The 230686-nt window shown below is 39.9% G+C and carries 191 protein-coding genes (1 of these 191 only partly in view); 76 read left to right on the top strand and 115 right to left on the bottom strand.

The genetic code is table 11. From position 1 onward, the window contains the following. The 9 genes from G6053_RS01490 to G6053_RS01450 all read left to right on the top strand — a co-directional run. A protein-coding gene (locus G6053_RS01490) for a hypothetical protein (protein ID WP_165305345.1) crosses the window boundary here: on the top strand, positions 1-898 show its 3' portion. The gene continues 77 nt to the left of window position 1, outside the view; 898 of the gene's 975 nt are visible here — the last part of the coding sequence; its start codon lies beyond the left edge, outside the window; the stop codon is at positions 896-898. A 492-nt stretch (positions 899-1390) separates the two neighbouring features. Then, on the top strand, positions 1391-2548 hold the full coding sequence (locus tag G6053_RS01485) for a hypothetical protein (protein WP_108635205.1): 1158 nt from the start codon (positions 1391-1393) through the stop codon (positions 2546-2548). 175 nt (positions 2549-2723) lie between these two features. Continuing rightward, complete coding sequence (locus G6053_RS01480) at positions 2724-3722, top strand: OmpA family protein (protein ID WP_108635206.1); 999 nt, start codon at positions 2724-2726, stop codon at positions 3720-3722. Positions 3723-4753: 1031 nt separating this feature from the next. Continuing rightward, positions 4754-5932 (top strand): glycoside hydrolase family 88 protein, encoded by a 1179-nt coding sequence (locus G6053_RS01475; protein WP_165305344.1) that lies wholly within the window; start codon positions 4754-4756, stop codon positions 5930-5932. A gap of 58 nt (positions 5933-5990) precedes the next feature. Then, positions 5991-7382, top strand: coding sequence for an IPT/TIG domain-containing protein (locus G6053_RS01470; protein ID WP_108635208.1), 1392 nt, complete (start codon positions 5991-5993; stop codon positions 7380-7382). Between the two features lie 88 nt (positions 7383-7470). Then, positions 7471-10539 (top strand): TonB-dependent receptor, encoded by a 3069-nt coding sequence (locus G6053_RS01465; protein ID WP_108635209.1) that lies wholly within the window; start codon positions 7471-7473, stop codon positions 10537-10539. Positions 10540-10550: 11 nt separating this feature from the next. Next, the gene (locus G6053_RS01460) at positions 10551-12569 is read left to right on the top strand and encodes a RagB/SusD family nutrient uptake outer membrane protein (protein WP_165305343.1); all 2019 of its coding nucleotides are present in this window, start codon (positions 10551-10553) and stop codon (positions 12567-12569) included. 80 nt (positions 12570-12649) lie between these two features. Further along, positions 12650-13651: a DUF4973 domain-containing protein gene (locus tag G6053_RS01455; protein WP_165305342.1), complete on the top strand. Its 1002-nt coding sequence runs from the start codon at positions 12650-12652 to the stop codon at positions 13649-13651. A 52-nt stretch (positions 13652-13703) separates the two neighbouring features. Further along, on the top strand, positions 13704-15242 hold the full coding sequence (locus tag G6053_RS01450) for a family 43 glycosylhydrolase (protein WP_206531852.1): 1539 nt from the start codon (positions 13704-13706) through the stop codon (positions 15240-15242). Between the two features lie 122 nt (positions 15243-15364). Here the strand turns inward: G6053_RS01450 and G6053_RS01445 are convergent, their stop codons facing one another. Next, positions 15365-16129, bottom strand: coding sequence for a response regulator (locus G6053_RS01445; protein ID WP_165305341.1), 765 nt, complete (start codon positions 16127-16129; stop codon positions 15365-15367). A 2-nt stretch (positions 16130-16131) separates the two neighbouring features. Next, entirely contained in the window at positions 16132-19308 is a 3177-nt protein-coding gene (locus G6053_RS01440; protein WP_165305340.1) for a sensor histidine kinase, read from the bottom strand. A 236-nt stretch (positions 19309-19544) separates the two neighbouring features. Here G6053_RS01440 and G6053_RS01435 point away from each other — a divergent pair, with 236 nt between their 5' ends. Both G6053_RS01435 and G6053_RS01430 read left to right on the top strand, forming a co-directional pair. Next, on the top strand, positions 19545-20615 hold the full coding sequence (locus G6053_RS01435) for a glycoside hydrolase family 43 protein (RefSeq protein WP_165305339.1): 1071 nt from the start codon (positions 19545-19547) through the stop codon (positions 20613-20615). Between the two features lie 255 nt (positions 20616-20870). Then, positions 20871-21536: a TetR/AcrR family transcriptional regulator gene (locus G6053_RS01430; RefSeq protein ID WP_165305338.1), complete on the top strand. Its 666-nt coding sequence runs from the start codon at positions 20871-20873 to the stop codon at positions 21534-21536. Between the two features lie 71 nt (positions 21537-21607). Here the strand turns inward: G6053_RS01430 and G6053_RS01425 are convergent, their stop codons facing one another. The 9 genes from G6053_RS01425 to G6053_RS01385 form a co-directional block, all read right to left on the bottom strand. Further along, positions 21608-22921: an aminotransferase class I/II-fold pyridoxal phosphate-dependent enzyme gene (locus G6053_RS01425; protein ID WP_165305337.1), complete on the bottom strand. Its 1314-nt coding sequence runs from the start codon at positions 22919-22921 to the stop codon at positions 21608-21610. Between the two features lie 257 nt (positions 22922-23178). Beyond that, positions 23179-23364, bottom strand: coding sequence for a CsbD family protein (locus G6053_RS01420; protein ID WP_108635218.1), 186 nt, complete (start codon positions 23362-23364; stop codon positions 23179-23181). Between the two features lie 108 nt (positions 23365-23472). After that, entirely contained in the window at positions 23473-23643 is a 171-nt protein-coding gene (locus tag G6053_RS01415) for a hypothetical protein (protein WP_165305336.1), read from the bottom strand. Continuing rightward, complete coding sequence (locus G6053_RS01410) at positions 23633-23902, bottom strand: hypothetical protein (protein WP_165305335.1); 270 nt, start codon at positions 23900-23902, stop codon at positions 23633-23635. The genes G6053_RS01415 and G6053_RS01410 overlap by 11 nt, the downstream gene beginning before the upstream one ends. A gap of 16 nt (positions 23903-23918) precedes the next feature. Beyond that, complete coding sequence (locus G6053_RS01405) at positions 23919-24407, bottom strand: DUF5675 family protein (RefSeq protein ID WP_165305334.1); 489 nt, start codon at positions 24405-24407, stop codon at positions 23919-23921. After that, on the bottom strand, positions 24407-25063 hold the full coding sequence (locus tag G6053_RS01400) for a fibronectin type III domain-containing protein (protein WP_165305333.1): 657 nt from the start codon (positions 25061-25063) through the stop codon (positions 24407-24409). Before G6053_RS01400 ends, G6053_RS01405 begins: the two co-directional genes overlap by 1 nt. Before the next feature lie 531 nt (positions 25064-25594). Continuing rightward, on the bottom strand, positions 25595-25912 hold the full coding sequence (locus tag G6053_RS01395; protein WP_108635222.1) for a hypothetical protein: 318 nt from the start codon (positions 25910-25912) through the stop codon (positions 25595-25597). A 147-nt stretch (positions 25913-26059) separates the two neighbouring features. After that, positions 26060-27136 carry a histidine kinase gene (locus G6053_RS01390; protein WP_165305332.1) on the bottom strand — a complete coding sequence of 359 codons (1077 nt, stop codon included), beginning with the start codon at positions 27134-27136 and terminating at the stop codon, positions 26060-26062. A 4-nt stretch (positions 27137-27140) separates the two neighbouring features. Then, complete coding sequence (locus tag G6053_RS01385; RefSeq protein WP_165305331.1) at positions 27141-27968, bottom strand: response regulator; 828 nt, start codon at positions 27966-27968, stop codon at positions 27141-27143. A gap of 139 nt (positions 27969-28107) precedes the next feature. Between G6053_RS01385 and G6053_RS01380 the strand changes: the two genes are divergently transcribed. The 5 genes from G6053_RS01380 to G6053_RS01360 all read left to right on the top strand — a co-directional run bounded on the left by G6053_RS01380 (position 28108) and on the right by G6053_RS01360 (position 31440). Then, positions 28108-28320: a hypothetical protein gene (locus G6053_RS01380; RefSeq protein WP_108635225.1), complete on the top strand. Its 213-nt coding sequence runs from the start codon at positions 28108-28110 to the stop codon at positions 28318-28320. 29 nt (positions 28321-28349) lie between these two features. After that, entirely contained in the window at positions 28350-28853 is a 504-nt protein-coding gene (locus tag G6053_RS01375; RefSeq protein ID WP_165305330.1) for a hypothetical protein, read from the top strand. A gap of 4 nt (positions 28854-28857) precedes the next feature. Continuing rightward, positions 28858-29805 carry a hypothetical protein gene (locus G6053_RS01370; protein WP_165305329.1) on the top strand — a complete coding sequence of 316 codons (948 nt, stop codon included), beginning with the start codon at positions 28858-28860 and terminating at the stop codon, positions 29803-29805. A gap of 17 nt (positions 29806-29822) precedes the next feature. After that, positions 29823-30818 (top strand): helix-turn-helix transcriptional regulator, encoded by a 996-nt coding sequence (locus tag G6053_RS01365; RefSeq protein WP_165305328.1) that lies wholly within the window; start codon positions 29823-29825, stop codon positions 30816-30818. A 193-nt stretch (positions 30819-31011) separates the two neighbouring features. Next, positions 31012-31440, top strand: coding sequence for a hypothetical protein (locus tag G6053_RS01360; protein WP_165305327.1), 429 nt, complete (start codon positions 31012-31014; stop codon positions 31438-31440). Between the two features lie 101 nt (positions 31441-31541). On the opposite strand, the gene G6053_RS01355 is transcribed toward G6053_RS01360, so the two are convergent. Genes G6053_RS01355 through G6053_RS01345 form a run of 3 tightly spaced genes read right to left on the bottom strand, consistent with a single transcriptional unit; the run spans position 31542 to position 36725 of the window. Then, positions 31542-32918: a RagB/SusD family nutrient uptake outer membrane protein gene (locus G6053_RS01355; RefSeq protein ID WP_165305326.1), complete on the bottom strand. Its 1377-nt coding sequence runs from the start codon at positions 32916-32918 to the stop codon at positions 31542-31544. 1 nt (position 32919) lies between these two features. Then, positions 32920-36099, bottom strand: coding sequence for a SusC/RagA family TonB-linked outer membrane protein (locus G6053_RS01350; protein WP_165305325.1), 3180 nt, complete (start codon positions 36097-36099; stop codon positions 32920-32922). Further along, positions 36096-36725, bottom strand: coding sequence for a redoxin domain-containing protein (locus G6053_RS01345; protein ID WP_165305324.1), 630 nt, complete (start codon positions 36723-36725; stop codon positions 36096-36098). Before G6053_RS01345 ends, G6053_RS01350 begins: the two co-directional genes overlap by 4 nt. 884 nt (positions 36726-37609) lie before the next feature. Between G6053_RS01345 and G6053_RS01340 the strand changes: the two genes are divergently transcribed. Further along, the gene (locus G6053_RS01340) at positions 37610-38107 is read left to right on the top strand and encodes a helix-turn-helix transcriptional regulator (protein WP_165305323.1); all 498 of its coding nucleotides are present in this window, start codon (positions 37610-37612) and stop codon (positions 38105-38107) included. A gap of 118 nt (positions 38108-38225) precedes the next feature. Here the strand turns inward: G6053_RS01340 and G6053_RS01335 are convergent, their stop codons facing one another. Then, on the bottom strand, positions 38226-39164 hold the full coding sequence (locus G6053_RS01335; protein WP_165305322.1) for an Abi family protein: 939 nt from the start codon (positions 39162-39164) through the stop codon (positions 38226-38228). A gap of 692 nt (positions 39165-39856) precedes the next feature. On the opposite strand from G6053_RS01335, the gene G6053_RS01330 reads away from it, so the two are divergent. Continuing rightward, positions 39857-40150, top strand: coding sequence for a hypothetical protein (locus G6053_RS01330; protein WP_165305321.1), 294 nt, complete (start codon positions 39857-39859; stop codon positions 40148-40150). A 347-nt stretch (positions 40151-40497) separates the two neighbouring features. On the opposite strand, the gene G6053_RS01325 is transcribed toward G6053_RS01330, so the two are convergent. After that, positions 40498-40719 (bottom strand): hypothetical protein, encoded by a 222-nt coding sequence (locus G6053_RS01325; protein ID WP_165305320.1) that lies wholly within the window; start codon positions 40717-40719, stop codon positions 40498-40500. 92 nt (positions 40720-40811) lie between these two features. Beyond that, positions 40812-41459, bottom strand: coding sequence for a hypothetical protein (locus tag G6053_RS01320; RefSeq protein WP_165305319.1), 648 nt, complete (start codon positions 41457-41459; stop codon positions 40812-40814). 179 nt (positions 41460-41638) lie between these two features. Between G6053_RS01320 and G6053_RS01315 the strand changes: the two genes are divergently transcribed. Further along, on the top strand, positions 41639-42142 hold the full coding sequence (locus G6053_RS01315; RefSeq protein ID WP_165305318.1) for a hypothetical protein: 504 nt from the start codon (positions 41639-41641) through the stop codon (positions 42140-42142). A 582-nt stretch (positions 42143-42724) separates the two neighbouring features. Here the strand turns inward: G6053_RS01315 and G6053_RS01310 are convergent. From G6053_RS01310 to G6053_RS01295, 4 genes are all read right to left on the bottom strand, one after another. Continuing rightward, positions 42725-43279 carry a hypothetical protein gene (locus G6053_RS01310; protein WP_165305317.1) on the bottom strand — a complete coding sequence of 185 codons (555 nt, stop codon included), beginning with the start codon at positions 43277-43279 and terminating at the stop codon, positions 42725-42727. 1 nt (position 43280) lies between these two features. Beyond that, complete coding sequence (locus G6053_RS01305) at positions 43281-43967, bottom strand: hypothetical protein (protein WP_165305316.1); 687 nt, start codon at positions 43965-43967, stop codon at positions 43281-43283. A gap of 12 nt (positions 43968-43979) precedes the next feature. Further along, a complete protein-coding gene (locus G6053_RS01300) occupies positions 43980-45254 on the bottom strand; it encodes a TPM domain-containing protein (RefSeq protein WP_165305315.1) in 1275 nt (424 codons plus the stop codon). 174 nt (positions 45255-45428) lie between these two features. Next, complete coding sequence (locus tag G6053_RS01295) at positions 45429-45755, bottom strand: DUF4870 domain-containing protein (protein ID WP_165305314.1); 327 nt, start codon at positions 45753-45755, stop codon at positions 45429-45431. A 236-nt stretch (positions 45756-45991) separates the two neighbouring features. Between G6053_RS01295 and G6053_RS01290 the strand changes: the two genes are divergently transcribed. The 3 genes from G6053_RS01290 (at position 45992) to G6053_RS01280 (ending at position 49091) form a co-directional block, all read left to right on the top strand. After that, positions 45992-47794, top strand: a complete 1803-nt coding sequence (locus tag G6053_RS01290) for a hypothetical protein (protein WP_165305313.1) — start codon at positions 45992-45994, stop codon at positions 47792-47794. 332 nt (positions 47795-48126) lie between these two features. Then, on the top strand, positions 48127-48603 hold the full coding sequence (locus G6053_RS01285) for a hypothetical protein (RefSeq protein ID WP_165305312.1): 477 nt from the start codon (positions 48127-48129) through the stop codon (positions 48601-48603). A gap of 8 nt (positions 48604-48611) precedes the next feature. Further along, on the top strand, positions 48612-49091 hold the full coding sequence (locus G6053_RS01280) for a hypothetical protein (protein ID WP_108635250.1): 480 nt from the start codon (positions 48612-48614) through the stop codon (positions 49089-49091). A gap of 682 nt (positions 49092-49773) precedes the next feature. On the opposite strand, the gene G6053_RS01275 is transcribed toward G6053_RS01280, so the two are convergent. The 12 genes from G6053_RS01275 to G6053_RS01225 all read right to left on the bottom strand — a co-directional run bounded on the left by G6053_RS01275 (position 49774) and on the right by G6053_RS01225 (position 63535). Further along, positions 49774-50244 (bottom strand): hypothetical protein, encoded by a 471-nt coding sequence (locus G6053_RS01275; protein WP_165305311.1) that lies wholly within the window; start codon positions 50242-50244, stop codon positions 49774-49776. 206 nt (positions 50245-50450) lie between these two features. Continuing rightward, the gene (locus tag G6053_RS01270; protein ID WP_165305310.1) at positions 50451-51038 is read right to left on the bottom strand and encodes a sigma-70 family RNA polymerase sigma factor; all 588 of its coding nucleotides are present in this window, start codon (positions 51036-51038) and stop codon (positions 50451-50453) included. A 19-nt stretch (positions 51039-51057) separates the two neighbouring features. After that, entirely contained in the window at positions 51058-53079 is a 2022-nt protein-coding gene (locus tag G6053_RS01265) for an endonuclease/exonuclease/phosphatase family protein (RefSeq protein WP_165305309.1), read from the bottom strand. A gap of 8 nt (positions 53080-53087) precedes the next feature. Continuing rightward, positions 53088-54641 carry a SusD/RagB family nutrient-binding outer membrane lipoprotein gene (locus tag G6053_RS01260; RefSeq protein ID WP_206531851.1) on the bottom strand — a complete coding sequence of 518 codons (1554 nt, stop codon included), beginning with the start codon at positions 54639-54641 and terminating at the stop codon, positions 53088-53090. Positions 54642-54657: 16 nt separating this feature from the next. Continuing rightward, positions 54658-58086: a SusC/RagA family TonB-linked outer membrane protein gene (locus G6053_RS01255; RefSeq protein ID WP_206531850.1), complete on the bottom strand. Its 3429-nt coding sequence runs from the start codon at positions 58084-58086 to the stop codon at positions 54658-54660. Between the two features lie 105 nt (positions 58087-58191). Then, entirely contained in the window at positions 58192-59184 is a 993-nt protein-coding gene (locus G6053_RS01250; protein WP_165305308.1) for a FecR family protein, read from the bottom strand. Positions 59185-59547: 363 nt separating this feature from the next. Next, complete coding sequence (locus G6053_RS01245) at positions 59548-60303, bottom strand: type 1 glutamine amidotransferase domain-containing protein (RefSeq protein WP_165305307.1); 756 nt, start codon at positions 60301-60303, stop codon at positions 59548-59550. A gap of 59 nt (positions 60304-60362) precedes the next feature. Beyond that, positions 60363-60842, bottom strand: coding sequence for an SDR family oxidoreductase (locus G6053_RS30725; protein ID WP_241255030.1), 480 nt, complete (start codon positions 60840-60842; stop codon positions 60363-60365). A 57-nt stretch (positions 60843-60899) separates the two neighbouring features. Then, a complete protein-coding gene (locus G6053_RS30720) occupies positions 60900-61049 on the bottom strand; it encodes a hypothetical protein (RefSeq protein ID WP_241254895.1) in 150 nt (49 codons plus the stop codon). Positions 61050-61835: 786 nt separating this feature from the next. Continuing rightward, positions 61836-62303, bottom strand: a complete 468-nt coding sequence (locus G6053_RS01235) for a DUF1579 family protein (protein ID WP_165305306.1) — start codon at positions 62301-62303, stop codon at positions 61836-61838. A gap of 40 nt (positions 62304-62343) precedes the next feature. Beyond that, a complete protein-coding gene (locus G6053_RS01230; protein ID WP_165305305.1) occupies positions 62344-62844 on the bottom strand; it encodes a DinB family protein in 501 nt (166 codons plus the stop codon). A 460-nt stretch (positions 62845-63304) separates the two neighbouring features. Further along, the gene (locus G6053_RS01225; RefSeq protein WP_165305304.1) at positions 63305-63535 is read right to left on the bottom strand and encodes a hypothetical protein; all 231 of its coding nucleotides are present in this window, start codon (positions 63533-63535) and stop codon (positions 63305-63307) included. Positions 63536-64198: 663 nt separating this feature from the next. Here G6053_RS01225 and G6053_RS01220 point away from each other — a divergent pair. From G6053_RS01220 to G6053_RS01200, 5 genes are all read left to right on the top strand, one after another. Beyond that, positions 64199-67282: a SusC/RagA family TonB-linked outer membrane protein gene (locus G6053_RS01220; RefSeq protein ID WP_165305303.1), complete on the top strand. Its 3084-nt coding sequence runs from the start codon at positions 64199-64201 to the stop codon at positions 67280-67282. Positions 67283-67294: 12 nt separating this feature from the next. Continuing rightward, positions 67295-68860 carry a SusD/RagB family nutrient-binding outer membrane lipoprotein gene (locus tag G6053_RS01215; RefSeq protein WP_165305302.1) on the top strand — a complete coding sequence of 522 codons (1566 nt, stop codon included), beginning with the start codon at positions 67295-67297 and terminating at the stop codon, positions 68858-68860. 19 nt (positions 68861-68879) lie between these two features. Further along, complete coding sequence (locus G6053_RS01210; protein ID WP_165305301.1) at positions 68880-69692, top strand: DUF4397 domain-containing protein; 813 nt, start codon at positions 68880-68882, stop codon at positions 69690-69692. 2 nt (positions 69693-69694) lie between these two features. Then, positions 69695-70687 (top strand): phosphodiester glycosidase family protein, encoded by a 993-nt coding sequence (locus tag G6053_RS01205; protein ID WP_165305300.1) that lies wholly within the window; start codon positions 69695-69697, stop codon positions 70685-70687. 354 nt (positions 70688-71041) lie between these two features. Then, complete coding sequence (locus tag G6053_RS01200) at positions 71042-71212, top strand: hypothetical protein (RefSeq protein WP_165305299.1); 171 nt, start codon at positions 71042-71044, stop codon at positions 71210-71212. Here the strand turns inward: G6053_RS01200 and G6053_RS01195 are convergent. The 9 genes from G6053_RS01195 to G6053_RS01155 form a co-directional block, all read right to left on the bottom strand. Continuing rightward, a complete protein-coding gene (locus tag G6053_RS01195) occupies positions 71170-73191 on the bottom strand; it encodes a glycoside hydrolase domain-containing protein (protein WP_165305298.1) in 2022 nt (673 codons plus the stop codon). The genes G6053_RS01200 and G6053_RS01195 overlap by 43 nt on opposite strands. A 124-nt stretch (positions 73192-73315) precedes the next feature. After that, entirely contained in the window at positions 73316-74878 is a 1563-nt protein-coding gene (locus G6053_RS01190) for a SusD/RagB family nutrient-binding outer membrane lipoprotein (RefSeq protein WP_165305297.1), read from the bottom strand. A 65-nt stretch (positions 74879-74943) separates the two neighbouring features. Next, complete coding sequence (locus G6053_RS01185) at positions 74944-78105, bottom strand: SusC/RagA family TonB-linked outer membrane protein (RefSeq protein WP_165305296.1); 3162 nt, start codon at positions 78103-78105, stop codon at positions 74944-74946. A 642-nt stretch (positions 78106-78747) separates the two neighbouring features. Then, positions 78748-79548, bottom strand: a complete 801-nt coding sequence (locus G6053_RS01180; protein WP_165305295.1) for an endonuclease/exonuclease/phosphatase family protein — start codon at positions 79546-79548, stop codon at positions 78748-78750. 8 nt (positions 79549-79556) lie between these two features. Next, positions 79557-80429, bottom strand: a complete 873-nt coding sequence (locus tag G6053_RS01175) for an endonuclease/exonuclease/phosphatase family protein (protein ID WP_165305294.1) — start codon at positions 80427-80429, stop codon at positions 79557-79559. Between the two features lie 13 nt (positions 80430-80442). Then, a complete protein-coding gene (locus G6053_RS01170) occupies positions 80443-82038 on the bottom strand; it encodes a RagB/SusD family nutrient uptake outer membrane protein (RefSeq protein ID WP_241254894.1) in 1596 nt (531 codons plus the stop codon). A gap of 5 nt (positions 82039-82043) precedes the next feature. Beyond that, positions 82044-85319 carry a TonB-dependent receptor gene (locus G6053_RS01165; protein WP_165305293.1) on the bottom strand — a complete coding sequence of 1092 codons (3276 nt, stop codon included), beginning with the start codon at positions 85317-85319 and terminating at the stop codon, positions 82044-82046. Positions 85320-85410: 91 nt separating this feature from the next. Next, positions 85411-86451 (bottom strand): FecR family protein, encoded by a 1041-nt coding sequence (locus tag G6053_RS01160; RefSeq protein WP_165305292.1) that lies wholly within the window; start codon positions 86449-86451, stop codon positions 85411-85413. Between the two features lie 46 nt (positions 86452-86497). Then, positions 86498-87349 (bottom strand): RNA polymerase sigma factor, encoded by an 852-nt coding sequence (locus G6053_RS01155; RefSeq protein WP_277603197.1) that lies wholly within the window; start codon positions 87347-87349, stop codon positions 86498-86500. A 120-nt stretch (positions 87350-87469) separates the two neighbouring features. Between G6053_RS01155 and G6053_RS01145 the strand changes: the two genes are divergently transcribed. Beyond that, on the top strand, positions 87470-87784 hold the full coding sequence (locus tag G6053_RS01145) for a hypothetical protein (RefSeq protein WP_206531849.1): 315 nt from the start codon (positions 87470-87472) through the stop codon (positions 87782-87784). A gap of 267 nt (positions 87785-88051) precedes the next feature. On the opposite strand, the gene G6053_RS01140 is transcribed toward G6053_RS01145, so the two are convergent. The 4 genes from G6053_RS01140 to G6053_RS01125 form a co-directional block, all read right to left on the bottom strand. Then, on the bottom strand, positions 88052-89650 hold the full coding sequence (locus G6053_RS01140; protein WP_165305290.1) for a hypothetical protein: 1599 nt from the start codon (positions 89648-89650) through the stop codon (positions 88052-88054). Positions 89651-89692: 42 nt separating this feature from the next. Further along, positions 89693-89869 carry a hypothetical protein gene (locus G6053_RS01135; RefSeq protein WP_165305289.1) on the bottom strand — a complete coding sequence of 59 codons (177 nt, stop codon included), beginning with the start codon at positions 89867-89869 and terminating at the stop codon, positions 89693-89695. A gap of 474 nt (positions 89870-90343) precedes the next feature. Beyond that, positions 90344-90964 (bottom strand): hypothetical protein, encoded by a 621-nt coding sequence (locus G6053_RS01130; protein ID WP_165305288.1) that lies wholly within the window; start codon positions 90962-90964, stop codon positions 90344-90346. A gap of 121 nt (positions 90965-91085) precedes the next feature. Beyond that, positions 91086-91394, bottom strand: a complete 309-nt coding sequence (locus tag G6053_RS01125) for a hypothetical protein (RefSeq protein WP_165305287.1) — start codon at positions 91392-91394, stop codon at positions 91086-91088. A 306-nt stretch (positions 91395-91700) separates the two neighbouring features. On the opposite strand from G6053_RS01125, the gene G6053_RS01120 reads away from it, so the two are divergent. Further along, positions 91701-92144: a hypothetical protein gene (locus tag G6053_RS01120; RefSeq protein ID WP_108635262.1), complete on the top strand. Its 444-nt coding sequence runs from the start codon at positions 91701-91703 to the stop codon at positions 92142-92144. A 45-nt stretch (positions 92145-92189) separates the two neighbouring features. On the opposite strand, the gene G6053_RS01115 is transcribed toward G6053_RS01120, so the two are convergent. Genes G6053_RS01115 through G6053_RS01105 form a run of 3 tightly spaced genes read right to left on the bottom strand, consistent with a single transcriptional unit; the run spans position 92190 to position 97428 of the window. Continuing rightward, on the bottom strand, positions 92190-93566 hold the full coding sequence (locus tag G6053_RS01115) for a RagB/SusD family nutrient uptake outer membrane protein (protein WP_165305286.1): 1377 nt from the start codon (positions 93564-93566) through the stop codon (positions 92190-92192). A gap of 42 nt (positions 93567-93608) precedes the next feature. Beyond that, complete coding sequence (locus G6053_RS01110) at positions 93609-96797, bottom strand: SusC/RagA family TonB-linked outer membrane protein (protein ID WP_165305285.1); 3189 nt, start codon at positions 96795-96797, stop codon at positions 93609-93611. A 1-nt stretch (position 96798) separates the two neighbouring features. Then, on the bottom strand, positions 96799-97428 hold the full coding sequence (locus G6053_RS01105) for a thioredoxin-like domain-containing protein (protein ID WP_165305284.1): 630 nt from the start codon (positions 97426-97428) through the stop codon (positions 96799-96801). An 859-nt stretch (positions 97429-98287) separates the two neighbouring features. Here G6053_RS01105 and G6053_RS01100 point away from each other — a divergent pair. The 5 genes from G6053_RS01100 to G6053_RS01080 all read left to right on the top strand — a co-directional run bounded on the left by G6053_RS01100 (position 98288) and on the right by G6053_RS01080 (position 101009). Further along, positions 98288-98782 carry a hypothetical protein gene (locus G6053_RS01100; protein ID WP_165305283.1) on the top strand — a complete coding sequence of 165 codons (495 nt, stop codon included), beginning with the start codon at positions 98288-98290 and terminating at the stop codon, positions 98780-98782. A gap of 312 nt (positions 98783-99094) precedes the next feature. Beyond that, a complete protein-coding gene (locus tag G6053_RS01095) occupies positions 99095-99250 on the top strand; it encodes a hypothetical protein (protein ID WP_165305282.1) in 156 nt (51 codons plus the stop codon). An 11-nt stretch (positions 99251-99261) separates the two neighbouring features. Then, on the top strand, positions 99262-99870 hold the full coding sequence (locus G6053_RS01090; protein WP_165305281.1) for a GNAT family N-acetyltransferase: 609 nt from the start codon (positions 99262-99264) through the stop codon (positions 99868-99870). A 344-nt stretch (positions 99871-100214) separates the two neighbouring features. After that, positions 100215-100697 carry a hypothetical protein gene (locus G6053_RS01085; protein ID WP_165305280.1) on the top strand — a complete coding sequence of 161 codons (483 nt, stop codon included), beginning with the start codon at positions 100215-100217 and terminating at the stop codon, positions 100695-100697. A gap of 18 nt (positions 100698-100715) precedes the next feature. Further along, positions 100716-101009: a hypothetical protein gene (locus G6053_RS01080; protein WP_165305279.1), complete on the top strand. Its 294-nt coding sequence runs from the start codon at positions 100716-100718 to the stop codon at positions 101007-101009. 425 nt (positions 101010-101434) lie between these two features. Here the strand turns inward: G6053_RS01080 and G6053_RS01075 are convergent, their stop codons facing one another. Beyond that, a complete protein-coding gene (locus G6053_RS01075) occupies positions 101435-102403 on the bottom strand; it encodes a hypothetical protein (protein ID WP_241254893.1) in 969 nt (322 codons plus the stop codon). 696 nt (positions 102404-103099) lie between these two features. Between G6053_RS01075 and G6053_RS01070 the strand changes: the two genes are divergently transcribed. Both G6053_RS01070 and G6053_RS01065 read left to right on the top strand, forming a co-directional pair. After that, the gene (locus G6053_RS01070; RefSeq protein ID WP_165305278.1) at positions 103100-103576 is read left to right on the top strand and encodes a hypothetical protein; all 477 of its coding nucleotides are present in this window, start codon (positions 103100-103102) and stop codon (positions 103574-103576) included. Positions 103577-103584: 8 nt separating this feature from the next. Further along, positions 103585-104064 carry a hypothetical protein gene (locus tag G6053_RS01065; RefSeq protein ID WP_165305277.1) on the top strand — a complete coding sequence of 160 codons (480 nt, stop codon included), beginning with the start codon at positions 103585-103587 and terminating at the stop codon, positions 104062-104064. Between the two features lie 32 nt (positions 104065-104096). Here the strand turns inward: G6053_RS01065 and G6053_RS01060 are convergent, their stop codons facing one another. After that, a complete protein-coding gene (locus tag G6053_RS01060; protein ID WP_165305276.1) occupies positions 104097-106013 on the bottom strand; it encodes a nucleoside-diphosphate sugar epimerase/dehydratase in 1917 nt (638 codons plus the stop codon). 375 nt (positions 106014-106388) lie between these two features. Here G6053_RS01060 and G6053_RS01055 point away from each other — a divergent pair, with 375 nt between their 5' ends. Beyond that, positions 106389-107489, top strand: a complete 1101-nt coding sequence (locus G6053_RS01055; protein WP_165305275.1) for a nucleotidyltransferase family protein — start codon at positions 106389-106391, stop codon at positions 107487-107489. 70 nt (positions 107490-107559) lie between these two features. Here the strand turns inward: G6053_RS01055 and gldN are convergent, their stop codons facing one another. From gldN to G6053_RS00915, 28 genes are all read right to left on the bottom strand, one after another. After that, entirely contained in the window at positions 107560-108621 is a 1062-nt protein-coding gene (gene gldN / locus G6053_RS01050) for a gliding motility protein GldN (protein ID WP_165305274.1), read from the bottom strand. 27 nt (positions 108622-108648) lie between these two features. Then, positions 108649-109947 carry an SUMF1/EgtB/PvdO family nonheme iron enzyme gene (locus G6053_RS01045; protein ID WP_165305273.1) on the bottom strand — a complete coding sequence of 433 codons (1299 nt, stop codon included), beginning with the start codon at positions 109945-109947 and terminating at the stop codon, positions 108649-108651. Between the two features lie 31 nt (positions 109948-109978). Beyond that, positions 109979-110671, bottom strand: a complete 693-nt coding sequence (locus G6053_RS01040; protein WP_165305272.1) for an outer membrane beta-barrel protein — start codon at positions 110669-110671, stop codon at positions 109979-109981. A gap of 133 nt (positions 110672-110804) precedes the next feature. Further along, positions 110805-113204 carry a polysaccharide biosynthesis tyrosine autokinase gene (locus G6053_RS01035; RefSeq protein ID WP_165305271.1) on the bottom strand — a complete coding sequence of 800 codons (2400 nt, stop codon included), beginning with the start codon at positions 113202-113204 and terminating at the stop codon, positions 110805-110807. Between the two features lie 8 nt (positions 113205-113212). Beyond that, positions 113213-113995 (bottom strand): polysaccharide biosynthesis/export family protein, encoded by a 783-nt coding sequence (locus G6053_RS01030; protein ID WP_165305270.1) that lies wholly within the window; start codon positions 113993-113995, stop codon positions 113213-113215. Positions 113996-114148: 153 nt separating this feature from the next. Then, entirely contained in the window at positions 114149-115114 is a 966-nt protein-coding gene (locus G6053_RS01025) for a glycosyltransferase family 4 protein (RefSeq protein WP_165305269.1), read from the bottom strand. Positions 115115-115134: 20 nt separating this feature from the next. Beyond that, positions 115135-115557 (bottom strand): WxcM-like domain-containing protein, encoded by a 423-nt coding sequence (locus G6053_RS01020; protein WP_165305268.1) that lies wholly within the window; start codon positions 115555-115557, stop codon positions 115135-115137. Positions 115558-115678: 121 nt separating this feature from the next. Further along, on the bottom strand, positions 115679-116605 hold the full coding sequence (locus tag G6053_RS01015; protein ID WP_165305267.1) for an NAD-dependent epimerase/dehydratase family protein: 927 nt from the start codon (positions 116603-116605) through the stop codon (positions 115679-115681). A gap of 4 nt (positions 116606-116609) precedes the next feature. After that, positions 116610-117758 carry an acyltransferase gene (locus G6053_RS01010; protein ID WP_165305266.1) on the bottom strand — a complete coding sequence of 383 codons (1149 nt, stop codon included), beginning with the start codon at positions 117756-117758 and terminating at the stop codon, positions 116610-116612. Positions 117759-117806: 48 nt separating this feature from the next. Beyond that, positions 117807-118583, bottom strand: coding sequence for a glycosyltransferase family 2 protein (locus tag G6053_RS01005; protein WP_165305265.1), 777 nt, complete (start codon positions 118581-118583; stop codon positions 117807-117809). A gap of 7 nt (positions 118584-118590) precedes the next feature. Continuing rightward, on the bottom strand, positions 118591-120552 hold the full coding sequence (locus G6053_RS01000) for a glycoside hydrolase family 97 catalytic domain-containing protein (protein WP_165305264.1): 1962 nt from the start codon (positions 120550-120552) through the stop codon (positions 118591-118593). A gap of 18 nt (positions 120553-120570) precedes the next feature. After that, positions 120571-121647, bottom strand: a complete 1077-nt coding sequence (locus tag G6053_RS00995) for a glycosyltransferase family 4 protein (protein WP_165305263.1) — start codon at positions 121645-121647, stop codon at positions 120571-120573. An 11-nt stretch (positions 121648-121658) separates the two neighbouring features. Continuing rightward, on the bottom strand, positions 121659-122621 hold the full coding sequence (locus G6053_RS00990) for a hypothetical protein (RefSeq protein WP_165305262.1): 963 nt from the start codon (positions 122619-122621) through the stop codon (positions 121659-121661). A 177-nt stretch (positions 122622-122798) separates the two neighbouring features. After that, on the bottom strand, positions 122799-123773 hold the full coding sequence (locus G6053_RS00985; RefSeq protein WP_165305261.1) for a glycosyltransferase family 52: 975 nt from the start codon (positions 123771-123773) through the stop codon (positions 122799-122801). Positions 123774-123780: 7 nt separating this feature from the next. Next, positions 123781-125247 carry an oligosaccharide flippase family protein gene (locus tag G6053_RS00980; RefSeq protein WP_165305260.1) on the bottom strand — a complete coding sequence of 489 codons (1467 nt, stop codon included), beginning with the start codon at positions 125245-125247 and terminating at the stop codon, positions 123781-123783. Beyond that, positions 125247-126284: a pseudaminic acid synthase gene (pseI, locus tag G6053_RS00975; protein ID WP_165305259.1), complete on the bottom strand. Its 1038-nt coding sequence runs from the start codon at positions 126282-126284 to the stop codon at positions 125247-125249. The genes G6053_RS00980 and pseI overlap by 1 nt, the downstream gene beginning before the upstream one ends. Then, positions 126281-127294 (bottom strand): GNAT family N-acetyltransferase, encoded by a 1014-nt coding sequence (locus tag G6053_RS00970; RefSeq protein WP_165305258.1) that lies wholly within the window; start codon positions 127292-127294, stop codon positions 126281-126283. The genes pseI and G6053_RS00970 overlap by 4 nt, the downstream gene beginning before the upstream one ends. Beyond that, positions 127281-128120: a hypothetical protein gene (locus G6053_RS00965; protein ID WP_165305257.1), complete on the bottom strand. Its 840-nt coding sequence runs from the start codon at positions 128118-128120 to the stop codon at positions 127281-127283. Before G6053_RS00965 ends, G6053_RS00970 begins: the two co-directional genes overlap by 14 nt. Then, complete coding sequence (locus tag G6053_RS00960) at positions 128098-128877, bottom strand: SDR family oxidoreductase (RefSeq protein WP_206531847.1); 780 nt, start codon at positions 128875-128877, stop codon at positions 128098-128100. Before G6053_RS00960 ends, G6053_RS00965 begins: the two co-directional genes overlap by 23 nt. A 4-nt stretch (positions 128878-128881) precedes the next feature. Beyond that, positions 128882-129727 (bottom strand): aldo/keto reductase, encoded by an 846-nt coding sequence (locus G6053_RS00955; protein WP_165305256.1) that lies wholly within the window; start codon positions 129725-129727, stop codon positions 128882-128884. Beyond that, on the bottom strand, positions 129711-130895 hold the full coding sequence (gene pseC, locus G6053_RS00950) for a UDP-4-amino-4,6-dideoxy-N-acetyl-beta-L-altrosamine transaminase (RefSeq protein ID WP_165305255.1): 1185 nt from the start codon (positions 130893-130895) through the stop codon (positions 129711-129713). The genes G6053_RS00955 and pseC overlap by 17 nt, the downstream gene beginning before the upstream one ends. Before the next feature lie 2 nt (positions 130896-130897). Next, entirely contained in the window at positions 130898-131908 is a 1011-nt protein-coding gene (gene pseB / locus G6053_RS00945) for a UDP-N-acetylglucosamine 4,6-dehydratase (inverting) (protein WP_165305254.1), read from the bottom strand. A gap of 74 nt (positions 131909-131982) precedes the next feature. Next, on the bottom strand, positions 131983-132501 hold the full coding sequence (locus G6053_RS00940) for an ArsR family transcriptional regulator (protein ID WP_165305253.1): 519 nt from the start codon (positions 132499-132501) through the stop codon (positions 131983-131985). 231 nt (positions 132502-132732) lie between these two features. Continuing rightward, positions 132733-133113: a hypothetical protein gene (locus G6053_RS00935; RefSeq protein WP_165305252.1), complete on the bottom strand. Its 381-nt coding sequence runs from the start codon at positions 133111-133113 to the stop codon at positions 132733-132735. Positions 133114-133483: 370 nt separating this feature from the next. Continuing rightward, positions 133484-134482, bottom strand: coding sequence for a sugar phosphate nucleotidyltransferase (locus tag G6053_RS00930; protein ID WP_165305251.1), 999 nt, complete (start codon positions 134480-134482; stop codon positions 133484-133486). A gap of 4 nt (positions 134483-134486) precedes the next feature. Further along, entirely contained in the window at positions 134487-134909 is a 423-nt protein-coding gene (locus G6053_RS00925; RefSeq protein WP_121127107.1) for an adenylyltransferase/cytidyltransferase family protein, read from the bottom strand. A 13-nt stretch (positions 134910-134922) separates the two neighbouring features. Beyond that, the gene (locus G6053_RS00920; protein WP_241254892.1) at positions 134923-135402 is read right to left on the bottom strand and encodes an adenylyltransferase/cytidyltransferase family protein; all 480 of its coding nucleotides are present in this window, start codon (positions 135400-135402) and stop codon (positions 134923-134925) included. Positions 135403-135509: 107 nt separating this feature from the next. Beyond that, positions 135510-136031: a 3'-5' exonuclease gene (locus G6053_RS00915; RefSeq protein WP_165305250.1), complete on the bottom strand. Its 522-nt coding sequence runs from the start codon at positions 136029-136031 to the stop codon at positions 135510-135512. 170 nt (positions 136032-136201) lie between these two features. Between G6053_RS00915 and G6053_RS00910 the strand changes: the two genes are divergently transcribed. The 5 genes from G6053_RS00910 (at position 136202) to G6053_RS00890 (ending at position 140680) form a co-directional block, all read left to right on the top strand. Continuing rightward, positions 136202-137116: a DUF5106 domain-containing protein gene (locus tag G6053_RS00910; RefSeq protein ID WP_165305249.1), complete on the top strand. Its 915-nt coding sequence runs from the start codon at positions 136202-136204 to the stop codon at positions 137114-137116. Between the two features lie 3 nt (positions 137117-137119). Next, complete coding sequence (locus G6053_RS00905) at positions 137120-137584, top strand: S24 family peptidase (RefSeq protein WP_165305248.1); 465 nt, start codon at positions 137120-137122, stop codon at positions 137582-137584. Positions 137585-137721: 137 nt separating this feature from the next. After that, a complete protein-coding gene (locus G6053_RS00900) occupies positions 137722-137991 on the top strand; it encodes a PqqD family protein (RefSeq protein WP_121127089.1) in 270 nt (89 codons plus the stop codon). A 21-nt stretch (positions 137992-138012) separates the two neighbouring features. After that, complete coding sequence (locus G6053_RS00895) at positions 138013-139641, top strand: ABC transporter ATP-binding protein (RefSeq protein ID WP_165305247.1); 1629 nt, start codon at positions 138013-138015, stop codon at positions 139639-139641. Positions 139642-139768: 127 nt separating this feature from the next. Next, on the top strand, positions 139769-140680 hold the full coding sequence (locus G6053_RS00890) for a hypothetical protein (RefSeq protein WP_165305246.1): 912 nt from the start codon (positions 139769-139771) through the stop codon (positions 140678-140680). Positions 140681-140804: 124 nt separating this feature from the next. Here G6053_RS00890 and G6053_RS00885 read toward each other — a convergent pair whose 3' ends face one another. Further along, the gene (locus G6053_RS00885; protein ID WP_165305245.1) at positions 140805-142370 is read right to left on the bottom strand and encodes a S41 family peptidase; all 1566 of its coding nucleotides are present in this window, start codon (positions 142368-142370) and stop codon (positions 140805-140807) included. 226 nt (positions 142371-142596) lie between these two features. Here G6053_RS00885 and G6053_RS00880 point away from each other — a divergent pair, with 226 nt between their 5' ends. The 5 genes from G6053_RS00880 (at position 142597) to G6053_RS00860 (ending at position 148744) form a co-directional block, all read left to right on the top strand. Then, a complete protein-coding gene (locus tag G6053_RS00880) occupies positions 142597-144939 on the top strand; it encodes a TonB-dependent receptor (protein ID WP_165305244.1) in 2343 nt (780 codons plus the stop codon). A gap of 20 nt (positions 144940-144959) precedes the next feature. Further along, positions 144960-146198 (top strand): DUF4374 domain-containing protein, encoded by a 1239-nt coding sequence (locus G6053_RS00875; protein ID WP_165305243.1) that lies wholly within the window; start codon positions 144960-144962, stop codon positions 146196-146198. A gap of 81 nt (positions 146199-146279) precedes the next feature. Next, positions 146280-146612, top strand: coding sequence for a hypothetical protein (locus G6053_RS00870; protein ID WP_165305242.1), 333 nt, complete (start codon positions 146280-146282; stop codon positions 146610-146612). A gap of 3 nt (positions 146613-146615) precedes the next feature. Further along, complete coding sequence (locus tag G6053_RS00865; protein WP_165305241.1) at positions 146616-146891, top strand: hypothetical protein; 276 nt, start codon at positions 146616-146618, stop codon at positions 146889-146891. 11 nt (positions 146892-146902) lie between these two features. Beyond that, complete coding sequence (locus G6053_RS00860; RefSeq protein ID WP_165305240.1) at positions 146903-148744, top strand: PepSY-associated TM helix domain-containing protein; 1842 nt, start codon at positions 146903-146905, stop codon at positions 148742-148744. A gap of 70 nt (positions 148745-148814) precedes the next feature. On the opposite strand, the gene G6053_RS00855 is transcribed toward G6053_RS00860, so the two are convergent. Beyond that, positions 148815-150095, bottom strand: a complete 1281-nt coding sequence (locus tag G6053_RS00855) for a replication-associated recombination protein A (RefSeq protein ID WP_165305239.1) — start codon at positions 150093-150095, stop codon at positions 148815-148817. 332 nt (positions 150096-150427) lie between these two features. On the opposite strand from G6053_RS00855, the gene G6053_RS00850 reads away from it, so the two are divergent. From G6053_RS00850 to G6053_RS00840, 3 genes are all read left to right on the top strand, one after another. Then, the gene (locus G6053_RS00850) at positions 150428-151525 is read left to right on the top strand and encodes a tetratricopeptide repeat protein (protein WP_165305238.1); all 1098 of its coding nucleotides are present in this window, start codon (positions 150428-150430) and stop codon (positions 151523-151525) included. A gap of 203 nt (positions 151526-151728) precedes the next feature. Continuing rightward, positions 151729-153849: a carboxy terminal-processing peptidase gene (locus G6053_RS00845; protein WP_165305237.1), complete on the top strand. Its 2121-nt coding sequence runs from the start codon at positions 151729-151731 to the stop codon at positions 153847-153849. Between the two features lie 230 nt (positions 153850-154079). Next, complete coding sequence (locus G6053_RS00840) at positions 154080-154910, top strand: universal stress protein (protein ID WP_165305236.1); 831 nt, start codon at positions 154080-154082, stop codon at positions 154908-154910. Between the two features lie 114 nt (positions 154911-155024). Here the strand turns inward: G6053_RS00840 and G6053_RS00835 are convergent, their stop codons facing one another. Beyond that, positions 155025-155432, bottom strand: coding sequence for a DoxX family protein (locus tag G6053_RS00835; RefSeq protein WP_165305235.1), 408 nt, complete (start codon positions 155430-155432; stop codon positions 155025-155027). Positions 155433-155670: 238 nt separating this feature from the next. Between G6053_RS00835 and G6053_RS00830 the strand changes: the two genes are divergently transcribed. After that, the gene (locus G6053_RS00830) at positions 155671-156501 is read left to right on the top strand and encodes a universal stress protein (RefSeq protein ID WP_165305234.1); all 831 of its coding nucleotides are present in this window, start codon (positions 155671-155673) and stop codon (positions 156499-156501) included. A gap of 68 nt (positions 156502-156569) precedes the next feature. Here G6053_RS00830 and G6053_RS00825 read toward each other — a convergent pair whose 3' ends face one another. Then, positions 156570-157472, bottom strand: a complete 903-nt coding sequence (locus G6053_RS00825; RefSeq protein WP_165305233.1) for an LD-carboxypeptidase — start codon at positions 157470-157472, stop codon at positions 156570-156572. Between the two features lie 270 nt (positions 157473-157742). Here G6053_RS00825 and metG point away from each other — a divergent pair, with 270 nt between their 5' ends. Continuing rightward, on the top strand, positions 157743-159812 hold the full coding sequence (gene metG / locus G6053_RS00820; protein ID WP_165305232.1) for a methionine--tRNA ligase: 2070 nt from the start codon (positions 157743-157745) through the stop codon (positions 159810-159812). A gap of 126 nt (positions 159813-159938) precedes the next feature. Here the strand turns inward: metG and G6053_RS00815 are convergent, their stop codons facing one another. From G6053_RS00815 to G6053_RS00785, 7 genes are all read right to left on the bottom strand, one after another. After that, positions 159939-160733 (bottom strand): GLPGLI family protein, encoded by a 795-nt coding sequence (locus tag G6053_RS00815; RefSeq protein ID WP_165305231.1) that lies wholly within the window; start codon positions 160731-160733, stop codon positions 159939-159941. Then, positions 160730-162325: an outer membrane beta-barrel protein gene (locus tag G6053_RS00810; RefSeq protein WP_165305230.1), complete on the bottom strand. Its 1596-nt coding sequence runs from the start codon at positions 162323-162325 to the stop codon at positions 160730-160732. The genes G6053_RS00815 and G6053_RS00810 overlap by 4 nt, the downstream gene beginning before the upstream one ends. A 72-nt stretch (positions 162326-162397) precedes the next feature. Continuing rightward, positions 162398-163522, bottom strand: coding sequence for a carboxypeptidase regulatory-like domain-containing protein (locus tag G6053_RS00805; RefSeq protein WP_165305229.1), 1125 nt, complete (start codon positions 163520-163522; stop codon positions 162398-162400). A 231-nt stretch (positions 163523-163753) separates the two neighbouring features. Further along, positions 163754-164194, bottom strand: a complete 441-nt coding sequence (locus G6053_RS00800) for an Rrf2 family transcriptional regulator (protein WP_104384633.1) — start codon at positions 164192-164194, stop codon at positions 163754-163756. Positions 164195-164343: 149 nt separating this feature from the next. Further along, positions 164344-165987, bottom strand: a complete 1644-nt coding sequence (gene pafA / locus G6053_RS00795) for an alkaline phosphatase PafA (protein ID WP_165305228.1) — start codon at positions 165985-165987, stop codon at positions 164344-164346. Positions 165988-166268: 281 nt separating this feature from the next. After that, positions 166269-169070 carry an excinuclease ABC subunit UvrA gene (gene uvrA, locus G6053_RS00790; protein ID WP_165305227.1) on the bottom strand — a complete coding sequence of 934 codons (2802 nt, stop codon included), beginning with the start codon at positions 169068-169070 and terminating at the stop codon, positions 166269-166271. Positions 169071-169180: 110 nt separating this feature from the next. Beyond that, a complete protein-coding gene (locus G6053_RS00785; RefSeq protein WP_165305226.1) occupies positions 169181-170875 on the bottom strand; it encodes a GMC family oxidoreductase in 1695 nt (564 codons plus the stop codon). Between the two features lie 310 nt (positions 170876-171185). On the opposite strand from G6053_RS00785, the gene G6053_RS00780 reads away from it, so the two are divergent. From G6053_RS00780 to G6053_RS00765, 4 genes are all read left to right on the top strand, one after another. Beyond that, entirely contained in the window at positions 171186-171695 is a 510-nt protein-coding gene (locus G6053_RS00780) for an ecotin family protein (RefSeq protein ID WP_108635330.1), read from the top strand. Positions 171696-172001: 306 nt separating this feature from the next. Continuing rightward, complete coding sequence (locus G6053_RS00775; protein WP_165305225.1) at positions 172002-175169, top strand: SusC/RagA family TonB-linked outer membrane protein; 3168 nt, start codon at positions 172002-172004, stop codon at positions 175167-175169. Between the two features lie 30 nt (positions 175170-175199). Then, a complete protein-coding gene (locus G6053_RS00770; protein ID WP_165305224.1) occupies positions 175200-176687 on the top strand; it encodes a SusD/RagB family nutrient-binding outer membrane lipoprotein in 1488 nt (495 codons plus the stop codon). A gap of 242 nt (positions 176688-176929) precedes the next feature. After that, positions 176930-178465, top strand: a complete 1536-nt coding sequence (locus G6053_RS00765; RefSeq protein WP_108634802.1) for an IS1182 family transposase — start codon at positions 176930-176932, stop codon at positions 178463-178465. Between the two features lie 154 nt (positions 178466-178619). On the opposite strand, the gene typA is transcribed toward G6053_RS00765, so the two are convergent. The 4 genes from typA to G6053_RS00745 all read right to left on the bottom strand — a co-directional run bounded on the left by typA (position 178620) and on the right by G6053_RS00745 (position 183823). Then, on the bottom strand, positions 178620-180425 hold the full coding sequence (gene typA, locus G6053_RS00760) for a translational GTPase TypA (protein ID WP_108635332.1): 1806 nt from the start codon (positions 180423-180425) through the stop codon (positions 178620-178622). 78 nt (positions 180426-180503) lie between these two features. Further along, positions 180504-181694 carry a glycine C-acetyltransferase gene (gene kbl / locus G6053_RS00755; protein ID WP_165305223.1) on the bottom strand — a complete coding sequence of 397 codons (1191 nt, stop codon included), beginning with the start codon at positions 181692-181694 and terminating at the stop codon, positions 180504-180506. A gap of 291 nt (positions 181695-181985) precedes the next feature. Further along, entirely contained in the window at positions 181986-183233 is a 1248-nt protein-coding gene (locus tag G6053_RS00750) for an ABC transporter permease (RefSeq protein WP_165305222.1), read from the bottom strand. A gap of 164 nt (positions 183234-183397) precedes the next feature. Continuing rightward, positions 183398-183823, bottom strand: coding sequence for a DUF2147 domain-containing protein (locus tag G6053_RS00745; protein WP_108635335.1), 426 nt, complete (start codon positions 183821-183823; stop codon positions 183398-183400). Positions 183824-184235: 412 nt separating this feature from the next. Here G6053_RS00745 and G6053_RS00740 point away from each other — a divergent pair, with 412 nt between their 5' ends. Together G6053_RS00740 and G6053_RS00735 are read left to right on the top strand one after the other, a co-directional pair. Then, a complete protein-coding gene (locus tag G6053_RS00740) occupies positions 184236-184577 on the top strand; it encodes a phage holin family protein (RefSeq protein ID WP_104384643.1) in 342 nt (113 codons plus the stop codon). Positions 184578-184770: 193 nt separating this feature from the next. After that, a complete protein-coding gene (locus tag G6053_RS00735; protein WP_165305221.1) occupies positions 184771-186666 on the top strand; it encodes a heavy metal translocating P-type ATPase in 1896 nt (631 codons plus the stop codon). A 95-nt stretch (positions 186667-186761) separates the two neighbouring features. Here G6053_RS00735 and pgi read toward each other — a convergent pair whose 3' ends face one another. Continuing rightward, positions 186762-188411 carry a glucose-6-phosphate isomerase gene (gene pgi, locus G6053_RS00730; protein ID WP_165305220.1) on the bottom strand — a complete coding sequence of 550 codons (1650 nt, stop codon included), beginning with the start codon at positions 188409-188411 and terminating at the stop codon, positions 186762-186764. 206 nt (positions 188412-188617) lie between these two features. Between pgi and prfB the strand changes: the two genes are divergently transcribed. From prfB to G6053_RS00710, 4 genes are all read left to right on the top strand, one after another. Beyond that, a protein-coding gene (prfB, locus tag G6053_RS00725; protein WP_108635337.1) for a peptide chain release factor 2 occupies positions 188618-189701 on the top strand; the annotation gives its coding sequence in 2 pieces (ribosomal slippage) (positions 188618-188677 and positions 188679-189701; 1083 coding nt in all). Positions 189702-190112: 411 nt separating this feature from the next. Then, entirely contained in the window at positions 190113-191558 is a 1446-nt protein-coding gene (locus G6053_RS00720) for a glycosyltransferase (protein ID WP_206531846.1), read from the top strand. 39 nt (positions 191559-191597) lie between these two features. After that, positions 191598-192899 (top strand): nucleotide sugar dehydrogenase, encoded by a 1302-nt coding sequence (locus tag G6053_RS00715; protein WP_165305219.1) that lies wholly within the window; start codon positions 191598-191600, stop codon positions 192897-192899. 629 nt (positions 192900-193528) lie between these two features. Further along, positions 193529-194473 carry a methyltransferase domain-containing protein gene (locus G6053_RS00710; RefSeq protein WP_165305218.1) on the top strand — a complete coding sequence of 315 codons (945 nt, stop codon included), beginning with the start codon at positions 193529-193531 and terminating at the stop codon, positions 194471-194473. A gap of 514 nt (positions 194474-194987) precedes the next feature. On the opposite strand, the gene G6053_RS00705 is transcribed toward G6053_RS00710, so the two are convergent. The 13 genes from G6053_RS00705 to G6053_RS00650 form a co-directional block, all read right to left on the bottom strand. Continuing rightward, positions 194988-196415 (bottom strand): NAD(P)/FAD-dependent oxidoreductase, encoded by a 1428-nt coding sequence (locus tag G6053_RS00705; RefSeq protein WP_346774516.1) that lies wholly within the window; start codon positions 196413-196415, stop codon positions 194988-194990. Between the two features lie 97 nt (positions 196416-196512). Further along, entirely contained in the window at positions 196513-197979 is a 1467-nt protein-coding gene (locus tag G6053_RS00700) for a transglutaminase domain-containing protein (protein WP_165305217.1), read from the bottom strand. A gap of 366 nt (positions 197980-198345) precedes the next feature. Next, the gene (locus tag G6053_RS00695; protein ID WP_165305216.1) at positions 198346-200718 is read right to left on the bottom strand and encodes an outer membrane beta-barrel family protein; all 2373 of its coding nucleotides are present in this window, start codon (positions 200716-200718) and stop codon (positions 198346-198348) included. Then, positions 200715-202421: an O-antigen ligase family protein gene (locus tag G6053_RS00690; protein WP_070562436.1), complete on the bottom strand. Its 1707-nt coding sequence runs from the start codon at positions 202419-202421 to the stop codon at positions 200715-200717. Before G6053_RS00690 ends, G6053_RS00695 begins: the two co-directional genes overlap by 4 nt. Then, a complete protein-coding gene (locus G6053_RS00685; RefSeq protein WP_165305215.1) occupies positions 202418-203332 on the bottom strand; it encodes an HTTM domain-containing protein in 915 nt (304 codons plus the stop codon). The genes G6053_RS00690 and G6053_RS00685 overlap by 4 nt, the downstream gene beginning before the upstream one ends. Positions 203333-203349: 17 nt before the next feature. Beyond that, complete coding sequence (locus G6053_RS00680) at positions 203350-203973, bottom strand: hypothetical protein (RefSeq protein ID WP_070562441.1); 624 nt, start codon at positions 203971-203973, stop codon at positions 203350-203352. Between the two features lie 47 nt (positions 203974-204020). Further along, the gene (locus G6053_RS00675) at positions 204021-204314 is read right to left on the bottom strand and encodes a hypothetical protein (protein WP_165305214.1); all 294 of its coding nucleotides are present in this window, start codon (positions 204312-204314) and stop codon (positions 204021-204023) included. Positions 204315-204896: 582 nt separating this feature from the next. Then, a complete protein-coding gene (locus G6053_RS00670; protein ID WP_165305213.1) occupies positions 204897-205397 on the bottom strand; it encodes a redoxin domain-containing protein in 501 nt (166 codons plus the stop codon). A 119-nt stretch (positions 205398-205516) separates the two neighbouring features. Next, entirely contained in the window at positions 205517-205732 is a 216-nt protein-coding gene (locus G6053_RS00665; RefSeq protein ID WP_165305212.1) for a hypothetical protein, read from the bottom strand. Positions 205733-205751: 19 nt separating this feature from the next. After that, a complete protein-coding gene (locus G6053_RS30545; RefSeq protein WP_206531845.1) occupies positions 205752-206279 on the bottom strand; it encodes a transposase in 528 nt (175 codons plus the stop codon). 67 nt (positions 206280-206346) lie between these two features. Next, positions 206347-206829, bottom strand: coding sequence for a transposase (locus tag G6053_RS30540; RefSeq protein WP_206531844.1), 483 nt, complete (start codon positions 206827-206829; stop codon positions 206347-206349). 225 nt (positions 206830-207054) lie between these two features. Then, a complete protein-coding gene (locus G6053_RS00655) occupies positions 207055-207435 on the bottom strand; it encodes an ISAs1 family transposase (RefSeq protein WP_346774530.1) in 381 nt (126 codons plus the stop codon). A 5-nt stretch (positions 207436-207440) separates the two neighbouring features. Continuing rightward, positions 207441-207638 (bottom strand): transposase family protein, encoded by a 198-nt coding sequence (locus tag G6053_RS00650; RefSeq protein ID WP_165305211.1) that lies wholly within the window; start codon positions 207636-207638, stop codon positions 207441-207443. Between the two features lie 220 nt (positions 207639-207858). On the opposite strand from G6053_RS00650, the gene G6053_RS00645 reads away from it, so the two are divergent. The 10 genes from G6053_RS00645 (at position 207859) to G6053_RS00600 (ending at position 216949) form a co-directional block, all read left to right on the top strand. After that, positions 207859-209535 carry a tetratricopeptide repeat protein gene (locus tag G6053_RS00645; RefSeq protein ID WP_165305210.1) on the top strand — a complete coding sequence of 559 codons (1677 nt, stop codon included), beginning with the start codon at positions 207859-207861 and terminating at the stop codon, positions 209533-209535. Positions 209536-209780: 245 nt separating this feature from the next. Then, positions 209781-210176, top strand: coding sequence for a hypothetical protein (locus tag G6053_RS00640; protein ID WP_165305209.1), 396 nt, complete (start codon positions 209781-209783; stop codon positions 210174-210176). 30 nt (positions 210177-210206) lie between these two features. Continuing rightward, positions 210207-211556 (top strand): hypothetical protein, encoded by a 1350-nt coding sequence (locus G6053_RS00635; RefSeq protein ID WP_165305208.1) that lies wholly within the window; start codon positions 210207-210209, stop codon positions 211554-211556. 37 nt (positions 211557-211593) lie between these two features. Continuing rightward, entirely contained in the window at positions 211594-213246 is a 1653-nt protein-coding gene (locus G6053_RS00630; RefSeq protein WP_165305207.1) for an MAC/perforin domain-containing protein, read from the top strand. A 70-nt stretch (positions 213247-213316) separates the two neighbouring features. Next, entirely contained in the window at positions 213317-213721 is a 405-nt protein-coding gene (locus G6053_RS00625; RefSeq protein WP_165305206.1) for a hypothetical protein, read from the top strand. Between the two features lie 219 nt (positions 213722-213940). Next, positions 213941-214693, top strand: a complete 753-nt coding sequence (locus tag G6053_RS00620) for a TMF family protein (protein ID WP_165305205.1) — start codon at positions 213941-213943, stop codon at positions 214691-214693. Positions 214694-214830: 137 nt separating this feature from the next. Then, positions 214831-215109: a helix-turn-helix domain-containing protein gene (locus G6053_RS00615; RefSeq protein WP_165305204.1), complete on the top strand. Its 279-nt coding sequence runs from the start codon at positions 214831-214833 to the stop codon at positions 215107-215109. After that, on the top strand, positions 215102-215419 hold the full coding sequence (locus G6053_RS00610) for a hypothetical protein (RefSeq protein WP_165305203.1): 318 nt from the start codon (positions 215102-215104) through the stop codon (positions 215417-215419). Before G6053_RS00615 ends, G6053_RS00610 begins: the two co-directional genes overlap by 8 nt. After that, complete coding sequence (locus G6053_RS00605) at positions 215412-215966, top strand: BfmA/BtgA family mobilization protein (protein ID WP_165305202.1); 555 nt, start codon at positions 215412-215414, stop codon at positions 215964-215966. Before G6053_RS00610 ends, G6053_RS00605 begins: the two co-directional genes overlap by 8 nt. A gap of 5 nt (positions 215967-215971) precedes the next feature. Beyond that, positions 215972-216949 (top strand): DUF5712 family protein, encoded by a 978-nt coding sequence (locus G6053_RS00600; protein WP_165305201.1) that lies wholly within the window; start codon positions 215972-215974, stop codon positions 216947-216949. Positions 216950-217369: 420 nt separating this feature from the next. On the opposite strand, the gene G6053_RS00595 is transcribed toward G6053_RS00600, so the two are convergent. Then, positions 217370-218578 (bottom strand): hypothetical protein, encoded by a 1209-nt coding sequence (locus G6053_RS00595; RefSeq protein WP_165305200.1) that lies wholly within the window; start codon positions 218576-218578, stop codon positions 217370-217372. Between the two features lie 409 nt (positions 218579-218987). After that, on the bottom strand, positions 218988-219356 hold the full coding sequence (locus tag G6053_RS00590) for a helix-turn-helix domain-containing protein (RefSeq protein ID WP_165305199.1): 369 nt from the start codon (positions 219354-219356) through the stop codon (positions 218988-218990). A gap of 646 nt (positions 219357-220002) precedes the next feature. Here G6053_RS00590 and G6053_RS00585 point away from each other — a divergent pair. The 3 genes from G6053_RS00585 to G6053_RS00575 are packed head-to-tail and all read left to right on the top strand — an operon-like array spanning position 220003 to position 225230. Next, positions 220003-220695: a hypothetical protein gene (locus G6053_RS00585; protein WP_165305198.1), complete on the top strand. Its 693-nt coding sequence runs from the start codon at positions 220003-220005 to the stop codon at positions 220693-220695. Beyond that, positions 220667-223882, top strand: a complete 3216-nt coding sequence (locus tag G6053_RS00580; RefSeq protein WP_165305197.1) for a SusC/RagA family TonB-linked outer membrane protein — start codon at positions 220667-220669, stop codon at positions 223880-223882. Before G6053_RS00585 ends, G6053_RS00580 begins: the two co-directional genes overlap by 29 nt. Positions 223883-223886: 4 nt before the next feature. Continuing rightward, entirely contained in the window at positions 223887-225230 is a 1344-nt protein-coding gene (locus G6053_RS00575) for a RagB/SusD family nutrient uptake outer membrane protein (protein ID WP_165305196.1), read from the top strand. A gap of 76 nt (positions 225231-225306) precedes the next feature. Here the strand turns inward: G6053_RS00575 and G6053_RS00570 are convergent, their stop codons facing one another. The 4 genes from G6053_RS00570 to G6053_RS00555 all read right to left on the bottom strand — a co-directional run bounded on the left by G6053_RS00570 (position 225307) and on the right by G6053_RS00555 (position 228166). Beyond that, a complete protein-coding gene (locus G6053_RS00570; protein ID WP_165305195.1) occupies positions 225307-225645 on the bottom strand; it encodes a hypothetical protein in 339 nt (112 codons plus the stop codon). 141 nt (positions 225646-225786) lie between these two features. Next, complete coding sequence (locus G6053_RS00565; RefSeq protein ID WP_165305194.1) at positions 225787-226257, bottom strand: MauE/DoxX family redox-associated membrane protein; 471 nt, start codon at positions 226255-226257, stop codon at positions 225787-225789. Between the two features lie 199 nt (positions 226258-226456). Beyond that, positions 226457-227404 (bottom strand): AraC family transcriptional regulator, encoded by a 948-nt coding sequence (locus tag G6053_RS00560; protein ID WP_165305193.1) that lies wholly within the window; start codon positions 227402-227404, stop codon positions 226457-226459. 429 nt (positions 227405-227833) lie between these two features. Further along, complete coding sequence (locus G6053_RS00555) at positions 227834-228166, bottom strand: DNA-directed RNA polymerase subunit alpha C-terminal domain-containing protein (protein ID WP_165305192.1); 333 nt, start codon at positions 228164-228166, stop codon at positions 227834-227836. Between the two features lie 317 nt (positions 228167-228483). On the opposite strand from G6053_RS00555, the gene G6053_RS00550 reads away from it, so the two are divergent. Further along, positions 228484-229101 carry a hypothetical protein gene (locus tag G6053_RS00550; protein WP_165305191.1) on the top strand — a complete coding sequence of 206 codons (618 nt, stop codon included), beginning with the start codon at positions 228484-228486 and terminating at the stop codon, positions 229099-229101. An 89-nt stretch (positions 229102-229190) separates the two neighbouring features. Here the strand turns inward: G6053_RS00550 and G6053_RS00545 are convergent, their stop codons facing one another. After that, the gene (locus G6053_RS00545; RefSeq protein WP_165305190.1) at positions 229191-230501 is read right to left on the bottom strand and encodes a site-specific integrase; all 1311 of its coding nucleotides are present in this window, start codon (positions 230499-230501) and stop codon (positions 229191-229193) included. Positions 230502-230686: the final 185 nt, after the last annotated feature.

Below are 230686 nucleotides of genomic sequence, written 5' to 3'. Positions count from 1 at the left end.
ATTGGGTACATTACTTTCCTGTAAACGTGAAGGCGACAATAATATTTTCAATCTATTTGAAGATGTATCCGTCACGCTTCATATGGAAAACGAACACAATATCGGCACCTATAAGGATGTTGCCGTAGGTGACTCCATCTTCGTTGATTTTACCATCAGCTCCAAATCCAAAGATATGCACCAGGTCTGGATCTTTTATAATGGAGCCGGTGCCGCTGTCCTAAAAATACCATTAGGGGAACCAGAAAAAAGAAGTTTTCGCTATGTATACAAGATCCGAGCCGATAAAGTCGGCGAAAGCACCTTCCGGATTATGGCCGTTGACAGAGAAGGAGTGTTTATGGGGGATGGCTCTACCTCCGTTACCTACAATGTACTGTCCGATTACGTTCATCTCAACAACCGCGTGCTCTATATGCCTGATAGCGTAAACCGGAGCAGCGCCTGCTTTATCGACCTAATGGAAGGTAAAACCTATACCTATGCCGAGGCCAAACTACATCCGGAGAAAATAGATCTAGGTATGTACCGGACGTACACCGTGGAACCCAATGGAAGTCTCACCTTTAAATACAACATCTATTCGCTTCAGGCTAGTCCCATTCCATTTGGTGCCTTTGATTTTACCGATCTTGCAGGTAAAGGCCGCGCAACCTATTTTTCGGGCATCCAAAACAATCAGACCAGTGCATTTTTAAATACATTGACCTCAGGTGAAGCCATAAAAACGAATGCGATCTCACGTAAGACAGCTAACCTCAAATTAGAAGACCTGAAGGTGGGAAGCCTATTTTATTTTAAGACTCCGGACGAAAAATATGGTGTCGTTATCGTCAATGCCCTGAGTGGTTTTGACAACAACCGTTACCTGAACATCAGTATCAAACGTCAAAATTAATCTTGTCCCTTTTTTCCCTTAATACCGGGGGTACCACAGCCTTGTGCGTACCCCTTTCTTACTTTCAAAGTAAGCAATAGCAAGCGAGGCACTATACGGCGCGTAAAATTAAAGAAAAATTATTACCTTTATATTAACAGTCATTTTATCTTGTTTTATAGTAAACCTAAGTCAAGCATATTAGCATGGTAAAAACAGCTAAAAAAAACGAACTTTCTAAGTCGGTATCAGGTCGTATCGATGAGATTTTGCGCTTCACAAAACTTCCTATACAGGAGTTAGCCCATATGACGGGCATTAATATTCGATCATTACAGGGTTACCAGATAGGCAGTATTCCTATTACACTGGAATCGGTTCTCAAAATATGCACAGCATTATCAATCGATTTCCATGACTTCTGTGATTTTAACAAAAGGTTAAGTCAAAAGAAATTTATGGTTACAATTGGCTCGGCAATAGTATCATCGTATAGGAAGGAGGAGAAATAATTTGAAACAAACACAGGAAGATATTATTGCCCATGCATTTTCTAAAGTGCGTGAATTTCACGCCAAACATGGCCGAACTCCGGTCCGGCGGGAGATGGAAGACATCAATACGATCGCACGCCGATATTTTGGCGCCTGGAACAAATTTATTCTTGCGGCGGGATTAAAGCCTAATACCAGAACAAAAGAAGAGATAACAGCCAAACTATTGGCCCTGGTAAGCGATTTTTATGAAATGAACGGCCGGATTCCCATGCGCAGGGAATTTTCTGCACAATCATCTACTATAAATAACTATTTTGGATCCTGGAACAAGTTTATTTCAGCAGCCGGATTTGCGCCCAATGACCGTAGAATTCCTTCCATTGGAAAGCTAAAAAATTCACTGGTCAAATTTTACCTTAAACATGGGCGATCGCCGAATATATCAGATTGCACAAGGAAAAACGGACTCTACAATCCATTATCCTATTACCGGCATCTAAATGTCAACAGCTGGGCCGATGTACTGGAGTACGTCAAGTTAAAGTCTCACTTTCGGGTCACCACGATGACGGTAGATGAAGCCAAAGAGAAAGTGATCAAGCTGATCAAAAAGCACCGTATCAAATATTATAAAGACTACAAACGGCTAAAACCTGACAATTATCCCTCGGTTTGGTACCTGAAGGAAAAATTTGGCTGGAACAACTTATGTTATCTCGCCGGTACTAAAATACCCGTAACCAAGTTTAGCATCAAAGACTATTACCTCAGTCTCGCCAAAGAACTCGGCAGGGCACCGACGACAAAAGAACTGGAAGCCAAAATGGGTGTCACATCGGGTGCTATGGTCTGGAAAACCGGGCAACGCTTAAATCGTTTTATTGAATCTTTTGGTCAAAAGCCGGCTCATAGTACGCGTGAGCGCTGCAGGCTCAGCAAAAAGCAGCTTGCTGAACTCTATAAATCCAAAAGCATCGAGCATGGTTATCCTCAGGGAATGCCACGCAGCAAACTGATGGAGCTTACCGGTTACTCCAGGGATGTATATGAACTTCGTTTTTTTTCGATGAATGGACTGCGGCTTGTCTGTGGATTCAAATTGCTCCATAGTGGCGATAAGCGCTACACGGAGGAGGAGTTACGTAATATCTTGAAGATGCCGCGTTATAGGTAAGAACATACAAATATTCAGGTCAAGATCAAAAGAAAGAGCCATTTCCCAATGGAAATGTTTTTTTAATAAAGGTGAGCGGTCACAACTACAGCATGCTTTGTTTTATAATAAATCAGCCTGTTATTTGCCCTTTAGGCACAAAATTTGTCATTGCAAAAAAAGAAAAGAACAGATCATGAAAAGAACAGCACTATTATTTGCACTTGCAGCAGTTATGGTTTCCTGTAATCAAAAACCAAAAGAAACCGCAGCGCCACCCGTTCCGCAAGACACAACAGCGACGGAGGAGCCTGCTAAAATTGACACATCGGCAACGCTCGAGCTTGCGAGCATCCCCTATTCGGATGCAGATATCGGTGTATTCCCCTTTTTTACCCCACCAAAAGGCTATAAGGAGATGAACCAACCCATCAATAAGGACTTTGATGTTTGCTATTTCGCGATTAATGGCATCATGAAACCCTACGAGGGAAGGCTGTATAAAGCAAATATTACCAATGAGCAGGGTACGCAGTTTTCACAACGCTATTTTGAAAAGAGTATGGAAGATTACTTAGCATCAATAGGTGCTGTTAAAGTTTTCGATGGCACCATCACGCGCGAAGAATACGAACGGTACCATAAACAAGACCCCTATAAAGGTGACGAGGGTGATATTGGCTATGCGGATGAACAGATCCGTGTATACGTCATCCGTAGTAAAAATCAGGGCAATATCTTTATTCAATATACAGCAAATAATGCTGGTGCCAAGCTGAATATACTGCAGGAAAACAACTTTAAACAAACCATCCAAAAAATCACGGCAGACGACATCAGCAAGGATCTATCGGAGACCGGAAAATCAATTGTTTACATCACGTTCGACACCGATAAGTCCAGCATAACCACAGCGGGCACTGATCTGGTTATTCAGATTGCCGAAGCGCTAAAAAATGACCCCTCCCTTAAAATCGCCATTGAAGGGCATACGGACAATACAGGTGATGCGGCACATAATAAAAAACTATCTGATGATAGAGCGCACGCGGTGATGACTGCTTTAGTAGGGCAAAAAATAGACAAGTCACGCCTATCAGCCAAAGGTTACGGCGCCGAGCGACCGCTTGTAGCCAACGACTCCGAAGAAAACAAAGCAAAAAATCGCCGTGTCGAGCTGGTTAAGATCAAATAAACCTTACTTTTTGTAGCCCTATGCCGCTTTCGATACGAGAAGGCGCCATAGGGGCAAATAAGTGTTAGATACCTTTGTTATAAGCAGCGGGAGCCGGGCAACCTTCTCGTCTCAGTGCTGCTATTGGTACAGCAATTTCCTGCTTCCCAACGACCTTCCGGGTCACCTGACTGACAACAGACAGTATAAATAGGCCTTAATACAGTTTTTGACACAATTAGATCGCATCATATTTTCATATATCTTATCAACAAGTTCGCATCTTATCAACAAGTTCGCAATAGAAAAAGTTTAATAACATATTTTAAAAAAGTAGCAATTAGAGGAATAAGAAAACAAGATTTAATCAAAAAACAGCAGTTACCCATACTAGAAACACTATTATTCATTAAAAACAAAAGAAATACAGAACAAAAGCAATAAAAACAAGAAAAAAAATTCAATTAAAACCTATTAGGCATCAATAAAATAGCAAAAAAATAATAAATGGTATTTTTTTAACAAAAAAATTGAAAAATAAAACAAAAATGACGATATTTACAGCACCTTATTAGGTTTATAATTGGTTATTGAAAGGTTTTCATTCTCCCAGCTTGAAAACCTTTTTTATTTTACCAAAAAATCAGCCATATTTTCTTCCGATCAACATCCAATAGCAAGAAATACAGATTATTTCTCTCCAATTAGAGACCTATCCCCTACCTCAGCCTTCGGCATTCCATTATCTTCTAAATAATTACTATACTTTTACTTGTCTTTTCACTATAGATCGCAAGATAATTCTGCTCGCTCTGTTTGGCATATCTTACCGCGTTGGAAAACAGATTAAAAAAATCTGAGACAAATCAACAAAAGAATGAATGAATTGATATTGTACATAACCCGAAATTAGCAGTATTAGATAAAACCAAGTTATAAACCCAAATTCACGATTACTTGTTATTCCGGCTTAATGGACACGCGAATTTCAAGAAAATCAAACCTATACTTCGCGTAGTTTGAAGATCGTCAGAATTTAACCGAATTAAATTATGAACATCATCGCTCAACTTTTCAGCTTCTTTTTACCAAAAGAAAGCAATTTTTCCCGCCTTACGAACATCCTCCTATATTGCCTGATCGTATGGACAAGTGTTCCGTCGGCTTATGCGCAAAAGCAATCTGATCAATTTAAATTCGAAGGAAACTATAGCCCTCATCTGATCGGTAAAAGAATCGCTGCCCGATTTGTCCATGCAAAGCATGCGCTCCATGCCGGAAAATGGATAAGTTACCCCGAAACATTTTATTGGGCTGGCGCCCTTAAGTTTGCCGCTATCAGCAAAGATGAACAGTTACTTGAGCAAGTGAAACAAAAATTTGAAAAGTTGCTTTCCACAGAGAAACAATTCCTTCCTCCGATGAATCACGTCGATTTAAACATGTTTGGAAGCTTGCCTCTTGCGTTTTACCAACATCATCCTAGATCCGATTACAAAGATCTGGGAATGCGCTATGCGGACAGCCAATGGCAAGTACCGGCAGATGCCACACAGCAGGAAAAAGATTGGGCCACGAAAGGATACTCTTGGCAAACAAGGTTATGGATCGACGACATGTACATGATTACGATCGTGCAGACCCAAGCCTACAAAGTGAGTCGAGATATCAAATATTTGGATCGCGCAGCCAAAGAAATGGTACGCTACCTGGATGAATTGCAACGCCCGAACGGCCTTTTCTATCATGCCCCGGATGTACCCTTCTACTGGAGCCGGGGCAATGGATGGATGGCCGCCGGAATGACCGAGCTGCTATTAAATCTCCCCAAATCCCATCAGGATTATCCACGGATCATGACCGGATACCTCAAGATGATGAAAAGCCTCAAGCAGTATCAACAGTCCAATGGATTGTGGAACCAGCTGATCGACGAAAAAGATTTTTGGGCCGAGACTTCCGGTTCAGCGATGTTTACCTACGCCTTCATCAACGGAGTAAAGCAAGGCTGGCTTGGAAAAGATTACAAAAAAGCCATAGAAAAGGCATGGCCTGCACTCGTTGACAAAGTAAGCGCCGAGGGAGCGGTATCCGATGTCTGTGTTGGTACCAATAAAAAGAATGACAAGCAATATTATTATGATCGTCCGCGCCATACCGGTGACTTTCATGGGCAGGCGCCCTACCTCTGGTGTGTCAACGTCCTCCTGGCAAGCGGCCGGGATAATTAGCCCTTGCCAGAAACCATACAACACAGATCTTATTTCACCTATTTAACCAAAATTTATAATGAAAAAGTGTAGAAAGAACTTCATACACCTCAGCATAGCTGTGATTTTCGGTATCCTTTTTTATTCTTGTAAGGAAAAAGACGGTGCCAGCGAAACCACGGCCGATGCCCCTGCCGGCCCGGTCCTTTTTAACGATTTTGCCCCAAAAAAAGGGGCGGTACGCACTAGGCTGTATATCGAAGGAAGTAATTTTGGCAACGATGTCAACAAAATTAAAGTCTTTATCGGCGAGCAGGAACTCAAAGTTGTCGGATCAAACGGCAAACAGATCTACTGCATGATCCCGCGGTACACCAGTTCGGGAAAAGTAAAAGTTGTGATCAGCCGCAGCTCCGGAGAATCGGTGGAACACATTTTCCCCGATGAATTCCAGTATGCCAAAAGTACCGCCGTAGGCACTCTCGCCGGGAATGTGGATGAAAACGGCAATTCATCCATTATAGATGGTAATTTTGATGAGGCAAGATTTGCCTATCCAGCCTATATCACCTACGAACCTGAAAGCAATGCGCTCTTCGTCACCGAATTGGACAGGGCGGTGCGCCGGGTAGACCTGGAAACGAAAACAGTCTCGACACTCATTACCAACGGACAGGCCGGATTTACAAAAATGCAGACCACGACATTAAGTGCAAATACAGATACCTTATTCCTCACTGACGACAACCAGAATCTGACTGCCAGAACCAAGGTCGCGATCGCCTACTCCCTTCGCTCCGAAAACTATCGCCGGGTACACCCTTATCTGTATGATCCTGCGGCCTACTCTTGCGCCCCACACCCCATTCACAACAATATGTTCTACAATGGCTATGCAGGTATCGCCATCAAAAAGGCTGTGTTTGATCCATTCCTTAATGAGCTCGGACCCAAGGAACTGTTTAAGATCGGCGGCAACACCAATAACAGTTCGCTGATCTTTTTTCATCCAACAGGCAATTACGCCTACATCGTTTCCTACGGATGTATTTACAAGAGCCTATATGACTGGACGACCCGGGAACTGCAACCTCCCATTATCTTTGCCGGCAGCCCGACGGCCAAAGGTGACGTCGATGCCATCGGGACCTCCGCCAGAATTGAGCGCGCTTATCAAGGTGTATTTGTCAAGAACCCCAACTATGCAGGCCAGGCCGACGAATATGATTTTTACTTTTGCGACCAGTACAACCAGAGTATCCGTACGTTAGCCCCCACAGGTGTGGTGAGCACGTTTGCAGGCAAGGGCAGCCCCACGCCCGATGGCAGTAAAAGCGGCTACATTGACGGCGACCCGCGCAAGGAAGCCCGGTTTGCTGATCCGACCGGAATTGCCTATGATGAACAACGCAAGATATTTTATATCGCCGAGCGCAACAATAAACGCATACGGACCATATCTATTGAATAAAGCAATTCAGAAGCATACATAAAGATCCCTTAAAACGCTGTGATCAAAAGATAGCGTCCGAAGGGCCATATTGACCAATAATAAACCGATGAAAAAAAGAATTCTAATTCTCCTACTGGCTTTGATGACCGTTACGCTCAACTATGCACAGAACGGTTCGCGTGTACCGGTAACCATTACAGGAAGTGTGATCAACAAGGCAAAGGAACCGCTGAGCGGGGTCACGGTAACCATAAAAGACCAACCGGGACTGGGAACAGCCTCTGACAACAAAGGAAACTATACGATTAAAGCATCAAAATACCAATGGCTGGTGTTTGCTATGCTCGGTTACGAAAAACAGGAAGTACTGATAAAAGACGATCTAAAAATAGACGTTATCCTAAAGGAGGCAGACCATAGAGCCATGGACGAGGTCATTATCACAGCGCTTGGACCACAAAAGAAAGCCACGGTAACGGGTGCTGTCACCACGGTTGATCTCTCCCAGCTAAAGACACCGACCTCAAGTATCACCAACGCCCTGGCGGGCAATGTTGCGGGTGTAATGGCTATGCAGTCCAGCGGTCAGCCCGGAAGCAACATGTCCGAATTTTGGATACGTGGTATTTCCACATTTGGTGCAGGCACTTCCGCACTCATCCTCGTCGACGGATTCGAACGTAGCCTGAATGAGATCAGTATTGAAGATATCGAATCATTTTCCATCCTTAAAGATGCCTCCACGACCGCTATCTATGGTTCACGGGGCGCCAACGGTGTTGTGTTGATCACGACAAAGAAAGGAAAAACAGATCGTGTGAGCATCAATGGCAAACATGAGACCTCCTACAATACACGAACATTTACGCCCCGGTATGTTGATGGACACACCTATGCAAGCCTCATGAACGAATCACGCATCACCCGCAACGAAGAACCCTTTTACACCCCCGAGGAGCTCTTTCTCATAAAAAACCGACTCGATCCCGATCTTTATCCCGACATCAACTGGATGGATATGTTTTTAAAGGACGGTGCCTTTACACAACGTAGCTCGCTCAACTTCGACGGCGGAGGCTCTCTGGCTCGCTACTTTGTATCCGGAAGTTACATCAATGAAGGCGGGATGTACGAAACCGACGAGAACCTCAAGAATTATAATACCAATGCCAATTATAAAAGATGGAATTACCGCGCCAATATTGATATGAACCTCACCAAATCCACATTGTTGAGAGTGGGTATCAGCGGGTCGCTGGGCAAGCAAAATCTCCCGGGCGGCACCTATGATGAAATCTGGGCTTCGCTTATGGGCCAGAATCCGATATCTATCCCCATTAAATATAGCGATGGCCGTGTCGCCTCCAGAGGAGGGGCCGAGAAGCAGAATCCATGGGTACTGATCACACAGCAGGGATATATCGAAAACTGGGAAAACAAACTGCAGACCAATGTCACATTGGAGCAAAACCTCGATGTGCTGACCAAAGGATTACGTTTTGTAGGACGTTTTGGATATGACATTAACAACAACAATAATATCCGCAGAATGAAATGGCCAGAAGGCTGGATGGCCGAACGGCTACGCAACTCAGATGGCGATCTTGTACTCAAGCGAACAATTACCGAGCAGCTGCTGACCCAGCGTTCCAATGCCACTGGTGACCGCTTTGAAACGATGCAAGGTGAACTGCATTACAACAAACGCATCAAAGACCATAGCCTAGGTGGAGTAATACAGTATACCCAGGAAAAGCGCGTCAATACCTCCAATTATGGTGAAGATATCATGCAAGGCATAGAACGCCGAAATCAGCGACTTGCAGGCCGGTTTACCTACGGTTATCAATCACGTTACTTCTTCGACTTCAATTTCGGATACAATGGGTCAGAGAATTTTGCCAAAGGCCATCAGTTTGATCTCTTTCCGGCAGTTTCCGCCGCGTGGAACATAGCGGAAGAAAAATTCATCAAAGAACAGCTTACCTGGATGAACATGTTCAAGATCAGATATTCCTTTGGTAAGGTAGGCAATGACGCCATGCCCGTACGCTTCCCGTATCTAGCTTCTTTCAGCACCGATGAAAATCTCGGCTACAATTGGGGCGATATCGAAAGCAAAAATCTCTACCCTGGACTCACTTATTCGCGTATAGCCTCCAACTCCATTACTTGGGAAATTGCCACCAAACACGACCTCGGGCTCGACTTTTCTTTTTTCAATGACAAATTTGGCGGACAGCTTGACTACTTTCATGAACAGCGCGACGGAATATACATGGAACGTAAATATATTCCTTTTGTGGTAGGCCTACAGGGGCAGGATCCCCGGGCCAACGTGGGATCTACCCTCTCCAAAGGCTTTGATGGACAGATGCGGTTTACCCAAAAAATCAATCAGCTCAGTTTAACTGCACGTGGCACAATGACGTACAGTAAAAACAAGATCCTGGAAGCCGATGATCAGTTTAGCAACTATCCCTACACCACCCTTTCGGGGTTTCGGGTTAATCAGAATAAAGGGCTTATTGCCTTGGGACTATTTAAAGACTATGAAGATATCCGTAGCAGCGCCACCCAAAGTTTTGGACGCACAGCACCCGGGGATATCAAATACAAGGATATTAATGGTGACGGTAAGATTGACGATACCGATATCGTACCGATCGGCGCTACACGTTACCCCAACCTGATCTATGGCTTTGGCATATCAGCAAATTACAAGTCTTTTGATGCGAGCGTGCATTTTCAAGGTGCCGGAAAATCTTCCTTCTTTATCAATGGTTACACGGTATACCCATTCAGTCAGGGGGACTGGGGAAATATTCTGACCGATGTGGTCGAATCCAACCGCTGGATACTCGGAGTCAACGAAGATGTAAATGCCCAATATCCAAGGCTCAGTTATGGGGGCAGCGCAAATAACTACCGCGCTTCAACCTATTGGCTTAGGGAGAGTTCGTACCTGCGGCTCAAAACCCTGGATATAGGCTATGCCATACCCAATGGATTCACAAAAAGAGTTGGCGTCAAATCGGCACGCCTATATGCCATGGGCACGAACTTGCTGACCTTCTCCAAATTTAAATTATGGGATCCCGAGATGAATAGCTCCAATGGCCAGGCCTACCCACTGGCCAAAACAATCACCCTCGGACTTACCATCAACCTCTAACGATAGCAATCATGAAGAAAATACACCTATTCACACCCTTACTGATCAGTGCCAGTGTATGCCTATCCATTAGCTCCTGCTCCAAATACCTGGATGTCGAACATTTTTTTGATGACCGACAAAGTGAAGAACGCATTTTTAAAAGCAAGGATTATACCGAGCAATGGCTAGGAAACTGTTACAACAAACTATTGGATTACAACCTCGAAATGGGCCACCGAAATTATACCATCTCCAATTACTCGGACGATATGTTCTATAATGAATCCGGAGGAGGCAACGGCGATGAGTACCGGCGATTTAAATTTGGGGAGTACGATTATACCTGGCAGCGCCAATCGTGGGCACAGTCCTATGGCGGAATCCGCCAGGCCTCAGTCATGATCCATAGCATGGCCGAAGGCGGAGCTTTCACACCCAAACAGGTAGCAGATTACAAGGCGCAGGCACGCTTTATCCGCGCCTACCTTTATTGGCTGCTCCTACGCAAATATGGTCCAGTACCGATTATGCCGGACAAAGGTGTAGACTACGACGAAAGCTACGACAAACTTGCCTACCCGCGCAACACCTACGATGAAGTAGCCAACTTTATTGCCGAAGAAATGGCCCTGGCAGCGCAAGATCTACCTTTGAAACGTGACAACCGCAATATCGCCCGTCCGACCCGTGGAGCGGCATTGGCCACACGCGCCAAAGCATTATTATATGCTGCAAGCCCCCTTGCCAACGGTAACGCCGAGATGAGCGACTTTACTGACGATAAAGGCCGAATGCTGATTTCGGCACAATACAACGAAGAAAAATGGGCACGTGCAGCTGCTGCGACCAAAGATGTGATCGATTTAAATACCTACAAGCTATACACCGCCGATTTTAAAGTCAAAGGCACAGCAGACTATCCCGCCACCATCGCCCCTCCTCATCATCCTGAATACTCCGAAAAGAACTTTCCGGAGGGATGGGCGAATATCGACCCTTTCGAATCCTATCGTGCCGTATTTAACGGTGATCTATATGCTGCCGAAAATCCAGAAATGATCTTTACCAGAGGAGAAAATCAAACCGATGAGAACCATGGCATTATCGCACTGACCAGACACCAGATGCCGCAGGTGGGCGGTGGATATAACTGCCATGGCATTACCTTAAAACAGTGTGATGCCTATGCCATGAATGACGGAACAGTATTTAACAGGCAAGAAATCCGTCAGAAATATGGGGCAAATATGTTTGTTCAAAAGGCCGAACTTGATCAGTTCAAACCACTCATGGAAAACGCCTGGAAGGATTTTGCCCATCGTGAACCGCGATTTTACGCCTCAGTGGCTTTTAGTGGTGCACTGTGGACTATGTCTAGCGCTACCTCCAACCTGTCCAATGTCACCAACAAACAGATCTTTTACTATCGGGGCGAAAATGAGGGCATGATCAATGGTGACCGCTGGCTACCCACTGGAATTGGTATGATGAAATTTGTCAACCCAAAAGATAATGCTACGGGCAATGGCGGCAAGATATACCCCAAGGTGGAGATTGCCATACGCTATGCCGATCTGCTGCTCATGTATGCTGAAGCACTCAATGAGATCAACGGTTCTTATATGATCGCAAGCTGGGACGGCAAGACCACCCACCAGATCAGTAGAAATATAGATCAGATGAAAAACAGTATCGGTATGGTCCGTATACGGGCGGGCGTCCCCAATTATGAAACAACCATATATACCGACCGGACAGCATTACGCCGTAAAATAAAAAGTGAACGACAAATCGAATTGCTGGGCGAAAATCAGCGGTACTACGATTTGCGCAGATGGAAAGATGCTCCTGTAGACGAGGCGGAGCAGATCTACGGCTACAACGTGTATATGACCAAAGACAATGCAGATCTATTTTATACACCTGTGCGCGTACCGCAACTCCAGACAATATTTTCTAAAAAAATGTATTTCTGGCCCGTAGACTGGGATGAGCTCCGCAAAAATAGACGCATGACACAAGCGCCGGGATGGCCTTCTTTCGATTGATGCTACAATTTTGAGAAAATTAACAGAAAACACCGCAATACGTATTGCATTATCTTTTAAGCATTAGAAATAAACAACAGATGAAAAAGCTTCATATCTATATTTTAACAATGGCGTTGGCCCTGTTTCAAACTGGATGTAATGATGAGTGGGAAGAAGAACTCTATACACAAATGGTATCTTTTAAAGCACCGATCGGAAGTGAGGGTGTGTCCGAGGTCTATCTGCGCTATAACAAGACCGGCGAAGTCACCTATAAATTGCCAATTATTCTCAGCGGCTCCAGGGAAAACGACAAAGACATCTACGTCAAGGTGGATGTGGATAGTGATACCCTGGCAACTTTTAATCAGGAAAAATATCAATACCGTAAAGATTTGTATTTTAAACAGCTTCCCAGGCAGTTTTTTGCGCTGCCCAATGAAAGCTGTCTGATTCCGAAAGGAGCACATACTGAAAATTATCCGATCAGATTTAAGTTTGACAACCTTGACCTGGTCGAGCGCTATGTGCTTCCGTTGTCGATTCAGGAAGACCCTACCTATGTGACCAATAATCGCAAAGGATGGCGCAAGGCCTTACTTTACGTCAAACCGTTTAATAATTATTCGGGCAATTATTCAGCCACATCGATGAATGTATATGCCGACGGGCAGACTAAAAACCCACTTGTATCCAGCGTGCGGACATCCTGGGTGGTAGACGAAAAAGCGGTGTTTTTTTATGCCGGCGTTTTGGAAGAGAAGTCAGAAGACCGGGGGCGTTACAAGATCATCATGGAATTTATGGAACCTTCGGAGGATGTTAACGGAATAAAATCAGGCACATTACATGTATACGCTGCTGACAAGTCCATCAACTTTGAGATGCTTGGGCAGCCGACCTATCAGCTACGGGAGATCGCAGACGCCACCAAAAAATATTTGGTCAAACAATATTGCACGGTCTATCTAAAATACAAATATGACGATATCACCACCATGCCCGGTGTACCCATGCGCTACCGTGCCGAAGGAAGCATGACCATGGAGCGCTCCCGCAATACCCTAATTCCCGATGAAGACCAGGCAATACAATGGTAACATGAGATTTGAGGCTCAGCAATAACAAAAAATTAATCAAACAACTACATCCATGAAAAGAATGACAGTGACCTTTTACTTTATGATGAGCAGCATGTTATGGGTATCTGCTTGTCAAAAGACCAAACACGTAAGCGATTTCGATCCCATCCCGCAAAGTAGTGAGGAGCCGATAGACCACTCTACGGACGATACCGTAGTTGTGGACAGCACCTTCTCCAATCCGCTGCTGTCTGGTGGTCCTGATCCCTGGGTAATACAAAAAGACGATACTTATTATTATACCTATACCCAGGGCAGCAAGCTTGTGATCCTCGAAACCAAGAGCATGTCCGAACTCGCTTCCGCTCGTAGATATGAAGTCTACATACCTCCGGCAGATCAGCCCTTTTCAAAGAATTTATGGGCGCCGGAACTGCATGAAATAAATGGCAAATGGTACTTCTATTTTGCTGCAGATAATGGCAGTAATGCTAACCACAGGATGTATGTACTTGAAAATTCTTCTGCTACCCCCGTAGAGGGCAACTGGGAGATGAAAGGCAAAATTTCTGACAGTACAAATGAATGGGCCATTGACGGTACCATTTTGCGGCACGGCGCAAAAATGTATATGATCTGGTCAGGAGGCGATGCCGGCGCTCCACCCCAAAATATCTATATTGCTCCCATGAGCAATCCATGGACCATCTCCGGACCAAAGGTCATGATTACCTCCCCGACCTATTCCTGGGAGAAAAACGGAAATCCGATCAACGAAGGCCCTCAGGTTTTGATCAATCCCCAGGGTAAAGTCTACATCGTTTATTCTGGCAGCGGCTACTGGTCTGACGGTTATTGCCTCGGCCTGCTCTCTTTAAAAGAAGGCGGAGATCCACTACAGGCAACAGATTGGACCAAACGCAACCATCCCGTATTTTCCATGAGACCCGAAAGTAGCATTTATGGTCCCGGTCACAACGGATTTTTTAAATCTCCTGACGGAAAGGAAGACTGGATGATTTATCACGCACGCAGTGTGGCCAACGATGGCAATGCCATACGTCGTCCCTATATTCAGCAATTTTCGTGGCATGTAGATGGATCACCCAATTTTGGACTACCATCCAATGCTGCACTCAAACAAAGGCGTCCATCGGGAGAAAAATGGCGAAAAATCTATAACAAGAGCGGTTGGACTGTCGCTGGTTTTAGTTCCGAGGAGCCGAATAATAACCGATTGGCTGCCGCAGTGATCGATGACAATGTCAATTCCATCTGGATAACACGCTATTCAGTCAATCCCACGCAGTATCCCGACCATTACATAACCATCGACATCGGATCCGTTCAATCGGTAGACGGTTTTGTGATCCATCAGAAAGACGGCGACAGAAAGATCAGGGAACTGGAGATCCATGTCGGCAACGACAATCAAAACTGGGAAAATCTGGGCACCTTTTCGTTGAGTGATGTCAATCTCCTAAGACAGTTTATCGACCTGAGGCAAACCAAGCAATTCCGGTATTTTAAACTCGTACCCAAATCAGGTTACGACAACCAACAACAGCCCGGGCTGGCTGAAGTGGGTATATTCCGCAATAGTGGCTAGCTTGCATGTAGCGATCACCATTTTAAAAATAGCCTGATCATATATATCGGTTAATTTCGTAAAGGCATAAGCAGGGTTGCCGGCTTATGCCTATTTTTTTACGCTCAAATCAGCCCGTCAATTTAGGCCTTGGGCATTGATTTAAGATAAGTCGACGGAGATACCTTATAATATTTGTGGAAGTTTTTATTAAAAATACTTTGTGAACTATAGCCTACCATCGTAGCGATCTGCTGTAGGCTAAATTCATTTTGAGCCATTAACTCGGTCGCTTTCTTTAAGCGTATTTTATCGACAAGCTCCTTGGGCGAAAGCGCGGAGAGCTGCTTTATTTTGCGATAAAATGTTGGTCGACTCATTAACATATGTTCAGCAAGCTGATCTATGCCAAGTTCGGGATATTTAAAGTTTTTTTTGATATAAGCATCCAGTTTTTGTAAAAACTCGGCATCCAGTTTTGAGGGTGCCAGCATACGTACATCTTCAAAAGGTGCATGCGCAAAGTGTGTTTTTATATTCACCCTGTTTTTTAGCAGATTGTCCACCTGCAACAGTAAAAGTTCCAAAGGAAAAGGTTTTTGTACGTAAGCATCGGCGCCGACTTCAAGTCCTTCAATATGTGCGGCATAGCTGTTTTTGGAGGTAAGCAATAGTACCGGTATATGGCAATAGTTCAGATTAGATTTGATGAATTTACAGAGTTCAAAACCATCGATTCCGGGCATCATAATATCCGAGATCACCAGATCTATAATTTCGTTATCCAGGATCTGTTTTGCACTTTCACCATTTTCGGCGGTGTGTGTATGGTAATTTTCGTCCAATTCTTCGGACAGGAACTCTAGAATTTCAAGATTGTCGTCTATAATAAGTATGTGTTGTCTCATAATCAATTTATTTTTTTCCAACTGCTGAGTTCAAACTCCCTATCCTGCCGTAGTGGCAGAACCAATTCAAATACTACGATCTTACCCCCGTTTTCGACAAGCAGTAGTGTACCGTTATGCAGCTCGCTGAGTGACTTTGCGAGCGAAAGGCCGATCCCGGTTCCAAAACCAGAGCTGTTGTCGATCCTAAAAAAAGGCTCAAAAATCTTTTTTGCAAATTTTTCAGGAATGGGCCGGCTATCATTTTCAACCCGGACGCTAAATCTATTGTTTTCCGTATCAGGATCTGCCAGCTTCACATCCACGTATGTGAGGCCATATTTTATAGCGTTTGAGAGCAGATTGCTCAATATTTTGATCGTAGCTTCCCGGTCGACAAAGGCGATGACATCATCCTTGGGGTATGTACAGCTCAATAGGATATTTTTTTGGTCCGCCATCTGTTCAAAGGAGGAGACCAATTCCTTTAATAAGTCAACAATATTCGTTTTTACAAAGTTGAGCCCAAACTGATGTAATTCTGTTTTTCGAAAATCCAAAAGTTCTGCTGTCAGTTCGGTCAGTCTTATTGCATTTTTCTCCACCTGGAATAAGTTTTTTCTGACTGTATCACTATCAGTGAACTTTCGTAGCATGCGCTGTACGCGTCCCAGGATCAGCGTCAACGGGGTTTGTATTTCATGGGTAATATGCGTAAAAAATTCTATTTTAGCAGCGTAGATTTCTCGTTCCTTTTCACGCTCAAAGCGCATGAGCTTTACTGCGTTTTTTCGAAGTGTCCATCGATGGTAATAAAAACAGATCAGCGCCAGAAACAAAAGAACCAATAACGTATATAGGCAATAGGCGGAAAATGTTCTCCAGAATGGCGGGTTTATGATAATGACAAGCCTGCGTTCAATACTTGACCAGCTCCCTGTATTGCTTTTGGCCCTAACAGTGAAAATATATTCTCCGGGCTGGATATCAGTAAAGTAAGCCTTTCTATTGCTAGCAAGAATTGTTCGTTTCTGGGCCAATCCTTCCAGTATATATTCATATCTGGTGACCTCTGGAGATGCATAATTGAGCGCGGCAAATTCGATACTAAAATTATTTTGGTTATAATCTAAACAGATACTGTCGAGGTAAACTACAGCGCGTTTAATCGGGCTGTTATCTACTCGGGGATGGACCGCTTTATTGTCTATCTCAAGGCCTGTAATAAATAAAGGCGGGGGCGGTCCTGTTTTTAAAAAATCTTTGGGGTCAAAGGCGATCATCCCTTTTACTGATCCAAAGTACAAGATGCCCGTGCGGTCTTTGTAGGCCGAACTAAAATTAAACTGATCGGTGATCAATCCATTGGCTTGCTGATAATTTTTAAAAGTTCCGGTTTTGATATCCAGGCACAAAAGCCCCTTCAAGGAACTTATCCAAAGGTGCTGAAAATCATCTTCGAGCAAACTAAAATACACATTGGTTGGAAATCCCGTAGATGTATCATATCTTTTTGTTGTTGTTCGATCTTGGGCTAAACGGATCAGGCCGCCCCCTTCTGTGGCAAACCAGATTGCCCCCTGGCTATCTTCATGGATACCGTATACCGGAAATTCGGTGATGCGACCTGTTTTAACCGAGCTCCCGAATCGAATATTTCCCTGTACGCCTGACTTTGGGTGATAGTAATAGACACCATTCGACATAGTGCCCACCCAGATATACCCTTTTCTATCCTCGCGGATGGTCAGCACATAAGGCCGATCAGGAATATAGTTGATACGATCAAAAGTTTTTCTCTTGAGGTCATAGCTGAACAGTCCGGCATTTTCGTCATAAGCCGTACCGACTAATATCGTGCTATCACTTGTCTGAAAGACACTCAGAACAAAGTCGTTACCAGATTCGGCGGGTTGGCCGACAGACCTGTGCTGCTGAGCAATTAGCCCATTTCGGATATCCATAATTTCCAAGCCCCGATGAAAAGGACCTACAAGAAGGTGATCTCCGGCAGCGAGCAGACCATGGATATTGGGATAGGACAGCGCTTGTTTACCGGTCATTGGATAGCGCATAAAAAGTTGCCTCTGGGTATCATACTTATTGAGACCTGCATCTTCAGTTCCGATCCATAGATTACCCCGGTGGTCAGGAACAATCTCACGAACAGCATATCCGGATATCGAGTTTTGTCCTGCAATGGGGTAGAATTTCCTGAAACGCGCATTTTCAAGGGAGCAATAGTTGAGTCCACCAAAGAATGTGGCCAGCCAGAGCCCGCCACTTTTATCTTTGCAAATTTTATAAACTGCATTATCCGTCAGGGCATAAGGGTCATCGGCACGCTTGGCAAGATGCCGACAGCTTTTGGTATCGGGATTATAGATATACACGCCCGATTCGGTTGCGATCCAATATTCTCCATTATTTCCCTTACAGATATCCCTAACAAATAGATCGCTGTCGTCCTTTCCGTTAAGTGAAATTTTCGTTGTCGTCCGTTTATCCAGATCATAGTGTTTGAGTCCAGCCCCAAAGCAACCAATGAGCACGCCGGAATCATCAAGCGGAAAAATAGCGCTTATGGTGTTGATATTCGACTGCTTGATCGCGCTCACCGTTTTCATGGTTTTTAGAGGTGTCCCTTGAGAATCGAAAATATGCATTTCTCCCTGTTTATTTCCCGTCCACAGATTTTTAGCACTATCCAGAAATAAGGCGGTCGTCTGCATCTGATAGTTTGTGACCTTTCTTTTTTTTATGCTATATCGCCATAGCGAGGAATTGGCAATAAACCAGAGTTCATCACCATTGGCAATCACCTGTTCGATATACACCCGGGGGATCAGCTCAACTGGCGAGATCAGGTCACGAACGGTATCGTAATGGTACATCCCTTTTCCTGTACCGACCCATAGTATCCCGGACTTCCCTTCTGTCAAGGTATTGATTACGTTATTGCCGATGTTATTAAAAGGATCATTTTTATTCTCACAAAGCTTAAAATTATAGCCATCAAATCTGCATAGGCCAGCACGTGTGCCTACCCACATAAAGCCTTTGCTATCCTGTAAGATCGAGCGAACAGCATGGTGAGGAAGTCCATCCTGTGTCTGATAGTGCTTGAAATAATATTGACCATGGCAAACCACTACGCTAAACTGCAGGATCAGCCAAACTAAAAAAATAGGATAAGACATAATCTGTGTTGGCAATCGGTTCTTTCAAATATAATCAAATGTACCAAAAAATGCCAAGAGGACATGTGAGGGCATTTCCGACAGCCATAGTCTATTGAGACAAAAAAAAGGCACAGCGCGATCTAAATCAGGAATATATTGTCTAAAGTGGTGTATTTTGAGACAAAAAGACAAAAGATTGAGCTAAAAAGGAATAAAATTTTCACTTTTTTTGGAGTATTTAACATCCATTATACATGATAAAGAGAATACCCTCCGCCTTATTGTTATTCACCTTACTAATATCCTTTGTCTTAAAGGGACAAGTTTTGATAAAGAATCCTTTACCCATAGCTTTCGGTGATCCTTTTGTATTGACAGATTCCGATGGAACATATTATATGTACGGTACCGGCGGGGATGTGGTCAAAGGCTTCGGAGCCTATTCATCCACCAACCTGCACGACTGGACTTTTGAAGGTCAGGTTTATCATCACGACAATAAAAATGGCTGGGGATCAGATGCCTTTTGGGCTCCTGAGGTTTACCAAAGGGACGGACGCTACTATATGCTGTATAGCGCTCAATGGAAAGATAATCCGAACCAAGAACTGGAGAATTTCAGGATCGGTGTTGCGGTATCGGATAAGCCCACCGGGCCATTTATTGACCTCTATGACCGGCCCATTTTTGACCCCGGCTATCCAATTATTGATGCCAATCTATGGTTTGAGGACGGCCGTGTCTACCTCTATTATTCAAGATGCTGCTACAAACACCCGGTACAAAGTGAGGTGGCCACCTGGGCAAAAAATAAAGGCTGGTATGATGAGGTTGAAGAAAGCTGGGTATATGGAGTAGAAGTTAAATCCGATTTTTCGGGTATCATTGGCGAGCCTAAATTACTTTTGCGTCCGCCACTGACAATGGGTGTTTCGGACGATTGGGAGAGCAGGTCTGTCACCAGCAGGGAAGTAAATCGGAGATGGACAGAAGGTTCTTATCTCTTTAAAGAAGGCCATACCTATTATATGATGTATTCGGCGAATAATTTTGATGGTAAGAATTATGCGATCGGTTATGCGACCTCGGACAGTCCTTTAGGTCCTTTTGAAAAATTCGAAAATAATCCCATTTTACAAAAAAATGGCTCCGTGACGGGGACAGGTCACAATAGTATTGCCTATTCGCGGGATGGCAAGTATCGTTATTGCGTTTACCATGGCCGAACGGAAGCAACCGGGCATCAACGGTTGGTATTTATAGACCTTATGGAGATCGATGCCGATGGTAAACTTATTGTACATGGCCCGACATTAAAAAATTGAGATAGCATATTATCATTACCATCCGTTCAGCCAGCTATTCACCTTGTCCCGAGTTTAACCAATGCATGTAGCCGTATTGAGGGCAGGTCGCAAGAAATTCCATCAATAATTTCTGCAGCTTTTTAAAAAGCATATCAATTTTTTATAACCAAAAATTTAAATAATTTACAACTCTTTAGCTAATTAACTGGACGCTAAGTTGATTTTTTATATATTTGATATTGATCTTTAAATCTTTCGGTTTTAAGCAATATTATGACCAATAAACAACAGTCAAGAAAAAAATATCAGGGCGAGAAAAATAATAAAGAACGGACCATGGGGAAGTTAATTACTTCCGTTGGCAAAGTACTTGAAGAAAAAGGTTATTCCGGACTTACGATAGCTAATATTTCAAAGGTGGCCGGTGTCGACCGTAAGCTCATCAGTCTATACTTCGGGACGCTCGACAACTTGGTAGAAACTTACATCAAGGGCAAAGACTATTGGCTTTCCGCGACGATGAACGCTGTTGGATATTTTGGAAATGCGCCCGAGGTGGGATCGAGGGGTTTTTTAGAATCTTTATTATTAAATCAACTGGATGATTTTCTTACCAATACAGAAATGCAAAAGATTTTGGCCTGGCAGATCTGCGAGGAATCTGCGCTAATGTCTGAGATTTCGCAGGAACGGGAAAAGATGAGCGCTCTTTTCTTTGCCTTTGCAGATAAAGAGCTTCAAGGTAAGGATCTCGACCTCAGGGCTGTTGTTACTATTCTGGTTGCAGGCATCTATTATATTGTTCTCCACTCGGCACATACAAAAAGTACCGTCTGTGAGATCGATATCTCCACCCCCGAAGGGCTGAACAGGATCAAAGCTTCGATCAAGAACATTTTAGGGTGGGCCTATAACTCGGTCGAAGAGCCTGCCGGATAAGCAAACCGTATATGCTCAGCATAATTCCAGAAATTCATAAGAGGACATAGCAGAAAATGGTGTTATATATGCTATTCTTTTTCAGCGCTATATTCGCTAATGAATTCGCCGGCTGCACGATCCTCCAGACGGGCGACGACCTTGAATGCGCTATATATCTGATCGACTGAATATTGATGCTCCTCTAAAGTTTCAAAAAATACTTCATTCAACGTTTTTATCATTCTTTCAATCTGATCGTAGGATTGCAGTGTTGTCATTGTAAATCTTATGCCTGAATGGTTTTTGGATACAGCGGGAAATACGCCGATGTTCAACAAAAATCCGCGCTTGATCATTTTTTCCATGATACTATATGCCAGCTCGGCCCTCGATGTACCAACGAAGAATATCCCCGAATCAAAATTCGAAATTAATGGCAAAGAGGTTGCTTTAAATAATGAGTTTGCGTATTTTATCCTATTTGCCAGTTCAGTTTGCAGCACATATATTTCGTCCGTTAAATGGATCTTTGCAGCGGCAACTGCAGCACCTAAGGTCGCTGGCTGCAAAGGACCGGAGGAATTGAACGGAGCCCCGCAGGCGCGCACCCTTCTGGCGATCTCCTTATTCGGGAAAACCAAAATACCTCCGCCTGTAGCAAAGGCCTTGGCCATCGATGAGGCGACAATCATCCGCTCGTGTATCGTATGGTTACTAAGTATATATCCTTTTCCGTTTTTGCCCAATATACTCATACTGTGTGCATCGTCGATATACGTATGAAATGCGGGAAAGGAGTCCAACAAATTAAAGATCTCATCTGCAGGACAGCGATCACCGAACATGGAATACACTCCATCGGCAAAATACCAAACCCTTTTATACGTTTTTTGGAGTATTTCGATACGTTCCTTCAGCACATCTAAGCGGTTATGCCGGAGGACTTCAAAGTGAATCGGCCAATTTGCCCTAAATACATTTATACCACTTAACACGGAATTATGCAGTTGCTGATCAGCGATAACAGCATCCTCCGGATCCAGAATCACAGGTATGGCAGCCAAGTGTGCGAGTGTTGTCGTAGGGGCAACAATTGTAGGAGCTTCAAAAATCCTGCTCATCAACTCTTCCAATTCCCGGTATAAATCGATGGACACGTATGCCCTCGATTCGGAAAACTGTACACCATATTTTTCTACCGCTGCTATCGCAGCAATTTTTAGACGCTCATCATGCTCCAGTCCAAGATAACTACAAGAGGTAAAGTTCACTAATTCGGAGTCATTGACACGGATGAGGTTGTCGGTTGTCAGATTACCTTCCTGGGTCAAATGAAGTATACCTCTTCTCACACCTTCAGAAATGCTCTGGTCAATAGCGCTCATAAAATTATGGTGGTTCATGCCTTTGGATTTTATATTTAAGTTATTTATTAAAGTTATCAAATTTCTCCTAAATAGTAAAGCAATTTCTCGTTATCTGACAAAGATATTATGTGAACATCAACATTCTATAGCCGGCGATATGGAATTGCTGCGCTGAATTAAGTTTTTGTAGATAACAGCAATATCGAAACGTTTTCCCCCTTTGGGCTTATTTCAAAAAAAACGGATAACATTGCTGTTATCCGTTTTTCCTTATCACAAAAAAACACTTGTTTTTACAAACCGTTCAACCAATTATTCACCTCATCCTGTGTCTTTCCGGTCTTCTTCTGAAGTTTACCGACCAACTCATCTTCTTTGCCTTCTGCATACAGTAAATCATCATCCGTAAGATCTGCATATTGCTGTTTTACTTTGCCTTTGATTTCATTCCAACGGCCTTTCCAAGTTAATTCGCTCATAATTATTTTCCTTTCGTTGTTTATGAATAGAACAGTCTGAAACCAGAATCGTTTAAAAGAAATTGTTATAAAATGTTAAATTAGATAAGCAGCGCATTTGCAGTCATTTTATTGTTTGCGCCTAAATATCCGGTTTAAAATACGGCTTAACGAGAAACTCACAAGCGTTCCGACCAATGCCGTCAGTGCGCCGTTAATCAGGTCGCCTACTGAAAAAGAAACCCAGATACCACAGAGTGTACCACCGATTGCCGATAGTCTTATATCACTAAGTTTCATTGATCGCTCCTTTCTCTGTCGGGTTCGCCCTTTGTCTATCATGCGCCTGTTCCCCTTTCTGTCCATTCTTATCTTCCGAGCCTGTTTCATCCGTCTCCCCTTCACTGATCACCTGATCATCTTCGTTTATGACCGATTCAATGATCCCCAGCCCTAGCGCAAGATACCGTACTATATTCAATGCCTTTCCGGGCAGCTTTATCGGTGCTGCGAGTACTAGTCCCAGCACCTTTCCTATTTTATTGACTATTTTTTTCATCTGTATAAATTATTTATTAGTTTCTTTTCCAGGCATTAGTCATGTTCCCTCCAGTCAGCCTATTTTCGATGGACAGGATGACCTTGCCGCTTTTTACATGGTCGATCAACACTTGATATAAATTCAGGTAAGCCTCCTGTGATTGATATACTTCATAGTCCTCGCGGTTCTTGTCTCTATGGAAGTAAGTTCCCACCAGCAGGCAGCCGGCCGTATCCGCATGCGTATTGCCGATATGAATATAGATATTGCTAAAAGCCGGGACATCCCGTATCTCGATCATCCCCTGATGCATATCCGGGAAACGCCTCTTATAAGCGGTATTCATCCCGCCCCAATAGTTAATCCCGAGACGGTACCTCCCGGCCGGAATACAAGTCTGTCCTTTGATTTTATGATCACGTATCCTGTCTTCGAGGACATAACATTGAAACAGGCCATCTATATACAATTCAGACAGGGTACTATTTTTCCCCTGTCTGACTCTTTTGAGCAGCATATTCATTAGCGCACCAAGATATTAGCCGAATCACTCCAGTCGCCTACCCCTTGGGTATTAATTGCACGCACCTGCACTTCGTAGAATTTGCCCACTTCCAGTGGAGCGATAATATTGCTCCGGGACGAAGTCGTCGTAAACCGATCTCCCCATTCGACCGGAATATCCGTTCGTATGCGATAGCGATATTCGTAGATGGTCGCTATCTTTTGAGGTGCAAAATCCAGCTTCACCTGTCCGGACTGTCGTCCGTCCGAGAGCCGCACATTATCCACTTTGAGCGGCACCTGATTGGCAAAGGAGGTGCTATTGGTCGGGAATCCCGAACTCAGTAAGGTAGAGAGATGACCTTGGGCCACCGAATTGACGTAGTATCCCAGCTGCTGCATCACCACAATAAGCGGGCTGCGGCTCTCATCTTTGCGGGCGGTATCTTCGGGTGAACCACGCTTGCGTGCAATGGCCAGCTTGGCCGTGAAATCATCCAGCAAAATCTGTATATCCGCCAGTGCGGGTGTCGGTGCCGTGTACTTGGCGTTGTCGGTCATTGCGCCGATAATTGTATTGCAGCTGATGACCAGTTCATCGTCTTTCATTTTTCCAAATCCGATCAAGGCTTTCATTTTTGTTGCCATATTTGTTCTATTTATTAACCTGCACATGCTATTTGGCAGAGTCAGTTAAAAATCTGTTTATTAACGATTAAATATTCCTCGCGAGATCATTTAATGAGACAAACATAGTATGGGAACGGACCGAAAATGAAGTTTTGACCTGGATTGAGCTTAATTGAGCCCATTTGAGCCAACCTGATCGGAAAGGCGTCAGAAAGTGATGATTTTGCGCTGTGACTGCTCAGTTTGGCGCAGTAAAATAGGGATTCCGTCACCCGGAATATTCGCACAGTCCCGGGACTGACACGAGCAGTCCGGTAAAAAGTCCATTTGCCCGAGCGGGGAAATGAAACAGACCAGTGTTTGTTCAAACTTTCCGGGTGACTGAACAGCAAATTCCCCCGACTGTACCAACCAGTCAGGGGGAATTTCTATTCAGTCCACTGACTGTTCGTTTTCCCCAAGCGGAAAAAACGAACGGTCAATCATTTGTTTCACACTTTTGGCCGGTAAGATCACAAAGTCACAGCGCGAAGTCACCGATCCTTAGCGCGAAATCCAACCGGTGCCGTACTGAAGTTATATTTTCCCCTTGAGCCGGCTTCTTTCGAGCGCCTCGGTTAGATCTTCTTCAAAGTAGCGATCGTCCCCGGTCAGAGTCATCGGATTGAGCAATCCCTCCTGCACACGGCGCTTGTAGGTCGAGACGCTGATACCAAGGTATGCAGTCACCTCGGCATGCGTCCAGAGTTTACGCTCGCGCAGTGGCTTTTGTTCTACTTTCTTTACTTTAAGGATAATAATCAGGGTCGCCAGCAGGCGGTATATCGCCCCTAAAATTTCAATCAATTTTTCTATACGATCTATTAATGTATGTAAGAATATACTTAGGTTCATGGTCTATGGGTTTAAGGCCATCGACGCACAGGTAGGGTTATTTATTTCCATGGACAAAAAAATCTATTAATTTCATTTCAAGGTCTGCCAAGCCCTGCGAAAAAAGGGAAATACCCACGGATGGTGAAGGTTTATAATTACCTAAAGTTACACATTTTTCTGATCTATCTGCGTATTGTCCATGCTATGCTGATTAAAAGAGACCGAAACCGTAAATACGGATTCATCATTAGACACCGTAAGGACGGCATGCTGCGGATTCAGTAACCGCAGCTGGCGCTCAATTCGCTGTAGCGTTGTATTGTGGCTGACCTTACCAGCAACCGCTATTGCTGCGATCCGGTTGGAAACCAGAACGGTCACCATATTATCTTGTGATTTGGTGATCACTATTCGTATGGGATACTTCTTTATGGATGTCTCACCGTATTGCAATGCATTTTCGACCAGGTTGAACAACAGCATTTTGGGAATCCTATAAGCTCCGTCCGATAGATCCTCCACTTGTAGCGAAATTGAATGTCCCTTTATAAATTCATACATACTTACCAATTTATCGACCATTTCCATTTCCCTCCTTAAGTCTAACCATGTATCATGATTATTCATATATACGTTGGCTATTTTACCTAGTATACCTACAGCGAGCAATGCATTTGCTGGTGATTTGCGGATCAAAGCCCGGATCGTAGCCATACTATTTGTTATAAAATGAGGATTGAGATCTTTTGTCAGGGCAATTAATTCCCAATTTATGGCTAGATGTTCGATTTCATTCAGCCGCTGCTGCGCTTCTCGATAGGCTAACCACTTATCAACACCAAACTGCCAGCTATACATAAAGAAAGCTACCAGTACGGGCGGAATGATTAAAAATATCACGGGCCAGAAATTTTCAATCTCCCATTTTCCCGGTGTCCATTTCAATGCACCCGTAGACAGGCTAATCAAGATTGGAATAGAACAAAAAAACAGAAAAAGCAGCATGACGAAAGTAATCAGCAGCCAGGCATTATACCGGGACCATATAAATAGTCTGGGGAGTATCAGGTGCCTAACCACCACATATATTATACCGGTCAGGGCCAAGGCAGTCAATTGATCCCGCCAATCCTGAAATGCTGCAGGTATGATCAGGAAGATATAAGCCAGCGAAAAGACAATTGCAGTACTGAGTACGATATTTTTGAGCCAAGTAAGCATAAATTGTTTTCTTGCTGGCATGACCTTACAATTTGTGGCTAATATCCATCATCATCAATCTTCTTTTGAGTTCATCAGCACGTGATTTTGAAACAGATAGAAATTTTGACCCGACAGAGACTCCTTCCAGGCCCACTTTTTTAACATAGTTTAAATTAATGAATACAGACTGATCCATCCGGACAAATCTCGGATCTTGCTGGAGTAGATCATCCATGTCCATCATCCTTTTGTTGAGCACCCCCAGCAAGACAAACTGATCATTTGGTCTAAGCGCGTAAAAATGAATGTAATTTCCTGTTTTTTTCAAATAAGCAATTTCCGCAAGTGCGACCGGAACTTTTTCATATACCCTTTTATTTTCTGGATGCTTCCGCATTGGAGGACCATTCTTTCGTGCAAGATGCAATTCGCTTTTGGGGTCAACAAAATCCAGAAAGATCGTCGGTTCGGGCTTGAGGTCGCGATCAGTGCTACTGGTAGGGACTTTACTTTTTAAATGCTTTACTAAGTCAAGCAGTTCATCCGCTTCAACAGGTTTTGACAAAAGACCATCAACATGCACTTTGTGTCCGTCCAGCGCATATTCTTTCGCAAAACCGGTGACGAAAACAAAGTGCGAACAATAATTACGGAGCCTCTTAATCGCATCCAAGCCCGAACAGTCCGGCATCTCAATATCACAGAATATAATATAAACTTTCTCGTCCTTCTTAAAAAAATACACTTCTGCATCTCTTACCGAAGTAAATTTTCCTTTTATCTGAAATAAGCCAAGCTCTTCCAATACGGCGGCTGTATCCTCCAGCGCACCATATAGATCATCGATTATAACCACGGGAAATTTGCTCATAATAGGTTTATGTTGATTGATGACAAAAATAGTTATAGCCGTAAAATAAATAATTACAGCCGACATAAACAAATAGTTAACCCAAAGTTATCCCTTGATTTCACCAATTTAAAGAAATAAACAAAAAAATACTTACATCATGAAACCATTCAAGTTATCCATTTATCTACTTAGCGTAGGCCTGTTTTTTGCCATTGACCTTATCCCTACTTCCACCATGTCTGTGCAGGACAGATCCAGCACAAATTACATACACCTGAAAGCGGTGGACAGTCCCATTCAAGATGGACTGTCTACCCGATTATTCTTTCCCTCCTCGCCCAAAGAACAGTTTATAAAACAATTAAAATAGCAAATAGCAGTTACACGCCACTAAAACCTATGTTAAGACTGATTTTTGCCCTAGGCTGTGCCATACATATCTGTATGGCATCAGCCTACAACCTACGGATCATTTTTAAACTTCCTGATCATTTGCCAGAAATATTCGGGTTCGCTTATCTATATCAGGACCTCGCAGGACTGAGTGGAGGCTATACTTTCTATGGTCCCAGTGTAGGCATGCAGATACAGCTTGAATATATCCAATATCAAAAGGGTAACGCAACGCTGCTGAGCGAACCGCGCATACAAAGTACGACCGGAATGCTCCGGTTCAACAGTTACCTGCAACTGGGTTCATCATTCGTTGACGGCAGTCAGTCTTATCTACAGGATCAGGCGCGTACATCAATCAGCAATCTAACAGGCGGTCTGTCCGATATTATGGCTGCCGACAGCATTTCATGTCGTTTAATAACGAAATATATACCAGCATTAGTCCAAAAAGGTGAGCCGCACTTTTCATCCCAGTACATTATTCTTTTTGAGTATATCAAAAATTAAGGTTATGAACAAGGGAGAACAACTAAGCGCCGATACGATCCTACCTATTATGTCCAGGGGACTGGGGCTGCTATTGGCCATAGATATGTGGCGGTTATGGCCGGACCTCAGTATGCTATTTGGCCAGGGTACATTCCTTGACGAGGAGAGCATTTCATCGCAGCAAAGGCCAGATACAGTATCCATCCACACCCTGATTGCCAATTTACCGGAATACACACTAGCCAGCCTAGAATGGATCCATTTCTTTGGCCTGCTATACATCATCTGTGGGTTAGCCTTGTTTTTTGACCACTATCGCAAAGTCGCCATGCTGGGGCTCATTATATTGCATTATCTTTTTTTTATCGCCAACTATACCTGGAGCTACGGAGCAGATTATCTCGCACAGACAGGCTTATTTTTCAGTGTCATTTTCTGCTTTTTCCGCAGCCGTTGGCTACCTAACGAAAAGTGGGCCGCGCTCGGTACAAAGCTCTTCCGGTGGCAGCTTACATTCGTGTATTTTTTTGCCGGCCTGGGTAAAGCCGTTGGCCCCACTTGGTGGAATGGCGAAGCCATGTGGAAAGCCCTTCAGCAGCCCTTGAGCCCCGCTTTGGTTACTATCCCCCAGTCAGCCCAGCAATTTACCGCTCTTTGGGTAGGGCTGGGAATCGCTACCCTGCTTTTAGAATTGGGATATGGATTGCTATGGATCAAAGGCCGAGTCCGTATCTATATCAGTACCGGCATTATTTTAATGCATCTGGGTATCGCACTGACCATGGGGTTGGTCCATTTTTCATGTCTGATGATCTGGTACAACCTCTGTGCCTGGGATCATCCCCTCTTACACCGCATTGCCAAGCCAGTTATAAAACTGCTTGAGACCGCCGAGCCAACGTTACAGGTGCGAACGGCGACAGCGGATCTCGATACAAGGGAAGGAGGTAATAACAAACACGTTAAATAACCAACAGCCAATTATTTATGAAAAAAACATTCCATTTTAAGCTGCCGGAGGTTGGCACATTTTCTGATCAGGTAAAAGCCTTTTTGCCCAAGCTGGCCGATTCAGCGCTACAGCGGTATGAGGATTCAGGCATTCAGCTTGTCGAAGAATACATTGACTATCATAGCGTCATTTTTTACCGGTTGCAGGCCCATGTGCAAGTACCCCACAGGCTTTCCATTGAAACGTGTAAAGCAGATTACCACCTGCTGTACAATCTCCATTCGCCTACCGAGATCATACTTGAGCAATCATCAGGTAACAGTCTCGCAAAGCTTCCCTCTGTATGCAGCAGCTATATCTATATTCCCAATGGGGCGCTCCATACCGACCTAGGCCCCGGCGAGTATCTGGTATATGGCGTTTTGGTCGACATAGGCTATATACGGTCCGTCCTATACCAGGAGCGCCATTTTCTATCAGCATTCAGATCCGCCCATTTACGGGATAAAGATCGATTTTATCAGAGTGCCATCTGGCCTATCAAAGAGCGGACCCGCTACCAGCTGTCCCGGATTGAAACGCGTTTTTTCAAGTATCATAAGGACAACGAAGCCCTGGCGGTCAAGCTCGTCTATGACCTGTACGATATTGCCATTTACAAAAATTTTGAGGAGCATGAAAAGATCAGTCCGGATGAGCTACTGGCAGAATGCGCCCTACAGCTGATCAGCGATCAGGTACTGCAAACCTTTAGTTGCTGTTCGATCCAGGCCGTTGCCAATGCGCTGGAGACGGACATCAGTAAACTGGGCAAAGTCTACAAGTCGACGTACGGTGAAACGCCAAAGCAGACCTGGAATAAACTCTTGATCCAAAAGGCCAAAGATTTGTTGCTCATGGGGTATCCTGTCAAAGAGGTTTCCAATTATTGTGGTTATGGGCATCAGCAAAATTTCTCAACTTTTTTCCAGAAGCAGACAGGAGTCGCTCCGGGGGACTACTGTACCGATAAAAATGAGGGTGACCGATAGCTATTGATCGAAAAATCATACAATGGCCTACCGAAAAGTCATACATCCATGGAAGATTGCTGCCCTAACTTTGGTATAAGATACAGATCGGCTGGGCTCGGGCAGTACCGGCCGGTCAATAGGAAAAACTCCACGACCGATTCAGGAGGATAATAAGGATAGGTAAATTTTTTAAAATTATAAACATAGAAACATGAACAAAGTAGTAAAAAGAATCACCGGCACCATGAGTATTGGTGTTATGACATTAGGAATTTCGCTAAGTGCGAATGCCCAAAGTATTAAAAGTGAAAAAGAGGTTAAAGGTGAGAACGAGGTAAAGACAAGCAAAGAAACGAAGGTTGTACGAGCAAATCAGACATGGTATTTTACTGGAACTTCGAGTGATAATCCGACAACTCCAAGTCTTTATACGACAACGCCGCATTCTGATGGCTGCCCCACTCCATTACAACGAATTTGTACTATTGAGGCTCCGGATAATGGCAGCGGACAACCGGATATGTCAGCTCCGGTATTGCCGGGTAAGACAGTTGCTGATCAAATCAACGATGCTAAGAACTCTCTAAACACATCAAGTCCACAAACAAATGAAACAGTTAGCAGTTTCCGAAAAAATTAAATGCCAAACAAATAGGGCTATCCACCTTGGACGGCCCTATTCTATTTTAGATGCATTTTTCAGCCCGTACATTCAGTCTACTTCAACCATTGAAATTATCTTTATCTCAGGTTCTGAGGAATCTGGCTTTGGAGAATAACTTCTTGAGGTATGGGGAGACAAAACCTAGGATCATTAGGAGGTAATACAAAAAGTTTCATCTCCCCATTGACAAGCAAATCGCGCTTCAAGACTATCCCCCTATTATCCAAGGCATTTAATCGTCTAATGTCCATCCATCTCACCCCTCTCATCAGCATCTCTTTCCTCCTTTCATCCAAAATTAAAGTTAACAGTTTCTGTTTGTTACTTTCCAATTGAATACCATATGATTTATCCTTCCAGCGATTTGACAGCAGCTGATCCAAATAGTTTGCCGCTTCTTCTATTGCGCCTCTCCTGGTCAAGCATTCAGCTTTAGTCAGATAAAGCTCTGGCGTAGCAAAACCGCCAAAGTAAGATACCGCGGTATTGGCATAATATCCTCTGAATGATATTTGGTTTGATGAATTCACCGAAAAAAACAATGATTTCCTTAAGTCTAAGGCATCGTACATGGCATACAAGTCATTGCTTATAAAGGAATAATCAGGATAAATCAATTGATAGCTTTGTCCAGTTTCGGCATAATATATAAGCTCAGGATTCTTAGTATTAAATGGCTGCGCGCTCTCAGCGGCTACAGTTTTGTAATCCAAAAGATCGTCCGTAATTCTCAGGGCTTTATCGGTAAATGACTCTGCCGAAAGGTAATCACCCATCGCCAGATAAGTTCGCGCCAAGGCCATAAAGGCCGCAGCTTTGCTTGGTCTTGATATGAATTTGCTTCTGTTATCCAGGTTATCTGCTGCTTTTTTAAGGTCATCAATAATTTGCTGATAGGTATCATTAAGATTACTACGCTGGATTTTTTCTGCCAAGTCTGCTTCAAATTTTAAGGGCAGGCCAAGTTCCTGATTTGCCGTAAGCGAATTATAGGGTTGACAAAAAATCTGGGCAAGTAAAAACAGTTGATATCCTCTTATGAAGTGTGCTTCACCATACAGTTCTTGATAAAGTTGCGGGTTAGTATTTGGCACTTTCTCTAACGCGTTCAACACTGCATTCGCCATCATAATCGCTTTATATGGCGTGATCCACGATGCCAAATCCGTTGCATTCAAATCTGCGCTCCAAATATAGATCTCCTGCAGATATGGAGGGACGATACCATATTGGTCAGCGGAGACATAATAATCATCTGTCCCTGTTTCCAATAACCCAGGTAGGTTTCTATTGAGATCACCTTCATTGTCAAGCAGTGCTCTCAGGTCATTCAATGTTTCGGCCACCGAAACCGAATAGTCAGCTTTTTCTTCTAAATATTTACCACATGATATTGTGCATAGCAGGCATATACTACAAAGAAGTAATCGAAAAATGTAAAATGATTTTTTCATATTAAAATTGCATATTTAATCCAACAGAATATGTTCTGGCAGGAGGCATAAATGAATAGTCCGGATCCAAAGGCGTATTCGCTTTTTTCCAGAGGATGCCGAGATTATAAGCATTCAGATTCAAGCGCATATTTTTGAGATAGCGTATATTTTTAATTTTTAAATCATAGCTAAACTGCACATCCTGTAAGCGGATTAAATCACCTTTCAAAATATTCGGTTCCGCATTGGCATAAAAACTATCACGCGAAGAATTAGCCGGATAGATCAAGGATGGAACAGTAGTCTTCAATTCGTCACCAGGCTGTTGCCATCTCAGATCATAATCAGCATGAGTTGCCCAAGAATTAAAAAGATTAGCATACATTATCGTAGATTTTTGAAAATAATGTCCTCCTTTATACAGGATGTTGAATGAGAATCCAAAATCTTTGTATTGCAATGCGTGTCTAAATGAACCATAAAATACGGGTAGTCCCGTGCCATAATAACGTAGTTCATGATTAGGTACATTTAATAATTTGCTATAATCTTTCGAAGTCCCATTATCCAATATTCCAAGAGGATCACCTGTCAGCCCATCTAGACCTTCAAATTTATAGGCAAAAACAGGATACAGGCTGTATCCCTCCATAGGGCGATTTGTTGTTCCTGAATTCGATACGAGAGCAGGCGAAGTATACTTGCCGCCATTGTACGTATCTACGTTATTCTTATTATATGAAAACAGGAATTGTCCATTCCATTTAAAATCCCCACGTGAAATCTGGCTGCCCAACTGAAAATCGACACCTTTAGAGCTCAATTTACCTACATTCCTTTCTAAATTTGTAAAGCCATGCGTTGGGTCGATATTATCTGCAGCAAGTAAATCTGTTGAGACCTTCTTATAATATTCGAGGGAAAACGTCAACTTTTGTCTCCACAGCGAGAAAGAGAGCCCGTAATTTGTCTGTTGCACCTGCTCCCATTTTAGCTTCGAATTCGCTAATGAACTGACGCGAGCATAGGGCTGATTAGCGATCCAGTATGAAACTGCCTTTGCATTAGAAATTAACGGATAGAGAGCGGTATTACCCCCAACATTTCCGCCAAAACCATAGGTAAATGACACTTTCATATTATCCAGGAATGTTAAATCCGCCAAAAAATGCTCCTTGTTTACGAGCCATGAACCTCCAACAGACCATAACGGATTCCATCGGTTATTGGTTTGTTTACCAAAATTATTAGACGCATCCTGCCTGGCTGAAGCACTTAAGATATAGCGATCCATCAAGGTATAGGCTCCATTAAAATACAAGGAAATAAAACGATTGTTTCTTTTACTAAACTGGTCGAGATAAGGAATATTTTGTAAACCAAAATAATTCCGATAAGTCTGCAGTGAATTCGAATAGTTAACGGGGCGTGACAACTGTGTATTCGGATCAAAACCATATACACGCGAACCTTTGGTATCTGCTAATCGATCAGAAAGCTCTCCGCCAAATAGAAACACCAAGTCATGTAGCCCCCATTTTTTGAAATAGTCGACTTGCACCCTTGCCTTATGGCTAGTCATCTGGCCAATATTAAAATCGACAATTTGTCCTTTAGGCAAACTATTTACAAACTTCCCTGCGTCTTGAACCGTAAATTTATTATATAGATCTCTAAAATAATATGCGCTTTCTGTATAGATCGTTTTATTATCGGCCGTTTCATTTTCATAATTATATAATGCCGAAAGCCTCCATCCATTTCCTATTATATAATTAAACTGCATATCAAATGCTATATATTTAGCATCTCTGTCCACCTGAATAGCATCTGCTTCCTGCAAAGGCCTGAAAGTCCAATCCAAAAGGTTTCCATTGCCTACAGTGTCGAGAAATACGGGATTATATTGATAAGCAATCGGCAGCGCTGTGCCATCATCTGTAAACAATGAAGCATAAGGATACAAGTTTGATTTTCCACCCGAGATGCTAATCGGGTAGCTAGGGTTATAGCCCCGATTCTTTCCTAAGGTTTTGGTATAAGTAAGACCGGGCGTGATATTGAGCTTTTCCCCTATTTTGAGCTGGGTACTCCATCGCAAATTCAATTGATCTGTCTGGTTTCCCTTTGCTGCCGGAAGAGTCTTTTTATATCCTAATGCTATTCGTGTCAGCGCTTTTTCAGTTCCAAAACTATAGCCCATATTCAATTGATTATTCACTGCCATGCGATAGAAGCCATCCTGCAACTGGTTTCTATAATCTGTCTTTCGATATTGATCAATGGCTTTGGAAGCCTCTTCCTGAGATATTTCGCCTTTAGCAACACGATTTAACAATAATACAACGGGAGAGAACACAATATTCCTGTTATTTACATTTTGAAGTGATGCTTTATAGAAGCCTTTTTCAAACAACATCATTTCGACATCAATAAAATCGCTGCTATTCATCGTTGGTTGATAGGCAACATTTGGTTTTTGTGTGAGCGAATAATCCCATGATACATCCAACTTATTAGCAAGATTTGGCTTTTTGAGATTAATCACAATGACACCATTACCAGCTCTTGCCCCATAAATAGAGGTTGCAGCAGCATCTTTCAAAATGGAAATTGATGCTACTTCATTTGGGTTTATACTGTTAATATCACCTTCAAAGGGAAAATTATCTACGACAATCAATGGTTTGGACAATATTGAACTGAACGAACCCAATCCGCGGATATTGAGCTGTGCGTTTCCCGACCTATTGTCATACTGAAGGCCGGTCGCAAGTCCTTCCATTTGCTGCAATACATTCCAGGAAGTTCTCTTTGTCAGCAGTTCCCTATCCAACTGCACGATACTGCCAGTAGCGCTTTCTTTCGGCAACCATTGATAGCCCGTATTGACCAATACTTCTTGCAGCACATTTGTCTTATTCTTTAATTTAAACTTCGTACTACTATCAATTTTATAAATGACCGTGTCAAGATGCTGGTATGATTGGTGTTTAATCACAATTGATATAGGAAGAACATTAACAGGTATACTGAATTGACCATATTGATCCGAACTCGTCATTGAATTATTTTGTTTTGCGAGAATGGTTGCATTGGGAATCGCATTTCCCGTTTCGTCGCTAATAATTCCCTTAAGAATGTCCTGCGCACTTACCCCCAATGGCAAGCAAAACAACAATACGAAATACCATTTCATAATCGTTCTCCTTCCTCTTTAGATGAAATAGGAAAGCGGTCATCCAACAGGTTCATTCCAGTTATTGTACGTATTGCTCCGTCCTTGTTAATCCACACATACATAGGGTATGTAAATGAATCAAACAGATCATACAGGTAGTTATCATAAATAATAGATTCAAAGTCGTCCATTCCAAAATCCCGGTATCTTTCCATTCTATAGAATTTTTTGAACGCTTCGATATTGTCCCAGTTTGGAAGGTTATTGACCATTATTACGTTTAGACGATCTTTGTATCTTTTTTTCGCTTTTGCGATTTCCTTCTGATCAAGTAAACAGCTCCTGCAGCCTAAGTACCAAAAATCCAACACTAATATTTTTCCCTTATATTTTTCTAGCGTTGCTGAGACAGTATCTCCATTACGAAAGAAGAGATGTTTCCGAGACCAAAAGTCCTTAGGCACATCATTGCCTACACGTAGCACCTCTTTTTTAGGCTTAGACCCATCGGCCCCGCTATCCTTGCGGGGCGTCTGAGCCGATAAACTAAACATAGAAAACCATAGAATAGATAGTAGGGCACTATACAGTTTGATTGTCTTCGGATTGGGCAAGACCTCTCCTGCCCCAAAAAAATTTTTCATTTTTTTAAGTGTTTAAAGAGTGACCAAAAACACATAGCTCGCCCTTCCGACTTAAATCAGTTTTTCCAGGTTCCTAAGCCTTGCTTAGGTCACTCCAGTAAATAAATAGAACTATTAATAGGTTCTCAGATGCGGAGCTTGACAATTACAGGTTATTTGATAGAGACGATACCGCATCAGTTGGGAAAATGAAAAACCGACCTATTGTATAGTAAATCTATATTTATTTTTTCTAAAATCTTTGCTTATGAATTGCAAAATCCGTACTTTTAGGCTGCTAAGAATAAAAGAAACAGGGATAGTCCAATTGTCGGGCATTTATCTTGAAAAAAACAGGTCGGCAAAACCAACAATGTTAATGCAATAAGTAGACCTTACAGTTTTTTTTATGCACATTCCGGCACCGTATTGGTATCGGTCGTTGTTGATTTTTAATCTTGTTTGATACTACTCCGGAGGGCAGAATTTGTTCTTGATCAACCGGCTAACTGCATGTTGACGACAATGATCCTTGATCTGTCGTTGCGATGATGAATGTGTTTTTGACTCTACTTGTTTCATAATTTAATAGCATTGGAGTTATTAAAAGAGTCTTGAGAGAAGTATAGAGTTCAACCTCTAAAATATATAGAAGAGGAAGGCCCACTATTTTCTACCGTCATCGTGGTACGACCAAGCACCATAGCACAGTTTCCAATAGGGGACCTTCCCCTTTTTTGTAAAAATACAAAAATTGAGGGGATCCGGAAACCCTACGTCTTGTGCTTCTGAATTTTGGTCGTTTTCGATGACAAGACTCAATCATTTTATTGATCTATACAAAGATACAAAACAAAAACAAAAACAACAACAAATGTTGCACTTTTTAAATAGCAAAATTCATAATGGCTGAACATCTCGATTCTACAGATTTTAAAGATAAATTAGAAAGGATTCTAATAGAAGAAAATAAACATAATGAATTATCAAATGTTAAGGATCGCATTGATTCAATAATAGGTGATCGAAAATTTGTTACCGGACGAGTCTTTTATACAGTCGCGCAAATTGTTAATATAGAAATTGAAAGCCTTTGCAATAAAGTATTTAATGATAATAAATTTAATTTAGTGATTGATTTTTCAAAAGCCAAAACTAAGTTACAAGCTTTTATTATGATTTATGCAAATTCAAACAATCATATCTCTCGAGCATCAGGAATAGAAAAATCTAGGTTTAGTAGACTTCAGAATGGAGAGGTTCAAGAGATATATGCTGATGAAGTATATGCTCTAGCCAAATCATTCAACATATCGCCTAGCTTACTTTTCGAATATTTGTATGGTGAAAACAAAGAATTGCTGTTAAAGCTGCAACTAATCGATCCTACCAAAGAAAAATAACTGGGATAATCTCCAAAATTTATATTTTTTTGATATTTAAATATTTGCCACTTAATTAGTTATGCCGGTTAAAAGAAAACCAACGCGTAGCTTGACTCCTGAGTTACATCTGGAGGCTTTATTTTTTTATCCGCCAGGGAGCCTGATCCTTCCAATTTGGAGGAAAACCTAGATTCCTTTCATCCATTGCATGCGATTCAATAAGAGTTTCAAGTTTATCAATAAAAGAATTATGAGGATTAAAAGTCAACAATAATTGATTTATAGCTATTATGGCACCATAAATATTACTATTAGATGCTTCAGGAATTTCACCATCGATCTTATGATCCCTACGTGAAGGAAAAATCAATTTGTTTGCAGTAAATTTTCTATTCCATAATCTAGAATGATGAGCACAAACATTGCGTACATCGTTCAGAAAAAGTAACCAATTAACAAGGGTTTTCCCAGAGGGTAGTTTAAATGCTGTAGCAATCGAATTTTTAGTATTGTCATTTTTAAGACAAGTATATAATTTAATTAACTTACCAAATGATAATGTTTCAAAATACATATTTTCAGGAGGGTAAGTTTCATCCGTATATTTTAACTTAAATGCTTTCAAAAATTGCTCTTTTGGCTTCTCAAAATCCATAATTACTGACTCTAAAACATAGGAATGATAGCTTAAAACTTCACTTCCATCATCTCTCAAATCTTTTTTATCCAGAAAATTCCCCGGATGCACGTACCAGTAAAAACCCTTGAGTTCAGAATATGCATTAAGTATACGTGTTCTTAGACACACTTCAACGCGTTCCAAATACTCCAGGAATATGCACCTTAGCTTTTTGTCGAAGGTATATAGATTTATAATATCACTAAATGTAGTTCCTTCATAAAATTTCGATGCATTGCCCTTATCTTGAAGATGGAACATATAACCGCTTAGACGATAATAACTAACGCTTCCCAAATACCTTTTTGCTCTATCGGTATCATCAATAGTCAATCCACGATCAATTAATATCTTTAAATGCTCATCTATAGTACAAGCTTTCTTGGTGTATTTCATAAAATTAGGCAAAAAAAAACCTCGCAAGATGCGCTTGAGACAGAGGCGTGCGAGGGTATAACGAAACAAATATACTAATAAAGCAATATATTCCAAAATATATAAAAATAATTTTAAACAATTTTAACAACATTGCTTTCAAAGCCTTTGAGCTAAGTATTCCAGCTAGACTCAAGGCTAATAAACTTTTCAACTACTTTTACGGCGATGGCCCACGCCCAATGATTGGTATTGTTCCTTCCAAGTAAACTCTGTTGCTGATATTACATATTTAACAGAAAAGCCTTTACAAGCTTTGATATTAAATATTTATCCTTAAATTAGTTATGCTGGTTAAAGTAAAACGAACTTCTAGCTAAGCCTCCTGAGTTACATTTGGAGGCTTTATTATTAATGATTTTTTTGAATACTTCTGTGACAGTAACAAAGACCAACTATAAGATATGTTACCCTCTGCTGATGATATAAAATAAAAAGATTACCATTATGACACTCCAAATTCTTTAGCTAAATTTGGGTTAGATGCTTATATCGTAAAAGTATATCCGCGAACTCATACTAAATACCCACTTTATATTGGAGACCAGATGTATTGGATGGACAAATTTGATAAAAATAAACGAAATAGGAATGGGGTAAAATTTCCAAAGGGATTTGTTGAGATTATTCTGTAATCGTTAATTGAAGGTAAAATGAAAAATATAGAATTATATAAATTGATGGACCTTGTTGATGAAATCAAGAAAATTGATGCCATTATTCTATTACACAAAAATGTAGAAAGTAACGAATTTATGGCTTCACAATATGAAGCAAAGAAAGTAAAATTAATGGCTCAGCTCATAGATGCCCTTGCTGCTCCCAAGGTCCAATCCGAACAGAGCTTTTCTTTGATTCAAATGTTACTGTCAAAATTTTATCCAAATAAAGTTGACAAGCAAGCTTTTAAAGAAACCGGTCTTGATGACTTAATCGCCGTAATTTAGCTTTGCTAGTCTTTAAAGGCACTTCTTATCATCTCTTCGACTACTTGTATGGCGAAGGTGAACGTCCAGTAATTGGATTAAGCTAAGACCCAAATTGAGAAAATAAACATCAAAAAACACCTATTATTCTGTTGAAATATACTAACCTCTGGCGGCGTGACTTAATCTATTAGTGCTTTATTATTACTGATAAGGTTTTTCTCATAATATAGTTCTAAAAAGTGCTCCTCTCGTATACCTTGAGGAAAGGAGAGTTTTCAAGACTCCCCAGTTTAAAATGAAAAAAGCCGCTCCCCCCCGGAAATGGCTTCAAAAAATTATAAATTTAAAACTACTTTATTACAGTTTTATGCTCCCTTGAAATACTTCTCAACGTCATGCTTGGCCATACCAAGCTTCTGGCAGATCTCTGCAATAGTAAAACCTAGCTCCCTAAGTATTTCAATCTTACCCTCAATCTTGCCCTTTTGAATTCCTTTTTTTTCAGCTTTATCTAATAAATATTCTTGAGTGCCCATAGTATCGCTCCTTCCTATTTTTGTTTTTATTTCGTCTTCAAATATACTCAAAACTTCCTCATTATCAAAACTTACGTAGTAAGTTAGAAACCGTTATGAGCTTAGCTCATAACAGCATCATTTCCTATTAAAAAAAAATTAAATCAATGATAATCATATAACCCCTGTCTGGTATCCTTATCCATCTCCCGATTTATCATTTCGTCATAAAGATCATGCTTAATCGCTTTCAGACCTTCGTCACTTATTTTCTTGTTCTTGATAGCCAAAAGAGCAGTAAGAACAATCACTGAAAATGGATTTTCATTAGCTCGCAATACCGACTCTTCCTGATCCATGATCTTGTAACTGTTAAAATCGTAGCGCAATGATGTGCCCATAAATTCTTGCCGATACACCACTGGCCGGTAGCCTCCATTTTCATCTGCCAAAATAGCTATAGCCGTAATAGGAACTTTGTAACGATCCCATATACGATAGAAATATCGGAACATCCGCTCAGCTAAATCACCATCTCCCTTGCGGCTTTGTATCTCCACATGGCACAGCACAAACTGTTCGTTGCCATTCTTTAAAAAGACCTTTACAAGCTTATCGACATAACGGACTCCCTTTCCGTTACCTTCGGGGGGAAATAATTGCTCAAACTCTTTATCAAGATAATCAAAGCGTCTGCTCAAATCAAAAACAGCATCTGCATCTGGAAAGATAAATTGTAGAAAATGCGAAAATGTTTGTTCCAAAATAGATTTCCATAAGGGATCATCTACACGCCTTCTTCTTGGACTCATAATTATTTATCAATTGGTTAACAACACAAAGATATGAAATAGCAGAATAAAATACTAATTAAATTAGCATTTTAAAAAGGACAATTCAATTATACAAATCCACACTTAATTACTAAAGCACTTTGAAACCAATTACTTATATCGTACTTTTGAGACTAACTAACGGGATAAATAAACATATGCAAGCAAAAATAAGATCTTTCCTATGCTATTTTAGTGTACTGCTAATAAATTTCCAATTTAATATAGCCACTGCCCAATCCCTGCAACTGGACACGTCCTCTCAAGAGGAGTACCAATTCAATATCAAGAAAACAGAGGAAGATGGTTTTTTGACAAGTTTTTATGAAGCGGTCAGCAGGGATGACCAATCCAAACCTTTCGAAATTATCATTACAGAAACCGCCAAACAGCTAATGAACATCGATGGGGTATGTGAAAATATTAAAAAGACACTAAATAACCTCGGCCCTGATAATAACTTAAAATTATTGAAAGAGAAAAGCAACAATGGCGAGAAACGTCAGCTGTATAAGGTTGCCTCCAAATCATCGACTTTACTTTTTTTAATGCGCGAGTATAAAGACTCTTTTACAATGATCGAAGCGGAGTTCCCAAACGAAGAACTCCAAAAAGTTTCCATCGAGAAGTGGCAAACTATTTTTTGGCATGCCAAGAATTGAAGTCGAAGCTTCTTCCAAAAACTAATTCTACCATCAGGATCCATCAATATACAACTCGGAATTCCGTTAGTTTAAATAATTCGCGTAATGCCCTATATTCATATAAATTCCTTTACGTTGGCTATTTAAGACTTCATAATAGACATGACGACTAAATAGTATCGAATACTCAAATTATTTGAAAAAGGTTAAAAATCCATCCTGTACCAAAATAGCCGAATCATTTAGGTCTAAGCGAGCTATAAAGTACGAAATACCTACTATTAAGCCTTATCGTAAAAACAGAAGATTAGAAAACCATGCGGCGCTGCCCGTCTGGGTAGGGCTTTTCACATTAAAATGACTCTCACAAATTATTTAGCCATCGGCTCATTATTGGTTCTTATCGAATCATATCGGCTCATTCTTTTATGGATTAAGCAAAAAAAGTGCGGAGATTCCCTAATTAATAAACTGACAATCAGTAAATTATATTACAAAACATAGATGTCTCCGACACAGATGTCGGGGACATCCCCAAACAAAAGATACAATATTAGAAATATGACTGAAACACAAATAAAGAACCAGCGTTTATAAGTCTTACCAAAGTGAAGCTGTTGGCAGGTCATAAAAAGTGGTATCTTTTTCTTCCTGCCACGGTGCCTGGTGAAATTGCCAGCATTCTTCTACCTTGTCAAATCTTTTTCCTATGCTCATTTCTCCCCATTGATAACCTACTTTGTATTCTTTTCCATTGCTGGTTAAGGTTCCAAAAATTGTAGGATAAGAGAAACCCGATACCCCATTGGTGTATTGAATGGCTTTTTCAAACTTCAATATAGTTTCTTCCGGAAACCTGATGATCTCTTCCAAATCACCCATCGCTTTTTGTTCTTCGGCATATTGCCATTTCGGATGCAGGCTATCCAACAGCACATAAGGGTAATCACTGTTATGGTTCATTTCTACCTTATCCTTAAACAGAACCGTTTCTTTGTTAAGCGTCACCGTTTTCCCTATCCATTCTTTGAACGGCTCATACTTGTTGATGCTGGTAGATTTGGTTTTTACGGTTGCAAAAATGATAAAAACCAAAAGCACGATACCACCGATAATAACTAATGCAATGATACCCATTATTTTTTTCGTAGACATTTTACTTCTTCTCTGATATATATACTTCCGTCAATCCATCGGCAGATTTAAAGCGAATATTATACCCGGTTTGTTCCGACAATTGCAGAGCAGGAAACGTTTCTGTTTCGTAATCACCGCTGTTCAGTTGTTCTTTAGGTTTGCTGGTTTTGCTCATTTCCGTGCTTTTGGCAAGATAAAAATCCGAACCTTCAACCTTTATAATTTTGAACCATCCAAACCCTATTTCTGCTCCGATAGGCCTTCCTTTTTCTTTATACTTTTCAAAATGCCCAAAATAGATATCGCCCACCACTGGTGCTTTTTCCATCGCAACGGCTTCTACAGATTTTGGCAGAGGGGGTTTTAATTCCTGATAAACGATCAATCCCATCGTTGCGATCATTAATGCTACGAAGATCCATCCTACAATAGTCAGTTTAAAGATAAAAGGAGGCAGAGGTGCTTCCGCTACTTTTTGTCTGGCGAATGCTTTCATTTCGGGTGTCCAGTAGCGGGCCGTTATTTTTTTCCGCTCCAGATCGTCCCAAAATTCACCGTAGGCTTTTTTGGAATAAACGTTAAAAATTGCCGTTCTCGACTGCGTACGGTAAATGCCCAGTACCATTGGGTTAGTCGGATTTTTAGGGTTATGCAGACCATCGGTACGATGGACTGCCTGTTCAATTTTATTGATTACAAAAAACATATTGATTCTTATTTATGGTTCTAAAATTTCAAATACAAGTGTGCATCCCTCCACTGAAATAAGATCGTGACCTTCTTTTTCATCCAACGGTACCAGATAAAGTTTCCGTTCGGTTTTATTGAAATGGTAACGATAATAATAGCGATCTTCCATTTTAAAAATGGCAAATGACGGACGTTGTTTTTCATCGATTTTAAGAGATATCAATCTTTTGTTTTCGTCGATCTCAAAAGCGCCTTTCTTTTCTCCGTTGATCAAAATATCGTTTTGAACAAATGCTATCGTTTCATTGTGATCAACATTCATATATTTACGTTCCATCGGGTGGAATTCCTGCTTCATCTTCCAATGGTAATCGGTGAACTTTTTAGCATTGGAACTCGGGGAATGCTGAGTCATTTCATCCTCTATCTGAGTGAGCAAAGGCCATACATCTTGCGAAATCAATTGATCTCTGGGTTCCAGCCAATACACCCGATGGGCTTGCATATTCTTTTTTATAAATGTCTGCTCAGGCAAATGCTCATCAAAACAGATGAACTGGTAATGTTTGCCATCACTGTTTCGGATGGTCATTTCATAGTAATCGGTTTCCAAAAAATCTTTTAGAACAAAAGCATTTTTCCTAGCGGGTCCCAAGAATACATCAAGTGATGTGAAATTGTAGGAAGGATTGTCACTATCGAGACTGCGGAAAGTCTGTGGCGTTCCGTTTTCCAGTACAAATTCCCTGATTTTTTGAAACAGCGAAGGCCTGAAAATGGACGATGCATCCGTATAATCGTATTGTTGTATTTCCTTTCCTAAATGACTTATGATGGCGTTTAAACCGTTCAATGTCCCTTCAAAATAGTTGTCGTATTTAAATTTCGGTATAAAATATTCGTCAATGATTTTTTTTGTGGCTACATCGCTCATTATTTTCTCTATACCGTAACCGTTCTCGATACGCATTTGGCGGAGTTGTTTGGATATAGCGATAACTATCCCATTATTTTTTCCGTATTCACCTTGGGCATATCCTGTCAAATTGTTAAATACGTATTGGTCAAAATGCGCTTTGTCGGTATGGCGTCCATCAATAGTGACAATGGCTATATCTGCTATTGCATTTTTCCAGCAGATATTAATGATACTATCCAATATTTGTATATCTTTTTCAGTAAAAATCTTTTCGTAATCAATAATACGCACTCTCTTGACTAAAAACTGTTGGTTTTCGGGAGCAGTTTGACCGAAAGTATTCGATATTAAACAATGGAACAATATGATTAAAAGATAACGCATTTATTATTGATTTAAAGGAGAGGGTATGTGATAAATACTAAGATGATCATTACCTGCACTTAATTTTACTGTATTGCTGATCCATCCTGTTAATTCTTCGGTACAATGAACATGGAATGTAATTCCATTGGTTGGGAAGTATTTGTCAGGTAGTTGATTTCCTTTGTAAAATGCTCAGTTATCAATGAAATTAAATTTATCTTCGAATAATTTACCGATTAACGGCAAAGGTTTTTTCACTTCGTTGGCTGCTGTTATAATACCCAACACCATAAGTATAAGAAAAACCAAACCAATTATACCTATCAAAAATGCAAGTGCTGGTACAATATACAATAGTATTCCTGCACCAAGGTTAATAACAGCAGCAGTGATGAATAATCCTAAACCTTGCTTTAAATGATACTTACTAAAATCGTTTCGCTCATCTTTTCCCATAAAAAAAGCTATGAGCCATAAAATGCCTAGATAACTTAAAATAGACTGTACTTTCGGTGTCATAATTCTTCAATTTTGTCGTAAAACAAAAATCGGAAGTATCTTAAGAATTGACAATCCATTTTAGTTAACAAACCATCTACGACTTTTCAAAGTGTATATACAAAGTATCTACAAGCAATTTATCTATCTTATTTTCAGTATATTGAAAATAAAATCACCACAAAGTTTAATGTTATCTGATTCGGATGCCATACAATTTTTTTATTACTTTGTAAGAGTATGTATATTGAAATTATATGAGATTTAAGCATATTTTATATTTAATATTTGCTCTTCTGGCATGTTTAAGGCTTCGTGCTCAGCACATCCATTCCAATACCCAAAAAATTCTGGATCAGCTGGATCAGCTTCAGTTGCACAACCAGCAAAAAGAAGCTATTAAAATTTTAGATTCCGGTATTAAGTCCACAACATCACCCGCTGATTTAGCCTATCTCTATGCATACCAAAGTAGCATATATACTTCGATGGATAGTCTTTTACTTTCGAAAAGACTCACTGATTTAAGCTTGGAAAATGCAGAGAAGTCGAAGAAAAAAACATCTTTAGCAGTGGCGTACAGAGCTAAAGCCTTCCTGAATAATACCCTTAATTTACCAGATGCGGTTGTAAAGGATGCTCTTTATGGACTAAAACAGGTAGAAAAAAATGAGGACGATCTGTCCACTAAATACCATCTGAATTATCTGCTGTATGGTGCGTACAGCAGATGGGACGACAGCGAAAAGATGGAACATTATATACATCAGGCTCAATACTGTGCTATCAAAGCAAACAACATCAACTTACAGACGAATGTAAACAACGGTATTTCAAGTATGTATCTGGCTCGGTACAAAAAAAGTAAAGAGCGAAATCTTTTGGACAGCAGTTACCATTATCTGAATAAATCTTTTAATCTGCTGGAAAAGCAGCCGGATAGACTGAGCATTAATACATACGTGATTACGTGTATTAATCTGGCAAATTATTATTTAGAGCATTCGGCTGAAGCATTGATGTATAGAGAGCAGAAAGCATTTGACTACCTTAAACTTGCAGAACAAAAACTGGATAATAGCGAAGCTTTTGCCGACAAATGGGGTAATATATTTGGTATTAAAAGTGGATTTGCCAAGCAAAAAGAAGATTGGGGACTTGCCGAACAATATCTTTTACAAGGGCTTAGCAGGTTAATGAATTCCAGTGGGAATCATTTTAGGTTAGAATATGCCATTAACCGGGATTTAGCAGATATTGCCTTAAAAAAACAAGCTTATAAATCGGCATTGACGTATCAGCAACGGGCAGAAGATCTATTAAAAAAATCGTTCAATGAACAACAGCTTTTCAACGCACAGAAATTAGAAGTGCAGTATGAAACCGAAAAAAAAGACCGTGAACTGGAACTTTTGACCGAACGAGAAAATTTCAGGAAACGGCAAAATTACCTCTACGGAGGAATTGCGATTGCGCTGTTATTCGGACTCCTGTTTATGTTTGTATCTTATCATTTCCGCTTACGATATTCCGTAGAACGTGAAAAGCAATTGGCTCAGGAAAAAGAAGATCAGGCACAGCAGGCTGCGATGCAGCTTAAGTTTGAAAAAGAAGAACAAGCGAGGTTGACAGCTGAACAGGAATTACTGGACTTAAGAAGACTACAATTGGAAAAAGAAGCTTTGGCAAATTCCCTGATAATTGACAGAAAAAACGACACACTTAAACAGATTCAGGATAAAATAGATAGTGGTGAAGCAAAATATATTCAAAAGCTTATAAAAGAAGAAATGCTCCTGCAGACGGATTATGAAGACATCAAAATGCAGATACAGGAGCTACATCCCAATTTCTTTAACCGGTTGAATGAAAAAGCGATTCACAAACTAACACCGCTTGATCTGAAATACTGTACCTATCTCTATCTAAAAATGAGCACTAAGCAGATTGCACAGGCACTGCACGTTGAACCACAAAGTGTTCGTATGTTTAAATACCGACTGAAACAGAAATTTGGATTAGGGAAAGAGGATGATTTGGAGAATTTTTTGGAGAGGTAGGTTGGGCAATATCAATCTCTACAATGGCGCAAAGCAACTTAATGGGGCAAAATCAGTCTACGACAAGGTAAAAACAGAGGGAAAAGTTTCTTGATTTACTGGAAAAATATCAGCTAAGGCTTGAAGATATTTTAGAATAGAGTGTTGCACAATTAACGATAAGATTTTTTAATAACATAATTAATATTTAAAATTGTTCCTCTTTTATCGGCGGTAAAAGAGGGTTTTTTGTTGGCGGAATTTAGGAAAATACTTTTCCCTTTGCTGTCTTTTTATTGTTTCGGATAAAAAAAATTCTTATTTTAGGTAATCACGTTTTTTTCATTTTACCAATGGATGAATTGAAAGCTATGCAAATTGAGGAAATTGAATCTTTTTTGAATGAAGCCCAACAGGGGCTTAAAGCCATAAAAACGGGCGACAGGCTATTTGAACTGTACATGGAACTGACCATCATCAGATCCGAGCTGCACCGGCTGGCCCATTTCTGCGTGGATGATTACGAACGTAAGCAGCTTTTCTCCTTGATCGATCAGTCAAGTGCAATACAGGTGCTGACGGAAAAACAGATCGATGACTATTTTCAGAGCAGAAGTGACAACCTGAAGTATGACTTTGAGGTAGAAAAGCGATACATGCGACAGACACTTCAAACGCACATGAATGAAGCCATCCTCTTCAGGGAATTCAGCAAGAAACTGCTTTCCAATGAACAGTATTCGCGAATCAACAGTCTTTCCATGCGCTGCCGCCAGCTGAACATGAAGGTAAGTGATTACATTAAGAAAAATGGTCTGACCGAAAACTGAACCCGAATATGAAAAAAGAACAGTTATTGCTGCTGAAAAAGGAAATCCTCGAGGGAAGAGATTCCGAAAGACTTTTGGAGCTGGATATCAACCTTAAGCAGCTCATCAGTATTTTGGATTACCGGATTAGGGAGAAAACCGGAAATGAGTATACCGAAGGGGAAATAGGGGAATTCAGGAGCTCGGTCGCTATCGCAAGGTCGTACCTGAGGGTGATCGGATGGAAGCTGGAAAACTTCAGATTGGAAAGAGAAAAAGAGCGGATCGATGCCATAACAGAAAATAAACGGGTTATATTGGAGATCTTTGAATCCGGAATGGAATCAGTTCTTAACAGCCCATCGGACACAGAAGAACTCCGCGCCGATAATATTGCATTGAGAGATCAGCTTTCCCGAAAAGAGAAGGAGATCACTGCCCTCGAAAAAAGGGTAAAGATAATCGCGCGTGAGGTTGTCGGCATCCTTGAAAAGACAAAGCGGGAATAATCAATGAAATTATACCGTCCCTATTTAATATACCTCATGTCAGGAAAAATCCTTAAAATTGCCTTGTTGTAATAGCCGAATTGAAAAGCCTTTTGAAATTATTCAGAACACCGAAACGTATTCCAGAGTCCGTCTAACTTTGACCATACTGGGACAGATCTCTTTTGCTGCGGAAACTGATGAAAAATACTTTTTACCCAGATGATACAGATGTGGTACATTTCTTACCTAAATTGGTAGACCGCGAACGAAGCTGGTAAACTTTTTACCAAGATGGCACAGAGCTGGTACATTTCTTACCTAAATTGGCCGACCGCGAACGAAGCTGGTAAACTTTTTACCGAGATGATACAGAGCTGGTACATTTCTTACCTAAATTGGCCGACCGCGAACGAAGCTGGTAAACTTTTTACCGAGATGATATAGAGCTGGTACATTTCTTACCTAAATTGGCCGACCGCGAGCGAAGCTGGTAAACTTTTTACCAAGATAGCACAGAGCTGGTATATTTCTTACCAAAATGGCCGACCGCGAGCGAAGCTGGTAAACTTTTTACCAAGATGGCACAGAGCTGGTACATTTTTTACCTAAATTGGCCGACCGCGAACGAAGCTGGTAAACTTTTTACCAAGATGATACAGATAGGTGCATATCACTGGAATATGCAATTAGAGGATGCCAATTAAAAAACGCTAATATCTGGCGGACCAAACAAAAAGCCATTCCCTTGCGGAAATGGCTTACAATAAATATGTAAAGACTTCTGACAGGCCAATACAATATACGCAAAAATATTGTCCATGACAAGGAGCTCTTCTTCGCTATGATCGAAGATCTGATAACTCAGATAACGGAACTCCAACGAAGTTCGGAACATCGAATAGCCGTATACAGCTGGACGCCGCTGGCCACGGTCGCCCGTAAAAATAGCTATAGTCTCCACTGGAACACGATAACGGTCCAATAGACGATAATGGTACTGAAATATCCGATGTAAAAACCCCGCATCATTACCGCCCTCTATTTCCGTATGCACCAAAATCCATTTTTCCGTACAATCCGTAAAAATACTTTGACTAATAGATCCGCCATGCAGATTCAACCTCACGATGCCCCCCTTGCATTTGGCTAACATTTCCAACTGTAATGGCATGTTCGGGACTTACACCCTAGAGTTATCGCGCATGCTGGGCGCAAAATAAAAAATGCGAAGTTCATTCGAACCTCGCACTTTTATATAACTTAGACACTAGGTATGACAGTCCCTCAATACACAGAACAGATGCTTTTTTACTACAATATTGCCCCATTGAGGCCATGTATCCTTTGAGTCTAGAAAAACTAAAGAGCGATAGTTTTTCAAAATGTCTTTAAGAGAAACAGAACAATTATTAAATAGGCCTTCAAAGCTATACGCAATGCCCTTAGCGCTTTAGAGATATGATATTCGACGCTTTTAGTTGAGATATCTAATCTCAGAGCTATTTCTTGATAGGATAAATTGACTTCACGATTTAGTATAAAGATTTCTTTTGTTTGAACCCCTTGTTCTTCAAGAGTGTGATACAATATTGTATAAATTTCATTGGTACAAAGAAATGATATAGGTGTTTGATCTAAAGTTTCGATATGAAGATCCAACTCCAAAATATTTTCTGTAGAGGCCTCTTTTCGAACAGCTAACCGACGTTTTTTTCTGATTTCATTCCATAGTAAATATTTTAGACTCGCTACCAAATAAGCTTTTAGATTTGTAAAGTCCTCAAGCTCACTTTTCTTATTCCAAAAAAGGATAAAAACTTCTTGAATTATATTTTTTACTTCTTCTTCGTTTTTCAGGTAGGACATAGCATAACGATAGAGTCCAGGATAATGTTCTTGATAAACCTCCTTAAATGCTTTCTGAGAACCTGTTTTTAAATATCTTATGTCAATATACTTTTCCATTAGAAAGGAATATGATTGATTATCTGATTTTAAAAGTTGTCATTACAGCTGCATGATCGGAAGGCCATACATCATCAATCTCAGGCGCGGTGCGGATAATTTTTGAAGAAATCGGATCAATTCCCAACGGTGAATAATAAATAAAATCTATCCTTGATGTCTGTAAGTGCCCATAGATAACCGCGAAAGTTCCTTCCGGCCGAGCAACCTCATCTTTGTTCACTTCTCTAAAGCTATCTATAAAACCATTCTGCAACATAAAATTAGAAACAGGAAAATCGATTTTGCCGTAACCATAATGAAGAAATGCAGCTCTTTCAGTCCAATCTAAATGACTAAAGGAATTAAAATCTCCTGCTATTATCACAGACATTTCATCTGTCAAATATGGTTTAATATCATTGTTAATAATTGATGCAACATCTTTCATGGCTAAAATGGAATCTTGTGTGATCCATAACTTAGTATTTTGTCCTTTTTGGGGGAAAGATGCTGTATATTCAGGATCGTTAGCATAACGTAACCAACATGAATTCACCAAAATTTTTCTATCGTTAGGCAAAGTGATTATTGATGGATTGGATGAAAAGGTAGCTGTAGAGGGAAGCTCTTGGATAGGATAACGACTAAAAAGAGCAAGATTGTCTGAAGATGAATGTGTTTGCAGATTGAATTTCAGCGCGTCAGCAATTGTATCTTGACTACCATATGCCTCCTGCATTGTGATCATGTCGGCATTCGTCTTTTTTATCAATTCTATAACTCGACCAACACCCACATTACCTAAATGACGTCCCCCATGCCAAATATTCCAACTTAATAATCGAACTATATCATTACTATTTTCGCTACTTTCCGTAATGGTTTTTAAGGTTAAATCCGTACTATACTGTGGAATGAACTTATCTTTATCGATAGTTATCGAAGGAATTTTTATTTTTATTTTATTTTTCAAACTAGCCATGTCTGAAATATCCGCAGTCAATAGTATATAATTTACACCCTCAGTTAGTTCAATATCTTCACCTTCTAAGTTTATATGCCGCTGCGGAGGGATATCTTTTGCATAAATACTCTGCTTGATCAGCGAGCGTGCTTTTTTGCCATTATAATAAAGATTTAAAGCCTTAATGTCGGATAGATTGGAGCAACTTGTCAAATCTAACTTAAGTCCATTCATGTGGATTGCACCTTGATTTCCCGTAATAATAATCCTTAGCTTCAAAATAGCGTCACCAACTGCCCCCCTATCCACATCCCACTCACTATCGACTACAACAGCGTTAAAAAATTCTTTCTTTTTTTTGTTTTCCTGCCAATAAGGATTGTTCGACTCTATCGTATAGGCTAACGGGGTTTGATTTTTATAATCAATTCGTCCATTTCGAATATGATAGGCTTGCTGGCCCTTACCTACCCAATTAACAGTCGATTCTTTAAGTTCTTCATCAAAAGGAAAATAGACCTTGAGATTATAAAAAAATTGGTGTTGTCGATCGATCGATTTGTTCCTCCATTTTGCAATAACGTGCCTAGGAAGTGATGTATCCCAAATACGCACTTCATCAACGTAACCACAAAAAGCAGAATCTTCAGTTTCAAGTATACCTATACTACCCACTAGTATCGGGCTAGCAAAAATGGTAGAATCAACTATTTTGCCGTCAAGGAACAGGGTGGTTATCTTACCATCGCAGGATAATGCAGCATGGTGCCATTGGTCATCTATTATAACATCAGACCATAAATTGGCACGCTCATTATGCAATTTACCATTTTTGATTACCAAAGGTTGATTATCAACCCCTGCGAAACTGCTGTATTCCCCGCCACCGATCAGCACCTCTGTTTCTTTCCAAACAGTATCGTTTCCTTTAAACCATATTTCCATTGTCCATTCGCCCTGCATAATCCCCAAACCAAATGTAACACGGTTATTGTGCCCATCCAGACACAACATCCTATTAGTAGACCCGAAACTATCGAGTCTACTCAAGGAAAAAAAAACAACAATGAATAGGATTATTTTTTTTTTATACATGTTTTCATTTATTTTAGTATCCACATACTGTTGTTGATGTTATCAACTCCCCCCCATTGTCGATCCAATGCTATACTCATTTCTTTCTTATTGTAATTGATTTCTGATTGTGGATATAACCATCTCGAAGGGATCTTATTTTTCACTTCATTCAGATTGGTTTCGGGATTGATAGGTAACTTTGGATACCCAGTCCTACGATACTCAAAATAGGAGTCCCATGATAAATGGAAAAATGACGCAATATAGGATTGAAGGATAATTTGTTCTATGTGTTCATCTAAGGTTCCGTTACTGTTGTATATAACTTTTGGATTTTTCAGATAACTGTCAATGTATTCATCCGATATTGTCATTCCTTGCGTATACTCTATTTTATTTGGAACCGTGGTACGAACAAAATCAAAGGAGGCTCTGATTCCCTCTTCATAATAACTTTTTGGATCACCAGTTATCCACTCTCGTTCTGCCGCTTCGGCCAAAATAAAGTTCATATCTGCGTATCCTAAACGGATAAAAGGTACTCCTTCAAAACTCGTCCGATAAACATCATTAACTCTATTGAACATTTTTATTGATATTTTGTTATAGATGCTAGCTGATGGATCCGACGGGTCTACCCCATTATAAGCATTCCAATCATTCCGCTCCAACAACGTTCCCCCAGGAATTAAATAATCCTTTTCAGTAACTGCTTGCATAGGTGCAAAATAATAGAAAAGCCGATAATCACTTCTTTCTTTGAGGGGCTGGATCATGGTGATCGTTGCGGCATAGGTATTTATAGCCCGCCATTTGCTCTCATGCATTGGGTTTTCTTGACCTTGAATACTTGAGAATACAACCTGGAGATTATCCGCATTACTTGAAAAAAGTGGATGCTTACCTACTATTTCGGCAAATTGATTTTTAATTTTTAATGCCTCGGTATCATCAGCTCTCTTTTGAAGAGACATCAATACTTTTAGCCGCAAAACATTGGTTGCTTTTCTCCATAATGTAGGGGAACCTTTGTAAAAAGGATCACCTTCAAAATTATCTGCTCGCTCAAAATAATTTTCAGCCAAGGTTAGGTCCGCTAATATACCTTCAAATACCTTTTTTTGTTCGTCATATTTTGGATACCTATATTTTTCGATATCAAGAGCCTCACTATAAGGAATATCTCCCATCTCAAGTGTATGACGATAAAATGTCCAGGCTTTTAAGAAGTAAAACACACCAGTATATGCCGGCAAATCTTTTTCAGAAGATAGTTCAACCATTTTTTTTGCATTCGTCAATCGCTCTATCATTCCGAAGCTCCCTTTACCTAAATTATTATATTGATAGCTATCAATACCTTCGCCCGAAAGAATTTTTTTTGATAAGAATTCACTATTCCATGGGCTTGACGGCAGTATATTATCTAAAATAATTTGCGTGCATAACATTGCGGAAGTCACTGTTGTAGGTTTATTAGGATCTGTATTGAGATCATCAAAGTTGGATGTACAGCCAACTAGGCCAAAAAGGACCATGAAAAGGATAAAGCTATATTTTGTTTTTATTAGATTCTTCATAAATAGTGTATTAAAATTAAAAGCTAAGCTGAAAATTCATCCCTATATACCTTTGAGATGGTGAGTTAAGATTTTCATATCCAGAAGCATCCGCTCCTTTATCAGGATCTGACATTTTAAACTCCTTCGTCCACAAGAATAGGTTTTGCCCTGTTATTCCTACAGAAGCTTTTTGTAGACCTAACTTTCTAGAAAGTTGAGGGGAAAGAGCATATGAGATAGATATGTTTCTTAATTTAAAAAAAGTTTCATCGAATACATTTTGCCATTTAGGTTTACTTGCACCATCATTATAACGTAGTACATAGGCCTGATATGAAACCGGAACGTCGTTAGGAGCATACTTCCTATTATCTTCTAATATATTACCCTCTGCGTCTCTTTTTACGTCACCTGAAATCACTTTTACACCACTACCAATATAATTTGTCTTACCATCAACAACCTCATCATACCTCCATTTTGTATCTGTATCGATGTGTGATCCTGAACTAAACATCGTCTGAACAGTACGGGAAAATGCCATGCCGCCAATGCGCCCATCAAACGAAAAATTCAGTGTAAGTTGTTTATAACGCAACGTATTTGTGATACCCCACACTAAATCTGGTCGAATATTTCCTCTCTTAGACAGAAAAGACTGTTGTATAGGCATACCTCCTGAATGAATAACATTTCCATCAGGATCACGTTCCCAATCATATAACTCAAACCAATCAACACGAGCTCCTTCCTTGATCCACGCCCTATTAGTTGAGTGGGCAGGGTCCAGCTTTTTATATTTATAGACATCACGAGACCAATTTGTAAGAATATCCCACTTAAAATTTTTTGTCTCTATGGGACTTCCTCCAATCGTTAGTTCGAATCCATTTCTCACTAACTGCTCTTTGGAATTCGTCTGTATTGAAGCAAAACCAGTGGATTGACTGACACCACCGTTGATTATAAAATCAGATTCTAATTTTCTGAAATAAGCAAAATCGGTATACAGTCTATTTTTCAAAAAATTACCGGCGGTACCAAACTCCATTGTTGTAGATTTTTCTGGAAAAATATCTTGACCAATAACGGAATTAGGAAAACTCGCCGCACCCAGCCCGTTCCACCTATTGATTTTTACATCATATACATTGTTATTGGCATATATACCTGCATCCTGTTTTGTCATGGTCCAGGAGCTTCTCACTTTCCAAAAATTCCAAAAAGAAGGAAGTTTGATAATCTCCGATAAAACTACACTACCAGCTACTGAAGGATAAAAATAGGAACGGTTATTTCGCATGAGTGTTGATGACCAATCATTTCTACCAGTAATATCAATAAAATATTTATTGTCCCATGATAATGACGATTTACCGTAAATGCTATTAATTTGCTTTCGTTTCAAGACATTTCGGTTGTTGGAATAGTCATAAGGTGTTTGTACCGGATCTACAGATGCCTGTATGGAATAGAATCCGGGGATAGTAATTCCCCCTGCTGTTTGAATAAATTGATTGTCCGAATTCAAATAGTTAAGATTACCTCCTATCAATAAGCTCAAATTGAATTTTCCCCAAGTTTTATCACCCATTAATATCGCGTCAGTATTTACATTGTAACCAGTGGTCGTACTCGTAGAAAAATATCCCCTTTTATCCCCTGAATAATTGGCACTCATCGCATTTCTATTTTGAAATTTATCAGAGTATGTATCTATTCCAGCCCTTAACATGGCCTTGAGCCATGGGCTAATGTCGTAAACTGCGTTAAAATAGGTATTTACTATCGTCTTATCCGTCGGTTTTATCACCTCATATGCCTTGAAATATGGATTATCATACCAATTCTTATCATACCAATTTTGCTGAATATTTTCTTTCCCTTTTATCCAGTAGTTATTTTTGTAGTCTCTAATATCATATTCTGTCCCCCCCCAAATTACCATATCATATATATAACTTGAGCTATAATATCCCGCCCCAGCATCGTTGGGCGAAATACGTTTATTTAAACTAGCTGCGGCATCCAATTTAAATTTCCCAAAGTTCATTTCTCCTCCGACATAGTAGTTGAAATTGTTAAGTTTTTGATTGGGGTACTGCCCTTTGTTGTATACATGTGTCAATGAGGATCGAAATGAACCATACTTGCCTTTTTGCGATACACTCACATTATTATTTGTAACCAAACTTGGTTCTAAAAAATTTTTAAAGTTTGATTTTCCTTTAGACACCAACTCTTGCTCCGTTTTTTCATAAAGGTAGGGGTCCCACATGACAGCTTTCCTTCCAATATCTAGCTTATCACCCCAAACATATCCACTGACATCATCATATTTACCAGCAAAACCATAGCTATATGATGATTGTGCTTTGGGAAATGCTAGGTGTCCGGCAAAAAACATCGTATTACTATTCACGCTGACGCTTATCCCTTCTGTTTTTCCACTCTTCTTGGTCGTGACCATAATTGCTCCGTTATTTCCCATCGATCCATAAAGTGCTGTTGCTGTTGGTCCTTTCAGTACGTTTATTGATTCAATATCATCTGAAGCTATATTGGACAAAGACATATTCTGAGTAGGAATACCATCGATAATTAACAATGTATTTTCACCCCTAAGTTTTATTGTTGCGTCTTGATTAAACTCCGTGGTATTCAATACGCTCAATCCAGCTATTTTACCAGTTAACATGGATGAGATATCAACACCTTTGACTGTGTTTAAACTTTCTCCTGTTACTTTTTGAGTAGCATAACCCAGTGCTTTTTCTGATCGTTTAATCCCTAAAGCAGTTACAACAATCTCATCTAATACAGCAGTGCTCTCAAGCAGCTGAATATTTAATAATGTATCTTTAAGAATTTTAATTTCTTGGCTTTCATAACCAACATAGCTAACGCGTATGATCGAATTAGGCTGTACGCGCAATGTAAAATGCCCTTTATCGTCTGTACTTGTACGATGTGAGGTCCCTATCTCCACAATACTCGCACCAACTACAGGAATACTAGAACTGTTCAAAATTGTCCCCTGAATAGTTGCTATTTGTTGTGGCCTCGCTACTTCTTTTGTCTTTTTTTCGCTTAAAATAGGAGAAATTACTATATTTTTATCCACCATTTTATACCCAACATTCATTTTACTAAATAATATATCCAATACTTCCGATACAGGTTTGTTGACAACTTTAATGTTTACTTTTCTATCAGCGGATATTGCTTTTTTATCATAGTAGAACAAATAGTCAGTTTGATTCTCAATATTGTTTAAGACATCTAATATTTTTGTTTGTTGATAGTTTAGGCTTACTTTTGATGATTGGAAAAGCAGGCGGCTCCTCGCTGAAACACAAAATATGGTTAAAATAAAAATCGTTACCAATATTTTCATGCGCAAGAATACGTTGAACATATTAGATCGCTCTGTTTTCTCTTTTATTAGAGATGACTTTTTCATAAAATTTATTAATTAATTTAAAATGACTTTTTAATCTTACCTGTCAGATATATATCTGTACATCCTTGTTTTTCGTTTACTTTGGCATAAAAATATCGCGTTTATTTATCTGATATAAATAGTGTCATTGTCGATACGATATAAAAAGCTTTTATCCGCATTCATGACATCAAGAATTTGTTTGATATTTAAAGTACTTTTAAATTTCCCCGTATATTTCGCTTGATTTAAATTTCGATTTTCAACCCTGACAACCAACCCCTTATATTTAGAAATACGATCTAGTATGTCAATTAAACGCATATCATGAAATGAAAACAGCCCTTTATCGCCCCAGAATGATGTAGAAGAACAGGAATCATTAATAAGCTTTATTGTCGTCTTTCCAAGTGACTTATTATATTGCAGAAGCTCTCCCGGTTTAATTGTTTGATACGAACTTTCTTTAGTTTTATTTTCTACCCGTACAGCTCCCTCCATCAATACGACTTCGAAAAAATTAGAGTTTTTATATGCATAAACGTTAAAAGTCGTACCGAGTACTTTAACATCATGACTTTCGGTCTTTACAATAAATGGGATTTTTTTCCCCTTTGTTACATGAAATTGTGCTTCGCCAACTAGACTTACGCTTCTTTCCTTATTTCCAAAATCGCTGGGATAGGTTAATTTACTATTCGGATTAAGTTTTACCTCAGTTCCATCAGGCAACTTAACATTAGTTTGACTATCTTTTATAGTCGTTATAGAGGTGTAGTTAATGGCTTTGGTCTCACTTTTGACAAAAAAAATAACGTATGCTGACAATGAAACAAGAAACACTATTGCTGCATATTTAATTACACCTCTAGTAAACCTCTTCCTACTACCAGCTAAGGTTCCATTATTTTCTATTTTTGTTAATAGATCGGCATAAGAATTCTCTATATCATTAGGTATAGAGAATTCAATATTTAATAAGCTAAGATCATAAATCTTTCTTACCTCTAAATAGTATTTGAAATTATCTGGAGATGCGTATATCCACTTTAAAATAGCCTTTTTGTCAACATCACACACTTTCCCCAAAATAAAACTCATTAATTTTTCTTCTGTCATTTATAAATAATATACATTGTTCTAATACATATATGTCATTTATCTGAGAAGACCCTAAACAAAAAATAAAAATAATATAAAAATATGCACAGCTCGTTAGGGCGAGATTACACTTGCATTAAGAATTAAAAATATAATATATGTTAAAGGGAAATAATCAGTTACCTCGTTGACGCGGCAATAAGTACAATACTTTTCATTACTAGATGTTTTTCGCAGGATGTTGCAGATAAATAATGGCCAGATTCAGCAGTAAAAAGGTGCAATTTAAAGGCAAATAAATATAGTCTGGACAGTTAAAAAGTTATTAACTGTCCAGATTTCTACATTAAAATTATTTGCTTAAAGAATGAGCTTGTGAAGTTACTCAGACAGCGCTTCAATAACCAATTGAGACGCCAAATAACTACTGTGCTGTTGTTGAGCCGTAATCAGTCTGCCGTCTCGTATGGCAAAAGGTTCCAATGCACCAGCAACTTCAAATGTCGTATTTGGATTTTTGCGAGCCTCGGTTTCAATAGTATATTCATTTACCTTCATCCCGAACATTTCGTTGATCATTTCCTCTTCACTGTCTGCAAAGCCAGTCCAACTCTTTCCATCAGCCAAAAGCCGTCCGTCACCTAGTCGTGTCCATAAAAGCAAAGACGTTCCATGACAGATCAAACATGTGATTTTACCGCTTTCATAAAAATCTGCAATAAGTTTATGCAATTTTATATCATCTTTAAATGTAATCAAGGGAGCTCCTCCACCAGCTACGCAAACAGCATCGTAATCGCTTATATTAATTTCAGCAATCGACTTTGTATTTTGCATCCACTTTCCGAATTCTTTGTGATGCACAAAACCAATACTTATTAAATCATTGGGATACGCCCCATCTGGATTCTCCGGGTTGCTATGTCCGTCAAATTTAACCTCACCACCATTCGGAGAGGCTACGTCCACATCATAGCCCGCATTAATAAAATCATAGAAAGGTCTTGTCATCTCCTCTGCAAAAAAGCCAACCTCCATGCCATGAAGGTTTGCGACATTTGAAACAAGACACAATATTTTTTTCTTAGGATAACGATGCTGTCCGTATCGTTTGACTACATTATTCTGGTTACTCATAGTTATGTTCTATATCAAGCAAAGGGTACGTTAACGCACCCTTTGTTAAAATTGTTAATTTATCTTGTGGTATATCCGCCGTTCGCAAAAATAGTTTGTCCGGTAATCCACCAACCATCAGTTACTAAAAACTCTACCAAGGGAGCAATATCCTTGATATCGGTAAGGCCACCCAAAGCCGAAGCAGATTTATGATATGCTACTGCATCAGCTGTTTCCTGACTGTAGAAGAATGGGGTATCCATAGGACCCGGCGCTACAGCCGTAACAGAAATCCCTCTGTCTCCAAATTCTTTTGAAGCTGCCCTGGTAAAATGTTCCACTGGTACCTTAGCCCCGGCATATGTTGAATATAATCCGGTATATGCCGCAAGCAAAGAAGTAACAATACTACAGATCTTACCATGGTCATTTATCTTTTTGCCGGCTTCCTGAAGAAAGAAATACGCCGATTTTGAATTAATTCCGAACATCGTATCATACTCATCTTCAGTAGTCTCCACAAACGGTTTTTTCAATACCATACCAACTGTATTAATAGCAATATCAATTCCTCCAAAAGTTTTTATAGCCTCGTCAAAAAATTTAGTAATGTTCTATACTTTGGTGAGATCTCCCTGAAATAAGAACGCTTGGGCCCCCAGGGCTTTCACCTCAGCCAAAGTTTTTTCACTCTCTTCTCGCGAAGATTCACTATTATAGTGAATGGCCAAATTGGCTCCTTTTGAAGCAAAGTCCCTGCTCAATAGACCCCAAGATTTTTGCCCCCTCCTGCAATAAGGACAGTTTTTCCCTCTAAATCATTGTATTTCATAATATTTTCTTTTTATGTAAAACAAATCTAATAAAACTGACGGAATATTCCGTCAGTTTTTTGGATAAAAAATATTAAACAATTATTGAATCCCAAGACATCTGAATGAACGTATCAACCATTTCTTCATTTATCTCCATTTTCTGATCCAACGCCTACAAAATCCAACCATTAATGATACTAAACGTAAAAAGACGAAGACGTCGAGCAAACAAAGGTTTACGCCTTGTTGCTGAAAAAAAACATCCACAAGTCTGTGAGATCTCCCCAGGTAAGAACGATAACTATCTTCTCATATATCTGCTACATTTACCTTGATGCTTCCGTACAGTATATTCAGTTTGCACTGCAACCTCATCCAGCAACTTAGGCCTTATATGTAGTTTCTGTACGTTAGACCGAGAATTTGCCTAGCGCTTCCTTCAGATTCCACCTCACGATGGACACCCTTGCATTCGGCGAACATTTCCAACTGTAAGTAAACCCATTTTCTTAAACTCCAATGTTATTGCAATGGCTTCCTCGCGCTTGCATTTTTCAATAACAGTTTTAAGCCCTTTTCTCGTTCCTGTCTTTTGATTGTTTTAATTACTACCATTTCAAATGTGCCTCCTGTCACTTGATAAAAAAGCTCATTATATGATCTTTACTGTATTTAGTATTTATGTTGAATTTTAGCGCGACATCTTTTGCATTTTGGCAGCCTTAGTTTGATTACCTAGTCCATAGACGTATAACTTGCATCAACGGCTAAGAATTCTTCACCATCTGGCGAGACATTGTACATTTTTATCTGAAGGCTATTATCGGTAGGTAATGGAATGTCAATGCGCCAACCCCAATCGGGATTATCGTGCACTTCATAAGAACCCCTTAAGGAAATATCTCCCCCCTCATTCATTGTACCATAGCAGTTCATGATCTTTCCACCCATGCCCCATGAATCAATCCATGATGCTGTAACTTCGGATTGTTCATTGTTGTTACCCACTAATAGTATCCCTTCCTGCGCAACTCCCTCATGATGCCAATCATAAGTAAATATCAGAAATTTGTTATTAGCAACGGCTTTTATAGCTAAGTTTGATATCGAATCAAAGTTAGGATCGGGCAACCAACTTAGGATCAACCGATGGTTGCCTTTCCAAAGCCCAATGTATTTATTTTTTACGTCTTTTAGCTTCATCGTTATTTCCGTTAATCTCCAAATAAGCTCCGGAGTATCGCTATTTTTGCTGCCGCATCACATTCCAAAAATTATAATCCAACATCGGTGCTTTTAAAACGCCCACATTGTGCCCAATAGTAACTATTTGCCCGCGATGATAGGTTGTGTGGATTAATAAATGCTGGAGGTACTCATACTTAGGAAAGTTTGACGAAAACCATTGGGATTCTATTAGATAGGGTTCGCTCATCGCTTCGATATTTTCTTTTACATAAGCTGCCAAAAGCTTTGCCTCATTGACCAAGTTGGCCATTTCGTTTTCAATATCCACTGTTGTGGCGATGTATTCAAAACTTGGCACTGGCGTTTCGCGGATCATCGAGGACCAGTATAATTGAGTATCACTAATATGTTTCAGTGTTTTTGCAATGCTACTAAAACTGGATAGACATTCCTTTTGTAACAATTCTTGGGGGTAGGTTTTCAGCCAAGCGACCAATTGCTCCGCAACCCAAATGTTGTATTCAACGCTGTTTGTCATTGATGTACTTAAACTCACGGCATTCTTATTTTTTAAATCAATAAAACTTACAAATTAGGATGAATTCTACTATGCTTTCAAGAAGAAGGACATTTCCCGAGAAAGATTGGTTATTTCTTCTATTAAATATAGCAAATATTCTAACTTAAAGTTCTACGAATTAGATATTTCCGCCAGCCAAATTGACAAGCCTCTCTGAAATTATTCCGAACGCCGAAAAGTATTCCAGAGTCCATCCAACTTTGACCATACTGGGGCAGATCTCTTTTGCTGCGGCCAGTGAATGCATACAACTAAAAATTTTGGCAGGCAAAATAGTTGTAATCATATCTATAATACAAGTGAAATTTAAAAAAGCTATAGACATAATTATAACTTTGGCCAACCGCGAGCGAAGCTTGGTAAGCTTTATAAATTAGAAAAACCATTCCCTTGCGGAAATGGCTTCAACATTATTTATAAACTTTAAAATGCTAGATTACAGTTTTTCGATCTCCTCGATAGAAATACCTGTTCCTTTAGCAATATCAACTATAGATAAACCCATTTTCTTAAACTCCAATGCTATTGCAATGGCTTCTTCGCGCTTGCCTTTTTCAATGCCAGTCTGAATCCCCTTTTTTTCAGCCTTATCTAATAAATATTCTTGAGTGCCCATTGTATCGCTCCTTCCTATTTTTGTTTTTATTTCTTCCTTAAATATACTCATAACTTCCTCATTTTCAAAACCTACATAATAAGTAAGAAACCGTTATGAGCTTAGCTCATAACAGCATCATTTCCTATTAAAAAAATTAAATCAATGATAATCATATAGCCCTTGTCTCGTATCCTTATCCATCTCCCGTTTTATCATCTCGTCATAAAGATACAGTTTTCTATATCAGTAAAAATTTTTTCGGTTAACATTCAAGTCGCTTTTGTACAATATCCAAGTAAAATTGACAAGAAAGCTTTGACAGAAAAAGAATAGTAGTTTAGTATTGCGCACCTTAAAAAACATACCTAGCCATACCTTCGACTACTTCTGCGGTGATGACCGACGCCTCACAAAAATTAAATAAAGAAAGATTTCCCGCTATCGCCTTTCCTATTTCCTCCCCTATTCTCATGCTCAGCCACCCAACAGATCGACCAAAAAAGCATATTCATGCGTTTTTGTTCAACAAATTATGTCTTTAACTCACAAAAAAAGCTTAAATTATTTTAAATATTGCATTTTTATGCTATATTTGATATGAAACATATATAAACCGATTTTTTAACCGCTATAAATTTCTAGATGAAATAGCAAAATTTTCATGTTGTACAAGCACTAGGTGCATTGGCAAAACCTAAATTAAAGAGAAGCTAATCAAACACATTTTTTATTATGAAAAGAAGTATGCTCATACTAGTGAGCTTGCTGAGTACGTATGGAGTCGCCCTGGCCCAAAAAATCGTTACCGGTAAGGTCACTATGACAGATGGATCCGCCTTGGGAGGTGTTACAGTTTTAGAAAAAGGCAAAAACACCCAATCCATCACCAACAATAGCGGTATGTACAAAATTACCGTACAGGAAGATGCCACGTTAATTTTTAGACATGTCGGCTACCGACAAATCGAAAAAACCATCCTAGGACAGGCGGTCGTTAACATCACACTATCCGAAAATAGTTCATCATTGGACGAAGTAGTAGTAACCGCCTTTGGTGTCAAGCGTGATCGAAAAACACTAGGGTACTCTACCCCTATCGTCGCCGGATCAGATGTCTCCGAAACCCAACGGGAATCTTTCTTTCAAGGTCTTCAAGGCCGTGTCCCCGGACTGTCGATCAACAGTACCAGTGGTATGCCCGGCGCATCAGCGCAGATCGTACTCCGTGGGTTTGCATCCATCTCTGGCGACAACAATGCGCTTATAGTCGTAGACGGAGTCCCCATTAACAACTCTACCCTGAACGAAAATGACCTCGCCAGCAATGGAGCCAATAGAGACTTGGATTATTCCAATAGAGCAATGGATATTAACCCCGACGATATCGAGACTTATACCATTTTAAAAGGCCCCGAAGCTACAGCTCAATTCGGAAGCCAAGGTGCTGGAGGTGCCATCCTGATCACGACAAAGAAAGGTAAAGCCGGTCGGTTTACTGTCAACTATTCACTTTCAGGAAGGGTAGAAACGGTCAATAAATATCCTGAACGACAATATGTATATGCCCAAGGCACCAATGGCATATATGCCGCCAATTCAGTTTATTCCATGGGGCCGAGGTATGCTGAGGGTGTTACGCTCTATAAAGATAATGTCAACAACTTTTTCCGCACAGGCTATAACCAAAAGCACAACCTTTCTTTCGAAGGAGGCTCCGAAAAAGTGACCTACCGCTGGTCAAATGAATATAGCAACAACAGTGGCATTGTCCCTAATACTAGTTATAAGCGGTTTTCAACCCGCTTAAACGGAACAGCTAAATTTAATGATAAACTTGAGTTTAACACATCCTTTAACTTCATCAACACACAAAACGATAAAGCAAGAAAAGGTAATACGGGCTATTTAATCACCTTGATGCGCTTCAACCCTCTTTATGATGTCCGGGACTGGATCGATGAAAAGGGAAACCGTGTCCTGCACAGTTCGGATATTTACAATGAGCTGGACAATCCATTCTGGGACGTCTATCGCAATACCGCCAATGACGATGTCAACCGTATCCTGGGGACCTCCAACATTACTTATCGGGCCACCAACTGGCTAAGCCTGAACGGCATCATCGGTATAGATTTTTCTAACACGTTGGGCCAAAGCGTATACCATCCACAATCCTACTCCGGCTCGGGATCCTCCACCGATGTGCGCAACGGATCCATGAATGTGTATCAGGTCAATGGACGTGTGCTGTCAGGTTCATTTATGGCTACTGCCAACACAAAAATCGGCAGGAACATCAGCTTTCGGGCAAACTTAGGGACCGAATTTAAAGATTACAATACACTGACCAACTCACAATATGGTGAGGACTTTTACGATCCTGACTTTTACAGCATCAACAATACTTCCCCAAGTACACAGCTTGCCAAAACCATTGCCAATAACTTTCGGACGGTCGGCTTCCTTGCCCAGGCAGGATTTGGCTACCTGGACAATCTGCTCTACCTGAACTTAACTGGCCGACTGGATGCTGCCTCCCGTATGATGCCTAATAATCCTTATTTTGGTTATCCATCAGCTTCGTTAGCTTTTAACTTTTCAGACCTGGCTTTTTTTAAAAACAAACTCACCTGGCTCAATGACGGAAAGTACCGGATTTCTGTCGGGACCACGGGCAAAGCGCCATTCAAAAGCTATTATACCTTATCTAATTTAGAGCCAAAACTTTCGACCGGCGGTGGCTTCGCCTATGGTGTCAATGGTGGCAACCCCAATTTAAAAGCTGAAAAAACCAGAGACTTTGAAACAGGATTCGAATTTGGGCTATTCAAACGCAGGCTTACATTTGACTTCAGTTATTTTAACCGATTGAGCACCGGGCAGATCATCCTGCCACGGTTGAGCTATGGCTCCGGCTTTGTGTTGCGGATGATGAATGGTGGTGAAGTCAAAACCTATGGTACCGAGTTGCAAGTCAACGTCAACCCCATTAAGAAAACCGACTTCAGCTGGGATATGACCTTCAACTTTACCCAATATAAAGGAAAGGTACTTTCGCTGGCCGAAGAATTACCTGAATTATATGATTCGGACACCTGGGTACTGAGCGGTGTACGGTCTTCGGTGATGCCGGGCTACAGCATTGGTACGCTGTCAGGCACACGGTTTAAAAGAAATGAACGCGGTGACATATTAATCAATCCACAAACGGGACTACCTATCGCGGGTACAGATAAATATTATCCCATAGGGGACCGTATCCCGGATTACACACTTGGCATTGTCAATAAGTTCAATTACAAAAATTTTTACCTCACCTTCTTATGGGATCTCCGGAAAGGAGGCGATGTACTTAATGGACTGGATTATAGACTTTACACTTACGGACAATCTGTAAAAACATTGAATCGAGAAGATCCTCGGGTAATTGAAGGCGTACTGGAGGATGGACTTGAAAACACGGCCAGTCCAACGGTCAACCGCATAGCGGTAACACCTTATTCGGCATCGACCTACTATATGACCAATATAGAACCACAGATGTTTATTGAGAAAAACATCTATGCTTTTAGGCTCAGAGACATTACACTTCGCTACACCTTACCCAAACATCTTACACAGCGCATCTCATCACAATCTGCACTAAGTGTGTTTTTTACCGCTACCGATGTCTTCCTTTTCACCAACTATACCGGATTAGACCCAGAGAGCAATAGCAATACTGCCGGACTTGGGGGGATCGGAGGATATGGTATCGATTACGGCAATATGGCCAAACCGCGGGGGTTCAATTTTGGATTTAACTTGAGATTTTAGGAGGAATACATTATGAAGGCAACAATTTATACATTAATTTTTACGGTACTTATCGGACTGAGCAGCTGTAAAAAATACCTGGATATCAATGAGAATCCATCCAATCCGCAGCTCGTCAAAGCCGAATTGCTTTTAGCGCCGATCATCTATCAAATGGCCAATGGCTATGCCAATGACCAGCGACAGATGAATAAGTTCAATCAAACGATTTTGGGGGCAAGCACCGTAGAGGCCTCGCTGATTTGGGAGCGCCATGGATTTCCGCAGCAAAGTGATGTCGGTGGCGTCATGTGGCGCATGGTCTATTTTGATCACGGGCTCAACCTACAGTTGATGATCAATGATGCCATTACCAACAAAAAATATGAATACGCGGCGATCGGGTACGCAGTCAAGGCCTGGGGCTATCAGATGCTGACTGATTATCACGGTCCAATTATTCTCGATGAAGCTTTGCGGACACAGCAGTTATCGTTCAAATACAATGACCAACCGGATGTGTACGCTAAAGTCCGCGTATGGTGCGATTCGGCACTCTATTACCTGGATCAAAAGAGCCCTGTTGATTACAGCGCAAACTTGAATTCGAAAAAGGGTGACAATCTATTTCGGGGCAATATGGACCGTTGGCGAAAGTTTGTCTATGGTATACGAGCACTTCAATATATCCACTTGGTCAACAAACCTGATTTTAAAGAAAAGTATGCCGATTCCATTGCCTATTTTGTAGACCGTTCCTTTGATTCACCCTCCGATGACGCCGGTGTCAAATTTGATGGCGATAAATCTGAAACGGCCAATGTAGTGAGTTCAAAATTCGGCCTTTACACCACATCCTATTATAACAGAGCCGGCAAACCGATCGTGCGCTACCTAACCGGAGGGTTGCGTGGCGAACCGATTGAAAATCCAAAAATATCAACTGACCCGAGGCTTTCGCGCATGCTAATGATCAACAATCCTGTTGACAGCATCTATATCGGTGGCGAGCCTAATGTATCAAACACAACGGTGCCCAACATCCTTGGGGACATCAGTAGTGGACAAGGGAAATTTATCTTTAGAGATGCCGCGGATTTTCCGTTGATGACCTATGCGCAGCTGCAATTGGTCAAAGCCGAGGCAATGTTTATCAAAGGCGACCAGGCTAAGGCCTATGACGCTTATATCAAGGGAATTTATGCACACATGAATTTCGTGAATAAGTACATCAATACGACAAACGAAAAACCAATCACTTCGGCCGAAGTCGCAAGTTATATAGAGGGGGGTGAAATACCACTGACAGCATCTGAATTGACCTTAGCCGATATCATGGGTCAAAAGTATATTGTCCAATGGGGCTGGGGAGGTCTTGAACAATGGTGTGACTTAAGAAAGTACCATTATAACACGGAAATATTTAAGCAGTTTATTCCCTTGTCCGGCAGCCAGCTCACCTACAATGATTATTGTTATCGTGTGAGGCCACGTTATAATTCGGAATATGCATGGAATGCTTCAGAGCTTGAGCGGTGGGGCGCACTGGATCCCGAATATATCATTAAACCGACCTGGTTTGTTAACTCGGCCTATTAACCTACTAACTGGAAAAATTATGAACAATTTCAAAAAAATAGTGTTTCTTGCTTTAGCCACCTTTGGCCTATATTCCTGTGAGAAATCGATACAAGACTTTGGAAAAGTAGATTTCCTCGGTGCTGATGATGTCATTGTGAAGATCAATATGGCATCTATCTACCCCGACGACCGCTATATGTATATCAAATTTGACGGGCAACGTGTGACATCGCTCATCCGCGGGCGTGAGCCGTTTCCCGGAGGTGGCTACAATACACGGGGAGACTCGCGTCCGGATTTTTTAAAATGGAAAGCAGGCAATGTGAAGGTCCAAGTGTCGCTTCCGCATAAGACTGATGATGGGCGCGATTCACTTGTTTTAGCCGAATCGTCCGTCAACCTGGCTGCCGGCAAACGCTATACTATCCATATTACCGATACGGCGCAAAATACAAAGATGATCCTAAATGAAGAGGATCTGTCGCGCCCCGACAGTACACAGGCAAAGTATAGATTTACCAACCTGATGCCCAACGTCCCATCGATTGACCTCTACTATGGTGCGCCAGCTACCGGAAGTGCGGACGCTATCGCGATGCAAGACTCTTTGGTAGCCAAAGACGTTAAGTATCTGGAGACAAGTCCTTACTTCCAACTGAACCGCATTGCTACCCGTACCTGGAAGATCCGCAAAGCAGGATCCCCAGTGACAAATGGTACGGTAATCGCATCCTATAGCAATGGCGGCGCCATCCTAGATCGCAGATCGTACGTTGTTTATGCCCTTGGCTATGATGGATTTACCAGCACCATTATGAAGCCTTATGTTTCATTTTTCTTAGTCCGATAGATATGAAAAGAAAATCATTTTTAAATCCTGCTATGCTTTGCCTCGTATGCATCAGTATACTTTACTCCTGTAAGCAAAGAGATGACTATCCCTCATTTGATGATGAAGTGATAGAAACTATGCCGACAGATTCTATTCCTGATGACAAGGAAATCGAGCCAGTCACCAAGACCATTATGGATCGCACTGATCTGATCAAAAAGTTCCAAGTAGATTCTTCCGTCGCGCTAACCACGGGTCTTGTCAGAACCCATATCCGTTATCTGAATAAGCTTGACCAGCCTGTGAGCGTGCAACTGCTAAAAGCAGACCTTTCCATCAATGCGGCATTCCCCACGATCATGAGCGCATTTGATGATTACTTATATGTCAGTCAGCCGATTGGAGACATGGCAAAATATAATGAAAAGCGATCTGGCGGGGAGATTTTGGCTGCGATAAACGGGGCACTATCCACTGCCTATTCGTACATTAAAAATGGTCGGCAGATCAACGTATCGACCACCAATATCAAAACCAAGGAAAAGACAAGGCCATTTTTCGCGATCCGGAAAGACGGCACAGCATATATTGGCAATTGTGTCGATACCACCAAGTTTGCTTTTGAGCCTTATGATCTGAATCAATTTGGCGGGCTGGTCTCCGGCACCGAGTGGGTTCGTTACCGAGGCCATAGCGTTATATCTACTTCTGAAGTCGTGCAGGCCACTACGGCCATCGGATTATCATCCAATAAAAAAACGCTATATGCCTTGGTCGTTGATGGGGGTAATATTAACTTTTCGGTAGGCATCACCAGTAATGATGTTGCTACCTTAATGGCTGCTTTAGACGTTTACGACGGGTTTGTTCTGAATAGCGGCACTACCAGCGTAATGGTACAAAAGACCTTCACAACGGACAATTTAAATCCAATCGTCTGGAATACCGTCACTAAGCCTCTTACAGTAGGGGGGGCAGCAAGTATTAGCGGGATTGGGTTTGTGAAGCGATAAAGTAATATTAAAATCATTACCCGATCGATTATTGAACGTATATTTTGAAAATGCAAAAGGGGCTGTCCAAAAAGACAGCCTCTTTTTAAAACTCATCACTGACTATAAAAATTCAATGATACTCTCATAGAATCCAGGTTTATAGTTTCCGCTCCCCTCGCTTCAATGCTGAATGGGTTGTTTTTTGAAATAATTACTATATCTCTACCCAAAACTGTATCGTCTTCGCAGGAAATCTTGTAGATACTCCATTTAATAATAAAGTAAGTGATGTAGACATCAAAATTTACTACCAACAGCCGGGGCCGCCTTTCATAAACTCTATGTTTGTTATGATTTAAAAACAAAAACATTATGGCAAATCAACTTCTTATCAAAAACACAATGGCAGATATGCGTACGCTATCGGCTGCCGAGATTACTGGATTACAGCAGAAATACATAAAAGCATCAGTAAAAACAGTAAAGAACATTGAGAGCAACTATTCGTTGATATTACTTATCCAGTTATTAGCAATGCCATAATCTGTAGGTTTTTCCGTAGATTCAATACGGATTGTCCCACCTTTTCTGAGTTCATCGTGTGTTATCCATAAACGCCCCAAATCCTTACCGTTCAGTTGGATTGATTTGATATAACGCCTTTTGTCACTTGCATTCGGCACCTCAATGACAAGCGGGTTTATACCGTTTTGTAAAGTAATCTGATCGAAAAAAGGCACACTAATATAGAAAATAGGCTCACCTATCAAGGGTTGCTGCAGTCCAATGGCGGAAAGCACCCACCAACTTGACATCGCACCAGCGTCATCATCCATCGTCCGTATAAACGCTTTTGGTTCATTTTTATAGATACGATCGATATGTGCTCCGATGCCGCGGCTATTGTCATTGAAATAATATTGTATGGTGGTATCCAACGCTATCCGATGTACCCATTCCTGATAACGCCAAGGTGTCTTACTTGCATTATACAAGGTCAGCGATTGCATATCCGGCTCATTCGCTCTATTGAAATAATACCCATCATAAAATTCATCCAACTGCTTTACAAACTCTTCTTCGCCACCAGCGAGCTGCTTTAATCCAGCGACATCGAAGGGCACATTCCAGCGATATTGTCTGATTGTACCCTGATACATATCACGCGCTGACATACGATCGACATCCCGTTTGGTCAAATCTTTAAAATCTTTATTCCAAATTGTTTGATATGATCTTGCCCGCTCCAGATAGATTTTGCTGTCCTTTGGAAAAAGTTTGGCCATTGCCCACATATCATAACATGCTTCAAGGTATTTATCCGGTTTCTTAAAATCAAAGCGCGTGGTATCACGTACCAAGGAGTCTTTGATGCCACGAAGATCGACCTGATACCCTTTTCTGACCGCATCCAGCAGGACGACAGCAGCATGCTCCGTCCGGACTGAATTAGCCGGTTCATATGGTCCCGCAAAATCAAATTTGCCATAGCGGTACAAGTCTGCAATCGAGGAGACGACACCTTGGTACATTTTGGGATCTAGCAATTCCAGAAGCGGCAATTGTGTTTTATAATTGTCCCAGATGGCCCAACCGTGATAACGTGTTTCTTTGGAATGATGTATTTTTCCGTCTGTTCCCCGAAAATCGCCTTGCTCATTGCTGATAACATAGGGTGATTGCAAGCTGCGATATAGCAAGGAATAGAACAGATTTACTTTATCCGAATCGCCCTTTACTTGCAGCACTGAAAGGGAACTTTTCCAGCGATCAGCGGCACGTTTCTTTACGGTCTCAAAATCTAACTTAGCATATTCAGTCACTTTCTTTTTTGCGTCATTTTGGCTAACAGCAGAAAAAGCGATATTAATGTTCGCTATCTTAGTCTCCTCTTTCAGGTCTACCCATATCTTATTTCCTTCTTTTCGCCATCTACTGGCTTTAGGAATTTCCAGTGCATAATAAATGGTATAGATACCAACATGACAGGTGGTTTTGGCACGCACTTTACCCAAAAGGAGGTTACCTGTCTCGGTGAATTCATTATCGACAAAAGCCCCATTGAAAGCATGCCCAAGATCGATAAAAAAACCTTTTTTTCCGACTGGAAAGGCAAATTGCTCCTTACCGAAGTCTTCGTCCACAGCCACTTCAACCCGAATGCCTTCTGCTGTATTCACCGCATAATAACCCGGACTTGCCTGCTCATCAACTTTATTCAAAACCTTGTTGTGAGTTTCTAAAAAGGGCCTAATCAGGATCAGTCCTCCGCTCCCCATACAGCCCACTCCTTCCAGGCGGTTATGGGTAAGGCCTTTAATTTCCTTGGCCAGATACTCGTATCCTGTATGCGTTGTAGGATTGGTATAGGGCACTATACTCAGTTGGTGAAAAGGAGAAGAAGCCGCTGGTGAAAGCTGACCGTGGTCTCCGGAGGAGCCCAAGAAGACATTCACACGATCGGTCTGTGCGCTGGCAGTTGCTGCATAACAGAGTAGTAAAAACAGCAGTATTTTTTTCATTTATAGTATGTTTTAGCTGCAAAGTAATTTATCCAAATTTAATCCAACATTAAGCTACTATTAAGTTCCGAATTTAAAGTAAAAAAAAACCTGCTAAATTTTAGCAGGCCTTTTCCAATGTATACTATTGTTTGTCCCACCACACGCGGGATGTCATCTGATCGCCATTGTTGAGGTTGGCTACAGCTTTTTGATAATTCGTTGCATTGACTGTAGATTCTTCCGTAGGATACGTAAAGCGTCTCGGAATAGTCCCATTAGTTGCATTCCCGATATAATTCACTTGTTTCAATACCGGATAGCCCGATCTCCTCCAGTTGGCAAAAGATTCATATTCATCCGAAAACGTATTGATATAGTACTGGGTATTGATCTGCTCCAATGCTTTCGACTCACTGAAAGGATTTTGAGTAAGGTACCGTGCTATGGACGCGTCATCTATACCTGCGATTCCAAACTGCGTAAATTGTTTCATTGCTGCAGTAACGCCTGCGTCGTAATAGCTCTTGGCCGAACCTGAGATCCAGCCCCTAAAAGCAGCTTCTGCTAATAAAAGTTGGTTCTCGGCATATGTCACCAAAAACGTCGGCGCATCCAGGCGTGCGTAAGTATATCTGTTTACAACAGAATATTTATTCATTGCGCCCGGGTAAAGTGGATAATTTTCGATGAATGTAGCTCCTTTAGTTGTCTGATCATAACCATTTGGCATGCCCAGCTGCTTACTCGCTGTGGTATCCCCTCTTGAAAACCGGCTGTCGTCTACTTTAATCGTTGGGTCAGTCACCACCGTTGCGAGAAAACGTAATCGTGGATCATAGGTATTTTTCAGCAAGTTGATAAAAGATTCACTCATGCGGTAGGCATTTGGGTCTTCATGCACATAAATCTTTCCAAAGGGCTCTGCGCTATTGTTAGCGGTTACCGCACCCGGATGCAAAACAAGGGCACTCTCGTCATTGCTTGCAAACAAACCTCCAGCGACGGCAGTATTCACCCAAGTTTTAGCGACTTCAGCATCTACTTTAGAAAGACGCATACCCAATCTTAACATCAAAGAATATGCAAATTTTTGCCATTTGATCACATCCCCTTTGTAGATGATATCAGCATTACCAATGGTCGATGTCTTGCCATTCAGATTGGTCGCAGCTTCTTTGAGTTCTTTCAGCATATCCAGGTATATGGATTGCTGGGTGTCGTAGGCTGGATAGCCTTTTCCCTGATAATAGGCAAGACCTGCCTCCGAATAAGGTACATCCCCGTACATATCTGTAAGCCGGTGAAATAGCAGTACGCGCATGATGCGTGCCATCTGATATTCTGGGTTAAACTCTTGTTTATCCTTCCAATTTTCCATCAGATCCGTCACATCACGTATACCGTTCGGATATAGCCGATCCCAGAATGCAGAGTTGTATCCCGCACTATAGGTATATTTGTCTCCATTCCAATAACTTTCGACAGATGCCGTATGTTGGAGCATGGTGCTGATATAGATCAGCCCATTCCGCCAAGCTTCGTACTCTGTTCCATAGCCATATTGCTGTACATTGGTAAACATCAATTTATAATCCATATTGTCTTTTCCTATCGCTTCAGGATCGACATTTAGGTCACCAAAATCACTACATGCGGATAATCCGAATCCAAACGCAGCGACGAGATATAATAGTTTCTTTTTCATTTTTATGTTTCTTAACCTTTTACTGTTTTTAATATTTCCTCCGATCTTTAAGTCATTATTTGACCTTAGAATTTCAGATTTAAATTAAAACCCACATTGCGTGTCATAGGATAGCCATTGAGTTCCAGTCCTTGAGCATTACTGTTGTTGTATGCAGATTCAGGATCTATATTTGGCGTATTTTTGTGAATGGTCCATAGGTTACGACCGACCAAAGAAATTGAAGCTCCTCGGAACGGCGTTTTGGACAAGAAATCTTTTGGCAAGCTATAACCAAAAGAAATTTCCCGCAATTTGACAAATCCGGCATCATAGACAAACTCTTCAGTAAAAGACTGATCTACCACATACTTCCAATAGGTTTGAGCATCAACTGCTGTCGTATTTGTCGAGCCGCTTAGATTAACACCTTTGCCCACAATATTACCTTCGCGACCTTCTAAGGTTGCTTTATGTAAGCCTGATCCGTACAAGTTTAAATTTGTTCCCGAAAAGATTTTTGCGCCCAATTTGAAATCCAATAGCATGCCTAAGCTAAAGTTTTTATAGGTAAAATCATTTCTAAAACCGCCGGTAAAGCGATATACACCATTACCGAGCACCTCGACGGCATCAGAACGTACAGGTAAACCTTTATCGTCAAATATTCGATTTCCTGAAGCATCAGTTTTGTATTTATAACCCACGATCTGACCATAAGGAAGACCGACAATATTTTGTACAGAGGCATTTCCGGATCTAGATACTCCACCTTCAAACGTGAGGCTTTTTTGGTTACCCAAACTAAGCACTTTACTATCATTGAATGCAAAATTGACAGAGCCTTTCCATTTAAAATCATCCGCTCGGATAATATCACCATAGATCAATGCTTCTACCCCTTTGTTGCGCAATTCTCCAATATTCTGAATAGCGACGGAATATCCTGAGCCCGTACTTGTCGTTACACGCACAATATCATCTTTAGTTGTTTTCTGATAGACAGCAAGGTCAATACCCATTCTGTTGCCCCAGAATTCAAGATTGACACCCGCTTCCCATTCACTGATGCGTACCGGTTTTAAGTTTGCATTTGGGACAACCTCATTGTTGATCGTTCCGATGGGTTGACCTTGCAATTCATAGGATAATGTTCTATAAGCAAGCGCCGTTTGATAAGCTTTGGTTCCATTCGAAGCAGAGGCCCGGGACAACCTCAATTTACCCATATTGATCCAGTCTGGAAGCTTTAAGTGATCACTAAACACATAACTTAAGCTGGCAGAGGGATAGAGATAACCATTACTTTCCGGGTTCAGTGTCGAATACCAGTCATTACGGGCAGAAAGATTTAGGAACAAGAAATCTTTATAGCCAAAATCTGCTGTTCCGTATATTGACCTGACCTGATACTCATCATACAGTTTTTTGAAGGTACGGGTACCCGCGGCGACATTTCCTGTATTGTATACTCCATCCACAATAAATGGGCGTATCCCGCCATCTGTCCCCCAAGTTTGGTTACGCGTTTTTTGGCTATTCCCGCCGACCGTTGCCGAAATGGAGAAGTCACTGACTTTTTTCTTAAAACCAATTAAATAGTTAAAGTTGGTTTCTTCAAACTCTTTGTTATATTCATTAATGTAACCATTTGGATCCGCAGAGGCCCCTTTAGGCTGTACCTGTTTGAAGGCTAGGTTGAAACCATCCCGCGTAGCCGCTCCCTGTACATATAACCAATCCGTGATATCATAACGCAGATTAAACCCACCAGTCAATCTCTTTTTTGTCGACTTGTTGAATTTGCGATATTGTAAAAAGTAAGGGTTGTTAAAATAAACATTATTTCCAGGCTGCAATTCTTTGCCGAACTCATCTACTGCGGGCTCTAACCAGCGTACATCGTAACCATTGGCTAGATACAACAAGCTGGCATTGGTATTTCCATTTCCATCCGAAAGATTTGCCCGATTATCGACAAACTCAAACATATAATTGGCATTGATACCGAGCTGCAATTTTGGCGTGATCTTATAAGTCGTATTTAGGTTCGCCCCACGTTGGTTTGATTTTGCATTGGGCAGAATAGACCCTTCATAGCCATTATTCAAACCAAGTCGGAAGCTTGATTTTTCATCACTGCCACTGACAGCTAGTGAGGTTTGATTGCTCAATCCTGTGCGGTAAAAATTTTTCCAATTGTCCACAGGCGAATACACATAGCTATTGCCAAATTTATTCACCGCCTGGCTACCGTCCATTTTAGCACCCCAGCTTTGATTATAGGTATCGTTCGCAGAAGCGGCAGTTGTTGGTTTCGATCCTTGTACACCCTGACCATAGGTATCCTGAAAATCACGATAATCATAAATGGTGTTGACTGTCATATTGTTGTTGAAGTCAATACCTAACCCTTGTGCACCTTTACCGGATTTGGTGGTAATCATAATAACCCCGTTTCCACCCCGATAGCCATATAGTGCCGATGCGGCCGCACCTTTCAACACCTGGATATTTTCAATATCATCCGCATTGATGCTATTGAGGCCATCGCCCATATCCATACCACCATATTGTCCTGCCGATCCCTGATTCTGATTATCCAGCGGAATACCATCCACAACGTACAAAGGCATATTGTTACCAGTCATGGACGCATTACCCCGAATAACTACGCGGCTACTACCGCCGAGGCCGGTGGCATTGCCCGCGACACTTACACCAGCCACTTTACCGCTCAGGGCATTCCCCAAATTGGGATCCCGGGCTGTGGTAAATTGATCGCCCTTAACGGATGTCGTCGAATAACCCAGAGATTTCTTCTCGCGCATAATGCCCAGCGCCGTAACGACCACTTCTCCGATAGCCGTACTAGAAGCCGCTAGCTGAACATCCAGGGACTTGCTTTCGCCCACCGTAATTTCCTGATTTTCATAACCGATAAATCTGACCACAAGGACCTGACCTGGTTTAGCGGCAAGGGTATACCGTCCATTTGCGTCAGTTTGAGTGACCAGTGTCGTTCCCTTAACTGAAACAGTTACACCACTGATTGGATTTCCTGTACCAGCATCCTTAATGACTCCGGATATGGATTGCTGGAAGTTCACAAGATTTTTGTGCTCCTTTTTTACCAAAGATAGGTTAACAGCCGCATGCAGCTGTGTATAATTGGCTGCGAGAGCCACGAGTGGAATAATCCACTTTTTGGAGGCTGTCACCAATTTGATTTTGTCAGAATACCACATAAGTTTAATAATGATAGATTATCTTGATTTATAATTTTTCTTAGGTCGGTTACATTCATATTGCAACCGGTTGCAATGCTTTATAGACAAAGAAATGTATTATTTTCGATACATCAAAATATTAATTGTCATTTTTATACAGTTTAAAACCTTTTAGCCAAACTATTTATCCACGCATTGACTTGCTCACGCAATTGAATTGGTTATTTTTTTAGTAGTGCTTTTTTCATAGGCAATCATTCAAAAAGGTAAATAATGTGTTATTTATGTGTATAACATCGCAAATGCTCTTTTGTTTCTGCTCAGATATGTAGTAATTTTTGTATTGACCTTCTCAACAAAAAAGGTCATTTCCAATCAGAAATGACCCGCCAAAAAATATATAATTATTATTACCTATCGTTCACAGTTTGCAGTCCAGGCTTTGCAGTCTTTCGTATAACCGATTGTTAATTTGTCGTCATCGATACGGATAATTCCAGATCCCGCAGAGCCTATATAAGTGAGCAGTTATACAAAGCTTGAAACTTTTAAATGGTTCCATCATTCTTGCTCCGATCATTGGAAACAAAAAAATCAGTTACGCAAAAACAAAATTCTACGTAACTGATTTTCACAAGATATGATCAGCCCTTTTTCTGCTTATTCATATTGGAAAACAACGGACACGGGAAGGTGATCCGAAGCATATTGACCTAGCAATGCAACAGACGATACGAGCGTATAGCTGTTTGCGGCCTTTGGATTAAATATCACAAAATCTATCGCCTTAGTTGGTGTATTTACCGGAAACGAAAGCGGACAGCTACTCATGCATGACAAGGTAAATCCCTCTTTAAGCTTGAGCATTTCACTACTTGATGGTATGGCGTTATAGTCTCCTCCTACAAACAGTTCTTTATTCAAGGTGGCGCTCATCTGATTAAGATACGCAGCTTGCGCAGTCCGATTCGGCACATTGAGATCAAAGTGAGTAGATGCAAATTCAATATTTTGACCATTGGGTAAGGTAACCGTAGCAAGCGCGATACTCCGTTGTTCTCCGGCCGTAGGCATAGGCAGCAGCTCCCTCCTTTTATTAGATAGGGGATATTTACTAAGTATTGCTACCCCGTATTCACCACCATTGTAATCAATGGACTTAGAGAAGTGGTATTCCATTCCCAAGAGCTTTGCCAGTTCCGCGGCCTGATTAACTTTGCCCGAGCGTGGCACATTGACATCCACCTCCTGAAGCGCAATAAGTTCGGCCCCGCTATTTTTTATGACTGCAGCAATGTTCGCCAGGCTGACTACATCCGAATTTTCAGGCGCTCCATGATGTATGTTATACGTCATGGTGACCAGCTTTTTCTTTTCGGGTGCAATAAGTTCAATTTTCTCATCCCCACTACAGCTAAATAAGTTTAATAGAGCCAAGGCTCCAAGAATAATTTTTTTCATTTTATGATCTATTTTGGAAGTTTTAATTTGAATTCGGCAGTCATTGGCAAAAAGTTATTGGACGATTTGGAGAAAGTTCCATATTTACTCAGCTGCAATTTGTCCTCAGGAGTTTTAAATGTGATATAATCAAATACACCGGTCGGATTGTCCTTTGGTGCATTATAGGGACATCCCGTGCCTAGACAGGCAAAGGTAAAGCTGCCCTTGAGATAAGATAATACTGGACCGTTGGCAGATTCCTGTTCGTTTAAATTTCCCACAAGAATCACTGGCTGAGTCAATTTTTCCGTTATATTCAGCAGATCCACGACCTGAAGAGCCCGGTTGGCGGCTACCGAAGGATCAAGCTCAGTTCCTGCAAAATACAGTTCATGTCCAGCCTGCACTTCGACTTTGATCATCGCCATACTGCGAAGTTCGGCCGTATTCCCTTCTTCCCGGCTCAACAATTGGCTATACTTTTCTTTGATCGGAAATTTGGATAAAACCGCATTTCCGAATCCCCCGGTCTGGTAATCTATATTTTTCTTAAAGTAAGCATCCATCTTCAATGCTTTGGCGATGGCCCCTGGACGGTCTACTTTCCCAGCCCTCGTAGTCGCACTATCCACCTGTCTCAAAAACAGGAGGTCAGGATCATATTCTTTTATCAGGTCCACCATGGCGTCAAAGTTGGCTACGGTGCTTCCTACATTCATATTTAGGGACATCACCTTAAAACTTTTTGTAGGCGTATCATCCGGTTCCTGCGGTTTTTCGGGTTCTTTTTCCGGTAGCAGATTCCAGTCACCGGGGCTGTAGGACTTGCGGCAGCCCTGTAGTAGCATACCAGCCTGCAAGAAAAGCAGGCCAAACAAGATTATCTTTATTTTCTTCATGATAACAGGCTTTTTAATAATTTGGATTTTGTACCATATTGGGATTAGCAATGATTTCTGCCTCTGGAATAGGCCATAGCCCTTCCCTATTTCTTTTGTAGGTACGGCTCTGTACCCTTACCACTTCGCCCGTTTTGGGGTTGGTGGCCCCAAAGACTTCGCCATTCATGACAGCTTCGTCGATACCCCATCGGCGGATATCAAAATAACGTCCTCCTTCGAAAGCGAGTTCTGCCTGACGCTCCCGGCGGATCAGTTCGCGCATTTTGGTCTGTGTGCCATACAAGCCACTATTCACGGCCGGCATGGCTGCCCTTGCGCGCACTTCGTTGATCGCAGCAAGCGTTTCGGCATTATTCCATTGCCCGGTTTCTATCATTGCTTCCGCATAGTTGAGCAATATTTCCGCATAGCGTATAATCATAAAATCAAGGCTTCCGCTTTTAGCCTGCCGATCTCTGGCATCGATGTATTTTTTTATCCAATAGCCCGTTGCTGTGGATTTTGTCTCCCCTATTTTATCTGTCGGATTATAAAATGGGTCTAGCGTGTATTGGTTCTGGAACCTATCATTGGGCACAAACACAGACGCCGAGAGTCTCGGATCCCTATTATTTTTATAATTCGGGTTTTGCTGATAGATCAGTATGGAATCTCGGCCGAGCTCCTGAATGGTTTTACCCTGTTTGGTTTCAAAATTATTGACGACGGTATTGGTTGGCGAGAGATAGGTTTCGCCTCCAATACCAAACGGCGCAAACGAAGTCCAAGCATTGGAGCAGCCATTTTCTTTAAAGAATATACGCTCGTCATTTAATTCACCCGCGTAGCTGAAGAGTTCGGCATAACTGTCATTTTTATTTGTCGTACTCAGCCAGAGGTTATACACTTTAGAGTCAATCACCTGTTTGGCGCTTGTCTTGGCCAGCTCATAATCTTTATAATACAAGCCTAAGCGGGATAACAGAGATAGACAGACCCCACTGCTCATGCGCCAGCGATCAGCATTTACATATGTTGCCGGCAACTTGGTAGCGCAGTCCTTCAATTCGGCTACTACAAAATCATAAACCTCTTTTTGGGGTGTACGAAACGATTGATTCTCCGTTGGCATCAATGATTTTGTCAATAAAGGGATATCGCCGAAAACGAGCATCAGTTCCATATGATAATAGGCCCGCAGTGCCCTGGCCTCCTGCTTCATCCTTTCTTTCAGTTCAGCATCGATATAGGCAGCACCTATATTTTCCAAGAATCTATTGGCTCTACGGATGCAAGTATAATCGTCCGCCCATAGGCTACTGGAGACTCCCCAGCGGCTAGAAGCCAATCCGCGTGTAAAGCCATCGTATTCGCCTTTGAAGTCGCCACGCTGCACCGCTTCATCCGTAAGTCCGGCGTAGTACATGATGTTTCGCCCCGAGCTTCCGTCCGGTATACCGGCATAAACAGTTGCCAGGGCATTATATCCATCTGTCTCGGTATTCCACCACTGCCCATCCGACACGCCATCCGGGCTGTCAACAGTGAGAAATTTTTCACATGAACTATTTAACAGGCCCATGACTAGTAGGCCAAGAAATTTTATTTTAATTTTTATCGTATTCATTTTTCTTAAAAATTAGCCGTTAATCCAACAGAAAATATGCGCATCATGCCATAGGTCCATGATCCGCCCTGTGACTCCGGATCCGCCATTTTTAACTTTGTGAAGAGAAATGGATTTTGTGTATTGACATATAGGCGTGCATTTTTTATCCCGTACTTATTGAGGTAGGCGGAGTTAAACCTGTAGCCAGCCTGAATGAATTTGACACGGAGGTATTTAGCATTGAACAACCAAAAATCACTACGCAGGATATTGTTTGCCGGATTGGCCAACAGGCGTGGATAGATGGCATCCTGATTATTTTCGCGCCACGTGTTGGCTGCCCGATAAGTTGTGGGGATACCGCCCGATGCGCTTAAATTGAGCGGGTGCCATAAGTAGCCAGCAGATTTGCCCCCTAGATTGGCCGAGTAATCGTGGTTGCCAGCCCCCTGTAACAAGAACTCAAAATCAAAGTTTTTATAACTGAAACTCACGTTGCTAAAATAATTGATCCGTGGCGTAGGGTCTCCGATCACTTTTTGATCACTTTCGTCAATTATTCCGTCACCATTCAAGTCTACATATTTGATATCTCCCGGGCCTTCACCTGCAAGCGCCGGAACCAAGGCTGTTTTCTTGTCCGCGGCAAAATCATCATACTGCAGAATACCATCGGTCACATAGCCATAATGGCTTTTAATCGCATAACCGACCTCATTGGTGGAGATGCCAGAATAGTATGGACCACCCAAAAGTTCTGTAATTTTATTTTTATTATAAGAAATACCCGGTCTGATAGAAAAGCTAAAATCATCACCGATCTTATCGTTATAATTCAGCGACAGTTCCATACCTTTATTGTTTACCTTACCCGCATTTAAAGGAGCAGAACCAATAGCGCCTGAAGGCGCGACAGTCGGTTTGAGCAGCACATCCTTCGTTCTTTTGTCGTAGTAATCAAAGGTTAAGGAGAGCTTATTCTTAAAAATCGACATATCCAAACCCAGATCGAGGATATTGACTTTTTCCCAGGTTATGTTTGGATTTCCCCATACTGATTCAAGCCCGTTGGTCGCATTGATCAGATTTTGATAGAGATAGAGCCCAATATTCTCATTTCCGAGTTGTCCATAAGAAGCTCTCAACTTCAGGTTGCTGATGGCATCCACCTTTAAAAAGCTTTCATTATGTAGGTTCCATCCCAATGCGATGGATGGGAAAAATCCGTATTTCTTTCCGGGGCCAAATTTGGATGATCCATCTGCCCGAAAGGATAATTCAGCAAGGTAGCGGTTGTCATAAGCGTAATTTGCTTTCGCATAGCTGGATACCAACGACGATTCTTTCCAATAGCCTTCATTAAATTTTTCCACAGAAAAACCACCCATTGCAAAGATATTGTGTTTTTTGAAGGTCTTGTTGTAGTCAAGCGCACCGCTCAGGTAGTAATAGGTATTTCGGGTTTCCGAATAGGCGTTGCGCTGGACGGCCCAGGTCTGTACCAGCTGTTTGGTGTAATAGTCAAAGAAATAGAAATTATCTCTATTCTGTTTATACACATCACTGTTGAGCCGATAACTAAACTGTCCCCGTAAATTTAAATTGTCGGTGATAGACCATTTTGGCTGTAGATTGATTGTTGCCTGGTCATATTGATAACCAATGGTACCGCCGACCTCTTCATAGGCCAGTGGGTTGACGATATCGGCATAACGGCCGTATATCGCGGGCCACCCTTCCTCCTGCGGGTATTTGGGCAGTACCGTTGGAGGTAGCCGGTAAAGGTCGTCCAGTATCCTGCTTCCGCCATTGTCTATTGTTCGATTGGGATACAAGGTATTCCGTCTGATCCCTAAAACATCCAGATTAATCAAAAAACGTTTAGAAAGAGATACGGAGGTATTTGCCCGGATATTAAAACGATCCATCTTATTGAGGGGCAACATCCCTTTCTGATACATATAATTGCCTGTCACCGCAAAACGGGCGACATCATTACCCCCACTGACTGCCAGGGAATGAGAGGTCAGGGGGCTGTGATCATCAATGACAATATCCGTCCAGTTGGTATTGGGATAATTAATGGGGTCTTCACCCGATTCGGTCTTGCTGATCTGTTCATCTGTATAGAGTATTTGTCCACCAGAAGCTACCTGCGCATAGTTATACATCCGCATATAAGTTGGCGCATCGACAAATTTGGGAAGGATTGTCGGAGATTGCTGACCATAATAACCATCATATAGGACGTTGATCTGCCCTGCTTTACCGCGTTTGGTCGTGACCAGTATAACGCCATTCGCTGCCCTTGCCCCATATATTGCTGCCGCTGCTGCGTCTTTTAATATGGTGACACTTTCGACCGTTACAGGATCAATATGATTCATATCCATGGGTACCCCATCAACCAGTACCAAAGGGTCCGAGTTATTCAATGTGGATATACCGCGAATTTTGATGCTGGCCGCGTCTCCACCGGGCAAGCCCGAACCTTGCTGTACCGTAAGTCCAGTTACGCCACCTTGCAACGATTGTGAAAGGTTGGTAATTGGTTTTCCTTCGATATTGGATTTGATATCCAAGGAAGCCACGGAGCTCGCAATATGTTTTTTCTGCATTTCGGTCATCCCCACGACCACGACTTCATCCAGATCCGAGACGTTTTCTTTGAGTGATACGGTAAGGTTGGCTTCAGTCTTATTGACCAGGATCTCTTTGGGGAGATAACCCACGGCAGTAAATGACAAGCGGCTTCCTTTAGCGATCTCCAGGGAATAATAGCCTTCATTGTCTGATACAGTCGTGGCTGTCCCCCCTTTTTCAAACACCGTCACACCAGCCAAGGGACTGGGAGGCTCCTGGGTATTAAAAATACGCCCTTTGACAGTGACTTTTTCCTGCACAGCTGCAGATCTGACCGTATTCGCAGCGCCCATTCCCTGTCCGGGTATTACGGTTATCTGCCCGACTCCCTGTGAAATATTTAAGTTAAATCTCCGGAGCACCTGCCTTAAGGCCGGTACCAGTTCCTCTTTATTAAGATCGACATTTACCCGTTTGTCGGCCAATAAATTATCCGGATACAACAGCGCAATATCTGTCTGTTTTTGAACGGATTGCAAAAAATGTTTCAACGGTACATTTTTCATTTTGAGCGTTATTCGCTGGGGAAACGCAAGTGCACTTACGGAGAGTAAAACTCCTGTAATGGCAAGGGATCCTATCTTCATATTATACCTAATTTTAGGTGACAATAGTTGTCCAGAGGAGAGATTTTGTCCCACCTGTTTTTTTTTCATAATTTTGATGAAATTAAATTTTTTGAAACGTTTAATTTTAACGGATAAAGGGGACGGCAATTCCTCTTTATCCAATTTTGTGGTTAAATAATCAATTGTTTTTAATCCAAACCTCCTTTTCTACTCGTGTTATTGTATAGTCTTTTAATTCATAGATGTTGCTTAATGAGGTCAGGATGCTTACATCGAGATTGATCCTTCCCGAATAGACGGTCGTGTTTTCCAATACAGATCGGTCAGCATGAATTGTTACATTATAGATTCTTTCTAATTTTTTGATCAGATCCTTTGTCGACAGACGATCGAGTACAAGTTGTTTTTTAGTCCATAAAATTTCATTTCCATCCGCTTTGTTATCGACGAGCATTTTATGCTGCTGCAGATCATAAGCGATAAACTGTCCCGGAGCCATGGTTATATTTTTAAAATGCGGGCTGCTGAGTTCCACCTTTCCAGTAATCAATTCGATCGCCATTTTTTTATCTTCCTCATAAGAAGAGACATTAAACGTGGTTCCTAACACTTTGACTGCGGCGTGTTTTGTCTTCACGATAAAAGAGGTCCCGTTGTGCGCTACATCGAAATAACCTTCACCATTGAGATAGACTTCACGTGGTTTACCCAGCATATCCCGGCTATAAGTAAGGTATGAGCCCGCATTAAGCCAGACTTTGGACTGGTCTGGCAAGGTAAATTCCTGTCTCTTTCCATAAGGCACAAAAACGGTGTTATATTTAAGGCTCTCTGCGGAATTATTGGGACTTAGCAAATCAAGTATATCGGAACGCTCCTTCACTTTCAAAAATGAAATGGCATGTTTTTCGGACCTTGGGTCAACGGAAATTAGTTGTAGGCTATCTTTATTCCTATTGAAGGTCTGGCTTATCGACGCTATTCTTTCGATATCGAGCTCTGTTGGAATGACTTTATCAATCGGATAAAATAATTTGAAGCAGATCAGCAAGCAGGCCGCAGCAGCAATAGCGCCAACACGGACAAGCACTCTTTGCCGATGTCTCTTATTCGCACTGTGTACGATCCTTTGGAAGAGCTGTGCCTTATCCGCATCCGAAAGGGAGTCTTCCGGTGTTATATTGAATATGTGCTTAAATTTTTCGTTTTTTGTTTTCACAAATTATGCTTTTACAGATATAGAGCACAATTTTTGAAAACATAGACTAAAATTTATTAAAAAAAATATAAAAGATTGTAAAAAGCTCAATAGGTTTCAATTCAACTTTTAATTGCTTGATTGCACGGAAGGACAATGTCCTACAGGTTTCGACATTCACCCCCATCATACGGGCTATTTCATCGTAGGAAAAATTGAGATAATACCGTAAAAAAAGCACTTCTCGCTGCCTTTTAGGCAATGCATCAACTTTTTCTTTGATCACCCGCACTACTTTCGTTTCGACCTCATCATTGATCAGGTCCAGTTCGTGGCTATTTGTCCAGCTGATGTCTTCTGAGAGTGTTTCGATATCCACGGTCTGCACTTTTAACCGGAGCAATTTTCGGCGTAGCGCAGCGAAGAGATAATACTTTACATTAACTTCTTTCGCAATTTTGGGATTATTGAATAGACTGATAAAAAGGTCGTGAATGCAGTCCAGCACAGTATCCTTATCATAATGGTACTGCCTACCATAGCCGTATAGATCATCGATATGTGCATCGTAGATTTCCTTAAATGAGCTTTGGTTACCTTGTATAAATCCAATCCAAGACATAAAAAATTGGTAGAAATTTTCCGCTAATTTCTTCTTTTTAATATTAATCTTAGATGAAATAATGGTTATATTATCACTTAGGTCTATTTCATCAAGATGGGGTTTAGACACCTTGGTAGCAAGTATAACAAATTTAAAATCAATAACAAAACAAAAATGATCGCTTGGCATATACCAGCGTAATTCCTCCTTTATGGTCATATCAAGATACGAGAGAAAATTGCCAACAAAAGCAGCTTGTAACTGGGCTAAGGGTAGGCAATACGGATTCTGTTTCTGGATCTCCCATACGCACATTATATTCAATTACATAGGGTTCACCATCAACATTCATCAAACCGATGAAAATAAAACCCTTGTAGGGAATACCATCTTTCTTCAGCGGTTAAGACCGGAGAAAATAAACTTGGTGTAGTGATGAAACATTTATTCAGCCAGATCACTACTACACTAGATATGGATAAGAGTGTCACGGGGTCTATTACAAATATTGGGTTCTCGATTTTAAAACCTACACAAAGCAGTGCAGACGTTAGGCTAAAAGAGGGAGATGACCAGATCAGTTATAATGGAATTCATCCTGATGGAGCAGTAATTATCTTTTCTTCTTTAGGAAATGGTTTGCGCACTGTTGAAAGTGAGCCTACGGTTTCAGGAAAATGGTTCAGCGTGGGTTTGATCAGTATAGTATATAAAATGCCATCACCTTGTATCTGTTTAATCTGTGTATGACTGTAAAATTATCCCTTTTTTTAAACAGCGAGGAATTTTCGACAGCAATACAGTTGCATTAATACAAGTCAAGCCGGTACCTTAACTTTGATCGGAAGTATCCAATTATTTTCACAAAAAAAGCGGATAACATTACTGCTATCCGCTAATGATCTATATTATCCTACCAATAGTGAATATCTTTCGCATTTTACCCCATTTATTGTTATATGAGATAATGCAGCCCATATTAAGTAGGGCTTTCACCAGCAATGGTTGATGAAAAAGTTAGTTCTTAACACAACGTATTGATACAGCTAAGTTATTTGCATTTTCAAAATTTACGTATCTTTGAATATGCCCCCTTCCAGGGCCTATATCTCCGTAGGACGCAACTACTTCTAGTAATGAATACCAATTAGCATCTCCTGTTATTTTATTTTTTATTAAGTACCATCCACTACGATCTAGATAGTTATTCGCTCCATTATCATAATACCCGGCAAAAGGTAAGCAAAGAAAATTTCTTCTATTACCACCAGATACATCGCGAGTTCCAAAAAATAATCCATTACTTAAGATGCCGTACGGCTTAAGATGATCCAAATAGGTATTTTGACTACCATTATTCGAATTATAATCATTATTAATTTCGACCAATAATGACTCTATTTCTTCGTCAGTTGGCAATCTCCATGTATTTAATGGCTTAATTAATTTGCAAGGATCTCCGTTATTGCCATTAATAGTCGGTTCAGGCAGAGGGTTATCATTTGCTTTCTTAGGTTTTAGAAAGTTAGGAAAAAAATAATCACCATAATGTTCATTTGATTGAGCGAAGAAATAACTATCTGAATACTCATCATACTGTAGGTTTCCCATAGCAAATTCAGCTCCTCCAATTTTAAAAGTCTTCTCCTTCTTTTCTCCCAAATCTAATTGTAGATTATACTTAACTCCTTGTTCAAAGGTCAGATTTGACAGACTAACACTACCATTAATCCCATTGATAGTAATATCAAAGAGGTTTACTTCGCCATCATTTGTAGATTCTGTATAAATAGAAACGGGATAACTCGTCCATGATCGAGATAGTTGGGGTCGAGGAAAATACACATCACGAGGGTTGACATAACCGTATGATATTGTTCCAGAAAAGTTATTAACGCTAAAATTATTATGATGAGGTGTAATTTCCCCCCTTCCAATACTCTCGATATTACCAATATCGCCAGAATTAAACGTCACAGTAACTTCAGAAAAGATATAATTCAATAAAATGTCAAGGTTTAACTGTTGACCACCAAATAGCTGTACATCCTTTTTCCAGCGATAGCTATTAAATTTTAACGAACTGTATGCAGGATTTTCCGAAGCATTTATAGAAGCACCGTTATTACCAGACGCTAAAAAAGTATATTCTCCCGGTTCTAAATCAAAAGAAATGTTCGAATCGTCAATTCCATGCTTAAAAGATTTTGTTAGAATTTCTTTTGATGCATTCCCTTTTTCATATACAGTAATCGTATACTCTGACCCCACAGGCAAAGGTTCTATCAAAGGTCCGTTAGAGACAGTTTCCGAAATCTTCGATGCTCTCAAGGGCGAAATGGCACCTACAGGTATTAGTGATCCGCTAATATCATATTTCTCATTAAAGGAAGCCTCAATATATTGGTTTTTTGGAAGCCGTCCTATATTCTTATTCGTCGTCGAATGCAAGGTGCGATTACCTTGAGGTTCAGAAAATCCCATACCAGTCATTTTGACAGTAACATGAGCCTTTGCTGAGTCCACATTTACTTCCTCTGAATCTTTTTTGCAGGCAGAAGTTAAAACTGATCCGGCAATAAAAAACGCCAAGATTTTATTTAGAGTTATTTTCATTTTTGATACTTTTAAGATTAAAATAGGATGTATTTTTATGGCTTACCAATAGTTGTTTTCAACCTCTTCGGTTATCGTCTGTGAATCTTTCCAGCCTTGTTGCATAGCATTTGATCCACTAGCGATGCCATATTCTAATTCTATCTTCCTTACTTCAATTTTTGGAGCTTCATACATTTGCTTGGAACTGTCTTTGGCTTTAATGTTTGTCTTTTTCATTTTTTTACTTAAAAATTGGTCGATATAATTCCTTATCGACTTAAATAAATTATATAAACGTGGAATTAGAAACCTGTTAAGAATCTTGCTCTGAATACAACAGACTAGGTTAACGTTTTCTAGGCTAAATTTTTACAATTAAATGCAAAGTTAATAATTAATGGCAAATTTCAAAGACGTAACGATACAATTGAGTCACATCAGTTTAAAAAATTACAAGAAATCAGAAAGCTATTAATATAAGTTACGACTGATAATAGTCTTTTTAAACCAATGAAAATTATCTAACTGCCAATCAACTGAATACGGATGTACCCATAAAATGCACCTATACGTTCGAAGGAATACTCCCTGCTGGAAAATGATCAAATTATTTAAATTCGGTTATTCGCATTCGGCAGGAGAGCCTTATTTTGTAGATTTTAAAGATATTTCCATAGACTGGAAATAGCCGAACTGAAAAGCCTATGGAAATTATTCCGAACAATGAAAAGTATGCCACAATCCATCCAACTTTGACCATACCGGGGCAGATCTCTCCTGTGGCGAAAACTGATGGAAAATAATGGTGTGATCTGTACCGGGACACTTTCTCACATGTACTGTTGAGTGTAAAGTTATGGGCTGTTTGCCCATATAGTCCACCATTTGAATGGTACCGGTAAAGGTAGATTCATCTTCTCCCTCTGGCTCGGCTAATTTTTTGAATTTAGTCTTAGTTTTCTTGATCAGCTCCTTTGGAAGGGCACGCTTTTCTATGTTACGGTTCACGAGGCCGTCAAAATACATAGATAGATTAGCTTCAATTGTTTTTGAATTGGGCACCTGCTGCCCTTCTATATACCACAAGAAAGCATAAGACCAATACTCATCGCTCTCAGGCTTGTTCCATCCACTCGTAAAGCGAACATCTTCTACACCCTTGTAAGGAATCTTAGGCGCAAAGTCTATCGGTATCGGAAACCGCTCTATTCCCCAACCATCAAGGCTGAGATCATATGGAGCCTTCCAGGCTACAGGATCGAATTTCTCTTGCGCCCGAAGTGCTGTATGGAGAACAAAAACGACAAGTAGTGTAAAGAAGGACCTTATCATAATTAACTCATTTATTGCTGGTTAAATAAAGTTAGCGATTTTTGATTAAAACTCGCTGCAATTTATACCAATAGTCTAAGGGCACGCGCCGATACTTTATTGTTTCTATTGTTTTAACGGCTTACATATCATCGTAAATGTCATTCACACCTTCGCAAATGTCATTCACACCTTCGTAAATGTCATTCACACCTTCGTAAGTGTCATTCACACCTTCGCAAATGTCATTCACACCTTCGCAAATGTCATTCACACCTTCGCAAATGTCATTCACACCTTCGTAAATGTCATTCACACCTTCGTAAGTGTCATTCACACCTTCGTAAGTGTCATTCACACCTTCGTAAGTGTCATTCACACCTTCGTAAATGTCATTCACACCTTCGTAAATGTCATTCACACCTTCATAAATGTCATCCGCACTTATCATATATGTCGTTCATCCCTTATATTGTGTATTCATCCCTGAGATGTCGGGGCCCTCACAAGGCGCAATCCACGATCACTATGTCGTAGAGACCTTCTGATAAATACTGCATGGCTAGAAATGAATAAAATCATACATCGATCTACCTAAAATTCATACATCCAGGGCAGATTACTGGGCTAACTTTGGTATAAGATAACAGATCGATTGGACTCAGGTAGTACCGGTCGGTCAATAGGGAACAACTCCAAGGCCGATCCAGGAGGATAATAAGGATAAGCAACAATAACAAACTTAAAAACATTAGAAATGAAAACATTAGTAAAAAGAATCATCGGCACCATGAGCATTGGTGTGATGACATTAGGAATTTCGTTAAGTGCGAATGCGCAAAGTATTAAAAGTGAAAAAGAGGTTAAAAATCAGAAAGAAGTAAAGGCGGCAAAAGATACCAAGATTGTGCGCGCCAATCAGACCTGGTATTTTACAGGCACTTCGAGTGATAACCCGACTGACCCGAGTAAATATTCTACCAGTTTACCAGCTGGAAAAAGTTGTAGTAGCTTGCCCTACCAAACTGTTTGCGAATTGCAGGCTCCAGCTAATCCATCTAATTCATCACAACCAGACATGAATTATATTGCTTTTGGAAGTGAAACAGTACAGCAACGTATTGAGGATGCCCTTGAGACATTAGATCCGTCAGAAACACCTCAAGAAAATGAGACTGTTACCGCTTTTAGAAAACACTAACAGCTGAAGGAAACAAGGGAGAAACCGGCGGTCTCTCCCTTGTTTCTATCTCGTATTTTGTTCAATACCCCCCAAAACAATTACACTTTCAGGAATTGGATAAACGTAACGGCTATCGTTAGGTTCCAGATAAATTGTCTGTACATGAGTACCATCATCGACTTCGCGGCTAAGTCTTGTTTCAAATTCCTTATCCAGATTCAATCTTTTTAAATCTGACCAACGGACACCTCTAAAAATCAGCTCTTTCCTTCTCTCCTGTAAAATATACTTTAATGCTTGGGTATCAGTAGTAAAATCGGGCAACTGATACTCACCGTTTTGATATCTTTTGGTAAGCAATTCCTTTAAAAATATTAGTCCATCCGACCTCCTTCCCCTTCTGGTATGGCATTCAGCTAATATAAGATAGATCTCATCCATCGCCATCCCTGCAAAGTAAGAAGAAAAATTGCTAGCATAATTCCCCTTAAATCCCTTTGCTCCGTCGCCTTTATCCTTAAAATACACTTCCTTTCTAAGGTCATTTTCCTCATATAAATTGTATAATTCCGGAGATATATTAAGGTCATCTTCATTGAGCAACTCAGCATTTTCCACCGAATAAGCCAGGTAGATCATTTCGTCATGCAAGGCTGGAAACGGTCTATTGGATTGTATATCCAACTTATTGAAATCAAGCAGAACATTGCTTTTATCATACACCTCTAACGCCATCTTTTCCGCATTTTGATAATCCTGCATATAAAGATAGACCTTTGCTAAGGCCGCACTTGCCGCGGCTTTACTTGGCCGTGTTTTGACCGCAACTTGTTCGGGTAATAATTCTCTGGCTAATTTTAGTTCCGCTATGATAAACTCAAATGTTTTCTCCAAAGATGACCTTTGCACCTTCACATTGGAGTCGGATCCTAATCGTATAGGCAATCCCAATTGATTATTTTCCTTTCCATGTTTATACGTTTGACAGTAAACCAAAGCGAGATAGTAGTAACATAAGCCACGGACAAAGTGAGCTTCTCCGCTTAGCTCCGTTTTCAAGCTAATATCAGAAGATATTATTTTCTCCAAGCTTTCCAATACGACATTGGCGACCAATATAGTCCCAAAACTGGCTTGCCAGCTCGATGTACCCGAATTGATTAATTCCCTCTTCCAGAAGTAAAAGTCTTGGTAAAGCTGATATTGGGAGGTAATTTGATCAAAATTCAAATAATAATCATCCGTCCCCACTTCGAGCAGCCCCGGATAAGTCTGATTGATCCGACTTTCATTGTCAAGCATAGCCCTGAGATCTTTTAATGTCTGCGGAGTCGAAATTGTGGAATCAGGTTTTACATCCAGATATTTTTCACAGGACGTGACTGCAAACAAACCCATTATAGACACAAAAATTAAAATGTTAATTTTTTTACATTTCATAAGATTATGATTTTTTTTAATAATAACTAACTGAAATCTAGTTTAATACGACACATTCAGACCAATAGTGAAATTCCTTGCATTTGGTATTCCCAGAAAATCAGCGTCTAGTCCAGATTTCGTCGCTCTCCATAATACACAGACATTATTGGCATTAAAAAATAAACGCACATTTAATTTTTTCGACGAAAGAAATCGAGAACAATCTGGAGCGTAGCTAAACTGAACATCTTGCAGTTTAACAATATCACCTTTTTCTATATTGGCTTCCGAATTTGCATAGAAGGTATCCCGATTTGTATCAGCAGGATAATTCATTGAAGGTACAGTCGTGGTCAGTTCATCTCCCGGTTTTACCCACCTCCTTTCATAATCTTTGTGTGATATCCAGCTGTTATAAAGCGAGGCATAGCGAATAGTCTCTTTTTGGAAGTAATGACCAAATTTGTAGCTAATATTAAATGAGACCGACATATTTTTCCAATTGAATTCATTCCGGAAAGCGCCATAATAAGGAGGTAAGGCTGTACCATGATAGCTTAGGTTTTGAATAGAATCACGCAACATATTGCGATAATCTTTTGAAACCTGTCCTTTGTAAATCCCTTGAGGGTCGCCATTTAGAGGATCTAACCCAGCGAAAACGTAAGAAAATACAGGGTAAAGACTTTTATCTTTCAATGGGCGCATCGATGTTCCTGTATTTGTTGTATAGGTTGTACCTGTACTTAAATTTCCATAGAATTCAAGTACTTTATTCTTGCTGCTTGACAAAAATAACGTCGGGATCCAAGAAAATCCACCATGACCAATACGTCCGGACAATTTGAAGTCAAATCCTCTATTTAGCAGCTTACCGACATTTTTCGTCATGCTTGAAAACCCAGACGTCGGGTCTATCAGATCGGTCGCCAATAAGTCAGATGACAATTTGTTAAAATACTCTATAGAACCTGATATTTTATTATTGAACAAGCCAAAATCAAGTCCATAATTTATCATACGGATATCTTCCCATTTTAGCGAAGGATTTGGCAAGACACTTATTAATGCTCTTGGCAAAGTGGTCTGAGCCCCTGAAGGAGCTTTCGTATATGTTATGATCGGTTCACTTCCGGTTATCCCGCCAATATTTCCACTATGGCCAATTGTCCATCTCAGCTTTAAATGGTTGATCTCCGGAATTTGCTGCATCCATTTTTCCTTGCTCAGATACCAGGCTGTTCCGACCGACCACAATGGATTCCATCGGTCGTTTGTTTTTACGCCAAACATGTTAGATGCATCTCTTCTAGCAGAAGCGCTGACGGTATACTTATTAAAAAAAGTATAGCCTACATTAGCAAAAAAAGATACAAATCTATTTTCACGCATTTGATCTGACATGAGATAAGGTATACTTTGTTTACCTGCCAATCCTCTATAGGTCTGAAATAGCGTCACATAATCCACGGGCTGGCTAGTTTTCAAGTTGACATCATAACCGTATACTCGGCTTGACGAGCTCTCACTTGTTCTTTTCGAATATTCGGCTCCCGCAAGTACTGTCAAAAGGTGTAAATTATTGTTCACTTCATAATTTAACTGAGCACGACCACGATGGCTCAACATTCGATTACCGGATAAGGTATTTATTGCACCTTTAGGTATGCCATAAGTAAGCAGGCCGTTAGTTGATGTTGTAAATTGATTAATCAGATTTCGAGTAAAGTAAGCATCTTCTGTAAATAAAGTTTGCTGTTGCTGTATCTGCTTTTCAATATTATATTGCCCAGTAAACTTAAAATTCTTTGAAAATGAATACATCAGGTTGAGTCCGCCATTAAAATAGTCCATCTTATCATCCGTTCGCGAATCAAAGATATCTTTGTACGGTTTCATTGTCCAGTCAAGCAAAGGATCTGAAATACCAATCAAGTAATCTGGGTCATAAGCGTATGCAATAGCTGCTGCGTTTTGGTTTTCATCGACCAATTGGGCATAAGGATACAGTGCTTGTCTATTACCGCCCGGGTATATGGGGAAGCTGAATGCCGATGGCGTCTGGTTAGCGGCTGTATTGACATATTGAAATGCTGTACTCAGTTCCAGATTTTTTCCTAGCTGATATATCAAATCGGATTTTAATGTAAACCGGTTATTTTTATCTGTAACTGCGTTCGCAAGATTTCTATCGTAGCCCACACTAAAACGCGAAGTAAGCAAATCGGAATGCGTAGCGTAGCTTGCGTTATACTGTTGTAACACGGCATTCCGAAAGAAGTAATGCTTCATATCATCTTTATAATTTATATTTCGATATCTTTCCAACTGTCTATCAGCTTCCGGCTTTGATATCTTACCCACATCTATATCTCGAAGCAACTTGACCACCGGCGAAAACAAATATGACGCACTACTATTGCTTAAAGCCGATTTATAAAATCCATTTTCATATAATTGCTGTTCTACTGCTATAAAGTCCGCCGAGGACATTAGCTGCAAATAATCGAGATCAGCTTTTTTCGTGATCATAAAACTAACTCCAGCGTCCCATTTCCCCTTAGACCTTTCAGCATTGCGCTTTGATTTTAGGACAATCACTCCATTGCCAGCCCTCGCCCCCCATATTGAGCTTGCCGCAGCATCTTTTAAAACTGTTACAGATTCAATATCATTGGGGTTTATATTACTTAGCTCTCCTTCATATGGAAAATTGTCCAATATGATTAAGGGCTTAAGCAATGCGTCAGAAAAAGACCCAAGCCCTCTAACATTCATAACAGTAGAGGATTTACGTCGATCAAATTGAAGGCCCGGCACTGTCGATTCCAATTTATCTATGATATTTAAGGAAGAGCGCTGATTGAGGACCTTGTTAGCTATCATTTCGAAACTACCTGTGGCCCGCTCCTTGGGAAGCGACTGGTAGCCGTCACTGTAAACAACCACTTCGTCTAGGGCAAGTTCATTCCGTTCAAGAGTGACGATCAGTGAATCTGGAAATGTATACAAGACATTCTTTGGACGATAATTAATGTGCGATACAGCTATATGCCCATGTTTATTTTGCAAAACAAGTTCAAACTTTCCATCCCGGTCTGTTGATGCTGCTACAGTTCCAGCCCTTACAATAGCATCACCAATAGCCTGATGTTTCGGGTCCAGTATTTTGCCAGTTATCTTAAATTGTGCTTTTGCCGCTATCGATACCCAGAAAGACAGCAAGAAAAGAAAAATATGCTTTTTCATTTTACTTTGTTCTAGGTGTTGGGTCCACAAAAGGGGCATTATAACCTCTATCCAATAAGTTGCGCATCGTATAAGTCTGTATATTACCATTCTGATTTATCCAGACATAAAAGGGGAATCCATTAAACGGGAATAGGCGATGGAGGTAATCATCGTCTATAATAGAGTGTATGGATTTGAAACCAAAATCACTATGTTTCAATCGATGATTAAGTCTTTCAATCTTTTGTATATCATCTCTAGTACGCACGGAGTTAACCATAACAACATTGATTTCATTGCCGTACTTATTTTTAAAGAATGCAATTTCCTTTTGGTGAATTAAGCAAGGAGAGCAGGTTGTTGACCAAAAATCTAATACCAGAAGTTTCCCTCTGAAAGGAGCAAGAGTTGATTTAGATAAATGTCCATTGTTATAAATAGTAAATTCTTGTTTCCAAAAATCATCAGGCACAGCATCACCTATGTTGATAGGACGTTCAGTTGACCCATTGGCCCCGCTGTCCTTGCGGGGCGTCTGAGCCGATAAACTAAACATAGAAACTAAGCATAGGATAGATAGTAGGGCACTATACAGTTTAATTGTCTTTTGATTGGGCAAGACCTCTCCTGCCCTAAAAAAATGTCTCATTTTTTTGGGTTTTAATGGAGTGATCTAAGGCACAGATTATCCTGTCCGATCGGGATCAGCAATTTCATCCCAGGGGTCTGGCCTGAGCCACTCCGGTAAATAAATAGAACTATTAATAGGTTCTCAGATGCGGTGCTAGACAATTACGGGTGAATAGATATGGACGATACCGCATCCATATGGAAAATGAAAAACCGACCTTTTGTATAGAAAATAAATATCTATTTTTTCTAGAATCTTTGCATGTGAATTGCGAATTTCGTACTTTTAAGGTGTTAGAATAAAAGAAACGAGGATCGTGCAATTGTCGGGCATTGATCTTGGAAAAATCAGGTCGGCAAAATCAACAACATTATGCCAATAAGTGGGGCTTCTTGAGCCTTTCTTAATGCGCATTTTAATACTGTAGGTATTGCGTTGTTGATTTTAAAATTGTTAGCTGTTATTCTGGTGGACAATGTTTGTTCATAATGAGCAGGATTACCGCATATTGGCGACAATGATCAACGATCTGTCGTTGTAATAATGATTGTTTTCTTGACTCTAGCTGTTTCATAATTTAATAGCTGGGTTATTAAAAGAGTCTCAAAGGAAGAAAGTGGAGATATATAAGATAGGCTCCTGCCTTCAACTGACAGAGGGTACTAGCAAAGACCACGACGCAGCATCCAGCAGGAGCCTATCCTACAATTGCAAATATAGGCAAAAGTAGGGATAAAACTCCCAGTGGTCTCGCGTCTGTAAAATTGCTAGTTTTTCTGCCGAGACTACAATCAGCGAACTGATTATAAGACAAATATAAAAATAAAAAACAAAATAAGTCTCATTTGAGACTTTTTATTTTACAAATAAAATTAAAATGACTGAAAATCAATTAAATAAACTTGAATCTTTCACTAAACATATCTTGTCGATAATTGATAAAAAGTTCAAGAATAAATTAGAACATAAAAATAAATCTCAGCAGATATTAGATATCCTTAACGGAAGCTCACCCAAATTGGATGGTAGAATCTTCTATAGGGTCTTGATTATTCTGGGAGAGAATATCGATGAATTTTGTGATAATTACTTTAGTAAACATGAAGGATATATATTAGAAAGTCTAAAAAAGAATGGAAACCTATTTCACGACTTAATTTATCCATTTACAAATAGCCAAAATCAAATAAGTGAAAGTTCTAAAATTATAGCAAAAAGATTCAATCGATTATTCTCAGGAGAACTAAAAGAGCTATATGCAGATGAAATTTATGGGCTTTCAAAAGCATTTGCATGGAAACCTAAGCAACTTTTCGACTACTTCTACGGTCATGGCCCACGCCCAATGATTAACATTATTACTTCCGAGTAAATTCCTTGCTGATATAGAGCAGAGGCTACCTTGATTTATCTTGGTCCTTTATTATAATACTACAAAAGGACCGACCTCATATCAAGATAAGAGCGAAAATTAGGAACAAAAAGCAGCTTGTAACTGAGCTAGGAGTATAGCAAATCAGTGGCGGTATCAATTTTGATTCGTTTCTTTAGATATAAACGAAAAATATAAGATGAGCTACAAAATATCATTCTCGGAAACCAGCCGAGTACTACAGCTCCCAATTTGTCAATTTTAAAAAAATTACTTATTTTTGCATTGTAAAACAATTAAATATAGATAGTTATGGCAATTGCAATAAAAAACATTCCTGTTCTAAAAGAAGATGCAGCGATTAAATTCGATAGCAATGCACAGGCAGCTATTAAAAAAAAATCAACAATTAAGTTTAGCAAACAGTTATCTATCGCAAGCCAAATTTTAGCGAAAGCTAAAATCTAATTTTTTTTATTTTGGCATTCTTATATGAAAAGTGCACGTTAAAAGTGTATGATGAGGCTACTCTTAAAAATACTTCTCCCTTTGACTGTGGAAATAGTGATCTAAATGACTTCTTCGCCAGTGATGTTATAGACTATTCTTCTCAATTGTTAGGCAAAAGCTACTGTTTTACATTAGATAGTGATGAAAAGCAAATAGTTGCTGCGTTTACAATATCCAACGATAGCATAAAGACGGTTTCATTGCCAAACGCCAGAAAGAAAAAAGTGAACGCTGACATCCCTAGACCTAAACAAATGAAAAGCTATCCGGCAGTCTTGATTGGAAGATTAGGAGTAAGCGTACAATTTAGAAATTTGGAAAATGAAGAGAAGTCCATTGGTGACCAGTTGATGGATTTTATTAAATCTTGGTTTATTGATCACGCTAATAAAACAGGTTGTCGATTTATTGTTGTGGATTCTTACAACAGCATAGCTCCACTCAAATATTACAAAAGAAATGGATTTATAGAACTTTTCAGTTCAGATGAACAAGAAAAAGATTTTATGGGAATTCCTATGGATGCTAGATTGAATACTAGACTGCTTTATTTTGATCTAATTCTTCTAACTCGTTAAAATCTGACCCTCTCTAAAAAAGCAAGTAAAGATTCGTGATTTTTTTGACTACCGTTAGGGCGATGGGCCACGCCCAATGATCGGGATTACACCTCCCAAGCGAAGTCAGTCGCTGATATTGAATATTAAGTAGAAAACAAATCCAAAACTTTTTGATATAAAAATATTTATTGCGTAACTTAGGTATGCCGGTTAAAGGAAAACCAACTTCTAGCTAAGCCTCCTTACTTACGTTTGGAGGCTTTATTATTAACGATTTTTTGAATACTTCTATGACAGCAGCAAAGACCAATTATAAGACATAGTACCCGCCGCTGAGGACGTAAAATAAAAAAATTACTATTATGACACTGAATTTTGATACGAAAGGCAATCTTGTGCCCAACAGCAACATTAAATGCTCTTTAGAGCTGTTTCGCAAGGTTTTTGTTGAGGAAATCGCCACCCCAATTCGAGCGTCTCTGTATGAATCTTTCTTAAGATACACTTCAAATCTGAAAGACACAATAGATGATGCTGAGTTGATTTGCTGGATAAATGGTTCATTTGCGACCAAGAAGAAAGAGCCTAACGATTTGGATCTGGTCACTTTCATTAATTATGATATTATTGATCAAAAGGAACAGTTTTTGCAGGATTTTAAATATCCAAATTCTTTAGCTAAATTTGGGTTAGATGCTTATATCGTAAAAGTATATCCTCGAACTCATACTAAATATCCACTTTATATTGGAGACGAGATGTATTGGATGGATAAATTTGATAAAAATAAAAGAAACAGGAATGGAGTAAAAGTTCCAAAGGGATTTGTTGAGATTATTCTGTAATCGTTAATTGAAGGTAGAATGAAAAATATAGAATTATATAAATTGATGGACCTTGTTGATGAAATCAAGAGAATTGATGCCATTATTCTATTGCACAAAAATGTAGAAAGTAATGAATTTATGGCTTCACAATATGAAGCAAAGAAATTAAAATTAATGGCTCAGCTCATTGACGCCCTTGCCGCTCCCAAGGTCCAATCTGAACAGAGCTTTTCTTTGATTCAAATGTTGCTGTCAAAATTTTACCCGAATAAAATTGACAAGCAAGCTTTTAAAGAAAACGGTCTTGATGACTTAATGGCCGTAATTTAGTTTTGCTCGTCTTTAAAAGCACATTTTATTGACATTTTGAATACCTTTACGGCGATATCTAACGTCCAATAAACGGAATTATACCTACCAAGTAAAGTCAGCAACTGATATTGAACATCAAGCAGAAAACAAATTCAAAGCTTTTTGCTATTATAATATTTATTCGATACTTAGTTATACCGGTTAAAGAAGAACCAACTTGTAGCTAAGCCTCCTCACTTACGTCTGGAGGCTTTATTTAAAATAACTGTTGAATTTCAATAAAAATACTTTTCATAAAAATAAGTTAATATAAAAAGGCTGCTCCCCTGTCATCGGGCGATGACAGGGGAGTTTTTTTATTCCTGAATCCGTAAAAATATAAAAAGCCATTCCCTACCGAGAATGGCTCACAACAAATATTTTTAAACGCTAGAATTACGTTATTACAGTTTTTCGATTTCTTCTATAGAAAGCCCAGTACCCTTAGCAATATCTGCAATCGGTAATCCCATTTTCTTGAACTCTAATGCAATTGCAATAGCTTCTTCTCGCTTGCCTTTTTCAACACCTTGTTCGATACCTTTCTCAATTCCGGTCTTAATACCTTTCTCAATTCCGGTCTTGATACCTTTTTCTCGCTCCTGTCTTTTTATTGTTTCAATTACTCCCATTTCAATTGTGCCTCCAGTCACTTGATAAATGTATTGGTCAAATTTACTATTTATTTCTTTATCCCGTATAAAAAGAAAACTCTTTAAAAAAACCAAAAAGCTCATTATACGATCTTTACTGTATTTATTCGTCTCTATCAATGTACGTGCAATCGTACTGCGCTGCTCCGCTAGCTCTTCCTCAGGAAGCTTATCTTCCTGTAAAGACTTCTGACAGGCCAACACAATATACGCAAAAATATTATCCATAACAAGCAGCTCCCGCTCGCTATGATCGAATATCTGATAACTCAGATAACGGAATTCTAACGAAGTACGGAAAACAGAATAGCTGTATGTAGTGGGCCGCCGTTGGCCTCGGTCGCCGGTAAAAACAGCTATGGTCTCCACTGGAACACGATAACGGTCCAATAGACGGTAATGGTACTGAAAGATCCGATGTGAAAATCCATGGTCATTCCCGCCTTCTATTTCCGTATGTACCAAGATCCATTTTTCAGTACCGTCACGCAAAAATACCTTGACCAGAAGATCCGCCATACGCTTGCCTTTTTTACGCTCACGGTCAGGAATGATCTCTAACAGCTCCTTGTCCATAAAGGTCAGACCACGCTGTAGATCAAAGATCGCATCGGCATCGGGATACATAAACCGCAGAAAGTCCGGAAAATTTTCTTCAAAGATAGCCTTCAGAAGCTCATCGCTCTTCTTGGCAGGCTTAAATCGCTGCATTGCATCCATAATTATATAGTTTGGCCTATGACAGCAGATCATAGATAGGATCATCTATCCGTCTTGATCTTTGGCCAATCATTATTTATTAAACTGGCTAATAGTACAAAGATAAGAAACACTAATTTAATTAGCAAAATTATTCAAAATACAAGATTTACGAACGTACTAAAGCTAACAGCAGATGATTTTTATGCTTATGAGGTTTTTTCCATTGCAAAATCCCAAGGTATAACGTCCAAAACCGCATTTGAACAACTATATAAAGAAAAACTTAATGATAGCTAAGCTCAGATGTAAATCAGGGGGCTTTATTTTAAATCATCACTGAATATCTCGATTAAAAATACTTTCGTAAAATTAAGTTAATAACAGGTACTCCCTTCCCATCGCCCGATGACAGGGGTGTTTTCTTATCTATAAATCCGTAAAAAAATAAAAAGCCATTTCGGAATACAAGAATTATTGCGAACATATCGAACCAGGGCATACCTGATTGTCTTGCCACCTCACTTAATTTTTAATCTCACCTCCGCTGCAACTATTAGTGACTAATTAAGACTTATACTCATGTTGACTATATTCAAAATTTTAACAACTAGGCTATGTCATTAGCGTAACAACTAGGTGAATAAAGTGTACTTTTATTGTTTCGGATAAAAAAATTTCTTATTTTAGGTAATCACGTTTTTTTCCATTTTACCAATGGACGAATTGAAAGCTATGCAAATTGAGGAAATTGAATCTTTTTTGAATGAAGCCCAACAGGGGCTTAAAGCCATAAAAACGAGCGAAAGGCTATTTGAACTGTACATGGAACTGACCATCATCAGATCCGAGATGCACCATCTGGCCCATTTCTGCGTGGATGATTACGAACGTAAGCAGCTTTTCTCCTTGATCGATCGGGCAAGTGCAATACAGGTGCTGACGGAAAAACAGATCGATGACCATTTTCAGAGCAGAAGTGACAACCTGAAGTATGACTTTGAGGTAGAAAAGCGATACATGCAACAGACACTTCAAACGCACATGAACGAAGCCATCCTCTTCAGGGAATTCAGCAAGAAACTGCTTTCCAATGAGCAGTATTCGCGGATAAAAAGCCTTTCCATGCACTGCCACCAGCTGAACATGAAGGTAAGTGATTACATTAAGAAAAATGGTCTGCCCCAAAACTGAACCCGAATATGAAAAAAGAACAGTTATTGCTGCTGAAAGAGGAAATCCTCAAGGGAAGTGATACCGAGAGACTTTTGGAGCTGGATGTCAACCTTAAGCAACTCATCAGTATCTTGGATTACCGGATTAGGGAGAAAACAAGAAATGAGTATACTGAAGGGGAAATAGGAGAATTCAGGAGCTCGGTCGCTATCGCAAGGTCGTACCTGAGGGTGATCGGATGGAAGCTGGAAAACTTCAGATTGGAAAAAGAAAAAGAACGGATCGATGCCATAACAAAAAATAAACAGGTGATATTGGAGATCTTTGAATCCGGGATGGAATCAGTTCTGAACAGCCAATCGGACACAGAAAAACTCCGTGCTGATAATATAGCTTTGAGAGATCAGCTTTCCAGAAAAGAAGGGGAGATCACTGCCCTCGAAAAAAGGGTAAAGATAATCGCCCGTGAAGTTGTCGGCATCCTTGAAAAGACAAAGCGGGAATAATAAGTCTGTCTTGATATTACCCTATATTTTTATCAATTCCTATGATCCAATTCTTCAAAAACGGAATTCTGCGATCGATATTCAGGAACAATATCTTTAATCAGCTGCACCAAGCGCATTTTATCTTGGTTTGGATCAGCTGCTTTCGCAAGGCCACATAATTGCTCCACACGTGCTTTCTGCAATTCCAAATCCGGCGTATTAACCTTGGCGATCATAATCTTTTCATGATAGGTTTTTTCCGTGTTCTCCCCATTGGCCAACAACTCCTCATAGATCTTCTCTCCTGGGCGTAGACCCACAATCTTGATATCAATATCCTCCGGATAATTATAGCCTTTGAGCCGGATCATCTGCTTGGCCAGATCCATAATCTTCACCGGCTGGCCCATATCAAAGACAAATATCTCGCCACCTTTACCCATTACCGCAGCCTCCTGTACCAATTGGCAAGCCTCAGGTATCGTCATAAAATAGCGGGTTATATTCTCATCCGTGATTGTCAGTGGCCCACCTTTCAGCATCTGCTTTTCAAATAATGGTATTACCGAACCATTCGACCCCAATACATTACCAAAACGGGTCACGATAAAATTCGTCCTTGAGTTGATATTTACTGTTGATACAGCAATTTCGGCAACACGCTTGGTCGCACCCATAACGTTCGTCGGGTTCACAGCCTTATCGGTAGAAACCATCACAAATTTGGATACATTGTATTTATCGGCCAGCAAAGCCACATTGTAAGAACCCCATACATTGGTTAAAATCGATTCGTAGGGATTCGCCTCCATCAAAGGCACATGTTTGTAAGCCGCTGCATGAAAGACATAAGTTGGGCGATAAAAATGGAAAAGCGTATCCATAAAAGACTCATCCCGGACATTCCCCACAATAAATGTACAACGCGAAAAATGATTGGAGCTACTTAGCTCTTGTTGGATATCATACAGCGCAGATTCAGCCTGATCAACCACGATAAGTCGTTTTAGATCGGTATGAGCGAGCTGACGAACCAATTCACCACCAATTGAACCCGCACCTCCGGTTACCAGTACAATCTGGTCTTTCATCTCCGAAGCAATGGCAGGATTATCCAGATCAATGGCTTTACGGCCCAATAAATCTTCGATACGTAAGCTTCGGATCTGCCTTGTTGCCACCTCTCCCGCCAATAGACGCGCAGTATCGGGAATAATTTTGACAATTAATGGAATTGGTTCGGCCAGTTTAAATACAGTATTCAATCGCTCAGGCTTGCGGTCGTCCACTGCGATAATAATTTCCGACGCATTTCCATGCTGTTGTACAAACTCCTTATTCAGCGAATTAATATCATGGATTTTGAAACCCTGAATACGATTACCAATCCGATGTGGGTTGTCATCCATAATGGCAACAATACGGTATTTATTGCGCGAAGTTGTATGAATAAAGTGAAAGGTCGTATTTCCCATATTACCTGCTCCAAAGAGAATTACTGGGATCCGATTATCTTTATTCCCCCACATTAGCTCGTGGTATAGGGCACGGTAGAGCACGCGGCTAAAGGTCATCCCGAAGCCCGCAATTAATGCATGGAAAAGAAGTTGTGTATCCGAAAAAGGAAGCATGTCATCATAGGAGGGATACAACCACTCTATTGCTTTACAAATCAGCACACTGGAAAAATAGGCCAGCCCGATGGCCAGAACAATACGCTGCAATTCACGGATACCGGTCTTATGAACCACGCCTTTAAATGTGCCGAAGATACGGAACCAGATCAAATAAACTATTGATACAAGTACCCCCTGTCTTGCCATCTCATCTAACTGCACTTCCCCTCTATGCTTGAAAATAAGAACATAACTGATAAAAAAAGCTGTCACGACAATAATCATGTCCAACAGCAGAATTATCCAACGCGGCTTGTTGATGGACAAGCCTTCTTTCCATAAATTACTCATTTAAATTCTATAAAGATATTATATACTCTAATCGCAAAATGCGCTTAAAAAGTATCCCTTTCCGTAATTAAAAATTTTGAAGAAGCTCTTTCGATACCAATACATTTATCGTACCTAAAATGATCTCATCGGTTATATTTTAGAAAAAAGATCGTTTTTGGTACAACACTATTTTTATGAATAAACAGAAATTAAGTTTGGACTTCAGCAAAAATTAAACGATCGCAAAATTACTAAATTAAAAGATAAATAAAATAGAAAGAAGATGCCAAAATATTATAACCTATTACCAGCTCTAATTTAGGGACTCAACGCACTAGAAGTACAGGTGAAAAACCTTATCTTTGGACAAATTGTTTTTGCTACAAAATTCAAATGGACAAGCAACTAAAGGATATATTTTTTCAATTGTTACGTATCGGTTTATGGGGTGAGGGAAAACTTGTTGTAAAACAATCTCTCACATTGGATGATTGGATTAAGATACAACAGCACGCTATTAACCATACCGTTGAGGGAATTATTTATGATGGCTTCCCTTTTTTAGAAGAGCAACAGCTTCCTCCAACAGCACTCCGATTAAAGTGGGCGGTACGTATCGACCAAATTGAGCGGCATAATGAAAAAATGAATCAAGTAATTGCTGAGCAGTTTAGCCTCTTTACCGAAATGGGTATCCAGCCCATATTACAAAAAGGGCAGGGCGTAGCATCCTATTACCGTAATCCTAGTCATCGTGTAAGTGGCGATATCGATTGGTGTTTTGAAGCAGATGGTTATAAAAAAGCACGTAATTTTCTAAAAGAAAAACAGATTAAATTCCAGGATACTGCTGGCTTTAGCTTAGATTATAATTGGAAAGGCATTCATGTTGAACATCATAAACGGACTTTTGATTTTAGTAGCCCGCTAAAAAAAAACTATCTAAAAACGTTAGTGAGGCATTATAGAGATCAGCAGCATGTGATTAATGTCAATAATACCCAAATACACTTATTAGTCCCAGAACTACAATTGTTACAAGTGAATATCCATATATTAAAACATCTCATCATTTATGGCATAGGCCTACGGCAATTTTGTGATTCCGCTAGGCTTTACTATAGCGTCTCGTCCCAAATAAATAATACAGCATTGCTGCAGATTTATAAAAAAACAGGTATCCTGAAATGGATTCATCTCCTACATAAACTTTTGGTCGAAAATCTTGGACTTCCAAGCGATAAACTTCCATTTCCATATCCTGAAAATACCGAAATTGAATGGATGCTTGATGAAGTGTGGTATTCTGGTAATTTCGGTTTTAATGATCAACGATTTGAACACGGCAAAAAATCTAAACTTTTCTATCGCCCTGATTCTCCCAAACGCCTATGGCAAAATTTTAGACGTTATGTCAAGTATGCACCACAGGAAGCTATTGCCTTTCCGTTAATTCATACTTATTCGAAGTTTCTGGGCAAGGATAGTGATTAAAATTTAAACGAAGAAAGCGAGTTGTGCTATGGGAATAACACAACTCGCTTTCAATAACGTAATTCTTACCTTACAGCTTTTCTTCCGTTTCTTTGGTATTTTCCGAATTCTCGGATTTCCCTTCTTCCTGCTGTTCAAGCTGCGATTGTTTTTCTTTCGATTCAGTCCGATTGGATTGGCTACCTTCCAATTCTTCCGCTCTCACCCCCTTTGGATTGCTCCATAATTTCTTTTTATATGCATCCAGCTTCTCTTCCACTTTCCGACCATCCAATAGCTGTCCACCATTCTCTGATTCTTTTACATTTTGTAACATACCCGGAGACGATTCGCGCACAATTGTGCTTGCAAATTTATTCTGTACAAAAAAATCATCCATAGTCATATCATAAAGTCCTTTATCCGGATCCGAAATATCCACCTGTACCAAGCTATAACGCAATTGCGGAAAATATAGCCAGAATGCAGGAGTGGCTCCAACAGATTCAGCCAATTCCGCTGAAGTGGTAATATTCATTAATGGAGCGACCCCAATAATACGCGTTTCTAATCTGCTCCGTTGTTTATCGAAAAAGATATCTTCTTTTACTCGAAATTTAGTCACCCGACTTGGATCAAACTCATTCAGCGCCATCTTTGAATCAATCTGGTTTCCTTCGCCGTCGAAGATTGGTACCAATACACTGTCTGCAAAACGGGCCATACCTTCCTGTGCGCTTAATCTTCCTTTGAAGGAATCATCATCAGGGCTGTATAGCGACAACTTTCCTTTTTCAATTGCTTTCATCACAACTTCGATCAGGGAATTTCCCGGAATAGCCAAGATGTAGTTCTTTTCATCTTTTAGATCAATATCGCGCCATACACGTTTGTAAAAACGGATATTCTTTTTATTCACCTCAGGATAAACAAATGGTACAGCATCCTCCATACTATTTGCTTGATAAAATCCGTCTGTTGTTGGAATCGTATCCGGATTCACTTCCCCTGAAATATCTGATACGGTTGACATTACATTATTTAAGGTATCCTGTTTTTTAGGAACTGTATCTATTGTTGTCTCTTGCTGAGCGAACAAGGATCCAGTTACCAATGCCATGGTAACTGTCATTACGGTTTTCATGTTCATCATTATCGTTTTTGTAATTAACAGCCTGAATTAATACTTACGTGTTTTGCTCTGCACGGTTGGCATTTCAAATGCAGACATGACACAGCGAAACCCAATATAAGAATGCGGTTCGTAGTCTACTGAGTAATTCCGTGTCTCACTATTTAGCTGCTCACCATTGTCTTTCCATGAGCCGCCACGTACGACTTTTCTCTTCAATGCATCACCATCCTTTTCATCAGCATCATATAATAATGCCGGGTTAAGGTCATTGACAAATACTACTGCGGAAGGACTATATGCATCCAACGTCCACTCGGAAACATTACCTGCCATATTGTAAACACCAAAAGCATTAGGCATATATGATTTAACAGGTAGCGTGAATGTAGCACCATCGCGCGAGTAAGTACCTTCCCCTTGTTTAAAGTTTACTGCCAATTTCTTTTTACCTTCCGTACCATCGATTGTCATTCGAGCCCCAGCGACAGTATCTTGTGGATCAAGCTTACCAGATGCCGCATATTGCCATTGCGCTTCTGTTGGTAAACTCAGACTCAATTGATAACCATTAAGGTAAGAGTTTTTCAAAACTGTAGCAGCCATTTCATTTGCACGCCAGTCGGTAAATGCGCGCGCTTGTCTCCATGTTACACCAACTACAGGATAATAGTCAAACGATGGGTGAGTAAAATAATTCGCGTCTAAAGAGGCTAATTGCGCATTTGGAAAATCTTTGGTCCAAATATCTTCTACAGGCATTACTGCAACAGAATCCGTCACATAAGCTTTTTTCATATTACCTTTAGACTGTAAATAAGAGAAGCGGTATTTAATGACCTCTGGATTGAGCGCACGTCGGTTACCCCGCATCTCCAACATCGGTGCTAAACGTTCCTGAATACTTGGATCGTTGCTCTTCCATAAAGGCGATACCTTCTTAACCTTCGCCCAATTAATTCTCCGTTGCCCCACCTGTTCTCCAGCAATCTCTAAAAAGTATTGGTCATCCTGCAGGTAATCCGTTACCGCCACCGAATCAGCTACCCAATTGACAAATTCGCGGTACTGTTTATTTGTTACTTCCGCCTCATCAATAAAAAAAGCACTCACGCTTACATTTTTACCCACATTACCACTATCTAAAGATCCTTTAAAAAGGATTGTTCCAGAAGGGATATAAACCATTCCTGGAGGGGCAGGTAACTTACCACCCCGAAAAGCATTTACTTTAGGTGCTTTATATACTGCAGAGTTCGATTTACACGCCGAGAAACCAATTAAAAGTGCCAAAACACCAAAAACCAGCGTATGAGTTCTATAGACCTGTTTTATTGTATTTATCATGTTTCGTTATTTAAATTAGGTGCTCTCTAGCTTATTTCCGATTGAAAAGTGCATATTTTATGCCTAGAGACACAAAGCCATATTGGTCATTATTTTTATTCTTTATACCCTCAAGATTATCATTGGTTGTTAGTGTATGCTGATAGTTGACATTGATTGCCCATTGGGGACCATATAGTGTGCGGCCAAAGGGGATGTCTACCCCAACATTTAATGGAACTACAAAATGGATTTCACCTAAATCGTCTGCAAGTTCACCACCTTGGTTGATAATTGCATCCACATAAATGGGGTCAATATTATGTTTAATACGATTTTTAACAAGTCCGGCTCCTGCACCAACATAGACATTGGAAAGAATACGTGAAAGCGTATTAGCTTGTAGTGTGTAATAACTGTAATTGCCCGCATGTCCCATAAACTGACCTAAACGAACTTTACCATTTATATTTCCAGCGAAGTATCGATTTTCAAAATCACTATTATGACCATTACCACTCAATGTACCTTTTTCGCCATGTAGACCAACTGATATAAAAGGACTAATCAGGTAATCCGCTTCACCATAAAAAGTGAATTTAGCTTCCACGTTCGCCAAATCAGTTAGATTATAAGCCACTCCCGCTCCCCCTCCCACACTAATTGGGCGTGAAAATTGTGCTGAAACAGTCCCTGTCATAAAACCCCAAGCCCCTATTGCTGCACATAATAGTTTTTTTACCATAGTATGTTGATTAGTATTAAGAATATCACAATCCTAACGGATTGTATCAATAATTATTATAAAATAAAACCCCAAGTCGAGTATTCGACTTGGGATTCAACAACAATAAGGCCAAATTTTATTAAATTATAGATTATTTTATATTTAAGCGATCTTTAATGTCTTGCCAAATTTTTGAAATGCCCGTTTTCTTTTTCCCTTTGTCTCCATAACCGTAGCCATAGCCATAGCCGTAACCGTAACCTCTGGCAAAGTCTACATCATTAATAACTGCGGCTAGATTTTTCAGTTTACCGTCGACATATAGTTCACGAGGTACTTGAAGTAAACGTTTGTCTAGATAATTCGCCCGCGCCACATATAGGGTCAAATCGGCATTGTGAGCGATCAATAAAGTATCGGTAACAAGACTGACAGGCGCAGTATCTACCAATACATAATCGTAATTATCACGAGCATACTTAATCACATCATCAAAATGTCCATTCATCAAAAGTTCCGCCGGATTTGGCGCTATATACCCAGAGTAAATCACATCAAAATCATAGCTCCCTGGCTTTTTTATAATGATATTTTGAACATCCATTTCTGGATTTATTAGAAACTGCGTTATACCCACATTTGTATGCTGTAGATGAGACAGTCCTAAATAATCTAAAACTTTTGGGCTACGAATATCAGCCCCTATTAAAAGTACGTTTTTACCCGACATAGACAAAATCTGAGCTAAGTTTGTAGTCACGAATGACTTTCCTTCACCAGATGTTGTTGAAGTGATAAAAACCACTTTTGACTTGTGTTTCTGCTCAACAGGAAACATGAAATTCATATTTGTACGCAAAATCCGAAACGCTTCAGCTAATGAAGAGCGGTCATTCAAATGGATAATAGTCTCCTCCGCAGTCGGAATCTCCCCTAAAACCGGAGCTCTAACAATTTCCTCAAGATCTTTTCTTGAATGCATTTTATTGTCCAATAAAAACTTAAGATAAAGGGCTAAAAAAGGTATAACAAACCCAATTATCAAAGCTCCCAACAGAACTATCGGTTTTTTAGGTGATACAGGTAAGCTACTACCATACGCATCATCAATAATCTTTAAGTTATCCGGCGTTGCTGCTGCTTTTACTTCACTTTCTTCTCTTTTTTGTAATAATAATAAATACAAAGATTCAACTATTTGTTGCTGTCTCGAAATCTTCTTGAACCCTTGTTCTTGGTTAGGGATAGAATTAATTCTACCTTTAATCTCATTGGATTTACTTTGAATACTACTAAGTGCTAATTGAGTTACCTTTTGATAGTTTCTAAGAGATTGACGAATATTTTTATCACTTTCTGCAATATTTTCATTTAATAAAATCACAGCAGGGTTTTGGTCTGAGGCAGATTTTAACAAGTCATCTCTTTCTAATACTAGTTTATTATAAGCAGTAATAGCTGTACCAATCGAAGCATCTTGAAGGCCAATATTTGAAGGCAAAAGTTTCCCAACCTGTTGATTTTTAAGAAAATCATTCATATGGTCAACTAATTGTAGTTGAGTTCGGTACTCTAACACTTTTCTGTCATTCTCTGAAGCATTATTTAAAAATACACCAGCCTCAGTAGCCATATCAACCATAGAATTCGCAGACTTAAATTCCGCAGCCTGCTCATCGGCTCCAGAAAGATCTTTTGATATCAACATCAGACGCTTATTGATAAAATCAGATGTCGCTCGAGTCATTCGTAATTTATCATTTGTTAGGTCAGTATTATAAACATTTATTAAAGTGTTTATAATTGTCTCCGCTTTTTTACTCAATGCTGAGATCATCGAAAAATTCACAATATAGGACTGATTTTCCTTATTTGGTGAAATAACCAATGAATTAAGATTAAAATCTATTGCCCAATCTCTTGGAATAACATCAATATTATACTCAGATTCTGTATCCAAAGGGATTGAGGGATTTCTTTTAAAAACAAAAACATCATTTCCAATTTTGGCACTTTTATTAAAAGCACACAATATCCTCACTCCTGTTCTCAAATTTGTAACATAAAGGTCACTGGCATTTTTTACATGCACACGCATGGCCATTTTAATTGTATCCTGATCTCCCTGAGGCTGAACAGAAAATGGCATATCCTTCTCTAAAATTTCAGAAGATCGTATTTTGCCTTTGATTAGGTAGGTAATATTCAAATGATGCTCGTCTATAACCTTTCTCATTAAACGACGAGAACGGAGTATCTCAATTTGATCAGTAACGAAAGCAGACCTAGTACTTCCTATTCCCATTCCGCTAGTTAATTCGGCTATTCCTTGCAATTCTCCTGCAGATGCACTTCGCTCATCTTTAAGCAAAATTTTAGCTGTTGTATTGTAGGTCCTATGGGCATATCTAAGATAAACTAATGCGATACTAGCTGCGAGGAATATTGACAAAATGAACCATTTCCAATAGAAAGCATATTGTTCAAAAATTTGTCTTAAATTAATTTCCTCCTCTTTATTCTCCCTGATTTGTAACGGTTGTTGTTCCATGTATATTATTAACGGGTCAATACTGATATTACGGTGATTAATAAACTTGCTATTGAGATAATAACATTAGTATTGGCACCTAATTTTGAGTTATTTATTTGTGATTTGTTTGGCTCCACATATACAACATCATTTTGGGCCAAATAATAATAAGGTGAATTCAAAGTTGATTGTTGTGTCAAATCCATACGATGCATAGTCTTTTTTCCATCAATTTCACGGATCAACATTACATTCTCCCGAACACCTCTAATTGTTAGATCCCCAGCCATTCCCAATGCCTCTAATACTGTTACCCGTTCGGTAGGCATAATAAACGTACCTGGCTTCGCCACCTCACCTAATACCGAAATTCGGAAATTATTAAAATTAATATTTACAGTAGGATCCTTTATATATTGGCTCAATTCCGATCTAATTTTTTCTATAGCATTCAACCTAGTCAGTCCCGCAACTTGGATTTTCCCTAACATAGGCAAAATTATATCCCCTTCATTGTTGACGGTATAGGTTGGACGTAATGCAAGATCTGTCTGTTGGGTTAAACTACCATTTGTAATAAGGCTTATAGGATTAAATGGGGCTGTAACTTTAGGATCCGCAGCACTCACTACAATGGTTAAAATATCATTTGGTTGAATTTTTGGAACATATTGTTCATAAATTGTGTTAATCTGTGTTGAATCTGATTGAAAATAAACCAAATTTTTACGTGATCCACACGAAGAAACAAACACTATTATTAATGCACAAAACATCAATATTAAACTATTCTTTGAAATTAATCGCATTTCTTATTTTAAATTATAAAATTCATTCTAAACACAAAAGTATACCTTTTATTTTACTCTTCTCAGAAAAAATAGATTTAAAAAGAGAATATATGGATTCATATCCTCATCAAAATCCATGCCCGAAACTATTTAACTGAATTACATAAATATTCACAAATCATTTCTCACAAATTTTCTAACGACATATGCTTTCACAAATAGGTATAAAATACTCATACAGACCAGGAGAATTATTGAAATCCACAATTGATCTATAGCAGGTTTGTTCGCTGTTTCAATTACTAACCATCCTATTAAAAGCTGAATAAATCCATAAAAAAATGATATCAACAACTTATTTATTCCGACTTCGTTACCCAAATACTGGTAAAGATGAGAACGATGTGCTGAAAATATATCTTCTTTTAAATATATCCTTCGTATAATAGTCCAAACCGCATCAATACCATAGACGGCCAAAAACAGAACATAAACTAACTTTCCAGATGTAATAATCAATGCTCCTAATGCAAAGAGTAGGATAAACGCAATAGAAACAGACCCAACATCCCCAGCGAAACACTTTGCATTCGTTCGAAAGTTAAAAAACGTAAATACTGCCAGCCCCAACATCGTATAGATAAGAAAGTCCTGCGAGATAAAATGTTCATTGCGATTAACAACCATTAGTAGTCCTCCAATCGACAGGCTGTAACAGGCAGTTATTCCATTAATTCCATCCATAAAATTGTAAGCATTAATTACGCCAACAGTAATTATAAAAGTTGCAAGAAGATAATACCATGGCATATTAAAAATATTCAATTCATAGGCCATAAGGAGAACAGAAATAAAATGTATGGCTAGCCTTATTTTATTTGATAAAGTCAAAATATCATCCAAAAAGGAAACGATCGTCATCAGAGTTAGCCCAATGAAAAACCACGGATATTCATATCCGGATATAAAAAAATAAAGAGAAACTGCAAAATAGAATATTATTCCTCCGCCCCGCAAAGTTAAAGCAACATGCGAAGACCGTTGATTCGGTTTATCGATGATATTAAATTGATCTGCTATCCGAAAATAAACCAACTCCAGTACAAATAATAATAAAAGAATAATGATATATAACATTTTTATTTTTTTGTTATCAATTAACGATAATTCACAAAATGGTTATGCTCCCAAGTATAATTATCATCTTCAGCAAACTCAATACCTCTATCTGCAAATACTAATAACTCACTTTCCTTTTCTAATGATCTAAAAGCTGTCCCGTAGCCAGGAGGAATATGAACAACCTGCTGATCATCAAATTTTAAGAGAATTTTCTCTATTAAAAGATCTGTCGATGGAGTTTCCCAATTATCAATCTTAACTATATTAAGTTCAAAAGCTCCTGATATTACGTAAAACCAACGATGTTCGATACGATGAGCTCTCCATCCCCGAACAAAAGATGAATTAACATTCTTTATGGTATAAAAACGCTTTACAAGCGACATATCAAAATCATTAACAAAACGTATTTGCCCTCTATGATCCCTAGCCAAGTCTCCTTTGATTATTTCTATCATATTACTAAATTCTTCTAAGCCAATATTAACAATAAATTTCTATATTTCAGCTTTTCATTTTTTCTGATAATCTGATAAAGTTGAACGCGATCTATGCCACTGGATAGAAGTTTTATACGTATCAAAACTTTTTATCTTTAAATGATCTTATTGTCATTTCCAACCCTTCTTTAGCCGATATCATTGAATTGGTTATATCTAAGGCATCCTTTATTTTTCTAGTCGAGAGTAATAAATTGCTAGTCATTTTCTTTAATCGTTTCGTATTTAATGGTATCGGAACAACATCTCCTACTTTAGCAATAAATCTAATAAAAGATTTGGGCACAGAAATCTGAGGAATGGATTTGCCTGTTACTTTTCTAATCGTATTAATAATATCCTTTGTGGAAATACTATCATCATCTGCGATATGATAAATCCCAGTATTAAGCTTATCGTGATTTTGAATTATAAGTTGTATAAAAAAACAAAAATTATTTATATACAGAAATGATCTCTTATTCTCAAAAGATGCAAGAGGATAAGGTATGCCTTTCGAAAGTAGACCATATAACAATCCAAGATTTCCCTTATCACCTGGCCCATGTATCATTGGAGGCCTTAATATTATTGCCTTTTTCCCCTCCACCAATTTTTGTTTCAATATCCATTCCTCAGCAGCTCTTTTTGAAAGCCCGTACCAAGAGATTGGATTACAACCATCTGTTTCTACTAATGGTATTTGAGCTTCAACTTCTTCTAGTGCTGCTAATGAGCTTATCTGAATAAATAAATCTGAGTTTGATTTCAAAAATTCCGAAAAAATTTCCTGAGTAAGTCCTAAATTAACATCAAAATATTCTTCTTTGGAACCTAACTGTTCATGATCATGTGCCTTTCCAACAAGATTAATCACTACATTAGCCTGAGAACTATGAAACTTATGCCTCCAATCCAAATCTCTTAAGGAAATCTCCTCGTATCGAATAGTGTTATTCAAAAAAGATGACTTAAGGTTTTTACCCACAAAACCAGAAGCACCAAAGATAGCAACTGTCTCACTCATATAATCATTTCTTTAAAGTTAGATTAGATGAACCTACTTTATGAATTCTCCACCAATCTGGCTTCATAAAAGGCTTCTCAAATATCAGATATAATAAAGCACAAGATATAGTCATCACAATAACAGAAAACAGAAATTGAATCACAAAATTCGCTCCATTTTCTTGAATAAGAAAATATTTACTCACCTTCGAAATACCAAAGAAAATAGGATAATGCCACAAATAAATGGTATAACACATTCCTCCAAAAATTACAAAAAAACTTCTCGAGAATAACCTGCTAAAAAAGTACCCTTTAAATGCGCTAAAAAATATCGCAAGTATACAAATATTAATTACAAAAACTTCCATTAAAGTGGAATTGAATTCTACAAAGAAATAAATATATATAGCTCCTGCCCCAATAATATCTACAAATGGTGAACATTTTAACTCTTTCCAGAAGTTGGATTTAAAAATATTTAAAAATAAAACACCTACTAAGAAATGACTCAAAAAAACAGGTAAAGAACGTCTTAAATGACTACTCTCTAAGAAATAGCCACTTTCTATATTAAAAATCAAAGGAAGTATAAAAATAGCTGCAATTATTAAAAGAATACGTATCCAAGGTTTTACTTTATAAAGAATAATGCAAAAGAAGGGAATTAAAATATAAAACTGTATCTCAACCTCCAGTGACCATGAAACAGGATTTATTGGGGACCAATAGCCGAAAATAAGATTGTGAGTATATGTAAGTGTAGCTATTAAGTGACCAATTAGATCCTCCCATTGTTTATCCATAAAAAATGTGACCATAATAAAAAGCACGACAGTTGAAATGATAAATGGAGGCTCAAGCCTAGTAAATCTTCTTACAAAATAATCCTTAAAATTAATCATATGATTCTTTTCAATCGAATTATAAAGTCCCAAAGTTAAAATAAATCCACTAATGGCAAAAAATAAGAATACACCTCTCTCTCCGTGGCTCATTACTTTATCAAACGGTTCTCCCAGGGAGCTACCTAAATACCTTTTATAGTTAGTATTGAAATGCATAAGTAATACTGGCATTAATGCTAAAGTTCTTAATCCATCAATAACAGGAATAAATTTCTTTTTACCTGTATCACGCTTAAGATGTTTTAAAATACTGGGTAGTTCCATTAAAAGTTCTTATTAAAATTATCATTTTTAAAATAGTCAAAATATCTACTAATATTTTCGCCCTTTTTTGAGTTTATAACTAATATGCTTCTTCGCCGTTTGAAACAGTTGACAAGTCAAACAATAACAGCTTTTTACATAACTTAGTTTTTCTACATTTTTATATATATTCCAAGTGTATTTCAGAGCCTTCCATTTGTTACTGGAGACAGTGTTAGGATGAATTCTATAAGAAGCCAAAACTCGATCTAGGCATGCCGCCTTTATTCCCGTTTTGAGATAAGATAACCAAAAAACATAATCTTCATGACCAACTTTAACGAAGCGCTTCTTACCAAGCTCCTCAATATCCAAAACAGCTGTTAAACAACCTATTACATTAGATTTGAGAAGAGATTCATATGATGAAATCTTATCCTTTATGAATACTTTGGATAAAATTATATCCCCTTGAGAATCTATTATTCTATATGATGTATATGAAAAAAAACACCCATTACTTTTCATAAATGAGATTTGCAATTTCAATTTATCAGAATCCCATATATCATCACTATCTAGAAATGCGATATATCTACCACTAGAATATTCAATTCCAGTATTACGCGCTTCAGCCACACCTCTGTTTTCCTCTTTTTCTACTAAGATTATTCTTTCATCAATCAGAAAGGGCTCAATCATTTGTAACGAGTCATCTTTTGATTTGTCATCAATTATAATAAGTTCCCAATTATCATAGGTTTGATTAATTACAGATTTTATCGATTCTTTTATATAACGACTTGCATTGTAGCAAGGCATAATTATTGACACCTTATCCTCCATTGTATCCTTATTTCACCGGAGTTAATATACCACACCAACCACCAAAGTCCCCAAAATCAATATTAACTATATCATCTTTTCTAATCTTTCTCACCATAATTTTCCCTGAATCATCAATATATTTCATATTGTAAGATTTGTTCGTAATAAAATCAAGTTTAATATCAATAGACCTTCCCTTTCCCCCATTCATTCCTCCTATATACCAATTTTCTCCATTTCTTCGTGCTAGAATTAAATAATCTCCAATCTTTCCATCCAAAGGTATGGTCTTATCCCAAGTGGTAGGAATTTCAAGAATAAACTGAAAACCTGGTAGGTTTTGTAAGTAATTTGAGGGCCTATCGGACAAAGTTTGAATAAAACTTTCATACACAACATATTGAGCAATATTATGAGTAAGAGTCCCTTGAGAGTATGGAGCTAAGCGATCCTGTTTAAATACACTTGGTACAACATTTTTAAAAGAGCCGGGAGTATAATCCATATTTCCAAGAAACATTCTTGTAAATGGTATTGTCACATTATAATTTGGTGAAATATCTTTTGACCATTTATTATATTCAAGACCTCGGACAGCTTCATAAGTAATAATATTAGGATACTTTCGTTCTAAGCCTGTTGGAGGATACGACCCATGAAAAATCACCATCAGCTTTCTTTTCGCACATTCCTTAGCCACAGTTTCATAAAATTTAACGACATCAACATCGGATCTATCTATGAAATCGAGTTTAATTCCAGCTACACCAAGAGACTTTAATTGGTTTAGGAGACTCGTCATCTGCTGCGCATTTTCCATATCTTTCCAAAGAACCCATAAAAAAACTCCCACTCCAACATTCTTTGCCTTTTTCATAACCTCAACCATATCTACACCATTCGCATACTCATATTTCTTCTGAGAAATTCCTTTAGACCATCCTCCGTCAATGATCAGATATTTCACTGAAAATTTAGAAGCGAACTCACTCAAAAGTTGATAGGATTTAGTATCAATACCAATTTTGTACCCATTTAAAATAGAGCCCCGTGCAGACCACCAATCCCATATTGCCTTCCCCGGTTTAACCCAAGAATAATCTTGTTGGCTTGACCGCCCCTCTGAGAGGGCTAAGATTATATCGTTCCCAATTAGATCAAGATCACTATCAAATACTCCAAAAATTCTCCATGGTAAGCAAATATTCTGATTTTTCGATCGTTCCATTTTAGCCGCATAGGAAGCTCGAGAGACAACTCTTTCCACGCGACTCCGAGGAGCATTAGATCTGCTTGTTTCAGACACTCTCATAGGTTGCTCTGCTGTAATAGTATATTTACCATCTTTTTTAAAATAGGTAAGGGGAAAATTATCCACATTTGCTTCTGCGATAAGTAATATATATTTCTTATCCAACGTCGACTCATATACAATAGGCATTCCAAGCTGAGCTCCTAAGGGAACGTCTTTAAAAAAATCAATTTTAGCATAGGAGTATTCTGAAGAGGAATGAACCACGTCAGGATCCATAGTAGAATAATAATTCCCATTTTTGCCAAAATTAACTTGAAAAGATTCATTTTGAATCTCCACTTCATCACTATTAAATATAAATCTGTATGTGATAATTTTCTCAAAAACAAGCACTTCCAAATTTTCTTTCGCTCCTAAATTGAACAAATACCTTTTATATTTCAAGTTAATGTCACGATTTTTTGTTGAGAAATTATTATAAAAATTTAATGATGAACTGTTTGTGGAAATCTGATCTAAAATAGATATTGTTTTATGATTTGTTCCAATAGAACCAATTTCCATAACTGACCTTCCTTCTTTTAGAATTTCAATTTTCAAAGAACCATTTTCAAGAGACAATACAGCATTTAGGCTACCACTAAGCGAGGTAAGTGGAATTGCCTTTTGCGCAATCACTGAACACAAAAAAATAAAAATGCCAAACCACAAAAAAACTACTTTTTTTATCATAGTTATAGATTTAAATAGTTATAATATATTTTTCCACTTCTCAATAACATTTTCAATAAAAAACCTCTTTCGCCCCTCCATTATATTATGGAAGGTCTGATTTCTCAGATTGTCATCTTTTAGCATAAGATGGATTGAACGTGCAAAGATTTCAATATTATTCGGTGGAACGAGAAAGCCTTCATTTTTATCAGCGAAAATTTCCCTGGGCCCTGTTTCACAATCAAAACTTATGATAGGACATCCGTATGTAAGAGCTTCAACTAAAACCATCGGGTATCCTTCAAATCTTGAAGATAATGCATAAACTTGGGCAGTATTCAAAAGTGCCCCTATATCCTTAGTAAAAGGTAATATGACACAATTAAAAAGACCCAACTGTTTCTTTGCGTGATTAATAGCATCTTCTAGCTTAGACTTCAGACTACCTTCACCAACAATCACAAGTTCCCAATCTGTATGCGACGATTGTATTTTTTTCCAGCTTTCTATTAACAAATCAAATCCCTTTTGTTCCTCAAGCCTGCCTACAGATATAATTCTTCTCGGCCTTGCTAAAACGTGATTTAAATCTGAGTCCTTTGGTGAAAAAGAGGAAGCGTTGGGTATTTGAATGACATTTCTATATCTTAGATTGTCCATAATTTCTTTATCAAACAAAGTAAGAACCGCGATATAATCAAAACGTCCATAAATCAACTTCTTAACACACTTTAAAAAAAAGGAAGTTTTAGAAAAATTAATATGTTCGCTCGCTATCAGTTTTACATTCTTTTTAAAAAAAATCGAAACAAAGCCCAGCCAAATATTAAGCTTTGTAATGGAAATACCAATAATGCTGTCGAAATTGCTTTGGTTGACTAGTCTGACCAAACATCCAAACCTCCCTAACCAACTCTGTTTCACAATCTTTTCCAAGTATATAATATTAATACTTTCATGAAGAGGGAAAAACGCACTAGCACCCTTCAAAGCTATAATAGTAACCTTAAAGTTTGGATCCTTAATAATTTCATTTGAAACATTAGAAACTACTCGTTCTGTCCCCCCTGCACTTTCTAAGGAATTAATAATAAATGCTATATTTTTTTTCATCAAATAATGATTCAGGATTTATAAGATTTAAGAAACAACCAAGGGCGCCCCAATAAAATAAACAGTAAATATAAGATTATAGGATCTCCATTCATAGTTAATGGTATAGGACTCATTGATAAGTAATAAAGTAATAATATAGTTAAAAACAATGAAATTTTATTAGCATTATTAATTTGTCCTACTCTATTTAAGACAAACCAAATAACAACTATCACGCCAATAATTCCAGAAAATTCTAAAAGATATAACATCGCATTATGAGGATTGGCATCTATTTTCTCATTTAATCCAACAAACTCAACCATCTTATCTCTTCCAAAAAGCCAATTCCAAAGATCAAATTCCCTATACATTCCCTTCCAAATATCATCCCATATCCTTACTCTTAGTGATGTTAGTGTCTTAAGCAAGATCTGTATATTTTCACTACTACTACGATATATATAAATAAGCCCTAACCAAAAGGTCATTGATAAAAAAGAAACCCATTTTTTTTGCTTTGGAAAAATGACTACCAACATGGCTATAATTGCAGAAAATACAGGAGACAAACTAGAAGTCCATAGAAGGACAAATAAGGAAACAAAGATGTTTATACGATCTATCAAGTTTTTCTTATCTATACTAAAAACAGTATAAATAAGTACGCAAGTAAATAATATGTCAGGGCCGGCTGGGCTTCCTGATATACCTATCATTCTATCCAAACCTATTAGTCCTCTACCTTCCAGGTTTCTGATACTATACTGAGTCAAAAAATTCAGAGGAGAATAAATCATTATCATATTTATTATTAAATACAACAAAGGGGTCACTCTTATCATCCAGTTTATATCACTTTTTTGTAGCCTTATTAGTGATGTGTATAATATCAGCAAAAATGGATAAATTATTTGGCTATTAAAATGTCCAAAAAGGACAAAGCTAAAAGATACAATAGAAGTAATTACTATAATGGATGTGATTTCCATAAAAGATAGATTAGCTTTCTTGTTATTCTGAAGCATTAATAATATCAATAAGCTATAACTGCTTAGAATCACCATTCTACTAATATCTCCTAATGCGATAAAAGACGAGTGAATTAAGATAAAACAAAAAAAATGAAGTATATATTGGGTTCTAAAAATCATAATATTCGATTATATTTAGAAATATTCCTTTTTTATACGCTTACTTTCAAATAACAAATCGTAGCTATCTTTAAACCCCTCTTCCAAGCCGTCATTAATTAAGCTTATAATTTTAACATTGTGATAATTCATCACGTTGAGCGCTGCTCCACTGAAAAATGTATAAATAACTAAGTCTACTGAAGGTTTTATAATAAATAACTGAGCCAAAAAATCTTCAAAAATAAGATCTGTCTGAATAGAAGGAATATCAACTAACTTTTCTCTTTCCCTCGGATGAGGAAAATAGTATTGTATATTTCTATTTTTTACAAACAGCTCAAATGAATCCCCAACTAGATAACTCCTTATGTCCTTTATTGGCTGACCAAGAAACAAACTGATATTATTATTATTAAGATTCTCTTTAAGGAAACCATCATCTATTTTGTATTCTTTAGCACTATCCAAAAGATTAATAGTCTCAACACGATCAATAATATTTTTATATCCTGGATAAATAGTATAATGGAGACTACTTTGTTGCCTTATATCATCTCTATTCATTCGAATACCAGAAAAATATCGCGCCATTCTTTCTAAAAAACTAATATTCAAGGGCCTATAATAGACGCTATTACAATTTATGTTGGCAGTACCATCATCAAAAGTTCTCAGTTCTCTGTATTTGCAGCTACTTAAAATAGCTAACACAAAAGGGTTCTCAATACTCGAAACACAACATATCTGAAATTTATTTAGTTTAATCTCACTTTCAAACCAAGATTTGAATTTTAGAATATTAAAAAATCGAGCAACTTTTGTGTTACTCTTTACATGAAAATATTTGACTTGCGCCAAGGATTCCTTCAAACGTTCATAGTAAAAATGATATTTAGCATTGTCATCGTATGTAATGATGATTACAATAAAATTTCCTCCAATTTTTCGTATAATATTTTCAGTGATTAACATCTGAAGAGGAGTTACACATACAATAATATTAGTCATATCGTCATTATAAGTTTAATGCATTTCCGTCTAACGCAATACGTTTGATAGTTTGATAGATCAGTTTAAATCCCTTCCAATTGAGAAAAAGAAAGAAAATTAAAGGAATTATCATTGCCCATTCAAAATTAAAAATTACTAAAATAACAGCCATTAAATATGGTAACAACAACCTATAATGAAAGCTCTCATTAAAAGTAGATAAAAAAGATCCACTTTCCCCCATATATCGCTTGGCAAAATAAGTTGACAAATATGAATACAAAAGATAGCTCATCATGGTGGCAAAAATTATATACTCATAAGTTACGTGAAAAATCTTGATTAGAATTATACCTAATACTAAATTGACAGAAAGTGACAAAATAGAGATGAATGCATTCATCCTTTCTTTATTGTTTGCGACCAAATATGTACTATATCCAAACGAATTACAATATAACACCACAGTCAGTGCGCATAGACCCACTATAGAAAAACTATGTTCATATTTAGGTATAAATCTTAAAAATAGAGGAAAAAAAGCTAGCCCTATAAATATTAATAAATAGGAAATAGGAACGTATACATCCCTAATATTCTTCAATGCGCTCTTTGTTACTTCATGATTATCATCGTTCAATTTTGAAACAAATTTCGGATAGAGCAAAAATGAGACTGCCTGTAGGAATAAAAGAATAGAGTTTGCCAAAGAGAATGCAAAAGTGAACGTTCCAAACTCTTCAATGGAATAAAATGCGCTTATAAAAGATCTTAAGCTAACTAAGATAAGATAAAAACAAACATTATATAAAAACAAAAATAGCCCTTTATTTAATATAATTTTTAAATATGACTTTTCAATTTTATACAAAGCGCCAACTTCCCCTCCCCTAATAAATAGTATAAGTGCAGATAAATTACCAATTACATAACAACCTACAAGAATCCAAAGGAGGATTTCACCTTGGAAAAACAAAATACTAAAAAAGACTAATAGCGGAACTACTGATTGATAAAATGATAAATAGAAAAGCCTATTAGAGATTCTATACAAGTGCATTAATAAATTATTATAATTTATTAATGCACCTACGATACAGATAAAAAACAATAGATTTTTGAGGTCATATTTATCAATTATTTCAAATGCGAAATATTTATTGAGAATCCATAAGGATAATATAAATAAATTTACTAAAGAAACTAAAAAGATACTATTTGAAATAAATTTAGCCACTTCTTTTTCAGAGGACCTATTTTGTATAACAAGCACATTCATCGAATTTGCGACACCAAAATCAAAAATCGCAAAATAATTGATCAAAAGCAATGCGAAGCCCCAAATTCCAAAATGATACGGCCCTAATTTGACAGCAATTAAAATTGAAGAAACAAATTGAATGAAGTATGTACAATATCTACTAAATAAATAACGTATATTTTTATTCTTTGCAACTTTAATAATAACAGATCCTAATCTATTCCCAATCATTATTCAATATCGTTAAAGCTAAGGCGACTACCTTTTGGTAAATCTCCTGTAATCTTACGTCCCAATATATCATGATAATGTTTTGGATGCATACCAAAACCTGGTCTGATGGATCTTACATTGTTTTCTGTTAATACATCACCAGCCTTTATATCCTCTACAATATATAGAGATCTCGAAAAGTCTTTGCCTTTGGCCTGTTTTTCGGTTAAATTATAATCCACAACTCCAATAGCCTTCTCTGCCTCTCTCACAGCTCTCACCATCTCTGAAAACTCAATTTCGTTCATGGAAAAGGAAGCATCAGGCCCCCCAATTGACCGATCTAAAATAAAATGTTTTTCAATGATCTTGGCACCAAAACAAGTTGCAACGACAGGAACAGTTGCCCCCATTGTGTGATCGGATAAGCCAGAAATTACATCAAACTTGCTTACGAAATCCTTAACCATCGCCATATTTGCTTCCTCAATCGGTGCAGGATAAGAAGATGTGCATTTTAATAAAACAATTTGATCGTTTCCCTGACGTCTACATGCATCTAAAGCGAGTGCAATATCTTCCTCTGTAGCAATACCTGTAGAAATAATTACAGGTTTACCTTTTGAGGCAACCAATTCAATTAAAGGAATATCTGTAATTTCAAATGATGCAATTTTATAAGCCGGCACATCTAAAGACTCCAAAAACTCAACACTGGTAGGGTCAAAAGGTGACGAGAAACACAGTAACCCTTCTTCTCTAGCTACCTTTATTATCTCCGAATGCCATTCCCAAGGAGTGTATGCTTCCTTGTAAAGATCATGTAAATTCTTTCCCTCCCAAATTGTCCCTTTAATCAAAAAATCATCATTACGACTATCAATTGTAATAGTATCTGCTGTATATGTTTGTAACTTTATACAATCTGCACCAGCACGCTTTGCAGCCCTAACCGTCTCAAGTGCCGTATCCAAACTACCATTGTGATTGGCAGAAAGCTCAGCGATAATAAACACTGGACTATCCTTATCTATAACGTAATTGCCTATTCTCATTTTATTTCTTTTATAAATTTTACACTTTCGTTTTCTTCAACTATTTTTTTATAGTCTAATTTTTCAAAAATTCTAATAGACGCGGAGTTTTCTTTTAGAACATATCCTACTAATAGAATTCTATTAAGTTGATTCACGATTATATAATCTTCTAATAATCGTAAGATCTGCGTACCTAGCCCTCTTCCATGATATTTACGATCGATCAAATAGCTGATAATCCAAGAATCATTATCCCGATCAATTCTAATAGATCCCAATTTATTATTAATTGCATCTTCTAGAATTAAATAGATGCAGTTTTGATCTTTAAGTTTATTCAAAAACCATTTTGTATGTTCTTGCTTTGTTATTAAATTCTTATTAAAAGAATACTTTCTTATAGAAGGATCGGAAGCCCATGTAAAAGAGATTTCTACATCTTCTCGATTTGCCAGACGCAAACTTAATGTATTCATTTTAGAATGGATAAGTACGTCAATGTAGTTATTATCCAACTTACAATGTTGTTTTAGAGTCGCTTCATGAACAAATTTCGTCTCTAATAAGGCGCGATAAAGTCTAGGTCTAAGGTTATATGCATATGTAAATATCTTATGGAGACCTATTTCATCAAAAGCCACGCGTTGTATAAGTCTCAAGAAAGTACACCAGTGGTACTCGAACTCACTGTTTTCCAATTCAGTATTCATAATAAATGAAATTTCACTATGGTTATCAGTTCTATTTATATGTACTAATCCACCATAACCGATACAAATATCCCCTTTCAAGTAAGAGAATAAATACTGACTAGGTTTGTCATGGTAAAAGAGCGGCCGTACAACATCTACAAAATATCTTTCTTGGTCAGATTCTGTTAAGAAACCTACTTGTCTTAGATGGTAAACTTGCTCATTACGCCATTTCATTATAATGGTCCTATCTTCGAATCGAATAGGAATTAAACGAAAATCTCCTTCGATATAAACGTTTTCTTTGAGACTCGAATATCTATCAGGAAAGGTCATTTTCAATTTCTTTTTTTAATATATCTGATGCACGAAAATAATCTAGAGAAGATAAAATACGCGACGATTCCTTGAGTTCATCTAGCCTATCAATTTTTGAGTTCTTTTGAATAACATTTTTATTACCATTAAATACCCAAGAATGTTGCTCTAATACGTATTCAATAAGCTTAAACCCTTTTATCTTATATTTACTTTCTATTTGGGCTAGGATATTTGCTACTAAAAAGTCCTGTACAGTATCGACAGTAACTCGAATTCCTGAATATTTTTCAGGATAAGAATATATTCCTCTTTTAAACTCTGATCGTCTTCGCAAAACTGAAGTAACGTGCTCTCGATCTTGCTCGTTTTCTAAAAAGATTAATGACTTCAATAGTGCTTCTCCTTTAAAGATCTCTAGATTCATACCTAAGGGAAGATTCACCGAAGATGTATAATCAAATTGATTTAAGACGTGAAATTGTAAAACCTCTGCTATTGCTATAGAGTCTACAAATGGATTATCAGCCGTTAAGCGAATAATATTGTCGAATCCATTCCTTAACTGGATTTCAACAAATCTACTTAAAACATCTTCTTCTTCACCTCTAAAACAATCTACATCTGCCTTTTGACAAAATATCTCGATTTCAATGTTACTTTCATCGTTAGACGTAGCTACAATTACATTACTTGTAATCAACTTAGCTGTATTTATAATACGTCCAAGAATAGTTTCAGCACTACCAAAAGGCAAGGTTTTTAATACTTTACCGGGTAATCGTTCAGACTTCATACGCGCCTGGATAATTATACCCAAATTACTTAGTTGTCCAGCCTCCATCTACGATAAAATTTTGACCTGTTATAAAATTTGAACCATCTGATAGCAATAATACTATAACACCAATAAGGTCTTTCGGAACCCCAACCCGGCCTAGCAATGTGTTATCAGACAAACGTTTAACAAAAGAAGGATCTCTATCCTTTACTTCATCGGAAGGAAATGGCCCAGGTGTAACAGCATTCACTTGGATATTAAATTTACCCAAATAAGAAGCATAGTATTTAGTCAACTGAATAACACCAGCTTTAGCGGCACCATAATGTGGAGGATTTAAAGATGCTGGAGATTCAACATATACTGAAAAATCTGGTGCAACAACTCCATACATTGATGAGATATTGATGACCTTTCCCCATTTTTGAGCTTTAAATATCGGAATAATTTCTCGAATACCACGAAATACGGACCCTAAAACTCCATCAATACCATAAGAAAAATCTTCATCCGTCATAGCTTCTGGGGACTGGCCGCGGCTATAAAATGCATTATTAATTATCGCATCAATGCGTCCATGAGTGTTCTGCACGACATCATACGCATTACGTATACTATCTGTGTCACTAACATCACAGAAAACATAAGTAATGTTATTTAGACCCGAAAACTCTTTATCAAATTTCTCTTTGCTACGTGATAAGACAAATACTCTAGCTCCTCTAAGAGCTAAATACTGTACACTGGCACTTCCTAAATATCCGTAACCTCCGGAAAATAGAACTATTTTATCAGTTATATCAAGTATATCCAGTTTCATATTGCTAATTTATTGGCCATTTTGACGGTGTTAATATATTATCTGAAACTCTTTCATTAAAAATATCTAATTCTTCTTTTATTGAAAGTCTTACTGATTCTATATTTTGTTGTAACTGTTTTTGGTTATTAACTCCGATAATTACTTTATCAACAAGATCGTTAGTCAATACATACTTCAGAAGTAAACCTGGGAGTTTATCCCCATATTTAGCCAACCTCGTCAAAATAGGTTTAGCCTCAGAAAAATATTCGTCCAACTCTTCCACACAACAGAAAAACAGCCCTTGAAGAAATGTTGATCTCGTATGTATTTCACAACCTAATTGTTTTAAGTCCTTCATAGCCGGCAAAAACCTATTATCTAAATAATTGAAAGGCACTTGAATGATGTCGGGTATAAATCCAGCTCCTAAAACAAGACTAACCTCCTCTAAGTCATTAAACGAGAATCCTATTTTTTTGACCTTTCCTTTTTCTTTCAAGCTATTCAAATCTTTCCATATAGATGGATCCTTCGCTATGGAAATAGGCCTGTGAGCCATATAACCATAAATAGATTGGACTTGAAGTTTTTCAAGGCTAGCATCAAGCTGAGCCTCAATCTTCTCATTATTATCCAGCAATAAAAACTTTGAGACAATCCTAAATTGAGACAAATCATTTTTCCCTAACACCTCTTCAGAATCACCATATGCAGCCGCTGTATCAATCAAATCAATTTGATTCTCGATAGCATAAGATAAAATGTTATGAACAGCTAATTCGGATGTTTTTCCCTCATTATTGGAAATTCCATAACTCATTCCAAATTGGACTGTCCCTAAGCCTATTTTATTTGTAATATTCATCAATAGCTTCGATTACATAATCCAATTCTTCCTTTGGTAATGTCGGATACATCGGTAAGCTAATGCAGTGCTTATAATACGTTTCAGAAGCTACTCTATCTCCTTCCTTCCAACCAAATTCGCGATAGTATGGCATTAAATGACAGGGAATATAATGTATTTGAGCGAAAATATTTTTTGTTCTCAAATAATTATAAAGGCCTAAACGATCATCTACTTCTAAAATATATAGGTGATAAGCATGTCCATCTACCACTCCTGATTGACCCTTGACATAACTCTTACCAGAAAATGCTTGCTTATAACGACTTGCAATAGATCTTCTGGTTTCAAGACCGCTATCCGCTCTCTTTAATTGATTATTACCTAAAGCTGCCTGAAAATCAGTAATTCTATAATTATATCCTAATGCTTGCATTTCCATATACCATAATGGATATGATTCTATACCTCCAGCAAATTCTATAGAATTTGTGTACAAATCATCTTGTTTCACTATTCCATGTGTTCGTAATTTCAGAAGCCTTTTATATAACTCTTCATTATTTGTTGTAATCATACCGCCTTCTCCAGAAGCTATATGTTTGACAGGATGGAAAGAAAAAATGGCTAGTTCCGCAAATTGTCCATTGCCACAATATTGCTGCTCACCCTTGCTATCGATGAAATATCCTCCAGGTGCGTGACAAGCATCCTCTATAATCCAAAGATCATATTCTTTTGCCAACGCTTTGAATTCCTCTAAATTAACAGCTCTCCCAGCAAAATCAACAGGAATTATACCTTTATAAGTCCCTTTTGGAGCAGCCTCAAGCAGAGAACGCACCGAATTGATATCCAAGAGATAGGTATCAGGATCAATATCACCAAATACAACCTCTCCTCCACAATACCTAATACAGTTTGCCGAAGCAGCAAAAGTAATGGGAGTAGTAATAACTTTATCACCAGGTTGTACGTCCAAAGCTAGCGCACATAGATGGAGCGCTGCAGTGCCATTTGCAAGCGCCACTGCATATTTTGCGTTCACATATTTAGCAAAATTATCTTCAAACTCTTTAATTTTGGGCCCCTGTGTTAAGTAATCGGATTTCAATGTCTCAATCACAACCTCAATATCCTCTTCTGTTATATTTTGTTTTCCGTAAGGAATAATCTTGTTTTCCATCGTTATACTTCAAAGGTTGAATCAACATGTTCCTTAATTAATGTCCTAAGACTCTCCACAGTTTCCCAATCTGTATTGTCTCCCGAATTATAAGCAAATCCTTCCGCCACTTTCGAACCATTAAACTCTGATAGGAACGTATTTAGATCCCATTTTGGTGTTGAAGGTAAAATTGTATAATACTTTCCTAAATCATAAGTATAAAATGAATCGGAAGGAGTAATCATCTCTTCATGTACTTTTTCACCTGGTCTGATTCCTATAACAAGATGTTCACATTCTGGACCTATTGCAGTAGCAACATCTGTAATTTTATAAGAAGGTATTTTGGGAATAAAAATCTCTCCTCCCCAAGCGTTAAATAACGCATGCATAACCATATCTACCCCGCCCTGTAAACTAATATTGAATCGAGTCATATTGGAGTCTGTAATAGGCAATTTGCCTTCCTTTTTCTTTTTAATAAAAAAAGGAATAACTGAACCATTTGACCCCATAACGTTTCCATACCTCACAACTGAAAAGCGAATAGGATTATTTCCACGAATGTTATTTGCTGCAACGAACAGTTTGTCTGAAGCTAATTTAGTTGCACCATATAGGTTAATCGGCGCACAGGCTTTGTCTGTAGATAGTGCGACAACTCTCTCTACTTCAGTAGCGAAACAAGCATCAATTACATTTTGTGCACCGTGTATATTAGTCTTAACGCACTCATCAGGATTATACTCGGCAATCGGCACATGTTTCATTGCAGCAGCATGGATGACATAATCAATACCTTTCATTGCTCTGATAAGACGCTCTCTATCTCGAACATCACCGATAAAAAAACGGATTTGGGGAAACCTGTCAGCAGGATAGTCTTGAGCCATTTGAAATTGTTTCTGCTCATCTCTTGAAAAGATCACCAATCTTTTGACATCTTTGTAGTTTTCAAGTATATGCTTGGTTAACGCTTTACCCAAAGAACCAGTACCTCCGGTTATTAAAATAGATTTATTTTGCAACATATTTTTTATTTTATAATCTTTTGTTTATTCTAAATTCATTCGATCAAAAAAATCAACATTTCATTTATATAAATTCATAGTACTTCTTTTTTTTGATAAAGCACAATTTTCCCATGAACAGTATTTGAACAATTTGTATATACGGTGACCTTTTTATCAACTATAGTGCCAGCTTTAATAGAGGCTTGCTCTAAATAACCTTTATCAAGATTATTCCCTTTTATCAATACCTCAATATGGCCAGAATCTATCCCCTGTGCATAATCTCCTAACAATGCTACTTCCTCAACATCACCTGCTCTTTCTAGAACTTTATCAACAAAAACCTCGATTCCCAAGAATTTATGAATTAATCCGCTGAGAGAGGAAAATAATGAGTGGTGAACATTCACCCGATAGAATATTTTATTATCACTTTCTTCACGTATAAGATAACCGGCTTCAGTCAATTGATTGAGCTCTTTGCGAATAGAATTCGTGGATTCTTTAAATTCATCAGCTAATCCACGTAAATAACCACGATTACTTGCCGAAACAAAAAATTTGATCAGCAATTTGAGTCGGGTTTTGGAAGTAATCAACGAATCCAGCATGGTTTAGCCTAAATTGAGTAACAAAAGTACTCAATACAATTTATTTCCGCAAATAAAGAAATTGTTAATATTACCTTCACCTAGACAAATAAACATAAGTTATCCTAAACACCTAGTTAGCAAGACTAAAACATGAAAATTCACGTGGAACATCTACTTTTAAAGACAAAAATGTGGACATTTTGTAACAAAGTGCCCACTTATAATTATATAAAAACGAAGAGCTCACCCTTAATCCGTCCGAACTTGTTGATACAAATCCATTATTGGCAACGTGGCAGTAAAAGGCTCAGCCCTGCGTTGTTCATAATTTAATACGCCAGAAATACTCACACGCTTACCTTTTAAGTCTTCAATCCGTGCACCCCGTTTGATCACTTTAAATCGTACCGAAACATCCGAATTAGACATCTCCTTGTGTTCAAATGGGATCACTAAAATCTGCTCCAGATTGACATCCAAAGCCGAATGTAAGGGCTTCACCTTTCGAATAACAATATTTTTTAGTTTCTCATCGTTCCGCTCAGCCTTGAAAACAAACACCCCGCTTCTGGCATTTCTATCTCCACTGTATTGCCCGGGACGCTCCTGAAACATATAACTCACAGTCATTCCGACGCATCGGTTAAATCGTTGTTCCAGCTGTCTTTTCCTCCAAAAAAGATACCCGCCTAAAAATAAAAAAATAAGTATAACTATGATCACCATATCAATATGTTGGTTAAAATTAAATGACTAAGATGTTGCACACAAAGGTGCTAATAAACAAAACCAAATATCTGATATTACTATTAATTCAACATTAAATCAACCAGAGACAAATAGGGGACATTTGAGAATATCCTTCAAAACAACAGTATACAGACGTTAACTTTGTGTTAACAACGCTGTTTTATGAAAACAAGATTTAATAACAAGGACAACCTGAAAATAAAACAGCCTGACCAAAAAAATGATCAGGCGTCTTTATTTCTCTTTAAATCTAGTCAATCAGCTTGGACTGATGACGTTCTAATGTATTGTATATTTTTTTGACATCCTGAGATTTTTCTTTTTGCAGAACCAGTATGGCATCCTTCGTATGCACCAGAATGCTATCCCGTAAGCCGACAAAAGCAGTATAAACATCCGTACCGATCACCATATTTCCATTCTCGTCAACTGGATGGCCAGTCTGCTTTAGATAATCGTACATGGATTCAAAGGAGCCCAGATCAGACCATTGAAAACTCGTAGCGACTACGCGAATTTTCTTCGATCGCTCCATAACGGCATAGTCAATCGAAATCGATGGGATCTCTTTGGACAAGGCTAGATCAAGCTCCCCATCCTGGCGATGCTGCCAGGCATTAAATGCCGTTGCATAGACCCTGGGTTCGAAATTCTGTAATTCACTTAGAAAAGTGTCTGCACGGAAACAGAACATCCCTGAATTCCAGAGAAAGTTGCCTCGCTCTATAAAATCCTCTGCGGTATCCTGATTGGGCTTCTCCCGAAAAGATAACACCTTATCATCTTTGTATTCAATATAGCCATAACCCGTTTCCGGTCGAGTCGGATGGATACCGAAAGTAACGATATAGCCTTTATTCGCTTTTTCAATACCAGCTTTTATCGCTTCTGCATATTCCTTCTCCCCAACAATAACATGATCAGAGGGCGTTACAATCAAAATATCATCCGGCTGAGCTGCAAAGGCTGCAAAGGCAATTGCCGCAGCGGTATTACGTGGTGTAGCTTCAACAATATCAATATAGTCTATCTTATTGTTTTCCATCACCTCCCGGCTCAGACCATGATTATCACGATTGCCTACGACAATGACCTGACCGCACAAGGACTGATTGCGCTTAATGGTCATTTCAAACAAGGAACCCTCTTTGAATAAAGAGAGATATTGTTTGGGATAACTCTTGCGTGAAAGTGGCCATAAACGACTCCCTACCCCACCTGTTAATACCACATGGATAACTGTACTCATAATATTATTTTTTCTCAGCTTCCTTATCGGCTACGACCTTACGCAGTCCCGTACTCGAAAAACGATGTGTACGTTTGTTATAATAGATCTCGATATTTTCTTCCACACAATACAGACGGCCAGAAAAATCTTTATCTCGATACTCCTCGCCAATAATACGCATATGGATTGGCAAAGCCTTGATCATATCAATAAGATCCTGCTCTGTCTCATAGGGTATAATCTCATCCACATAACGACAGCCCTCCAATTGGATATAACGTTCTACGATGGTCTGCGTAGGCTTCGCTTTTTCCGGAGACACCTCCGAAGGATCGGTATTCAGGCCAACGATTAAATAATCACAATGGCGTTTTGCTTCTTCTAACATCATAATATGGCCGGCGTGCAACAAATCAAATACACCGAAAGTTATTCCTATCTTCATTTCGTTATCTTCTTTAAATTGTTGATGAAAGGTCTGATTTTAAAATGGATTCCTCTTCCAAATTGGCATTGGCCACAATCTTGCGTAGACCCGAGCTCGAAAAACGGTGATCCCGGCTATTAAAATATAACTCAATCCCCTTTTCCTCACAATATGCCCTCCCGGTAAAGTTTTTCTCCCGGTATTCGTCCCCAACGATACGTACATCAATATTAAAAGAACGGAGTACATCCTCCAGATCTTGCTCTGTAGCGTATGGCACAATCTGATCCACATATTTACAGCCTTTAAGCTGGATGTAACGCTCGACCACGGTCTGTGCCGGCTTGTTTTTCTCCGGCCGGTCCAATGTTGGGTCGGTCTGTAGGCCACAGATCAAAAAGTCGCATTGGCGTTTGGCATCTTCAAGCATTTTGATATGCCCCGCGTGCAAGAGGTCAAACGCACTGAAAGTAATCCCGATACGCATGCCCTTGGCTGGAATAGTAATCATAGTCTAATTGAATATTAAAAATTTATAATAAAACGGCAGTACACCTATACCAAAGATAAAAATTAAAACATGATGCTACCTTCTTTATACGAAGATTTAACGAAAAATCATGCCAAAGAGGGGACATCGGCATGTCTAAGGTATAGATTGGCACAGGCACGCGCATCGGAAAGTGCCTCATGGTGGTTAAGCTCAATTCCTAAAACTTCACAACAGGCATTAAGCCGTGCTGGCTTAAAACCCTTCTCCTGATAGATCTTGAAGGTACACTCCCATTTATCCATGAGACCCAAACTATCATAAGCTAGATTATAATAGTTCATGGTCTTGCGCAAAACTCCCCTATCAAATAGCTCGTTGTGCGCAACCATAATCCGGTTATTGATCAATGGAAGAATACGAGGAAATAATTCTTTAAATGTCGGCGCTTCAGCCGTATCCTTTGGTCTGATACCGTGGACACGTGTTGTCTGCCACATATATTGATTCTGAGGAGGCCGGATCAGCGAATAAAATTCATCAACGATAATACCCCGCTCCACCACCACCAGCCCAATGGCACAGGCGGAATTTTGGTTGGCCGTAGCTGTCTCGAAATCTATTGCTGTAAAACTTAATCCTGATTGCATGTTTGCTCCTCTAAAACTTGCGGTAAAGTTAACAAATAGTATTTAGATATCAGTTATTATGCAGGGAGGATTGAACCGAACTGATTATAATTCGCACATAGTTTAGCATACGCTTGAAAATGAAATAGGTTTTAACTATGTTTGGAAAGCATAATAATTAAACGCAACGAATGAAAAGTTCAACTCTTGGGTTTTGGTTACCGATGGGCCTGATCGTAGGCCTGCTGTGGGCCTGCAACGGAAATAATAATTCAAAAAAGGAAAGTAACGAAACAACGCCGCAAAAGGCAAGTATGACTAGTACTACCGACAGCAGTCTGCTCCATTTCTGGGACAAATTTGACATGAACGATACTGCGCAGGTGAAGAATCCGGACATCGGTGAACAAAAACTTGCTGATTTCATCGGGCTGCTATCGACAACCCCCGATTCCGCCCTAAGGGATAAGGCGGTGGACGGGATGTTGGATAAGGCCAAATCCAATAGGCCGAACTTTGACCATTTCATTAAACTATACGAACGCTATCTTTATGACGGCAATTCGCCCATGCGGAATGACATTGTCTATGAGTCGGTATTGCGTTACCTGATCAAAACGGATCTGCTGTCAGACCTGGAAAAAGAGGCTTATAGGCCGATCTACAAATTGCTATTGCGCAATAAGGCTGGACAGCTGGCAGAAGACTTCAGTTATGAGCTAGCGAATGGAAAAAAACAGAAGTTATCGCAGACAAAAGGGAAATATACCTTCTTGCTCTTTTATGATCCAGAATGCTCGCATTGCAAAGAAACGATCCATCAACTCCGCGATACGCCACAACTGGTCCAGCTGTTTGAACAGCAACAGGTGCAGGTGCTGGCTATTGACCCTTGGGGCGACCGCAACAAATGGAAGGATTATATGCCCGAAATTTCCGAAAAATGGATCAACGGTTTCGACAGCGAAAGCAAGATCTTATCGTTCAATCTATATGACCTCAAAGCTTCGCCAACCATTTATCTTCTGGATGAAAACAAGAGAGTCCTTTTGAAAGACACTTACTTGCAACCCGTAATTCAGTATTTCGTTCAACCCAAGCCATAGGATATGACCGGATATTCGGAAGACAAGAAGACACGTATCATTTCCAATGACCTCTATTTTACTGAAGTACAACGTATGCTGGATGAAGGTAAGGAGGTGCGTATCCGTATCAAAGGCGGCAGCATGCGCCCCTTTATTCGGGACGGTGACAGCGTTTTGTTGCTGGCTTACAGCGGCGGGGCATTGCTGCCAGGAAGTAATCTATTGGCCAAACATCAAGGGAAGTATGTTTTTCACCGATATGTCGGAAGAATAAATGGGCAGATCATCCTGGCCGGGGACGGTAATCTCGTATTAAAAGAGTATATAGACCCGACAGATATTATTGCTGTCGCTTCGGTCCATTATCCACAGCAATCAGCCGAGGAAATTAATTTAAATTACCGCTGGGCAAGATTGCGTGGTCTGGCCTGGTACCGTATCCGCCTGCTACGCAGGATTATCGCAAAATTGAAACGCATCGTTTAGCGATAAAACAGGTGATACTGATGGAAAATAATTATTAACTTTGGTTTTATTTATTATATTTTGCCCCAACATATCCTTTTTTTAAGAAGACAACATCCGAAAACAGGATATGACCATTAAAAACAGATAATTTACATATGAAATTAAGATCGGATTTAGTATTGAGAACAATTGGTTCAGATCATTTAATTGTTGACCCCAGCCAGGATAGCATTGACCTATCGACCGTGTACACGCTGAACAGTTCTGCGGCATGGCTTTGGGAACAACTCAAAGGAAAAGAGTTTGATCAGACAACAATCGTTGAACTGCTCTGTGATAACTATGAAGTAGATGCGGAGCAAGCACAATCCGATGCCAAAGTGTTACTTGGAGATTTTGAAAAACAAGGACTATTGGAAAAATAACCTTTCCATTGATCTATCCAAATGAACAATAACAGCCTGAAACAACATGCACGCTGGGCATGGTCCGTCAGCGAGGGCTATCGCGGCAGATTGCTTCTTTATTTTGTATTGGAGCTGATATGCATCGGTCTGTCCCTTCTCTTTGTATACCTGTCCAAAAAAGCGGTTGATGTCGCAACCTCCCCGGGAGAATTGCCACTCAAATGGCTGTTGATCGGCATTATAAGTAGTATTACGCTCAATGTGGCTATCAAAGGCTTTTCGGGCCGTCTGCTGGAACGGATCAAATTGATGCTGACACTCCAGTTGCAGCGTCATATGCTCGATGCACAGATGTTATCGGTATGGCGATTGATCAAAAACTGGCATACAGGTGATATCCAGATCCGGATTCAGACGGACTGTGAAGAAGTGGCCAACACCATCGCCAGTACCGTACTTTCTTTTGTATTGACGATTGTCCAACTATTGGCTTCTGTGGGTTTCTTGTGGTATATGGACCCCATGCTGGCCCTGATGATTCTGGCCATCTCACCCCTCTTTGTCTTTTCAAAGATTTACTTCCGTAAAATGCGCAAACTCAGCAAGGAGGTCAAAGAGGAGGAAAGTAATTTTTCAAAGGTCCTCCAGGAAAATCTGCGCTTCCGCCTGCTGATCCGTGCCATGGGTATTTTCCCCAAGAGGCGTGCGAAATTGACGGCAAGTCAACAACAGCTTTTTATGCTGAAAATGCGTCAGATCAATTTTTCGACGTATACGCAGGGGGCGATGAAGGTAGCCATGAATGCGGGGTATTTGGTCGCCTTTATCTGGGGGGTCTATCGGCTACAATCCGGGCAGATCACTTTCGGAACAATGACGGCTTTTTTGCAGCTGGTGGCGCGCATTCAGAGCCCAATTCTTGCCTTGATCGGCTATATCCCCGGCTTCGTCCGCTTTCGTGTATCCGCAGACCGGCTCCTGGAATTACAGGAGGGTGAGATTGAACCTCAGGTAGAACAGGAGCGATTAAATGGGACAGAAGAGCTGCGTATCAGGGACCTGTCTTTTCGCTATGAGGATAAGTGGGTATTGCAGCAGCTCAACCTCTCGCTAAAAGTGGGCGAGCCAACGGCAATTATCGGCCCGAGCGGAAAAGGAAAAACAACCCTGATCCGGCTGTTGCTGGCATTGCTCAAAGCTGAAAAAGGTGACATCACAGTGGTTGACAAAGACGGTGAAAGATCGCTGGAAGCAAAACACCGTGTCAACTTTGCCTATATTCCGCAGGGCAATTCGCTTTTCAGCGGAACGATACGGGAAAATCTCATGCTTCATGTGAAAGAAGATAGCCCCCTGGATATTGATAAAGCGCTTTGGCTGGCCTGTTCCGAATTTGTATATGATTTTCCGGACGGTGTGGATACGTTAGTGGGCGAATCAGGAATGGGCCTATCGGAGGGACAAGCCCAACGTATCGCCATTGCGCGTGCCTTGATGCATGACGGTGATATCTGGCTCTTTGATGAAGTTACCTCAGCGCTGGACCGCACAACCTCGGATACGCTAACGCATCGCCTGCTGGAATATGGAAAACATAAAATATGTCTATTTGTAACGCACGACTTGAATCTGGCGGATAAATGTCCGCATCGCATTTACCTCGATTGAGGAAGATCGGAATGGCAACATATCAACATCAATAAAAAGAATCTGGATATTTCAACTAATATCAATAGATTAAAACAAACCGAGCTTGCAAGCTCATGAAGTAATTAATCAAAAGATGAACTGAATCATGGATATCACCAAATCACCTGAGTTCGCTCGAACCCGCTACCATATTGCGGAATTATTGCTGGAATTTAACCACCCTAAGGAATTTCCCTTATATCAACTTCTTCGCTCCTTCCAGGATTTTCACTGGGTAGGTACCTATAAAGCTGAAATTGTCATCAATATCAGTTTGGACAAGGCTCCGGTAACAGTCGATATGGGGACATTACGCACAGATGACTCGATCGCCTGGGGCGACCGATTCCGTTTTTATGAAAAGGGTGATACCTTTATTACGACCATTGTAAATGAGAAGGGCAATGGCACATGGTACCAATACAGTAACCGTAACTTTGAAGAATCGACGATCTATGTCCCTGAGAGTTCGGCGGATGAACAGAGTGCCGTGATCACCTGGATGTCCATGATGATATTTGGCCAAGCCAGCCTCCTACATGATACTGTAATGATTCACGCTTCTGTGGTTAATCACGACAGTAATGGAATCGCCTTTCTAGGTAAAAGCGGGACCGGAAAAAGCACACATAGCCGGCTTTGGCTGACACATATCCCCAATACGGCATTGCTGAATGACGACAATCCGGCCATCCGCATAACAGAAGATGGGATTTTTATCTATGGAACTCCCTGGAGCGGCAAAACACCCTGCTATAGAAATGAACGGCAGCCCTTAAAAGCATTCGTACGGTTACAACAGGCTCCCGCCAATACATTTACATGGCAGCCCGGAATCAAGGGCTTTATTGCGGTGCTCCCGAGCTGTACAGCAATCCGATGGAACAAAGATCTTTTTTCAGGAATGAATACAATTCTCGAAAAAATTGTAGCTGAAATACCGGTAGGTTATTTACAGTGCTTACCCGACGCTGCTGCTGCCCAGCTGTGTCATTCCTTCATATTTGACCGTAAATAATTCGTATTGAGCCTTCCATTAAATTAAAAGGTCACGGGATAACATAATTATCCGGTGACCTTTTAATCTCTTTTAGCTATTATCATACAGCCTAGTGCTCTCAGCACACTGTGCCAGCACTAACTTATTTGCTTCTTGTCTTGATCATACCCCGCTCTGGCCTAGTATGCATTTTGCCTTGATCCACGGTTTGGATCGCTCGGGAAGAAATACTGCGCAATGCTGCCCGGGTTTTGGTCGACGGAGCCGCATCCGCTAAAGCTGTTGCCAGCATTTTCTCCGCAGGATCTCCGACATCGGCTGAAACATCGTCACCGACGCCAGAAATATCAGGAACAAGGCCATCCCAATAATCACGCAGGTTTCGGTCAGTACCCTTGTTATATTTTTCGCCAAGATTTCCGCGTGCGTTCTTCAGGATAAATGAAGCTGGCCAATAGGATACTTTATCCCGGACTTTCTGTTCAAAAAATCCAACAGGCTTGCCATATGTCCTTGATTCGGTGGCAATGATCTCAACCGGAAGGTGCGGCACCAGCACATTAATCAGCATCTCCGCGGCTGAAGCTGTCTCTTCACTCACCAGGAAATAAACTTTATTGAGATTCAAGGCACTTCGTCCGTCGAAGTAGGTATCATACATATTCAGTTGATCTCTTAAGCTCTTTGCTGCATCCGACTGCATGTACTTGTTCATTTCATAGGTCAGCATCAACTTACCTTTGGTCTTGGTGCCACCGATCTTATCAGCAATATAAATGGCCGCATCTACATAGCCCCCGCCATTGTAACGCAGATCAACAATGAGGCTTTTGATTTGTTTAGCCTCATATTGCGTAAAGGCCGCATCGATATTTCTCTGATTTTGATTGTTATTTTCAATTTCCTCAAAAGACGATAAGGCCAGATAACCGATATTATTGCCACTATTGAGGTAAATCGTATCCTTATAGACTGGATTGATGACGTACGAATTGTTATAGTTCATCGGCTTCTCGAACAGCTTATTATCAGCACGTTTCACCTGCAGGGTAAGACTTGCCGCATCCAATGCTGAATTGATATTGTTCCGCAGCCGGCTGTAGGCCGCAGGGTCCTTTACTTCGCAGCTTCCGCCGGGATCGGGACAGGTAACTTCGACCGAATAATTTTCTTTGTCATTATTGACAGAAGTAATAATATCCGCGCGTTTAAACCCGGCCACCTGTGCCGGAGATCCCCCTTCCACAAAGGAAATATAAGGCTGTGCGGTCTTGCTGTCTATCGAAAACCACTGCACGGAAATACCATAACCTTCGTTATTATCCATCTTTGTACTGGCCTGCCCGGCGATATTGTAACCGTTGATACCTTCCATAAAGGAAAAGCGGTCAAAAACGCCCGAGTAACCAGCCGCCACATGGACAGGTGTCAGCCTTTTGAGTGCCTCAAGCACATTGCTCGCCGAACCATATTGATCGGTATATTGAGCCGGGTCTTTTAAATAATCCGGAATAGATCCATCCGCCCATACGGAATAGAGTTTATAATATTTATAAATATCGTCTTTAATAAGCTGACCTTCGGTGCGGTCAGTTGGTTCGGGCTCCGGTTCGGGCTCGGGATTATCCTTTTTACAGGAGAGAATAAAAAGGCCGGAGAGCAATATCGTAGCCAGACGCCCTACTTGTTTTACACGCATTGTGTTCATACTTGAAACATTTGTAAAACAAACATAAATAATTTTAGCTGATCCGCAATGAAAAAAAACGCAACCTCCCCATGATGCGCTACTGTAATAAATAACATTTTTTAACAATTTCATTTGTCTGTATGAAGATATTTCTTACATTTGCGCTGTTTATAATTAATCTAAATAAATTTTTAAAACAACAGGGATTCCGAATCTACCAAATAGATCAAGCGATCAACATAACATGAAAAACATCAAATACAATAGTATCTTTCTGCTTATCCTATTAGCATTCAGCGCGCAGGCGCAAAAATTTACTGCATCATTAAAAGGGTATGTCAAAACCACAGCCCAACAGGGGATTGCGGCTTCGACCATACGAATCGGTGATCTCAACTCATCAACAGATGAAGCAGGGTATTATGAAATCAAACATATCGACCAAAGAAGTGTGACAATAACAGCTTCTGCGATAGGTTATAGAAATATAACGAAAACTATTGTCCTAAAAGCTGGCGAAAATACATTCGACCTTGAACTTACATCGGATCAAAAAGAAATTGACCAGGTGGAAGTATTTGGCCGTACGAAGGCTCAGGAAGTGAACCGGCAGGCTTTCAATGTAACTGCTGTAGATGCAACCAAGCTTTATAATACAACACTGAACATCTCAAGCGCACTTGATCAAGTGGCGGGTGTACGTGTACGTGAATCCGGGGGCGTGGGCTCCAACTTTAACCTAATGCTAAATGGTTTCAATGGAAGTCAGGTCCGTTATTTTATTGATGGTATCCCCATGGAAAATTTTGGTTCAGCTTTTCAGATCAACAATATCCCCATCAATATCGCTGAACGTATAGAAGTCTATAAAGGTGTCGTACCTGTATGGCTGGGTTCTGACGCACTGGGCGGTGCCGTCAATATTGTAACGGGAGACCGGTTTAAAAACTACGTGGATGCCTCTTATTCTTTTGGCTCCTTTAATACGCACCGAACCGTAATCAATGCGGCACATACCACAAAAAGCGGATTATTTTTCCAACTGAATGCCTTTCAAAACTATTCCGACAATAATTATAAGGTTACAGTAGATGTCGCCGACCTCAATACACAGCAGTATAAAGAAGGTGTCAGAGTAAAAAGATTCCATGATACCTATCACAACGAATCCCTGATTGCAAATATCGGTGTGGTCAATAAGCCGTACGCGGATAAGTTGCTTTTTGGAATCGTATTGGGTAAAAGTTACAAAGAAATTCAGACCGGAGCCCGGATGGAAACTCCATTTGGTGGCTGGCACCGCAGAGGCACTACGGTAATGCCAACCTTCAAATATAAGAAGTCTGATTTATTTGTAAAAGGTCTGGACCTGACGCTAAATGGTAATATCAACGTCGGTACGGAACAGAATATTGATACCGTATATGCACGGTTTGACTGGTATGGCAATCGGAAGTATATCCCCGGAAAGGGCGGGGAAAGTTCCTATTCCATGTACAAATACAAGAATAATCTCGCTGTTGCCAATGCTATTTTAAACTATAAACTCTCCGAAAATCACAGCTTGTCGATAACGGATGTGTTCAACAGCTTTAAACGAATGGGAAGCGATGAAGTAAATCCGCAAAATACTTCTTTGGAGCGGGCAAAACTCAGTCAAAAAAATGTGTTGACTTTCGGTTATCAATACGATGTAAAAGACCGCTACAGCGTCAATGCTTTCGTAAAAAATTACCACCAGCATAATGTAAATGGAGCCAATGAGCTTGTCAAAGATCTATCAAAATGGGGCTATGGAACAGCGCTAGCCTATTACTTTACACCATCTTTCCAATTGAAAGGTTCTTATGAATTGACTGTACGGATGCCTACCCCAGATGAACTGTTTGGCGACGTGGAGAACTATGAAGGAAATTTTGCGTTAAAACCTGAAAACAGCAATAATTTTAACCTCGGTATAAATTACGATTTCGCATTGAATGCTGCCAACCGTTTTTCCTTGATGGCCAATGCATTTTATCGAAATGCGGACAATTTCATCTACCAAAGGCTCAATAACAACCAAACCAAATATATCTCCGACAATAGAGATGGGGTCCGGTCCATCGGTGGTGACATGGACTTGCACTATTCACACAGCAACTGGTTTACAGCAGGCCTTAATATGACCTATCAGTCCGTTGTCAATACACAGAAGTACGAACCTGATTATACAGGCATAAGTCCATTGTATAAAAAAACAATGCCGAATATTCCGTACCTCTTTGGAAATCTAAATGCTGCTGTCACGCTATATGATTTTGGTGGTAAGGACAATAAATTAACATTCGGTGGCAGTCTACAATATGTACATCGCTTCTGGCTTTACTGGCCACTATTGGGGGGTACCGATGAGGAGTCCGAAAAAAGACAGATTCCAATGCAAATGGCACTGGATGGCAATGTCGTCTATTCCATCGCCAACGGACGCTACAATATTGCCTTTGAAGGTAAAAACCTAACGGACAACCGTCTGGTTGATAACTTTAGTTTACAGAAACCAAGCCGTGGATTCTATCTTAACTTACGCTACTTTTTCAATAAATAATAACGCATAATATTTTAAACATGAAAACAAAATCATTATTATCAGTCTTAGCAGCAGCTATCTTAATAACATCTTGCTCCAAAAGTGAAAACCCCAATCCGGTGGATCCTGATCCTACTCCAGGTGCGGGAAAATATATTGTTGCCGTGACACCTATTGCCAGTACTGGGGTAGCTGACTATTTAGTCACATCCAGCTCGCTTGATGACGGTAAAGTGTCCATTATCGGAAATGGTATTGAACAAGATGGAACATGGAGATACTATTTGACAACGAATAACAAATTTTTTAGCTTCTTATACGGACAAGGTAACCCCGGAGCTGTGACAGCTTATAAACTGACGGATGGAAAATTAAAGAAATTGACCAATTTCCAGTCGGAAACCGTAGCGGCATTTGCCCCTGTCAACGACGATGTATTGATGGCCAAAATGACCAGAAATCCAACCACTCCTACACATACCTGGTACAGGGTAAACACCAATAGTCTTTCCATGGTAGGTGAAGGTACAATAAAGGCACTTGAGCTGACCAATAATGGAGAAATAGGATATTTTACTTGGTTAACCCAAGTGGGCAACAAAGTATTTGCGCCTATTATGTCAATTCAGGACCGTAATTTTACAACTACACAGCCAAATAAAGCATGGATTGCAGTCTATTCTTACCCGGACATGAAGCTTGAAAAAGTTTTTACCGACGAGCGTACAAGCTATATAGGCCAATACTTTACCAATGGTCTAGGTACAGTTGAAAATGGTGATATCTATGCATTCTCTGCTGCCAACGCAGAATCAAAAGTGGGCGAAGACGTTAAAATCACAACAACTAATCCTTCGGCTATCTTAAAGATTGCTTCAGGCGCAACAGAATTTGACAAAAACTATTTCTTCAATATTTCTCAGGTTTCTGGAGGATACAACATTATTAACTGGACATATGTAGGTGGCAACAACTTTATCGTGAGCTCCCAAAAGAAACAATCCGATGGTAGCTACAGTGCGGAAACAACCATTGCTGCAGTAAATGTGGTCGATAAAACATTTAAAACGATCAGTGGATTACCAAAAGCCGACGAAATAAAAACATTTACACAACGGAACAATTACAGTAAGAAAGATGGCAAAACAGGCTACATCGGTGTGAACTTAAAATCGGGCAAAAGCTATGTCTACAAGATCGATGCTGCTGCAGCTACCGCTACCAGAGGTCTGGAAGTTGAAGGCGGATCGATCACCGCAATCGAACATTTAGACTAATCTCATTTTATACTTACAATACATACCCAATATGCTGATAGGTCGCATATTGGGTATCTGTATAAAACCGCATAACCAACTATGTACACATTTTTACTCCTGCTCATTTTTGCTGGTAGTTTTTTCTGGTTCTGTTCATCAGAAAAAGTCAAGATCAAGCATGCGCCAGCGCTCATACTCCCCCTGGTGAGTGATAAGATGCGTGCGAAGATACTGGGTATCGTCCTGCTTGGCCTTTCCTGGGTACTGACTATGTATTTACAGGGGCTTCTTTCGGGAACATTAGCTTTTGGTGCTTATAGCATGGGATTTTTCAGTCTGATCGTACTCTTATGGCCATACCACTACTTTCAATGGAAACAACTTACTGTGGTTTTTCTGGTCGCTCTCCTATTGGAAACTATTATCTTCTAAGCCATGCCAGCGAATAAAAAATATTTAAGCCATCCCTTTCAGCGGTTCCTCAAATTAACCGCGGGATTCTTCGGTGGCTATTTTGTGATGCTCTACCTTCACTTGTGTCTCACCAAAGTGTTTGACAAAACAGACATCTTGATCACCGCCTATGTAACAGGTTTTATCGTATGGGGCATCTTATTGCTTGTCGCCTTTCTCGCCAGAAGTGGCTGGTTGATCTGGGGTATCTACTTGCTTTTGATTGCGCTATTCTACAGCATCTTTATCTACCTGTAACCACCTGACCTATGAATTTAAGACGTTATAATATTTATTTCAATACCCATACGATCTCGGGAATAATCATCTGCGCGATCTTGTATGTGATCTTTTTCGCGGGTTCTTTTTCATTTTTTAAAAATGAGATCAATGCCTGGCAAAAAAATGAATCGGACAAAGGTGGCAGCTACCGAAACCTGGTTTTCGACCAACTCCTGGATTCTATTGGGCAGATCAAAGAACTGAAAGGAAGGGATATTACCTTTTACATGCAACACAATGGTCATTCGAGTTATGTCAATATCGACGCATCCCAGGATACGATAGTTGCGAATAAAGCGAAAGCAGTCGCTGCGGAAAAAGAATTGGCCGAAAAGAAACGGCTCGCGGCAGCAAATAAAGGCGCAGCGGTAAAAGATGCGAAAGGCAAGGACGAAAAAAAGAAAAGACGTGGTCGCGGTCGACGTGGAAATGAAGATTCCATGTATTTTTCTTATGACCTGACCACAAAAAAACCGTCAGATTACAGCGATGGTTATACGATGGGTGAATTTTTGTATCGCCTGCACTTTTTAGCACCGCTTAACCAAATCGGGATCAATATCGGCAGACCCTTCGGATATACCCTTGCGGGTCTGGTATCCTTTATTTTCCTGTTTGCCCTGATCTCCGGTCTCATGCTCCATTGGGATAAAATAAAATCAAACTTCTTTGTCTTTAGACCCGGAAATAAATGGAAAACGGTATGGACAGACATGCATACGGCTCTGGGCGTCATCGGGTTCCCGTACCAGTTTATGTATGCGCTCACAGGCATCGTACTGATCGTCAGTTCCGTCCTTGTCGTCCCATTTAGCAAATACCTGTACGATGGCAAGGAGGATCAAGTATATGAAGCACTTGGCTATAGCGACAACACAAAATACACCTATTTGTATGAGCCACTCACGACAGCTTTTAAGATGGGGGATTTTTTGGATAAGCTGGAAAGCAAATGGCCAAACAGCCATATGAACCGTATCTTCATCAAAAACTATGGTGACAAGAGCATGCATGTGGTTGCCCTATATGATGCCGATATGGATAAGAACTTTGCCGGATCAGGTAAAATCATCTATCGGGTGGCGGACAATAAAGTACTTTTCGAGAAATCGGCATCAGAAAATGGCAGTTATCTGGATTATATGAAAGGGTTCATTTACCGCCTGCACCTAGCGGATTTTGGCGGTTATCCCATCAAGATCATTTATTTTGTGCTCGGCATAATGGGCTGTTTTGTTATTATTTCGGGTATTCTGATCTGGCTGGTGGCACGTGACAAAAACAATATCCCAAAACGTAAGCGTGTCTTCAACTTTTGGGCAGCCAATGTATTTATGGCTGCTTGTCTAACCATGTTTCCGGTTACCGCAGCAACCTTTATCGCTGTTAAATTGGCGACGAAGGTGGACCAATCTTTTATATTTCACGTTTATTTTTATAGCTGGCTGGCTTTGGGAGTCTTTTACATTATCCGTCGAAATATCGGAAAAACCAATCGGGAGACTCTTCTCTTAGGCGCAGTGTTGTCATTAGCAGTACCAATTGTCAATGGTATAAAAACCGGAAACTGGATTTGGGAAACGTTTCGTTCGGGCTCAAATGACATTTTACTGGTGGATCTCCTTTGGTTGTCTTTAGGGATCATCGGCTTGTTGATCTTCAAAAAGATGGCGCAAACAGCCAAAAAAGATGTCGCGAATGGTCAGGGTACAGCTACGCCTAAAAGCAAAGAGCAGACTGTTGCTGACGACAGCGGCAATAGTCCAACAAAGCCTTTGCCTCCAAAAAGGTCATTTGTACCTAAAAATACCCGCACGACAGAAGCATAATTTCGTTGTCCATATTCGCAAATGGCGGGCCTACAAGCTCGCCTTTGCTATTTTATGCGACCTCCTGGCTTTAATATCGGTACTTCTCTTTCCACTTGTCGCGTAGACTCTGGCGGATCTTCTCTTCTTGAGGATTTTGTCCGGGTTCATATAATTTTACGCCACTGACTTCCTTTGGCAGAAATTCCTGTACCACAAAATTTCCGGGATAGGCATGCGCATATTTATATTCTGCTCCATAATTGAGTTCTTTCATCAGCTTGGTCGGTGCATTGCGAATGTGCAGGGGCACCGATAGGTCACCAGTCTGCTTCACCAGCGCTTGGGCCTTATTGATCGCTTCATAAGAGGCATTGCTCTTGACCGAAGTGGCCAGATAAATAACGGTTTGCGACAGAATAATACGCGATTCGGGCCAGCCGATTACATTCACTGCCTGAAAACAGTTATTGGCCAACAAGAGCGCATTGGGATTGGAGTTTCCAATATCCTCGGATGCTAAAATCAGTAATCTACGGGCGATAAATGAAGGGTCTTCTCCCCCCTCGATCATGCGCGCCAGCCAGTACACGGCAGCGTTGGGGTCGGACCCACGAATAGACTTAATAAAAGCTGAAATAATATCGTAATGTTGTTCGCCCGCCTTGTCGTATATCGCCATGTTCTGCTGCACCTGCCGCAGGACAAAAGCATTCGTAATCGGCTCCCTGTGGAGAACCGCCGCATTGACCACAAGCTCAAGCACATTCAATAGTTTGCGTGCGTCACCTCCGGACAACCGCAATAGCGCCTCATATTCCTCGACAACAATTTCATGCTTTTGGAGGTATTCGTCCTCATGCAAGGCCTTTTGCACAAGGCCAATAAGATCCTCTTCAGACAAATGCTCGAGCACATAAACCTGACAACGGGAAAGCAATGCTGATATGACCTCAAATGAGGGATTTTCGGTGGTGGCACCGATCAGTGTAACCAAGCCCCTTTCGACAGCGCCCAACAAGGAGTCCTGTTGGGATTTGGAAAAACGGTGTATCTCATCAATAAACAGAATGGGCTGATCCTGATTGAAATTCATCAGTCGCTCGGCTTTATCGATCACCTCACGGATATCCTTTACACCAGCTTGTATAGCGCTCAAGGAGAAAAAAGGTCTATCCAGCTCTTTCGCAATTAACAGCGCCAGACTTGTTTTTCCCACCCCTGGAGGGCCCCATAAGATCATCGAAGGGATATTTTTTTGTTGAATCGCATGATACAGGACTGCATCAGGGCCGACAATATGTTGCTGTCCCACATAATCATTCAATTGATGTGGACGCAGTCTTTCTGCAAGCGGGATACGTGTTGCCATAACACAAAATTAGTATTTAGTATTGAGATATGGGTATTGAGATATCTTTAACATTTTTTCACACAATTTTTCTTCATATTTGCTCTAGTATAAGTTCTTTATGGCTGAGCAGAGAACGATAAATTGCCTTCACTATACAATTTATCTGAGTTTGCTCTAGTATAAGTTCTTTATTGCTGAGAACAATAAGGTTCGCTCTATTGTATTTAAAATGCTTGTGGAAGCAGACCTGAGCTTGCCAGCTTATTGAAGATAAAACGATAGATTGCTTTTGGCATGCAATTTATCTAAGTTTGTAATACACGTTTATGACGACGTAATCATTTTAAAGGATGACAAAATACTGGACCCGACTTCTGACTGCCCTAATCCTGACCCTTGGAATGAGCGGTAAGGTGGCGGCACAGCAAGCCCCAAAGGATTATACGGGGGCGATAAAAAAATATGATGTTTCATTTAAAGGTGTAGGCCCAGAGGTATATTTCCTGCCTCCTCCAAAGACTGAAAACGAAATTATTGAAGATAATTATAGTGATAAAAAGGGCTTTAGCAAGGAAATTGCCAGACAGCTGCTCTTCCAACGCCTGTTACTGCAATTGAAAAGCACCAATAACATGGGGCATTTTCAATACCTGATAAACCCCGTTCCTGTCGATGCCGCAGCATGGAATAATGCCATCGAGAACCAAAAGAAATCTGAAAACTGGATTGCGGGTTACGCCCTGGCGAATGAGGCCGCGCTATTTGCCATTAAAAATAACGACAGCAGCAATGCCTCAAAATTCCTTTATGATGCACTGTCTTTGGCCAACCGTACCGACAATAAAGATGACATTGCTACAATCAATCTGAATCTGAGTAATTTTCAATTGTACAATGGAGACTTTATCAAAGCGGAAGAAAGTGCCCAAAAATACCATAACCATGCGACAGTCAGCAAAAGCTATCTCGAACAGGCCAATGCTTGGTTATTAATTGCCATGGCACGTGCAGGACAAGGAAACTTTAAAGCCGCGGAAAATAACATTATCCGAAGTGCCATTCCCCTATTCAATAAATCAAAAGCCTATGAAGGCAAAATATTCGCCTGGGAAATGCTTGCGGAGATTTACTTTAAACAAAATAAATACACACAGGCACAGTGGTTTTTGCTGCAGGCACGCGATCTGGCCAATGCAAAAAAACTGATCGGCGAACTTGCGGAGATCGAATATTTACTTGCGGCCTCCAAACAAAAGGACGGTAATTACAAGGTCGCCATCAAAGAATTTATTCAAGCCGCTGAACTGGCTTCCAATGAGAATAACAAACAGCTGTCGTTGGCGATATTGGACAAATTGGGCGAAGTTTACCTGGTTCTGGAGGATTATCCATCAGCAGACCAGACTTACAAAGCGTATACCCAGCTGAAAAATGAATTGTACAATTAATCGGCTGTGATCAGATCATAGCAACCGTAGGAATAAAAAGTAAGAAATAAATTGTATTTTAAGCTTTTTGTAAATATTAAAGGATAAATCAAATAAATTTTTAGAATCTATGTCAATGTGCTATGAATTTCACTAAATTTAGCACGCTTATCAATAAGAGCTGAAAATTTTTTTATAAAATGATTATTAAAACTGTCGAAAATATGTTTAGGAAACTCATATTTGCACTTTTTGTGGTATCTATTGTCTCCTGTGGATCAACACCACGGGTGGCGCTTCCAGATGATGGCGGCCTCAAGCCAAGTACCCAGCATCAGATCATCGCGAAAGAAGTGATTGGATTATTGGAAAATGCGAGCTACAAAAAGGTCAAAATGAATGATTCGGTATCTGGAATTATCTACGATAATCTGATCAAAGGGTTAGACCAAAGCAAGAATTACTTGATCCAGTCGGATATCGATGAATTTCAGGCTTACAAGAGTAATCTGGCTCAGGATATGAAAGATGGCGATCTTTCTGCTGCTTTCCATATCTTCAATATCTACAAAAAAAGATATTTGGAAAGAATGCAATATGCGCTTTCTGAAATAGACAAAACACATGACTTCACCAAAGATGAATTCTATCAACCCAACCGGGAAAAATTAGGCTGGTTCAAAACTGATGCTGAGGCGAACGACCAATGGCGTAAACGGGTGAAGTATGACTTATTGAACCTGGAAACAGCGAGTGGAAAATCTACGGACAGTGCCAAAACCAAACAGGTGGAAACATTGAAGAAACGTTATGTGAATTTAATTTCGCAGACAAAAAAATACAATTCCAATGACGCCTTCCAGATTATTATGCAGGCGCTTACGGATGCCGTGGATCCGCATACATCGTATTTCAACCCATCCTATGCACAGGCTTTCAATGAAGGCATGGCAAATACTTTTGAAGGCATTGGCGCAAGACTCATGATTGACAACGAGGCCGTGAGCATCAACGAAATCATTCCCGGCGGGCCGATCTTTAAGGATAAAACCATTCAGGTGAATGACAAGATCATCGCTGTCGCACAAGGTAAAGATGGCGAATTTGAAGATATCATCGGCTGGAGACTGGATGCAGCAGTAGCCAAAATAAAAGGACCTAAAGGAACCATCGTAAGGCTTAAGATTATTCCGGCCGGACAACCAATGAACTCGCATCCACGCATTGTTTCATTGGTCCGTGAGAAAATCGTCGTTGAGGAGGAATCCGCGAAAAAAGAAATCATGAACATCAAAGGTGCCGATGGCAAGATGTATAAAGTCGGGGTGATCAATATCCCTAAATTTTACATGGATTTTGATGCCTACAGAAGACGTGATCCAAACTATAAAAGTACAACACGGGATGTAAGATTAATCTTAGACACCCTGAAACAGGCGAAAGTCGATGCCGTATTAATTGATTTACGTTTCAATGGCGGTGGATCACTTCCGGAAGCAATCGACCTGACAGGATTGTTTATCGACAAAGGACCTGTGGTACAGGTACGAGATACCAAAAACAATATTGATGTCGAAGAAGACAAAAATGCCGGTGTGACCTGGGATGGTCCACTAGGTGTGATGATCAACCGCTTCTCGGCCTCAGCTTCTGAAATCTTTGCCGGTGCGATTCAGGATTATGGCAGAGGGGTAATCCTTGGCTCACAAAGTTATGGTAAGGGAACTGTTCAATCGGCTATAGACATGTCACGTGTCATTAGTCCAACAAGCCGCCTGTTACTGAAAGCTTCTGGTGAGAAAGATCCTGATACCCCCGAAGGTGCGCCACAATATGGACAGATCAACATTACACTGGGTAAATTCTACCGTGTCAATGGCAGCAGCACACAACATAAAGGGGTAACACCTGATATTACATTTCCATCACAATTCTCCGCAGAGAAATTTGGTGAAAGTTCAGAAAAATCTGCGCTTCCTTGGGATCAGATCCAGTCCAGCAACTTCAAAAAGGTCGCTGATATGACCGGTGTGGACAAACAGCTCGAAACCCTACATGAGACACGTATCAAAAATTCACTTGAATACAAGTACCTAAAAGAGGATATTGAAGAGGCTCAAAAAGATGAGGACGTGAAAATTTCACTGGAATTGAATAAATTCAAGAAAGAAAAAGATGACAATCTCAAGAAAAATAGAGACCGTATCAATGCTTTATTGAAATTACAGGGCAAACCAGCATGGGAAGAGGGCAAACCGCAACCGAAAATGGATCTTGACTTTGTAAAAGATGAAAGTGCAAAAGTAATGACGGATTACATCATCAATTTTGCAAACAAAAAATAACCGGGACAACCCCATAAAAAAAGGCAATCGCGTAATAACGGTTGCCTTTTTTTATGATACTCATCACAATACTAAGCCTTTAACAGCGAATTCATCTTTTCTTCGTACCTTGTCATAACGCGATAATCGCATAGATTTTAGAATGATGGTCCGCGCGTGTAAACTTTAAGCGGCTTAAACTGTTTACATACTAAACATCGACTTGACATAAATTTCTAACTTATAGCACAATGAAACGTATCCTGCTTTTAACCGACTTTTCAGAAAATGCACTCTTAGCGGCGAAACAGGTCGCCCTCTGTGCAGCGGCCTGGAAAACTGAACAAGTTATTGTTTACCATACGTATAACAGCGTAACAATTGTAAACAACGAACCTATAGTCGTGGTCAATGACGAAGTGAAAGAGGCCAAAGAGAAAGAACTAAATAGCTGGCTGGAACTGATCAAGCCTCTTTTTCCACCACAGGTGATCTTGTCACACAGGATGGAAGATGTCGACTTGCCGATAGGAGTGAATGACCTCTGTAAATCGGAGTCCATCGATCTGGTGGCACTGGGAATCACCGGACAGACTGGCTTTGCGAAAATATTGGTGGGCAGCAACGCCATTACCTTAATGGATATCTGCAATAAGCCAATGCTGATCGTCTCCCACAAGGTCGATCCGGCAGTTCCAAAACATGTACTGGCAACCACTGACCTGAAAGAAGTGGACCGGAAATTAAGTCTGTTTAACCTGGATCAGGTCCTCGATGCTTTTTCCGCACAGTTATACGTACTGAATGTTGCGAAGCGCGAGAGTTCGGCTGCAGATCTGGCACAGGAATTAAAACATTTACATGAACGGCTGGACAAGTATAAACCCATCTATGACTACATCAGTCACGACGATATTACGATGGGAATATCGGAATATGCGAAAGAGAAGCATATTGACCTCATCCTGTCCTTTCATAAGAAACAAGGTTTATTGGCGAGTCTGTTTAAAACGAGTATATCCAAAAAGATGGCCTGGAACGGTGCGGCCAACTTATTGGTTATTCCAATGGACAAGTCCTAACTAGGCACTAACACCAAGGGGTCCCGCGCATCAAATTTAATGCACGGGACCCCTTGGTGTACATTTCAATATCAGAAACGACCGACAGGGTGATGGTTTTCCGCCGAATCCTTGCTATTTCTTGTCCACGGAATGCTTCCCGGGTCCGATAAATACAAGCCCGAGAAACACGAAAAATAGTTCGATCGCATGGGATGCACCTGAGATACCGTCGCCTTTGGACAGGTGCATCAATCCGGCAACCACCATCGTAAAGGCAAGTAACAGTGCTGAGGGCCTAAAGAATAGTCCTAAAAGTAGAAAAAGACCACCAATGGTTTCTGCTGCTGCAGCCATAAAACCCCAAAATGCCGGCATAAAATGAATACCCATATTGCCCATTGCTTTACCCACACCGGCCCAAAGTTCGGGTCCTCCTTGCAACTTAGGCAAACCATGCATAATCATCATGACGCCTAATCCGATACGAAGAACCAATAAGCCTGTATCTCTATATTTACCCAGTGAATTCCAAATTGCCATAAATAAAAATTATAATTAAAATGTTAATGACTGATAGACTTTCCTAAAATAACCAAAATTTTTCATTGATCGGTGTTCAAATTCTCCTTTTGATACTGCAAAATTAAACCAGTATGGAATATCTTCCCTTGATATAGATTAAGAAATTTCACAAAATAAACTGGCCTGAACAGAAAAATATTGCATTTATGCTACTAAATATGTAATTTAATGGACATAGACCCGATTATAAAATAAAATGAAGAATCTTCTCTTGTTAACGGATTTCTCTGACAATGCTTATGCTGCCGCCCAATACGCAGCAAAGTTAGCTTCGCTTTGGGGAATAGAAAAGGTTGTGCTTTACCATACCTATGAGGTTGTCCCTACAGTCGGAACAGAGCCTGTCGTCATCAATAATTCGGATATTCTGGAAGAAAAACAAAAAGATCTCAATGTGTGGCAGGAGGATCTGATGCAGCTGTTTCCACAGGGGATCGCATGGAAAGTGACCCTGGAAGAGTATGAGTTAAGCTATGGTGTCAACCGCACCTGCGCCGAAGAAGATATTGATCTTGTGGTGGTTGGAACGGCCGGTAAAAGTGGTTTCAAAAAACTGCTTCTGGGAAGCAATACCTTAAAATTGATTGAAAACTGTCATACCCCGCTATTAGTTGTACCGGCCAAAGCGGAATTTAGGATTCCCAAAAAAATGCTGATCGCAACGAATCTCAAAGAGGTGAAAATCAAACTGGACCGCCTGCTGGTCAATGCTGCGGAAGTACTCCGCAAAAGCGAAGTTTATGTGGTCCATGTGACCAAGGAAGATCCTGCGAGTAAAGCGCTAAGTACAGAAATTAATATCATGACCGATCTGCTGGCCTCTTACCATCCGATCTACAGCTATATCCTGCAATCGGATATTGCCGTTGGCATTAATCAATACATCAATGAGAATCATATCGATATGATGGTCACGTTCCATCGCGATAAAGGATTACTCAGCCGGATTTTCAACACCAGTATTGCACAAAAAATGGCCTGGAAAAGCCAGGCGGCAATGATGGTTATCCCTGTACATTCAGGATAATATATAAAATATCGACAATCAAACAGTATCATCTCGGACAAACTATTTAATTGTCGATGTGGTTAACCCTATAAATAGATAAGTTCCGTTTTATTGGCACTCGTTATTAATCTTACTTTCCGGCCTAATACCAGTGCATGGTTATCATCAATATGCCCCGCAGGATAAGCAAAGGCAACCGGAAAGTCGTATTCTTTAACTTTGTCCCAGATAATTTCCTCTACTGTCTGTCCAAATGCGGGGTCATTGTCTTTCATGGACGAAAAACCACCGACGATAAGGCCTTTCAGTTTTTTAAATTTACCCGCGCGCTTCAACGCCCAGAGCATCCGGTCCACGGAATAATAGGCCTCACCCACATCTTCAATAAAGAGAATTTTATTGGCATACTTAACATCGGAATCCGAAGCTAAGACTGATAATAGAATAGCCAAATTTCCACCAATCAGCTTTCCTTCGGCCTCACCTGGGCGATTGGGAAATACAGACTGCTCGTAGGCAAAGTCCATGGGTCCCCCAAAAAGCGCATTTTTCAGCGTCTCCAGTGAAGCTTTTGTTCCCGATTCAAAAGACTTGGGCATCTGCCCATGGATGGTTGCAATTTTATAGTTACGCTGAATATGACTGTGCAGGACTGTGATATCGCTAAAGCCGACCAACCACTTGGGATGCTGCTCATACTCCGAAAAATCAATCTCATCCACAATACGGACACAACCGTAACCTCCCCGGGCCGCAAACACAGCTTTAATGGATGGATCATCCAAGGCCCATTGCAGATCTGCGGCACGCAGCTGATCATCGCCGGCAAATTGGTGGTAAGATGTCCCTACTGTCTCCCCTACCAGAACCTCCAGTCCCCAGCTCTTCAATGTTTCAATCCCAATATCAATCGTGCCGCGAATGAAACTGGCCGGACAAACGATCGCAACTTTGTCGCCTTCTGTAAGAAAATCAGGTATTTTAGACATATTCATTATGTTTCATGAATGATTTTGATTCTTTATGGCTATGAAGCTATCATAAGCCAAGGTGCTTTATTTTATCTCAAATTATTTTGTTCTTACCCATGATGGTTTCCCCTATTAAAAATTTTCAATGGATGAGGAGAAAACGATAAATTTGGTCGTCCATAAAGCTCTCTGAGCGCCAAATTAACACAAATTTATCTTAGTTTTATACCGTAAATTGAATTATCTTTGTGAAGAAAATAAGTAAAAACTTTAATATACTTTCAAGCATTGAGTATTCTAGATAAAAAACGTTATACAATTACTTCGGCATTACCCTATGCCAATGGTCCTTTACATATCGGACACCTCGCCGGTGCTTATATTCCCGGTGATATATTTGTTCGTTATCTGCGTTTAAATCAAAAGGATGTAGTCTATGTATGTGGATCGGACGAGCATGGCGCAGCCATTACCATCCGCGCAAAAAAAGAGGGCATTACGCCACAGCAGATCATAGATAAATACAACAAACAGATCAAAGAGAGCTTTGAGGAATTTGGCATTTCTTTCGATATCTACCACCGTACTTCCGAGCCGATCCACCATCAACTGTCACAGGATTTTTTCCTGAATTTATACAACAAAGGTGAATTTGTCGAGAAATTTTCGGAGCAATACTATGATGAGGAATACCATCAGTTTTTGGCAGACCGTTATATCACAGGAACCTGTCCAAACTGTAAATCCGAAGGTGCTTATGGCGACCAATGTGAAAAATGTGGCACCTCACTTAGTCCAACAGACCTGATTAACCCCATTTCTACACTAAGCGGGAAAACACCGGTATTGAAAGAGACAAAACATTGGTATCTGCCATTGGATAAATATCAGCCCTGGCTTGAAAAATGGTTAATCGAAGGCAAGAAAAATATTCTTAAATCCAATGTTTTTGGCCAATGTCAGTCCTGGTTAAAATCGGGTCTGCAACCTCGCTCCATGACCAGAGATCTGGACTGGGGAGTGGATGTACCTTTGGAAGAAGCACAAGGAAAAAAACTATACGTATGGCTGGATGCGCCAATAGGTTATATTTCCGCGACGAAACAATGGGCAATTGACCACGGAAAAAATTGGGAAGACTATTGGAAAACCCATGAAAATCCAGCGGATGATGCCACATTGATCCATTTTATCGGAAAAGATAACATTGTATTCCACTGCATTATATTTCCGGCGATTCTTCATGCACATGGGGACTATATCTTACCGGAAAATATTCCTGCGAATGAATTCCTCAACCTGGAGGGGGACAAGTTGTCAACTTCCAGAAACCATGCGGTCTGGTTACATGAATATCTACAGGAATTCCCGGGCAAACAGGATGAGTTACGTTATGTATTGACCTCGATATTACCGGAGACCTCGGATGCTGAATTTACCTGGAAGGATTTCCAGGCACGGATCAACAACGAGCTGGTAGCCATCTTCGGGAACTTTGTCAACCGTGTGATGGTACTTTCCCATAAATATTTCGATGGTAAAGTATTAAATGGTTCTCCGCTGACAGCAGTGGATCAATCGGTACTGGACGAGTTAAAATCCTACCCAGCGTCGATCAAGTCCTCTCTGGAGCAGTTCCGTTTCCGTGAAGCATTGGCCGAATTTATGAATGTTGCACGTCTTGGTAACAAGTATTTAGCAGATGAAGAGCCATGGAAAGTAATCAAAACAGACGAGGAACGCGTAAAAACGATTCTGAATGTGGCGTCTCAGATTGTTGCTAACCTGGCTGTACTGGCACAGCCTTTCTTACCAAAAACAGCAACGAAGTTATTTGAAATGCTCAATTTCCCACAGGGGAACTGGAGTGATGCGGGCAACGAAGGACTAATTGAGAATGGCCATCAACTGGGTGAAGTCCAGTTGTTGTTTGATAAGATCACTGACGAACAAGTTGAGTTCCAATTAAACAAACTGGCGGAGGCCAAATTGAAAAATCTAGCAGACAATGCTAAGGTTGCTCCTGCAAAAGAAAATATCAGTTTTGACGATTTTGTGAAAATGGATATCCGTGTGGGAACAATTTTAGCGGCTGAGAAAGTTGCGAAAACAAAGAAATTACTAAAACTAACGATAGATACGGGTATTGACAACCGCACCGTCGTATCTGGTATTGCGGAATTCTTCAGTCCTGAAGAAATCGTCGGACGCCAGGTATCTATTTTGGTGAATCTGGAGCCGCGCGAAATCAAAGGTATTACCTCCCAAGGGATGATCCTAATGGCTGAAGATGCTGATGGCCGGCTGGATTTTGTCAGACCGGATACTGCAATCAAAGTAGGTAGCACAGTACGCTAGTTAGCTATAAAAGATACCATAAAAAAGCCTGTTCAAGAGACAGGCTTTTTTATTAAAGGTGATCAATACTATTTCAAGCCCCATCGTGCTTTACTCGCACTAATGATGCAAAATCATATGAAAATCTTAGAATAATACGCTCTGTAAACGTTTTTTAAAATCTTTGTCATCCATCCAATCGTATACCGTATCTTTCAATTTTTTTATGATCTCTGCCTTAGATTCCGCAACAACCTTTTTCTTTTTGGTAAGCACATTGGAGACCGGGGCATTGGTAAGTTCAATTTTGGTTGCAAACATATTGATATTCATGCTAGGGACGGATACCCCCAGGATCAATCCGGGCAAGCCATGGATTAATTCAGGTCCACCCGCTATCGGAATCTGTCCCGCAAAAAATGCGACAACATAGATAGAATCTTGTATGATCCCATTTGCCCGTCGACAATCATATCCGGCTATGTTGCGATATTCGTCGGTATACTTCCATTTCACCGCCGGCAAAGAATCTTTCATCAACAGCTGCTCATCACCAAAGGGCAGTAACTTGATAAACTCGCCGTTTTTAAAATTCATATAAGTCTTTGAATCCGTCAGTGCGGGGTTGTACCAGGAAACATTTCGATAATTCGCGGGATAATCTTCCTCTACTGTTTCAAACAATGTTTCCTGATCGTAAAATTTTAATGTATGATGTGTGATCACTTCCACAGGCCCATTTTTGACCGCATTGTCTACCCCCAGCTTATCCCAGGTATCCAGGTCGGGCTTACTGAGATACGTCCGTTTAAGATAGTTCTGCACATGGAATTTCCGTTCGAACATCACCGTGCCGCTGCTTGGAAAAAATGCGTTCTGGGCTTGTATCGTCGTGACGGATAAGCATAATAGCCACAGCATTGATATCAATTGCTTACTCATTTATCACCTCCCTTCATTGTTGTAAAATTGTAGATCACTTTTAACATTCCATAACGACGCAACACATCATTACTGGTCTGGACAAATGCAGTACCGTCCTGATAACGGCGTACGCCAATATTCTTATTTAATATATCATTGACAAATAGCTGCGCTTCGAGGGATTTATCTTTCAAGAATTTTTTGGAAATATAACCATTCATATTCAACATATTAATGGACTGCAAAGTCTTAGTCGCAGCTTGATAATTCTGCTGCATGGAGACAGAAATCTTAAAGTCTTTGGGTAAGTAATAGGTTCCCTGTGCATACGAATTGAATTTAAATGTGGTCTGGTTCAATTCGGGCTGCAGATAAGAATCCATCTGTTCAACACCAGGACTTAAGCTAATATAAAAATCCATTTTATTGGCTTTATATCGATTAAAGCCAATCTCTGGTCCGATACTCCAGGTCTTATTACGATTGAGCCTAGGCTCTTCATTAAGCAGCGATAGATAGCTATATTGGCTATTGTATTCCGCATTCATACCCATATTCATTTTCAAACCCCATTTCTTCTTTAACATGAAATTATATGATCCACTTCCGTAGAAACGCCAGTTGTCTTTATCAATATTGACAAACGAAATTTTTCGGGTACCGTCTTCCAGATTATAACGAACACTGCTGTTAATGTTTCGTTTCCCCTGATTGGCGCTGACATAAAAGTAGAAGCTCTGGTCTTTGATCTGTTTGTAAGAATTATAATTGAGGGAATAGGAATTATTAAAACCGGCTTTCAGGTCCGGATTGTCCAAATATTCGACAAGCGGCTGACTATTTTGTTTGAGCGGTTCAATCTGTGTGAGCGAAGGCTGAACAGTCTGCCCATTATAATTGAATCCTATATTCTTCGTTTTTGAAATCTTATAGTTCACATTCAATGAGGGTCTAATGGATGTCTGATCGCGTTGCAATACAGTATTCAAGTTGTTGTAGGTCCGTTTCACAGCCTCAAAATCAGTACGGTTGCTTAGATTGACCGTCCATGTATTTGTTTTATAATTCAATGCCGTATTAACACTATTTTTTAAACTGGAAAAATTAAAGTCATTCAATACACTTTCGTCCAGCACAGTATATTGATGCGTGATAGAATCTCTATTGAAGGATTGATTAAGTGTTTCTGATTTATTGCTGGAAAAAGAGTATCCGATTGATCCAGTGATCCTTTTTGACAGCGGCTCGGTATAGGTAAGAGAGGCTCCATATGTATTATTGCGAAGTTCATCTTTTTTAAGTTGATCAATTGTATCAGTACGATTGTCATTGAAAAAAATGTTTTCGGAAAAATACTTTGTATCTGAATTATTTTGGTCCGTATTTGCATTCACATTAAATGTAATGGAGCGCCGTTCCTTTTTAAAACGTCGGGTCAACATTGCATTCACGTTGAATTTATCCTGATCACTATTCAGATCCGTACGCGATTTAGTTCTGGTAATATCTTTTCCATCAAGGGTTTTCTGATAAGCTTCAGCCTCGGATAGATTATCTCTGCTGGATTTATTGAAGCCCATGTTCACCGTCAGATCGGCAAGTGAATCCAATTTATAATCGTATCTAAGATTGGCAACATTGGCTCTGTTCTCATTTTCTGATCTGGTGATATTACTGTCTATCTACGCGCGCTCCGGCAAGTTATTCTGCGCATTATAAGTACTTGTATTATTTACATCGATCTGGCTGCGTTTGTAGTTGACATTGATTTTATGTTTATCGTCTTTGCTTTTATCGGAATAACTTACCCCCATATTTAGAGCCTTAGGTACGCCGCCACCCCGGTATCGCCCATCCCAACCACCTTCCGTTTCATCTCCACCCGAAGAGATCATAATGCCTCCCCCATCCATCATCTGGACATTGCCGCTTCCCCCGACACCATATTTTTGACTATCTTCAAACCCCAGTCCCACCATACCATCGTTGGCCAGGATACCGTAAGCCGCAATTTTCTGCGATCCTTTAAATTTATTGAGCATGACTTTCCCGCCATAGTATTTATCCGTTCCTGCCCCAGCGATTGCCTGGCCGAACATCCCTTTCTTCTTATCCTCTTTCAGCTTGATATCAATGGTCTGGGTACGCTCCCCATCATCCACGCCCGTACGTACAGCCAGATCTGATTTCTTTTCGTAGACCTGTACCTTGCTCACCATATCCGATCGGATATTTTTGGTAATCAGGGTGGGGTCATCTCCAAAAAATTCTTCCCCATCAAGCAGTACCTTCTTTACCTCTTTTCCCTGCGCCGTAATCTTACCTGTCCCATCGATCGTAATGCCGGGCAATACCCTGAGCAGATCATCTACTTTGGCATCTTTCTCCACCTTAAAACTACCAGCATCGTACTCTATAGTATCACCCTTGATGACAACGGGAATTCTCCCATTGACCTGCACCTCTTCCAAGAGCAAAGCCGCCTTTGACAGTGCTATCAACCCGATGTCGTAATCTTTAGCTGTAATATGGATATCTTTTACAAGATCTGCATATTGTGGGTAAGACACCACGATCTTATAAACTCCAGTATCCAGATTGGCAATTTGGAAAGTTCCATTTTCTTTCGTTCGGTCGAACTTAATTAGAATGGAATCTCTGGGATTGAGTAACGCAACAGATGCTTGATGAAGTTTAGCTTGGTCTTTCCCGTCAACCACGGTCCCCACAAGCCTATGTTGGGCATAGGAAATAGAGCTTAAGGCTGAGAGTATAAGAAACAAAACTAAGGAATGGGTTAGTTTCATAAATTTTCCGTTTATATCGTATGGATATAAAGATATTAATGTTGCTACGGAAAATTCGTAAAATAATGTTAAATAATTACGAAGTTAAAAACACAAACAACAAACAATAAAAACCGTGGATAGACAAGGAAAACAAAACACTGCTTATCAACACTTTATTAAAATAAAAAAGGAGATGCAACTTATCTGTTACATCTCCTTTTTTGTTTTTGATGACTCAATTTATTTTACCTAATCTACATTTAGGTTCAATTCTTTTTCTTTATTGATTAAATGGGCGATGCTTGTATCATTCAAAATCTGTAACATCGCATTCCTCACTTCAACAAATGTATCCCGTATCCCACAGGCATGTTCTTCGGTGCACTCTTCACAGGAGCGATAGAAATTGAGACTGACACAGGGAAGTAAAGCAATCGGTCCATCGATCAGGCGCATCACCTGCGATAAAAATACATCTTCAGGAGCCTTATTTAGACTGTAACCACCACCTGCACCTTTTTTACTGTAGAGAATCCCCGCATTTCGCATTTCAAGGAGGATCTGTTCCAAGAATTTCTTTGGAATATTTTCTTCCTGCGCAATCTTAACGATCTGCATAGGTTCATTTCCGTAGTTACGACCGAGCACCATAAGTGCTTTAATTGCATATTTTGTCTTTTTGGAAAGCATAATTTGTTAACCCCCTGTTGAATTGCAAATTTACGTTTTTTATTCAATAGAATAAAACCCATATCATTAGCAGGTAAAAAGAACCCTTAGCACAATTTCATCCGATTGGACATCCTTATGCTAAGGGCAGATCGTATTAAAACTTAACGTTACTGGCCCAAAACTGCCGTAATTGGTTTACCGATACTTCCATTTGGTTCGGTAATATGGAGCAGCGATGAAATGGTAGGCGCAATATCCACAATATGCACTTCGGTATTGGATACACCCGGTTTGATGCCCCAGCCCATAAATACCAATGGAATATGAGAATCGTATCCCGACCAGGTGCCATGTGTCGTTCCTGTAGAACGCGGCGTTCCATCATACCATTGTGGTTCACAAACGATTTGAATAACACCGCTCCGTTTGAAATTATAGCCGTTGATCATTTTTTCACGGACAGGCTCCGGGATCATTAGGCTTTCACCTTTTTCCATGTCCGCAACATAAGCAACACCTTCTGTCTGGCGCAACTCGCGAATAATGGTCTCTTTGATTTTGTCCCGGTCCAATTGAAGCGAGTCAATCAGCTGATTGTTCAGATGGACCTGGTAATTCATTAGGCTTTTGACAATTTTTTCCTGTCCGAATTTCTCTTTCAGTTTTTTGTTGAGGTCCGAAATAATCTGACGGGAATAGAAATAGCCGCCATTTCCTTTCATATCCATAAAGAATCTGGAATTGTAGGAAGCACCGTGATCAGCTGTCAGGAAGAAGGTGTAATTCCCTTTCCCAACCGTATTGTCCAAGTAAGCGAAAAAATCCGCCAGCTGTTTATCTAACTGCAGGTAAATATCTTCGATCTCCACTGCGGTCAATGAGTAACGGTGTCCAACATAATCCGTAGCGGAAAGACTGACACAGAGGAAATCGGTGTTTTTGGTCGGATTATTTCCCATCTGCTCGTTTTTGATCGCTTCCATGGCTAGATCCAAGGTGAACTGATTTCCCATCGGTGTTGTTTTGATCAGTTCAAGACCTTCATCTTTCATCAGCTTGGATGTCGCCCGTGGTAAGGTCGGCTTTTCTTCACCGGGATATTTTCCTTCATAAATATTATCGTCAGCAATGCTATTAGCCGCGTAAGTACTTACATCATACATGGGCTTCCAGTCTGCTTTAAGATACTTTTCAGCTAATTTTTTCTTGTTGAAGTCCACCACCCATTTTGGCAATTTATCCATATAAAAATTGGAGGTAATCCAATTGCCTGATTTTGCCTCAAACCAATAAGCCGCATCGGCAAAATGGCCAGCAGGCAATATTCCGCCACGATCTTTTATCGCTATACCAATGACTTTGGATTTAAAATTTGAAGCCAGTTTCAACTGATCCGTTACGGTAGATGCCAGCAAGTTCCGTGGAGATTGTTTACCTTCTTTTTCAGTTGTCCCTACTCCAGTGACATTGTCATCTTGTGTACAGTACATATTCTTACCTGTAAGCTCTTCGATCCAGTCATTGCCAGCAATACCGTGTATGGAAGGGACAGAACCGGTATATACCGAACTGTGTCCAATAGCCGTATAGGTCGGAATGTAATTGATCAGGGTATTCTCACAGGAGAAGCCTTCTTTCAAAAGTCGCTTGAAGCCATCATTGCCATATCGATCCGCAAAACGATATAGATAATCCCAGCGCATCTGATCCACCATCAGACCGACGACCAGTTTGGGTCTGTCCGGTTGTTGTGCCATGGTGGAGAGTGCAGCTATTCCAAATACGACACTTAAAAAAAATCTTTTAATCATTGTTGTTAGATATTAGTATTGAGATATTAGATTTGAGATTCTGGGTTGTGCCAGTCTACGGCTTATGCTCCTTATTCTTTAATCTTTATACCAGCCTGAGGCTTACCAGCTGTTCCCATTTTTGACTTTTTAATATTAATATTGAGTAATTAGTATTTAGATTTAGTCCGGCAAACCTTCGGTTTACGAACATGATCTATCATTCTAGCGCTTTAATTTTCGTCTTAATTCCAGCAGGCTCTGCATTAGCCGGTTATTTAATAACAGGTACTAAAGTAGGCTTAATCTTTCAAATGTGTTTTTAAAAACTGTCCTGTATAAGAATCTTTACAATGCACAAGATCTTCCGGAAGCCCTGCAAAAACGAGCTTTCCCCCTTTATTTCCCCCTTCAGGTCCGATATCAATGACCCAGTCTGCCGACTTGATCATATCCATATTATGCTCGATAACCAGTATACTATTGCCAAGATTGATCAGTGCATCAAAAGACTTCAGCAGCTTTTTAATATCCTGAAAATGTAAGCCGGTCGTCGGTTCGTCGAAGATAAACAGGGTTTTCTTACTGTTATTGCCTTTGATCAGAAAGGATGCAAGCTTAATCCGCTGTGCCTCTCCGCCGGAGAGTGTACTAGAAGATTGCCCGAGCTTAACATAGCCCAGTCCAACATCTTGCAATGGCTGCAGCTTGGCCAATATCTTAGGCTGATCACCAAAGAATACGGTGGCTTCATCAACACTCAATTCAAGGATATCGGCCACGGATTTGCCTTTGTATTGCACATCAAGGACAAACTGTTTGAACCGTTTGCCACCGCAGGCCTCACAGGGCAGCACGATATCTGCCATAAACTGCATCTCGATCTTCACTTCTCCCTCGCCCTGACAGACATCACAGCGCCCGCCTTCAACATTAAAAGAAAATGCAGCAGGTTTCAGTCCCGCAGCTTTGGATGCAGCCTGATTAGCATACAAAGCTCTGATCTCATCCCAGGCTTTCACATAAGTCACCGGATTCGAACGTGAAGAACGGCCAATAGGGTTCTGGTCAACCATTTCGATCTGCTCTACCTGCGCAATATCGCCTTCGATGGAATCATAAACACCTGTTTGCTCACCAGAATAATTACCAATTGATTTCTGCAACGCGGGGTAAAGAATCCGTTTCACCAAGGAGGTCTTTCCGGAACCCGATACTCCGGATACAACCGTAAATATATTTAACGGGAACTGTACATCTATTCCCTGAAGGTTATTCTCATGTGCCCCTTTAACGGTAATCCCATGAGACCATTTGCGTCTTTTCTTGGGTACTTCAATCTGGCTTTTTCCGCTCAGGTATTGTCCGGTTAAGCTCTTGTCATCTTTTAAGATCTCGCTATATGTTCCAGCAAATACCATCTCACCGCCATTGATCCCGGCTTCGGGGCCAATATCAATCAGGTAATCCGCAGCCTCCATCATCTCCTGTTCGTGTTCAACCACAACAACAGTATTACCGACATCACGAAGGGATTTCAGCACCGAAATCAACCGTTGTGTATCACGCGGATGTAAACCGATACTGGGTTCATCCAAGACATAAATCGAACCTACGAGCGAACTTCCGAGCGATGTTGCCAGATTGATCCGTTGGGATTCTCCTCCGGAAAGGGTATTGGACAAGCGGTTTAAGGTAAGGTAACTTAAACCCACATCGCATAAAAACTGTAGTCGATTATTAATTTCGGCCAATAAGCGCTTCGCGATCATCTGTTCATTTCCTACCAAAGGTAAATTGGTAAAAAATGCCAAGGCTTCTTCCAAAGGCATTAATACGATATCGGTGATTGACTTTCCACCCACCTTGACATAAGTTGCATCTTTGCGCAATCTTGTGCCGCGGCAGTCCGGACAGTCCGTCTTACCCCGGTAACGTGATAACATCACACGATATTGAATTTTATAGGTCTGCTCCTCCAATTCCTCAAAGAACTGATTAAGTCCGGTGAAATAATTATTTCCCGTCCATAATACCTCCTTTTGCTCCACTGTCAGGTCAGAATAGGCACGGTGGATGGGGAAATCAAACTTTAGGGAATTTTTGACCAGCACCTGTAACCATTCCCCCATTTTCTCTCCCCGCCAAGGTGCAATTGCTCCGTCGTATACCGAGCGGCTCTTGTCGGGGATAACCAGATCGGGATCTATACCGATAATTTTCCCATAGCCCTCGCATCGCCGACAGGCACCATAAGGATTATTGAAACTGAAGAAATTGGGACTAGGCTCTTCAAAAGTTATTCCATCGAGTTCAAACTTATGCGAGAAATGATGTCTTTTCCCATTTTCCTCCATATACAGTTCTCCTTTTCCCTCAAAAAATCCGGTCTGAATAGAATCGGACAATCGGTTTACGGTATCATCATCCTGCTCAATACGTACGCGATCGACTACGATCAATACCTCAGCATCCTGAATCGTTGCATTGGCCATGCTTTTATCATCAATAATGCTTTCGATTTTTTGCATTTTATCCTGATAAACGACGCGGACAAATCCTTTCTGCAGTAAAAGCGACAGTTCTTCTTTGAGCTTGCGTCCGTGAGAAGGCACCAAAGGAGCCAAGAGCGTGACGGACTCCCCCTCGTCAAACTTCAGGGCGAAATCCACCACCGAGCTCACACTGTCCTTTGTCACTTCCCGACCGGAAACGGGAGAAATTGTTTTGCCGATCCGGGCGTAGAGCAATTTCAGGTAGTCGTAGATCTCGGTTGAAGTCCCTACGGTAGAACGCGGGTTGCTCGTGATCACCCGCTGCTCGATGGCGATCGCCGGCGCGATACCTTTGATGTAATCAACCTCAGGTTTATTCATCCGCCCCATAAACTGCCGTGCATAGGAAGAAAGACTCTCCACATAGCGCCTTTGCCCCTCCGCATACAGCGTATCAAAAGCAAGGGAAGATTTTCCCGAACCCGACATTCCTGTAATGACAACTAATTTATTTTTGGGAATATCAACATCAATATTTTTTAAATTGTTGACTCTTGCCCCTTTTATTTGAATATATTCTTTTGGAGTATGCTCCACTTTTTTACGCATAATAATCCTTATCTCACACAAAGTTACGCAATCTTGGCTGATTATAGTCCCTATGAATTAAAAGCTCTCACGAAAAAATACAGCCGCTATCATCATGCAGTTCTATAAATTTAGAGGTTGCCTTTTTTCATTTCAGTGACAGCATAATCTACGGCTCTAGCTGTTAATGCCATATAGGTCAGCGACGGATTTTGCGTTCCGGTTGAGGTCATGCAGGCACCATCAGTAACAAAGACATTTTTGACCAGATGCAGCTGATTCCACTTATTCAACAGGGAGGTTTTTGGATCCAGCCCCATACGTGCTCCACCCATTTCATGGATATCCAGGCCCGGGTTCTGGTGACTGTCACTGATCCGAAGATTTTTCACTCCGGCGACTTCCAGCATCTCTTGCCCCTGCTGAAAGAAGTCATCTCTTGATCTATAGTCATTATCTTCGTACCCGACCGAGGTAATAAGCTGCGGCATACCATAGGGATCTTTTTGATCTGTGCTCAACCGGACGTGATTATGCTCCTGAGGAATCGTTTCCCCCTGCATCATCATCGAAACGCCCCAGCCGCCTAATTCCGCTAAACTGTCCTTATAAGCTCCCCCAACCTGCTCGCCTTCAAAATTACCACCCCTCGAACGGTAGGCTCCAAAGAATGACGCATAGCCTCTTAAAAAATCCGTTTCCTGCCGCTGTACATTTCTAAAATTGGGGATAATCGGCTGAGTTGGCCTACGACCATAATAATATTTGTCTTCATACCCCTCCATTGTGCCCGAAATGGTGCCCAGATAATTATGAAAGGCCACATATTTGCCCAACAGGCCACTATCGTTTCCAAGTCCATTCGGAAAACGTCCGGATGTGGAATTCAACAAGATGAGGTTTGTCGCTAATGCGGAGGCATTAACAAAGATGACCTGCGCAAAAAACTCCTGACTCACTTTTGTTTCGGCGTCGATAATACGGACTCCGACTGCTCTTTGCTTTTTATCGTCATAGCGTATGGATTCGACAATCGCCTGTGGGCGAATGGTGAGGTTACCTGTTTTCGCAGCCCAGGGCAACGTAGATGCATTGGAACTAAAGTATCCACCGAATGGGCATCCACGATGGCATAAACTACGGGCCTGACACTGGCTGCGCCCCTGATCAATATGGATCTGTCGGGGCTGGGTCAGATGGGCACAACGCCCCTGAATCACCGGACGATCCTTATACTGTTGCTGTATGCGTTGCTGTATTGCTTTCTCCACCACATTCATCTCCCATGCTGGAAGAAAATCTCCGTCCGGCATGGCATCAATTCCATCTTTATTACCCGAAATGCCTGCAAAATGCTCAACATACGAATACCAGGGAGCGATATCATCATACCGGATGGGCCAATCTACGGCAAAGCCATCCCGTGCAGGCCCCTCAAAATCATACTTAGACCATCTTTGCGTCTGACGTGCCCAGAGCAGCGATTTTCCACCGACTTGATCCCCCCGAATCCAATCAAAAGGTTTTTCCTGGATATAGGGCTGTGCGGCATCCGGCAAAAAGAAATGTTTGGCATCTTCCCGATAGGCATAACATTTTGACGCGACGGGATTTTCGTCTTTGATGAGCTTTTCCACTTGCCCCCCATGTCTGAACTGCCAGGGATCCATATAGGCTGTTGGATAATCCTGAATATGTCTGACATCTTTTCCCCGATCCAGGACAAGTGTTTTCAATCCCTTTTCGCAAAATTCTTTGGCAGCCCAGCCGCCAGATATGCCCGAACCGATCACAATAGCATCAAAATGGTTTTCCTTATTCATCATTATATTTAGGTCATTTTTGAAAAGGTAATATACTGTAAATAATACTATTGCAACAAATATTCCTGATAGTTCAGCTAATTTTGTTACAAAATGGAATCTAAGCGATCCTCGAAATTAACATCTTGGTCAACACCCTTCAGCATCAAATGCTTAAGCTTTTATTCTAGTTTTTCAAACAATTATTTTAAATATTCAGCCATTCACAATTAATCCTTCTGCATTTTCGGCTGTCTTAGAAATATAGTTACATAAACAACAAAATGGCAATACAGCAATAATTGCGTTTAAAAGAACAAATAAAAAAATAGTTATGAGAAAAAATGTATTAAATGTTATGGTCATGATGCTATTCGTTTTAGTCGCATCCACAACAGTAAGCAAAGCACAGATGGTAATTGATAAAATAGATTTAAGTATTTTTCCGGCTGCGGAAAAAGGGTACAAAAAAATGGTGATTGAAGTGCCACATTCAGAAAATGACAAGAATAAAAAAATTGAGTTTTCCGTTGGTAAATGGATGGAAGTAGATGGCTGTAATACCTTTAATTTAGCCGGCACTTTTGAAAAGAAAGATCTTCAAGGATGGGGTTATGATTACTATGTATTCAAAACAAACGGAAATGTAGCGAGTACCATGATGGCCTGCCCCGATAAAGCAAAAAGAAATCTTTTTGTAAGTGCTCAACCGGAAACAGTACGTTATAATGGTCGAATGCCTATTGTTATTTATATCCCTGAAGGTTATGAAGCTCAATTCAAAATCTTCACGACGGATGGGGATACCTACCGTGCTGCCGAAGTCAGAGAAAAGAAAAAATAACAGCAGTAAAATTTAATTTAGTTGTTTAATCAATAGCAAGCAAATGCAGCTTGCAGTTAAAAGTCTCCAACAAAAATTGGAGACTTTTCTTTTTTATATGCCCCCCATAAAGAAAATGATCCGCATTAGACCTCTCCCGTTACAATCCTTCTGAAAACCGCCCGACAACCTTTTTCAAAGACGTGATTCACATCGCATTACAGCAGGCAAAAAATCCAAATACCATAAACTTAACATTTGATTAGTTTAGTATTAATACACAAAGTTTAATATTGCTTACGTTTTCAGACATAAGTATAAATGATCATGTTTAATCAACCTTCATTACATCTACCAAAAATTGCGGTCCTCACATGTTTCTTAACAACATTGGCTGCAAAGGGCTTTGCCCAATCCCAATCATTTCAGGGAAAGCTGATTGATTCATTAAGTCAGGACGCTATTCAGGGCGCAACCATTCGAAATTCCCATCTGGGCAAATTAGTTTCATCAGACCAGACAGGAAAATTTACCATTCAGGCGCAAATCGGTGATACCCTGCGTATAGGTTTCATGGGGTACCTTCCCAAAAATTTCGTTATTTCGGATCAGGGTCCTCTGCTGATCGCCTTATCCGCCAATCAGCAATCACTCAATGAGGTCGTGGTAACTGCCCTGGGCATAAAAAAAGAAAAGCAAGCCATAGGTTATTCCGTACAGGAGGTCAAGGGTAAAGATCTTGTCAAAGCCCGCGAACCAAACGCAATCTCCAGTCTCGCAGGCCGTGTATCCGGCTTAACCATTACACCAAGTACGAATTTATTTGGCGACCCCGGCATCACCCTGCGCGGAAGAAGCAATATTCTTATTGTCGTGGACGGGATGCCGATCAATACCGACTCTTGGAACCTGAGTCCAGATGATATCGAATCCTATTCTGTACTGAAAGGAGCCAATGCTGCAGCCTTATACGGAAATCGCGGACAAAATGGTGCTATTGTCATTACCACAAAACGAGCCAAGAATGAGGACAAGGGGTTTCAAGTTGAGTTTAACTCGAGCACCCAATTGCAAACCGGATACAATGCGATCCCTAAGATCCAGACGGAATATGGTCCCGGTTCAAATTTTCAATATGCTTTCAAGGATGGACGTGGCGGCGGAATAAACGACAACGACTATAATATCTGGGGACCGCGCTTTGAAGGACAGCTCATCCCGCAGTACAACAGCCCCGTAGATCCTACAACCGGCGCCTTGACCCCGCTTCCATGGGAAGCCCGCGGGAAGGATAATTTGAAAAAATTTCTGCAAAATGGATTGTTGAGCACCAACAATATTGCTATTTCAAGTAAAACAGAGCGTGGGGACATCCGGCTTTCGGCTTCTCAGATGTTCCAACGCGGGACAACACCAAATACCAAACTCGGCGGCACAAATATTAATCTTACAGGAGGAATCAATGCCGGAAGCAAATTGAGGATTGATGCGAGCATCAACTACAACAAGCAATATTCGCCTAACTACCCCAATATCGCTTATGGGCCGAACAGTCCCATTTATATTCTGACCCTATGGGGCGGGGCAGATTATGATATCAACGATCTCCGGAATTACTGGCAACCGGGTAAAGAAAATGTGCAACAGTATAATCGCGAATATACGATATATGACAACCCCTGGATGACCGCCTATGAGAATCTGCGCACCTACGATAAAGATGACATTTACGGCTATGTTTCTGCCAATTACAAATGGAATAACCATCTTTCATTAAGCGGCCGTACGAGCGCAAGCACCTGGAGCAGGAACCGAACCATCAAAATTCCGATCTCCGCCAATCTATACAATTACAATATTGGCGGGAGCCGTGTCGGCGGTTACCAAGAAACCTACGATACCTTCTGGGAAAATAATACCGAAGTATCATTAAAATATCAAAACCACATTTCTGAGGATATCGGTTTCACGGGTTCGATATTTGGAAACCTACGAACAGTAAGCGCAAAATCCTTGTTTGCCCGCACCGACCGGGGCCTGACGGTCCCTGGTGTATATGATCTCAGCAACTCGGTCATGCCAACTGTAGCCACCAACGACCGTGCCCTGCGTCAGGTCGGGAGTGTCTATGGCTTTGTCGATCTCGACTACAAAAATATGTTATTCCTGAACCTGACCGGCCGGTTTGATAAATCATCAACCATGCCCATAAAAAACAACACCTATTTTTATCCTTCAGCATCCCTAAGTGCCGTCATATCGCAGATGGTCTCTCTACCCAACGTGATTTCCTCACTTAAGGTGCGTGGTGCCTATGCCAATGTAGCCAGTGATTTTGTCAATGAAACAGCTCAATATGATATTTACAAACTTCTGCCGGCCTATAGTAATTATGGTCGCTGGGCAAATTCCATGACCGGTGTCACTTATACAGATGTTTTACCGAACCCAGACCTAGTTGCGGAGCGGGTGAAAACGGCGGAAATCGGTCTAGAAACCCGCCTCTTCAACAACCGAATTGGCATAGATCTCGCGGTATTCCGAAATCTGGAAGGCCCACGAATTATTGAACTGGCCACATCTGTAACTTCAGGTGTAAAGGCAAGACAAACCAACGGGTTGACTTTATTGCGAAAAGGGATCGAGCTGAGCATCGATGCGACAGCCATCCAACGTGAACACTTCAGCTGGAATGTATCGGTCAACGCCTCGACCAATCACGCCTGGCTACATGATATCGATGGCCATCAGACCCGCTCAGGCGACGTCCGTATCGGGGAACGCTGGGACAGCTTCTATGTCAATGACTTTCAGCGCGATGAAAAAGGAAACATGATTGTAGGAACCAACGGTCTTCCGGCCTATAATCCCTATGTCAGCAAGATCGGATACAGCGACAATAAGTTTACAGCGAGCATCAGCAACAGCTTCCGCTACCGCGATTTCAACTTTAGCTTTCTTGTTGACGGCCGTTTTGGAGGACTGATCAAAAATGTGCAGGATGCCAAACAATGGGGGTCAGGAACCCATCCTGAATCGGCCAACGCCTATCGCCTAAAAGATTGGCAAAACAGAGACAGCAAGGACTATAAAGGTTCTGTCATGACCGAGGGATTAAAAATTGTCAAAGGGCAATTGAGCACAGACCAAGATGGCAAAATAATTTCCGACACACGGGAGTTTGCACCAAATGATACCCCCGTTTTATGGCAAAACTGGGCCACCAACTATTATCAGTCCGGCCCCATCACGGCAAAAGACCGGACATTTGTCAAATTACGGGAAATTGTCCTCAGCTACAACCTGCCGGCCGGTTTACTGAAAAACTCTGGCTTTTTGCGTAGTGCAAGCGTATCCTTAGTAGGTCGAAATCTACTGTACTTTACCGGAAAAGGTACGCGAAACATGGATCTGGATCAATTTACCGCCGCCAGTTCTGATTACCAGACTCCATCGGTAAAGAGCTTTGGTCTAAATTTTAATGCAACTTTTTAAAGGTTTTAACACATCAAGATATTTTTCAATATGAAATACTTTAAATCAGTCTTACTCTTACTTCTCTTCGGTAGCACAATGAACTCCTGTAAAAAAATCGAAGACCTACAAAAGGATCCTGCAGCCGTCTATGATCCTGCGCCAAAGCTGCTGTTTACAGGTATATTGATGCGGTCGCACGATGCTCCCTGGAGCGAAGACCACCGCTATAACCAGTACATGACCCAAAATGAAGCCTATTATACCGGACAGCCATATAGCTGGACGACAGGTTCTTTTGACACACCTTATGGCGTGCTGCGGGATGTCTACCGGATGGAAATCGAGGCAGCCAAAACACCTGAACCGGGGGCTGCTTACCTCACGTTAGCTAAATTCTTCAAGGCCTACTTCTTTGCCCGGACGACCGAAATGTTTGGCGATATCCCAATGGCAGATGCCTTGCAGGGTGAGACCGGCAACAACTTTGCTCCCCGGTACAATACGCAGCTGGAAGTATATCAGCAAATACTATCCTGGCTAGAGGAAGCCAATACCGAACTGGCCGGTTTCAAGGAAAAAGGCACCCTAATCGACGGTGATTTCTTTTACAACGGAAAGACGGAACAATGGCAAAAGCTAGTCAACTCCCTGAAATTGCGCATCCTGATAAGCCTGAGCAAACGTGCAGAGGATAGCCCCGCATTACGCATTAAGGAGCGGTTCGCAGAACTGTTGGCCAATCCTTCCAAGTTTCCGCTGATCCTGGATAATCGGGACAATTTCCAGCTGCAATACAATTCCATCAATACATATCCGCTCTGGCCGACTGACGGTGTAATTATCAAAAAAGATGTGCGCAATACACTGGGTGCAACTTATCTGGACATCTTAAAAACAACCCGGGACCCACGGTTGTTGATTCAGGCGCTTCCGGCCTCTGCTTTACCTTTGGATCCGGCAAAACCTTTCGAGGCTTTTCAGGGCGGCAAGACGGGCGATCTACAAAGCACACTCTTGAAACAAGCAACGGAGGGACAACTTTCCATGATCAATTTTGACTATTGGCTCGCTTCACCTTCAGGATTACCATCCATTCAGCTCGGGGCCTCCGAAGTGCAGTTTGCGCTTGCAGAAGGGATCAACCGCGGCTGGAGCAATGCAGATGCCAAGATCCGATTTGAAGCCGGCATAACGCAGTCCATGCAGTTTTATGGTGTTTCCTCAGAAAAGATTGAAGCCTTTTTAAAAGGTTATCCTTACAAAGGGAATAATTCCGAAGGCCTGAAACAGATCCTCACACAGAAGTATGTTGCTTTCTTTGAGAATTCGGGCAAACAGGCCTTCTTTGAGCAACGACGTACCGGTATCCCTGAGTTTGATGTAGGTCCGGCAAATGCCAACAACAACCAGATCCCCAAACGGTGGGCCTATCCCAAAAATGAATATAGCACCAACGAAAACAATTTAAAAGAGGCCCTGCAACGTCAGTTTAACGGATCGGATACACAGAATGATGTCATCTGGTCTATCAAATAAACAAAATCAATACGATCGATTGTCCCATTCAATTTATTCAGCTCCTTCCCCCCTAGCCTTTTCCAGCTTAGAAGCCTTTACAAAGAAGAAATTAAGAAATGGGGAGGACCTGAAAAAGTAGTATAAGCTGATATAAAAAAGAGGTTGTCTCAAAAAGACAGCCTCTTTTTTATATTATTTCATTATGTTTAATTTGGTTCAATTAACTGATTTTCATATATTTAAAGTGTAAAAAAAGATATATGTCATCTCAAAGACCTACTTTTAAGCCTTACTATCAGGACCAGATTATGGCAATTCCTCCAACTTTGGACGAATTGGTCTCCAAAGGACATCCGGTACGTATTGTTAACGATGTGATCAACCGTATCAACATACAGGGTCTTTTGGATGCCTACAAGATAAAAGGCTGTTCCAGTTATCATCCGCAAATGCTGTTGAAGGTTCTGGTGTTTGGCTATGTAAGCAATGTCTACAGCAGTCGGAAACTGGAAACAGCCTGCCGGGAGAACATCAACTTCATGTGGCTGAGCGGCATGAGCTACCCCGATCATAATACTATCAACAGATTTCGTGGTGTCCGCTTAAAGGAAGCACTTCGCAGTGTATTTGAAGAAGTTGTTAAGCTCCTGGCCGAAGAAGGGTTGTTAAGCATAGAAGATGTCTACACCGATGGCACCAAGATAGAGGCTAATGCAAACAGATACACTTTCGTTTGGAAAAAAGCTATCCATACCAATAAGGAAAAGATGAAAGCTGCTTTAAAAGATATATGGGACTACGCCCAAAGTATCGCCAAGTCGGAGGACAACCTTCCGGATCCTCCCGATCTGACGACAATTGACAGCGAAAAAGTCCGGGCTACGGTCGATAAGCTGAACAGGGTCTTATCCGACAAAGCTTCGGTAAATAAGAAGATGAAAGCAAAGTTGCGTTATGTAACCAAAAACTATCCGGAGAAGATCGCACAATATGAAGAGCAGGAAGCTACCCTGGGAGACAGAAACAGTTATAGCAAAACAGATCCCGATGCCACCTTTATGCGGATGAAAGAGGATCATATGAAAAATGGCCAGCTCAGACCAGGATATAATATCCAGATATCCACGTCCAATCAATACATTGTCAATTATACCATACATTCCAATCCCACAGATACCAGAACATTATCCGGTCATTTGCAACAACATGAGGACAGCTTTGGAAAAACACCGGGAACCCTTACCGCGGATGCCGGTTATGGCAGTGAAGAAAACTATGCATTACTGGCAGCAAAAAATATTGAGGGCTATGTGAAATATGGTATGTTTGACAAAGGGCAGAAAAAGAGCTGTCGGGATAAGAAACCATTTTCTGCAGATAAATTACATTATAATCCTTCACAGGATTGCTATATCTGTCCAATGGGACAGGAAATGCATTGTATAGGTACATTTAACCAAAAGACCTCCGCAGGCTTCCGGCAGGAAATCAAAAAGTATCAGGCAAAAAACTGCACAAACTGCCCGTTGAATGGCGCCTGTCACAAATCACAGGGAAATAGGATCATCGGGGTGAATAAGCAACTTGAGATGTACAGGGACAGGGCATACGAATTGCTCAACAGCGATGTAGGTGTAGCCAAACGAAAACAGAGGTGCCATGATGTCGAACCTGTCTTTGCAAACATTAAACAGAACCATGGGTTCCGAAGATTTATGCTCCGGGGTAAAGAAAAAGTGTCCATAGAATGGGGATTATTGGCAATAGCGCAAAATCTAAGAAAAAAAGCGGCCTAAAAAGCTACTTTTTGTTCATTTTTCTCTTTCATATGAGTCTTTTTCCAAAATAACCAACAAACAACACACAGATCTATCTCATAGACTTTTTAAACAAAAAAACTGTCCCAAATAAATTTGAGACAGCCTCTTTTTTATAATCTTTAGTTACCTACTATTGGAATTTTTTCGCGTTTACTTTACGCTCATTTTCCGTCAAGTAGATTTTACGCAAACGGATAGATTGTGGTGTAACCTCAATGTATTCGTCTGCTTGGATATATTCCATAGATTCTTCTAGAGAGAATTTAATTGCCGGTGCGATACGAGTGTTATCATCTGTACCAGATGCACGCATATTTGTCAATTGTTTACCTTTAACGATGTTAATCGTTAAGTCATTGTCACGGATGTGTTCTCCTAAGATTTGTCCTTCATAAATATCCACACCTGGATCAACGAAGAACTTACCTCTATCTTGTAACTTATCAATAGAGTAAGCAGTTGTTGTACCTTTATCCAAAGAGATCAATACACCATGCAAACGTCCAGGAATTGTTCCTCTCCAAGGCTCGTATCCTTTCAGACGGTGTGCCATAACAGCCTCTCCAGCTGTAGCAGTCAATACGTTGTTACGCAGACCGATGATACCACGAGAAGGAATTTCGAACTCAAGATGCTGCATTTCACCTTTCGTTTCCATCACTAAAAGCTCACCTTTACGTTGTGTTACCAACTCAATTACTTTACCCGAAACTTCTGCAGGAACGTCAACAACCAACACCTCGATAGGCTCACATTTCTTACCGTCGATCTCTTTCAAGATTACTTGAGGTTGACCTACTTGTAATTCGTAACCTTCGCGACGCATTGTTTCAATCAATACAGATAAGTGAAGGATACCACGTCCATAGACCAACCAAGCGTCCGGAGATTCAGTAGGAACGACACGTAATGCCAAGTTCTTCTCTAATTCTTTTTGTAAACGATCGTGAATATGTCTAGAAGTAACCAATTTACCTTCTTTACCAAAAAATGGGGAGTTATTGATTGTGAACAACATGTTCATTGTCGGCTCATCAATGCTGATAACTTCCAATTGTTCCGGGTTGTCAAAATCTGCGATTGTATCACCGATATCGAAACCTTCGATACCAACAACAGCACAAATATCACCACATTTAACTTCCTGTACACGGCGACGGCCCAAACCTTCAAACGTATGCAGTTCTTTTACACGTGATTTTACGATCTTACCATCACGTTTTACCAACGAGATTGGCTGACCTTCTTTAATCGTACCACGAGCTACACGACCGATAGCAATACGTCCTACGAACGTAGAGTAATCCAACGATGTGATCTGCATTTGTAATGTACCTTCAACAAATGGCGAAGGCGGGAAATGATTGATGATCGCATCTAATAGTTCAGACACATCTTCTTTCTTTTCTTTCCAATCTGTTGACATCCAACCATGTTTGGAAGAACCATATAATACTGGAAATGCTAATTGCTCCTCTGTCGCATCAAGGCTAAAGAATAAGTCAAATACATTTTCGTATACCTCTTCTGGGCGACAGTTTTCTTTGTCCACTTTATTGACAACAACCAAAGGTTTCAAACCTAAGGATAATGCTTTTTGTGTAACGAAACGTGTTTGCGGCATTGGACCTTCGAAAGCATCCACCAGCAATACAACACCATCAGCCATTTTCAATACACGCTCAACCTCACCACCGAAATCGGCGTGACCAGGTGTATCAATAACGTTAATTTTTACGCCTTTATATTCAACAGAAACGTTTTTAGCGACAATAGTAATACCGCGTTCACGTTCTAAATCATTATTATCCAGAATTAAATCACCTGTACCATCATTATCTCTAAAAAGATTTGTGAAGTGTAAGATTTTGTCTACCAACGTAGTTTTACCGTGATCGACGTGAGCGATAATCGCTATGTTTCTAATATTTTGCATCTAGCAAGTAAATTTGTTTTTAAATTCAGGGTGCAAAGATAAACATTTTGCACCATAAATTTTATAACTATGTGTATTTTATTTAATTACACCTAATTCTTTACCTACTTTGGTAAAGGCAGCAATCGCTTTATCCAAGTGTGCAAGCTCATGTCCTGCCGAAATCTGCACACGGATACGGGCTTTTCCCTGAGGTACAACAGGATAGTAAAAACCGATCACATAGATACCTTCGTCCAGCATTTTAGCTGCAAACTCCTGTGCAAGTTTCGCGTCGTAAAGCATCACAGGGACGATCGGATGGAAACCCGGCTTGATATCAAATCCTGCTTCCGTCATTTTTTCACGGAAATATTTCGTGTTGGATTCCAGTTTGTCACGCAAGGTTGTCGTCTCGCTCAACATATCTAATACCGCAACAGAAGCGCCTGCAATCGCCGGTGCCAAGGTATTTGAAAATAAATATGGGCGCGAACGCTGACGTAACAAATCAATGATCTCTTTTTTACCGGACGTGAAACCACCAGAGGCGCCACCAAGGGCTTTACCGAGGGTGCCGGTAATGATATCTACACGATCTATTACATTGAAAAGTTCGTGTGTACCACGGCCGGTAGCACCTATGAAACCTGTACAATGAGATTCATCGATCATCACCAAAGCCTGGTATTTGTCCGCTAGATCACAGATCTTGTCCAAAGGTGCCACTGATCCATCCATGGAGAATGCACCATCAGTAACGATGATTTTGTGTCTTGCGCCGGATGCTGCCTGCAACTGTGCTTCTAAATCTGCCATATCCGCATTTTTATAGCGGAAACGTTGTGCTTTACACAAACGTACACCATCGATGATCGAAGCGTGGTTCAGCTCATCAGAGATAATTGCATCCTCCGCACCGAACAAAGGTTCGAAAACACCACCATTTGCGTCGAATGCCGCCGCATATAAAATCGTATCTTCTGTTCCTAAGAACTGGGAAATTTTTGCTTCTAATTCTTTATGTACATCTTGTGTTCCACAGATAAAACGTACCGAAGACATTCCATATCCGTATGTGTCAATCGCTTTCTTCGCAGCTTCGATTACTTTTGGGTGCGAGGACAGTCCCAAATAATTGTTTGCGCAGAAATTGACCACTTCCTGTCCTGTGCTCACTTTAATGTCAGCTCCCTGAGGAGTAATGATCACCCGTTCTTGTTTATACAATCCCGCTTCTTTGATTGCTTCCAATTCCTTTTGTAAAACTGGTTGTAATGTATTGTACATAATTCGAATTTATTTTTTTATACAATATTACAGTTTTTTCACTGGAATAAATTGCATTCCTTCCCGGGATAGGGGTTATTCACGGAGAATTCACCTCAAATCAATGTTTTGATAACATTAAACCGTTTGCACAAATTTGCGTTCCGCAGTGATTTCTTTCCTTTTGCAACGAATAATGAAACGATCATGAAGGAGATAACAGACAAACTGCATTGGATTGCCGGCAGCATGACTTTGGAGCAATTAACGGAGCGATACAGGTCAACAACTGTTATTCAATGCAGATTCGGTTTATTCGTAACGCAGGGCATCCACCGGATCTAATTTTGAAGCTTTTGATGCCGGATAATAACCGGATAGCATCCCCACAAGACCACATACTGCAAATCCGAGAATAATAGCTGCCCAAGGGATAATAAAGGATGTCCCCAGTTGAAGGGCCAACAAATTACCAATCAGGATGCCGATAAATATACCCGCGACACCGCCCATCATACAGATGACAATGGCTTCCATCAAAAACTGCTTGCGTATCACACTGGGCGTAGCACCTATTGCCTTCCGGATACCGATCTCCCTTGTCCGTTCGGTAACCGACACCAGCATGATATTCATCAGTCCGATGGATGCACCAACAAGAGTGATAAAGGCAATCACGACTGCCCCTAAGGTCACCATCGCCATATTCTGCATCAGCATTTGTGCTACTGCATCGGATTTGGTAATCTCAAAATCATTGGACTGTCTTGCAGATAGTCCGCGAATATTCCGAAATACAATGGAAGCCTCACCGATCGCTGCTTCCAAACGCATTGGATCATTGGAGGATACCGTGATCACATAGGATGGCTCTACGACCTGCATGACCGATCTTGCTTTCACCAGGGGAATAAAGCAGGCTCTATCACCACCCATACCTGCAGAGGAACCTTTGCTTTTTAACACTCCGATTACCTGGTATCGGATATTATTGACCGTAATAAATTGTCCGATCGGGTCAATGATTTCGCCAAAGAGCATTTTACTGACCTCACTACCGATGATAATCACCGCCCCACCGGTCTCTACATCCCGGACGGAGAAATTACGCCCTTCACTGACGATGTAACCCGAGGTCTGAAGATAATTTTCATCGGTACCAATAAGGCCAATATTAGGGTTTGTCTTTTTCGATTGAAATTTTGCGGTCGAATTCCAGGTTACATTGGCACTGATGGATGTCGTCGCATTAAAATGAAAATTCTGTTTGAACCTTGCCGCTTGGGCATAGGTAATATTGGCAAATACCTTAGAACGTGTACCTCCCGTACCGATCTGCACATTGATCCCCCTATTCCGTATATTGAATGAATTGGACCCCATGGAAGAAAAGGAATCCGTTAAGGAGTTTTTCATGGCATCAATAGATGTCAATACACCGATCAGGGCCATCATCCCTATCGCTATGATCAATGCCGTTAAAAATGTCCGCAACTTGTTGCCTACAATGGATTGCAGTGCAAGTTTTACGTTTTCAACATAAGACATTTTTACGGACATACGGCAATTTTTATTATTTGCAGATGAAAATACTGTTATTCCTCCACAAAACCAAAAGGCAATTTATTTCATTAGAATAAATTGCCTTTTTTATACCAGATCAACGCCAACAAGAAGATGGCCATTAACTTGGTAAGATCTTACTTTAAACTATAACACAACGATTAATTGATCCTTTTCCAGGTCTCCGTCCGGCCGAGCAAACTAACCCCTACATAACCACGTATGTCGAGTTTGTCCCCTTTTAAAGTCATTTTACAACTATAGGTTTTCCCTGTTTTGGGATCATAGATCTTCCCATCTTCATAGGTATTTCCATCTTTTTCAAAATTGGTCAAGATCTCCAATCCCTGAACTGCCCGGCCCTGAAGCGCCTTGTCTGGGTTTTTAATATCTTTCTTGGGCTGTCCGGCTTCATTATTTGGAAATTTAAGCCAATAAAGCTTACCAAAAAATTTGTCCCCTTTTTTATAAATCTCCACACGGCCCTCGCCGCTTGGGTTTTCCCACTTTCCGATAATCGGATCTGTTTGCGCAAACAATGTTACTGTAACAAGCAACATGATGAATGACATCATAATTTTCTTCATTGGTCTATATTTTTATGAATTTATTTTACCATTTTTTTTGCCTATCTCTCAAATCGCCTAGCTCCAAAAGATTCTAGAGAAAAAAATAAAACCGTCTAACCAATTCCAATGGAGTCCAGCGAATTAAAGCGTGTGGACTTATAAGTTAAATATACAAAATATTTACTATGCTTGCATATATTTATTTTCCATATTCCTACTGATTTAAATAGATAAATGAGTTGTTTCCTGTTTGCTCCAATATCGGCAGATAAAAGAGAGACTCGATTTTCCATATATAAAGCCAGTCGGGGGTTCGAAGGTTGTTTGGTATGAGAAAAAGGCGAAGAAAGGGACCGAAACTTTGGCATTGCGTTTGCACGATAGTTATTATATTATTACTTTATTCACTGTTTATAAATTAGCATATATTATGAAATTTATTATTAGTCTTCTACTTACCGGCGTAGTCGTCGCAGTTGCTTGTTGGATTGTTCCAGGTGCACATGTCGCAGGATTCGGCTGGGCTATTGTCGCGGGGTTGGTCATCGGATTTGTCAATGCAACCGTAGGTTCAATTTTGAGATTGTTCACTTTTCCATTAAACTGGCTTACGCTTGGGCTGGTTTCCTTTATTATCACCGTTTTAATGGTATTACTTTCAGACTCGCTCCTTGGATCCAAATTTGATGTGGATGGATTTTGGACAGCAGCATTGTTCGCCATCGTCGTTGCCGTATTGGAAATGATCATCGGAAGCACTTCAAAAGACTAAAATTATATAATTATATATAAAAAAGGCTGTTTTCCGATTGCGGGAGGCAGCCTTTTTCGATATCAGTGGGAATGATGATCTCCCGACGGAAAGGCTATTTCTAAAGCTGTTTATGCGCTATTTTAATTTCCCTACCCTCGCTTTTTAAGCTTAAAATAGCTAAATTTAAATTATTTAACAGATCCTCCGATATATGTGCGAACACAACCACGAGCATAGCCATACAGAAAAAGAGACTCCCTGGTGGATATCACAACGCAAACTTCTTATTGCACTTATCCTATTGATCACACTGCTGATCCTCAAATATGCCTTCAAGATCACGCTTCCTTTTTATGCTTCTTTATTTTTAAATGGTACGGCATATCTACTAGCAGGTACACCTGTTCTGCAAATGGCTTTGCGAAAGGCCAAACGCGGTGATTTCTTCAATGAATTCTTTTTGATGAGTGTTGCAACCTTAGGGGCTTTTGCCATCCAGGAATTTGAAGAAGGGGTTGCCGTCATGGTCTTTTACCAGATCGGCGAATGGTTTCAGGATACAGCTGTAGATAACGCCAAAAAATCCATAAAATCGCTTTTGGACATCCGTCCGGATAAAGTCACGGTCTTGCGTGATGGAAAACAACTGGATGTAGATCCCAAAACCGTCAATATCGGTGAAGTGATTGTTGTTAAAGCGGGTGAAAAAGTTGCACTGGACGGGAAACTGCTGAATGAACGGGCGGCATTCAATACTGCGGCGCTCACCGGAGAAAGCAAGCCCGACACGAAATATAAGAGCGATGCCGTCTTTGCGGGTATGATCAATTTAGAATCAGTTTGTGAAATCAGCGTAAACAGTCTGTTCAAGGACAGCAAGCTGAGCAAGATATTAGCAATGGTGCAGGATGCTACGGCACGCAAATCCAAAACACAGCTATTTATCTCCAAGTTTGCAAAGATCTATGTCCCTATTATCTTCGCGCTTGCTGTTCTTGTCCTTATCGTCCCGTTATTTATTGTCAGTGACTATAGCTTTAGAGAATGGTTTTATCGTAGTCTGGTATTTCTTGTGATCAGCTGTCCCTGTGCCCTGGTTGTCTCGATCCCATTAGGTTACTTCGGCGGAATAGGCCTAGCTTCCAGAAACGGGATTTTGTTCAAAGGCGGTAATTTCCTAGATGCCATCACTGCGGTCGATACCATTGTCATGGATAAAACGGGTACTCTGACCGAGGGTGTTTTTGAAGTCAAAGAGGTCATTGCTGTCAATGGACAGTTGGCGGAACTATTAGATTATGCCAAAGCCATTGAGTCCAATTCGACCCATCCAATTGCAAAAGCGATCGCGCGCTACCATCCGGGAGATCCGACTTTTATTACCAAAGGAATCATGGAAGTAGCCGGCCATGGACTCAAAGCGACGATCAACGATAAGCTTGTCCTTGCCGGCAACAGCAAACTGCTGGACAAGTTTGGCGTCTCCTATCCAGAAGAAATAAAGCTAATTGTCCATTCCATCGTACTGATTGCAATAGACAAGCAATATGCAGGCTACATTACGGTTGCAGACCGAAATAAACCGGACGCTAAAGCGGTAATTTCGGCCATGCGGGCACAAGGCCTATACACGGTCATGCTGTCCGGTGATAAGAAAGCGGTAGTGGATGAGGTGGCAAGGGAACTGGGGATAGATAAGGCTTACGGCGACCTGCTGCCAGAGGATAAAGTAAGTCAGGTCCAAAGATTGATCGACGAAGGACGAAATGTGGCTTTCGCGGGCGATGGTGTCAATGATGCTCCTGTGGTTGCTTTGGCCCAAGTAGGCATCGCAATGGGCGGATTAGGTGCAGATGCGACTATCGAAACGGCTGATGTGGTGATACAGAATGATGAACCCCATAAAATTTTGTCTGCCATCAAAATCGGTAAGATCACCCGTAATATTGTCTGGCAGAACGTCATCCTGGCAATGGGTATCAAAATTATTGTGCTGATTCTCGGGGCCGGCGGGGTTGCCACTCTCTGGGAAGCTGTGATCGCTGACGTTGGCGTGGCGCTATTGGCGATTTTAAATGCCATCCGGATTCAGCATAAAACGGTATAATACAGTCCAGAAAGAGCCGTTTTAAAAAAATAAAACCTGTAAAACACATTCGGCCAAACTTGCTGAAGATCAGCCGAATGTACGATAAGGACGTATTAATCGCGCCAGGATTTATAGGCATTGATCAATCCATTGGTGGAAGAATCGTGACTTGTGATCGGATTATCGTCGCTCAGCTCCGGTAGGATCTTATTGGCAAGCTGTTTACCAAGTTCAACACCCCATTGGTCAAAACTGTAGACGTTCCAAATTACCCCCTGTACAAATATCTTGTGTTCGTACAGCGCGATAAGTCTGCCCAATGTCCGTGGAGTCATTTTTTTCAATAAAATGGAGTTTGTTGGCCGATTGCCCTCAAATACTTTATAGGCTTTTAACTCTTCGATCTCAGCATTGGATTTACCTGCTTTTTGGAATTCAGCAACAACCTCTTCCTCGGTTTTACCATTCATCAGGGCCTCTGTCTGTGCAAAGAAATTAGACAATAAAAGTTGATGGTGGTTGCCGATCGGGTTAAGGCTATTTGCTGGCGCAATAAAATCACATGGAATCAATTTCGTCCCCTGATGAATCAACTGGTAAAAAGCATGTTGACCGTTTGTTCCGGGTTCACCCCAAATGATCGGCCCGGTCTGGTAGTCGACGCGTTCACCATTGCGGTCAATGTATTTTCCGTTGCTCTCCATATCTCCCTGTTGAAAATATGCTGCAAAGCGATGCAGGTATTGATCGTAAGGAAGGATGGCATGGCTTTCAGCCTCAAAAAAATTATTATACCATATACCGAGCAAAGCCAATATTACCGGAATATTTTCCTCAAAGAGGCTGGTTCTGAAATGCTCATCAGCTTCATAGGCACCTTTTAAGAGTTCCTCGAAATTATCAAATCCGATCGCCAGGCTGATGGAAAGCCCAATGGCAGACCATAGTGAATAACGTCCACCAACCCAATCCCAAAATACAAACATATTTTGCGGATCTATACCAAAAGCCGTTACAGCCTCCGTGTTGGTACTCAATGCCGCAAAATGTTTGGCGACATCTTTCTGTCCGGCTCCCCTACTCAGAAACCAATCTTTTGCCGTATGTGCATTGGCCATTGTCTCCTGGGTAGTGAATGTTTTGGATGCAATCAGAAACAAGGTTGTCTCCGGATCTACTTCTTTTAAAGTTTCGGCAATATGTGTTCCGTCTACATTGGACACAAAATGCACGTTCAGCCTGGTTTTATATGCCTTTAAAGCCTCGGTCACCATCACCGGTCCCAAATCAGAACCGCCGATACCGATATTGACAACATCGGTAATCACTTTTCCGGTGTAACCCTTCCATTCACCGGAAAGAATCTTCTCTGTAAAAGCTTTTACCTGCACCAATACATTTCTAACCGCAGGCATCACGTCCTTGCCATCCACAAAGACAGGCTGATCGGACTGATTCCGCAAGGCCGTATGCAAGACGGGTCTATTTTCGGTCACATTGATCCGCTCGCCGGCAAACATCGCCGCTATCGCTTCGGACAGATGACACTCTTTGGCCAGCTGGATCAACAATGCGATGGTCTCTTCGTTGACACGATTTTTGGAATAATCTAAAAGAATATCCTCAAAGAGAATCGAAAATTTCTCAAATCGCTGTGGATCTGCCGCAAAAAGCTCGCGTAAGTCCTGCTTATTGATATCGATATAATGATCTACCAAATATTGGTAGGCTTTGGTCGTTGTAAAATTAATTTTTGGAAACATACTGTTTTTATTTGAAATTATTTGCTTTAAGCCGGCATAAGAACCTTCCATATTTTTTATTACACTTCGTGTAGCTCTCTAAACAAAGGTTTATGTGCCTGCGCTATCAAAACTAAAAAAAAAAGGTGAGATACAAACCGACGGTTTCCGATCGTCCCTATTTTTTATTTTTTATTTTTTGATTTTGAATATCTACATTAGCGGGTATGACAAAAGAACAAATTCAAGACTTGAGGGATCGTGTTACTTCCCTAAGGAGGCATCTTTGACATTGATGTCCGTAAAAATGAAATAGAAAGAGACCAGGCCATAACCCTGGAAGCAAACTTCTGGGACGATTCCAAAGCTGCAGAGAAAATACTCCAGGCCATTAAAAATCAGAAGGTATGGACAGATCATTTTGATGAAGTAGCTTCGGCAGTTGAAGACACCTATGTCATGTATGAGTTTTTTCAATCCGGGGACGCAACAGATAAAGAACTGGATGATCAGTATAAACTTGCACTGGAAAAGGTTGAAGAGCTGGAGTTCAAAAATATGCTCAGCGCCGAGGAGGATCAATTGGATGCTATCCTACAGATCACAGCGGGCGCCGGAGGTACCGAAAGTTGCGACTGGGCGGCTATGCTAATGCGCATGTATATTATGTGGGGTGAGAAAAACGGGTATAAAGTGACCGAGCAGGACTCCCAGGAAGGCGATGTCGCGGGGATCAAAAGTGTCACCCTTCAATTATCCGGAGCATTTGCTTATGGTTACCTGAAAGGTGAAAATGGGGTCCACCGACTAGTCCGCATCTCGCCTTTTGACTCCAACGCCAAACGACACACCTCATTTGCATCGGTGTATGTCTACCCATTGATTGATGACAATATAGAAATAGACGTTAAAGATTCGGAAATCGAATGGGACACTTTCCGTTCGGGAGGTGCCGGTGGCCAGAATGTGAACAAAGTGGAGACAGCTGTCCGGCTACACCATAAACCCACGGGCATCATTATCAAAAATCAGGAGACGAGATCACAATTGCAGAATAAGGAAAATGCGCTGCGCTTATTGAAATCGCAACTGTACGAGATTGAAATGCGCAAACGGCAAGAAGCCTCTGCTGCAATCGAAGGAAACAAAAAGAAAATCGAATGGGGATCCCAAATTCGTAATTATGTCTTGCATCCTTATAAATTAATCAAGGATTTACGGACAAATTACGAAACATCAAATACCCAAGCGGTACTGGATGGAGACTTAAACGATTTCCTGAAAAATTATTTAATGGAATTTGGCGGTTAATCTACCATAAAAAAACTACAAAATTGAAGACGCTCCATTGACGAGCGTCTTTTTTTGTCACGGCAATCACTGCCTCCTTTCATACACAGTCTGTCACTGTAACTGTCAATTACGCTTTAAAAAAATCTTAAAAACGTTAAAAAACCTTAAATGTCGACTGTTTGCATAGGGTAGCAAATTATTGATTAAACAGACAAGCAGTCAAACGTAAACAATTAAAAAACAATGATTTACAACAAACAAAAGTGTATCAAGAACGTTACAAATCGTAGATTTCTTCAATTTTTGGCACAAAATAAAGGCATGTATTTTGCGTTTATGCATTCGTAATATTTTCATTACAAACGACACTATACTTGGGGTCAACAAAGAAAATAAAAAGAAGAATGTATATCTAAAAATAGAACGGTTATGAATTACATGAAAGAAAACTCAATCGTATCAAAGCAGATGACCCAACAATGGAAACCTGCCGTGTACGACGTCAATGAAGAACAGCAACAATCTGAGACAACAGCAAACAAAGTCGAGGAAAGCAATTTTGGAACGAAAGAATACGTTATTTTTGGAGCGACTTTTTTCGTGCTATTTGCATCAGTCTTTGGTGTATATATGCTTCAGCCAGATTTTGATGCATTACGTTTTCAACGTTTAGACAGTATCGGCGGAATATTTTTAATTGGCTTGGGAATATTTTTAGCCGTTGTCGCCCTAAGTTTTTTAATCTTTTTGATTGTACTTCACCGTAAATACAAACCCATTGCGTCTGTTTCGGATGAAGAACTGCCGACCTGTACAATTATTGTTCCGGCTTATAATGAAGGACAACTGGTATACGATACGCTCCATAGTTTGGCAAGCAGCGACTATCCGGAGAAAAAACTTCAGATCATCGCTATTGACGACGGAAGTAAGGACAATACTTTTGCCTGGATACAACGTGCGAAGATGGAATTGGGTGATCGTATTGAAATTTATCAACAACCCAAAAACATGGGTAAGCGCCATGCGTTGTACCGTGGATTTAAATTGGGGACAGGCGAGGTCTTTATTACAGTAGATAGTGACTCTGTGGTCAATAAAGACACCATTCGCAATATGGCCAGTCCATTTGTGACCAACCCGGAATGTGGGGCAGTAGCAGGTAATGTGCGTGTACTGAATAATAAAAAGGCAATCATCCCTCGTATGTTAAATGTGAGTTTTGTCTTCAGTTTTGAGTTTGTCCGTTCGGCTCAAAGTATGCTAGGAACAGTAATGTGTACTCCTGGAGCATTATCCGGGTACCGCAGAGAAGCTGTTATGCACTGCTTGGAGGATTGGGTCAACCAAACTTTTATGGGACAACCTTCTGATATTGGAGAAGATCGCGCCATGACAAATATGATATTGAAACAGGGATATCATGTATTGTTCCAATCGAATGCTTACGTATACACCGATACGCCTGTACGTTATAAAAATTTATATAAGATGTTTATCCGTTGGGAAAGAAGTAATGTGCGTGAAAATATTATGATGAGCCAGTTTGCCTTTAAGAATTTCCGTAAAGGGCCGAAATGGGGTGCACGTATCCTATTGATCATGCAATGGAAAAAAGTACTGCTTTCTTATCCAATGATGTTATTAATGCTTTGGACCGTATTTCATTATCCATTGATGTTTTTGAGCTCAACCTTAGTCGGAATCCTTATATTTTCAAGTATTCAGGCTTATTTCTTTGCATCCAAAAATTCAGACGCAAAAGAAGCTTTCTGGGCTTATAGTTACAGTATATTTTACGCTTTCAGCTTATTTTGGATCACACCTTATGCCATTGCTACGGCTGGGCGTAAAGGTTGGTTGACAAGAGGCTAGTTTCGACGGAAAGAACGTATCTTTACTTTAAATATAAATATGACAGATTTTCAGATTAAAAAAATTGCCATTATTGGTCAGGGTTATGTGGGATTGCCTTTAGCGATAGCTTTCTCTGAATTCTTTCCGGTGATTGGCTTCGATATAAATAAAACGCGTATTGACGAACTTAAAGCTGGTATAGACCGTACACTTGAAGCAGATGGTGATGAGCTATTGCATGCACGGAATCTATATACCGCATCGGAACAGCGCAGGGGCTACGACGCAAGTTCAACCGTTCATGATATCGCAGATGCCAATGTGTATATCGTCACAGTCCCGACACCGATAGATCGTTATAATTCGCCCGACTTATCACCGCTCTTGGCTGCATCTAAAATGATTGGAGAGCTGCTAAAATCGGGGGATTTAGTTATCTATGAATCCACGGTCTATCCGGGATGTACCGAAGAAGAATGTATCCCCGTTTTGGAAAAAAATTCGGGGTTGAAATTTAATCAAGACTTCTTTGTTGGCTACTCTCCAGAGCGTATAAACCCTGGCGATAAGGTCAATTCATTGCAAAAAGTGATGAAAGTAACTTCCGGAAGTACTGCCGAAGCGGGACTTGTGGTTGATGGGCTCTATAAAAAAATTATTCATGCCGGTACTCATCTAGCTCCTTCCATCAAGGTAGCAGAAGCAGCCAAAGTGATTGAAAACGCGCAGCGGGATGTCAATATTTCTTTTATGAATGAATTGGCCCTGATCTTTGACCGCGTTGGTATAGATACACAGGATGTGCTCGATGCTGCCGGAACAAAGTATAATTTTCTTCGGTTCAAACCGGGATTAGTTGGGGGACATTGCATTTCAGTAGATCCTTATTACTTAGCGCAAAAGGCGACCCAGCTGGGTTACCATCCGCATGTGATCTTGTCTGGCCGCGAGGTTAATGATCAAGTAGCTTCTTTTATTGCGTCCAAGGTCGTCAAACTGATGATACAGAAAAACATCAAATTTGACGGAGCCAAAGCATTGGTATTGGGGGTAACGTTTAAGGAAAACTGTCCAGATATCCGTAATAGCAAAGTTATTGACATGATCCACGACCTTAAAGAGTTTGGTCTTGAGGTCGATATCTATGACCCTTGGGTGAATACAGATGAATTAAGGAAGCATTTTGGTTTAGAATTACTAGAAACTCTTCCGCAGTCAGGAAATTACGACAGCATCATTCTAGCTGTGGGGCATCGGGAGTTTTTACACCTGGATCTCAAGAATTTAAAAAAGGATCCTTCTGTCGTATTTGACATCAAGGGAATTCTTGACCGAAAATTGGTAGATGCCCGCTTGTAGTCTCATTTATTTGATACTATTTTTAGGTAGCATTCTTTTAAAACCTTTAGTTTCCACCTCCAAATATGGTGAAAACTGAAGGTTTTTTCCATATTTGGAGGCAATGTGATCATTTGATTAAAAAAACCATCATCAAATCTTTTGCTTTTAATATTGACTTAACACCACAATTATAAATCTGACCTCATTAAATTAAGCGCTATTTTGGCACCAATTGCGGTACCTATGAAACAGTTAAGCGACACCGAGCTATTCACTAGCATTCAAACGGATGATTGTTATACTTTTCCTGAAGTAATCAATCGCTATTCAGAGATCTTTTTCTGCTTTATCCAGCGCCGGGTTTGTTGTGATTCTATTCTATCTAAAAAATGGGCTCAAATGGCGAGAATTGATCAACAAATTATCCAATAATTATCCAGATAAACAGAGATCTAACCAAGTATACATCTAAAAATACAACCCTATATATCCATGATTATCAATTCTATATCATTTTTTTTGTTTATGTGTAGCGTTTACCAATAATTATCCGTAGTATTAATAAACCAAAAACAAGTTTAAGGCCAGGAGAGAAATGCGCCTTTGTCTGATCAATATCAGGTGATGTAACTACTATAAACTAAATCATGGAAAATAATTTGCGAAAATCAGATCAATTCAATGACCACAGCTACGGCCTCCATGCCAATTGGTACAATACCCTCTATCCAGAAAAAGAACAAAAAATTAAGGTAATCAAATCCTTAAATAGCTACAATGGAAGTATCAACCATTGGTTACAGAACCTTTTTTTCAATTGTCTGAATCCTTTTACCAAGAATAAAAATGCGAAATGGCTTACCCTTGGTGATGCTTATGGACATGACGCGCGATATCTGCTTGACCAGAATATTCAGGATGTAACCGCAAGTGATCTGGATGACAGTTTCCTGAAAGTTTCCCATGAAGAAGAATTTATCAAGGATTTCTCCGCCCAAAACGCTGAATCATTAACGTTGGAAGATGAGAGCGTGGATTATATACTCTGTAAGGAAAGCTACCATCATTTTCCACGTCCTTACGCCGCGCTCTACGAAATGATCCGGGTAGCCAGAAAAGCTATTATAATTATTGAGCCACAGGATCCGATATCAAAAATGCCTTCCCTATTGTATTTGGCCAATTTACTGGGAAGAATCAACGACAGGACGATCAATAAGATCTGGAAAAATAGGTTCTCCTATGAAAAGGTGGGAAATTTTGTCTACAAGGTTTCAGAACGGGAATTTGAAAAATTTGCCGCTGGCCTCAACCTTCCTATGATTGCAATAAAAAAAATCAACCCAAACTTTTGGTTTCCGGGCAGTGAACATATCAAAGCTGATAGAAAGGAAAAGGTTTTCAGGCGTATTCTTTTCAGAAAGAAAATACGTGATCTTTTTTCCAATTGGGGGGTATTGCCGAGCCAGACACTTTCCATTGCCGTCTTTAAGAATATGCCCGATGATTCCCTAAAGAAATCCCTTATCGAAGAAGGATACAGATTGGTCGAGATCCCGAAAAATCCACATATCCAAAAGTCATCGTACTAATCCCACAGTGAAAGCAGGTATGAAAAATTATTCGATTACTTTTATTGTCCTTGATCTTTGTTTCCGCGAGTTCATGTAAAAAGGAGAAGATCATTTGCGGGCAATTGGACATGTTGGTAAAGACCAAAATTAACTATCTGGGCGTAGACAGAAAGGATCTTCTTTTCGGAGGAATTCAATCTGAGTTATTTTCCGCAGTTTAAATGAAGTAGAACAAGTGCGACAGTATTGTTCTCGACGAGATTAGACTATTTTAATCGCATAAAAAAAGCGACTCTTTTGAAGTCGCTTTTGTAGCCCGTAGGGGAATTGAACCCTAATTGCATTAATCTATTTATCAGTAATTTACAAACCTTCCATTTCCCTACTCATCGAATAACTCACTGATTTGACATACGTTTTAGCTGCAAGCGCTTATAGTACTAAGATATAGAAAAATGTATAAATTTTCTATATCTATCATCCAATTATTATTAAAATACGACCTAAATACATGATAAAATGTGTATGAAGCTTATTCAAACCCTAAATGATCCTGTAAAGCACATATGGCCGCATGAAATCCGCACATACCATGTACTCCGCCGCCTGGAGGTGTCGAAGATGAACATATATAGACATTCTTTAAAGATGTACGGTAAGGTTTGGAGCCCAGAACGGGTCTCGCAACCAGCTGACGTAAATCCATAATTCCTCCATTGATATCTCCTCCAACATAATTAGGATTATATTCTTCAAGTTCTTTCGGTCGCATAATATGGCGGGCTAAAATTGTATCTTTAAATCCTGGCGCGAACCGTTCAATTTGGTTCTCAATTTCTTCGCTATAATCTATTTCGGATCCATGAGGCACATGACAATAGGCCCATCCAATATGTCGATCGGCTGGTGCCCTAGTTTTATCAAATGTGCTTTGTTGGGAAAATAAGACGAATGGTTTTTCGATTTTTTTCCCTCGAAAAGTATTATATTCATTCGCAACAATCTCTTCGAATGTATTTCCTAAATGTACAGTTGCAGAATGATTGCAACTATTGTCTTTAAAAGGAGTCTTCTCAGACAGGGCCCAATCCATTTTAAATATTCCCATTCCGTACCTGAAATTTTTTAAGCGTGATTGATAGCCTATTGAAAAATTTAATCCTTTTATCCGCAATATTTGCCGTGGTGTCAAATCTAAAAATAATAGTTTATGATTTGGAAGGTCGTTTACATCTTCAATCCAAATATCGGTCTGTATTTCCCCGCCTAGATGTTTAAAGTAATTTACCATAGCATCAGCAATGGATTTAGATCCACCTACGGGAATCGGCCATCCTGATTTACTAGCAATGGCAGACAAAATAATTGCGATTGCAGACGTTCCAAAGTTTGATAAAGGTTGAATACTATGAGCAGCAAGACCGGCCCACAAAGCTTTAGTGCGCAAATTCGAAAATCTCTTTGCGGTCCACGTTGCAGGCTGAATCGCATCTAGGCCGAATCCCGAGTATTTTAGAAAATTAGATCGAAAAGTTAATGGAGCTAAAATCGCTTCTGCGTAATCTTCCCAATGATCTATAATTTTCTCAACCAATCGACCAAAATTTTGTCCATCTTTTCCCTCTAAACAATCTATGGTTTTTTTCAGATCATCATAAAGTGTTACTGTAGGATTATTATCCATTGGATGGGACAAAGGATACGTTGCATGGGTAAATTCTAGACCATAATCCATCAATGGTAGGGATTTAAAAAATGGCGATGCAATAGCCATTGGATGTATTGCTGAACAAACGTCATGTTTGAATCCATTCAATGTAAGTTCCTTGGTACGCAAACCACCACCTATTGAATCTGAACCTTCAATAATTAGCGTTGATAATCCGCTTCGCTGGAGTGTAATACCTGCCGCAAGACCATTTGGTCCAGAACCTACAACAATGGCATCATATTTTCCCAAATCTATTATAAATTATTAAATGAAAATTTTTAGGCAACGTAAGAATAACCCTAGTATGCTACCTACGACCTTTTAAACCTAATCTACAATTATGTGATCAAACCCATTTTATTTTATCTTTATACAGAATGAATGGGCGTTCTTTTTCTGTTGGTTCCTTTTCGCATAGCAGATACATTGTACCGGTTGGAATATTATCAAATATAAGACTGCCGCTTGGGCCTACAAGTTTTTTATCTCCTAGAACCCATTTCTTATCCCAAAAATATAATTTATATTCCTTCCCTGGGATCGGTGGGGAATTTATTTTTCCATTCGCTATCCGAGTACATTCTTCTACCTCCCAACCATTTTTCAATACATCCATTTGATCAGCCTCTGGGGACTGCGTTCTATCAAGTGTAATACTTATTCTTCGTGCAAAATTAGCGTATAGAAAAATAGAATGCCCAGACTCATCTAAAAACAATGGAAATTCGTTGGTGTTATCTTTGTTTTCTTGATACGTGGAGACATAATATAACAAGTTTCTATTCATCTTTGAAAAGATATAACTCTTACTTCTTTCCACTGCCATCACCGGAACAAACTTTCCGTTATTATAATTACTTATGTATAGTAAATTTGGGTTTCCTTTTATCCTGTTTAATGGCAAAATAATATCGGATACTTTAAAATATTGATCTGTCACATCGATCATCCGGGAATTTACAGTCATCGGTAAAAAGTTTCTTTGATTATCAAATTTATAATACGAAGTCCCTTTTTGTACCGAATATGTTCGCCTATATATTTTCCCCGGTAGTTTATACGTAGATTTTATACTATCATCTCCCATTTTAAAAAGATAGAAAGGCTCATACCCTCCAATATTAGCTTCAGCCCCAAGAAATGGTATACTTGAGCTGTCCGAAGTTATTAAAGCATTCCAAACGTGTCCTCCCGGAGTATTGCCCCAAGCTGGTGTAAAATCAATAGCGACAGGTATTCCTAACGCCCTAAAAACGTACCCCGCATAATTTGCCATTGTAACGCAGGAACCAGATTTATTATCTAGGATCTTATTTATGGTTAATGTATCTTCATAAGTATTCTTTAAATCGAATTTAAACCCGATTTTAAGTTTGTTATTAATAGAATTACAACTGTCTATCAAAGTCCTAATTGAGTTAATTCCATCAATCTTCCGTCTCTTTTGAATATTCCAAATATAGCTCCTCCAATCATGTATAGGTGAATCGTTTAGTCTATAAGGCAATACAAATTCTTTAAAAACACTTTCCGAAATAATTCTTTGATCTAAAAGATCTTTCGATGATTGATAGGCTAGCTTAATATTCTTGAGAATGATTTCCTCAGAAACGTTCCCACTATCTTTTTTTACGTCACCGTTCTCCGACAAATGAAATAATCCTGACATATTTGTATCGATGAACGTATAATAGCTTTCCAGTCGTCTATCGCCTTGGATTTCTTTTGGAATATTAGACTTTGTTGAGGTAACGCTGCTTGTACAGCTTACAAAGATAAATTGTAATAACCAGAGTATATAATTTCTTAACATCTTCACAAACCTTAATTATTAATTTTTGTTCTTTTTACATCTACCCTATTCCTAAAGAGCATTATACAACGAAGCTGGCATTCTACTAGTTCCTTATTATTATGAAACAGCTCGATTGTATCACCCTTAACCAGTTTCATGTTTTTTTTGCTCTCAGGTGGTAATATAAATTTATGTGAATTCTTAACGATAAATAAATTCTTTGTCGAAAAGTTCTCCAGCTTTACTTTAGCCTTTGAATTTAAAGAGGAAACCTCGAACTTTTCAGACGACGCCAGTTGTGTATGCCCTGAACTATATATTCTACAGGAATATAAACAGCTTGTCAAAAAAGCCGATATTAAAATTAGTTTAAGTTTTCTCATTCTATTTCTGTTTTAATCTGTTAATTGCATCTTCGCTTTCCGACTCTTTTCTTTCTGCGGTCTTTATTTTTTGCATACCTAAATTCCAAGAAACACTAAGCCTGAAAAATCTTGTATCATTATATTTACGCGTTCTATAAATAAGGCTATTATAAAGTACTGATGTCCTATCTATTTCATTTCTAAAAAGGTCACTAAATGTACCGGTTATAGTTATTCCAGGTTTAGTGAATTTTTTCTGTAAGGCTAAACTTGTATTATTGTAGCTTTCACTTTTAAAATAACCGTCACTCATTGAGCTGTAGTAAGTCTGGGCAATTTGAAAAACCCAACCATTTTTTATAATGAAAGAGTTCGTAATCCGACAATCGAAAAGAGGGGACGACGATTTTCTTTTCACATTTCTATAATCCCCATAAGCATAAGTAATGTTGCCTGTCCCGAGCAATCGCCACCATTTTTTAGGAGATAAGTTTAAATTTACATTTCCATAATATATATAGGCAGTAAAATTGTCAAACTGCTGATAAAGGTTCCCATTTTCATTAGCTAAAATTATTGTACTAATAAAGTTTTTCAAATATTGGCCCCCAACAGAAGCCGATAATACTCCATTATTTGTCCATGAAACATCTATTGTATGGTTATTTTGAGGTTTGATGTTTTGGTTACCTTTAAAATTCACTGCAGAATTATCCGTAAATCTTTCAAAGGGGTTTAATTGATAATAATCAGGCCGAGTAAAAGTATTTTTATAACTCAAGTTCCAAACATTTTTTTCATTCAAATCCCATTGAATCAATAATGATGGTAGAATATTAAACCAGTTTATCTTTGTTTGAAGATTCTTTAATCGCTCGTTAGACTGTATACGGTTATTTTCCAACTTTATCCCCACGCGATAATAAAACTTATTTAATTCAGCTTCCCATTCCGAATATAGTGTATATGTACGTTCAGTATATTTAAACGAAGACTTTGAAAGATCGGCAACAAAAGCAGAATTTCGGTTTAATTCAGTAGTTTTACTCTCATTAGTTAAACTATTATAAAATAATCTAACACCGGTTATCATATTTCCACCCAATATTTTTTTTGAATATGTGGTATTTGCCACGAAGGTATTAAGCCCATTAGGAAGGGAATCTTGATATAAACTTTCCTTCGCCTTATTATCTGAAATAACCGTATTTATAGATCGACTATTTAAAAGTTTATTTCTATTCCGACCGTATTCCAATTGAATTTTTAAGCTTTGATTCGTTGTATCCCAAGATAGGTCATATGTTCCCTGAACGAAGAATGATCTATTCTTTCCATTTCCCATGGATTTAAAAATAAAAATGGAGTCTCCAGCAAGTAACCTATCGGCAGAGGGATCTCCGTTGTCCGAATTAATAGCCAGCCCATTCTTGTTGAACTTCAATTCAGAGTAGAGTGTAAGCTTATTATTTTTATTTATATCATATCCAAGATTCAAATAATATTTTTGTCCTTTTGTTTTATTGTCAGAATTCTGCATTACATCCCATATCATATCATCCTTATACTGGGTAGTAATATCGGATTTTTCATATTTTTTCCCATCTTCGAAATTAGATCCTATCTGGCCGGAAAATAAATACTTTTTAAAATCCACTCGTGCGGAAGCAATATTGCTAAAATATCTTGCCTTGATTAAACTGTTGCCAACTGTAGCCCTATAGCCGTCCGTTTTAAGCTTTTTTGACTTTACATTGATCACAGTTGCAACATCGGATGGGAAAGTACTATTGGGATTTGCAATAACTTCGATCCTATCTACATCATTTGATGGGGTCGATCTTAAATATTCCATGAGCTCTGAACCTCCCATATAAACTCTTCTTCCATCAATATACACAGTAGCCACCTGAGTTCTCACAGTTAGCATGCCGGATTCTGTTGTTTGAACAGTCGGCACCTGCTTTAACATTTCCCATAAGTTACTTGAATTCATCATTGGGTTATTCTCAGGATCTATTATAATACTTCCCTTTTTTATTTGCATAAATCTTTTCGTCCCAACAATACTAACCGTATCAATATTGATATTTATTTTGGACAATTTCATCTCAATACTCTGTTCAGGCTGGCTTGCTAAAACGATTGTATCAGTATTATTAAAACCTACAGAAATTGCAGAAAGTAAATATTTCCCAGATTTCGGTAAGAAGATCTCAGCATTTCCTGTTTCATCACTCTTTATTTCATGCGTGAAATGTTCTCCTTTAATTCGTATAGTAATATTTTGCAATTTTTTGCTGTCCTTATCTGTGGTATAAATATTTAGACGGGTCTGAGCAACACCTGAGAATGTTAAGCATAGAGCTAAAAGCAAAAACTTTATTTTCATTTTAAAGGTTTTCTTTGTAACATATTTTGAACTTCAATTGCAGCACTTTTTATCTCCCGTACGACCCGTGATTCTACTTTAATCGGCTGTTGGGTTATTTCCATCGCCGTACGTAAGCAATCCTGGTTCATCCCATTATTTTTATAAATATTCATCAAACGGTATTTTGGGTAAAATAAATTCGGTATTAAAACAGAGGCATATTTGTAATATCTTATAGCAAGTGAATGATCCCCAAGTTTTTCATAACTTTCTCCCAAATACATGAAAATGGTATGGTTGCTAGAGTACAGGCTGGCTTCTTTTAATACGCCGATAGCTTCTGTGTATTGGGAATTTTTCATCAGATATTTACCATAGTCGATTAATACCACGGGATCATTTGATAGTTTTTTAGCGATATCCTTATATGCATTTGAAATATCCGCATTAGAACTCTGTACACTTGCACTCTTCGTTTTTATTACATGCCATCGCAGAATGTTGTTATACCGGCTCAATATTCCCGCTATGATGAAGATTGAAATTCCAGATACTAATAAAAAAACGAGTGGTTTAGGTAATGTTATGGATCTAACCTGTTCATTCTTTAATGAGCCTAACTCTGAAAGACTAAAAATAAAAATGCATACAATAACCAATGTTTCAGAGGGATAAGAAAAAGTTCCCAGTATTGTCAACGAAATTATGGAATAAACAAAAACCAAATTATTTTTATCCGAATTTCTGCATAGGTTAAATATCTTAACAGTAATAATCGATAAAAGTACAAAACCGAATATTCCACCCTGAAGCAGAAAATCTAATATTTCATTATAATTTACGTTGATATAGGAAGCCAGATATTTCTCGGTAGCAATATTATGTTGGGAAAAGTACTCTGCCTGATACTGATTATATACTCTTTCAAAATTACCAAACCCGATCCCAGTGATAAAGTTCTGTTTAAGCAATTCTATTTCCCTGCAAATAACAAACCACCGACCATTAGTGGAATCCTTTTTTGAGAGTAATAAAGTAACCAATATAAAACATAAGCATCCTATACCAAATAAAAAAGCCGGCAAATTCTTTTTCCTAAAGCATATCGTCCATAAGCTTTTGTATTCAATGCACAATGCTACTATTGAAGTAATTAGAATCGATAAAATAGCGGTTCTTGAAAATGAATGAAAAAAAACTAAATACAAGATCAAGAAAATAGATAAGGCGATTGGAATAGTGATGATTGACCAACCCTTACTTCTTACCCGGGTAACAAGTGTCCAATATAAAAAGGGTAAAATAGCTGCAAAAAAATTTGCTAGAACAGCTCTATTTCCAAAGCTTCCAACCATTGTGCCTCCTTCTACAACTTGTAATAGTGCAACAAAGGCCTCGTATATCCCTAAAAGTGCAAATACCACAATAAGATTTTTTTTTCGACCTTCATTCCCACATATAAATAATCTTAGAATTATATAAAAAGTAGAAATAGCTAGAATTCTGAAATAATCCGCAATGACAAAGCTGACAGCTGAAAGAAAATACTTATTTAAGATATAAAAGGCTAAAAATATGAAAACATAAATATCAATTTTGTAAAACGTATATTGCTGAGCATGCTTGATGCCTCCTTTAAATAGTCCTTTACCTCCGATAGCCAATATTAAGAAAATGCTAATAATTGGAAAAAGATAATCATAAGAAAAGATTGGATTCATTTTTTACTTTTGTCAGAACTCAAATTTAAGAACGCAGTTAAATTTAAAATGATCATTAAGATTGAGAAAAAATACAGTCCTAAACTTAGTAATATACCAACATGCATTAGACTTATTAGCACTAGTACATAGCCTCGCCAAGATTTTTTCCATATAAATACTGGGTAAAATAGTTCCAGAATGACTACAAACCATCCGGCTAGTATTGCTGTGATTGGAAACGAAGCCATAAATCCATAGTCTATCTTGATCAGACCTGTAAAACCAGGTAGATGCACGGATTTCCAGAATGATTCTCCATTTCTCCAGTCTTCTCCAATAATTTTTTCTATACCTCCGGCAAAGTAAACTATGCACATATGGATCTGTAAAATTCTTCTGTATGGACTGGGGTTGACGAACGCCTTATCCTTATAAATAGTTGCTTTATCAATTCCCTTTCCATGACCAAGAGGAAAAATTGCACAATAAAATAGGCTAATTGTGGTAAAATAATCAACACCGTAGCTAAATATTGGAGAACCTTTGACAATAATTAAATGTAAAATGACTAATCCTATGGCAGATAGTCTGGTTCGAAAACCAATTGCCAATGTAATACAGAAAATAATATAAAGAGAAATAAAGACAGTCAATAATGACTTCTCTGGCGCAGAAGTAATTTCACCGAGAAATCGCAGAACCTCATTTATGTTAGGTATAAACCAAGGCTTTTGGATTCTCATCGCGTCCTGGGAGATGATATCGTTCGTTATATAAAGTCTCTCAAAGTCTTTTAAACATGCTAGAAAATGGAATAGACTAAAGAAACCTATGCCAAGCCTGTAAACAAAAAAGAAATTTTCATCCTCGCCGCGGTATTTAAAAAATGACGATCTAATTTTGTCAAAATATACTGATATTTTATGCATACATTCTAAAACTCTTTTTAGTTAATATCGAAGGCTACTAAACTAATTAATACAGGCTTTCTATTTCCGGCAATATAGTCGTTCAAATTAGGGTATTTATATAAGTATAAAGTAACGGTCCCGTTAGATTTATCTGCGACAGACGATTGATCATAGATATTCTGACCAATTTTCTTCAGTACAATATCCAAATAACGTGTATAAAGAGTTTTCTCATTTGCTTTTTCAAGTGCTTTCATTCTTTCCTGAAAGTCGGATACCAGAGTCTCATATCTATTTCTAGCTTCTTGTGTAGATAAGTTGGGAGTATACTGCCGTGATATAATTTCTCCCGTTCTATTTTTTATTGCACATTCTATAATATAGCTGCTAGCTACATTTGGTGCAAAAAAGCCGTATCCGGCATCAATTCCTGCTATTATAGCGTAAGGAGTTATTCCGGGAGTATTTAAAAAACTTCTTACAGTTTTCTGAATTAAATCCGGTTCTAAGGAATCTTCCTTAGATACAGTCCTTTCATGAAAGTATTCTTTGGCAGTTGAATACCCTCCAAGGAATGTAGAGAATACTACGATGGTAAAATGAAATATTGTAAACAAAAAAAATAGGTTTTTTCTATTGTTAATCAGTTTTTCTTTCATTCTTATTGTGAATATCCTTCCCCCATACGGAGGAAGGAAATGATCAATTATTCATGGCTTTTAATGAACTCATCAAGAGACACATTGTCTGTATTCAAAGTTGCAAACGATGCAACCACTGTTTCAGACGATACTGTTGAGGTTTCTGCACTTTTAGTTATTGTTCCTTTTTTTGCAACAAATCCAGCTTCCGCATATAAAGTATTTTTGCCCTGCACGGCTTCATAACTCACTCTTTGAACTGCGGCTAGATCTTCAGAGTTGGAAAGAGTTGCAGGCCTAAATGCTACCAATCCTAGCGGTAAAGCGAAAAGGCCAATCATAAAAAATTTTGTTTTCATTTAATTTAAATTTAATTTATAAAATATTGGATTAATACAGCAAGCATCTTAATACCTTGCATATCACTAATATAAAATTTTATACCTTTTTAACCATAAGAAAAACAAAATACTACACAATAGTGTAGGGGTGTATTAAACTAGATTATTTACCACATATAGCAAAATATAATTAATATTACAGAAAATATATATCACTGAGCAGCAATACTGCATCTCAACCAAAAAAAATCGTAAGAAAAAAAATTAAACCTATAAAGTACGACACAATGTGTAAACCTATAATAAAACGATACATCTGAGCAAGCAGAAGTTGGGCAGAGCCCTACTTTTCTTGCCCTATGCTCTGCAAATGGGGGTTAGCGTATCCTCCGGGGATACTCTCTTCGCTTAATAATAGCATTAAGCCTCTTTTTAGTATACTGTCCAGTATACTAAATATGGTTTGAATTTAGCGGCGATAAGCTATATATCTATTAGGCTATATATCCAAATCATTAACTTTATGGTTATATAGCAATTTTGAGCCTTTGCTATTTATTAACAAAAGGCTCAAAATAATTTTTTTAAAAATTTATGCTATCAAAATGGTGATTTCCACATGTATTTCTCAGGAACAGTAGTGATTTTGTCGGCGATAATCTTCTCTAGAATAGGTTCAATATCTATGGTTGCATCGGTAATTCCAACCAAAGTCCCGTCGTTTATCCATGCCGAAGGGCCCGTAACTGGTATACCACATAAATATGCATTTAGCAGGTGCACTTCTGGGCCTATAAGCTGAGGCGAAGTCCAGCCCTTTTTTCTAGTAGTTAGTTCAGCCTTGTAGTCATAATCAAGCATAAGTCCGACAGATTGGACATGATCGCGATACTTTGGCTGCAGTTGTTTCCATTTATCCATCGAAGCCAAGCAGGGGGGACACCAGGTTGCCCAAAAGTCTAGAACGAGCATCTTGTCTGCCGAAAGTTCTCTCAGTGTGATGCTGTCCCTTCCATATATGTCGTTGACGATACGTATAGGTAGATCCATGATGTCGTCCGGTACCTTTTGCCCGATTTTAAGCGGAGATATCCGGTCCATCTTTATATTATATTCAAACAAGGGATACTTTATAAGGTCAGCGTCAGGGTTAAAATGTAATATTTGTCTCCGGATATCATCCTTATTTGTGCTAGAAACAAAATTAGAAATATTCTCTCTTATAATCTTTTTGTCTGTGCAATAGGATATTTTGTTCCTTGATTGTGCAAGAGTTTCTCCATTAAACAAAGAGATAAAGAAAATAGTAAAAAATAGTAGTGAAAGACCGTTGCAAAAGTTTCTGGATTTCTCTTTTGCATGTTTTTATGTTTTTGGATTTCTAAAATTTGATTTTTTTCGCGAAAAACAAGTTCATTTTTGCTTACAAAGCTCATTTCGAGCTTTATTTGGGGATTAATTTCCCGTTTTTATTGCATTGGACACAATTATCCCGGGTGAGCGGTACAGATTATATGCTATTGCTTCCATTAAGTTCTGCGTATGCATCTTTGCTATCCCTTTATAGCTTGCACAGCTGGAATGAAACCATCGCTTAATACTACCAAAGGTTCGCTCTACTTTAAATCGGGTTTTCCCGATCAACTTGTTCCTCAATATTTCTATCGGACATAATGACACACCTTTTTTAGCTTTGTGCAGGATTCTGCTCTTGAGTTTATTGCGTTTTAGCATTTGCTCATTCTTTGCAGAACGATAGCCTTTGTCGCCGTAGACGGGAATGTTTTCAGGTAAATCCGCGGAGGCTATAACTTCTTCCAGATTCGTAATTTCGTTCACGTTAGCCGGGGTGGTAACCACGCCTATTACAAGGCCTTCGGTATCGGTGAGGTAATGCTTCTTATAGCCATAGCGTGTTTTTCCCGCCTTCTTTATCCATCTAGCTTCGGCATCTACACCGGGTTGCTCTTGTTTGATCAACAATTGCTCTTGTTTTTCTGCAGATAGGTCTTCTTCAGAACGACTCTCTTGGGAGCGGTCCGTTTCAATTTCATACCTTGTTTTTCCTTTTAGGTTTTAAAGGTGAATCAATTATGCTTGCAGCAACAATAGCACCCGTTTTTACGATGATTGAATGCTTGATGAGCTGCTTGTTCAATTCTTTGAAAAGCTTCTCATAAACCGATTTCTCTGTCAGTTCGCTGCGAAACCGGCTTATGACACTGTGGTCAGGAACACGTTCGTCCAGGCTGATGCCCACAAAACGGCTAAAAGAGATACTGTCGTTCACCCGATCCTCAAGCTCATAATCACTCAGGCCATACCATGTCTGCAATAAAGTCATCTTAAACAACACCAAACCGGGATAACTCGGTCTTCCTGTAGCACTTTCTCCTTTTTGGTAATGTTTATTGATGATATTTGAAATCGGACGCCAATCGATCAATAGGTTCATCTGATCAAAAAAATCCCGCTTGATTTTACGCGTTTGAACCATATAATCTACAAAACCTAATTTTTGCTCTCTTTTCATAAAGCTAATATACAGAAAAAATACCAAAAACTAATACAAATAATTGAAAATCAAATTGTTAAAATAATTCTTCCCCTGCAACGGTCTTAATCTTTCTGTACAACACCTCATTAAGTTTGGGGCAGACAGCGCTGTATAAGCTTCTCAAATTTTTCATGAGTAAGATTTAGATTGTTCCATCCGGCTTTTTTTCTTTTCGCTTTCAGACTGGATTTACCGGATACATCAGCTTTTAGAATGTTGAGTGCCAGTTTTCTCACGATGGAGAAATTTTGGGCGGCCCTCCTCTTTGAAACGGAACTGGTTGACCACTTGGCCGTACAGCTCTTTCTGGTTCCGTTTTAATGCCAGGATATAACCACCCTTTTGTTCTACTATTTTACGGGCAATATCCTTCTGGATTCCCATGGCGTCAATACTGACCACCGCTCCCTGAATATAAAGCAATGACAACAGTTCTGGTATGGCCGTGATTTCATTGCTCTTGTCCGCTACCTTCTGTTGGCCCAAAACAAGTTGATTTCGGTCGCTCCAGGCACTCACCATATGTAAGGCCCCCAAACCATCCTGTTTGCTGACACTGTTGCGGAGACTTTTGCCATCGATGACGATCAGATCAGGTCCTTTTCTTCAGCGGATTCAAGACCTTGGAGACTTTCTCTCAGTTCGGCAGTCCAAGCACGGAAACAGCGTTCAAACAAAGCACGGGCAATCATCATAAAAACACGGCTGAATGTATCATGGCTGGGATTATTGCCTGTCCGAGGATCAGGAATCCATTTAAAATGTCTTTGAAGCGATATTTCCATAAAAAAAACAAATAAACGGCTATTTACCCGACTGGGACCATTCCCGAACTAAAAAGATACTCGCAATTTACAAACATCTGTGAACAAAACGACCGATTTCTAGCGTTTCTTATCCGTCGGCCCTACTTAAATGGGTTATTTTTTTGCATAAATTCGAAAATTCCATTATTTTTGACGAAAATATATCAGCAATTTGGAGGGTTAAAATATTGATAATAATATGAAGTTAAAGATTGTTGTTTTTTTCCTATCGTTATATGTGATATTATTATTTTCTTGTCGATCTAAAAGCCATCCAACGGCTTTACTTATGGAGGCTAGAAATCTTGCTGAAAGTTCTCCCCAAAAGGCTATGAGGCTAATAGATTCAATACCAAATCCTGCAAGCAATTTGGATAAGGAAGAATATATGTCTTATCTAGTGACTCGTGTCCAAGTTTATTATAAAAATTTTCGTGATATTTCTGATGATACGCTTATTTTCGAAGCTCGAGACTATTATGATCGTAAAAAAACAGATGTTGGGAATTTACGTTTTCTAGCTCACTTCTACAGTGGTAGCGTGTTCCGTGATCAAAAAAATTACTTTAAAACTGTCGAAGAATATAAGCGAGCTCTTTCCATTGCTAAAAGTCAAGATAATCAAATTCACCAAGCATTTGTATTATATAATTTAGGTGATCTTTACTTCGAAAAAAGAACCTATGATATTTCTTTAGCATATTATAAGGAAGCGTCTATAAAATATAAAAATGACAAACCAAAGCAAGCACTTTCTTTACAGGCAGCTGGGCAATCATTTCTGCTGAAAGGAGAAATAGATTCCGCTTTAGTGTATTTTGATAAGGCACTAATGCTAATTAGACAATTCCAGAATAAACTGGAAGAGGCAAAATGCTTACAGAATATTTCAGTGGCCCTATTTGAAAAGGGAGACTTTTTAAGATCCATTAGTTTTCTATATACCGCTAAACAGATTGATCCGGATTCTACTGCCGAAGGACGTTATCAGCTTAATTTAGCCCGAACCTATAAAGCTGCGAAAATTTTAGATTCCGCAGAATTTTATAGTGGGAAGCTAAAAAATTCAATCACAGGAAATTCAGACTCAAATTTTAAAGCTGCTGCAAGTAAATTCCTTGCGGAGAACTATATTGATAAAAAAAAATATCAATTAGCAATACACTATATGCAACTAAAGGATAGTTTAATGTTGCAAATAATAAGGAATACAAATGTTCAGGAACTAGCCAATGCCGAACGTAGATTTGATTTAGAGACAAAAAAATCACAATTAGCAAATGAAAAAACTAGAAACTACAGACTTGGACTGATCTTGACATTAAGTTTTCTAATTATTTTGATCATTGGGTTAATTGTTCTGTATTTGTCTCTCAAACAGAGGAGGCAGAAAGAAGAGAATATACGACAAAAGGAAGAGAATGTCAAACTGCAACAGCAATCTGAAAGAAATGAATGTCTAATTCAAGTTTACAGAAATCATATCGGGAACACAGCAACATTTAAATCTCAAATTAATAATCTTATAGTGAAATACTCGCGTAAAGATATTAAGGATCCTAGAATTGGTTTTGAAAAAATAAGAGAAACTGTCGAAGATATGGAGGTAAATATTCATTCAGGATATACCTCATTTATCACCAATTATCTCAAATCGTTAGACTTATTACGTGGAGTCGAAGTTCCTCAATTAAAACTAGAAGATCAATTACTGATTACATTATTGCATGCTAATTTTGAGCACACAGAAATAGCTGGATTGCTCCAGATTAAAAGTCACGCGCTTACAACCCGAAAATCACGTTTGAAATCGAAGCTACAAATTATTGGTCTTTCAGATTCACAAATATCCGAGATATTTGAACCTAACAAATAACTCGATCATTTAGAATCGCACTTTCTTAAATTTAATCTATAACAGATTCTATTTGTTTAATCCCTCATTTTTGAAATCGTCCTTTTGTTGAGTATTCTTCCAGTCACAGAGGAGTGTGTAATAATTTGAATTACAATTATTTAAGCATTTACTTGCCTCACATTTACCTCACGCAATCACTCCGTATTTTTTAAGATCATTTACCCCTTTATATTTGCCGGAGTATTAACTTATAATAACTAGATATGAAAGTATTATTTGCTTTATTATTAAGCACTATTGCATTTTCTCCTTGCAAGGCGCTTAATAATACTCAAGATGATCACACTAGCACACAAGCTGAAAAAAAGAAGCAGGAGATTGATTGTACAGGGCACCTTCCTCCCAGCAGCCCAAACCGAAAAGGAGGAGAAGCTCTTAAAGCATTTTTAATTGATAATGGTGTATTGGTTGAATATTATTCTAATGTTGGAATAGTAGATTTCGTAATCGAAGCGGAGGATGGCACAATAGTTCGCAGTTATTCTTCGAGTAGTATGGGCGGTGATACCACTATCTCAACTATTGGACTAACCACAGGTAGTTATATCCTAAAAATATGCAATACAAATGGTTTCCTTATAGGAAAGTTCAACTTATAAAAAATAAATAGAAAATATCAAATTCTAATCATGAACAAAACAAAATTTATAATAGCCCTATCTACTATGTTTTTAATTTTCTCCTGTAAACAAAATGACGTTTTACAAGAAAATATAGTAGAAAAAGAAACAATAAAGATGTTTGCAAAGACGATGTCTGATTCGTTGGCTAAGAAGGGCTCCATCGTACCCATTAAGGTAAATCCTGACTCAATTAAATCAAAATTATTTGGTAAAAATCAGAATAAGACGTTCAGTCTAATGAATGGTTTATTTTATGACCCTTATTTGTCATCAAATATGTATGCTCTTAGGGATATGCCATTAACTTTTCAAGCCAGAGGAGGAGGTGCAAACTCTGCAAATAGATTTTTACAAACCAATGGACGTGGTAAAGAGCTGGTTTTAACCTCTTCAGATAACCCCTCAACCACAAACTTTAAAGTACGGGTCTTACCTGCAAGCTCAGGGATACCATACCTTATCTACTCTTTCCAGGAAAATACACCAATAAGTGTTGGACAATATTCTAATGCTCCAAATAATAAGGTCTTATTCCTTTTAAATGATGAAAGTGGATCTTTATACAATGCGTCTTGGGATTTGATCGCATCGTCAAGTAATCCTGGATATTTTGCGATAGAAAGCCAATCTTACCTTGAACAAGGTCCTGGTGGAATGTGGGACATATTTTATAATGTAGTAGAACTAAAAGATGCGGCCAAAATAGGATATGGTAAATATTCCAACAAACCTCAGCAAGATTTTTTAATAACCCCCAGAAGCAAGTTTACGCTAAGCTCAATGGAGTATGTTAATGATTATAATGCCACAGTAACAAAAGGGCCAGATATTATTTTAAAGGGCAGTTATACAAACACTGGTTATTCCAATCTTTCCTATGATATTGAATGTTTGAAATCTGAATTTTTGTCTTCTAATTTTTCAGTTAACAAGTCTATTAATTTCCAATTTGAAAATATAGCACAAAAATTTAAACGACCTTCGGTATTACAAGGGGTAATTAACTTAAATCCAGGATCAAATATTGAAGCTGATGTTTCTTTAAACTCAACTGGTTATACAAAAAATATGCTCACCAAAGTGCCATTTCTTATATCTCCTCGTACAAAAGTTGCGATAGACTATAAAGTTGCATCTTATACCGTGTCTGTTGATTTCGTCGCAATCGCCACATATCAAGATCGCGAAGTAAAGATAAGTGGGCGTTGGACTGGAAGGGTGATAAGTGATGAATATCCTTTAAGTGACCATAGTTATATAATAACTGACATAGACACAGGAGCGCCAAAAATGGTCAAACTTCCAAATCCAAACTTGAATCTTAATGCGGTAAATAAACCTTTAGCTGTTCAATAACAAATTGAGGAATAATTTCGCACAGAAAAACATAAAAATGAAAAAATACTTCATCTATATTGCTTTACTTTCGCTTATCGTTTCCTGTAAGCAAAATGACCTTTTCAACGATACTGTCAGACAGGAACAAACTGAGGATATCATATTCCAGGCGAGGAACTCCAAACTCCCAGGAGCGTTATCTCGGTCAACTAAAAAGAAAAGTACAAATCAGTTCAATACACAAAATACTACCTCATTACCAATAGATGCATATTCGGGACGTGGTTACACAGTAGGGAATGGCATTCTAGGGAGCGTCGATAACGTCAGAAGACAAATTCTTGATTTTAATAAACTTCAGACAAACGGATTAATAGTAAAGGACCCCATTAAGAAAACCAATATTGAATCTTTTGCCTTCTCTGATTTTCAGCGATATGCTAGTTGGACTAATATTACAAAAAAAGTATCCGCTGGATTTAATCTCAATTTGGGGTTATTCAGCTTAGGCGCTAAGAGAACCACAACAGAGAAATTCTCGAATAATACGATGGAAACGTCTCGCAGTGTAAGTGGACAATTAAACATCGAAGTTCGAGATGCAATGTATCGAATGGATTTATCCCCAAGTAGTATGAGGAGAATCGCGTCAGGATATATGGATAGTTGGTTTTTGGATGATCTTTACAATTCTACGATTGTTGATGTTTTAAATACTTACGGTCCATTTGTAATTACTGGATATTACTCTGGAGGAAGAGCTAGTGCTACATACTATGGGACTCATAAATTCAGCGCCGATTCTACAAATAAGGAAAAAGATATGCAAACTGATATTACCGCATCTTACAAATGGGGAGGAAAGGGCGATACCACTAACTCAGTAAGTGCCAATTTCGGTTTTGGAAGAAATACAGGCAACGGTAGTTCATTTCAGTCGAACATTGAGTCGACCTCTTATATTATTGAGACAACTGGTGGAGCTTATGACTTTCAGGTTCGGACACCGCCAACGGAAATAAAAAATTCTAATATTGATCTTTCTCAATGGCTTTCTTCTCTGAACAATGTAAGTAATCATGCGTTCTCTGGGCTAGCAGATCAAGGACTTAACCCTATTTCTGATTTTATGTTGGAAGCTAATTTTAAACGAAGGTTGCAGGATACCCATTTAGGATATTTTAATACCAATACATTTGTTGAGCCGTTCATAGAAATTGTAAAAGTTTTGGTGAGAACAACAGGATCGGGCGAACGCCTCTACGATATTGCCGCTGTTTTAAATACAAGGCAAGGAGATAAGATTATTTTAGGAAAAGGAGCGGCAGCCAATGCTACTGACGCTGATTTAAGGGCAAATAATACACCCTCTATTTTTGCTGCCAAAAGTCAAGCGCTCGCAAATGAAAAGATGAATTTCTATCAATGTTTGATTAAGTCGAATGAAAGTACAACAATCCTACCTTTCTTACGGATTCCACTTAGTATCAATATTGCGAATGTTAGCGAAAGCCGAATGCTTAAATTTTATAACACTGAATCGGATATGTGGTATATTTATGATCCCGTGGGTTTAACTGCGTATTCTTTCTATTTGGACGATTATATACTAGAAGTCTATGGAATGAAGGATTGGTTCGATACATTGCAGGAAAAGACTATTTCCATGACGAATCTTTATCAAAGATACACAATAATTGGTTTGTAATTCAATGTTCTGCCAACTTCGTTGGCAGAACAATTTTTTATTATTTTTACATTTAATTAATCAATACAACATGAAAAAAGTAATGTACATAATGGTTATTTTGGTCGGCTCTATATTAACTGGCTGCAATAAAGATGAGACATCTAAACCTATATTTGAATTTAATAAGAATACTATTAAACAGACTGGATGGAAGGGAACACTTCGAATCAACTTCAAGGATGAAACGAGTGAAGAAGAAATCAGCATGCTATTTCTGGATGATAAAGTGGGACGATATGAATATAAAAAAACACAAACTGGTGGCTTTGACTATGATATTGATGGTAAGCTATTAAGAATATGGGGGTTACAAAGCAATAAACTAGAAGGCGACTGGATGTTAGTTGAATTCACTGAAAACAAATTAATACTAAAGGATGAACTATACTCAGAACAATATAACAAAACTCTGGAACTTACACGAGATTATTAGCGTAATACAATGCCACGTAATTCATCAATAATGTGCCCCCAAATAATATCATTGAAATGGCCTCTACTTATTGAGGCCTCTTTCAAATTTAGTATCTCAAATATGCAATAGTTGTATTAATATATACACTAAGTTGAACTATTATGTGAGTTATTCAAAAATATCACCTCAGATAGCTTAGAATAATTACACATAAATATTTTTGGTAAAATTAGATCCATGCCACAATACTATTTTAAAGTAAGGAAAGTATTCGATTTAAGGCCCCATCCATTTGCGATAGGAACGATAAAAGGAGTCCCCAGTGGATACGAGGACAACCATTTTCTTTTAAAGATCTATGGTTTAAAACGGGAGGTATTTGGCGACTACTATCAGTACCATCTGGAATATTATCTTTCCGGAGGAAACCGTTCAGAAAAGGAGTTTTTTTCCCATGTGTGGCATATCGTTTCCGATAGGATTGATTACTTTAAAGGCCAGAGTCCCTATTCTTCTAAGCATCCGCTCTATGTTTCAAATATCGGAAAGCTGAATGAATTTCTGGATTTTCTTGCACCATTGGACAAATGGAACATCAGACCAAATGATATACTCATAAAAGAAAAAGACGAAGAGATCAGCAAACTGCGAACAGAGTTGGAAACCCTACAGAAGAAACTGGCCGATCTAGAAAAATACGAGGTGTCTGTCAAACCGATGGTACAGGACGACCATCTTCCCACTTTTATCGACCTGCTCCAACAGATGAAAAACCTGACACTTCCGAATGGAAGGAAGCTATTGGTCAGCGACTACGAAAGCCCTTATTACAAAATGGTATCGAAATATTTCGTCTACAATGGCAAAGATATACCTGTCAATACCGTTCGGAATTATTTCGTACAGAAAGATCCAAAAGATTCCATGAAAGGTGTCAAAATCCCCGATTACAAAAAGCTGTTCAAGATAATACCCATAAAACAAGGATAATAGCGATCCTGTTCGATTGCTGAACATGACCAGCGGAGTTTGATGGTCATCCAGACTATCGTCCCAGCATCCAATTTTGTAGCAATGGCAAGGCACAGAAAAAGCCACGCCCAGATTGTTCACAAAATTAGTTTGCTATGGTATTTGACATCCTGACAAAAGAAGACTTACAGCAGTTCAAGAAAGAACTGTTCGAAGAGATCAGACAGGTCTTAAGAAGAGAAAACCCAGTTGGCAGTGGAGATAAGGAATGGCTCCGCAGCAGGGAGGTCAGAAAGAAACTGGATATATCTCCCGGAACCTTGCAGAACCTACGGATCACGGGCATCCTACCCTTTAAAAAGATCGGGGGCAGCATGTATTATCGCAGCAGTGATGTCGATAAAATGATGGAAGGAGGTAATTCCAATGGATAATAGCATTCAGGATCATTACTTTAGTTCATATTTGGAGCAAACCGCAAAAGATAGCAGATTGCTTCCATCGCACATTGGACTGCTCTTGGCAATGTTCTATTATCACCAGAAAGAGCGTCCCGGGGATTTCTTTCATTCCAGCCGTAAAAAGCTGATGCATTTTTCACGTATAAAGTCCATTGCGACCTATCATAAATGCCTTTCCGATCTCATCCTTTATGGCTACGTGGATTACATCCCCTCCTGGCATCCGACAAAAGCCAGCAGGTTCCGGTTTATTATCGACAATAATCACGATGACAATGGCTAGATCAGATGAGAACACACGGTCTGTCCGCTTCCCGGTGGAGGTGGATGGTCGTCTGGCACTGCTCTCGCGTAAACTGGGCAGGACCAAGCGCCAATTGGTGATGGAGATGGTCGATTATTTTTACAGGAGCAAGAAAGACCCTGCCGACCTGAATGACGAGGTTTTGAAAAAAGAACTCTCCAGTGGGGTAAGCCGTATTCTTTCCTTTATCCGAAAACAGGAGACCGACCTATTGGTTCCCCTATATTCCATGCTGGACGAGCTCGGTGCTGTCACCAAACAACAATCCGGTCTAATTGACCTGATTTCCGATGAACATCAGAAATCGTCCGAATTTCTAAAGGCAAATACAGAATATCTCGGGAGTCTGGACAAAATCCTTAAAAAGATATTTCTGGGTATTACACAAGGACAGGAATTAAAGGATGGTTTCAGGAGGATCCTTGAACATTACATTGCGCAGCGGGAAACACTCGGATGGCCTGTGTCAGCGACAAAAAAAGAGGAACTGGCAAGACAGGTCAGGGAAGCACTGGATAAAATTTAGCCGTTATGTATATCAATATCACGGATTCCGAAACAGGAAACAACAAAGGAAGTTGTGGCGATCTTGTCGCCTATCTGGAAAAAGAAAACCGCCTACCCAATAACAAAAAACAGGAACACTGGTTCGACGGTGGGCGGAACGATATTAAACCCCATGAGGTGCGCATCGGGATTGATGGCAATATTGCCAAACTGGGCAGGGAGGACAGTAAGTTCTTCCTGCTCAATATCAGTCCCAGCAGAAAGGAGATCGATTTCCTGCTGGCTACTTTTGGCGAGGATGGTGCAAAAGAAAGATTAAAGGAATATGCTGAACGGATCATGGATGAATATGCACGCAATTTTAAACGGCCGGGAATAGAAAACAACAAAGATCTGTTATGGTTCGCCAAACTGGAAAACTACCGCTATTATAGCTACAAAGATAGAGAGGTCAAGAACGGCACAAAAAAAGAGGGACAGCGCAAAGAGGGCCTACAGATGCACATACAGGTTATCGTCAGCCGAAAGGACATCACCAACCGTATAAAACTGAGTCCACAGAACAAGTCCCGGGGCAAGAATGTGGAACATTCAAAAAAGCTCGGACAGTTTGACCAGATGGCCTTTAAGCAGTCAGGAGAAACTGTCTTTGACAGGATGTTCGGATTCGATAGAAAATTGAAAGAAACTTTGCAATATGCGAATACCATGAAGAATGGCAATGCGGAACAGAAAGCACGGCTTCATACCTTTGGCAGGCTTCTAGAAAGAGGGGCTATCCCAAAAATGGAAGATGGCTGGACAGATAGGATACTTGCTAACCCCACTCAGGACAGGCCTGCCGTACTTGGGGATATATTATCCTCATTTGCCGCAAATGGACTTGGACTCCTGGATATTCTTCTTGATCCTGTTCAGGAGTTTGGGGGGCAGGGAACGGTCACTGATGAGGAAGAAAGGAGAAGAAAACGAAAGAAGAAAAAACGGGGCCTGCAAAGGTAAAAAAGCTATTCGATTGATTGTGAAAGTGGTATAGAACAATGATCCAGCATGATATAAAAATCATCTCTTGGATCATTTTAGCGGCTTCCCCCATGCCACCTCGTTTAATTTATTCAGTAAATCTAGGATAGATATATGGTTTACTGAATATTAACAAAAGCTTATATACATCAAAGGATATAAACACATATCTACTGTTACATATTGCCGGCGATATGGAAATCCATCGTTACCGCTTCTACAAATTTACCCACAATGGCACAAAGGTCAAGGGTATAGTAAACGCCCCGACGCATAGTCCCCTCGCTGGCGCCCTTGACCCAATTGTGCCGTCTTGCCTTTTGGTTGCCTAAGCGGTGAGTATGGGATGGTGTGTTCCGATTTAAGTCTCGTTAAAAAGTGAATATTTTGGTCGCTTCTTTATTTCAGCATGGACATATAACGATATATAAAATCGGGGCTCTTGAGCTGCTCCTTCCCATATTTATTGATCTGATCGGCATATTGCATCAGTGATCCACAGCCGGCCTTATTAAAAAGTTTCCGCAGCCCTCTGTCCCCTGAAATATCATAAAGCAGAAAAGCATCCATGCAGTCGATCATCAGGTGTTTTCTGTCCAGCAGTTTCAATTTTGTCATTTCTTCCAGCCTATTGCCCTCCGGTGTTCCAGAATTGGTCAGGAAGAGAAAAGTCCGGATCAGCCACTTGTCCCGCTGGAGGGAGATGACAAAGTATCCTACTTTGTAGGTTGCAAGATAACATTCCAGTAGTACATAATCCTTTTTTACAATGGTTTTAGCTGTACCTTCCCGTATGATATATCCAATATAGGCCTGCACATATCCCCGCCAAAAAACTGCCCGTTCTTCAAAACGTTCAAGTGCATGCTGCTGGGCGTATATCGGTAGAGCGATATCATCGTCGACATTGATTAATCCCAGCTGGCTCGGTCTGATGAAGATCCAGTCAAACTCATCTACTTTGGTCGCTGAGGGCACTCCCATGCGGACAACCGTTCTCTTCTTTCCGTCAACATCCTGCAGAGCGGTGGAATGGGACAGCCTATGCACATGGATTTCGTTTGTCCCGCCGAACTGTTCAACCGCCATCCGGTCAAAACTGAACCGTACAGTACCTTTATAAAAATCATAGAGCTGCAGGTCATTGAGGCTCATGATCTTGATGATCTTCATCCGCTGCTCGGCGAACCATTCGGTAGTGGTAAAATAGGGTGCGAAAACTTCCCTTAATCTGGAAAACCCTTTTATTCTGCCACCGACCCTATACTGGATATAATGCAGGAGCACCAATGCATCGGTCAGAAAACGGGCATAGGAAATCTTCTCGCCCAATAAGGTCTCGACATGTTGGCCACTGAGCAGCTCAGCCAAAGTCTGTTTATAGCTTCTCAGTTCTTCGGCATTCAGGACACGTTTGCCGTGGGATACCACCCTAATATCGGGATAACGATATAGATATAAAAGACGTAGGCTACTTTCTGGCAGTAATTCGAAATATCCCATACCGACCATTTTCTCGCAGATAATGCGTAAGCGATGGTAAAACACCTGCCGGCGGGCCTGTTCTTTTTGGCCATAATTGGTTTTTCTGTGGCTGGATTTACTCATATGCATTCCTCTTAATTGACAAGCAGATAGCTTATTTTCACTTTTGGAGTGATATAAATACCCGTTAAGTTAATAAAATTTAGGTATAATACCAACTATTATTAAGCTAAAATGGGCTTCGCCCAAATTGACTCTTCCTCTCTAAGTCAGAGACGGGAGTTTAAATATGATAATTTGGTACATATCAGATTCACCATAAAATCAAGATCGCCCATTGGGTGTGCGAAGACGAGAGCCCCAGAATTTTAATTCAATTATTATCTAGAAAGGTTCGATTTTAGCAGTAACATTAAGCTAACCTAATAATAGGCAATTTTGCTATTAGGCAGGTAATCGGAATCTACATAAATAACTACAATACAATGTGATACATTATCGCAGGACAAGAAATATTAATACCAAAACTCAATTATTTTTGACGTAACCTTTCTTCAAGTTCAACAATATATTTCCGTTGTAATAAGAGAATTTCTTCATTCTTGTCTAACAATGAGTCTTTAAGATTTAGTTGCTCTTTTAACTCGTTGATTTTTTGTTCCCAATTACTGATTTCCAAATCTCTAAAAACTTTAAAGGGACCTTCATTATAATAATATGCCAGAAAATCATGATTTAACACCAACGCTATTTCCTTTAAAAGTTCAATATCAATCGTAGAGCGCCTATAAATACTCGCCACACCTTGTTTAGTTTTATTGATTTTATCACCGAGTTGCTGCTGGCTGAATCCTTGTTCAGTTGCAACTTTTTTTATTATTTGTCCAATACTAATTTCCATAAGACAAATATTAGTTTACTGTAAATCTTAATTGGCAGCCTAAAGAATCTAATAAGTTTACTTTTGAATGTTTTTATTTTACTTTATCAAATGTTATTCTTATATTTGAGTAAGAAGTAGGTGGAAATTTACTTACAACTCTCATTCTAAATGGGATTTGTACACAGTATATTAGCTATCTTTTCTGGCTTTATCATAGTATTGATTAGTCCTCCCCAGGCAAAATAGGAAGCTAATCGAGGCAAGTGAAGCCCCATGCCGTGCATGTTAAATTTTATCATAAATTTGCATGATTGAGCGGCATGGTGTGCTCACTCGCTTTTCCAAACCTGCCTGGGGAGGGAGCGAGCAGAGGCCCATGTCGCTTAATTATTTTTAGACCTCCTCGCTCATAACTTATTAAAACAAGAGTTATGAACCATAAAAAACAATTACTTCAAAATTTATCCTGCCCACCCGAATGATCGGGTGAGATAACCCTATACTGCTCCCTTTCTGTCCCGACCGAATCCGTCATAAATTTTCCAAGGGCTGGGGGGCTATTTTTATAACCCTAAAAACAGACCAATTTTCATCGAAAAAATTAACGCTATCTGCGTAACGGCTAAGCTATGCCCTGATTTTTCGACCATAAACAGACCATAATATGATCACAATAATACGCTTAATACTAAAAGATATACTAAAAACACGCCTTTACAGCGGAAACAACCTGTCAAAGGTACTCACGGCAATTTTCGTTTTTATGTTTAGTTTATGTTCAGCACAGTCCGTGGAAACACGGGCTGATGTGGAATCTAACCTCAAAGTACCTACCGGTGGGATAGTGATAGGCGACAGTCTTCCAGAAGCCTTTTGGCGACAGGAATTAAAAATTGTAAACCATCCCTATAATAATCCAACCTTAAAACTTGCGGACTATAGGCAGCATCTATTAGTGTTGGATTTTTTGAATACGGCCTGTGTTGCCTGTATCAAATCGGTAGATAAATGGAATTTACTTCAACCGGAATACCGTCATGAGGTCAAAGTAATACCCATACATCTATATGGCGATAATGACAAGATCCTGCCGCTGGCCCAACAAAGGGAATGGAAAATGCCTATCGCAACAGGAAATTCGGCCGATACGACCATTAATCAATTGTTCTATGCTTTTCGCAGCTTTGGACAGGTATGGATAAAAGATGGTAAATTGGTAGCTATTCCACACAATAAAGATGTATCCCCTGAGCTGATCGGACGGGCGTTATCCCGTCGTCCATTGGGTATTGAAATGAATGATTTTCTGACTTATTTTGATAAACGTTATGGGATGGCAGATCGTAATAAGAAATAGTACTTTATTGGTACTGTTCAGTCTGATGGCGTTACAGGCTGTTGGACAGGTCGCAGGTTACGTTTTTGATAGGTACGACCAGCCCCTTTCGGGGGCGACAATAACATTTGTGAAAAATGGAAAGTCGGTCAAGACCAATATCAACGGTTATTTTAAGATAACTAACCTGAACTTGCCCGATAGTATGGCGGTTAGATATCTTGGATATGCTACCAGAATGGAGGTGCTCAATACGGGCAGTTCAGATTTGAGGATATACTTGGAGAAAATAACCAGGTCAATTGAAGAAGTACAGGTCGTTAATACAGGATTTTATCAGATCCCCAAAGAAAGGGCAACAGGTTCATTCAGTGTAGTGGACAATAAACTCCTGAACCGATCAGTAGGGGGAAATATCCTGCAACGGTTGGATGGTATCTCATCAGGAGTACAGTTTGTCACGCCGGGTGGTACGGATGCATCTGACATCAGGGTACGTGGACTTGCTACTATCCAATCGGACGCAAGTCCCCTGATCGTTGTCGATAATTTCCCATATGATGGCGACATTACGTCCATTAACCCGAATGATATAGAAAACGTTACGGTACTGAAAGATGGTGCTGCGGCTTCCATTTGGGGAGCAAGGGCTGGAAACGGTGTGATCGTTATCACCACCAAAAAAGGAGGATATAATCAAAATGGGCAGATAACGTTCAACAGTAATATAACTATTGGACAAAAACCTGACCTGCTGTACAGCAGAAATCGACTTCCGTCGGAGACAGTGATGGAAATTGAAAAAGAGAAGTATGAAAAAGGTGGATATTATTTGGAAAACGAACAACAGTCAGCATTTCCCGAATATGTCGAAATGCTGATAGCCTTGGATAAAGGAACCATAACCCAGCAGGAATTTAGCCGTCGGGAAGCTATTCTGAAGAATACTGAGGTACGTCGGGAAGCAATGAAATATCTTTATCAGCCATCCGTATACGAACAGTATAGTTTAAATGCCCGTGGCGGGGCTGATCGTTTTACATACTATCTTTCAGGTGGCTACGACAAAAACAGGACGAATGTCATCGGCGATGAAGCAGAACGTTTGAACCTGAATATACGGAATACATTCAGGCCGTTTAAAGCTATGGAGCTGTCCGCCACCCTTTGGTATAGTAAGCAGGCGGGAAGAAATGATGGTATCAGTATCAATGACCTGTTTGGCGGATACGCACATATTGGACTTTCTCCATATACCAGGTTGATGGACGAGAATGGAAAACCGCGTTCCATAATAAAAGACTACAGAGAAACATACATAGACCAGTCGGAAAATAATGGTTTGCTGGACTGGAAATATCGTCCATTGGATGAACAGAGGCTTACGCAGAGAAAAAGCGGGAGCGATGAACTCCGTGCCGATCTTTCCATGCGCTATTCTTTTCTCGACAATTTCGTTGCAAGTCTCACCTATCAGTATATCAAGGGAACCAACAATAACAGTACGCTATATGATAAAAACAGTTACTATGTTCGGAATCTGGTGAACCGTTTTACACAGGCCGACGGTTCACTGATCGTTCCATACGGGGGGATATTCCAAGAATGGAGCCCGTCTTCGCTTCATAGTAATTCAGGGCGTGTACAGTTGGATTATAACCGGCAATTCGGCTCCGACCATCAGTTGATAGCGCTTGCTGGCGCAGAGATAAGAGAGATTGTAAAAGACAAGGTTCCGGGATATACCTTATATGGCTATGACGCAGATCTGATGCTGGGGACTAATTTACTGGATTTTACAAAGAGTTACGATACTTACCCGTACAGTACGGGCATGCTTCCCCAGATGGAGGATAGGAAAGAACGGATAAATGACCGCTATCTTTCCTATTACGGGAACGCCAGCTATACTTATAGGAACCGTTATATCTTGTCCACCTCCCTTCGTTGGGACGGTTCCAATCTTTATGGTGTCAAAACAAATCAAAAAGGCACTCCTTTATGGTCAATTGGAGGAAGTTGGGAATTGAGCAGGGAACATTTTTACGGGATTCCCGAAATTGAATATATGCGGCTGAGAATGACCTATGGTAAATCTGGGAACACCAATAGAAATGTCAGTGCATTTCCCGTGATATATTATTGGGGAAAGGATTATAAAACGCAGCTGGAAACAGCAGCGATCCAGAGTATAGGCAATCCTTCGTTGAAATGGGAAAATGTAGGGATATGGAATATCGGGCTGGACTGGCGGAGCAAAAAGAATATATTTTCAGGTGCATTGGAGTATTACTTCAAGAAATCAACCGATTTGATAGGCGCTGATGTAATGTCTCCCTCTACAGGAGTTTTCCCGGGATCATCGGCAGAAAGTTCTAATCTGATAAATTATGCCGATATGTCCGTACGAGGATTTGATATTCAGCTTAATGCAAATATTTTAAAGGGGTATTTAGGCTGGAATACAGCAGTGCTGTTCTCATTCGTGAAAAATAGAGTGAGCCGATATCGCCGAAATCCAGATTTACAGCTTGCCGACTATCTGGTGCGTCCGGTACCGGTTGAGGGCAGGAGCAGGGACGCACTCTATTCGATCCCTTGGCTCGGTCTTGACAGCGAAACGGGGCTGATGAATATGTATGTAGATGGGGAAAAGACCAATAGCTATGAAGAATATTACAAAAGTCTTTCATTTGATGATCTTATCAATACAGGTGTGACTGTACCTACCAAGTTCGGTTCTATCAGAAATGAATTCACCTGGAAAGGGCTTACTTTGTCGATCCTGTTGACGGGAAAGTTCGGGTATGTCTTTAAAAGAACGTCCATCGCATCAGGAGGGCAAATGTCATATCTGAATTATAACATGGACTATTTGTCCAGATGGCAGAAAAAAGGCGATGAAAAATGGACTGATGTGCCCGCAAAGGCAGATAAGGTCGATCGCTATGATGACATATATACGGAATCTGAGATATTAGTCTCAAACGGGAACCATATCCGTTTACAGGATATCCGACTGAGCTATGATCTCGGGAATATCATAGGGAATAGAAACAGGTCAGTCCGAAATCTAAACCTGTTCGCATACGCACGTAATCTCGGTATAATCTGGAAATCCGAACGTAGGGCTATTGATCCCGATTATGCCAATGCTGAATATGTAACGCCTAGAATTTTTGCATTTGGTTTTACCATTAACTTTTAATGCGATGAAAAAAATCAAGATCATTATCCTATTGATCAGCCAAATTTTGCTGGTCAATTGCGCTAAGGATTTCTTAAATGAAAAAAGCATTTCCAAACAGGTGATCCCCTATTCCATAAAGGATTATCAGGCACTATTGGATAGAAGAAGTATTATGAATGAAATCGGTTCGGTATCCCAGCAGATGATTGCAGGTGAAGAGTTTTCCATATCCGACGAAGCATTTCATGCGTTGCCAGATGTGACACAGAAAGATACCTATATTTGGAAACATGATATTTTCGGAGATATGGCTTCCTTGGACTGGAATCAGGGTTTTCAACGTATCATGTATGCTAATTTGGCATTGGATGTCAATAAAATCACACCAAATGAAGAAGAACGTGCTGAATGGGAGAACGTGAAAGGGGCAGCGTTGTTTCACAGGGCGTGGAACTATTTTCATTTATTGCTGACGTTTGGCAAACAGTTCAAGAAAGAAATGGCCGGGGAACAGTGTCCGATACCTTTTAGGGCTGACTATGATGTTACGGATAAAGGGGCGATACTGAGCTACGGGGATTTTTATGACAGAATATTAAAAGATGTTCTGGAATCAGCGGAGCTACTGCCTTTGTCCCAGCCCGCAAAAACCAGACCCAATAAGGCGGCGGCATATCTTCTATTGGCTAAGGTGTATTTACAGCTGAATGATTTTAAAAGTGCGTTAAAATATGCTGACCAGGCTGTTCGGTTAAATCCTGTTTTATTAGATTATAACAACCTATCTGATATCCCACGATTTCCTTTTGCAGATGATAGTGGCATATCAAATCCTGAAGTTCTTTTTTTTCAAAAAGGAGGAGAGATTTCGATTCTTGGAAATTCCAGAATCAATGTGGATATGGCACTCTACGAACTGTATGAAAGCACTGATCTCAGGAAAAGGTTTTTCTTTCAGGCTGCCCAAAACAATAGGCTTACTTTCAGGGGATCATATCATGGGGGGGTGAGTAGTTATTTCGTCGGGCTTGCGGTAGATGAGGCCTATCTGATCAGGGCGGAGTGTTTGGTCAGATTGGGCAGAAATAAAGAATCCCTGAACGACCTCAACTTTCTATTGGAGCATCGTTTTGAAAAAGGGAAATTTAGCACGGTCCAGGAATCTAACGAGACCTCTTTGCTGGAATTAATCTTACTGGAGCGAAGAAAAGAGCTATGTTTTCGTGCTACTAGATGGGAAACACTCAGAAGGCTTAATGCGGAAGGGAAATTGCCGACTACATTGAAAAGGTCATTGGACAGTGAAGAAATTACCAATGACTGGTCCAAAGGGACATGGTTTTGGAAGATACCTGATTTTAAATAAAGCATCAGATAAAGGGGGCATCAATAAAATGCCCCCTTCAAATGGTATCAACCCTATGGAAAACTATTTTTGTCAATTACTCATCGTTAAGATGAGCTCTTTCTCCTTGCGGGTAGCTATTGTTTATAGCATCCTGTAAGGTGAAAGGGAATGACGGCGGTGTAGCTGGCAGCTCAAGTTGGATTGCGCACAACGGTTGGGTAACATCCGAAGATGCACATGGGGTGCTTGGAGTACCGCCCGGATATTCTTCCACAATAATCTTGTTGGAATTGCCCGATCCGTTATCAACAACTCTGTACCATTTTTTTGCAAGCTTTCCATTCTCGTGGTTTTTCCACGATGCTGTTAAGCCGACAATAGCCAAAAGAGCTACAATAGCGCCTAGATTCAAATTTTTAAGAAATGATTTCATATCGTAAAATTTAAATAGTTAACATACGCTGATTTCATCAGGCCCATCGCATGGCCTGCCCCATATGCTATCCAAGGCCTTGGCTTGGGGATATTCCTTGATCTTGGCAGGGTAGACCTTCAACCTGCCTTATCGGCTGAGTTATGATAAGATGGTATCCTCCTTCCTGCCAAGATCGGAAATGACGTCTTTTTCCGTATGGCTTTTGTGGGCCGATACCCAATATATGATACCTAAGGTAATAAATATGCTATTTAGTGCTATGTGTAGCCAGTGATTGTTTGTCGGCCATATCCCGGCGCAGGCACAAGGTGTATGGCCGAGGATCTTGGTCACTCCGACCAAAAGATAGATAGTGAAAAGAGCGATCACGACCGTAGACAGCCTGATACCTAGTTTTACCGTAGGTTTATAGAGCAATAATAAAGTCAGGCCTATATACACAGCTGGAAGCCCCCACAGAATCAGCCGCTCCATCCAGTGGGGGAATGACTGTAATGCTATTTCACTCTTGGTCGTATCCCAGCTAATGAGCTTGACGGTAGCAGTAATCCCCCAAAGCATTAAAAAGCTGTACTGCGTTATGATCTTTATTTTATTTTTTGTTCTCATATCTCTATTGTTTATATCGCTGTTCCCTATCGGGAAGAGCCAGTGACAACACCTTTAATACAAAGTTCAGGCTTCGGAAATGGCCAGAAAAGGAAAAAACAGACAACTTTTGGCCAATTTTTATCAAAAATGTCCGTTTATTCCCTTTTTTGGTAACAAAAGAGATACAATAGAAATGATTTAGATGAGTTTAGCAGTGTCATTCATTTTTGTAGTAGCTGCGATAGGTACGTGAAAAGCTGCCAAGATCCGCGTAGCCGACCATGGAATATATTTCTTTTTTGGCTAGCCCCTGTTCATTGATGAGCTTCCGGGCCATTTCCATTCGGAGCCTGACACAATAGTCATAGGGTGTTGTTCCAAATATGATCCTGAACTTTCTCCGAAAAGTTTTATCGCTCATCGGTAGATCTTGCAGCTGTGACTGGATATCAATTTCTGGATCTGTAAAATTTTTCAATATATATAATCCCGCCAGATAGATCCTGTCCAGCCCCGAGGTCACCAGCATTTCATGATAAGACTTTAAGACCATTGCGATCTTTTTGCGCATTTTGAGCTTGACGATCTCGATGTTCGGATCATTGAAGTCCAGTATTTCATCTAGTTCTTTTCCCAGCATTTTCTCGATCCTCAGCCTAGGCAGAATACTGAACTGCCTGTTGGAACGTGCAATTTCCCTTAACGCTTCCCATAATATCCTGTAGGGCCGGACAATTCGTTCTGCCCACTCCGGATCAAAGGAAATTACCAGGGCTTTCACCAAGGATCCTTTCATGATATCTGCCCCATATATCTCCGGCCTGCTATGTGAAGGATAAAAACTATTTTCGTTTGCGATAGTAACTTCGATACCATTCTCTGTCGAAAATCTGAGATTTCCCTGTATCGTAAATAAAAGGAACAGTCTGTCCCTGTCTACCTTAAACCGGAGGCTGAAAGCTTCTTCCGTACGGAGCTGGATCAGTTCAATATGGTATTTTTTTAGGAGCAGCTTCCCACGGAGGACTTCTGCCTTTGGAAAAGAATACCTTAAGGACGATGTTGCTGATCTTAAAACACTTTCGGTCCAGTCTGCCGGACAGCTGTTCACATCAAGTACAGAAAGAGGTACACTGGGGAATATGATATCAAAATGGTCCGTCATAAACGCAAAAAAAAATTGTTTCCTGTTTTATTGGGGCGGCTTTAGGAGCACGAAATATATTAAATGTAGGATGTTACATTTTACATTTGCAAATTTTTTCGATAAACAGACGTTTAACCAATATAAGTTGCACGATTTCCCCGATATCTGACTTTTTCATACAGCCTTTCTCCTGACCTAATAACGATCCACTTCGTTTTCAACAGCAAATTGGCGAGCTTTAGAAAGCTGTAAATATCAGTAGGTGCAAAGAAACGCCATTCAAATACTTGTAAATAGACAAATATTATCGAGGCATGTAGATGGGTTCATAACTTGAACCGCCATACTATTGATGGGCATGAAGCAATCTCTATGGGAACCAATAAGAAATGCAGGGAAACCGGAAAGGTGATAGGAAAGTTTTCAGAACCCGGAATTAAAAGCTCTCTATTTTCCCAGCTGCTTGATAAAGCCTACAATTTCGGAAAGGGATTTTTGTCCAAGTGCATCCATCTCGGCCAGTTGCTCATATGAGCAGGCCATGAGTTCCGACACCGTTATTATCCCATGCTTACGGAGGGCCCCCACTGCCTTGGCACTGATCTCCTGCCGAAAATAGTAAAGGTCGCTTTCAAGGATCATCTCATGGATATAACTATTGTCCCCCAGGATCCGTTGCAATTTCATGGAAAGGTTCCGAAGCGAGGTATAATCCATCTTTCGAAGGTCGATCCTCGTTTTAACATCATCCAGATAGATATCAATTTCGTGTTCTTTCATGGTTTTAAATATTTGGTTATGAATTAATAGCTATCTGTTCTGACCGTTGTACTGTTCAAAAATCAGCATTCAAATTAGGTCAACTTGAATAATAATTCCAAATTTATTCGACCAACTGCCATTTGACCACAACCAAGAGTACAATATGCTCGATTAATTAAACTTATGAGATAGATTTTTCTCAACAGAATCTATTTAAAAATCTCCATTGATAAATTCTTCTATCCCGACTACCGCAGCCCCAAAAGCTGAATCTCCATAGATTTTGAACTCATATTTAAATTATTTATTTTAGCCATTCAAACCATAATTAGGCCATGAACAGAAACCGATTGATCCTTTTGTTCATTTTTCCCCTATTGTTTTTTTCCTGCAAAAAGGAAAATTCTGGACAGGGTATGACTGGCAGTCTGAAAGGAAAATGGAAGTTAAAAAGTTATGAAACCACCCTTTCTACCGGTGATAAGAATGGGAGCAGTAATGTTCAGACAGATAACCTCCCTTACGAATATCTGAGTTTTGACGGGCGTGACAGTGCTTCACTACGGTTAACGGTACCGTATTTTGTCGGTTCAAGTAGCACTGGGGATGGCGGAGAATGGAATCCCCCGGGCGCAGATGTAATTATTAAAGATGGGAGCATCCAGACCGGAGAACCTATTTATTACCGCAAATATTATTATCAGCTCTCAGGAAACCGTCTTTTGCTCAAGGAAACTAGGGAATTTAACCCTTCCGCATGGGTAGAGAAATGGGGAAGCCCTGCGACAGGAATTGTCGATTCCCTCGCAGATTATTACCAAAAGCTCAGGACAGATATAGATTGGTGGGATGTATCTCTTGATGGAAATTCACTAGAACTACATCAGGAAATCAGCTATGGTGGCAAGGACAGTTTTCGGTCCAAAGTAATAATGCTCTTTTCAAGAGAATAGAGAAGGGCAGCTATTTCTCTGCTGAGGAAGGATAACATATTTTTTATTTAATATGGAAGCGATACACGATGTACCGCTTCCTTTTATTATTATGCAATATTTCTACCCTTATGGCCTGCCTTTATAAAAGTAAATGCCTGTGGAGTACATATCCTTTCAATTTTAGCATTGCCTGTTGGCATCGGTTTGTTCTCGATCTTTCTTTCCAGTCTGTCCATATCCACCGCAACCCTATTATCCAAAAGTTTCGCATAATGCTGTGTGGTTTTGATATCAGTATGACCGAGCATTTTGGAAACTGTTTCTATCGGAACGCTATTGGCAAGCGTAACAGAAGTGGCGAACGTATGGCGTGATTTGTGAAAGGTCAGTTCTTTGGTGATCTCACATAGGTCTGCAATTTCTTTGAGATAGCTATTCATTTTCTGATTACTCAGCACAGGAAGTGCCATATCCTTTGCCACACATGGTGGATAGGTACGATAGCGTTCAATGATTTCAAGAGCCTTGGGCAATAGCGGAATATTTGATGAGGTTTCGGTTTTCTCCCTGCTTGTGAAGATCCAGAGCTTTCCATCCACTCCCTCGGCAATGTCTGTCCATTTTAATTTCTTTACATCGGCATAAGACAGACCGGTATAGCAACAGAAGACAAAAATATCACGCACATGCGCAAGACGTGGTATTTTGAATTCCTTTTCTTCTATCCTCCGAAGTTCCACATCGGTTAGAAATTCTTTTTCTTTTGCCTTCGCCTTGATTTTGTAGAAGGCAAAAGGATCATCAGTGATCCATCTATGTGCAATACAGATCTTGATAATCTTTCGCAGGTGTTTCATGTATTTTGCTGCCGACACGGCTGAACAGCCCATCGTGGCACGCAGAAAGAATTCGTATCCTGTGACAAAAGCATGGTCAATCTTTCTTGTGTCAATATCTGTCAGTCTAAATTCTTTCTCTAGGTATCCATAAATATGTAATAAAGAGGTCTTATACCCTTTGAGTGTATTAGGTTTGAATCCATTTCCCAGAAGTGTTTCCATCTGCACATTATGTTCCCTAAAAACATCAAGAAATTGCTTTCGTTTGATATCCTTTCCTTGATACCTCAACTTGATGGATTCTGCAGTAATTTCTTCCGCGGCAGCTGTCATAGCGGTATGGATTGTACTTACTTTGCTGACGAGAGTGTCAAGGTAAGAGTTTAGAGTCTTGACAGCTTCGATAGTACCTTTCATACGATTAGCTTTGGGGTTCCATCTCGACGGATCGCATACCCGTCCTGTGGAGACTTCTTTTGGGATTCCATCAACAGTAATCCGCATGTAGATCGGCTTGGGGCCGTTAACATAATTTTGGGGTTTCTTCAAATAGAAGAGTAAGGAATAATTTGTACTCATGACAACATCATTTAAGTGAAACAAAATTAGCCTTGCAACTAAAACGGATCAAGATGTTTAATATTTGAATAAGCTGATAATCAAAATATTAAACATGTTTTAGTGAGTAGCCATATCGGAGAAAATGACTCACTGAATGACTCACTTTTTTCTTGGGAATTCGTGTAAGTTTTGTAGATACTGAA

Origin of the sequence: Sphingobacterium sp. DR205, assembly GCF_011064245.1 — a bacterium.
GTDB classification, from domain to species: domain Bacteria; phylum Bacteroidota; class Bacteroidia; order Sphingobacteriales; family Sphingobacteriaceae; genus Sphingobacterium; species Sphingobacterium athyrii.
Note: the sequence above shows the minus strand (reverse complement) of the source record. Positions and strands in the feature narration are given on the sequence as shown.

What these genes read in the sequence shown, in the direction of transcription:
- G6053_RS01480 (WP_108635206.1), top strand. Translation starts at nt 2,724, where the DNA reads ATGAAAAGAACAGCACTATTATTTGCACTTGCAGCAGTTATGGTTTCC.
- G6053_RS01475 (WP_165305344.1), top strand. Translation starts at nt 4,754, where the DNA reads ATGAACATCATCGCTCAACTTTTCAGCTTCTTTTTACCAAAAGAAAGC.
- G6053_RS01470 (WP_108635208.1), top strand. Translation starts at nt 5,991, where the DNA reads ATGAAAAAGTGTAGAAAGAACTTCATACACCTCAGCATAGCTGTGATT.
- G6053_RS01465 (WP_108635209.1), top strand. Translation starts at nt 7,471, where the DNA reads ATGAAAAAAAGAATTCTAATTCTCCTACTGGCTTTGATGACCGTTACG.
- G6053_RS01460 (WP_165305343.1), top strand. Translation starts at nt 10,551, where the DNA reads ATGAAGAAAATACACCTATTCACACCCTTACTGATCAGTGCCAGTGTA.
- G6053_RS01455 (WP_165305342.1), top strand. Translation starts at nt 12,650, where the DNA reads ATGAAAAAGCTTCATATCTATATTTTAACAATGGCGTTGGCCCTGTTT.
- G6053_RS01450 (WP_206531852.1), top strand. Translation starts at nt 13,704, where the DNA reads ATGAAAAGAATGACAGTGACCTTTTACTTTATGATGAGCAGCATGTTA.
- G6053_RS01445 (WP_165305341.1), bottom strand. Translation starts at nt 16,129, where the DNA reads ATGAGACAACACATACTTATTATAGACGACAATCTTGAAATTCTAGAG.
- G6053_RS01440 (WP_165305340.1), bottom strand. Translation starts at nt 19,308, where the DNA reads ATGTCTTATCCTATTTTTTTAGTTTGGCTGATCCTGCAGTTTAGCGTA.
- G6053_RS01435 (WP_165305339.1), top strand. Translation starts at nt 19,545, where the DNA reads ATGATAAAGAGAATACCCTCCGCCTTATTGTTATTCACCTTACTAATA.
- G6053_RS01430 (WP_165305338.1), top strand. Translation starts at nt 20,871, where the DNA reads ATGACCAATAAACAACAGTCAAGAAAAAAATATCAGGGCGAGAAAAAT.
- G6053_RS01425 (WP_165305337.1), bottom strand. Translation starts at nt 22,921, where the DNA reads ATGAACCACCATAATTTTATGAGCGCTATTGACCAGAGCATTTCTGAA.
- G6053_RS01420 (WP_108635218.1), bottom strand. Translation starts at nt 23,364, where the DNA reads ATGAGCGAATTAACTTGGAAAGGCCGTTGGAATGAAATCAAAGGCAAA.
- G6053_RS01415 (WP_165305336.1), bottom strand. Translation starts at nt 23,643, where the DNA reads ATGAAACTTAGTGATATAAGACTATCGGCAATCGGTGGTACACTCTGT.
- G6053_RS01410 (WP_165305335.1), bottom strand. Translation starts at nt 23,902, where the DNA reads ATGAAAAAAATAGTCAATAAAATAGGAAAGGTGCTGGGACTAGTACTC.
- G6053_RS01405 (WP_165305334.1), bottom strand. Translation starts at nt 24,407, where the DNA reads ATGAATATGCTGCTCAAAAGAGTCAGACAGGGGAAAAATAGTACCCTG.
- G6053_RS01400 (WP_165305333.1), bottom strand. Translation starts at nt 25,063, where the DNA reads ATGTGCAGGTTAATAAATAGAACAAATATGGCAACAAAAATGAAAGCC.
- G6053_RS01395 (WP_108635222.1), bottom strand. Translation starts at nt 25,912, where the DNA reads ATGAACCTAAGTATATTCTTACATACATTAATAGATCGTATAGAAAAA.
- G6053_RS01390 (WP_165305332.1), bottom strand. Translation starts at nt 27,136, where the DNA reads ATGCCAGCAAGAAAACAATTTATGCTTACTTGGCTCAAAAATATCGTA.
- G6053_RS01385 (WP_165305331.1), bottom strand. Translation starts at nt 27,968, where the DNA reads ATGAGCAAATTTCCCGTGGTTATAATCGATGATCTATATGGTGCGCTG.
- G6053_RS01380 (WP_108635225.1), top strand. Translation starts at nt 28,108, where the DNA reads ATGAAACCATTCAAGTTATCCATTTATCTACTTAGCGTAGGCCTGTTT.
- G6053_RS01375 (WP_165305330.1), top strand. Translation starts at nt 28,350, where the DNA reads ATGTTAAGACTGATTTTTGCCCTAGGCTGTGCCATACATATCTGTATG.
- G6053_RS01370 (WP_165305329.1), top strand. Translation starts at nt 28,858, where the DNA reads ATGAACAAGGGAGAACAACTAAGCGCCGATACGATCCTACCTATTATG.
- G6053_RS01365 (WP_165305328.1), top strand. Translation starts at nt 29,823, where the DNA reads ATGAAAAAAACATTCCATTTTAAGCTGCCGGAGGTTGGCACATTTTCT.
- G6053_RS01360 (WP_165305327.1), top strand. Translation starts at nt 31,012, where the DNA reads ATGAACAAAGTAGTAAAAAGAATCACCGGCACCATGAGTATTGGTGTT.
- G6053_RS01355 (WP_165305326.1), bottom strand. Translation starts at nt 32,918, where the DNA reads ATGAAAAAATCATTTTACATTTTTCGATTACTTCTTTGTAGTATATGC.
- G6053_RS01350 (WP_165305325.1), bottom strand. Translation starts at nt 36,099, where the DNA reads ATGAAATGGTATTTCGTATTGTTGTTTTGCTTGCCATTGGGGGTAAGT.
- G6053_RS01345 (WP_165305324.1), bottom strand. Translation starts at nt 36,725, where the DNA reads ATGAAAAATTTTTTTGGGGCAGGAGAGGTCTTGCCCAATCCGAAGACA.
- G6053_RS01340 (WP_165305323.1), top strand. Translation starts at nt 37,610, where the DNA reads ATGGCTGAACATCTCGATTCTACAGATTTTAAAGATAAATTAGAAAGG.
- G6053_RS01335 (WP_165305322.1), bottom strand. Translation starts at nt 39,164, where the DNA reads ATGAAATACACCAAGAAAGCTTGTACTATAGATGAGCATTTAAAGATA.
- G6053_RS01330 (WP_165305321.1), top strand. Translation starts at nt 39,857, where the DNA reads ATGAAAAATATAGAATTATATAAATTGATGGACCTTGTTGATGAAATC.
- G6053_RS01320 (WP_165305319.1), bottom strand. Translation starts at nt 41,459, where the DNA reads ATGAGTCCAAGAAGAAGGCGTGTAGATGATCCCTTATGGAAATCTATT.
- G6053_RS01315 (WP_165305318.1), top strand. Translation starts at nt 41,639, where the DNA reads ATGCAAGCAAAAATAAGATCTTTCCTATGCTATTTTAGTGTACTGCTA.
- G6053_RS01310 (WP_165305317.1), bottom strand. Translation starts at nt 43,279, where the DNA reads ATGTCTACGAAAAAAATAATGGGTATCATTGCATTAGTTATTATCGGT.
- G6053_RS01305 (WP_165305316.1), bottom strand. Translation starts at nt 43,967, where the DNA reads ATGTTTTTTGTAATCAATAAAATTGAACAGGCAGTCCATCGTACCGAT.
- G6053_RS01300 (WP_165305315.1), bottom strand. Translation starts at nt 45,254, where the DNA reads ATGCGTTATCTTTTAATCATATTGTTCCATTGTTTAATATCGAATACT.
- G6053_RS01295 (WP_165305314.1), bottom strand. Translation starts at nt 45,755, where the DNA reads ATGACACCGAAAGTACAGTCTATTTTAAGTTATCTAGGCATTTTATGG.
- G6053_RS01290 (WP_165305313.1), top strand. Translation starts at nt 45,992, where the DNA reads ATGAGATTTAAGCATATTTTATATTTAATATTTGCTCTTCTGGCATGT.
- G6053_RS01285 (WP_165305312.1), top strand. Translation starts at nt 48,127, where the DNA reads ATGGATGAATTGAAAGCTATGCAAATTGAGGAAATTGAATCTTTTTTG.
- G6053_RS01280 (WP_108635250.1), top strand. Translation starts at nt 48,612, where the DNA reads ATGAAAAAAGAACAGTTATTGCTGCTGAAAAAGGAAATCCTCGAGGGA.
- G6053_RS01275 (WP_165305311.1), bottom strand. Translation starts at nt 50,244, where the DNA reads ATGCCATTACAGTTGGAAATGTTAGCCAAATGCAAGGGGGGCATCGTG.
- G6053_RS01270 (WP_165305310.1), bottom strand. Translation starts at nt 51,038, where the DNA reads ATGGAAAAGTATATTGACATAAGATATTTAAAAACAGGTTCTCAGAAA.
- G6053_RS01265 (WP_165305309.1), bottom strand. Translation starts at nt 53,079, where the DNA reads ATGTATAAAAAAAAAATAATCCTATTCATTGTTGTTTTTTTTTCCTTG.
- G6053_RS01260 (WP_206531851.1), bottom strand. Translation starts at nt 54,641, where the DNA reads ATGAAGAATCTAATAAAAACAAAATATAGCTTTATCCTTTTCATGGTC.
- G6053_RS01255 (WP_206531850.1), bottom strand. Translation starts at nt 58,086, where the DNA reads ATGAAAAAGTCATCTCTAATAAAAGAGAAAACAGAGCGATCTAATATG.
- G6053_RS01250 (WP_165305308.1), bottom strand. Translation starts at nt 59,184, where the DNA reads ATGACAGAAGAAAAATTAATGAGTTTTATTTTGGGGAAAGTGTGTGAT.
- G6053_RS01245 (WP_165305307.1), bottom strand. Translation starts at nt 60,303, where the DNA reads ATGAGTAACCAGAATAATGTAGTCAAACGATACGGACAGCATCGTTAT.
- G6053_RS01235 (WP_165305306.1), bottom strand. Translation starts at nt 62,303, where the DNA reads ATGAAGCTAAAAGACGTAAAAAATAAATACATTGGGCTTTGGAAAGGC.
- G6053_RS01225 (WP_165305304.1), bottom strand. Translation starts at nt 63,535, where the DNA reads ATGAGTATATTTAAGGAAGAAATAAAAACAAAAATAGGAAGGAGCGAT.
- G6053_RS01220 (WP_165305303.1), top strand. Translation starts at nt 64,199, where the DNA reads ATGAAAAGAAGTATGCTCATACTAGTGAGCTTGCTGAGTACGTATGGA.
- G6053_RS01215 (WP_165305302.1), top strand. Translation starts at nt 67,295, where the DNA reads ATGAAGGCAACAATTTATACATTAATTTTTACGGTACTTATCGGACTG.
- G6053_RS01210 (WP_165305301.1), top strand. Translation starts at nt 68,880, where the DNA reads ATGAACAATTTCAAAAAAATAGTGTTTCTTGCTTTAGCCACCTTTGGC.
- G6053_RS01205 (WP_165305300.1), top strand. Translation starts at nt 69,695, where the DNA reads ATGAAAAGAAAATCATTTTTAAATCCTGCTATGCTTTGCCTCGTATGC.
- G6053_RS01200 (WP_165305299.1), top strand. Translation starts at nt 71,042, where the DNA reads ATGGCAAATCAACTTCTTATCAAAAACACAATGGCAGATATGCGTACG.
- G6053_RS01195 (WP_165305298.1), bottom strand. Translation starts at nt 73,191, where the DNA reads ATGAAAAAAATACTGCTGTTTTTACTACTCTGTTATGCAGCAACTGCC.
- G6053_RS01190 (WP_165305297.1), bottom strand. Translation starts at nt 74,878, where the DNA reads ATGAAAAAGAAACTATTATATCTCGTCGCTGCGTTTGGATTCGGATTA.
- G6053_RS01185 (WP_165305296.1), bottom strand. Translation starts at nt 78,105, where the DNA reads ATGTGGTATTCTGACAAAATCAAATTGGTGACAGCCTCCAAAAAGTGG.
- G6053_RS01180 (WP_165305295.1), bottom strand. Translation starts at nt 79,548, where the DNA reads ATGAAAAAAATTATTCTTGGAGCCTTGGCTCTATTAAACTTATTTAGC.
- G6053_RS01175 (WP_165305294.1), bottom strand. Translation starts at nt 80,429, where the DNA reads ATGAAGAAAATAAAGATAATCTTGTTTGGCCTGCTTTTCTTGCAGGCT.
- G6053_RS01170 (WP_241254894.1), bottom strand. Translation starts at nt 82,038, where the DNA reads ATGAATACGATAAAAATTAAAATAAAATTTCTTGGCCTACTAGTCATG.
- G6053_RS01165 (WP_165305293.1), bottom strand. Translation starts at nt 85,319, where the DNA reads ATGAAAAAAAAACAGGTGGGACAAAATCTCTCCTCTGGACAACTATTG.
- G6053_RS01155 (WP_277603197.1), bottom strand. Translation starts at nt 87,349, where the DNA reads ATGTGCGTATGGGAGATCCAGAAACAGAATCCGTATTGCCTACCCTTA.
- G6053_RS01145 (WP_206531849.1), top strand. Translation starts at nt 87,470, where the DNA reads ATGAAACATTTATTCAGCCAGATCACTACTACACTAGATATGGATAAG.
- G6053_RS01140 (WP_165305290.1), bottom strand. Translation starts at nt 89,650, where the DNA reads ATGAAAATAACTCTAAATAAAATCTTGGCGTTTTTTATTGCCGGATCA.
- G6053_RS01135 (WP_165305289.1), bottom strand. Translation starts at nt 89,869, where the DNA reads ATGAAAAAGACAAACATTAAAGCCAAAGACAGTTCCAAGCAAATGTAT.
- G6053_RS01130 (WP_165305288.1), bottom strand. Translation starts at nt 90,964, where the DNA reads ATGATAAGGTCCTTCTTTACACTACTTGTCGTTTTTGTTCTCCATACA.
- G6053_RS01125 (WP_165305287.1), bottom strand. Translation starts at nt 91,394, where the DNA reads ATGATAAGTGCGGATGACATTTATGAAGGTGTGAATGACATTTACGAA.
- G6053_RS01120 (WP_108635262.1), top strand. Translation starts at nt 91,701, where the DNA reads ATGAAAACATTAGTAAAAAGAATCATCGGCACCATGAGCATTGGTGTG.
- G6053_RS01115 (WP_165305286.1), bottom strand. Translation starts at nt 93,566, where the DNA reads ATGAAATGTAAAAAAATTAACATTTTAATTTTTGTGTCTATAATGGGT.
- G6053_RS01110 (WP_165305285.1), bottom strand. Translation starts at nt 96,797, where the DNA reads ATGAAAAAGCATATTTTTCTTTTCTTGCTGTCTTTCTGGGTATCGATA.
- G6053_RS01105 (WP_165305284.1), bottom strand. Translation starts at nt 97,428, where the DNA reads ATGAGACATTTTTTTAGGGCAGGAGAGGTCTTGCCCAATCAAAAGACA.
- G6053_RS01100 (WP_165305283.1), top strand. Translation starts at nt 98,288, where the DNA reads ATGACTGAAAATCAATTAAATAAACTTGAATCTTTCACTAAACATATC.
- G6053_RS01095 (WP_165305282.1), top strand. Translation starts at nt 99,095, where the DNA reads ATGGCAATTGCAATAAAAAACATTCCTGTTCTAAAAGAAGATGCAGCG.
- G6053_RS01085 (WP_165305280.1), top strand. Translation starts at nt 100,215, where the DNA reads ATGACACTGAATTTTGATACGAAAGGCAATCTTGTGCCCAACAGCAAC.
- G6053_RS01080 (WP_165305279.1), top strand. Translation starts at nt 100,716, where the DNA reads ATGAAAAATATAGAATTATATAAATTGATGGACCTTGTTGATGAAATC.
- G6053_RS01075 (WP_241254893.1), bottom strand. Translation starts at nt 102,403, where the DNA reads ATGGATGCAATGCAGCGATTTAAGCCTGCCAAGAAGAGCGATGAGCTT.
- G6053_RS01070 (WP_165305278.1), top strand. Translation starts at nt 103,100, where the DNA reads ATGGACGAATTGAAAGCTATGCAAATTGAGGAAATTGAATCTTTTTTG.
- G6053_RS01065 (WP_165305277.1), top strand. Translation starts at nt 103,585, where the DNA reads ATGAAAAAAGAACAGTTATTGCTGCTGAAAGAGGAAATCCTCAAGGGA.
- G6053_RS01060 (WP_165305276.1), bottom strand. Translation starts at nt 106,013, where the DNA reads ATGAGTAATTTATGGAAAGAAGGCTTGTCCATCAACAAGCCGCGTTGG.
- G6053_RS01055 (WP_165305275.1), top strand. Translation starts at nt 106,389, where the DNA reads ATGGACAAGCAACTAAAGGATATATTTTTTCAATTGTTACGTATCGGT.
- gldN (WP_165305274.1), bottom strand. Translation starts at nt 108,621, where the DNA reads ATGATGAACATGAAAACCGTAATGACAGTTACCATGGCATTGGTAACT.
- G6053_RS01045 (WP_165305273.1), bottom strand. Translation starts at nt 109,947, where the DNA reads ATGATAAATACAATAAAACAGGTCTATAGAACTCATACGCTGGTTTTT.
- G6053_RS01040 (WP_165305272.1), bottom strand. Translation starts at nt 110,671, where the DNA reads ATGGTAAAAAAACTATTATGTGCAGCAATAGGGGCTTGGGGTTTTATG.
- G6053_RS01035 (WP_165305271.1), bottom strand. Translation starts at nt 113,204, where the DNA reads ATGGAACAACAACCGTTACAAATCAGGGAGAATAAAGAGGAGGAAATT.
- G6053_RS01030 (WP_165305270.1), bottom strand. Translation starts at nt 113,995, where the DNA reads ATGCGATTAATTTCAAAGAATAGTTTAATATTGATGTTTTGTGCATTA.
- G6053_RS01025 (WP_165305269.1), bottom strand. Translation starts at nt 115,114, where the DNA reads ATGTTATATATCATTATTCTTTTATTATTATTTGTACTGGAGTTGGTT.
- G6053_RS01020 (WP_165305268.1), bottom strand. Translation starts at nt 115,557, where the DNA reads ATGATAGAAATAATCAAAGGAGACTTGGCTAGGGATCATAGAGGGCAA.
- G6053_RS01015 (WP_165305267.1), bottom strand. Translation starts at nt 116,605, where the DNA reads ATGAGTGAGACAGTTGCTATCTTTGGTGCTTCTGGTTTTGTGGGTAAA.
- G6053_RS01010 (WP_165305266.1), bottom strand. Translation starts at nt 117,758, where the DNA reads ATGGAACTACCCAGTATTTTAAAACATCTTAAGCGTGATACAGGTAAA.
- G6053_RS01005 (WP_165305265.1), bottom strand. Translation starts at nt 118,583, where the DNA reads ATGGAGGATAAGGTGTCAATAATTATGCCTTGCTACAATGCAAGTCGT.
- G6053_RS01000 (WP_165305264.1), bottom strand. Translation starts at nt 120,552, where the DNA reads ATGATAAAAAAAGTAGTTTTTTTGTGGTTTGGCATTTTTATTTTTTTG.
- G6053_RS00995 (WP_165305263.1), bottom strand. Translation starts at nt 121,647, where the DNA reads ATGAAAAAAAATATAGCATTTATTATTAATTCCTTAGAAAGTGCAGGG.
- G6053_RS00990 (WP_165305262.1), bottom strand. Translation starts at nt 122,621, where the DNA reads ATGGAAATCACATCCATTATAGTAATTACTTCTATTGTATCTTTTAGC.
- G6053_RS00985 (WP_165305261.1), bottom strand. Translation starts at nt 123,773, where the DNA reads ATGACTAATATTATTGTATGTGTAACTCCTCTTCAGATGTTAATCACT.
- G6053_RS00980 (WP_165305260.1), bottom strand. Translation starts at nt 125,247, where the DNA reads ATGATTGGGAATAGATTAGGATCTGTTATTATTAAAGTTGCAAAGAAT.
- pseI (WP_165305259.1), bottom strand. Translation starts at nt 126,284, where the DNA reads ATGAGAATAGGCAATTACGTTATAGATAAGGATAGTCCAGTGTTTATT.
- G6053_RS00970 (WP_165305258.1), bottom strand. Translation starts at nt 127,294, where the DNA reads ATGACCTTTCCTGATAGATATTCGAGTCTCAAAGAAAACGTTTATATC.
- G6053_RS00965 (WP_165305257.1), bottom strand. Translation starts at nt 128,120, where the DNA reads ATGGAGGCTGGACAACTAAGTAATTTGGGTATAATTATCCAGGCGCGT.
- G6053_RS00960 (WP_206531847.1), bottom strand. Translation starts at nt 128,877, where the DNA reads ATGAAACTGGATATACTTGATATAACTGATAAAATAGTTCTATTTTCC.
- G6053_RS00955 (WP_165305256.1), bottom strand. Translation starts at nt 129,727, where the DNA reads ATGAATATTACAAATAAAATAGGCTTAGGGACAGTCCAATTTGGAATG.
- pseC (WP_165305255.1), bottom strand. Translation starts at nt 130,895, where the DNA reads ATGGAAAACAAGATTATTCCTTACGGAAAACAAAATATAACAGAAGAG.
- pseB (WP_165305254.1), bottom strand. Translation starts at nt 131,908, where the DNA reads ATGTTGCAAAATAAATCTATTTTAATAACCGGAGGTACTGGTTCTTTG.
- G6053_RS00940 (WP_165305253.1), bottom strand. Translation starts at nt 132,501, where the DNA reads ATGCTGGATTCGTTGATTACTTCCAAAACCCGACTCAAATTGCTGATC.
- G6053_RS00935 (WP_165305252.1), bottom strand. Translation starts at nt 133,113, where the DNA reads ATGACTGTGAGTTATATGTTTCAGGAGCGTCCCGGGCAATACAGTGGA.
- G6053_RS00930 (WP_165305251.1), bottom strand. Translation starts at nt 134,482, where the DNA reads ATGAGTACAGTTATCCATGTGGTATTAACAGGTGGGGTAGGGAGTCGT.
- G6053_RS00925 (WP_121127107.1), bottom strand. Translation starts at nt 134,909, where the DNA reads ATGAAGATAGGAATAACTTTCGGTGTATTTGATTTGTTGCACGCCGGC.
- G6053_RS00920 (WP_241254892.1), bottom strand. Translation starts at nt 135,402, where the DNA reads ATGATTACTATTCCAGCCAAGGGCATGCGTATCGGGATTACTTTCAGT.
- G6053_RS00915 (WP_165305250.1), bottom strand. Translation starts at nt 136,031, where the DNA reads ATGCAATCAGGATTAAGTTTTACAGCAATAGATTTCGAGACAGCTACG.
- G6053_RS00910 (WP_165305249.1), top strand. Translation starts at nt 136,202, where the DNA reads ATGAAAAGTTCAACTCTTGGGTTTTGGTTACCGATGGGCCTGATCGTA.
- G6053_RS00905 (WP_165305248.1), top strand. Translation starts at nt 137,120, where the DNA reads ATGACCGGATATTCGGAAGACAAGAAGACACGTATCATTTCCAATGAC.
- G6053_RS00900 (WP_121127089.1), top strand. Translation starts at nt 137,722, where the DNA reads ATGAAATTAAGATCGGATTTAGTATTGAGAACAATTGGTTCAGATCAT.
- G6053_RS00895 (WP_165305247.1), top strand. Translation starts at nt 138,013, where the DNA reads ATGAACAATAACAGCCTGAAACAACATGCACGCTGGGCATGGTCCGTC.
- G6053_RS00890 (WP_165305246.1), top strand. Translation starts at nt 139,769, where the DNA reads ATGGATATCACCAAATCACCTGAGTTCGCTCGAACCCGCTACCATATT.
- G6053_RS00885 (WP_165305245.1), bottom strand. Translation starts at nt 142,370, where the DNA reads ATGAACACAATGCGTGTAAAACAAGTAGGGCGTCTGGCTACGATATTG.
- G6053_RS00880 (WP_165305244.1), top strand. Translation starts at nt 142,597, where the DNA reads ATGAAAAACATCAAATACAATAGTATCTTTCTGCTTATCCTATTAGCA.
- G6053_RS00875 (WP_165305243.1), top strand. Translation starts at nt 144,960, where the DNA reads ATGAAAACAAAATCATTATTATCAGTCTTAGCAGCAGCTATCTTAATA.
- G6053_RS00870 (WP_165305242.1), top strand. Translation starts at nt 146,280, where the DNA reads ATGTACACATTTTTACTCCTGCTCATTTTTGCTGGTAGTTTTTTCTGG.
- G6053_RS00865 (WP_165305241.1), top strand. Translation starts at nt 146,616, where the DNA reads ATGCCAGCGAATAAAAAATATTTAAGCCATCCCTTTCAGCGGTTCCTC.
- G6053_RS00860 (WP_165305240.1), top strand. Translation starts at nt 146,903, where the DNA reads ATGAATTTAAGACGTTATAATATTTATTTCAATACCCATACGATCTCG.
- G6053_RS00855 (WP_165305239.1), bottom strand. Translation starts at nt 150,095, where the DNA reads ATGGCAACACGTATCCCGCTTGCAGAAAGACTGCGTCCACATCAATTG.
- G6053_RS00850 (WP_165305238.1), top strand. Translation starts at nt 150,428, where the DNA reads ATGACAAAATACTGGACCCGACTTCTGACTGCCCTAATCCTGACCCTT.
- G6053_RS00845 (WP_165305237.1), top strand. Translation starts at nt 151,729, where the DNA reads ATGTTTAGGAAACTCATATTTGCACTTTTTGTGGTATCTATTGTCTCC.
- G6053_RS00840 (WP_165305236.1), top strand. Translation starts at nt 154,080, where the DNA reads ATGAAACGTATCCTGCTTTTAACCGACTTTTCAGAAAATGCACTCTTA.
- G6053_RS00835 (WP_165305235.1), bottom strand. Translation starts at nt 155,432, where the DNA reads ATGGCAATTTGGAATTCACTGGGTAAATATAGAGATACAGGCTTATTG.
- G6053_RS00830 (WP_165305234.1), top strand. Translation starts at nt 155,671, where the DNA reads ATGAAGAATCTTCTCTTGTTAACGGATTTCTCTGACAATGCTTATGCT.
- G6053_RS00825 (WP_165305233.1), bottom strand. Translation starts at nt 157,472, where the DNA reads ATGTCTAAAATACCTGATTTTCTTACAGAAGGCGACAAAGTTGCGATC.
- G6053_RS00815 (WP_165305231.1), bottom strand. Translation starts at nt 160,733, where the DNA reads ATGAGTAAGCAATTGATATCAATGCTGTGGCTATTATGCTTATCCGTC.
- G6053_RS00805 (WP_165305229.1), bottom strand. Translation starts at nt 163,522, where the DNA reads ATGAAACTAACCCATTCCTTAGTTTTGTTTCTTATACTCTCAGCCTTA.
- G6053_RS00800 (WP_104384633.1), bottom strand. Translation starts at nt 164,194, where the DNA reads ATGCTTTCCAAAAAGACAAAATATGCAATTAAAGCACTTATGGTGCTC.
- pafA (WP_165305228.1), bottom strand. Translation starts at nt 165,987, where the DNA reads ATGATTAAAAGATTTTTTTTAAGTGTCGTATTTGGAATAGCTGCACTC.
- uvrA (WP_165305227.1), bottom strand. Translation starts at nt 169,070, where the DNA reads ATGCGTAAAAAAGTGGAGCATACTCCAAAAGAATATATTCAAATAAAA.
- G6053_RS00785 (WP_165305226.1), bottom strand. Translation starts at nt 170,875, where the DNA reads ATGATGAATAAGGAAAACCATTTTGATGCTATTGTGATCGGTTCGGGC.
- G6053_RS00780 (WP_108635330.1), top strand. Translation starts at nt 171,186, where the DNA reads ATGAGAAAAAATGTATTAAATGTTATGGTCATGATGCTATTCGTTTTA.
- G6053_RS00775 (WP_165305225.1), top strand. Translation starts at nt 172,002, where the DNA reads ATGTTTAATCAACCTTCATTACATCTACCAAAAATTGCGGTCCTCACA.
- G6053_RS00770 (WP_165305224.1), top strand. Translation starts at nt 175,200, where the DNA reads ATGAAATACTTTAAATCAGTCTTACTCTTACTTCTCTTCGGTAGCACA.
- G6053_RS00765 (WP_108634802.1), top strand. Translation starts at nt 176,930, where the DNA reads ATGTCATCTCAAAGACCTACTTTTAAGCCTTACTATCAGGACCAGATT.
- typA (WP_108635332.1), bottom strand. Translation starts at nt 180,425, where the DNA reads ATGCAAAATATTAGAAACATAGCGATTATCGCTCACGTCGATCACGGT.
- kbl (WP_165305223.1), bottom strand. Translation starts at nt 181,694, where the DNA reads ATGTACAATACATTACAACCAGTTTTACAAAAGGAATTGGAAGCAATC.
- G6053_RS00750 (WP_165305222.1), bottom strand. Translation starts at nt 183,233, where the DNA reads ATGTCCGTAAAAATGTCTTATGTTGAAAACGTAAAACTTGCACTGCAA.
- G6053_RS00745 (WP_108635335.1), bottom strand. Translation starts at nt 183,823, where the DNA reads ATGAAGAAAATTATGATGTCATTCATCATGTTGCTTGTTACAGTAACA.
- G6053_RS00740 (WP_104384643.1), top strand. Translation starts at nt 184,236, where the DNA reads ATGAAATTTATTATTAGTCTTCTACTTACCGGCGTAGTCGTCGCAGTT.
- G6053_RS00735 (WP_165305221.1), top strand. Translation starts at nt 184,771, where the DNA reads ATGTGCGAACACAACCACGAGCATAGCCATACAGAAAAAGAGACTCCC.
- pgi (WP_165305220.1), bottom strand. Translation starts at nt 188,411, where the DNA reads ATGTTTCCAAAAATTAATTTTACAACGACCAAAGCCTACCAATATTTG.
- G6053_RS00720 (WP_206531846.1), top strand. Translation starts at nt 190,113, where the DNA reads ATGAATTACATGAAAGAAAACTCAATCGTATCAAAGCAGATGACCCAA.
- G6053_RS00715 (WP_165305219.1), top strand. Translation starts at nt 191,598, where the DNA reads ATGACAGATTTTCAGATTAAAAAAATTGCCATTATTGGTCAGGGTTAT.
- G6053_RS00710 (WP_165305218.1), top strand. Translation starts at nt 193,529, where the DNA reads ATGGAAAATAATTTGCGAAAATCAGATCAATTCAATGACCACAGCTAC.
- G6053_RS00700 (WP_165305217.1), bottom strand. Translation starts at nt 197,979, where the DNA reads ATGTTAAGAAATTATATACTCTGGTTATTACAATTTATCTTTGTAAGC.
- G6053_RS00695 (WP_165305216.1), bottom strand. Translation starts at nt 200,718, where the DNA reads ATGAAAATAAAGTTTTTGCTTTTAGCTCTATGCTTAACATTCTCAGGT.
- G6053_RS00690 (WP_070562436.1), bottom strand. Translation starts at nt 202,421, where the DNA reads ATGAATCCAATCTTTTCTTATGATTATCTTTTTCCAATTATTAGCATT.
- G6053_RS00685 (WP_165305215.1), bottom strand. Translation starts at nt 203,332, where the DNA reads ATGCATAAAATATCAGTATATTTTGACAAAATTAGATCGTCATTTTTT.
- G6053_RS00680 (WP_070562441.1), bottom strand. Translation starts at nt 203,973, where the DNA reads ATGAAAGAAAAACTGATTAACAATAGAAAAAACCTATTTTTTTTGTTT.
- G6053_RS00675 (WP_165305214.1), bottom strand. Translation starts at nt 204,314, where the DNA reads ATGAAAACAAAATTTTTTATGATTGGCCTTTTCGCTTTACCGCTAGGA.
- G6053_RS00670 (WP_165305213.1), bottom strand. Translation starts at nt 205,397, where the DNA reads ATGGACCGGATATCTCCGCTTAAAATCGGGCAAAAGGTACCGGACGAC.
- G6053_RS00665 (WP_165305212.1), bottom strand. Translation starts at nt 205,732, where the DNA reads ATGAGCTTTGTAAGCAAAAATGAACTTGTTTTTCGCGAAAAAAATCAA.
- G6053_RS30540 (WP_206531844.1), bottom strand. Translation starts at nt 206,829, where the DNA reads ATGAAAAGAGAGCAAAAATTAGGTTTTGTAGATTATATGGTTCAAACG.
- G6053_RS00650 (WP_165305211.1), bottom strand. Translation starts at nt 207,638, where the DNA reads ATGGAAATATCGCTTCAAAGACATTTTAAATGGATTCCTGATCCTCGG.
- G6053_RS00645 (WP_165305210.1), top strand. Translation starts at nt 207,859, where the DNA reads ATGAAGTTAAAGATTGTTGTTTTTTTCCTATCGTTATATGTGATATTA.
- G6053_RS00640 (WP_165305209.1), top strand. Translation starts at nt 209,781, where the DNA reads ATGAAAGTATTATTTGCTTTATTATTAAGCACTATTGCATTTTCTCCT.
- G6053_RS00635 (WP_165305208.1), top strand. Translation starts at nt 210,207, where the DNA reads ATGAACAAAACAAAATTTATAATAGCCCTATCTACTATGTTTTTAATT.
- G6053_RS00630 (WP_165305207.1), top strand. Translation starts at nt 211,594, where the DNA reads ATGAAAAAATACTTCATCTATATTGCTTTACTTTCGCTTATCGTTTCC.
- G6053_RS00625 (WP_165305206.1), top strand. Translation starts at nt 213,317, where the DNA reads ATGAAAAAAGTAATGTACATAATGGTTATTTTGGTCGGCTCTATATTA.
- G6053_RS00620 (WP_165305205.1), top strand. Translation starts at nt 213,941, where the DNA reads ATGCCACAATACTATTTTAAAGTAAGGAAAGTATTCGATTTAAGGCCC.
- G6053_RS00615 (WP_165305204.1), top strand. Translation starts at nt 214,831, where the DNA reads ATGGTATTTGACATCCTGACAAAAGAAGACTTACAGCAGTTCAAGAAA.
- G6053_RS00610 (WP_165305203.1), top strand. Translation starts at nt 215,102, where the DNA reads ATGGATAATAGCATTCAGGATCATTACTTTAGTTCATATTTGGAGCAA.
- G6053_RS00605 (WP_165305202.1), top strand. Translation starts at nt 215,412, where the DNA reads ATGGCTAGATCAGATGAGAACACACGGTCTGTCCGCTTCCCGGTGGAG.
- G6053_RS00600 (WP_165305201.1), top strand. Translation starts at nt 215,972, where the DNA reads ATGTATATCAATATCACGGATTCCGAAACAGGAAACAACAAAGGAAGT.
- G6053_RS00595 (WP_165305200.1), bottom strand. Translation starts at nt 218,578, where the DNA reads ATGAGTAAATCCAGCCACAGAAAAACCAATTATGGCCAAAAAGAACAG.
- G6053_RS00590 (WP_165305199.1), bottom strand. Translation starts at nt 219,356, where the DNA reads ATGGAAATTAGTATTGGACAAATAATAAAAAAAGTTGCAACTGAACAA.
- G6053_RS00585 (WP_165305198.1), top strand. Translation starts at nt 220,003, where the DNA reads ATGATCACAATAATACGCTTAATACTAAAAGATATACTAAAAACACGC.
- G6053_RS00580 (WP_165305197.1), top strand. Translation starts at nt 220,667, where the DNA reads ATGGGATGGCAGATCGTAATAAGAAATAGTACTTTATTGGTACTGTTC.
- G6053_RS00575 (WP_165305196.1), top strand. Translation starts at nt 223,887, where the DNA reads ATGAAAAAAATCAAGATCATTATCCTATTGATCAGCCAAATTTTGCTG.
- G6053_RS00570 (WP_165305195.1), bottom strand. Translation starts at nt 225,645, where the DNA reads ATGAAATCATTTCTTAAAAATTTGAATCTAGGCGCTATTGTAGCTCTT.
- G6053_RS00565 (WP_165305194.1), bottom strand. Translation starts at nt 226,257, where the DNA reads ATGAGAACAAAAAATAAAATAAAGATCATAACGCAGTACAGCTTTTTA.
- G6053_RS00560 (WP_165305193.1), bottom strand. Translation starts at nt 227,404, where the DNA reads ATGACGGACCATTTTGATATCATATTCCCCAGTGTACCTCTTTCTGTA.
- G6053_RS00555 (WP_165305192.1), bottom strand. Translation starts at nt 228,166, where the DNA reads ATGAAAGAACACGAAATTGATATCTATCTGGATGATGTTAAAACGAGG.
- G6053_RS00550 (WP_165305191.1), top strand. Translation starts at nt 228,484, where the DNA reads ATGAACAGAAACCGATTGATCCTTTTGTTCATTTTTCCCCTATTGTTT.
- G6053_RS00545 (WP_165305190.1), bottom strand. Translation starts at nt 230,501, where the DNA reads ATGAGTACAAATTATTCCTTACTCTTCTATTTGAAGAAACCCCAAAAT.